The 230686-nt window shown below is 34.1% G+C and carries 221 protein-coding genes, 4 tRNA genes, 13 pseudogenes and 4 riboswitches (2 of these 242 cut by a window edge); of the genes and pseudogenes, 35 read left to right on the top strand and 203 right to left on the bottom strand.

The genetic code is table 11. The annotated features are described in order from the left end of the window. From purF to EB239_RS05475, 19 genes are all read right to left on the bottom strand, one after another. Window positions 1-1061 carry the 5' portion of an amidophosphoribosyltransferase gene (purF, locus tag EB239_RS05580; protein ID WP_003870504.1) on the bottom strand. It extends 337 nt beyond the left edge of the window, so only the first 1061 of its 1398 coding nucleotides appear in the window; the start codon lies at window positions 1059-1061; the stop codon falls past the left edge of the window. Then, window positions 1040-3241 carry a phosphoribosylformylglycinamidine synthase subunit PurL gene (gene purL / locus EB239_RS05575; protein WP_003870505.1) on the bottom strand — a complete coding sequence of 734 codons (2202 nt, stop codon included), beginning with the start codon at window positions 3239-3241 and terminating at the stop codon, window positions 1040-1042. Before purL ends, purF begins: the two co-directional genes overlap by 22 nt. Window positions 3242-3243: 2 nt before the next feature. Further along, entirely contained in the window at window positions 3244-3918 is a 675-nt protein-coding gene (gene purQ / locus EB239_RS05570) for a phosphoribosylformylglycinamidine synthase subunit PurQ (protein WP_003870506.1), read from the bottom strand. Between the two features lie 2 nt (window positions 3919-3920). Continuing rightward, window positions 3921-4169, bottom strand: coding sequence for a phosphoribosylformylglycinamidine synthase subunit PurS (gene purS / locus EB239_RS05565; RefSeq protein ID WP_003866810.1), 249 nt, complete (start codon window positions 4167-4169; stop codon window positions 3921-3923). 1 nt (window position 4170) lies between these two features. Then, a complete protein-coding gene (gene purC, locus EB239_RS05560) occupies window positions 4171-4878 on the bottom strand; it encodes a phosphoribosylaminoimidazolesuccinocarboxamide synthase (protein ID WP_003870507.1) in 708 nt (235 codons plus the stop codon). Window positions 4879-4897: 19 nt separating this feature from the next. Next, window positions 4898-5362, bottom strand: coding sequence for a 5-(carboxyamino)imidazole ribonucleotide mutase (gene purE / locus EB239_RS05555; protein WP_003870508.1), 465 nt, complete (start codon window positions 5360-5362; stop codon window positions 4898-4900). Between the two features lie 74 nt (window positions 5363-5436). Continuing rightward, window positions 5437-6819 (bottom strand): NCS2 family permease, encoded by a 1383-nt coding sequence (locus tag EB239_RS05550; protein WP_003870509.1) that lies wholly within the window; start codon window positions 6817-6819, stop codon window positions 5437-5439. Window positions 6820-7003: 184 nt separating this feature from the next. Further along, window positions 7004-7105, bottom strand: a riboswitch (purine riboswitch). A gap of 85 nt (window positions 7106-7190) precedes the next feature. Further along, a complete protein-coding gene (guaA, locus tag EB239_RS05545) occupies window positions 7191-8729 on the bottom strand; it encodes a glutamine-hydrolyzing GMP synthase (RefSeq protein ID WP_003870510.1) in 1539 nt (512 codons plus the stop codon). Between the two features lie 15 nt (window positions 8730-8744). After that, the gene (gene guaB / locus EB239_RS05540) at window positions 8745-10199 is read right to left on the bottom strand and encodes an IMP dehydrogenase (RefSeq protein ID WP_003870511.1); all 1455 of its coding nucleotides are present in this window, start codon (window positions 10197-10199) and stop codon (window positions 8745-8747) included. 141 nt (window positions 10200-10340) lie between these two features. After that, window positions 10341-10442, bottom strand: a riboswitch (purine riboswitch). Between the two features lie 170 nt (window positions 10443-10612). Beyond that, window positions 10613-12025 carry a group II intron reverse transcriptase/maturase gene (gene ltrA / locus EB239_RS05535; protein WP_129545104.1) on the bottom strand — a complete coding sequence of 471 codons (1413 nt, stop codon included), beginning with the start codon at window positions 12023-12025 and terminating at the stop codon, window positions 10613-10615. Between the two features lie 780 nt (window positions 12026-12805). Beyond that, a tRNA-Arg gene (locus EB239_RS05525) sits at window positions 12806-12882 on the bottom strand. Between the two features lie 95 nt (window positions 12883-12977). Beyond that, window positions 12978-14603 (bottom strand): chaperonin GroEL, encoded by a 1626-nt coding sequence (gene groL, locus EB239_RS05520; RefSeq protein WP_003870513.1) that lies wholly within the window; start codon window positions 14601-14603, stop codon window positions 12978-12980. 14 nt (window positions 14604-14617) lie between these two features. Next, window positions 14618-14902, bottom strand: a complete 285-nt coding sequence (gene groES, locus EB239_RS05515) for a co-chaperone GroES (protein ID WP_003870514.1) — start codon at window positions 14900-14902, stop codon at window positions 14618-14620. Window positions 14903-15137: 235 nt separating this feature from the next. Next, window positions 15138-16112, bottom strand: coding sequence for a hypothetical protein (locus EB239_RS05510; RefSeq protein WP_003870515.1), 975 nt, complete (start codon window positions 16110-16112; stop codon window positions 15138-15140). Between the two features lie 341 nt (window positions 16113-16453). Continuing rightward, window positions 16454-17890 carry an IS200/IS605 family accessory protein TnpB-related protein gene (locus EB239_RS05500; RefSeq protein WP_042835519.1) on the bottom strand — a complete coding sequence of 479 codons (1437 nt, stop codon included), beginning with the start codon at window positions 17888-17890 and terminating at the stop codon, window positions 16454-16456. Then, entirely contained in the window at window positions 17871-18425 is a 555-nt protein-coding gene (locus tag EB239_RS05495; protein WP_318261462.1) for an IS607 family transposase, read from the bottom strand. The genes EB239_RS05500 and EB239_RS05495 overlap by 20 nt, the downstream gene beginning before the upstream one ends. A gap of 166 nt (window positions 18426-18591) precedes the next feature. Next, window positions 18592-18786, bottom strand: coding sequence for a hypothetical protein (locus EB239_RS05490; RefSeq protein ID WP_003871626.1), 195 nt, complete (start codon window positions 18784-18786; stop codon window positions 18592-18594). A gap of 112 nt (window positions 18787-18898) precedes the next feature. Further along, a complete protein-coding gene (gene ltrA, locus EB239_RS05485; RefSeq protein WP_129545103.1) occupies window positions 18899-20311 on the bottom strand; it encodes a group II intron reverse transcriptase/maturase in 1413 nt (470 codons plus the stop codon). A gap of 458 nt (window positions 20312-20769) precedes the next feature. Next, on the bottom strand, window positions 20770-20955 hold the full coding sequence (locus EB239_RS05475; RefSeq protein WP_003869358.1) for a hypothetical protein: 186 nt from the start codon (window positions 20953-20955) through the stop codon (window positions 20770-20772). Window positions 20956-21261: 306 nt separating this feature from the next. Here EB239_RS05475 and EB239_RS05470 point away from each other — a divergent pair, with 306 nt between their 5' ends. Further along, entirely contained in the window at window positions 21262-22500 is a 1239-nt protein-coding gene (locus EB239_RS05470) for a S8 family peptidase (RefSeq protein ID WP_003869356.1), read from the top strand. 13 nt (window positions 22501-22513) lie between these two features. Here the strand turns inward: EB239_RS05470 and EB239_RS05465 are convergent, their stop codons facing one another. The 36 genes from EB239_RS05465 to EB239_RS05290 all read right to left on the bottom strand — a co-directional run bounded on the left by EB239_RS05465 (window position 22514) and on the right by EB239_RS05290 (window position 55615). Further along, the gene (locus EB239_RS05465; RefSeq protein WP_003869355.1) at window positions 22514-22927 is read right to left on the bottom strand and encodes a HutP family protein; all 414 of its coding nucleotides are present in this window, start codon (window positions 22925-22927) and stop codon (window positions 22514-22516) included. Between the two features lie 11 nt (window positions 22928-22938). Next, window positions 22939-23634, bottom strand: coding sequence for a DUF554 domain-containing protein (locus tag EB239_RS05460; protein WP_003869354.1), 696 nt, complete (start codon window positions 23632-23634; stop codon window positions 22939-22941). Further along, on the bottom strand, window positions 23635-24528 hold the full coding sequence (locus tag EB239_RS05455) for a DNA-3-methyladenine glycosylase family protein (protein ID WP_003869353.1): 894 nt from the start codon (window positions 24526-24528) through the stop codon (window positions 23635-23637). A gap of 138 nt (window positions 24529-24666) precedes the next feature. Further along, the gene (gene gltA, locus EB239_RS05450) at window positions 24667-26058 is read right to left on the bottom strand and encodes an NADPH-dependent glutamate synthase (protein ID WP_003869352.1); all 1392 of its coding nucleotides are present in this window, start codon (window positions 26056-26058) and stop codon (window positions 24667-24669) included. Next, on the bottom strand, window positions 26048-26899 hold the full coding sequence (locus EB239_RS05445; protein ID WP_003869351.1) for a sulfide/dihydroorotate dehydrogenase-like FAD/NAD-binding protein: 852 nt from the start codon (window positions 26897-26899) through the stop codon (window positions 26048-26050). Before EB239_RS05445 ends, gltA begins: the two co-directional genes overlap by 11 nt. A gap of 1 nt (window position 26900) precedes the next feature. Continuing rightward, window positions 26901-27731 (bottom strand): Asp23/Gls24 family envelope stress response protein, encoded by an 831-nt coding sequence (locus EB239_RS05440; protein ID WP_003866831.1) that lies wholly within the window; start codon window positions 27729-27731, stop codon window positions 26901-26903. A gap of 393 nt (window positions 27732-28124) precedes the next feature. Continuing rightward, window positions 28125-28256, bottom strand: a complete 132-nt coding sequence (locus EB239_RS05435; protein WP_003866832.1) for a cyclic lactone autoinducer peptide — start codon at window positions 28254-28256, stop codon at window positions 28125-28127. Between the two features lie 254 nt (window positions 28257-28510). Beyond that, on the bottom strand, window positions 28511-29095 hold the full coding sequence (locus EB239_RS05430) for an accessory gene regulator B family protein (RefSeq protein ID WP_003869350.1): 585 nt from the start codon (window positions 29093-29095) through the stop codon (window positions 28511-28513). Further along, on the bottom strand, window positions 29088-29951 hold the full coding sequence (locus tag EB239_RS05425) for a sensor histidine kinase (protein ID WP_003866834.1): 864 nt from the start codon (window positions 29949-29951) through the stop codon (window positions 29088-29090). The genes EB239_RS05430 and EB239_RS05425 overlap by 8 nt, the downstream gene beginning before the upstream one ends. Window positions 29952-29970: 19 nt before the next feature. Beyond that, window positions 29971-30681 carry a LytR/AlgR family response regulator transcription factor gene (locus EB239_RS05420; RefSeq protein ID WP_003869349.1) on the bottom strand — a complete coding sequence of 237 codons (711 nt, stop codon included), beginning with the start codon at window positions 30679-30681 and terminating at the stop codon, window positions 29971-29973. Window positions 30682-30702: 21 nt separating this feature from the next. Next, the gene (locus EB239_RS05415; protein ID WP_003869348.1) at window positions 30703-31161 is read right to left on the bottom strand and encodes a hypothetical protein; all 459 of its coding nucleotides are present in this window, start codon (window positions 31159-31161) and stop codon (window positions 30703-30705) included. Window positions 31162-31282: 121 nt separating this feature from the next. Continuing rightward, window positions 31283-32350, bottom strand: a complete 1068-nt coding sequence (gene buk, locus EB239_RS05410; protein WP_003869347.1) for a butyrate kinase — start codon at window positions 32348-32350, stop codon at window positions 31283-31285. 122 nt (window positions 32351-32472) lie between these two features. Further along, a complete protein-coding gene (locus tag EB239_RS05405) occupies window positions 32473-33237 on the bottom strand; it encodes a methyl-accepting chemotaxis protein (protein WP_318261446.1) in 765 nt (254 codons plus the stop codon). 85 nt (window positions 33238-33322) lie between these two features. Further along, on the bottom strand, window positions 33323-34303 hold the full coding sequence (locus EB239_RS05400) for a 3-oxoacyl-ACP synthase III family protein (RefSeq protein ID WP_003869345.1): 981 nt from the start codon (window positions 34301-34303) through the stop codon (window positions 33323-33325). A gap of 16 nt (window positions 34304-34319) precedes the next feature. Next, window positions 34320-35216, bottom strand: a complete 897-nt coding sequence (phaZ, locus tag EB239_RS05395; RefSeq protein WP_003869344.1) for an intracellular short-chain-length polyhydroxyalkanoate depolymerase — start codon at window positions 35214-35216, stop codon at window positions 34320-34322. A 116-nt stretch (window positions 35217-35332) separates the two neighbouring features. After that, window positions 35333-36544 carry an esterase/lipase family protein gene (locus EB239_RS05390; protein ID WP_003869343.1) on the bottom strand — a complete coding sequence of 404 codons (1212 nt, stop codon included), beginning with the start codon at window positions 36542-36544 and terminating at the stop codon, window positions 35333-35335. A gap of 48 nt (window positions 36545-36592) precedes the next feature. Further along, window positions 36593-37888: an acetyl-CoA hydrolase/transferase family protein gene (locus EB239_RS05385; RefSeq protein ID WP_003869342.1), complete on the bottom strand. Its 1296-nt coding sequence runs from the start codon at window positions 37886-37888 to the stop codon at window positions 36593-36595. 38 nt (window positions 37889-37926) lie between these two features. Beyond that, window positions 37927-38955: a 3-oxoacyl-ACP synthase gene (locus tag EB239_RS05380; RefSeq protein ID WP_003869341.1), complete on the bottom strand. Its 1029-nt coding sequence runs from the start codon at window positions 38953-38955 to the stop codon at window positions 37927-37929. After that, complete coding sequence (locus EB239_RS05375) at window positions 38931-39770, bottom strand: alpha/beta fold hydrolase (protein WP_003869340.1); 840 nt, start codon at window positions 39768-39770, stop codon at window positions 38931-38933. The genes EB239_RS05380 and EB239_RS05375 overlap by 25 nt, the downstream gene beginning before the upstream one ends. A 71-nt stretch (window positions 39771-39841) precedes the next feature. Further along, entirely contained in the window at window positions 39842-41113 is a 1272-nt protein-coding gene (locus EB239_RS05370) for an ABC transporter substrate-binding protein (protein WP_003869339.1), read from the bottom strand. Window positions 41114-41135: 22 nt separating this feature from the next. Next, a complete protein-coding gene (locus tag EB239_RS05365) occupies window positions 41136-41864 on the bottom strand; it encodes an ABC transporter ATP-binding protein (RefSeq protein WP_003869338.1) in 729 nt (242 codons plus the stop codon). Beyond that, window positions 41857-42627 (bottom strand): ABC transporter ATP-binding protein, encoded by a 771-nt coding sequence (locus EB239_RS05360; RefSeq protein WP_003869337.1) that lies wholly within the window; start codon window positions 42625-42627, stop codon window positions 41857-41859. The genes EB239_RS05365 and EB239_RS05360 overlap by 8 nt, the downstream gene beginning before the upstream one ends. A 10-nt stretch (window positions 42628-42637) precedes the next feature. Then, a complete protein-coding gene (locus tag EB239_RS05355; RefSeq protein WP_003869336.1) occupies window positions 42638-43633 on the bottom strand; it encodes a branched-chain amino acid ABC transporter permease in 996 nt (331 codons plus the stop codon). A 2-nt stretch (window positions 43634-43635) separates the two neighbouring features. Further along, window positions 43636-44502 (bottom strand): branched-chain amino acid ABC transporter permease, encoded by an 867-nt coding sequence (locus EB239_RS05350; RefSeq protein ID WP_003869335.1) that lies wholly within the window; start codon window positions 44500-44502, stop codon window positions 43636-43638. 30 nt (window positions 44503-44532) lie between these two features. Beyond that, window positions 44533-44949 (bottom strand): MaoC family dehydratase, encoded by a 417-nt coding sequence (locus tag EB239_RS05345; protein WP_003869334.1) that lies wholly within the window; start codon window positions 44947-44949, stop codon window positions 44533-44535. Window positions 44950-45214: 265 nt separating this feature from the next. Beyond that, the gene (locus tag EB239_RS05340; RefSeq protein ID WP_003869333.1) at window positions 45215-46621 is read right to left on the bottom strand and encodes a sigma-54 interaction domain-containing protein; all 1407 of its coding nucleotides are present in this window, start codon (window positions 46619-46621) and stop codon (window positions 45215-45217) included. Window positions 46622-46758: 137 nt separating this feature from the next. Next, window positions 46759-47937 carry an acetyl-CoA C-acetyltransferase gene (locus EB239_RS05335; protein WP_003869332.1) on the bottom strand — a complete coding sequence of 393 codons (1179 nt, stop codon included), beginning with the start codon at window positions 47935-47937 and terminating at the stop codon, window positions 46759-46761. A 15-nt stretch (window positions 47938-47952) separates the two neighbouring features. Further along, on the bottom strand, window positions 47953-48432 hold the full coding sequence (gene coaD / locus EB239_RS05330; RefSeq protein ID WP_003869331.1) for a pantetheine-phosphate adenylyltransferase: 480 nt from the start codon (window positions 48430-48432) through the stop codon (window positions 47953-47955). A gap of 30 nt (window positions 48433-48462) precedes the next feature. After that, window positions 48463-49308, bottom strand: a complete 846-nt coding sequence (locus tag EB239_RS05325) for a 3-hydroxybutyryl-CoA dehydrogenase (RefSeq protein WP_003869330.1) — start codon at window positions 49306-49308, stop codon at window positions 48463-48465. Window positions 49309-49390: 82 nt separating this feature from the next. Beyond that, window positions 49391-50398, bottom strand: a complete 1008-nt coding sequence (locus tag EB239_RS05320) for an electron transfer flavoprotein subunit alpha/FixB family protein (protein ID WP_003869328.1) — start codon at window positions 50396-50398, stop codon at window positions 49391-49393. Window positions 50399-50413: 15 nt separating this feature from the next. Beyond that, window positions 50414-51196: an electron transfer flavoprotein subunit beta/FixA family protein gene (locus EB239_RS05315; protein ID WP_003869327.1), complete on the bottom strand. Its 783-nt coding sequence runs from the start codon at window positions 51194-51196 to the stop codon at window positions 50414-50416. A 12-nt stretch (window positions 51197-51208) separates the two neighbouring features. After that, the gene (locus EB239_RS05310) at window positions 51209-52351 is read right to left on the bottom strand and encodes an acyl-CoA dehydrogenase (protein WP_003869326.1); all 1143 of its coding nucleotides are present in this window, start codon (window positions 52349-52351) and stop codon (window positions 51209-51211) included. 77 nt (window positions 52352-52428) lie between these two features. Beyond that, complete coding sequence (locus EB239_RS05305; RefSeq protein WP_003869325.1) at window positions 52429-53211, bottom strand: short-chain-enoyl-CoA hydratase; 783 nt, start codon at window positions 53209-53211, stop codon at window positions 52429-52431. An 84-nt stretch (window positions 53212-53295) separates the two neighbouring features. Beyond that, entirely contained in the window at window positions 53296-53970 is a 675-nt protein-coding gene (locus EB239_RS05300) for a redox-sensing transcriptional repressor Rex (protein ID WP_003869324.1), read from the bottom strand. Between the two features lie 129 nt (window positions 53971-54099). Then, the gene (locus EB239_RS05295) at window positions 54100-54813 is read right to left on the bottom strand and encodes an OmpA/MotB family protein (RefSeq protein ID WP_003869323.1); all 714 of its coding nucleotides are present in this window, start codon (window positions 54811-54813) and stop codon (window positions 54100-54102) included. Then, the gene (locus tag EB239_RS05290; protein ID WP_003869322.1) at window positions 54794-55615 is read right to left on the bottom strand and encodes a flagellar motor protein; all 822 of its coding nucleotides are present in this window, start codon (window positions 55613-55615) and stop codon (window positions 54794-54796) included. The genes EB239_RS05295 and EB239_RS05290 overlap by 20 nt, the downstream gene beginning before the upstream one ends. Window positions 55616-55741: 126 nt before the next feature. On the opposite strand from EB239_RS05290, the gene abc-f reads away from it, so the two are divergent. Then, window positions 55742-57631, top strand: coding sequence for a ribosomal protection-like ABC-F family protein (abc-f, locus tag EB239_RS05285; protein WP_003869321.1), 1890 nt, complete (start codon window positions 55742-55744; stop codon window positions 57629-57631). 9 nt (window positions 57632-57640) lie between these two features. Here abc-f and EB239_RS05280 read toward each other — a convergent pair whose 3' ends face one another. The 27 genes from EB239_RS05280 to EB239_RS05150 form a co-directional block, all read right to left on the bottom strand. Continuing rightward, entirely contained in the window at window positions 57641-58591 is a 951-nt protein-coding gene (locus EB239_RS05280; protein WP_003869320.1) for a D-2-hydroxyacid dehydrogenase, read from the bottom strand. Window positions 58592-58759: 168 nt separating this feature from the next. Then, the gene (tsaD, locus tag EB239_RS05275; protein WP_003869319.1) at window positions 58760-59782 is read right to left on the bottom strand and encodes a tRNA (adenosine(37)-N6)-threonylcarbamoyltransferase complex transferase subunit TsaD; all 1023 of its coding nucleotides are present in this window, start codon (window positions 59780-59782) and stop codon (window positions 58760-58762) included. A gap of 13 nt (window positions 59783-59795) precedes the next feature. Then, window positions 59796-60242, bottom strand: a complete 447-nt coding sequence (gene rimI / locus EB239_RS05270) for a ribosomal protein S18-alanine N-acetyltransferase (protein ID WP_003869318.1) — start codon at window positions 60240-60242, stop codon at window positions 59796-59798. A 3-nt stretch (window positions 60243-60245) separates the two neighbouring features. Beyond that, the gene (gene tsaB / locus EB239_RS05265; protein ID WP_003869317.1) at window positions 60246-60938 is read right to left on the bottom strand and encodes a tRNA (adenosine(37)-N6)-threonylcarbamoyltransferase complex dimerization subunit type 1 TsaB; all 693 of its coding nucleotides are present in this window, start codon (window positions 60936-60938) and stop codon (window positions 60246-60248) included. Then, a complete protein-coding gene (tsaE, locus tag EB239_RS05260; RefSeq protein WP_003869316.1) occupies window positions 60935-61396 on the bottom strand; it encodes a tRNA (adenosine(37)-N6)-threonylcarbamoyltransferase complex ATPase subunit type 1 TsaE in 462 nt (153 codons plus the stop codon). The genes tsaB and tsaE overlap by 4 nt, the downstream gene beginning before the upstream one ends. A 99-nt stretch (window positions 61397-61495) precedes the next feature. Then, a complete protein-coding gene (locus EB239_RS05255) occupies window positions 61496-62080 on the bottom strand; it encodes an ECF transporter S component (RefSeq protein WP_003869315.1) in 585 nt (194 codons plus the stop codon). Window positions 62081-62172: 92 nt separating this feature from the next. Next, window positions 62173-62291, bottom strand: a riboswitch (FMN riboswitch). Window positions 62292-62375: 84 nt separating this feature from the next. Then, entirely contained in the window at window positions 62376-63317 is a 942-nt protein-coding gene (arcC, locus tag EB239_RS05250) for a carbamate kinase (RefSeq protein ID WP_003866850.1), read from the bottom strand. Window positions 63318-63340: 23 nt separating this feature from the next. Then, a complete protein-coding gene (gene argF / locus EB239_RS05245; protein ID WP_003869314.1) occupies window positions 63341-64282 on the bottom strand; it encodes an ornithine carbamoyltransferase in 942 nt (313 codons plus the stop codon). 67 nt (window positions 64283-64349) lie between these two features. Further along, complete coding sequence (arcA, locus tag EB239_RS05240; RefSeq protein WP_003869313.1) at window positions 64350-65576, bottom strand: arginine deiminase; 1227 nt, start codon at window positions 65574-65576, stop codon at window positions 64350-64352. A 332-nt stretch (window positions 65577-65908) separates the two neighbouring features. Then, complete coding sequence (locus EB239_RS05235) at window positions 65909-67060, bottom strand: amidohydrolase (protein WP_003869312.1); 1152 nt, start codon at window positions 67058-67060, stop codon at window positions 65909-65911. A gap of 125 nt (window positions 67061-67185) precedes the next feature. Continuing rightward, the gene (locus tag EB239_RS05230) at window positions 67186-67866 is read right to left on the bottom strand and encodes a TVP38/TMEM64 family protein (protein ID WP_003869311.1); all 681 of its coding nucleotides are present in this window, start codon (window positions 67864-67866) and stop codon (window positions 67186-67188) included. A 19-nt stretch (window positions 67867-67885) separates the two neighbouring features. After that, window positions 67886-68161 carry a hypothetical protein gene (locus EB239_RS05225; protein WP_003869310.1) on the bottom strand — a complete coding sequence of 92 codons (276 nt, stop codon included), beginning with the start codon at window positions 68159-68161 and terminating at the stop codon, window positions 67886-67888. Between the two features lie 143 nt (window positions 68162-68304). Continuing rightward, window positions 68305-68976: a copper amine oxidase N-terminal domain-containing protein gene (locus EB239_RS05220; protein WP_003869309.1), complete on the bottom strand. Its 672-nt coding sequence runs from the start codon at window positions 68974-68976 to the stop codon at window positions 68305-68307. A gap of 94 nt (window positions 68977-69070) precedes the next feature. Beyond that, on the bottom strand, window positions 69071-71209 hold the full coding sequence (locus tag EB239_RS05215) for a Tex family protein (RefSeq protein WP_003869308.1): 2139 nt from the start codon (window positions 71207-71209) through the stop codon (window positions 69071-69073). Between the two features lie 40 nt (window positions 71210-71249). Further along, window positions 71250-72357 (bottom strand): peptide chain release factor 2 gene (gene prfB, locus EB239_RS05210; RefSeq protein ID WP_318261445.1). Its coding sequence is split into 2 segments (ribosomal slippage): window positions 71250-72287 and window positions 72289-72357, totalling 1107 coding nucleotides; the frame shifts between segments, so codons are not numbered across the junction. 16 nt (window positions 72358-72373) lie between these two features. After that, the gene (secA, locus tag EB239_RS05205) at window positions 72374-75067 is read right to left on the bottom strand and encodes a preprotein translocase subunit SecA (protein ID WP_003869306.1); all 2694 of its coding nucleotides are present in this window, start codon (window positions 75065-75067) and stop codon (window positions 72374-72376) included. Window positions 75068-75513: 446 nt separating this feature from the next. Next, complete coding sequence (locus tag EB239_RS05200) at window positions 75514-76014, bottom strand: hypothetical protein (protein ID WP_003869305.1); 501 nt, start codon at window positions 76012-76014, stop codon at window positions 75514-75516. A 109-nt stretch (window positions 76015-76123) separates the two neighbouring features. Continuing rightward, entirely contained in the window at window positions 76124-76636 is a 513-nt protein-coding gene (locus EB239_RS05195) for a transcription repressor NadR (protein WP_003869304.1), read from the bottom strand. After that, window positions 76602-77186 carry a DUF5317 domain-containing protein gene (locus tag EB239_RS05190; protein ID WP_003869303.1) on the bottom strand — a complete coding sequence of 195 codons (585 nt, stop codon included), beginning with the start codon at window positions 77184-77186 and terminating at the stop codon, window positions 76602-76604. Before EB239_RS05190 ends, EB239_RS05195 begins: the two co-directional genes overlap by 35 nt. Next, window positions 77176-78450, bottom strand: a complete 1275-nt coding sequence (locus tag EB239_RS05185; RefSeq protein WP_003869302.1) for an HD-GYP domain-containing protein — start codon at window positions 78448-78450, stop codon at window positions 77176-77178. Before EB239_RS05185 ends, EB239_RS05190 begins: the two co-directional genes overlap by 11 nt. Before the next feature lie 231 nt (window positions 78451-78681). After that, window positions 78682-79323 carry a hypothetical protein gene (locus EB239_RS05180; RefSeq protein ID WP_003869301.1) on the bottom strand — a complete coding sequence of 214 codons (642 nt, stop codon included), beginning with the start codon at window positions 79321-79323 and terminating at the stop codon, window positions 78682-78684. A gap of 129 nt (window positions 79324-79452) precedes the next feature. Beyond that, window positions 79453-79998, bottom strand: a complete 546-nt coding sequence (hpf, locus tag EB239_RS05175; RefSeq protein WP_003869300.1) for a ribosome hibernation-promoting factor, HPF/YfiA family — start codon at window positions 79996-79998, stop codon at window positions 79453-79455. A 384-nt stretch (window positions 79999-80382) separates the two neighbouring features. Further along, the gene (locus EB239_RS05170; RefSeq protein ID WP_003869299.1) at window positions 80383-81105 is read right to left on the bottom strand and encodes an amino acid ABC transporter ATP-binding protein; all 723 of its coding nucleotides are present in this window, start codon (window positions 81103-81105) and stop codon (window positions 80383-80385) included. Beyond that, window positions 81092-81754, bottom strand: coding sequence for an amino acid ABC transporter permease (locus EB239_RS05165; protein ID WP_003869298.1), 663 nt, complete (start codon window positions 81752-81754; stop codon window positions 81092-81094). The genes EB239_RS05170 and EB239_RS05165 overlap by 14 nt, the downstream gene beginning before the upstream one ends. A gap of 64 nt (window positions 81755-81818) precedes the next feature. Beyond that, a complete protein-coding gene (locus tag EB239_RS05160) occupies window positions 81819-82604 on the bottom strand; it encodes a basic amino acid ABC transporter substrate-binding protein (RefSeq protein ID WP_003869297.1) in 786 nt (261 codons plus the stop codon). A gap of 339 nt (window positions 82605-82943) precedes the next feature. Continuing rightward, on the bottom strand, window positions 82944-83141 hold the full coding sequence (locus EB239_RS05155; RefSeq protein WP_003869296.1) for a zinc-ribbon domain-containing protein: 198 nt from the start codon (window positions 83139-83141) through the stop codon (window positions 82944-82946). 312 nt (window positions 83142-83453) lie between these two features. Then, on the bottom strand, window positions 83454-84497 hold the full coding sequence (locus EB239_RS05150) for an IS30 family transposase (RefSeq protein WP_129545101.1): 1044 nt from the start codon (window positions 84495-84497) through the stop codon (window positions 83454-83456). A 518-nt stretch (window positions 84498-85015) separates the two neighbouring features. Here EB239_RS05150 and EB239_RS05145 point away from each other — a divergent pair. After that, the gene (locus EB239_RS05145; protein ID WP_003869293.1) at window positions 85016-87124 is read left to right on the top strand and encodes a methyl-accepting chemotaxis protein; all 2109 of its coding nucleotides are present in this window, start codon (window positions 85016-85018) and stop codon (window positions 87122-87124) included. A gap of 24 nt (window positions 87125-87148) precedes the next feature. Here the strand turns inward: EB239_RS05145 and flgN are convergent, their stop codons facing one another. The 7 genes and pseudogenes from flgN to EB239_RS05110 all read right to left on the bottom strand — a co-directional run bounded on the left by flgN (window position 87149) and on the right by EB239_RS05110 (window position 92763). Continuing rightward, on the bottom strand, window positions 87149-87619 hold the full coding sequence (gene flgN / locus EB239_RS05140; RefSeq protein WP_003869292.1) for a flagellar export chaperone FlgN: 471 nt from the start codon (window positions 87617-87619) through the stop codon (window positions 87149-87151). 4 nt (window positions 87620-87623) lie between these two features. Then, window positions 87624-88010: a flagellar export chaperone FliS gene (fliS, locus tag EB239_RS05135; protein ID WP_003869291.1), complete on the bottom strand. Its 387-nt coding sequence runs from the start codon at window positions 88008-88010 to the stop codon at window positions 87624-87626. A gap of 15 nt (window positions 88011-88025) precedes the next feature. After that, the gene (gene fliD, locus EB239_RS05130) at window positions 88026-89867 is read right to left on the bottom strand and encodes a flagellar filament capping protein FliD (RefSeq protein ID WP_003869290.1); all 1842 of its coding nucleotides are present in this window, start codon (window positions 89865-89867) and stop codon (window positions 88026-88028) included. Window positions 89868-89882: 15 nt separating this feature from the next. Continuing rightward, window positions 89883-90224, bottom strand: coding sequence for a flagellar protein FlaG (locus EB239_RS05125; protein WP_003869289.1), 342 nt, complete (start codon window positions 90222-90224; stop codon window positions 89883-89885). Window positions 90225-90515: 291 nt separating this feature from the next. Beyond that, entirely contained in the window at window positions 90516-92012 is a 1497-nt protein-coding gene (locus EB239_RS05120) for a hypothetical protein (protein ID WP_003869288.1), read from the bottom strand. A 12-nt stretch (window positions 92013-92024) separates the two neighbouring features. After that, window positions 92025-92430 (bottom strand): annotated as a pseudogene (gene tnpA, locus EB239_RS05115) (IS200/IS605 family transposase). 147 nt (window positions 92431-92577) lie between these two features. Continuing rightward, on the bottom strand, window positions 92578-92763 hold the full coding sequence (locus EB239_RS05110; protein ID WP_003869286.1) for a Spo0E family sporulation regulatory protein-aspartic acid phosphatase: 186 nt from the start codon (window positions 92761-92763) through the stop codon (window positions 92578-92580). A gap of 140 nt (window positions 92764-92903) precedes the next feature. On the opposite strand from EB239_RS05110, the gene asnB reads away from it, so the two are divergent. Both asnB and EB239_RS05100 read left to right on the top strand, forming a co-directional pair. Further along, window positions 92904-94745, top strand: coding sequence for an asparagine synthase (glutamine-hydrolyzing) (asnB, locus tag EB239_RS05105; RefSeq protein WP_003869285.1), 1842 nt, complete (start codon window positions 92904-92906; stop codon window positions 94743-94745). A gap of 435 nt (window positions 94746-95180) precedes the next feature. Next, on the top strand, window positions 95181-96194 hold the full coding sequence (locus EB239_RS05100; RefSeq protein ID WP_003869284.1) for an LAGLIDADG DNA endonuclease: 1014 nt from the start codon (window positions 95181-95183) through the stop codon (window positions 96192-96194). Between the two features lie 410 nt (window positions 96195-96604). Here the strand turns inward: EB239_RS05100 and EB239_RS05095 are convergent, their stop codons facing one another. The 14 genes from EB239_RS05095 to EB239_RS05030 all read right to left on the bottom strand — a co-directional run bounded on the left by EB239_RS05095 (window position 96605) and on the right by EB239_RS05030 (window position 108350). Next, window positions 96605-97819 carry a flagellin N-terminal helical domain-containing protein gene (locus EB239_RS05095; RefSeq protein WP_003869283.1) on the bottom strand — a complete coding sequence of 405 codons (1215 nt, stop codon included), beginning with the start codon at window positions 97817-97819 and terminating at the stop codon, window positions 96605-96607. Window positions 97820-97941: 122 nt separating this feature from the next. Then, window positions 97942-98169, bottom strand: a complete 228-nt coding sequence (gene csrA, locus EB239_RS05090; protein WP_003869282.1) for a carbon storage regulator CsrA — start codon at window positions 98167-98169, stop codon at window positions 97942-97944. Continuing rightward, the gene (gene fliW / locus EB239_RS05085) at window positions 98150-98602 is read right to left on the bottom strand and encodes a flagellar assembly protein FliW (protein ID WP_003869281.1); all 453 of its coding nucleotides are present in this window, start codon (window positions 98600-98602) and stop codon (window positions 98150-98152) included. Before fliW ends, csrA begins: the two co-directional genes overlap by 20 nt. 70 nt (window positions 98603-98672) lie before the next feature. Beyond that, window positions 98673-99230 carry a DUF6470 family protein gene (locus EB239_RS05080; RefSeq protein ID WP_003866885.1) on the bottom strand — a complete coding sequence of 186 codons (558 nt, stop codon included), beginning with the start codon at window positions 99228-99230 and terminating at the stop codon, window positions 98673-98675. 4 nt (window positions 99231-99234) lie between these two features. Continuing rightward, window positions 99235-100128 (bottom strand): flagellar hook-associated protein FlgL, encoded by an 894-nt coding sequence (gene flgL, locus EB239_RS05075; protein ID WP_003869280.1) that lies wholly within the window; start codon window positions 100126-100128, stop codon window positions 99235-99237. Window positions 100129-100209: 81 nt separating this feature from the next. Next, window positions 100210-101658 carry a flagellar hook-associated protein FlgK gene (flgK, locus tag EB239_RS05070; protein ID WP_003869279.1) on the bottom strand — a complete coding sequence of 483 codons (1449 nt, stop codon included), beginning with the start codon at window positions 101656-101658 and terminating at the stop codon, window positions 100210-100212. A 10-nt stretch (window positions 101659-101668) separates the two neighbouring features. Beyond that, on the bottom strand, window positions 101669-102145 hold the full coding sequence (locus tag EB239_RS05065; RefSeq protein WP_003869278.1) for a flagellar protein FlgN: 477 nt from the start codon (window positions 102143-102145) through the stop codon (window positions 101669-101671). Between the two features lie 16 nt (window positions 102146-102161). Next, entirely contained in the window at window positions 102162-102437 is a 276-nt protein-coding gene (locus EB239_RS05060) for a flagellar biosynthesis anti-sigma factor FlgM (protein WP_003869277.1), read from the bottom strand. A gap of 61 nt (window positions 102438-102498) precedes the next feature. Beyond that, window positions 102499-102915, bottom strand: coding sequence for a TIGR03826 family flagellar region protein (locus tag EB239_RS05055; protein ID WP_003869276.1), 417 nt, complete (start codon window positions 102913-102915; stop codon window positions 102499-102501). A gap of 37 nt (window positions 102916-102952) precedes the next feature. Continuing rightward, window positions 102953-103642: a ComF family protein gene (locus EB239_RS05050; protein WP_003869275.1), complete on the bottom strand. Its 690-nt coding sequence runs from the start codon at window positions 103640-103642 to the stop codon at window positions 102953-102955. A 110-nt stretch (window positions 103643-103752) separates the two neighbouring features. Next, window positions 103753-105960 (bottom strand): SF1B family DNA helicase RecD2, encoded by a 2208-nt coding sequence (gene recD2 / locus EB239_RS05045; protein WP_003869274.1) that lies wholly within the window; start codon window positions 105958-105960, stop codon window positions 103753-103755. 199 nt (window positions 105961-106159) lie between these two features. Beyond that, on the bottom strand, window positions 106160-107347 hold the full coding sequence (gene metK, locus EB239_RS05040; protein WP_003869273.1) for a methionine adenosyltransferase: 1188 nt from the start codon (window positions 107345-107347) through the stop codon (window positions 106160-106162). 58 nt (window positions 107348-107405) lie between these two features. Then, window positions 107406-107510: riboswitch (SAM riboswitch) on the bottom strand. A gap of 113 nt (window positions 107511-107623) precedes the next feature. Continuing rightward, on the bottom strand, window positions 107624-108127 hold the full coding sequence (locus tag EB239_RS05035; RefSeq protein ID WP_003866895.1) for a rubrerythrin family protein: 504 nt from the start codon (window positions 108125-108127) through the stop codon (window positions 107624-107626). Window positions 108128-108264: 137 nt separating this feature from the next. Further along, window positions 108265-108350 (bottom strand) — tRNA-Tyr (locus tag EB239_RS05030). A gap of 179 nt (window positions 108351-108529) precedes the next feature. Here EB239_RS05030 and EB239_RS05025 point away from each other — a divergent pair. Next, window positions 108530-109807 carry a transposase gene (locus tag EB239_RS05025; RefSeq protein ID WP_003869272.1) on the top strand — a complete coding sequence of 426 codons (1278 nt, stop codon included), beginning with the start codon at window positions 108530-108532 and terminating at the stop codon, window positions 109805-109807. A gap of 219 nt (window positions 109808-110026) precedes the next feature. On the opposite strand, the gene EB239_RS05020 is transcribed toward EB239_RS05025, so the two are convergent. Then, window positions 110027-110102: transfer RNA gene (locus EB239_RS05020), tRNA-Val, on the bottom strand. A 4-nt stretch (window positions 110103-110106) separates the two neighbouring features. Beyond that, window positions 110107-110182, bottom strand: a tRNA-Pro gene (locus EB239_RS05015). Between the two features lie 340 nt (window positions 110183-110522). On the opposite strand from EB239_RS05015, the gene EB239_RS05010 reads away from it, so the two are divergent. Further along, window positions 110523-112886: a phosphodiester glycosidase family protein gene (locus EB239_RS05010; protein ID WP_003869271.1), complete on the top strand. Its 2364-nt coding sequence runs from the start codon at window positions 110523-110525 to the stop codon at window positions 112884-112886. A 42-nt stretch (window positions 112887-112928) separates the two neighbouring features. On the opposite strand, the gene EB239_RS05005 is transcribed toward EB239_RS05010, so the two are convergent. After that, window positions 112929-113534, bottom strand: a complete 606-nt coding sequence (locus tag EB239_RS05005; RefSeq protein ID WP_003869270.1) for a hypothetical protein — start codon at window positions 113532-113534, stop codon at window positions 112929-112931. A 93-nt stretch (window positions 113535-113627) separates the two neighbouring features. On the opposite strand from EB239_RS05005, the gene yyaC reads away from it, so the two are divergent. Continuing rightward, window positions 113628-114137, top strand: a complete 510-nt coding sequence (gene yyaC / locus EB239_RS05000; protein WP_003869269.1) for a spore protease YyaC — start codon at window positions 113628-113630, stop codon at window positions 114135-114137. A 2-nt stretch (window positions 114138-114139) separates the two neighbouring features. Here the strand turns inward: yyaC and EB239_RS04995 are convergent, their stop codons facing one another. The 5 genes from EB239_RS04995 to EB239_RS04975 all read right to left on the bottom strand — a co-directional run bounded on the left by EB239_RS04995 (window position 114140) and on the right by EB239_RS04975 (window position 119961). Beyond that, complete coding sequence (locus tag EB239_RS04995) at window positions 114140-115579, bottom strand: Gmad2 immunoglobulin-like domain-containing protein (RefSeq protein WP_003869268.1); 1440 nt, start codon at window positions 115577-115579, stop codon at window positions 114140-114142. A gap of 83 nt (window positions 115580-115662) precedes the next feature. Then, window positions 115663-117063 carry a sensor histidine kinase gene (locus EB239_RS04990; protein WP_003869267.1) on the bottom strand — a complete coding sequence of 467 codons (1401 nt, stop codon included), beginning with the start codon at window positions 117061-117063 and terminating at the stop codon, window positions 115663-115665. A gap of 10 nt (window positions 117064-117073) precedes the next feature. After that, on the bottom strand, window positions 117074-117751 hold the full coding sequence (locus EB239_RS04985) for a response regulator transcription factor (RefSeq protein WP_003869266.1): 678 nt from the start codon (window positions 117749-117751) through the stop codon (window positions 117074-117076). A 53-nt stretch (window positions 117752-117804) separates the two neighbouring features. Continuing rightward, complete coding sequence (locus EB239_RS04980) at window positions 117805-118821, bottom strand: LacI family DNA-binding transcriptional regulator (protein WP_003869265.1); 1017 nt, start codon at window positions 118819-118821, stop codon at window positions 117805-117807. Between the two features lie 318 nt (window positions 118822-119139). Further along, window positions 119140-119961 (bottom strand): Cof-type HAD-IIB family hydrolase, encoded by an 822-nt coding sequence (locus EB239_RS04975; RefSeq protein ID WP_003869263.1) that lies wholly within the window; start codon window positions 119959-119961, stop codon window positions 119140-119142. Between the two features lie 223 nt (window positions 119962-120184). On the opposite strand from EB239_RS04975, the gene EB239_RS04970 reads away from it, so the two are divergent. From EB239_RS04970 to panD, 7 genes are all read left to right on the top strand, one after another. Then, window positions 120185-120859 (top strand): YetF domain-containing protein, encoded by a 675-nt coding sequence (locus tag EB239_RS04970; RefSeq protein WP_003869262.1) that lies wholly within the window; start codon window positions 120185-120187, stop codon window positions 120857-120859. 2 nt (window positions 120860-120861) lie between these two features. Further along, window positions 120862-121245, top strand: coding sequence for a DUF4363 family protein (locus tag EB239_RS04965; RefSeq protein ID WP_003869261.1), 384 nt, complete (start codon window positions 120862-120864; stop codon window positions 121243-121245). A 73-nt stretch (window positions 121246-121318) separates the two neighbouring features. Next, on the top strand, window positions 121319-122083 hold the full coding sequence (locus EB239_RS04960) for a tRNA (adenine-N1)-methyltransferase (RefSeq protein ID WP_003869260.1): 765 nt from the start codon (window positions 121319-121321) through the stop codon (window positions 122081-122083). A 197-nt stretch (window positions 122084-122280) separates the two neighbouring features. Next, complete coding sequence (locus EB239_RS04955) at window positions 122281-123171, top strand: Rossmann-like and DUF2520 domain-containing protein (RefSeq protein WP_003869259.1); 891 nt, start codon at window positions 122281-122283, stop codon at window positions 123169-123171. Continuing rightward, the gene (panB, locus tag EB239_RS04950; protein WP_003869258.1) at window positions 123131-123955 is read left to right on the top strand and encodes a 3-methyl-2-oxobutanoate hydroxymethyltransferase; all 825 of its coding nucleotides are present in this window, start codon (window positions 123131-123133) and stop codon (window positions 123953-123955) included. The genes EB239_RS04955 and panB overlap by 41 nt, the downstream gene beginning before the upstream one ends. Next, window positions 123952-124803, top strand: a complete 852-nt coding sequence (gene panC, locus EB239_RS04945) for a pantoate--beta-alanine ligase (RefSeq protein ID WP_003869257.1) — start codon at window positions 123952-123954, stop codon at window positions 124801-124803. Before panB ends, panC begins: the two co-directional genes overlap by 4 nt. After that, on the top strand, window positions 124803-125156 hold the full coding sequence (gene panD / locus EB239_RS04940; protein ID WP_003869256.1) for an aspartate 1-decarboxylase: 354 nt from the start codon (window positions 124803-124805) through the stop codon (window positions 125154-125156). The genes panC and panD overlap by 1 nt, the downstream gene beginning before the upstream one ends. Before the next feature lie 32 nt (window positions 125157-125188). Here panD and EB239_RS04935 read toward each other — a convergent pair whose 3' ends face one another. From EB239_RS04935 to nagE, 5 genes are all read right to left on the bottom strand, one after another. Beyond that, window positions 125189-127114 carry an aconitate hydratase gene (locus tag EB239_RS04935; RefSeq protein ID WP_003869255.1) on the bottom strand — a complete coding sequence of 642 codons (1926 nt, stop codon included), beginning with the start codon at window positions 127112-127114 and terminating at the stop codon, window positions 125189-125191. Window positions 127115-127138: 24 nt separating this feature from the next. Beyond that, window positions 127139-128290 (bottom strand): homocitrate synthase, encoded by a 1152-nt coding sequence (nifV, locus tag EB239_RS04930; protein WP_003869254.1) that lies wholly within the window; start codon window positions 128288-128290, stop codon window positions 127139-127141. A 131-nt stretch (window positions 128291-128421) separates the two neighbouring features. Then, entirely contained in the window at window positions 128422-129249 is an 828-nt protein-coding gene (glcT, locus tag EB239_RS04925; RefSeq protein WP_003869253.1) for a glucose PTS transporter transcription antiterminator GlcT, read from the bottom strand. Window positions 129250-129266: 17 nt separating this feature from the next. Further along, window positions 129267-129752: a PTS sugar transporter subunit IIA gene (locus EB239_RS04920; protein ID WP_003869252.1), complete on the bottom strand. Its 486-nt coding sequence runs from the start codon at window positions 129750-129752 to the stop codon at window positions 129267-129269. A gap of 113 nt (window positions 129753-129865) precedes the next feature. Next, window positions 129866-131266 (bottom strand): N-acetylglucosamine-specific PTS transporter subunit IIBC, encoded by a 1401-nt coding sequence (gene nagE, locus EB239_RS04915; protein ID WP_003869251.1) that lies wholly within the window; start codon window positions 131264-131266, stop codon window positions 129866-129868. A 285-nt stretch (window positions 131267-131551) separates the two neighbouring features. Between nagE and EB239_RS04910 the strand changes: the two genes are divergently transcribed. Beyond that, window positions 131552-132127 carry a Uma2 family endonuclease gene (locus tag EB239_RS04910; protein ID WP_003869250.1) on the top strand — a complete coding sequence of 192 codons (576 nt, stop codon included), beginning with the start codon at window positions 131552-131554 and terminating at the stop codon, window positions 132125-132127. Between the two features lie 46 nt (window positions 132128-132173). Here EB239_RS04910 and EB239_RS04905 read toward each other — a convergent pair whose 3' ends face one another. The 16 genes from EB239_RS04905 to EB239_RS04825 all read right to left on the bottom strand — a co-directional run bounded on the left by EB239_RS04905 (window position 132174) and on the right by EB239_RS04825 (window position 151289). Then, on the bottom strand, window positions 132174-133121 hold the full coding sequence (locus EB239_RS04905) for a DUF7916 family protein (protein WP_003869249.1): 948 nt from the start codon (window positions 133119-133121) through the stop codon (window positions 132174-132176). A 122-nt stretch (window positions 133122-133243) separates the two neighbouring features. After that, complete coding sequence (locus EB239_RS04900; RefSeq protein ID WP_003869248.1) at window positions 133244-134890, bottom strand: methyl-accepting chemotaxis protein; 1647 nt, start codon at window positions 134888-134890, stop codon at window positions 133244-133246. A 121-nt stretch (window positions 134891-135011) separates the two neighbouring features. Continuing rightward, window positions 135012-136307, bottom strand: a complete 1296-nt coding sequence (locus EB239_RS04895; RefSeq protein WP_003869247.1) for a pyrimidine-nucleoside phosphorylase — start codon at window positions 136305-136307, stop codon at window positions 135012-135014. A gap of 15 nt (window positions 136308-136322) precedes the next feature. Next, window positions 136323-137492: a phosphopentomutase gene (locus EB239_RS04890; protein ID WP_003869246.1), complete on the bottom strand. Its 1170-nt coding sequence runs from the start codon at window positions 137490-137492 to the stop codon at window positions 136323-136325. 42 nt (window positions 137493-137534) lie between these two features. Further along, a complete protein-coding gene (locus EB239_RS04885; RefSeq protein ID WP_003869245.1) occupies window positions 137535-137942 on the bottom strand; it encodes a cytidine deaminase in 408 nt (135 codons plus the stop codon). Between the two features lie 15 nt (window positions 137943-137957). After that, window positions 137958-138683, bottom strand: a complete 726-nt coding sequence (locus EB239_RS04880) for a GntR family transcriptional regulator (protein WP_003869244.1) — start codon at window positions 138681-138683, stop codon at window positions 137958-137960. 15 nt (window positions 138684-138698) lie between these two features. After that, window positions 138699-139622, bottom strand: a complete 924-nt coding sequence (locus tag EB239_RS04875) for an ABC transporter permease (RefSeq protein ID WP_003869243.1) — start codon at window positions 139620-139622, stop codon at window positions 138699-138701. Next, entirely contained in the window at window positions 139619-140677 is a 1059-nt protein-coding gene (locus tag EB239_RS04870; protein ID WP_003869242.1) for an ABC transporter permease, read from the bottom strand. The genes EB239_RS04875 and EB239_RS04870 overlap by 4 nt, the downstream gene beginning before the upstream one ends. Next, window positions 140677-142206, bottom strand: coding sequence for an ABC transporter ATP-binding protein (locus EB239_RS04865; protein ID WP_003869241.1), 1530 nt, complete (start codon window positions 142204-142206; stop codon window positions 140677-140679). Before EB239_RS04865 ends, EB239_RS04870 begins: the two co-directional genes overlap by 1 nt. 58 nt (window positions 142207-142264) lie before the next feature. After that, window positions 142265-143323: a BMP family lipoprotein gene (locus EB239_RS04860; RefSeq protein WP_003869240.1), complete on the bottom strand. Its 1059-nt coding sequence runs from the start codon at window positions 143321-143323 to the stop codon at window positions 142265-142267. Between the two features lie 212 nt (window positions 143324-143535). Then, window positions 143536-144177, bottom strand: coding sequence for a cyclodeaminase/cyclohydrolase family protein (locus tag EB239_RS04855; RefSeq protein WP_003869239.1), 642 nt, complete (start codon window positions 144175-144177; stop codon window positions 143536-143538). Window positions 144178-144465: 288 nt separating this feature from the next. Beyond that, window positions 144466-145713 (bottom strand): imidazolonepropionase, encoded by a 1248-nt coding sequence (hutI, locus tag EB239_RS04845; protein ID WP_003869238.1) that lies wholly within the window; start codon window positions 145711-145713, stop codon window positions 144466-144468. Window positions 145714-145722: 9 nt separating this feature from the next. Then, a complete protein-coding gene (ftcD, locus tag EB239_RS04840) occupies window positions 145723-146619 on the bottom strand; it encodes a glutamate formimidoyltransferase (protein WP_003869237.1) in 897 nt (298 codons plus the stop codon). Window positions 146620-146642: 23 nt separating this feature from the next. Next, window positions 146643-148292, bottom strand: a complete 1650-nt coding sequence (gene hutU / locus EB239_RS04835) for a urocanate hydratase (RefSeq protein WP_003869236.1) — start codon at window positions 148290-148292, stop codon at window positions 146643-146645. Between the two features lie 403 nt (window positions 148293-148695). Continuing rightward, window positions 148696-150675, bottom strand: a complete 1980-nt coding sequence (locus EB239_RS04830; protein WP_003869235.1) for a methyl-accepting chemotaxis protein — start codon at window positions 150673-150675, stop codon at window positions 148696-148698. A gap of 14 nt (window positions 150676-150689) precedes the next feature. Further along, window positions 150690-151289 (bottom strand): HD-GYP domain-containing protein, encoded by a 600-nt coding sequence (locus EB239_RS04825; protein WP_003869234.1) that lies wholly within the window; start codon window positions 151287-151289, stop codon window positions 150690-150692. Window positions 151290-151583: 294 nt separating this feature from the next. Here EB239_RS04825 and EB239_RS04820 point away from each other — a divergent pair. Beyond that, window positions 151584-152117: pseudogene (locus EB239_RS04820) on the top strand (amino acid permease); the annotation flags it as partial. Window positions 152118-152315: 198 nt separating this feature from the next. Here the strand turns inward: EB239_RS04820 and EB239_RS04815 are convergent. Further along, the gene (locus tag EB239_RS04815; RefSeq protein ID WP_129545100.1) at window positions 152316-153734 is read right to left on the bottom strand and encodes a transposase; all 1419 of its coding nucleotides are present in this window, start codon (window positions 153732-153734) and stop codon (window positions 152316-152318) included. A 129-nt stretch (window positions 153735-153863) separates the two neighbouring features. On the opposite strand from EB239_RS04815, the gene yjeM reads away from it, so the two are divergent. The 3 genes from yjeM (at window position 153864) to EB239_RS04800 (ending at window position 160082) form a co-directional block, all read left to right on the top strand. Then, entirely contained in the window at window positions 153864-154883 is a 1020-nt protein-coding gene (yjeM, locus tag EB239_RS04810; RefSeq protein ID WP_318261461.1) for a glutamate/gamma-aminobutyrate family transporter YjeM, read from the top strand. Window positions 154884-155166: 283 nt separating this feature from the next. Next, a complete protein-coding gene (gene nifJ / locus EB239_RS04805; RefSeq protein ID WP_003871359.1) occupies window positions 155167-158694 on the top strand; it encodes a pyruvate:ferredoxin (flavodoxin) oxidoreductase in 3528 nt (1175 codons plus the stop codon). A 299-nt stretch (window positions 158695-158993) separates the two neighbouring features. After that, a complete protein-coding gene (locus EB239_RS04800; RefSeq protein ID WP_003871360.1) occupies window positions 158994-160082 on the top strand; it encodes a VIT1/CCC1 transporter family protein in 1089 nt (362 codons plus the stop codon). 311 nt (window positions 160083-160393) lie between these two features. On the opposite strand, the gene EB239_RS04795 is transcribed toward EB239_RS04800, so the two are convergent. Then, entirely contained in the window at window positions 160394-161530 is a 1137-nt protein-coding gene (locus EB239_RS04795) for a DUF4179 domain-containing protein (RefSeq protein WP_318261443.1), read from the bottom strand. Between the two features lie 324 nt (window positions 161531-161854). On the opposite strand from EB239_RS04795, the pseudogene EB239_RS04790 reads away from it, so the two are divergent. Beyond that, window positions 161855-162766: pseudogene (locus tag EB239_RS04790) on the top strand (IS200/IS605 family accessory protein TnpB-related protein); the annotation flags it as partial. A gap of 208 nt (window positions 162767-162974) precedes the next feature. Here the strand turns inward: EB239_RS04790 and EB239_RS04785 are convergent. Together EB239_RS04785 and EB239_RS04780 are read right to left on the bottom strand one after the other, a co-directional pair. Beyond that, complete coding sequence (locus EB239_RS04785) at window positions 162975-163775, bottom strand: ExeA family protein (protein ID WP_003870666.1); 801 nt, start codon at window positions 163773-163775, stop codon at window positions 162975-162977. Between the two features lie 17 nt (window positions 163776-163792). After that, a pseudogene (locus EB239_RS04780) lies at window positions 163793-164173 on the bottom strand (Mu transposase C-terminal domain-containing protein); the annotation flags it as partial. A 163-nt stretch (window positions 164174-164336) separates the two neighbouring features. Between EB239_RS04780 and EB239_RS04775 the strand changes: the two are divergent. Then, on the top strand, window positions 164337-165614 hold the full coding sequence (locus EB239_RS04775; protein WP_003869272.1) for a transposase: 1278 nt from the start codon (window positions 164337-164339) through the stop codon (window positions 165612-165614). A 204-nt stretch (window positions 165615-165818) separates the two neighbouring features. On the opposite strand, the pseudogene EB239_RS04770 reads toward EB239_RS04775, so the two are convergent. Then, window positions 165819-166772 (bottom strand): annotated as a pseudogene (locus EB239_RS04770) (IS481 family transposase); the annotation flags it as partial. Window positions 166773-166908: 136 nt separating this feature from the next. Continuing rightward, window positions 166909-167490, bottom strand: coding sequence for a DUF6431 domain-containing protein (locus EB239_RS04765; protein ID WP_129545099.1), 582 nt, complete (start codon window positions 167488-167490; stop codon window positions 166909-166911). A gap of 141 nt (window positions 167491-167631) precedes the next feature. On the opposite strand from EB239_RS04765, the pseudogene EB239_RS04760 reads away from it, so the two are divergent. After that, a pseudogene (locus EB239_RS04760) lies at window positions 167632-168165 on the top strand (IS200/IS605 family accessory protein TnpB-related protein); the annotation flags it as partial. A gap of 322 nt (window positions 168166-168487) precedes the next feature. Here EB239_RS04760 and EB239_RS04755 read toward each other — a convergent pair. Genes EB239_RS04755 through EB239_RS04745 form a run of 3 tightly spaced genes read right to left on the bottom strand, consistent with a single transcriptional unit; the run spans window position 168488 to window position 171521 of the window. Continuing rightward, window positions 168488-169471 carry a M42 family metallopeptidase gene (locus EB239_RS04755; RefSeq protein ID WP_003871442.1) on the bottom strand — a complete coding sequence of 328 codons (984 nt, stop codon included), beginning with the start codon at window positions 169469-169471 and terminating at the stop codon, window positions 168488-168490. Beyond that, window positions 169468-170487 carry a M42 family metallopeptidase gene (locus EB239_RS04750; protein WP_003871441.1) on the bottom strand — a complete coding sequence of 340 codons (1020 nt, stop codon included), beginning with the start codon at window positions 170485-170487 and terminating at the stop codon, window positions 169468-169470. Before EB239_RS04750 ends, EB239_RS04755 begins: the two co-directional genes overlap by 4 nt. Beyond that, window positions 170478-171521, bottom strand: a complete 1044-nt coding sequence (locus tag EB239_RS04745) for a M42 family metallopeptidase (RefSeq protein ID WP_003871440.1) — start codon at window positions 171519-171521, stop codon at window positions 170478-170480. The genes EB239_RS04750 and EB239_RS04745 overlap by 10 nt, the downstream gene beginning before the upstream one ends. A 211-nt stretch (window positions 171522-171732) precedes the next feature. Between EB239_RS04745 and EB239_RS04740 the strand changes: the two genes are divergently transcribed. Genes EB239_RS04740 through EB239_RS04725 form a run of 4 tightly spaced genes read left to right on the top strand, consistent with a single transcriptional unit; the run spans window position 171733 to window position 174612 of the window. Beyond that, window positions 171733-172866, top strand: a complete 1134-nt coding sequence (locus EB239_RS04740) for a hypothetical protein (RefSeq protein ID WP_003871439.1) — start codon at window positions 171733-171735, stop codon at window positions 172864-172866. A gap of 9 nt (window positions 172867-172875) precedes the next feature. Then, window positions 172876-173232: a GntR family transcriptional regulator gene (locus tag EB239_RS04735; RefSeq protein WP_003871438.1), complete on the top strand. Its 357-nt coding sequence runs from the start codon at window positions 172876-172878 to the stop codon at window positions 173230-173232. Then, window positions 173225-173815 (top strand): hypothetical protein, encoded by a 591-nt coding sequence (locus tag EB239_RS04730; RefSeq protein WP_003871437.1) that lies wholly within the window; start codon window positions 173225-173227, stop codon window positions 173813-173815. Before EB239_RS04735 ends, EB239_RS04730 begins: the two co-directional genes overlap by 8 nt. Beyond that, window positions 173815-174612 carry an ABC transporter ATP-binding protein gene (locus EB239_RS04725; RefSeq protein WP_003871436.1) on the top strand — a complete coding sequence of 266 codons (798 nt, stop codon included), beginning with the start codon at window positions 173815-173817 and terminating at the stop codon, window positions 174610-174612. Before EB239_RS04730 ends, EB239_RS04725 begins: the two co-directional genes overlap by 1 nt. Window positions 174613-174748: 136 nt before the next feature. Here EB239_RS04725 and EB239_RS04720 read toward each other — a convergent pair whose 3' ends face one another. Then, a complete protein-coding gene (locus tag EB239_RS04720) occupies window positions 174749-175096 on the bottom strand; it encodes a hypothetical protein (protein WP_050984256.1) in 348 nt (115 codons plus the stop codon). Window positions 175097-175238: 142 nt separating this feature from the next. Here EB239_RS04720 and EB239_RS04715 point away from each other — a divergent pair, with 142 nt between their 5' ends. Continuing rightward, entirely contained in the window at window positions 175239-176435 is a 1197-nt protein-coding gene (locus tag EB239_RS04715) for an IS701 family transposase (protein ID WP_003869480.1), read from the top strand. Between the two features lie 621 nt (window positions 176436-177056). Here EB239_RS04715 and EB239_RS04710 read toward each other — a convergent pair. The 3 genes from EB239_RS04710 to EB239_RS04700 all read right to left on the bottom strand — a co-directional run bounded on the left by EB239_RS04710 (window position 177057) and on the right by EB239_RS04700 (window position 179407). Next, on the bottom strand, window positions 177057-177782 hold the full coding sequence (locus tag EB239_RS04710; protein ID WP_003871102.1) for a SurA N-terminal domain-containing protein: 726 nt from the start codon (window positions 177780-177782) through the stop codon (window positions 177057-177059). A gap of 64 nt (window positions 177783-177846) precedes the next feature. Beyond that, window positions 177847-178269, bottom strand: a complete 423-nt coding sequence (locus EB239_RS04705; protein ID WP_003871101.1) for a hypothetical protein — start codon at window positions 178267-178269, stop codon at window positions 177847-177849. 46 nt (window positions 178270-178315) lie between these two features. After that, window positions 178316-179407 (bottom strand): beta propeller repeat protein, encoded by a 1092-nt coding sequence (locus EB239_RS04700; RefSeq protein ID WP_003871100.1) that lies wholly within the window; start codon window positions 179405-179407, stop codon window positions 178316-178318. A 322-nt stretch (window positions 179408-179729) separates the two neighbouring features. Between EB239_RS04700 and EB239_RS04690 the strand changes: the two genes are divergently transcribed. Beyond that, window positions 179730-180419, top strand: a complete 690-nt coding sequence (locus EB239_RS04690) for a peptidoglycan-binding protein (protein ID WP_003871099.1) — start codon at window positions 179730-179732, stop codon at window positions 180417-180419. Window positions 180420-180460: 41 nt separating this feature from the next. On the opposite strand, the gene EB239_RS04685 is transcribed toward EB239_RS04690, so the two are convergent. The 4 genes from EB239_RS04685 to EB239_RS04675 all read right to left on the bottom strand — a co-directional run bounded on the left by EB239_RS04685 (window position 180461) and on the right by EB239_RS04675 (window position 183006). Then, on the bottom strand, window positions 180461-180919 hold the full coding sequence (locus EB239_RS04685) for a hypothetical protein (protein ID WP_003871098.1): 459 nt from the start codon (window positions 180917-180919) through the stop codon (window positions 180461-180463). 50 nt (window positions 180920-180969) lie between these two features. Further along, window positions 180970-181122, bottom strand: a complete 153-nt coding sequence (locus EB239_RS14930; protein WP_003871097.1) for a hypothetical protein — start codon at window positions 181120-181122, stop codon at window positions 180970-180972. A 239-nt stretch (window positions 181123-181361) separates the two neighbouring features. Next, complete coding sequence (locus EB239_RS04680) at window positions 181362-182006, bottom strand: copper amine oxidase N-terminal domain-containing protein (RefSeq protein ID WP_033426650.1); 645 nt, start codon at window positions 182004-182006, stop codon at window positions 181362-181364. 94 nt (window positions 182007-182100) lie between these two features. After that, on the bottom strand, window positions 182101-183006 hold the full coding sequence (locus tag EB239_RS04675) for a YCF48-related protein (protein ID WP_318261442.1): 906 nt from the start codon (window positions 183004-183006) through the stop codon (window positions 182101-182103). Between the two features lie 162 nt (window positions 183007-183168). On the opposite strand from EB239_RS04675, the gene EB239_RS04670 reads away from it, so the two are divergent. Then, on the top strand, window positions 183169-184116 hold the full coding sequence (locus EB239_RS04670) for an AEC family transporter (protein ID WP_003871094.1): 948 nt from the start codon (window positions 183169-183171) through the stop codon (window positions 184114-184116). Here EB239_RS04670 and EB239_RS04665 read toward each other — a convergent pair. From EB239_RS04665 to EB239_RS04560, 24 genes and pseudogenes are all read right to left on the bottom strand, one after another. Continuing rightward, window positions 184099-185043, bottom strand: coding sequence for an alpha/beta hydrolase (locus tag EB239_RS04665; RefSeq protein ID WP_003871093.1), 945 nt, complete (start codon window positions 185041-185043; stop codon window positions 184099-184101). The two genes, EB239_RS04670 and EB239_RS04665, sit on opposite strands and share 18 nt — an antisense overlap. A 36-nt stretch (window positions 185044-185079) precedes the next feature. After that, window positions 185080-185835 carry a DUF429 domain-containing protein gene (locus EB239_RS04660; protein WP_003871092.1) on the bottom strand — a complete coding sequence of 252 codons (756 nt, stop codon included), beginning with the start codon at window positions 185833-185835 and terminating at the stop codon, window positions 185080-185082. A 15-nt stretch (window positions 185836-185850) separates the two neighbouring features. Beyond that, a complete protein-coding gene (locus EB239_RS04655) occupies window positions 185851-186159 on the bottom strand; it encodes a CPBP family glutamic-type intramembrane protease (RefSeq protein WP_129545098.1) in 309 nt (102 codons plus the stop codon). 77 nt (window positions 186160-186236) lie between these two features. Further along, complete coding sequence (locus tag EB239_RS04650) at window positions 186237-187457, bottom strand: IS110 family RNA-guided transposase (protein WP_003869923.1); 1221 nt, start codon at window positions 187455-187457, stop codon at window positions 186237-186239. Between the two features lie 525 nt (window positions 187458-187982). Beyond that, window positions 187983-188603 carry a hypothetical protein gene (locus EB239_RS04640; protein ID WP_003870933.1) on the bottom strand — a complete coding sequence of 207 codons (621 nt, stop codon included), beginning with the start codon at window positions 188601-188603 and terminating at the stop codon, window positions 187983-187985. Window positions 188604-188794: 191 nt separating this feature from the next. Beyond that, the gene (locus EB239_RS04635; RefSeq protein WP_003870932.1) at window positions 188795-189988 is read right to left on the bottom strand and encodes an ABC transporter permease; all 1194 of its coding nucleotides are present in this window, start codon (window positions 189986-189988) and stop codon (window positions 188795-188797) included. Continuing rightward, window positions 189969-190700 (bottom strand): ABC transporter ATP-binding protein, encoded by a 732-nt coding sequence (locus EB239_RS04630; protein WP_003870931.1) that lies wholly within the window; start codon window positions 190698-190700, stop codon window positions 189969-189971. The genes EB239_RS04635 and EB239_RS04630 overlap by 20 nt, the downstream gene beginning before the upstream one ends. 15 nt (window positions 190701-190715) lie before the next feature. Next, window positions 190716-191246, bottom strand: a complete 531-nt coding sequence (locus tag EB239_RS04625; protein ID WP_003870930.1) for a hypothetical protein — start codon at window positions 191244-191246, stop codon at window positions 190716-190718. Between the two features lie 28 nt (window positions 191247-191274). Continuing rightward, window positions 191275-191417, bottom strand: a pseudogene (locus EB239_RS04620) (ATP-binding cassette domain-containing protein); the annotation flags it as partial. 311 nt (window positions 191418-191728) lie between these two features. Next, window positions 191729-192076 (bottom strand): DUF3796 domain-containing protein, encoded by a 348-nt coding sequence (locus EB239_RS04615; RefSeq protein WP_003870929.1) that lies wholly within the window; start codon window positions 192074-192076, stop codon window positions 191729-191731. Window positions 192077-192396: 320 nt separating this feature from the next. Continuing rightward, a pseudogene (locus EB239_RS04610) lies at window positions 192397-193622 on the bottom strand (IS256 family transposase). 165 nt (window positions 193623-193787) lie between these two features. Then, a complete protein-coding gene (locus EB239_RS14600) occupies window positions 193788-193931 on the bottom strand; it encodes a hypothetical protein (protein ID WP_003870926.1) in 144 nt (47 codons plus the stop codon). A 4-nt stretch (window positions 193932-193935) separates the two neighbouring features. Continuing rightward, window positions 193936-194430 carry a nitroreductase family protein gene (locus EB239_RS04605; RefSeq protein ID WP_003870925.1) on the bottom strand — a complete coding sequence of 165 codons (495 nt, stop codon included), beginning with the start codon at window positions 194428-194430 and terminating at the stop codon, window positions 193936-193938. Beyond that, window positions 194406-195227, bottom strand: coding sequence for an ABC transporter permease (locus EB239_RS04600; protein WP_003870924.1), 822 nt, complete (start codon window positions 195225-195227; stop codon window positions 194406-194408). Before EB239_RS04600 ends, EB239_RS04605 begins: the two co-directional genes overlap by 25 nt. Further along, window positions 195220-195987 carry an ABC transporter permease gene (locus EB239_RS04595; protein WP_003870923.1) on the bottom strand — a complete coding sequence of 256 codons (768 nt, stop codon included), beginning with the start codon at window positions 195985-195987 and terminating at the stop codon, window positions 195220-195222. Before EB239_RS04595 ends, EB239_RS04600 begins: the two co-directional genes overlap by 8 nt. A 1-nt stretch (window position 195988) precedes the next feature. After that, a complete protein-coding gene (locus tag EB239_RS04590) occupies window positions 195989-196954 on the bottom strand; it encodes an ABC transporter ATP-binding protein (RefSeq protein WP_003870922.1) in 966 nt (321 codons plus the stop codon). Window positions 196955-196959: 5 nt separating this feature from the next. Next, window positions 196960-197142, bottom strand: coding sequence for a hypothetical protein (locus tag EB239_RS04585; RefSeq protein WP_003870921.1), 183 nt, complete (start codon window positions 197140-197142; stop codon window positions 196960-196962). Between the two features lie 89 nt (window positions 197143-197231). Beyond that, the gene (locus EB239_RS14925; RefSeq protein WP_318261441.1) at window positions 197232-197501 is read right to left on the bottom strand and encodes a DUF3108 domain-containing protein; all 270 of its coding nucleotides are present in this window, start codon (window positions 197499-197501) and stop codon (window positions 197232-197234) included. Between the two features lie 2 nt (window positions 197502-197503). Continuing rightward, window positions 197504-197668 carry a hypothetical protein gene (locus EB239_RS14920; RefSeq protein ID WP_318261440.1) on the bottom strand — a complete coding sequence of 55 codons (165 nt, stop codon included), beginning with the start codon at window positions 197666-197668 and terminating at the stop codon, window positions 197504-197506. Between the two features lie 96 nt (window positions 197669-197764). After that, on the bottom strand, window positions 197765-197941 hold the full coding sequence (locus EB239_RS14915) for a YajG family lipoprotein (RefSeq protein ID WP_003870919.1): 177 nt from the start codon (window positions 197939-197941) through the stop codon (window positions 197765-197767). Window positions 197942-197943: 2 nt separating this feature from the next. Then, the gene (locus EB239_RS04575) at window positions 197944-198702 is read right to left on the bottom strand and encodes a hypothetical protein (protein ID WP_003870918.1); all 759 of its coding nucleotides are present in this window, start codon (window positions 198700-198702) and stop codon (window positions 197944-197946) included. Window positions 198703-198721: 19 nt separating this feature from the next. Further along, on the bottom strand, window positions 198722-199198 hold the full coding sequence (locus EB239_RS04570) for a GNAT family N-acetyltransferase (protein WP_003870917.1): 477 nt from the start codon (window positions 199196-199198) through the stop codon (window positions 198722-198724). A 180-nt stretch (window positions 199199-199378) separates the two neighbouring features. Further along, window positions 199379-199702, bottom strand: coding sequence for a DUF1648 domain-containing protein (locus tag EB239_RS04565; RefSeq protein WP_003870916.1), 324 nt, complete (start codon window positions 199700-199702; stop codon window positions 199379-199381). Between the two features lie 67 nt (window positions 199703-199769). After that, complete coding sequence (locus EB239_RS04560) at window positions 199770-200099, bottom strand: DUF1648 domain-containing protein (RefSeq protein WP_003870915.1); 330 nt, start codon at window positions 200097-200099, stop codon at window positions 199770-199772. A gap of 230 nt (window positions 200100-200329) precedes the next feature. Here EB239_RS04560 and EB239_RS04555 point away from each other — a divergent pair, with 230 nt between their 5' ends. Further along, window positions 200330-201247, top strand: coding sequence for a 1-phosphofructokinase family hexose kinase (locus EB239_RS04555; RefSeq protein WP_003870914.1), 918 nt, complete (start codon window positions 200330-200332; stop codon window positions 201245-201247). 145 nt (window positions 201248-201392) lie between these two features. Here EB239_RS04555 and EB239_RS04550 read toward each other — a convergent pair whose 3' ends face one another. From EB239_RS04550 to EB239_RS04475, 16 genes and pseudogenes are all read right to left on the bottom strand, one after another. Continuing rightward, entirely contained in the window at window positions 201393-201755 is a 363-nt protein-coding gene (locus EB239_RS04550) for a hypothetical protein (RefSeq protein ID WP_003870913.1), read from the bottom strand. 157 nt (window positions 201756-201912) lie between these two features. Beyond that, window positions 201913-202234, bottom strand: a pseudogene (locus tag EB239_RS04545) (helix-turn-helix transcriptional regulator); the annotation flags it as partial. 131 nt (window positions 202235-202365) lie between these two features. Further along, window positions 202366-202518 (bottom strand): hypothetical protein, encoded by a 153-nt coding sequence (locus tag EB239_RS14595; RefSeq protein WP_019907346.1) that lies wholly within the window; start codon window positions 202516-202518, stop codon window positions 202366-202368. Beyond that, entirely contained in the window at window positions 202515-203714 is a 1200-nt protein-coding gene (locus EB239_RS04535) for an MFS transporter (RefSeq protein ID WP_003870911.1), read from the bottom strand. Before EB239_RS04535 ends, EB239_RS14595 begins: the two co-directional genes overlap by 4 nt. Next, window positions 203702-204142: a radical SAM/SPASM domain-containing protein gene (locus tag EB239_RS04530; protein ID WP_318261439.1), complete on the bottom strand. Its 441-nt coding sequence runs from the start codon at window positions 204140-204142 to the stop codon at window positions 203702-203704. The genes EB239_RS04535 and EB239_RS04530 overlap by 13 nt, the downstream gene beginning before the upstream one ends. 262 nt (window positions 204143-204404) lie before the next feature. Next, on the bottom strand, window positions 204405-205100 hold the full coding sequence (locus EB239_RS04525) for a CPBP family intramembrane glutamic endopeptidase (protein WP_318261438.1): 696 nt from the start codon (window positions 205098-205100) through the stop codon (window positions 204405-204407). Window positions 205101-205847: 747 nt separating this feature from the next. Next, window positions 205848-206054, bottom strand: a pseudogene (locus EB239_RS14905) (LuxR family transcriptional regulator); the annotation flags it as partial. A gap of 109 nt (window positions 206055-206163) precedes the next feature. Beyond that, window positions 206164-206817: a hypothetical protein gene (locus tag EB239_RS04515; protein ID WP_003870907.1), complete on the bottom strand. Its 654-nt coding sequence runs from the start codon at window positions 206815-206817 to the stop codon at window positions 206164-206166. A 2-nt stretch (window positions 206818-206819) separates the two neighbouring features. Next, entirely contained in the window at window positions 206820-207632 is an 813-nt protein-coding gene (locus EB239_RS04510; RefSeq protein WP_003870906.1) for an ABC transporter ATP-binding protein, read from the bottom strand. Between the two features lie 146 nt (window positions 207633-207778). Next, window positions 207779-209216, bottom strand: a pseudogene (locus EB239_RS04505) (IS200/IS605 family accessory protein TnpB-related protein). Then, window positions 209197-209621, bottom strand: a pseudogene (locus EB239_RS04500) (recombinase family protein). Before EB239_RS04500 ends, EB239_RS04505 begins: the two co-directional pseudogenes overlap by 20 nt. Window positions 209622-209762: 141 nt before the next feature. Next, complete coding sequence (locus tag EB239_RS04495) at window positions 209763-211313, bottom strand: ABC transporter ATP-binding protein (RefSeq protein WP_404815210.1); 1551 nt, start codon at window positions 211311-211313, stop codon at window positions 209763-209765. 527 nt (window positions 211314-211840) lie between these two features. After that, window positions 211841-213124 (bottom strand): IS110 family RNA-guided transposase, encoded by a 1284-nt coding sequence (locus EB239_RS04490; RefSeq protein ID WP_003869362.1) that lies wholly within the window; start codon window positions 213122-213124, stop codon window positions 211841-211843. An 884-nt stretch (window positions 213125-214008) separates the two neighbouring features. Further along, on the bottom strand, window positions 214009-214869 hold the full coding sequence (locus EB239_RS04485) for an SdpI family protein (RefSeq protein ID WP_003871180.1): 861 nt from the start codon (window positions 214867-214869) through the stop codon (window positions 214009-214011). A 351-nt stretch (window positions 214870-215220) separates the two neighbouring features. After that, complete coding sequence (locus EB239_RS04480; protein WP_003871179.1) at window positions 215221-215442, bottom strand: hypothetical protein; 222 nt, start codon at window positions 215440-215442, stop codon at window positions 215221-215223. Window positions 215443-215933: 491 nt separating this feature from the next. Further along, window positions 215934-216977 carry a radical SAM/SPASM domain-containing protein gene (locus tag EB239_RS04475; protein WP_003871178.1) on the bottom strand — a complete coding sequence of 348 codons (1044 nt, stop codon included), beginning with the start codon at window positions 216975-216977 and terminating at the stop codon, window positions 215934-215936. 280 nt (window positions 216978-217257) lie between these two features. Here EB239_RS04475 and EB239_RS04470 point away from each other — a divergent pair, with 280 nt between their 5' ends. Then, window positions 217258-217599 carry a hypothetical protein gene (locus EB239_RS04470; RefSeq protein ID WP_208638267.1) on the top strand — a complete coding sequence of 114 codons (342 nt, stop codon included), beginning with the start codon at window positions 217258-217260 and terminating at the stop codon, window positions 217597-217599. A 132-nt stretch (window positions 217600-217731) separates the two neighbouring features. On the opposite strand, the gene EB239_RS04465 is transcribed toward EB239_RS04470, so the two are convergent. Both EB239_RS04465 and EB239_RS04460 read right to left on the bottom strand, forming a co-directional pair. Further along, window positions 217732-218631, bottom strand: a complete 900-nt coding sequence (locus EB239_RS04465; RefSeq protein WP_003871177.1) for a PqqD family protein — start codon at window positions 218629-218631, stop codon at window positions 217732-217734. A 559-nt stretch (window positions 218632-219190) separates the two neighbouring features. Beyond that, on the bottom strand, window positions 219191-219412 hold the full coding sequence (locus tag EB239_RS04460) for a hypothetical protein (protein ID WP_129545096.1): 222 nt from the start codon (window positions 219410-219412) through the stop codon (window positions 219191-219193). A gap of 135 nt (window positions 219413-219547) precedes the next feature. On the opposite strand from EB239_RS04460, the pseudogene EB239_RS14900 reads away from it, so the two are divergent. Then, window positions 219548-219973: pseudogene (locus EB239_RS14900) on the top strand (transposase); the annotation flags it as partial. Between the two features lie 167 nt (window positions 219974-220140). On the opposite strand, the gene EB239_RS04445 reads toward EB239_RS14900, so the two are convergent. The 9 genes from EB239_RS04445 to EB239_RS04410 all read right to left on the bottom strand — a co-directional run bounded on the left by EB239_RS04445 (window position 220141) and on the right by EB239_RS04410 (window position 227567). Further along, window positions 220141-220923 carry a LuxR family transcriptional regulator gene (locus EB239_RS04445; RefSeq protein WP_003871173.1) on the bottom strand — a complete coding sequence of 261 codons (783 nt, stop codon included), beginning with the start codon at window positions 220921-220923 and terminating at the stop codon, window positions 220141-220143. Between the two features lie 203 nt (window positions 220924-221126). Beyond that, complete coding sequence (locus EB239_RS04440; protein WP_318261437.1) at window positions 221127-221771, bottom strand: ABC transporter permease; 645 nt, start codon at window positions 221769-221771, stop codon at window positions 221127-221129. A gap of 191 nt (window positions 221772-221962) precedes the next feature. Further along, window positions 221963-223240 (bottom strand): transposase, encoded by a 1278-nt coding sequence (locus tag EB239_RS04435; RefSeq protein ID WP_129545095.1) that lies wholly within the window; start codon window positions 223238-223240, stop codon window positions 221963-221965. 131 nt (window positions 223241-223371) lie between these two features. After that, window positions 223372-223581 (bottom strand): hypothetical protein, encoded by a 210-nt coding sequence (locus tag EB239_RS04430; protein ID WP_003871569.1) that lies wholly within the window; start codon window positions 223579-223581, stop codon window positions 223372-223374. A gap of 3 nt (window positions 223582-223584) precedes the next feature. Beyond that, window positions 223585-224391, bottom strand: a complete 807-nt coding sequence (locus EB239_RS04425; RefSeq protein ID WP_003867126.1) for an ABC transporter permease — start codon at window positions 224389-224391, stop codon at window positions 223585-223587. 1 nt (window position 224392) lies between these two features. Continuing rightward, window positions 224393-225241, bottom strand: a complete 849-nt coding sequence (locus EB239_RS04420; protein ID WP_003870845.1) for an ABC transporter ATP-binding protein — start codon at window positions 225239-225241, stop codon at window positions 224393-224395. Window positions 225242-225305: 64 nt separating this feature from the next. Next, window positions 225306-225449, bottom strand: coding sequence for a hypothetical protein (locus tag EB239_RS14895; RefSeq protein ID WP_003870846.1), 144 nt, complete (start codon window positions 225447-225449; stop codon window positions 225306-225308). Between the two features lie 146 nt (window positions 225450-225595). Continuing rightward, entirely contained in the window at window positions 225596-227032 is a 1437-nt protein-coding gene (locus tag EB239_RS04415; RefSeq protein WP_129545094.1) for an IS200/IS605 family accessory protein TnpB-related protein, read from the bottom strand. Then, a complete protein-coding gene (locus tag EB239_RS04410) occupies window positions 227013-227567 on the bottom strand; it encodes an IS607 family transposase (RefSeq protein WP_318261457.1) in 555 nt (184 codons plus the stop codon). Before EB239_RS04410 ends, EB239_RS04415 begins: the two co-directional genes overlap by 20 nt. A 247-nt stretch (window positions 227568-227814) precedes the next feature. Here EB239_RS04410 and EB239_RS04405 point away from each other — a divergent pair, with 247 nt between their 5' ends. Continuing rightward, the gene (locus tag EB239_RS04405; protein ID WP_003870849.1) at window positions 227815-228498 is read left to right on the top strand and encodes a rhomboid family intramembrane serine protease; all 684 of its coding nucleotides are present in this window, start codon (window positions 227815-227817) and stop codon (window positions 228496-228498) included. A 45-nt stretch (window positions 228499-228543) separates the two neighbouring features. On the opposite strand, the gene EB239_RS04400 is transcribed toward EB239_RS04405, so the two are convergent. Genes EB239_RS04400 through EB239_RS04390 form a run of 3 tightly spaced genes read right to left on the bottom strand, consistent with a single transcriptional unit; the run spans window position 228544 to window position 229509 of the window. Continuing rightward, window positions 228544-228876 carry a hypothetical protein gene (locus EB239_RS04400; protein ID WP_318261436.1) on the bottom strand — a complete coding sequence of 111 codons (333 nt, stop codon included), beginning with the start codon at window positions 228874-228876 and terminating at the stop codon, window positions 228544-228546. Beyond that, window positions 228864-229223: an ATP-binding cassette domain-containing protein gene (locus EB239_RS04395; protein ID WP_279625026.1), complete on the bottom strand. Its 360-nt coding sequence runs from the start codon at window positions 229221-229223 to the stop codon at window positions 228864-228866. The genes EB239_RS04400 and EB239_RS04395 overlap by 13 nt, the downstream gene beginning before the upstream one ends. Window positions 229224-229278: 55 nt before the next feature. Beyond that, window positions 229279-229509, bottom strand: coding sequence for an ATP-binding cassette domain-containing protein (locus tag EB239_RS04390; protein ID WP_003867135.1), 231 nt, complete (start codon window positions 229507-229509; stop codon window positions 229279-229281). Window positions 229510-229908: 399 nt separating this feature from the next. On the opposite strand from EB239_RS04390, the gene EB239_RS04380 reads away from it, so the two are divergent. Beyond that, a protein-coding gene (locus EB239_RS04380; RefSeq protein WP_003870851.1) for an NADP-dependent isocitrate dehydrogenase crosses the window boundary here: on the top strand, window positions 229909-230686 show its 5' portion. It continues 434 nt past the right edge of the window; only the first 778 of its 1212 coding nucleotides appear in the window; it begins with the start codon at window positions 229909-229911; its stop codon lies beyond the right edge, outside the window.

Genomic DNA, 230686 nt, shown 5'->3' with positions numbered 1-230686 from the left:
ATTAAAACTATCCTCTTGCCTTGAACCAATTCTTTTAAGACATTTAGCTTTATCCTCACACCTGTCTCTCTATCCCTTTGGTCGGGAGCAATAAAAGTCCTTCCAATGTATTTATTTTTTATAAGTCCCTCACCCATTGGTATTCCTGTTTTGAGAGAGTAACCTCTTGCAGCGGCAATGCCTGAATCTGGAACTGGTACTACCAAGTCTGCATCTACAGGTGCTTCTTCAGCTAATCTTTTGCCCATCTCCAATCGTGTAAAATAAACACTTCTTCCATTTATGACACTGTCAGGTCTAGCAAAATAGATGTATTCGAAAACACAAGGCATCTTTTTTTCTTCTACTTCTAACTTAAAAGACTCTATTCCTTTTCCATCAATTATAACTATTTCTCCTGCTTCTACATCTCGTATCAACTCTGCTCCTATTACGTCAAAGGCACAAGATTCAGAAGATAAGAAATAAGTGTCATCTTTTTTACCTATACAAAGAGGCCTTATACTGTTTACATCTCTTATCCCTATTAATTTATTGTCTGTTAAAATCACCAAAGCGTATGAACCTTTTATTTGTTTTATTGTTTCCAAAAGGGCTTCTATTAAGCCCTTTTGGAAATTCTTTGCAATTAAATGAAGAATTATTTCACTATCAGTTGTAGTTTGAAATATTCTGCCGTCCTCCTCCAATTGGCCTCTTAGCTCTTCTGCGTTTATCAAATTGCCATTATGGGCAAGAGCCATATATTCATTTTTAAAATTAGCAACGAGGGGTTGAGCATTTATAATGTCATTGCTGCCTGTAGTAGAATACCTTACATGGCCTATCCCCATTTTTCCCTCTAATGTCTTTAAATTTTCCTTATTAAAGACCTCGCTGACAAGTCCCAACCCCTTAATACAATTTATTTTTTCGCCATCATAAATAGCTATACCTGAACTTTCCTGCCCTCTGTGCTGCAAGGCTTGTAATCCATAATAGATATAAGAAGTAACTGAAGTGGACAAACTAAAGGCACCAAAAACACCACATTCCTCTTTTAATTTCTCTCCATTTCCCATTTTATTCTCCCTCTCCAGCTTTCCTCTAAGACTTCTAAAGGAAGGTCTATTATTTTTTTACCATTTACCTCAATTGCAATCTTTTTGCCTTCTACAACTCCTACCTTTTGAGCTGGAACTTGGTATTCATAAGCTATTTTTAATACTTCCTCTACTTTTTCAGGACTTACAGTAATTAATACTCTTGGTTGAGATTCAGAGAACAACTCTATATCCTCTCTAAGAGAAGTTTGTAGCGAAATTTTTGCACCTTTTTTGCCTGAAATTGCACTTTCAACCAAAGCAGCCGCAAAACCGCCCTCTGATATGTCATGAGAAGAATTAATTAAACCTTTATCAATAAGTTTTAACACCAATTCTTGCAATCTTTTTTCCTCTTCCAAGTCTATTTGAGGTGGTTGCCCTTTTACCATTCCAAAGCAAACTTTAAGATACTCACTTCCTCCAATCTCTCCTTTATTCTCACCTAAAATTATAATTACATCTCTTTCTTTTTTAAAGTCCATTGTACAAATTTTTGATACATCCTCTATAAGGCCTGCCATTCCTATTACAGGAGTAGGATAAATGGCTCCTTCCTCATTTTCATTGTAAAGACTGACATTTCCGCTTACCACAGGGATTTGAAGTGTTTCACAGGCTTTAGCTATTCCAAATATAGAATTTTTTAACTGCCAATATATTTCTTTCTTTTCCGGATTGCCAAAATTCAAACAATCCGTAACCCCTATAGGCTTAGCACCAACCATGCAAAGATTTCGAGCTGCCTCTGCTACAGCAATTTGAGAGCCTATATAGGGATCTAAATAACAATATCTACCATTGCAATCAGTTGTCAATGCAACAGCTTTTTTTGTACCTTTTATCCTCACAACAGCCGCATCCATTCCCGGAGTTATTACTGTGTCTGTCCTCACCATATAATCATATTGACTGTATATCCATTCTTTACTTGCAATATTTAAAGAAGAAATTACATCTTTTAGAGCTTTATTCATATCCTCTGGAGGTTTTATTTCATTTATATCCAACTTATTGACATCTTCTTGCCATTTAGGTACTTCTTCTTCTCTCACATATTGTGGAGCATCTTCTGTCAAAGACTTGGCTGGAACTTCCGCAACTACTTTTCCATCTTTAATCACTCTTATCATTCCATCATCAGTAATTTTCCCTATTGTGGCGGCATTCAGTCCCCATTTTTTAAATACCTTTTGTACATCTTCTTCCTTGCCTTTCTCTACTACAACCAACATCCTCTCCTGAGATTCAGAAAGCATTATTTCATAAGGTGTCATTCCCTCTTCTCTCAAAGGCACTTTATCAAGGTCAAGCTCCATTCCAGTTCCACCGCGGGAAGCCATCTCGCAAGAAGAAGAGGTAAGACCTGCCGCACCCATATCTTGTATAGCAACTACGGCATCTGTTTCAAAAAGTTCTAAACAAGCCTCCAAAAGCAGTTTTTCCATAAAGGGGTCGCCAACTTGAACAGAAGGTCTTTTTTCTTCTGATTCCTCGCTTAATTCCTGAGAAGCAAAACTTGCACCTCCAATACCGTCTCTCCCCGTAGTAGCACCTACTATCATAACAGGGTTACCTATACCTTTTGCTATCCCTTTTTTTATCTTGTCTTTTTCTACTATTCCTACACACATCGCATTTACTAAAGGATTTCCTTTGTAACTTTCTTCAAAATAGGTATCCCCACCTACTGTAGGAATTCCTATGCAATTTCCATAATCCGCTATACCGGCTACCACGTTTTCGATGAGATATTTAGTCCTTTTATCATCAGGAATTCCAAATCTCAAAGAATCTAAAAGAGCAATTGGCCTTGCCCCCATTGTGAATATATCTCTTATTATTCCCCCAACACCTGTAGCTGCTCCTTGATAGGGTTCAATTGCAGAAGGGTGGTTATGGCTTTCTATCTTCATCACAACTGCCAAATTATCTCCAATATCCAATATTCCTGCATTTTCTCCCGGTCCTTGTATTACTTTTTCGCCTTTTGTAGGTAAATATTTTAAAAGAGGTTTAGAATTTTTATAGGCACAATGTTCAGACCACATAACACTATACATACCTAATTCAGTTATATTAGGCTCTCTTCCTAATATCGAAATAATCTTCTCATACTCCTCATCAGTAAGTCCTAATTCTCTCCATATTTTATCCATCCTTAAACCCCGCCTTTTACAAAATTATCCACTATTGACCCTAAGATATAAAGCCCGTCAGTATTACCCAGCAAGGGGGCATAAGCTCTCTCTAGATGAGGCATCATTCCTAAAACATTTCCTTTTTTATTTATAACTCCGGCTATTCTCTCAACAGAGCCGTTGATATTTTCTTTGTACCTAAAAACAATTTGATTGTTTTCTTTTAGTTCTTTTAAAGTTTTGTCATCTACATAATAATTGCCTTCTCCATGAGCAATTGGAAGTAAAATCTCCTGCCCTTTTTTAAGCCTTGTAGTAAAAGGAGTTTTGTCATTTTCAACTATTATGCTGACAGTCTTGCAAATAAATTTCAGACCTTCATTTTTTCTCAAAGCTCCCGGCAAAAGCCCTGCTTCTGTAAGTATCTGAAATCCGTTGCATATGCCTATAATAAATTTTCCTTTTTCTGCTTCTTCCCTGACAGCCTCCATGACAGGCGAAAACCTAGCAATAGCTCCTGCCCTCAAATAATCACCATAAGAAAATCCTCCTGGTAACATTATAACATCGTACTTACTCAAATTTTTTTCTTGATGCCACACATATTCTACTTCTTCAACAAGCCCATCTTTAACGGCATAATAGCAGTCCACATCGCAATTGGACCCTGGAAAAACTATAACAGCAAATTTCATCTTTATCCCTCCACAATTTCAAAGGTGTAATCTTCAATAATTGGGTTTGTCAGTATCCTTTTGCACATCTCATCTACTTTGTCCTTTAGGAGGGATAAATCGCCATCCTCAAAAGTTAATTCTATATATTTCCCAACCCGCACCTCTTTTACTTCTTCGTATCCTAATGAGTACAAAGCTCCCTTTACTGCTTTTCCTTGAGGGTCAAGTATTCCTTTTTTTAAAGTTATATAGACTTTTGCAATTAGCACTTTACATACCTCCAAGTCTTTTTAAAATTTCTAAATATGCTTCTTCTACTTTGCCCAAATCCTTTCTAAATCTATCTTTATCAAGTTTTTCCATAGTGTTTTTGTCCCAAAATCTGCAAGTATCAGGAGAAATTTCATCAGCTAATAATATTCCTTCATTACTCTTACCAAATTCTAATTTAAAATCTACCAAGATAATGTCTTTAGATAAAAAATATTCTGACAAAATTTTGTTGACTTTAAACGTCATTCCTGTCATAATTTCAACCTCTTCTTTGGTGGCTAATTCGAGAGCTTGTATGTGATATTCATTAATCATTGGGTCTTTCAATTCGTCATTTTTATATGAGAATTCTAATACAGGCGTTTTAAACTTTAGTCCTTCTTCAAGACCTAATCTTTTACAAATACTTCCTGCTGCGTAATTTCTCACGATAACTTCTAAAGGGAAAATCTCAACCTTTTTAACCAACATTTCCCTGTCACTAAGTTTTTTCACATAATGGGTGGGTACATTATTTTTTTCTAATAATGCAAATAAAATTGCAGAAACTTTGTTATTTACTATACCTTTTTCGGCAATTGTGCCTTTCTTTAAACCATTAAAAGCAGTTGCATCATCTTTGTATTCGATGATATAAAAATTCTCTTCATCTGTCTTATAAACTTTTTTAGCTTTTCCTTCATAAAGCAATTCTCTTTTTTCCATATTTATCTCCTCCAATCTCTTAATTGTTTAACACTTCTTCAGCCATTTTCTCCCTATAATCAGCTAAGGTCTTCTTTAAATAAGTATATTTCAAAGAGAGAATATGACAAGCTAAAAGTGCTGCATTTTCTGCTCCATCTATGGCTACTGTTGCAACAGGCACACCTTTGGGCATTTGAACAATTGATAAAAGGGAGTCAAGACCATCTAAAATAGAAGACTTTATTGGAAGGCCAATAACAGGCAAGAGTGTATAAGAAGCAATAACACCAGGCAGATGAGCAGCTTTTCCAGCACCTGCAATGATTATATCATAATATTTATCTGCATTTACAGCAAACTCTTGTGTCTCAAAGGGAGTTCTATGGGCAGACAGCACTTTAACATCATAGGAAATTTCAAATTCTTCAAGAATTTTTGTGCATCTTTCAACCACAGGCAAATCAGATTTGCTGCCAACTACTATTGCAACTTTAGGCGTCATTTTTTATATACCTCCTATACTTTACTTTTATCTTTTAAGACCCCAATTAGTAAGTACTAATTGGGGTCTTATTTTTAACCAGCAAGTGTAGCAAAACGTAATATGAATAAAAACGCAAGAATGTACACAATAGGATGAATTTCTTTTGCTCTTCCTGCTGCAATTTTTACAATAGGATACGCAATAAGCCCTGCAGCAATACCATTAGCAATGCTAAAGGTGAAAGGCATAGCAATTATAGCAAGGAAAGCAGGCATAGCTTCTGTAAAATCTTCAAAATTTATGTTTTTAATGGAGCCCATCATTAATACACCAACAATAATAAGGGCAGGAGCAGTAGCTTGCGTAGGCACCAGCAAAGCTATTGGTGAGAAAAACAGTGCCACTAAAAACAAAATACCTGTCACAAAAGCAGTAAGACCTGTTCTTCCGCCTTCTGCAATACCTGCAGCACTTTCAACATAAGTAGTAACAGTAGAAGTTCCTAAAAGAGAGCCTATCGTGGTGGCAATAGCATCTGACATAAGTCCTTTTTTCATATTAGGCATTTTGCCGTTTTCATCTAACATTCCAGCTTTTGAACCTGTTCCTATAAAAGTACCAATAGTATCGAATAAATCTACAAAAGTAAAAGATAAAACTACATATAACATACTGGTGAAAAGTGAGAGAAAACCTATATCCTTGCCAATTCCCAAAAGCCCTTTTATATCCAATTTGAGAAATGTGGGTGCAAGACTTGGTGGCATTTTAATTATACTAAAATCAGAGGGTAATTTCGCTATTCCAGTAAAAAGTCCCAATACTGTAGTTATCAATATGCCAAGAAGTATTGAACCTTTTACGTTTCTTGACATCAATATCGCTGTTATAAAAAGTCCCGCAATGGCAAGAAGTGTCCCAGGATTAGTCAAATCGCCAAATCCAATGTAAGTTGCTTGATTTGCCACGATTATACCAGCATTTTTAAGTCCAATAAAAGCTATAAATAAACCTATTCCTCCACTTACTGCATATTTTAAAGACATAGGTATAGCATCAACAATCATTTCCCGTATTCCAGACAAAGTAATCAAAATAAATATAATTCCTGAGAAAAAAACTGCAGCTAAAGCCTCTTGCCAACTGTATCCCATTGTTAAAACGACAGTATAAGTAAAGAAAGCGTTAAGTCCCATACCTGGAGCTTGTGCAAAAGGGTAATTAGCGTAAAAAGCCATCATGAGAGTTCCAATGGCCGCTGAAAGACAAGTAGCTACAAAAACGGCTCCTGGATCCATTCCTGTTTCTTTTAGTATAATGGGATTCACAAACATAATGTAGGCCATTGTTATAAAGGTTGTAATACCTGCTAATATTTCTGTTTTTACATTTGTCTTGTAATTTTCAAGTTTCCAAATCCTATTTGCTAATGCGTAAAAAGATGTCTTCGGCTGCAATTTACTCACTTTTTCCATTATAATCCTCCTATCTAAGTATTTTACATTTTTTGAAACTTTAAAACAAACAAACCCGGGAAGAATAGATTTCTTTAGCAAAACATAGAGTGAAACCTATCCTCCCGGGCTTTTGTCCCTAAGGTGTGGTATATAAACATATACCTGTACCGCTCGGTCCGAACACCTATAAATAGGCTGGAACCCTAGGTACACTTTCACTCATAGTCGAACAATTTACGGTTGTTCGGTAGAGACTCTCGAGCCATATTCTCGAGATTATATGAGTGATTTTTATTCAATTGTCCCACTTATATCTTATCAACTTTTTTGATATTAGTCAACCTCATTTGTGAATTTTTTTATAAAAAATTAAATTAATGTTCGGATTTTTATTCCCACTCTATGGTAGCTGGTGGTTTCGAAGTAATATCGTAAAGCACTCTGTTTACTCCTGGCACTTCATTAGTAATGCTTGTAGATATGCTCTCCAAAATTTCATAAGGGAGCTTTGTCCAATCCGCCGTCATCCCGTCGTAGCTATCTACTACCCTCAAAATTATCGCATAGGCGTAAGTCCTTTCATCCCCCATAACTCCAACACTTTTTATGCCAGGCAAAATCGCAAAAGATTGCCATACTTTATTGTACCAGCCAAACTTTTTCATTTCCCTTAAAACTATGCTGTCAGCTTGTCTCAAAATTTCTAACTTTTCTTCTGTAACTTCTCCAAGAATTCTGACTGCAAGGCCTGGTCCAGGGAAAGGCTGCCTATATAATATCTCCTCAGGGATTCCTAATTCTTTTCCTACTTGCCTTACTTCATCTTTAAAAAGCATCCTCAAAGGTTCAATAAGTTCAAAACCTATATCTTCAGGCAAACCTCCAACATTGTGGTGACTTTTAATAGTAGAAGACACGCCATTGCCACTTTCTATTACATCAGGATACAAAGTACCTTGCACCAAAAATTTCACATCTCCTATCTTTAAGGCCTCTTCTTTAAAAACTTCTATAAAAACATTACCAATAATTTTTCTCTTTTCTTCTGAATCCGTAACTCCTTTAAGGCGGGACAAAAATCTATCCCTTGCATCTACCCGGATGATGTTCATGTCATAATTTTTTCTAAAGGTTTCAATAACCATATCTCCTTCATTTTTCCTTAAAAGCCCTGTATCAACAAAAATGCACACCAATTGGTCGTGAATGGCTCTGTCTACTAAAACAGCAGCAACTGAAGAATCTACACCACCAGACAGAGCACATACAGCTTTGTGTTTTCCCACTTTCGCTTTTATTTCCTTTACTGTCTGCTCAATCAAAGAATCCATTGTCCAATCTGCCGCGCAATCACATACTTCAAAGAGGAAATTTCTTATAATCTCTGTCCCTCTATGAGTGTGTGAAACTTCAGGGTGGAATTGAACCGCATACAACTTCTTCTCTACATTCGCAATCGCTGCGATAGGGCAATTGTCAGTAGAAGCTACTACCTTAAAATCTGGAGGAGGAAGTTCTATTTGATCAGTATGGCTCATCCAAACAATAGTGTCTCTTTCTATGCCTTTAAACAAAGGAATAGTATTGTTTAATACAATTTCTGTCTTGCCATATTCCTTTACAGGGGCTGGAGCCACTTTTCCACCTAAAAGCTCTGTCATAAGCTGTGCGCCATAACATATCCCTAATACAGGATAGCCCAATTCAAAAATTTCTTTATCACACTTAGGAGCATTTTGTACGTAGACACTGGCTGGCCCTCCAGAAAGCACAATTCCCTTTGGCTCTTTTTTTCGTATTTCCTCTGGAGAAATATTGTAAGGAACAATTTCACAAAAGACATTTGCTTCTCTTATTCTTCTGGCAATTAATTGGGTATACTGCCCTCCAAAATCTAAAATAAGCACTACTTCACGTTTAATCCCCATTAAAATCCTCCTCTTTTATCTCAAATTATAATTAGGAGCTTCTTTTGTAATAATTATATCATGAGGATGACTTTCAGTTAATCCCGCCTGTGTTATTTTCACAAATTTTGTTTTAGTCCTCAATTCTTCAATATTGTGAACACCACAATATCCCATTCCTGCTCTCAAACCGCCAACCAATTGATAAACTGTTTCTTTTAAAGGCCCTTTATAGGGCACCCTTCCTTCTACTCCTTCTGGTACAAATTTAGTAACATCTTCTTGGAAATACCTATCGGAACTTCCCTCTTTCATTGCTCCTAAGGAACCCATACCTCTATATACCTTATAACTTCTACCTTGATATATTTCAATTTCCCCAGGGCTTTCCTCCGTTCCAGCAAAAAGACTCCCCAGCATAACCACAGAAGCCCCTGCTGCAATGGCTTTTACAATGTCTCCTGAATACTTTATTCCCCCATCTGCTATTATAGGTATTCCATACTTGTCCGCTTCTTGAGCACAATCATAAATAGCAGTAATTTGGGGAACTCCTACTCCAGCGATCACTCTCGTAGTGCAAATTGACCCTGGTCCAATGCCAACTTTTACGCAGTCAGCCCCTCTTTCAATTAAATCTCTTGTAGCCTCAGCCGTAGCTACATTCCCTGCTATTAGTTGTAAATCTGGGTATTTCTCTTTTATCTTAGAGACAGCCTCTAAAACTCCCTTAGAATGGCCGTGAGCTGTGTCTATTACGATAGCATCTACTCCCGCTTCTACTAATGCTTTAACTCTGTCCATCATGTCTTTTCCAACACCGACAGCAGCAGCCACTAAAAGTCTTCCCTTGCCATCTTTTGCAGCATTAGGAAATTCTATTGCCTTTTCTATGTCCTTTATAGTTATGAGTCCTTTTAAAACGTTGTTTTCATCCACTAAAGGCAATTTTTCTATTTTATGTTTTTTTAGTATCTGTCTTGCTTCCTCTAAAGTGGTTCCAGGAGGAGCAGTTACCAAATTGTCTTTTGTCATAACTTCTCTTATAGGTTTATCCAAATCATCTTCAAATCTTATATCACGATTAGTTATTATTCCTACAAGTTTTGAATCCACAGTGATAGGTACTCCCGATATTCTATACCTTGCCATGAGTTCTGCAGCTTCTCTTATGGTATGATCAGGAGAAAGATAGAAAGGATCTGTTATTACCCCATGCTCTGACCTTTTAACTTTGTCAACCTCTAATGCTTGTCTTTCAATAGGCATGTTTTTGTGAATTACTCCTATGCCGCCTTCCCTTGCTATAGCTATAGCAAGTTTGGATTCTGTAACCGTATCCATACCTGCACTCATTAAGGGAATATTTAAAGTGATTTTCTTGGTAAGTTTTGTTTTTAAATCTACATCCTTAGGAAGGACTTCAGATTTTGCAGGAATTAAAAGAACATCATCAAAAGTTAATCCTTCTTTAACAAACTTTTCCTCCATAGATTACATCTCCCTTTTAGTATTATTATAACACACTTAGCAAATAAAATCTTTGCTAAATAATTAGATTACTTCAAAACTTTACAGTTTATACACTTGAATAAATTAAAGGCCTGAGGGCAGAATTTCCTCAGGCCAAAACAAATGGCAAATTCCGCCCATAGTAAAGCAGTTTACGGCTGCTTTGTAGAAACTCCCGTGCCATATCCACAGGATTATATGGACTTTCTTAAAAAGTTATTAATTTGTCTAAATAATTTATTATTCAATATATCAAATTTACATGTCTCTGTCAACAGCACAAAAACAGCAAAAAACTAACTTTTCATATAAAATCGAGTAGGAGCTGAATAATTATTTTATTCAGCGTCCTCTCACACCACCGTACGTACCGTTCGGTATACGGCGGTTCATTAGGAATTGTGTACAATTAGATATCTTTGGGATAAACTCTTATAACCTATGCTTTCAAAGTATTTATTTGTAAGAGTCTTATTTAGGATTGGGCTATTGGATATTCTCCAGTAGCCTTTCCTTGTATTGGCGTATTCCCAGGCTTTTTGTTCTTCTACTCCTAGTTTTACTAAGTTATCATGCTTCGTTTTTATCTTCTTCCATTGTTTCCATATACATGCCCTTAGTCTTCGCCTTATCCATTCGTCAAGGGTTTTCATTATGCTTTTCGCGTCTGCTAATCCAAAATAGTTGACCCATCCTGTTGTTATTTGATTTAGTCTTTTTATTCTGTTTTCCATGCTTATTCCCTTGTTCCGATTGGTTATTTCTCTTACTTTTTCCTTAAACCTTTTGATGGATTTTTCATGGATTCTTATTCTTACTTCGTTTTCTTTTGTATAGAATGAAAATCCAAGAAATTTTCTTCTCCATGGTCTATCTACAGCACTTTTTGCTTCGTTGACTTTTAGTTTTAATTTGCTTTCTATGAATTTCTTTATGCTCTTCATTACTCTGTTTCCTGCAGACCTGCTTTTTACATATATGTTGCAGTCATCTGCATATCGGCAGAATTTATGCCCTCGTTTCTCAAGTTCTTTGTCTAGTTCGTCCAACATTATGTTTGCTAATAGGGGACTTAATGGCCCTCCTTGGGGTGTCCCTTCTTCTGTTGATATTTTGATTCCGTTTATCATTACTCCTGATTCTAGGTATCTTCGTATTAACTTTAGTACCCTTTTATCTCCTATCCGCTTTTCTAGTTTGGACATTATTATGTCGTGGTTTACTCTGTCAAAGAACTTTTCTAAGTCCATATCTACAACCCATGTGTATCCTTCATTTATGTATGCTTCTGCGGCTTTTATTGCGTCTTTTGCACTGCGTCCTGGTCTGAATCCATAACTGCTATCAGAAAATGTATGGTTGTAGACTCTATTTAGTATTTGGGCTATTGCTTGTTGTATTAGTCTGTCTAGTACTGTAGGTATTCCTAGGAGTCTTACTCCTCCATCTGGTTTGGGAATTTCTACTCTTCGCACTGGTTGTGGTTTGTATTTCCCCTCCAGCAGTTGTTGTTTTATGGTTGGCCAGTTTTCTTTGAGATACGGTAGAAGTTCATCTACTTCCATCCCATCGACTCCATGGCTTCCTTTATTTGCAACAACGCGCTTGTATGCTGCTTCCATGTTCCCTCGTTCTACTATCATTTCAAGCATCTTGCCGGTATATCTTTGTACCTCGTTTCTTCCATCTTCCGACGCCGATGATATACTATGCACTTCCGTTGTCTTTTGAAATTCCATTTCTCTATTCAACGGATAGCCTCTTTGTTGAGTTGTCTGCAGTCTCTGCATATCTTTCGAGTCCATAAGATTTTCAAAACCTCCTAACGTTCGGTCCTTCCTTATCTATTCATGTCTAGATAAGTACTATGACCTCTGCTGACTTCTCAAGGTTCAGCCATACATCACTGCATGGGTTGTCACTTCAGATTTTACTTCCATGACTTATCCTTGAGACCTCCCCGGGTAAGAACGATAACTTTCATCTCATATATCTGCCAGATTTACTGTATGGGGTTCGGGTAGTGTTGGACTTCGTTTTGTTACGCAAACTCATCCACCCCAATTCAGCCTCTTATCTGGTTCTTGTTCATCAGACCGAGATTTTGCCTTAAGCTTCCTTCAGATTCCACCTCACGATGGACACCCTTGCTCTTGGCTAGTGGTTCCCACTACCAAGCCCACAGCGGACTTTCACCGCCTAGTTATCGCCCATGCCGGGCGCACGTAAAAAAGGATTCTAACTATAAGATAGTTAGAATCCTTCAGACTGTAGACAAACTTTCGTAAAGGAGATATTTTGCATAAGGAGCGACTTGTTACAAAGCGGTAACAAAACTTAGCAAGACCGAGGGTGGAGGCAGGGCCGAAGCCATGGATGGCGAAGGCGGGCACCTGAGGCAAGGAGGCCGATTGTGCCCGGTACCCTGCCGGAGCCCGAAGGTCGAGCTTTAGTTTTGTCGCTTTGGAACATCGGAGCGACGATGCAAAATATCTCCTTTGAATATTTTTTAACTTTGTCAACAAGCTGAAGGATTCTAACTATAAGATAGTTAGAATCCTTGATATTACTAATTTCTATGGTAATGGTGCGCCCGAGAGGACTCGAACCTCCGGCACGCAGTTTAGGAAACTGCTGCTCTATCCTGCTGAGCTACGGGCGCTTAATATTATTACAAAAGTATTTTATCAGACAATCGCAAAAGTGTCAAGTTTAAAAAGCTTAAAAAAGGCTGAGCCTCAACTCAGCCTTTTTTGATTACATCATATCCATTCCTGCTCCGGGATTTGGCATTCCTGTATTCTTCTCTGGTATGTCTACTACAATTGCCTCTGTTGTGAGTATCATTGAAGCAATTGACGCAGCATTTTGTAAAGCTGTCCTTGTAACTTTTGTTGGGTCCACAATACCTGCTTTGAACATGTCTGTGAATTCTTCCTTGTAAGCATCATATCCGAAGTTTGGATCTTTAGCAGCTTTTATTTTTTCTACTATTACAGAACCGTCAACACCAGCATTTGTTGCAATTTGTCTTACAGGCTCTTCTAATGCTCTTAATACTATCTTAGCACCCGTCTTGAAATCGCCCTCTAAGGAGTCAACTACTTTTTGTACATCTTCTATTACATTGAGAAGGGCAATACCGCCACCAGGTACTATACCCTCTTCTACTGCTGCTTTTGTAGCTGCTAATGCGTCTTCAATTCTGTGTTTCTTTTCTTTGAGTTCTGTCTCAGTTGCAGCACCAGCTTGAATTACAGCTACACCACCAGCCAATTTTGCAAGTCTTTCTTGTAATTTCTCTCTGTCATAGTCTGATGTCGTTTCTTCAATCTGAGCTTTTATTTGATTTACTCTCTTCTTAATTTCTGATGGATCACCTGCGCCACCTACAATTGTTGTATATTCTTTCGTAACTTTTACTTGTCTTGCACGGCCAAGCATATCTAATCTTACATCTTTCAAGTCATAACCTAATTCTTCGGAAATTACTTGACCGCCTGTGAGTATTGCTATATCTTGTAACATTTCTTTTCTTCTGTCACCAAAACCAGGAGCTTTTACAGCTACACATGTAAATGTACCTCTTAATTTGTTAACAATTAATGTTGCCAATGCTTCTCCTTCTACGTCATCAGCAATAATGAGAAGCTTCTTGCCCTGCTGTACTATTTGTTCTAAGAGTGGTAACAAATCTTGAATATTTGAGATTTTTTTATCTGTTATAAGAATAACAGGCTCTTCTAATACTGCCTCCATTTTTTCAGCATCTGTCACCATATAAGGGGAGATATATCCTCTGTCAAATTGCATTCCTTCAACAACTTCAAGAGTTGTACCTAATGTTTTTGATTCTTCAACAGTTATAACTCCATCTTTTCCTACTTTGTCCATTGCTTCTGCAATGAGCTTTCCTATCTCTTCATCAGCTGCTGATATAGAGGCAACGTGAGCAATTGACTCTTTATTATCTATAGGTTTAGATATCCTCTTTAATCCCTCAACTGCAGCATCAACAGCTTTTGCAATGCCTCTTCTTAAAAGCATTGGGTTAGCTCCTGCAGCGAGGTTTTTAAGCCCTTCACGAACCATTGCTTGTGCTAAAAGTGTTGCAGTTGTTGTACCGTCACCAGCAATATCATTAGTTTTTGTAGCTGCTTCTTTCAAAAGCTGAGCCCCTTGATTTTCAAATGGGTCTTCTAATTCAATTTCTCTCGCAATTGTAACACCGTCATTTGTTACTGTTGGGGAACCATACTTTTTGTCAAGTACCACATTACGACCTCTTGGTCCTAGTGTAACTTTTACAGTATCCGCAACTGCATTAACTCCTCTTTCTAATGCTCTACGAGCTTCTTCACCATATTTGATTTGTTTTGCCATTTTTAACTACCTCCTTATTCGATAATTGCTAGAATATCGCTTTCTCTTAAAAGTAAATATTCTTCACCATCTAATTTAACTTCTGTCCCAGCATACTTGGAGAAGATTACTCTATCACCGACTTTAACTTCTAATTCTACCTTTTTGCCGTCTATGTATTCCCCTGTTCCTACTGCAACTACTTCACCTTGTTGTGGTTTTTCTTTTGCTGTACCAGGTAGAATGACTCCACCTTTTGTAACTTCTTCTGCCTGGATTACTTTGACCACAACTCTGTCTCCGAGCGGTTTTAATCTCATACTCTTTATCCCTCCTCCTTCATTTGTTAGCACTCAACTTATGTGAGTGCTAATCCCAATCTCTATATTAATTTAAGTGGTAAAACATATCAAACCTTATTATAGCCAATTTTAGGCCATATAATCTGATTATTTATGATTTTGCCCAAATATTATGATTTTATGCCATTATTTATCGATTTAGACTATGTTTCTGTATTTTGTATTTAAAAATAAAAAAATACAGGGAAAATATTTATTCCCCTTTACCTTCAGATTTAACTAATCCTTGTTGTTTAAGATAATTAATCATATTATACATATACTGCTGCTGTTCCTTTGTCAACATAGATTTTAGATTGTCTATAATTGCTACCTGCTGGTCAGATAATCCTTGAGGTAATGAATTGTTTTCTTCTTTCTCTAATTGTTCCTCTGTTTCTTTTTTATTGGTATCTAAAATTTTATCTCCTTCCTCTATTTTCGATATTTCCCCTTTATCTTCTATTCTTTCTATTTCCTCTTTATTTTCTTCTGCTTTTTGCTCTTCTTCCTCCATACTCCTAGTAGAAGATTGTAATTGTTTTTTCTCCTCTTTCATGCTGTTCATAATACCCTCTGCTTTGTTTAATACTTCCAACAATTTTATATTCTTTGCCAGCTTATCAGTTTCTTCTAACTTTTCTTCAGGAATTATAGGCCTTAGGGCCTCATAAATATCAATTATTTTGTCGAAAATATTGTCTTTATCTTCTTCTTTTGAATATTTCTCCATTTTTTCTTGCAAATTCTTCAACGCTTCATGAAATTTTAAAAACTTATCTATCACAATTTTTTTATCTTCCGTTATGTAGGGTTTTATCGCTTTCAAAATTCCTATTTTATCTACTTCTATTTTTTCTGCCACTTCAATTTCTTCTTCTGAAAGGCTCATCAATTTTTTTTGTATTTCAATTATTTCGGCTATTTTAGAGAAAATATCTACATAATATTGGTCTCTCTTGTTTAGATAAGGCTTTATGCTACCTACAAAATCTTTTCCCTTTGTTATCACTTCGTACACATCTATTGAAGTTTTTTTATTTTCCTGCGGTGAAGATAATTCATCTTTATCTTCTTCTGTAACTTCTTCTTTTTCTCTTTCCTTTTCTATACCCATTACCTGAAATCTCACAAATGCTACTATCAAAAGTTCTACAGCAAGTATTTTTAATAAAATCTCCTTTTGCAAAACAAATTCCCCCTATTTTTAATCTCTTACTAAATATATGTAAGGGGCTAGTCTATTATTATAGACCACCCCTATTTTTTGTCTAATTTTTTTCCCAAATAATTATTCCTGGAACAAATAGAAGTATTAAAATTATTATTATGAAAATCCAAAACCATCCTGCAACAAAACCTGCTCCTTTTTCTTCTGGCATAAATACTACCTGGTTACCCAAACTGTACAAAAATGTACAGTTTAGATAGCTGGGGTATTTGTAGTCCGCCTTTCAGGCTTTCCCAGCCCCAGCAGGCGGTATTTGGGAAAGCCATAGCCCCTGCCCCAAGAAGCAGGAACTCACGCCCTTACGGGTCTCCCCACTTGCCCTGGATTAATAATTCCCTCAGGGCAGAGAAGTCTCTTGGTACTTTCTCAGGAGAGAGTGGAGTCACCACCGCTGCCTTGAGAACTCGCCAGAAATCATAGGTACCAAAACTTGTTCCATCCAGAGGTCTTAGCACCCTTCCTGGCTCACTCTCAAGGCTTTGTATGAGTTTTATTGCTTTGTTTATCTCTTTTAAATGTTTTTTCTTTAAATGTATGTTTTTGACTGTTTTCTTTACATGTTCTTTTAATTCTTCCAGTTCATCTAGAGTCAATGCATTGAGAAACTTTATATAATTGCCTGGTATTTTTTCTTCTTTACTCAATCCTCTTCTTGCTATTACATAGGCTGCTGCTATATCTTTTGTTATCATATACTGCGGTGCATATTTTAACATCCCTATTATTGAGGTGTAAGAAGGATTGACTTCTATTACTTCTATCCCTTCTCTTTTTGCTAGTGCTTTTATTTTTGAAAGAAGTGATTTATAGCTAAAGTTATGTCTTATTCTTCTTGATTTTCTCCCTGAAAAGTCTCCTCTTTTACCTTTGTTTTTTATGTCTAATCCCTCAATTACAATTGCTTTTCCTTTTTCTTTTGCTATTTTTACTATCTCATGAGCATACTGCCATCTGAAATATTCTCTTTTGTCTTTACTGCCACTTGCAAGCTCTGTCATTGGCATATTCCTATAGCTTATTAGATTCCCTTTTTCATCTGTTTCTGCCCATGATATGTTGTCCGGATATGCATTTACATCTATTCCTATGACTCCTTTTTCTTTTGTTATTTTTATTTCTGGATATTCTTCTTCAATAGCAAAATAGGCGTATATATTGCCGTTTTTAAGTTTTAATTCTACAGAGTAAGGTATGTTTGATTCGACGATTTCCTGTAGGAGTTCTTCTCTTCTCTTATTCTTTTTGTAGCCTGCTTGTATTTTCGCATATACATATTTTCTTTCTCCTACATTTATCCTTAAGAAAGTGCCATTTTCTTTTACTTCTATTCTTGTGTTGAGATTTCCTTTTTTGCTTTTATCTCCTCTTGAATAAAGGTTTCCTTTTCTTCTTTCTTGCCACTTTGTTTTTAGTTTTTGATATTCTTTCCCATTTATATGGCGCTTTTGAAGTTTTTTAAATAAATCTTTCCCTCCAAAAATTACTTTCTTTGGATTATTCCCTAATTCTTTAGAGGATTCTAATGTGCTTCTTGCTTTCATTATTGCATCATCTACGTATCTTGAGTTTAAGTTAAAAATCCCTTGAAGCTCTCTTTTTAATGTTTTTCTATCATAACCTTCTAGAAGCCTTTTGTATGCAAATCTCATACAAGAAGACCATCTTCTCATTAAGTCTAATACTATTTGTTTGTCCTGTTGGTTTAGAAAAATGAGTTTAGCCTGTATTACTATCATGTCTTTTGCCATCCCTTTGTCCGTAAATTCTTGCTGCAAAAGATGTTACTATTGCTATTAAGTCCTCTGCTAGCTCTTTATTTATATCTTCTTCGTTTTCTTTCCCATTTAAAACTATAAGCTCCACCCCAAAGCTTTCCATGAAAAATTTGAGATATTCAAAGCCAAATCTCGTTAGTCTATCAGGATATTCTATTACAACTTTTTCAACTTCTCCTCTTTTTATCTTGTTCAAAAGCTTTAATAAGCCTCTTCTATTTTCATTTACTCCACTTGCTATTTCGGATATGACTTCATACTGCCATCCTTGGGAATTAGCGTATTCTTCAAGCCTTCTAATTTGATTCTTAAGATATTCTTCTTGTTTCTTTGTGGACACTCTTGCATACAAAACTACTTTAGGTTTTGGTTTTTCTTCCAGCATGCCTAATAACTTCTCTATATCTTCTTTTTTGTACCTTCTTCTTCCTTTTGCTGTTCTAACTGGGGTTATTAATCCTTCCTTTTCCCAGTTTATTAATGTAATTCTGCTTATATCATATAGCTATTTAACCTTTTTTATAGTTAATAACATTTGTCATCACCTAATTGAAATTATATCATTTTTTACTACCAATTTTAACTGTTTTGACCTCCCTTCAAATAGGTAAATGGTAGTAAAATAAAGCTTTTCATATTTAGCTAATATATAATACGTAATTTTAAGAATTTGTGTTACCAAAATTAATGCCTGTTAATGACCACAAAAATCGTTTTGCTTTTTTTCGCGGTTTTTCTTCCTGCAAAATTACAAGTATTAAAAAGAAAAATAGTAGACTTTCAAGCTCAAATCTTACATCCAACAGCAAAGTTAAAATTACAAAAAAGAAGAGCAGTGTATCTCCAGAAAAAGACATATATTATCACTCCACACGCATCAAATTTTTTAAATCGAGTAGGAGCTGAATAATTATTTTATTCAGCGTCCTCTCACACCACCGTACGTACCGTTCGGTATACGGCGGTTCATTAGGAATTGTGTACAATTAGATATCTTTGGGATAAACTCTTATAACCTATGCTTTCAAAGTATTTATTTGTAAGAGTCTTATTTAGGATTGGGCTATTGGATATTCTCCAGTAGCCTTTCCTTGTATTGGCGTATTCCCAGGCTTTTTGTTCTTCTACTCCTAGTTTTACTAAGTTATCATGCTTCGTTTTTATCTTCTTCCATTGTTTCCATATACATGCCCTTAGTCTTCGCCTTATCCATTCGTCAAGGGTTTTCATTATGCTTTTCGCGTCTGCTAATCCAAAATAGTTGACCCATCCTGTTGTTATTTGATTTAGTCTTTTTATTCTGTTTTCCATGCTTATTCCCTTGTTCCGATTGGTTATTTCTCTTACTTTTTCCTTAAACCTTTTGATGGATTTTTCATGGATTCTTATTCTTACTTCGTTTTCTTTTGTATAGAATGAAAATCCAAGAAATTTTCTTCTCCATGGTCTATCTACAGCACTTTTTGCTTCGTTGACTTTTAGTTTTAATTTGCTTTCTATGAATTTCTTTATGCTCTTCATTACTCTGTCTCCTGCAGACCTGCTTTTTACATATATGTTGCAGTCATCTGCATATCGGCAGAATTTATGCCCTCGTTTCTCAAGTTCTTTGTCTAGTTCGTCCAACATTATGTTTGCTAATAGGGGACTTAATGGTCCTCCTTGGGGTGTCCCTTCTTCTGTTGATACTTTGATTCCGTTTATCATTACTCCTGATTCTAGGTATCTTCGTATTAACTTTAGTACCCTTTTATCTCCTATCCGCTTTTCTAGTTTGGACATTATTATGTCGTGGTTTACTCTGTCAAAGAACTTTTCTAAGTCCATATCTACAACCCATGTGTATCCTTCATTTATGTATGCTTCTGCGGCTTTTATTGCGTCTTTTGCACTGCGTCCTGGTCTGAATCCATAACTGCTATCAGAAAATGTATGGTTGTAGACTTTATTCAGTATTTGGGCTATTGCTTGTTGTATTAGTCTGTCTAGTACTGTAGGTATTCCTAGTAGTCTTACTCCTCCATCTGGTTTGGGAATTTCTACTCTTCGCACTGGTTGTGGTTTGTATTTCCCCTCCAGCAGTTGTTGTTTTATGGTTGGCCAGTTTTCTTTGAGATACGGTAGAAGTTCATCTACTTCCATCCCATCGACTCCATGGCTTCCTTTATTTGCAACAACGCGCTTGTATGCTGCTCTCATGTTTCCTCGTTCTACTATCATTTCAAGCATCTTGCTGGTATATCTTTGTACTTCGTTTCTTCCATCTTCCGACGCCGATGATATACTATGCACTTCCGTTGTCTTTTGAAATTCCATTTCTCTATTCAACGGATAGCCTCTTTGTTGAGTTGTCTGCAGTCTCTGCATATCTTTCGAGTCCATAAGATTTCCAAAACCTCCTAACGTTCGGTCCTTCCTTATCTATTCATGTCTAGATAAGTACTATGACCTCTGCTGACTTCTCAAGGTTCAGCCATACATCACTGCATGGGTTGTCACTTCAGATTTTACTTCCATGACTTATCCTTGAGACCTCCCCGGGTAAGAACGATAACTTTCATCTCATATATCTGCCAGATTTACTGTATGGGATTCGGGTAGTGTTGGACTTCGTTTTGTTACGCAAACTCATCCATCCCAATTCAGCCTCTTATCTGGTTCTTGTTCATCAGACCGAGATTTTGCCTTAAGCTTCCTTCAGATTCCACCTCACGATGGACACCCTTGCTCTTGGCTAGTGGTTCCCACTACCAAGCCCACAGCGGACTTTCACCGCCTAGTTATCGCCCATGCCGGGCGCACGTAAACAGGGCTCTATCGCAGGATAGAGCCCTTTAAAATTACTTGAGTTCATTGAAAAACCAGCCTAATCCGCCATCCATTATTATTACAAGGAGTATGAAAAAGAACAGCAATGTCTCTAAAGACCATGTTACATTAAGCCAGCCTCCACCAAGCGCTAATACAAGTATCAAGAAGAAAAACAACAAATTGCTTTCGCCAAAAACTGAACTTGTTCCTGCCATATTGATCCCCCTTTAAGCAATTTTTAACACCTAATCAAGCCTTTGGTTCTTCAACAATGAAACCTGGAACAAACAAGAGGATTAAAAGTATTATGATTATAATCCAAAACCACCCAAATCCTGCTCCGCTTTTATCTACTGGCATAAATATTTTCCTCCTTTCAAGCTTCAACCTTTTTATATGGAGGTCTTTTCAGACCTACTACATAATATGACATAACTTCATATGGTGACACTTTTTAAATTTCCACTAACAAATTTTTATATTTCACATATTGTGTTAATAGCATGAAAGGAGGTAAGCTAATGAATTTAATTCCTATATTTGCTTTTTCAAAAATCGCAAAAGAAATTTATGTAACAAACAAAATTGACAAAAGACTTTTATATAAAGCTATGTACTTGAGAAGCGAATGTGTTCCAGTGATTTTATATTCCCACCTTCCTTATGAGGTCTTAAAAAAAAGAGTTGAAAAATTAGGTGGCAGCATAAAATTTGAACTGCCGATTATAAAAGCTTGGTCAGTGAATTTGCCCTGTGACAAATTAAAAAATTTTGCAGCACTAAAAGGAGTTCATTTCATAGCAGAAGATTCAACTGTGAAGCTTCAGCTTAACATCGCTACACAAGAAATTGCCTCTCGAAAAGTCAACGATTTAGGCTATACAGGAAAAGGAGTAACAATTGCCTTTTTAGATACAGGAATATATCCTCATCCTGATTTTACCAAACCAAAAAATCGCATAGTGGCATTTCACGATGTAGTAAACGGAAAAAAACAGCCTTATGACGACAACGGCCACGGCACTCACGTAGCTGGAGATGCAGCAGGAAATGGATACACTTCTAATGGAAAATACAAAGGAGTAGCCCCTGAAGCTAATATAGTAGCAGTAAAAGTATTAGATGCTTATGGTAGAGGCTTGTCCTCTGACATATTAGCGGGGATGCAATGGGTTTTAGACAATAAAGACAAATACAATATACGAATAGTTTCCCTATCAATAGGAGAAACGCCCTCTCTCCCTACTTTCTTAGATCCTTTGGTAAGAGGAGTAGATACTCTTTGGAGAAATGGATTAATAGTAACTGTTGCAGCAGGAAATTCCGGACCTAATTACAATACAATAACTTCTCCGGGTACCAGTAAAAATGCAATAACAGTGGGAGCAGTGGATGACAAAAGAACTTCTGATATAAGCGATGATGAAATAGCTCAATTTTCTGGAAGAGGCTCACCTTATCTATACAAACCAGACGTAGTAGCTCCAGGAGTAAAAATAATCTCAACTGCTTCAGGAAATGTACCTTTTGGAGCAGATGAAATAATGATAAATAAGGCCTACAGAAGCGCTACAGGAACTTCTATGGCAACTCCAATCGTAGCAGGTGCAGCAGCACTACTCCTTGAAAAAAATCCTAATTTGACTAATGTACAAATAAAAAATATTTTAAAATCGACAGCAGTAAAAATTGACGATGCAGGATTATGGACACAAGGAAGTGGAATGATAAATATAGAAGAAGCTTTAAAAAAAGCATGAGGGGCTAGCCCCCTCATTTTAATGACCTATGTCCTAGTCCAATTGCCACTTCGTTTAAATTAAGCATACCTACTGCAAAAAACACACAAACGCATAAGTGTTCATCCGCATAAGCAATACCTATTTTCCCTCCAACATTAAGTCCCATAGCCTTATTCATAACCTGCATGACAGCTTCATGCGCAGCTCCTGCTACAGCTCCTTCTGCAGCGTGTGTGTCTTCTATAATTCCTTCTCTTTTAGCCGCTACTACCGCTCTTTCAATAATTTTAGATATAGAATTTACGTATTCTCCACCATAGTCAACAGCTGCAACTTTTACTCCTTGTTGCCAATATTTGTTTTTTAGTATTTCTTCCTCTTCCCTTGTACACATAGCCATTTTTATTGCAATTCTTGCCACATCAATGCTTTTCATTGGCTTCATATTCACACCGCCTAAAATCCTTTTATCATGTTTAGTAAAATCTGATAAAAAATAGGTATAAAAATAGCTGGCAACAAATTCCCCACTTTTATATTCTTAATCTCCAACATATTCAAAGAAATCGCAAATATCAATACTCCTCCTACAGCTGTCATGTCGTCAATCACTGGTTTTGTCAAAAGCCCTTGCAAAAAAGATGCACCTAATGAAATAGAACCTTGATACAAAAATACCGAAATAGCTGAAAAAACAACACCTATTCCAAAAGTAGAAGCAAAAATTATTGAGGAAATGCCATCTAGCACAGATTTAGCAAATAATATACTATGGTCTCCTGAAAGTCCATCTTTCAAAGAACCAACAATCGCCATTGCACCGATGCAATAAACTAAACTAGCTGTTACAAATCCTTTACTTATTGTAGAACTGTTATCTTTACTTAATTTTTTTTGCAACACATCCCCTAACTTATTAAGATACCCTTCAATGTCTAAAGCCTCTCCTATAACACCGCCTATCACAAGACTTACAATTACTACCATCAAATTATTAAACTGAAGGCCACTGGAAATCCCTATTATCATCACACTTAAGGCGACACCCTGCATGACTATATTTTTAAACCTTTCCGGAATTCCTACTTTGAGAAGAGTGCCAATAGTACCACCCACAATTATTGCAATTGAATTTACAACAGTTCCTAACATTTATTTCTTCCTTTCGTTAAAGATTTTTTTCCCCATCTCCCTGCCATAGTAAAATAAATACTGTTGAGCAAATCCAGACAAATCTCCAAATTTATCTATTGCAAACAGTTGAATCTCCAAAGGGGTCCCTTCTCTTTTTAAATACAGATACTCAACAATTCTTTTTATCCATACATCTGTAGGAAAAGTATCGTATCTGCCTATAGAATACAAAATAACACAATCTGCAACTTTTGGACCTACCCCATTTATACTCATAAGAATATCTCTTATCTCATTAGTACTGTATTCAAACAACTTTAACAGGTCTATTTCTCCGGAAAAAACTTTGGAAGCAGCATCAAGTATATATTTCGCTCTAAAGCCACATTTTGTTTGGGCAATCGTCTCAACATCAAACATAACTAATTCTTCTGCTTTGGGAAAAGTATAATATACTCTGCCTTTATACTCAATTGGATTTCCAAAAGAACTAGCAAGATTTTCTATTACTTTCTTTATCTGTGGTATTCTGTTATTTTGAGAGATTATAAATGAAATAAGAGTTTCCCAAGTATCTTGGCGCAAAATCCTTATACCTTGCCCATATTGAATTGCTTCTTTTAATATAGGATCCTTTGAAAGATTTTCTTTTATTTGCTTGTAATCTCTTCCTAAATCAAAATAGTCAAACCAAATGTCATAAAAGTCATTTAAATCTGTATTGTCAATTATCAACACGTCTCCTTCCAATTTCACGTTTATCACTCTATCGTAAGCAACTCCTGTATAGCTTCCATCCTCTTCCTCATTCCATCTAAAACACTGCCCACACTCAAAAGTCTCTTTAAGGTTAAAATCTTCAATCCCCCTTACAATTACCTTTGTCCCCTTTTCTTCCACACTATATTTCATCTTCCTCACCCACATTGAGTTTATTTACTTACTAACTATCATATTTCTCTATCCTGTTAATTATTATTATATAATTTTTTCTGTACAAAAAAAAGCCGAAACCGGCTTTTTTATTAATACAAGTCATAATTTTTGTCTTTATTTTTTATTTCTCAAATATTCATCTATAGCTTTAGCTGCTTGTTTGCCTGCACCCATTGCAAGTATTACAGTTGCAGCACCAGTCACCGCATCGCCACCAGCAAACACACCCGGTTTTGAGGTTTTACCGGTTTCATCGGCAATTATGCCGCCCCATTTTTGAATCTCGATATCTTTTGTAGTGGAAGGAATCAAATTATTAGGGCTTGTTCCTAAAGCCATAATCACTGTATCTACTTCTATTGTAAACTCAGAGCCAGGTATTTCAATAGGTCTCCTTCTTCCTGAGCTATCAGGCTCACCTAATTCCATTCTTATTACATCCATACTTTTTACCCATCCATCTTCTGTCCCATTTATCCTTATTGGGTTAGCTAAAAACTCAAATTTTATACCTTCTTCAATAGCATGCTCTATCTCCTCCGCCCTTGCTGGCATCTCCTCTTTTGAACGCCTGTATACTACAGTTACTTCTTCCACACCATCAAGCCTTAGAGCAGAACGTGCGGCATCCATTGCAACATTTCCTCCACCTATTACAGCTACTCTCTTACCTACTACAATAGGAGTATCATATTCAGGAAATTTATATGCTTTCATAAGATTTATTCTTGTCAAAAATTCATTGGCAGAATAAACACCATTCAAATTCTTGCCCGGAATATCCATTAACTTAGGAAGTCCAGCACCTGTGCCAACAAATACTGCTTCAAAGCCTTCTTCCTCCATTAATTGGTCAATCGTAACTGTCCTTCCCACAACCACGTTAGTCTCAACTTTTGCACCTAATTTCTTTAATCTTTCTATTTCTGCTTCCACAATTCTCTTGGGTAATCTAAATTCGGGAATCCCATAGGTCAAAACTCCACCCAAAGCATGCAAAGCCTCAAAAATTGTAACATCATAGCCCATTTTTAGAAGGTCTCCTGCACAAGTAAGTCCTGCAGGTCCTCCACCTATTATAGCCACTTTTTTATTTTTCTTCTCAGGCTTTACTTCTTCTTCAATATTATTTTGAAGGGCATAATCAGCTACAAATCTCTCTAATCTTCCAATAGCAATAGGTTTGCCAATTTTATTTAATACGCAATTCTTTTCACACTGTTCTTCCTGCGGACATACTCTGCCACAGACGGCAGGTAAACTATTTGTACTCTTTATTATTTTATAAGCCTCTTCAAATTCTCTTTTCGTAATTGCTTTTATAAACTCTGGTATTCTCACATGGACGGGACACCCGGCCACACAAGTAGGTTTAGGACATTGTATACACCTTGAAGCTTCAGCAATTGCCTCCTCTTCAGTATATCCTAACGCTACTTCATTAAAATTTTTCCTTCTCTCTTTTGGATCCTGTTCTTTCATAGGCACTCTATCTTTAACGGCCATGGTGATCACCTCCATGATGTTGTTCATACAATTCTAATGACACTTTTTCTTGCTTTTTAAACATATTGAGCCTTGTCATTGCCAAATCAAAATTCACAAGGTGTCCATCAAAAATCGGCCCATCCATACATACAAACTTTGTCTCTCCTCCAACTTCAATCCTACAAGCGCCACACATACCTGTCCCATCTACCATCAATGGGTTCATACTTACTATAGTTGGTATATTGTATTCTTTAGTCATTTTGCAAACATTCTTCATCATTATAACAGGTCCTACAGTAATCACATAATCTACTTCTTTGTCATTTTCTAAAACCTCTTTTAAAACATCCGTGACAAATCCTTTTTTGCCAAGAGTACCGTCATCTGTAGCATAATGTACTTTATCACACACAGCTTCCATTTCTTTTTTGAAAATTACATATTCCTCACTTCGTCCACCTAAAATTGCCTCTACTTTATAACCTTCTTGATGTAACATTTTTAATTTTGGATAAAGAGCAGGTATACCTACACCACCGCCAACACCTAATATCTTTTTTGCATCTTTGGGAACTTCCATCGTATTACCCAAAGGCCCCACAAAATCTAAAATATAATCTCCTTCATTGAGAGTACCCAATAGCTTCGTCGATTTACCAACCTCTTGAAATACAATTGTAACTGTTCCCTTTTCCGGGTCATAATCTGCAATAGTAAGAGGAATTCTTTCCCCTTTATCATAAATTCTAATAATGACAAACTGGCCAGGCTTTGCACTCTTTGCAACTCTTGGCACTTCAATATCCATGAGTTTGACTACAGGATTTAATACCTCTTTTCTCACGATTTTGTACATATCACACACCCTTTTCTCTAATATTTGTTTTTTCTATATACAAATTTTTTACATAAATGTCCATTTGCAGGACATTTATGGCCGTCATATACTCCAATTGTTTTTTTATATTTTTCATAGCTTCTTTTAATACAGGGATAATTTTGTACCCATACCTCATTGTAACGTCTACTTTTAAAATTATACCTTCAGGCCTTTTTTCTGTCAAAACTTTATTAACTTTGTAAACTTCATTAAATAAAATAAGTTCATGAGCCACTATTGAATTTATAACGCTTTCAGAAATGGTATATTTACCTAAATAACTATAATTAGGCCTTACAATGGTTTTTTCAAAATACCCTTTGTTATTCCTCCTAAAAATCCTGAGAGGGTCTAAAAAATAGCCTGAGAACTGCTTTTTAACTTCGAAAGTTGGAACAGGGATAACATGTTTTCCTTCTAACAAGCGTTTTTCACGGGCTATTTCAATCTGTTTAGGTGGGACTACATCTTCAATATATATCCTTACACTCACTGGCGGAAGCCCTAACTTTTCAGCTATAGCATCCACCATTTTATCAGAAGTGCCTATTATAAGGATTTTATCCGGTTTCGCTTCTTCAATAGCTTTTTTTACTTCCTCTACATGCGTAGGATCTGTAAATAATGCTCTTTTTATCGCTCCAATTTTTGTAGCCTCTTTTTTAGCAGAAACCCCAGCAATAATGTTATTACCTTTTATTAAAATTCCATCATCAATGATATACCTAATGCCATACTTGCCAGCAATAAAAGAAGCATGATGGCTTTTACCCGTCCCACTTTCTCCAACTAAAGAATAAACCTTCAACAGAGTAACCCCCTAAAAATGCAATATAAAAACCAACCAATAATCTTTTGAATTGTTTTACAATATTAATTATACGGTTTTATATAAATTTTTCAATCACAAAAAAAATAGTATTGCTTCAACATGTTATCGAAAAAATTAGCAATATATACCCCCCTATCCTATACCCCTACAAAGCTTATTATAACTTTCTTACTATTTTAAAGTCAAGACTATCCCCTTAAATCTCTTTCATCAATTCTATTATTTAAGCAAAAATTATACCAATAATTTCTTAAAATACTAAAATAAAAAGTGCCGAAAACTCGGCACAAAATCAATTTAAATCTATGTAAAAACTCAGGAAAATGTTGAAACCCACGAGGGAAGGGTAGAAAAGATCTTTGAGATGTATTACTTTTTCAACAAAACATCAGGAACTTGCGGCTTATAAAACCAGCCGATGCAAGCAGAAGTTACAAGTCCCAATGTGCCTATAAATGTAAGCAGCGTTCCTAATAGTGATAGTGGGTTAATTTTTTTCATTCACTTCACCTCCCACTCATCTTTATCTAATTATACAACATTTAAAACGCTTTGTGTGGATTTCGGAACGAAAGTGTCATTTTTGGGAACGAAAATGCATTTTTCACCTAAATATATCCAAATATTTACGCAAAATCCCATTTTTTTATGTAATAAATACAATCTATTCCTTTAAAAACCATTAATTTTTTGTATAAAAATATATTCTTTGCTTAGATTTACATAAAAAGGCTGAAAAAAATAAAAAAATTTTTTTATATCCCTGCTTTTTTAAACAACGTATCTGCAATTTTTACTATAGTTTCTCCTAATGTAGTCCTCATAACAGCTTGTAGTGTAAAACCTATAGATACTAAAAACAATATTTTAATATAGACTATTGAATTGGCGAAAAATAAAAAAATATTTATACCAACTAAACTCAGAATTATAACCCTGTAAAATTTATTATCCTTCACTATCGCTAAAACTATAAAATATAACAATAGGCTTGTAAAAACTTTAAATTCTAAAGGAAAATGTATATCTACAAATTTTGCTAAAGCAGCAAAAGGTATGAAATAAACTGCCGTAAAAGTTACACATCTATTATAGGTTGAACAATGAGCTCCTCCTGTATTTATTCTCAAAAAAAGAGCAGAAAGCATTATTACTACAGTGTAAAAGCCAAACCCCAATATTAAAGAAATAGCATAAACTAAAGTAAATTCAATTATTACCCCTAAAATTAAGCTTATACCATATTGTATTTTTGCCATTTCAATATCCGTTAAATTTTGCGTTTTAAACAGTCTTTGTGTTAACCTCTCAGCTAACTTTTCGATATTAATTTTAATCACCCTCCAAAGAAAATTTGGGAATTTCTACAATAACGTCAAAATAACCTCCATCGGTTTGTACTTCTATTTCACCGCTATACTTTTCTACTATATTTCTGACAATATACAATCCTTCTCCTCTGCCTCTACCCTCTTTTGTAGAAAACCCTTCTTCAAAAAAGATGGATGGTTTTACATTTGTTTGAAAATTATATCTATTCTTTATGTGAAATATGTAATCTATTGGGTCTTCTTTCATCTCTATAATTATGTATTTATCTTTTTCCATTTCATCACAAGCCTCTATTGCATTGTCTATTAAATTTCCTAAAACCGAAACTAAATTAAGCACGTGTTTTTTGCTGCACTGGATTTGTGTATCACATTTAAAATCCACTTCAATATCTTTACTCTTAGCATTACTTATTTTCGAATAAAGCAATATATCAATTTCATTTACACCTGTGTTTATCGTCACTAAATTTTTATCAATTTCTTCCATATATGAAGACAAATAATTCTCCAGTTCACTATATCTTTTTTCCTTGACTAATTCAGAAATAATTATCAAGTGATTTTTAATATCATGGTGATTTTGCCTATAGATGCGATTTTGCTCTTCTATGTATTTAAATCTAATACTATTTATCAAAAATTGACGTTCTTCTTTATTTTTAGCATACAGCTCTCTTAACACAAAAATAGAAAACCCATTCAATATAAAAATTAAAATTCCTATGAAAATCCTAAACAACTCTTGATTTTTTGGCTGAAATACATCAAGACTTTTCATAAAATTGTTGTTTACTAGTATTACTATCAATACCATTTGCACTACATAAATCATCATCGCATTTTTGTAACTATCCTTAAACATAAAACCTCTTCCAATCTAACTATGATTTGTAAATAGCTTTTACTCTCCTCCTAAATTCTTCATACAATTCTTTAGAGAGATAAGCCTTATAATTTGAACCTTTAAAACGTATCTCAAAGGAAGTCCTATTGTTATCTTTCAACAGCTCAACTTTAAAGAGGTTCACTAAAAAAGACCGATTTGTTCTAAAAAACATGCTACCATCTAACAATTCCTCTATTTCTTTTAAAGAGTAATCACATATAAATTTTTCTTTTTGGGTATAAACTATGCTCCTTTTTTTACTGGCTTGAACACAATAAATTTCTTTTGGATTGATAAGCTTTACTCCATCTTCCGTCTTAAAAGGGATAACATTTTCTACTTCCAAAAGTTTTTTCTTTATCCTATCTAAAGTTTCTCTCAGCCTCTTCTCATCAAGGGGTTTCTCAATATAATCAGAAGCATAAAGCTTTACAGCATCTTTTATGTATTCCTCAAAAGAAGTAATAAAAATTATTTCCAAAAAAGGCATGTATTCTCTAATCTTTTTCGCCACCTCAATGCCCGATATTCCTGGTAATCCTATATCTAAAATGGCAACGTCTGGTTTAATTTTAATTAATGCTTCTAATGCGTCATTGCCGTCTCCCGTAGAATATTCAACACTTACACCTTCCATTGTTAAAAGAATTTTTATGAGTTCTTTTTTAAAATTTATATCGTCTTCTGCAATGACTATTCTTAACATATAAATTCATCTCCCAATACATTACTCTGTAAATAGATAAAGTTTATATTTGCGTATAGCAAAAGAAACCAAAATTGCTATTAATAATTGGGGTAAAAAACACTCAAATCGTAAGACATAGTTCTTCAATAAAATTACAGGATCTATATCAAATAAAAATTGAATTGCCGTAACATTTAGATATTCTATTATTAAATAAATGGAGACGGATAAAATAACGCTCATCATACCTTTAAAAAAGTCCATAACTTTAAATACCAAAAACAAAATCATTAATACCCCGATATAAAGTATAACATTTACAATATAACTACTGACCAATGGCCTTATAAAGTACAATATGATTCCAGTAAGTAAGCTTATATACAAAATCTCTTTTGGCTTAAACTTTACTCCCCCTAAACCAAAAGCAATACTTATTATAACTGCTGCCTCTGGCACTGAAAACAAAAATACTTCCCAAATCGTCAACTTATCCATTTTTCTCGCCTTTCTACTTTACATAATCTCAAATATAATTGTAATTTTTATTAATTATGATGTCAATTAAAATTAAAAAACTGACAAGAGGACCAACATAAGCCTCTTATCAGTTTTCATTTTATACATATTCTTTTGCCTTTTCTTCACCGTTTAAAACTCTCAAAGCCCCTTGAGCTAAAGCTAGCATTTCCTCTTCTCCCGGATATACATAAATAGGTGCTATAAAATTTACTCTGTCTTTTATAAGTGTTACAAATTCCTCACTATATGCAATACCTCCAGTAATTCCTATCGCATCTACGTGTCCTTTAAGAACAGCCGCCATACTACCAATCTCTTTTGCAACTCTATATGCCATTGCTTCAAATACCAGTTTAGCATATTTATTTCCGTTATTTATTCTTTTTAATACTTCTCTGACATCATTTGTACCAAGAAGAGCTGTCATCCCTCCTTTTCCATTTATCATCTTTTTTATCTCTTCATAACCGTATTTGCCACTAAAGCATAAGTTTGCAACATCAAGGGCAGGAAGTCCCCCAGCTCTCTCAGGTGAAAAAGGTCCATCCCCATTTATAGCATCGTTAACATCTACAATCCTTCCCTTTTTATGTGCACCTACCGATATGCCTCCTCCAAGATGCGCTATTATGAGATTTGCTTTTTCATACTCCTTACTAATATCCTTTGAAAGGCGCCTTGCTACTGCTTTTTGATTTAAGGCATGGAATCTACTTTTTCTTTTTATTTCTGGAATACCAGTAATTCTCGCCACATCTTCAAGCTCATCAACCACAACTGGATCCACTATAAAAGCCAGAATACCATATTTATCTGCTATCAAACGAGCAATTATTCCTCCCAGATTTGAGGCATGTTCTCCTTGGATACCATTTTTTAAGTCATTTATCATAATATCATTTACAATATAAGTACCACTTTCAACAGGTTTAATCAAACCTCCTCTGCCGACTACAGCATCAAATTCAGATAATAAAAAATTGTTAACTAAAAGCGTATTAAGTATACAGTCTACCCTAAAATCCAGTTGTTCAATAATATTGTTGTATTTACTTAACTCTTTGCTTGAATGTCTTATTGTATCATTAAATACCTCATTTTCACCTTCATAAACTGCAAGTTTAGTTGATGTTGAACCAGGGTTTATTACTAAAATTTTATACATAATATTAAATCTCCCCTTTTAAATGATGAAAGCTTAATCTAAAACCATACTTGGAAGCAAAAACCGCAGGAACTTAAGCTACAATATTTTTGCTTCCAAGTATTCATTCATTATTGTCTTATTTAATAAAGTCGCGTTTTATTGTAAAGTTCCTCAAACATTTTGTTTATTTCTTCAAGTTCACTATTCGCATTTTCTATAAGTTTATATAGATTCATATTTGTATTCTTTATTTCTTTCATATTTTTATCAATTTTGTAACTTATTTCTTTAAGTTTTATAAGTACATTGTTTATCGATTCTACAGAGTCTTTGGTTGACATGGATAATTTCCTTATTTCATTTGCAACTATTGTAAACCCTTTGCCACTCTCACCAACTCTCGCAGCTTCTATTGCCGCATTTAAGCCCAATAAATTTGTTTCTGAAGAGATATGTTTAATAAAGTCTATAAGCTCGTCAGTAGATTGAGCATTATTTTTTGCATATTCTGCAAGCTTTGAGGCTTCATCGCTTATTTCAGATACATTTTTTGAAATTGAAAATATCTCTTGTATCATAGAGTGAATCTGCTGCAATGAAGCAAACACTTTTTCAGTTATATTTGCTATCTCATCCTGTTTTGCTGTCGATTGAAATATACTTACTCCTCCTGTTATTACACCGTTTTCTATCAGCGGAAATGCTATAGCAATATATGGAAAACCATACACTTCGCTTCCTACTCTTCTAACAATACGTTTTCCACTTTTTATTGCTTCATATATAGCGGTACCCTCTTTTAAAGGATCTCCTACCTTTATGTTATGATTAATTTTTTTACCAGGTAAATATAATACGCATTCATTAACATCACATATTGATATACCTAGATCCTCTGTTGTCATTATATTAATAAAAGGTGCTATTTTTTTAAACGCATCAATAAGGGTCATTTCATCACCCCATATTATTCACCAAGATATGCACTGCTTAATATATAAAAGCTGATGCAGCCATAGAAAATCCTACTCCTGAACCTACAAAAACAATTAGGTCTCCTCTCTTTATCCTATTATTTTTTACTGCATCATCTAAAGCCATAGGAAGACATGCCGAACCAGTATAGCCGTACTTTTCCATAATAGTAGTTGCTTTTGACCGGTCAAGCCCTAATGTATCCATAACCTCTAATATTACTGACTTATTTATCTGAGTAAAGAAAATATGATCAATATCTTCAACTTTATAACCCGCTCTTTCCACAACTTCCTTTACAAGAGGAGGCCACATTTTAAGGTTTCTATCTGGAGGAAGAGGCTTGAAAGATGTCAAAAGCTGGTCTTTAGGATTGTCTTTTCTAAGCGGATTTTTTGCACCACCATCATATATACCTAGAAAATCATACTGGGTACCATCTCCTATGAATTTGGATGCTAAAAACCCAGCATTTTCTTCTATTGAAGTAAGTACAACCGCTCCACCACCATCCGCAAATATGGCTGAAAGTCCGGGTGTATTATAGTCAATAAATTTGCTCATGTTATATGCACCAATAACTAAGACTTTATTTAATGAATCATCAGCCATAATCATTTTTGATGCAACTGCAAGAGAGCCTGCAAATCCAGCGCAAGAAGCATTTATATCAAAAAAGCCAGCATTTATTGCTCCAAGCCTTCCTTGTACAATTGCAGAAGTTGGAGGAGTAATATACTCGGGAGTATCCGTTGATAAAATTATCAAATCGATATCCTTTGCTGATATATCTGCCATTTCTAAGGCCCTGATAGCTGCTTCATAAGCAAGATCTGCAGTGCTTTCATCCGGACCAGTTATATACCTTTGAAGTATTCCAACCTTATTTTCAAAATTTATGCTTATTGGCTCACCTATTCTTTTTGACAGTTCTTCATTTGTTATCAAATTTTTTGGGTGATAACTTCCTACTCCTATGATTCGCGCTCTTCTCATATATTCATCTCCTCCCCTATTTCTCAATAAAGTCTAGCATAACCTTTAATGTTTGTTCTTCATTATCAATAAACACACTATGAGCCGCATTTTCAATAACTACAACATGGGCATTCTCCCCGATTTCTTTTGCTGTTTCTTCGCTATACTCTTTTTTTACAATTACATCATATTCTCCCCATAATAACAATACAGGCATTGTTAGTTTATCTACTTCTCCTGTGCCCATGACTACACCATTATGAAAATGTGATATATTAAAAATCTGCGTCGCCCACGCACAATCAGGATAATTTCTTACTGTAAAAATATCCTCTATGAGCTCTTTGTAATAGTTTTCTTCAGGCTTTTTATAGTTAAACACAGCAGAATCCCAAATATTTTTCATTATTTCTCTGTTTCCCGATCTCAATGCATAAACTATCGGCAAAACTTGTACTTTATCATTAAACACTTCTTCTTTTGTTTTCCAATATTCACCCGGTATCACTTTACCTTCTTCATCTTTTTTTGTAAACGGTATACCTTTGCAAGATGGTGAACTTACAAGGATCAATTTTTTTACTGCATCAGGGTGGTCAGCCGCTAGTTGCATAGAAATTACTCCGCCCATCGACCACCCTACAAGAATAAACTTTTTGATATTCATTTCTTGTGAAAAAAGCCATATATCTTCAGAAAAATCCCTCATTGTTTCAATAGGCTTGTTATATGAAGAGATTCCTGCTCCTCTTAAATCTACTGCATAAAGTTTAAAATTTTCAGGAAATCTTTGCATAAATTTTTCCCAATATTTTGATGAAACTAAATTACCATGAACAAAAATTATTGCGTCTTTTCCTCCTTCTCTTTCTCTGTAACCAATTTCCTCTCCATTTGGTAAAGCAATTTTTTTATATATTACTCTACACATAAATTTTAACCCCCTTTATTTTTAACATCTACAACGTAATATAATATTTTAATTTGTTTCCGAGGAAATAAACTGCTTGAAATATAATTTACTTTTGCTAAAAGCAATTCCTTTTCTCATTTTGACAATTGTGCATCTATCCAATCCATAGCTGATTTATCATATGCCAGCTCAAGGTGATTTAAATGGTGTACGTCTTTCGCTAAAAGTTTTGCCCCTGATTTTGTCATTGCCGATGTATCAGTAGCACTTTTTACAAATACTAATCCATCACTGGACCCTGTGGTCTCCCACGGAACACCATTTATATAATTATAATCTCCAGCCAACACAGCTATTTCTACAGAAGGATCTACAGGGGAATTCTGTAATGTATTAACAAGATTTCCGCCTTCTTTAATTGCATAATCTATTCCATAGGAATAACTAGCAAATCCCCACCCTCCATAATAAGTTGTATACCAATCTTGCTGCGTTGTATTTAGAGGATATACACTATCCCATCTTGCTAGCATCTGAAGTTGTCCTGGATATGCTCCACCTTCTGTGTATATACTATGATAGGTGGTATTATACCATAATCCATAAATCAACATATAAGTATAAGGAACAGGTCCAAATCCTCCAGTTGTCATTATACCCCATGCCATATTTGGATTCCTAAAAGTAAAGTCAATTCCACCATTTGGAGCTCCCAGCTGGATATATCTTCTCACATCTTTTCCAAAATCAACTCCCCATGATTCTTTGACATTTGACACGTACATTCTCGCAGACATATTGCCTTTACTATGTGCTATAATATCAACTTTACTTGCTCCTGTTACAGCCTTAACCTTCTGAATCACATCAGCAAGAATCTCTCTTTGAATGTAATTGTCCCCATGAGGATGCGCAAATGTAACAGCAAAGACTTTATAACCTCTTTGCGAAAGATATTGCATCAAACCAGTAATCGAACCATCCCTTTTAGGGTCTGCAAAAAAGTTTGCATCAGAACCAGCACCGTGAACAAGAATTACAGGATATGGCTTTGTGCCTGTCTCCCAACCGGGTGCATAGTGGAGCAAAAAATATTGTGAATTTGGTTGAGGATTGTTGTTAAATTCTTTGATAATTTCTGGATCTTTTTGTTGATTATCTGTTATAAATCTTTCTTGTCCTATATTAGGATTGCTATCTCTCAAAAGTTCCACTTTAGCCCAGTATTTAGAGTCTGTAAAGGTTTTTATTGGTGTTGGGTCAAAATATGATGTTGCTTTATAATGTCCTTGAAATAATAACAACGACATTATTACCAATAGAGGAAATACTCTTAGCTTCCTCATAAATTGTTCCACCTTTTCTATTGACATTTTATCTTTAACATTCAAATATTACCATATCATAAGCTCTTTAGCCTTTTCCCTGAGCTCATCTCTAAATTTAGGATGAGCAATGTTTATTAAATTTCTGACTCTGTCTCTTATCGACCGTCCTCTCATTTCTGCAATACCATACTCTGTAACAATATAGTCTACATCATTTCTTGATAAAGTTACTGCGGCACCTTCTGTTAATGTAGGAACTATTGTAGATATAGTATCGTTTTTTACTGATGAGTACAATGCTATTATAGATTTGCCTCCTTTTGAAATTTGTGCCCCTACTGCCGTGTCTGCTTGTCCCCCCGTCCCACTGAATTGCCTTATGCCCAGAGATTCTGAACAAACTTGACCTGTTAAATCTACTTGCAGTGCAGTATTTATAGATACCATTTTATAATTTTGGCCTATTACATATGGGTCATTGACAACTGCGCCTCTTTGAAATTCTACTCCCATATTATCATCTATAAAATCATACAGTTTCTTAGTACCAAGTGCAAATGTAGCTATAGATTTTCCTTTCCATAAGGTCTTTTTCTTATTGGTGATTACCCCAGCTTCAAATAAATCTACCATTCCTTCTGTAAACATCTCTGTGTGAATGCCAAGGTCTTTTTTATTTAAAAGTGCTTTTGCCACAGCATTAGGTATTCCACCTATTCCCAATTGAATCGTTGAGCCGTCCTCTACTAACTCAGCTATATAATTCCCTATTATTTTGTCTTTTTCGTTTGGTTCTACAATAGGAATTTCAGGAACAGGAGCATGATTTTCAACAATGAAGTCCACCTGGCTTATGTGGATTTGTGTATCACCATATGTCCTTGGGAGGTTTTCATTTACCTCTAAAACAACATAATCAGCGTTCTCAAGAATATCTTTTTCATAAGTAATACCTAAAGATAATGATAAATATCCATGTTTATCCATTGGAGTTGCAGTACCTAGGAAAAACCTGGGTTTTCTATAGTGTAATCTTTTTGTTGAAGCTAAATGAAGATGATTGGGTATAAAAGATACTGTCCCGTATTTATGTGCTTCCCTTAATCCTGCAGTATAAAACCATGATTCAGTAAGAAAATGCCCTTTCATTGATGGATTCATAAAAAATTCATAATCTTTCATTGGAAGACATACAACAACCGTTACATCTTCAACTCTATCTTTTATAGTATGGAGTTTACTTAAAATGCCTTGAGGCTCTGAAGCAGCCATAGCAGAAACAATTTCATCTCCACTGTTAATCTTTGATAAAATTTCTTCAACAGAAACTAACTTCTTCTTGTATAGTTCTTTATAATCCATGTTTAAAACCTCCTGTCATAAAATTTATGCCATAAAACTTATTCTATAGGTCCCCACTTTATTGTAATTGCATCCCATACATAACCTATCCCTGCACTTACCCATACTACTACATCACCATCTTTTATTTTTCCTTCTTCTAGTGCAAGTTGTGTTGAAAGTATCTGGTCAATCTGACCCATATGCCCATAGTTTTCTAAGTAAATCGATTTGTCAGGAGATAAGCCTAGTTCATTTAAAATAAATTCATGAGCAGACCTTTTCATGTGAAGTATCGCAAGATAGCCAATATCGGAAGGTGTATATCCGCTTTTCCTTAGAGATTCTTTAATCACACCTAAAAAATTAGGCATCGATTTTTCTTCAAGACCTTTTTTCATATGTTCCATATTCAAAACATCTAATTTATATAGTCCTTTATCAATCATTTCATGGCTTACAGGATATTTTGTCCCTCCACCGACAACAGCAACATCTTCAGAAAAGGAACCATCTGTTATAATTGATGCCTCAAGTACAATGTTCCTATTATAATTTTTCTTAAGGAGAATTGCTCCTCCTCCTGCAGCAAGGTCATACATGAAGGATACGCGCGGATTCTTATAATCAATAAAGTCAACGTTTCTGTATCCACCAGCAATCATAACGGTATTAATATTATCATCTGCAACCATCATATCTTTCGCTATCTTCAAAGCTGCAACTGCTGTACCGCACCTTAACGCCATATCAAAAGCCCACGCATTTTCTGCTCCTATTTCGTATTGTAATTTGATACCAGATGTCCAAAGTAGATATTCTTTGTGTTCTTCGCCTATATATATAATGAGGTCTATTTCTTTTGGATCAACACCAGTTCTTCTCAAACAATCTTTCGCCGCTTGTATTCCCATATGACAAGTATGGTCTTCCGGACCCGGTATAGGCTTTCTTATAATCCCAAATTTGGTTTTTATAATTTCTTCAGGTATACCTGTTTCTTTTGCTATATCTTCAGCTGTCATATATGTCTCAGGAATGTAAAGTCCTGTTCCAACAATTCCTACGTTAATATCCTTTCTTTCCATTTTTCATCTCCTCCTATAGGTTTTGTTAAAAACTCTACAATTTTTTGATTCACTTCCTCTGCTTTTTCTATAAAAAACATGTGTCCTGCATTATCAAAAAATTCAACTTCTGAGTCCTCAATTTTTGAATGCAATAAAAGAGCATTTTCATAAGGTACGATTTTATCGTCTTTACCTGCCATTATTAAAGTAGGAGATTTAATCAAATGAACTCTTGATTCTTCATCAAATGCTAATCCAGCGTAAAATTGTCTTTTGTAAGCGTAAAATGGTTGCGGCTTTTCAAATTTCCATTTCACAATCTGTTCAAATTCATCTTTATGAGTAGAAAGATATTCATCGCTAAAATTTAAAGACATAGCAATTCGCAAATTTTCAAGTGCATTACCTGCACCTGTTCCATTTAACATAATGCTAAGAGTGGACAGTGGTATTGGCACGATATTTGGTCCTCCATAATGAGTAGAACATAGTATCAACCTATCAACAAGAGCAGGGTATTCCAAAGCAAGTTCTTGTGCTATATAACCACCCATAGAAACCCCAAGTATGTGAACTTTTTTAAACCCAAGTTCTGTTACCAGAGCCGCTGTATCATCGGCGAACAACTTAATAGAATATTCCATATCAGGTTTATCAGAATCACCAACACCCCTCAAGTCAAAAACAATAACCTTAAAATACTTTTTTAACTCATATATCTGTTTAAACCACATCCATTTCGAACAACCAAGGCCTTCTATTAGTACAAGAGGTTGACCATTTCCGTGTATTTCATAGTATAATTCAATATTATTAACTCTGACTTTTGCCATTTGGTAGCCTCCTATCATGAGGTTTTTAGAAAGGGCTTTTTAAAAAGCCCTTTCTAAAATATTAAAAAGTATCACTTAGGTTCAATGTAATCGGTAATTATCTCATAAGTATATTCATTTTCGTTTTTGTATATAGCCTTCATAAAGTACATTGCCCTTTGTGGACTATGGTCTGTCTCTGTATAGGTAAGTTTATACGCAAGTCCATCGTTCCAATCTCTAAATGTCTCCATGGCTTTTATAAAACCGTCCCATGTAAGATTATCACCGGCCCTTTTTAATCCCTCAACAAAGGTTTGAGCTGCAATCCAACCCGCTACATGATATCCTGAAGGTGTTTCATTCGGGAAATATTTTGCCATTGTATCGTAGAACAACTTAACTTTAGGCTCGTCTTTTGTCTTCTCATATATCGGATATGCCCAACCTGCAACTATTGCACCATTCCATGCATCCTTTGCAAGTTTAAACATTGTAAGGTCAGAAACCACATAGGAGGCAAGAAATTGCGGCTTATACCCAATTTCTTTTGCCTTGACAGCAATACCTGCAAGAGGTTTCGCGGTACCAAGAAGTATTACAACATCTCCATTAGCTTCTTTTGCCTTTAATACCGGTGTGCTAAAATCTACATCAGTTGTGTTAAAAGGAACAGCAGCTTTCAAAAGGTCAGATTTCCCCAGCTTTTCGAGTTGTTCTTTTATAGCATTTAGGCCTTCTGTACCTTGTTCATCGTTTTGATAAATTATTACAATGTTTTTCGCATTTAAATTATCAACCGCATATTGTGCTAGCACATGTCCTTCTGTAGTATAATTAGGCTGTGCAGGAAAATAATTTTTCTTGAAGGGAATTGCAAACTTGCTTGACCCTGAGCCCTGGTATACATCAGGAATTCCTTTTTGAACGATATAATCCATTGATGCAAGCAATCCTGGAGTCCCAAGCGTACCTACAAGAGCAAATACTTTATCTTGTTCAACTAATTCCTGAGTTTTTTGTACTGTTACAGCAGGGTTAAATTGATCATCTTTGTATATAAGTTCTATTTTCCTGCCATTTACTCCTCCCTGGTCGTTAATGTAATTAAAATAAGCTTGCATACCATGGAGCATTGGTGTGCCAATTACTGCTACTGGTCCTGTCAACGCCAGTGTTGTACCTACTTTTACTGTTGTATCTGTCACTCCTTGAGCCAGTTCTTTTTTTGTTTGTTCTTTTTGTGAAGCCGGGGTACTTGGCTGTTCATTATTTTTGTTTCCACAACCTGTTAAAATAATCCCTAATGTAAATATTAAAGCAAATGCTATTACAAACAATTTTTTAAAAAACTTTTTCCCCATAATTATCCTCCTCTTATTATTTTTAATTTACATTCGACCCTGGGCTTTTACCTCCAAGATAAGTTGCTTTCACCTCCTCATTATTTTTTAAATCTTCTGCTTTTCCTTCCATTACTACTAATCCAGTTTGCAAAATATAAGCATAATTAGCTATTGCTAATGCCTGTCTGGCATTTTGCTCCACTAAAAGTACTGTTACCCCTTCTTGATTAATTTCTTTAATAATTTCAAATATTTCCTTAACTACACGTGGTGCAAGTCCTAATGAAGGTTCATCAAGCATTAACAATTTTGGCTTTGCCATCAATGCCCTTGCTATTGCGAGCATTTGTTGCTCTCCACCACTTAAAGTACCAGCAATTTGATTTTGTCTTTCTCTAAGCCGTGGAAAATAATGATAAATCCTATCAAGGTCTTTTGAAATATTATTTTTGTCCTTTCTGGTATAAGCACCTATTTTTAAATTTTCTAAAACGGATAAACCAGGGAAAATTTCTCTTCCTTCAGGAGATTGTACAATACCCTTAGATACAATTAATTCGGGAGGTTTGCCATCTATTCTTTCTCCCATAAACTCTATTTTCCCACGGTCAGGTTTTAAAAGCCCTGATATAGTTCTAAGTATTGTGGTTTTTCCTGCACCATTAGCACCTAAAATCGCAACAATATCTCCTTCTTTTATTTCAATTGTTATGCCTTTTAGCACTTTAACATATCCGTAGGAAGATTCTATATCAATAAGGCTAAGCAATCTCTTCACCCCCCAGATATGCTTCGATGACAGCAGGATCAGATTTTACTTTTTCTGGTGTACCTTCGCATATTTTTTTGCCAAAATTCATTACACAAATATTCTCACATATATTCATGACAAGAGACATGTCATGTTCTACTAAAAGTATTGTAATACCAAGCTCATCTCGCAATTTTAATATTAATTCAGCTAATTCATCTGTTTCACTGTGATTCATACCTGCAGCAGGTTCATCTAACATGATTAGTCGTGGTTGAGATACAAGTGCTCTTCCTATTTCTACTAGCTTTTGTATTCCATAAGGTTGTGCCGATGCATATTCATGTGCTTTGTCTTCTATATTGAGAATTTTAAGTATTTCCATAGCTTCCTCCCTAATTCTTCTCTCTTCTTTTCTTACAGAAGAGAGCATAAAAGCAGCGGATAATATGTTCTCTCTTGTAAATACAACTTGACCAACAAGCAAATTTTCTAATACAGTCATATGCTTAAAGAGTTCTACATTTTGAAAAGTTCTAGATATCCCTGCTCTTATTATTTCATGAGGTTTAAGCTTTGTAATTTCCTTACCCTCAAAAATAATTCTGCCGGAGGTAGGATTGTAAAACCTTGATACGCAATTAAAAACAGTTGTTTTCCCAGCACCATTAGGACCTATAAGCCCATAGATTTCACCCTTTTTAACGCTAAAACTGAGAGAATCAACAGCTTTCAAACCTCCAAATTCCATAGTTAAATTGTCAACTATTAAATGTTCCATGCATTATCCCTCACTTCTCTATCTTAACTACGATTTTTTCTTGGTGCTTCGCAAATAATCTCTCAAATTTATCTTTTAGTCTAGCTCCCGCATATGCTATACCGTTTGGATAAAAGATTACGACGGCTATTATAATTGCACCTGTAATAATTTGCGATAAACTTTTTATGGGTAAATTGGAGGTAATCTGTGGAATCCACGTCATAATTATTGCCCCAATTATGGACCCACTTATTGTTCCTATCCCGCCTATAACAATCATTGCAAGAAAATTAAGAGACATCCCTATGCTGAATGCATAATCATAAGGAGTCATAAAACCAAGCAGGTGAGCATAAAGGCTTCCTGCAATTCCTGTATAAAATGCGCTTAATCCAAAAGCTAATGTTTTATAATACGAAACATTTATTCCCATTGCCTTTGCAGCAATTTCACTGTCTCTCATAGCCATTAGGCTTCTGCCCACTTTTGTCCTTATAATATTCCAAGTCAATATTACAAGAACAATAGTTAAAATTAAGATAATATAGTAATAACTTAGATACGAATTAAACTTAAAACCAAATAATTCAGGTTTCAATGGTTTTATACCTGAAAAACCACCAGTAAAACTTGTCCATATAGCAAAAATTTGTGTTACAGCTACACCAAATCCAAGAGTAGCTATCGCTAAATAATTCCCTTCCAACTTCAGTGCAGGAATTCCTAAAAGAATCCCCACAATACCTGTTATTAAACCTGATAATATAAGTGCTATAAAAAATGGCACATGAAGTGTAAGTGTTAAATATGCTGAAGTATAAGCACCAACAGCCAAAAAAGCACCATGTCCCAAGGATATCTGTCCTGCATAACCCATTAGAAGATTAAGGCCTATTGCGACAATTGCATATATAAGCGACAAATCTAAAAGATACTGAAGGCTACCCGGTAAATTTAATATAGGTGGAATTAATGTAGCAATTAAAATTAGAACTATCCATGAGATGTATTTTTTTGCATTCATTTTTACACCTTCTTTCCCACTTTTTGGCCAACAAGTCCCGTAGGCTTAATCCATAGCATTATAACTATAAGAGCAAACGCAAATGTCGAACTCAGTTGCGCAGAAATATAGCCACTTGCAATGTTTTCTAACACTCCAAGTATTAACCCTCCTACTACAGGCCCCACAAAAGTTGTAAATCCTCCTAAAACTGCAGCAGTAAATGCCTTTAGCAACACAGAAGACATCATATTTACATCAAGAAATGTAGTTGGGGCTATGAACATACCTGCAATTGCACCAAGTATAGAACTTACAACCCAAGTAATAGAATAAACATGATTAACAGCAATACCCATTAACCTTGCAATAGTTGGATTTTCTGATGTAGCCCTTATAGCAATTCCAGCAAGAGCATATTTCAACATATAAAACAAAATTCCCATTATAAATACTGTAATAACTAATGTCAAAAGATTTGACTTTGATATCACTGCACCAAAAATTTTTAATTCCCCCCCGACAATTGCTGGAAAACTATGAGTCTCAAAACCAAATGCCCATCCTGCTATACCATTTACAATCATCATAAGACCTAATGTCACAATTAAAAGACTTAAAACTGGAGCATTTTGTATAGGTCTTATGAAAAATCTTTCTACGATAAATCCTAAAACTGACGCAAACAAAAGTGCCAATATAAAAGCTTCCCAATAAGACATACCATAGGATGTCATAGTTGTATATGCAATAAAAGTAGAAAACATCGCCATTTCGCCCTGTGCGAAATTTACTACATCAGAAGTTTTGTATATCAATACGAGACCTAATGCTGCTAATGCATATAATCCACCTGTAGCAAAACCGCTTATTAATTGTTGCAATAACATGTACTAACCTCCCATTCCAATAATTTCTGCTTACTCCTTTGGTGCAAGTACTGTCGCCATACCCTCCAGTACAACTTCGTTATTTTGATTTGTACATATTGTTTTTAATTTAACTCGATTTTTTTCAGGGATGATTTCTACTACTTCTACCTCAGCTTTGATTGTATCGCCAATCCTTACAGGTTTTGTAAACTTCAATTCTTGACCAAGATAAATAGTTCCCGGTCCTGGTAACTTAGTACCCAAAACAGCAGAAATTAACCCCGCTGTCAACATTCCGTGAGCTATCCTTCCCTTAAACATCGTTTTTTCAGATGCTACCTGATTAATATGGGCAGGATTAAAATCACCTGTAATCCCAGCATATAAATATACATCTGTTTCTGTAATTGTTTTCTCAAAATAGTCTTTGTCACCAATTTTTAATTCATTAATCGTTTTCCCCATAATGCTACTCCTTTCAGTTGTTTTTCTCTAAATAGTAAAAGCAAAAAAAGTGCCAACTATTAATTTTGCTTAAAAATTTTTAGAAAATAAGCAGTCAAATGTGGATTTTTTAAATGTCCACCCTTTAAATTAAAAGTTCTCTTGTTGCTTTTAAAGACATTACAAAATACAATTTTTTATTGATAAATGTCTCACAATAATACAAAAAAACGCAAGAGATATGTCTCCTGCGTTTTCAAAATTTGTAGCTTTTCGCTACACAGTATCATTTTACTTCATTATCTTCGAGAATATTAAACTTTTTTAGCTTCCGATAAAGTCTTGACCTTGGTATTTTTAATATTTCTGCTGCTTGTGATTTATTATAGTTACACTCTTTTAAAGTCTCAAGGATTATCTTCTCTTCAAATTCTTCAAGCATTTGCTGAAGTCCCGACCCATTCTTCCTTATGGGTATCTCTTTGTTTAGAATATAAAGAGGAATGTCTGTTTTCCTAATTGTATCACCTTCCGAATTGACAACCATTCGCTCAACTGCATTTCTAAGTTCCCTTATGTTGCCTGGCCAATCATATTTCTCCAAAATATCATACACTTCCTTAGAAACTTTTTTGTATATTCCAGAATTCTGAGCCAAAAGGTACAAAAAATGATCTATCAAAAGTGGAATATCTCCTTTTCTTTCACGCAATGGTGGAACATTAAGCATTAATACATTTATTCTGTAAAACAAATCACTCCTAAATTTGCCTTCTTTAATAAGTTTTGTAAGGTCTTTGTTTGTCGCTGATATTACGCGTACATCAACTCTAATAGGTTCTTTGCCACCTACTCTTTCGATTTCTCCTTCTTGAAGCACTCTTAAAAGTTTTGCTTGCATTGTATACGGCATATCACCTATTTCATCTAAAAAGATAGTACCATGATTTGCAAGCTCGAACTTACCTATTTTACCGCCTTTTTGAGCTCCTGTAAAAGCGCCTTCTTCATAACCAAATAGCTCTGATTCCATTAACTGCTCTGGTATAGCAGCACAATTTACAGTTACAAAGGGATAATCTCTTCTGCTACTTGAATTGTGGATTGCCTGAGCAAAAAGTTCTTTCCCTACCCCACTTTCTCCATATATAAGAATATTGGAATCCATACTAGCCATTTTTATAGCTTTTTTCTTACACTCAATTATTGCATCACTTTTTCCAACAATATTCTCCCATGAATACCTGGCACCACGAATTTTTCTTAATGTTTTTTTATAGTGATTAAGTTCAGTCTCTAAAAGCCTGTTTTTTTCTATGAGTTTTCTAAGTTCATTTAAATCCTCAAACAAAATCATTCCAAAACCGCCAATAACCTCGTCGCCATCTTTTATCGCAATTCTATGCACAATAGCTTCTTTTCCATTGGCAAACTTATGTCTATAGGCAATCTCGTTCTGGCCTGTTTTCAAAACAAGAGGAAATCGCGAGTTTCGATCAACGTCCAATACGTATCTGTTAATAACTTTTTCTTTTTCCAAGCCTAAAAAATCTAAAAACGTTTTATTCATCATTCTTATATTACCTTCTGCATCAAGTATATCAAAAGCAATTGGCAGTTTGTCAAAAACACTTTCAAATAAAAATTCCATTTTTTCACTAAACAAAAATGACTTGCCAACATTCTTACCCATCTTTTCTCTCCCCTTAATATTAAAAAGAAGGGATGTATCATTTTAGGACATCCTTTGATATTTATTATATTTGTAATCGTTATTAAAAGTCAATAACCCCCGGCATAAACCGAGGGCCATTATTTTCTCTATTTACTTTACATTTCTATAATCATTGATATGCCCATACCACCGCCTATGCAAAGTGTCGCAAGCCCAAGATGGGAACCTCTCTTCTTCATTTCATAAAGCAGTGTCACTAAAATCCTAGCTCCGCTTGCACCAATAGGATGGCCTAAAGCTATTGCACCACCGTTGACATTTACTTTATTCATGTTAAATTTAAGTTCTTTTGCAACTGCTAACGCTTGGGCTGCAAAAGCTTCATTAGCTTCTATGAGGTCAATGTCTTCAATTTTTAATCCTGCTTTATCAAGAGCCTTCCTTGTAGAATAAATAGGACCTAATCCCATAACACTTGGGTCAACCCCTGCATAAGCGTAAGACTTAATTGTAGCAAGGGGAGTAATTCCTAACTCTTTTGCTTTGTCTTTTGACATAACAACCACAGCAGCTGCTCCATCGTTTATGCCAGATGCATTTCCTGCTGTAACTGTTCCATTCGGTTTAAAAGCAGGTTTTAATTTAGAAAGAGCCTCTAATGTTGTACCAGGTCTATAATGTTCATCTGTTTTAAATTCTATGGGATCGCCTTTTTTCTGAGGAATTAAAACAGGTACAATTTCATCGTTAAACCTTCCTGATGTAATCGCAGCTTCTGCAAGCTTTTGGCTTCTTAGCGCAAATTCGTCTTGCTCTTCCCTTGTAATTCCATATCTTTCAGCAACATTTTCAGCTGTTATACCCATAAGATATTGATTAAACACATCGGTTAAACCGTCGTATACCATAGAATCCACTATTTTACCATCGTTCATTCTATAGCCAAATCGAGCTTCATTTAAAAGATATGGCGCTCTTGACATATTTTCCATTCCACCAGCAACAACTATTTCTGCATCTCCTGTCATAATAGCCTGTGCTGCCATTGTCACAGTTCTAAGTCCTGAGCCACACACCATATTTATCGTCGCAGCGGTTGCTTCAACAGGTATACCTGCTTTCACTGCCGACTGCCTTGCGGGATTTTGTCCTAATCCTGCTTGCAAAACATTTCCCATAAGTACCTCATCCACTTGTTCAGGAGCAATGTTTGCCCTTTTTAAAGCTTCTTTTATGACAATTGCTCCTAAGTCTACAACCGGAATGCTGGCCAAACTACCTCCAAATTTTCCTATCGCAGTTCTCGCACCACTTACAATTACTGCTTCTCTCATACAAATCAATCCTCCTTACAGCTTTAACTTTTCCTTTAACTTCTGAGCTACTATTTCAGGCACAAATTTAGAAAAACCCCCTCTAAACTGAGCAATTTCTTTTACTGCACTAGAACTGAAATAACTGTATTGCTCATTTGTCATTAAAAAAACTGTCTCAATTGAAGGATCTAATTTTTTATTAATTAAAGCCATTTGAAATTCATACTCAAAGTCAGAAACCATCCTTAAACCTCTTATTATAACACCAGCTCTTACTTTTTTTGCATAATCTACTAATAAGTCATCAAAGTAATCTATTTGGACATTAGGAATATTTTTTGTTACAGCTTTTAAAAGTTCAATTCTTTCTTCTATTGAAAATAAAGGCTTTTTGATTGGATTTAAAAGTACAGCGACAATTAATTTGTCAAATAAAAGTGCTCCTCTTTTTATAATATCTATATGGCCATATGTAACTGGATCAAAACTTCCTGGATAAATTGCTGTTTTCATATCAATTCTTTCCTTTTTAGATTATATTCGTTATTTATATTCAAAAAATCCTTTCCCTGTTTTTCTTCCCAAAAGTCCTGCTCTAACCATTTTTCTCAAAAGCGGATGGGGTCTGTATTTTGAATCATTAAATTCTGAATAAAGTGTATCCATTATTGCAAGAACTACGTCATTGCCTATAAGGTCAGAAAGAGCAAGAGGTCCTATGGGATGGTTTGCTCCTAATTTCATCGCTTCATCTATGTCAGATGCAGAAGCTACTCCATCAGCTAAAACTCCTATAGCTTCATTTATCATGGGAATTAAAATCCTGTTTACTACAAAGCCAGGAGCTTCATTGACTTCAACAGGAGTCTTACCAAGCTTTTGCGCCAGCTCTTTTACTGTATTAAAAGTCTCTTCAGAAGTCTTCATGCCTTTTATAACTTCTACTAATTTCATGACAGGCACAGGGTTAAAAAAGTGCATTCCGATAACTTTTTCAGGCCTTGCTGTGCTACTTGCTATTTCTGTTATTGAAAGAGAAGAAGTGTTTGTTGCAAGTATTGTACCTTCTTTGCATACGTTATCAAGCTCTTTAAAAATTTGTTTTTTAATCTCCATGTTTTCTATAGCTGCTTCAATAACAAAGTCAACATCTTTCGCCTCATCAATGTCAACAGTGCCTTTTATTCTTCCTAAAACTTTATTTTTTTCTTCTTCTGTAATTTTGCCTTTTTCAACACTTCTTTTGAGATTGTTTTCAATTACTCCTAAACCTCTTTCTACAAACTTGATATCTACATCTCTTATTATGACATCGAAACCATTTTCTGCAAATACCTGGGCTATTCCCGAACCCATTGTACCTGTACCGACTACAAATATTTTTTGCATTTTAAAACACCCCTTCTAAATTTATTTATAAGAGGGTCAGCTGCCAAAAGGTCAGCCGCCCTCTTTTTTATATATGCAAAATTCATGCCATCTCGTTATTTTTAATCCTCTTTATTTCCTCTATCAATGCCGGTATTACTTTAAATAAATCTCCAACTATTCCATAATCAGCTACTTTAAAAATAGGTGCATCAGGATTTTTATTTATGGCAACTATCGTTTTTGCATTTCCCATGCCTGCAATATGCTGTATCGCCCCACTTATGCCGCAAGCTACATAAAGCTTTGGCCTTACGGTTTTACCTGTCTGCCCCACTTGGTGGTCAGAGGAAATCCATCCTGCATCAACTGCAGCACGAGAAGCTCCTACCACTCCTCCTAAAGCATCAGCTAATTGCTGAATTAGCTTAAACCCTTCTGCTCCTCCTACCCCCCTTCCTCCAGAAACAATAATATCTGCCTCTTCTATATTTACTTTACTCTTCGCTTCTTTTATTATATCAAATATTTGGGTCCTTATGTCACCCTCTTTAATATTTGCCTGTATTTCTATGATTTCTCCTTTGCGCTTTTCGTCTTTTGGAGCTTTTTTCATAACTCCAGGCCTCACAGTGGCCATCTGAGGCCTTCTTTCTGGACATATTATTGTGGCAATGAGATTGCCTCCAAAAGCAGGACGTATTTGTAAAAGCAATCCATTTTCATCTATATCAAGTCCCGTGCAGTCTGCTGTAAGGCCAGTGTGCAATCGTGAAGCAATCCTTGGTGCAAGGTCTCTTCCTATATATGTGGCTCCATACAAAATCACTTCAGGCTTTATCTCATTTGCAAGGTCTGCAATGACTTTTGCATAGCCTTCTGTCGTATAGTTTTTAAGAAGGGGGTTATCTATTACATACACTACATCAGCACCATATTTGATTAATTCATCTGCCAGACCTTTTACACCATATCCAACTAACACTGCACAAGCTTTTACACCTTTTTTATCAGCAAGTTTTCTCGCTTCTCCTAATATCTCTAAAGATACATTCATTAATCTTTGCTCTCTTTGCTCGGCGAACACCCATATATCTTTGTATTCATTCATTTTTTCCAGCCTCCTTCATATAACATGCTTTTCAACTAATCTTTGGACAAGGTTTTGTACACATTCCTTTACATTGCCCGTAAAAATTTCTCCTGCCCTTTGTGTCTCTGGAGTAGTTGTGGAAATAACTTTTGTAGGAGACCCTTTAAGTCCAACTTCTTGAGGATCTATTCCTAAATCTGCAGCAGTCACAATTTTAACTTCTTTTTCTCTATACGATTCAAATATTCCCTTTATAGAAGGATACCTTGGAGTATTAAGCTCTTTAATCGCTGTTAAAAGCACGGGCATTTTGACTTTTATGACTTCATATCCGTCTTCAAGTGCTCTTTTTACGATAAGTGTATCACCTTCAATTTTTACTTCTTTAACATATGTCACTTGAGGAACATTAAGCTGTTCAGCCAATTGGGGGCCTACCTGCGCAGTATCTCCATCTATAGCTTGTCTACCACAGAATATTATGTCATAGTCAAATTTTTTAGCCATCTTTGACAAAGTTTTGGCAGTTGCATAAGTATCAGCACCCGCAAATACTCTATCAGTCAAAAGATATGCTTCATCGGCACCCATAGCCAGTGCCTCTCTTAACGCAGTTTCAGCCTGTGGAGGTCCCATTGTTATGACAATAACTTTTGCTCCATATTCTTCTTTAATTCTTATAGCTTCTTCTAAAGCATTTTTATCATCTGGATTTATTATGCTGGGAACCCCTTCTCTTATAAGGGTTTTTGTAACTGGATCTATCTTGACTTCGTTAGTGTCAGGCACTTGTTTTATAAACACAAGTATATTCATGGCAATTCCTCCTTACATCTTTAATAAATTCGAGGCTATGACCATCTTTTGAACTTCTGAAGTACCTTCATATATTTCTGTTATCTTTGCGTCTCTCATTAATCTCTCAACTGGATAATCTTTTGTATAACCATACCCACCAAAAATTTGTACTGCCTTTGTAGTAACTTCCATGGCTGTCTCAGAAGCAAAAAGCTTTGCCATAGCAGCTTCCATCGTATAACTTAAATTGTTTTGCTTTCTCCATGCAGCGTAGTAAACAAGATGTCTAGCTGCACTTACTTTTGTAGCCATTTCAGCAATATACCACTGTAAGCCCTGAAATTTCCCTATAGGCCTTCCAAATTGTTGCCTCTCTTTCACATATTTTGTGACCTCGTCTAACGCTGCCTGAGCTATTCCTAAGGCTTGAGCGCCAATACCTATTCTTCCGCCGTCCAAAGTCACCATTGCTATCTTAAACCCTTCTCCTTCTTTGCCAAGTAGGTTTTCTTTAGGCACTACACAGTCTTCAAATACCAATTCTGCTGCCCTCGAGCCTCTTATGCCCATTTTTTCTTCTACTTTTCCTATATAAAAACCGGGAAAATCTTTTTCTACAATAAAAGCACTTATTCCTTTAGTACCTTTAGATTTATCGGTCATAGCAAAAACTATATATACATCTGCCTTTCCGCCGTTGGTTATAAAAATCTTAGAGCCGTTTAAAATGTAATGATCTCCTTCTAATACTGCTGTCGTTTGCTGAGCTGCTGCATCAGTTCCAGCATTAGGCTCTGTAAGCGCAAAAGCCCCTAACTTTTCTCCTTTTGCCAATGGTATTAAGTATTTCTCTTTTTGCTCTTTTGTTCCCCACTGGAAAATAGGAAAACATGCCAATGATGTATGAGCAGACAATATTACGCCTGTAGCTGCACAAGCGCGGGATATCTCTTCCACTGCAATAATATAACTTATATAATCTCCTCCTGCTCCTCCATATTCCTTTGGATATGGAATTCCCATCATATCAGCTTTCGCCATTTTTTTGACATTATCCCAAGGAAATTCACCCGTTAAATCAATTTCCTTTGCTTTAGGTGCAATCTCTTTTTCAGCAAATTCTCTTAATATTTTCCTTACCATTTGTTGTTCTTTCGTCAATGAAAAATCCATTAAAACTCCTCCTTTTTTGATATTTTTTTAACACTTAAGATTACAGATAAAGGGTTATCACCCTTTATCACCACGTATCACTTATCCACAAATTTAGGAGCTCTTTTTTCTAAAAAAGCTGCCATACCTTCTTTTTGGTCCTCTGTAGCAAAACAAACAGCAAAAGCCTTTGCTTCATAGCTCATACCTGTTTCAATATCTGCATTAATCCCTATATTTATAGCTTCTTTTGCAAGCCTTACAGCAATCATCCCCTTTGACATTATCTTTTTCGCAATGTTATAAGCTTCTTCCAATAGTTTTTCTTGCTCTACTACTTTTGAAACAAGTCCTATTATTAAAGCTTCTTCAGCATCTATCATGTCCCCTGTGTAAATAAGCTCCTTCGCTTTTGACATGCCTACAATTCGAGGTAGTCTTTGTGTGCCTCCAAATCCCGGTATAATACCAAGTCCCACCTCTGGCTGCCCAAATTTTGCATTGTGGCTTGCAATCCTTATGTCACAAGCCATTGCCAGTTCACAACCTCCTCCAAGAGCGTAACCATTAACAGCAGCAATAACAGGCTTTTTCATAAGTTCAATCTTTCTAAACACTTTTTGGCCAAACTCAGCAAATTCTTTTGCTTTAAGTGGATTCATATCCTTCATTTCAGAAATGTCCGCTCCCGCTACAAAAGCTTTTTCTCCTGCTCCTGTTATTATTACTACTTTCACCTCCTCATTTTCCTTAACTTCTTCTAAAGCCTGGTCTATTTCTTTAAGAGTTTCTAAATTCAACGCATTCAAAGATTTAGGTCTGTCAATAGCAATGAGGGAAACGCCTTCATTTAGTTCTAGCTTAATATTTTTAAATTCCATAAAAAACCCTCCTTCTTGTTTTATCATTAAAATTTAAAAGCAAAATTCATGCCAAAATTAAAATAGATGGATAGAAAATTTACACTACCCATCTATTTTAGCAGTTTCTCCTTTTAACTTTTTAAAGAGCTCTTCTTCATTTAATCTATATGATACAGTAAATAAACTATCACTTAAATGAACATTTTCTAAAATTACATCATCAGGTACCTTTAAATCTATTGGCGAGAAATTCCAAATCGCCTTAATTCCCGCTCTCACCAGTCTGTCAGCAGTATATTGAGCATTATCTTTGGGAATACATAAAATACCTATGTCGATTTTATTACGGGCTATAAAATCTTCTACTGTTTCTACGTCCATCACTTCAACATCTCTAATTTTAAGCCCAAATAAACGAGGATTAATATCAAAAATCCCCTTTAAATTAAAGCCAGATTTTTCAAAGCTAGTATAATTGGCAATCGCTTGACCAAGATTTCCTGCTCCTATGATGATAGTATTATAAGTTTTATCAAGGCCTAAAATCTTAGTCAAATTATTATAAAGCTCTTCTACATTATAGCCATATCCCTGCTGTCCAAAACCGCCAAAATTATTTAAATCTTGTCTAATTTGAGAAGCAGTAACTCCCATCTTTTCGCTTAATTCTCTAGAAGAAATACGCTTTACATCGTTTTTAAGAAGTTCTTCAAGATATCTATGATATCTTGGGAGCCTTCTTATTACAGCCATTGATACTATAGTCTTTTTGCTCACTGTCCTCACCTCATTCTACTATGTAATTGAATTATATAATATTGTAAATTTTTTGTCAACGTAACAAAAACATAGTAGAATATGAGGAATTCTAAAAAATTTCTGTAATAGCACTAAAATTTTTTAATTTTAGTGGCTTTTAGGCTCCCATTTATTATATTCTGTATTCATAATGACAATGTCTACTCTTCTATTAAGTCTTCTATGTTCTTCTGAGTCATTTGGAACAACAGGCCTGTATTCCCCATATCCTACTGCTGAAATTCTCTGGGGTTCTATTCCTACTTCATTTACCAATATTTTTACCACATTAGTTGCTCTTATAACAGACAGTTCCCAGTTTGAATCAAACTTACTATTGTGTATAGGGAGATCATCTGTAAATCCTTCCACTCTAATATGGTTTGGAAGAGTTTTTAACATATTACCTATTTTTATTAAAACATCTTTCTCTTCCGGATGTACATCAGCAGAACCTAAATCAAAAAGAAGAGAATCCTGCATACTTATTACAAGTCCTCTTTCATCTATATAACTTGTTACCATACCTTGAAGATTGTTTTCTTTTATAAAACCGTTCAATTGCTTTTCAATTTCTCCCAAACTATTTTTGTCTCCACTATTACCTTGAACAAAACTGCTCCCACTATACTGGCCTATCACGTAATCAGTTCCAGTAAAAGTTTTGCTTAAAGAACTGGCAATTTGAGCAAATTTGGTAGCATTAATAGTACTTATAGTATACATCACTATAAAAAATATTAAAAGTAAAGTAATCATATCAGAATAAGTAAGCAGCCATCTTTCGTGATTTGGCTTTGATTCATCTTCCAACCTCTTCATTTAATTCAACACTACCTTTCTGAGGTATATTTTTGCGCTGCGCTTGTGTAATAAATGTCATTAACTTTCTCTCTAAAATCTTTGGATTTTCACCAGCTTGCAGTGAAAGACTTCCTTCTAATATCAATTCTCTTTCCGTCCTTTTAATATGAGCTCTATTTTTTAATTTTTGAGCAATAGGAAGCCACAACAAGTTTGCAGAGCTGACACCATACAGTGTAGCTATAAATGCTACCGCTATAGAAGGACCTAATTTGTCTGGTTCACTTAAATTACTTAACACGTGAACGAGTCCCATAACTGTTCCTATGATACCCATTGTGGGTGCATAACCACCCGCAGATTCAAAAATACCTGCTTCCTTTTTTGCTTCCATATCCTCTATATATATTTTATTCTCCATTGTCGTTCTAATAAGTTCCATGTCAGAACCATCAACAACTAATTCTAAACTTTCCTTTAAAATAGGGTCAAATTTTTTTATTTCTTCAGACTCAATCTCTGATTCGAGGCTTAAAAGTCCTTCGCTTCTTGCTTTTTGGGCCAAATAAGTAAAATACTTTATTATCTCAAGGTAATTATCCTTTTCATTTTTAAAAGCTCTCACTAAAAGTCCCGGCACTTTTTTAATTTCATCCATAGAATAAGAAGTTATAGTAGCCCCTATAGTACCCCCAAAAACTATTATAGCAGCAGAAACCCCTATTAAAGAAGCAACAGTACCGCCTTCTAATGTAAATCCATAAATCAAAGAACCTACTCCAAGCACTATACCCACTATTGTAGCTATATCCAAGTCCATCACCTTCCATTTAAAAATACACTCATTAATTTTTATCGACACATATTAAAAAAAAGTTATAGTTTACTACACTTTTACAAAATAAATTTTTTTTGATATATTTAATATGAACAGGAGGTTATATTTATGGCAATCATAACAGTAAGCAACGTGACAAAAAGTTACGGTATCGATATAATTCTACAAAATATTTCTTTTATAGTCAATGAAGGAGACAAAATAGGAGTAATAGGCGAAAATGGTGCTGGAAAATCCACTCTTTTTAACCTTTTAGCCGGTTTTACTGAAGTTGACAGTGGAACAATTTCAATTTCTGCAAATAAAATTGGATATCTACAACAAAATACTGTAATTGAATCTGAAAAAAGTATATATGAAGAAGTAAAAACAGTTTTTGATGAAATATTCCAATTAGAAAAGCAAATTAAATCTCTAGAGGAAAAAATCTCACAAACAAAAGATTCACATCTACTTGATAAACTTTTTTTGGAATATTCCTTTTTAACAGACAAGTACAATGAATTAGATGGTTATTCTGTAGAAAGTAAAATAAGAGGGGTTTTAAATGGATTAGGATTTGACGTGTCCCAATTTGATACACCTGTATCAACTTTAAGCGGCGGTCAAAAAACCCGTCTTATGCTGGCAAAAACTTTACTTTTAAGTCCAGATGTCCTATTATTAGACGAACCTACCAATCACTTAGACATAAACTCAATAGAATGGCTAGAACAATATTTAAAATTTTATAATGGTACAATTTTAATTATATCCCATGATAGGTATTTCTTGGATAAAATTGTCACTCGAATATTTGAAATTGAAAATACTCATTTAAGTGTTTACGAAGGCAATTACACAGAATATTTAAAAAGAAAAAAATTGGAAATGGAAGCAAAGTTAAAAGCTTATGAAGAACAGCAAAAAGAAATAAAAAGAATTAAATCAATTATACAGATTCAAAAAAACCGTAGAACAGAAAAGTCAGTAAAAATGGCAAAAAGCAAGCAAAAACTATTGGAAAAAATGGAAATAATAGAAAAGCCAGTGATAAATAATAAATCTATCAACTTGCGTTTTGATTTCGATTTAGAAAGCGGAAATGATGTATTGACAGTCAAAAATTTATCTTTACGCTTTGACAGACAAATTTTCTCCAATGTATCTTTTGAAATAAAAAGAGGGGAAAAAATTGCCCTTTTAGGGCCAAACGGAATAGGAAAAAGCTCTCTTTTAAAAATATTAGTGGGGGAAATTGACAATTTTGAAGGGGAAATTAAATTTGGCACAAACGTAATAACAGGTTATTACGAACAAGAATTTAAAAGTTTAAATGCTGAAAAAACAGTCATTGATGAAATATGGGATGAAAATCCATATCTTACTCAAACAGAAGTGAGGACATTATTAGCTTCTTTTCTTTTTAGAGAAGAAGATGTCTTTAAAACTATCTCTACACTAAGTGGTGGTGAAAAGGCAAGGCTTTCATTGCTAAAGCTCATCCTTTCAAAAGCGAATTTTCTACTTATGGATGAACCAACTAACCATTTAGATTTAAAAGCAAAAGAAGTATTAGAAGAAGCTTTGTTAGATTATACTGGAACTTTATTATTTGTCTCCCATGACAGATATTTTATAGACAAAATTGCTACAAAAGTGATGATTTTGACACCTCAAGGTGTAGAAGTATACTTAGGTAATTACAGCTATTATATAGAAAAGAAAAACCAGCTTAACGAAGAAGAAGAAACAATCAAAAAAACAAAAACACAGATAAAAAACGAAAGGTATAAAGAAAGATTAGCTAAACTTAAGTTAAAGCAGCAAAAAGAGTATCTGAAAAACCTTGAAAATTCAATTTATCAAGCTGAAGAAAGAATAAAATATTTGGAAGAAAAAATGTGTGATACTAAAATTTATAAAACAGGAGAAATTGTAGAAATACAAAAAGAATACAACGCCCTTAAAAGCAAATTAGAACAAATGTATGAAGAATGGGAAAATTTAAGCGGGTAAAAACCCGCTTTAGTATCCTTTATCTAAATTTACAATATTTCTCAAAGGTCTTCCTTCTTTATAAGCTATCAAATTTTCTCTTAAAATTTCCATCGCTCTTTTCATGTATAAAGGCGTGACCCCTGCCATGTGAGGAGTGATTATCACATTTTCCATATCCCACAAAGGGCTGTCCTCACTTAAAGGCTCTTCTTCAAACACATCCAACGCAGCTCCCTTTATAGCTTTATTCTTGAGGGCATTTATAAGAGCTGATTCATCTACTACTTTGCCTCTTCCCACATTTATAAAATAGCTATCATTTTTCATTTTATTAAACACATTTTCTCCTATCAAATGATAAGTATCTTTAGTCAAAGGAAGTATAGATATTACATAATCGGCAAGTGGCAATATATCACAATCTTCAATAGAGGTATACATTTTTTCCACATACAAAGAAGGTTTGCCCGAATTTCTTATACCATAGACCTTCATGCCAAATTCTTTTAAAAGTCTTGCAATTTCCTCTCCTATGCTTCCTACTCCTATTATCAAAGCAGTCTTACCTGTAAGCTCTGAAACCCTAACAGATCTATCCCATACTTTTTTCATTTGATTTCTTACAAAAACGTTAAGGGCTCTCTCAAACATAAGCATATAGCCTATGACTTGTTGTGAAATTTGATATTTGTGGACATCTCTAGAATTAGTAACTATTACCTTCATTTCTTTCAGTTTTTCAAAAGGAAGAGTATCTGCACCTGCACTCAAAAGATGAATCCATTTTAAGTTTGAAGCCTTGTCCACAATATTGGAATAAAATTCAAAGTCAAAGCTTATGATAATCTCTGTATCTTTTACATACTTTTCAGCCTCTTCCTCATTTTGAACGTAAAGAACGTCATATCCCTCCATTTGCTCTTTAATTTTTTTTATGTAATTGTCATTTAATTTTGTGAAAAGCAAAATATTTCTCATAATACCCCCCTAAGCTTTAAAATTTTGATTTATTTTTAATATATTTTCATTCTATTTTATTACAGTAAATACAATGAAATATATTTAAGCACAATATCCACAAAGTTATCCACAGACCTTAAAAGGCAGTACATCATAAACTTCGACAGATTTCCACATTTTCAACAGTCAAATTTTTTCCCCAATCTTTAAGTAAGGAATGGCATTTAAATCCAAGCCAGATGTTTTCCCTTTTATAAAGTCATAATAAGCGGCAGCAGCTATCATTGCCCCATTGTCTGTACAATAAATTTTATCAGGATAATGGACTCTTATTCCAATTTTCTTCGCTTCTTCTCCTAATTTTTCCCTCAAAAAACTATTAGAAGCTACCCCTCCTGCTATAGAAATTTTGCCAATATTTTTCCTCTTTGCTGCATCAATTAATTTTTTTACCAAAACCTCCACCACATTTCTTTGAAAACTAGCCGCCACATCATAAATATTCACCTCTTCTCCTTTTTGCTTTTGCCTGTTTAAATAGTTTAAAACTGCTGTTTTAAGCCCACTAAAACTAAAATCAAAATTTCCTTCCTCCATAAAAGATTTGGGAAACTCAATAGCTTCCATATTCCCCAGCTTTGCAGCCCTTTCAATAGTAGGTCCTCCAGGATATCCCAAGCCCAAAGCTCTTGCTACTTTGTCAAAGGCTTCTCCTGCTGCATCGTCCATTGTCTGTCCCATTACTTCGTACTCTCCATAATTTTTTACAAAAACAATGTGGCTATGTCCACCGGAAGCCACAAGACAAATAAAAGGAGGAGCAAAATCACCCCCTAAGTAATTTGCAGCTATGTGGGCTTCTATATGATTTACTCCTACAAAAGGCTTATTTTTTGCATACGCTAAAGCTTTACCATATGACAAACCGACTAAAAGAGCACCAACTAATCCTGGTCCATATGTAGCCGCAATTACATCTACTTCATCAAGGCATAGCTGGGCTTTTTCTAATGCTTCTGCCACTACGAAAGATATTACTTCAATATGCTTTCTTGAAGCTATTTCTGGCACTACCCCACCATATTTTTTGTGAATCTCTATTTGAGAATATATTACGTTCGACAATACTTCTTTACCGTTTTTTACAACTCCTGCAGCTGTTTCATCGCAGGAAGATTCTATCCCTAAAATAATTATATCTTTCTCCATTATTTCACCACCATCACAAGTCGTATTTCCACATTATAATTGCATCCTCATTATTATCTTGATAATAGCCTTTTCTTCTACCTAATGGTCTAAAGCCATATTTTGCATACAAATGTTGCGCTGTTATATTTGATTCTCTCACCTCTAAAGTCATGGCAGTTATTCCATTTTTCTTAGCAAGGTCAATTAAACCTTCCATAATTTTACTTCCAATTCCTTTAGATCTGTATTCCGGATGAACTGCTATATTGGTTATATGACCTTCATCTACAACCACCCAAAATCCTCCATAACCCACAATTTTGTTGTCAACTTCCGCCACTATATACTTAGCACAGCTGTTCTTTGTAACTTCACTTATAAAAGCTTCTTTAGACCAAGGAGTGCTAAAACTTAGCTTTTCAATTTCCAAGACCTCCTCCACATCTTCTTTCCTCATAGGCCTTATAATAACATCCATTAATTAACTCCCCTCGCCACTTAAACGAATTTCAGCAGCCGATTTCCTGATATACATCGGCTTGAAATCAAAGTAACTAATCACTTCTCCTTTTTTTATCTTTTGAATAGCAAGCTCTCCTATGGAGGCAGCTCTTGCCATGTTATCTTTGTCCTTTGCAAATAAAGCTTTATCCCTTATCATCTCTTGTAATTTATCTTTATAGGAATAAACACCCTCTCCTACGAACAACACTTTGTCAGAATAATTGCTTACCAACTCCGTAATTTCCTCTAAAGAATACACCCCAGCATCTATTAAAACTTCAAAATTACCACCTCTTATCAACATTCCATAAACATTTTCATTTAAAGCATCTATGACAGGGCATATTAATCCTTCAAATTCACTGACATTATATGCAAGAGCTAAAAGAGAAGATACTCCTACAATAGGTATGTTAAGAGCATAAGCCAAACCTTTTGCAGTGGCAGCACCAATTCTAAGCCCTGTAAAAGAGCCCGGTCCCTCTGAAACAGCCACATGAGTTATTTGATTTATCGGTACTTCACACTTTTTAAGTAGTTCATCTATCATAGGCATTAAAATTACTGAATGCCTTAGATAATTTATAGAGTATTCTCCTATTATCCCCTTTTCATCTACTAATGCAACAGTAGCAGTTTTAGAAGAAGAATCTATTGCCAAAATTTTCATTGCCCCATCTCCTTTAAAAGCTCCTCATATCGTCTCCCAAAATCTTTAAATAAAATAACTCTTTCATCTTCTTTTTCTCCTTTTTGAATTATCACTTCTAACCTTTCTTTCGGAAGTAAAGGTCCTAACCTTTCAGGCCATTCAATTGCACAAACTCCTTCGTCATAAAAATATTCCTCATAACCTATGTCATAAAGGGCTGTGTAATCATCTAACCTATATAAATCAAAATGATAGAGAGAAATCCTGCCTCTATGTTCATTGACTAAAGTAAAAGTCGGGCTGGTAATTGGTTCATTTATTTCTAACCCCTTTGCAATTCCCTTTGTAAAAACAGTTTTGCCACTTCCCAGCTCGCCATATAAAAGAATTATATCTCCACTCCTTAACAGCCTTCCTAATTTTTCTCCTAAAGCAATGGTCTCATCTTTATTTTTGCAAATATAAGTCTTCTTCACCAATTCTCACCCCACTCATTATAACTTTATTATATACTATCTTTTAACAAATTAAAAATAAAAATAATCCCCAGCATGCGCTGAGGATTCTCAATAAAATCAATGTTTCAAAACTGGTGAAAGCTTTTTATATATCAATAAAGTGATTAACGAAAGCATAATTCCTTTTAGCACATTAAAAGGAAAAATACCATAAGCTATAAGGGTTCTAACATCCACTATGTTTTTATTTGCAGCCTTACTCATACCAATGATAGCATCCATAGGCCATCCCATAACTTTTTGGTACAAAGGCAGAAAAACATAATAATTCAAAAGTGAAGCAGTAAAAGCCATCACTACTGTAGCAATTGCCATAGATATAAGGGCATTTTTTCGCGTCTTATTGAATTGATATATTATGCCTGCTGTGTATACAAATATAGAACCCACAGAAAAATTTGCAATTTCTCCAATGCCACCCGATTGAGTTATAGTAGCATGGATTATGTTTTTAATAAGCTCGACCATTACACCATATAAAGGTCCCATAGCAAAAGAAGCAACTAATGCAGGTACGTCACTAAAATCCAGCTTTAAAAAGCCAGGGAATAGAGGTACCTGAAATTCCAAGTACATCAATATAAAAGCTGTAGCAGAAAGAAATCCCACTTTTACTATGGCTTGTGTTTTGGTTTTTTCCACAATTCATCCCTCCAATTTTATTTACTAAAAAAATCCTGAAGATAAATCTTCAGGATTTTTTGTGATTTATTTCGCAAAAATAGGCACAAAAAGAAAATCTTCTCCCCTCCAGACTTTCACTGTCGGCTTTGGAATTTCACCAAATCGACCGCATGCGCGGCTCGCGGGCTATACCGCCGGTCGGGAATTTCACCCTGCCCCGAAGATTTACCTTCATCTTATTCAATTTTAATTTTATTCTCTCACTTTTATCTCTCTTTGTCAATAGTTTTTGTGAAAAATTTTTAATTTATTTTCATAAGCTTATAACTGTGCCTGCTTTTCCCTCTAAAGCTTCTAATGCTTTGCCTAAAGAAGTAATTATAGCTCGCCTTCCTACTTTTGACTTTGCAAACCTCACTGCTGCTTTAACTTTTGGAAACATACTGCCTGGTGCAAAATGGCCTTCTTCCATGTATTTTATTGCCTCTTCCACTGTCATTTTGTCAAGAAACTTTTGATTTGGCTTGTTGTAATTTATTGCTACCTTTTCAACAGCTGTAAGAATTAACAGCACATCTGCATCAATATCTTCTGCCAATTTTTCAGAAGCCAAATCCTTGTCTATTACGGCAGCTACTCCTTTTAAATTGCCATTTTCCTTAATAACAGGGATTCCTCCTCCCCCAACTGTTATTACTATTACCCCATTTTTTTCAAGTAACTTTATTGTATTAAGTTCTACAATTTCTTTTGGGTCAGGGGAGGGAACAACTCTTCTATATCCTCTTCCACTGTCTTCTACCATTTCATAACCTTTTTCTTTTATTAAAACTTCAGCTTCCTCTTTTGTGTAAAAAGGTCCTATCGGCTTTGTAGGTTTTTCAAAAGCAGGGTCATTTTTATCCACTACAACCTGTGTTATAATAGTTGCTACTTCTTTTCTGATATTTCTCTCCTTCAAAACTTCCCCTAATGCCTGTTGAATCATATATCCTATCATACCCTGGCTCTCTGCCCCACACACATCAAAAGGCATTGCAGGGACAACTTTTGATGCGACTTCATTTTGTATGACTATATTCCCCACCTGAGGACCATTGCCATGAGTAATTACAACAGAATACCCTTTTTCAATTATATCCACTAAATACCCCGCTGTCCTCTTCACTACTTCCATTTGAGCCTCTGCAGTAGGAGGCGTATTCACATCCTGCAGAGCGTTCCCTCCTAAGGCAATAACAACTTTTTCCCTCATAATGTCCTCCCCTGTAACCAATTTTAAAGCAGAGTAGCAATCATCACAGCTTTAATTGTATGTTTTCTATTTTCTGCTTGGTCCCACACTCTAGATTGTTTTCCTTCTATAACATCAAAAGTAACTTCTTGTCCTTTTACTGCGGGCAAGCAATGCAAAAATATAGTATCTTCTCTTCCTGTCTTTTTCATCATTTCCTCATTCACTTGGAAAGGTCTCAAAAGAGCTTCCCTCTCTGTAGCCTTTGCTTCTTCTCCCATTGACGCCCACACATCGGTGTAAATAGCATCTGCACCTTCAAGGCCCTCTCCTGGCACACTAGTAAGTTCAAAAGTTCCTCCATTTTCAGCTGCCATTTGCCTGATTTCATCTATGAACTCTTGTGAAGGCCACAATTCTTTTGGAGAATTAATCACATAATGCATCCCCATCTTAGCGCAGCCTACCGCTAAAGTATTAGCCATGTTATTCCTTCCGTCCCCTACAAATACAAGCTTTCTTCCTTTTAAACTCCCAAATTCTTCTTCTATTGTCATAAGGTCAGCCAAAACTTGAGTTGGATGATATTCGTCAGTTAAGCCATTGTACACAGGAACACCTGCATATTTTGCCAAAATTTCCACGGTCTCCTGTTTAAACCCTCTAAATTCTATTGCATCAAACATTCTTCCTAAAACTCTTGCAGTATCCTCTATTGATTCTTTAGCTCCCAACTGAATGTCATCTGTTGATAAAAATACTGGATGTCCTCCTTCTTCACCAAAGGCAGTTTCAAAAGCGCATCTCGTTCTTGTGGACCTCTTTTCAAAAATGAGAGCAATAGTCTTACCTAAAAATCTTTGATGTACAACCCCTGCTTTTCTTTCTGCTTTTACTTGTTTAGCAATGTCTAAAATATATGTTATTTCTTGAGGGGTGTAATCTTTTAAAGTTAATAAACTCCTGCCCTTTAAATTAAATGCCATAGTCATCCTCCTTTTAGTAATTTTACTTTATTAATTTTATATTATCTTACCCTATTAGTCAAAAGGTTTATATATCTTCTCTCTTTAAAGGCATCGACATACACCTTGGGCCACCGCGTCCCCTCACTAATTCAGAGCCTTCAATTTCAATAACTTTTATTCCATGATTTACTAAGGTGGTGTTGGTTATCTCATTTCTGTTATATGCCATTACAACTCCTGGAGCAATGGCCAAGGTATTTGTGCTGTCATTCCACTGTTCCCTTGCTCCTGTTATCTCGTCACCTCCTCCACTTTCAATTAAATTGACTTTATCAAGGCCCAATGAAGTCTCTAAAACTTTTGTAAAGTCTTCTTCTACCTTCACTCTAATTGTTCCCTTTTCTCCTCTTGTAATCCTATAAACCTTCAATTTTTCTTTTATACCAGGATATATTAAAAATTTGTCCACATCCACCATAGTAAAAACTGTATCAAGATGCATAAAAGTTCGTTTTTTTGGAATTTCTAAAGCGATTATCTCTTGTAACTCTTCTCCTCTCTCTAAAAGAGTAAGAGAAATTTCTTCAATTGCCTGTGGGGAGGTTCTTTCACTTATTCCAATAGCTATTACTTTTTTGCTGAGAACTAACACGTCTCCCCCCTCAATAGGATACTCTGAACGATAATCATACCACAATAGATTCTCCTGTACTTTTAAAGTCTTAGAATGCTTAAAAACATACTTAAGCAACATGGCTTCTCTCTTTCGAGCAGTTGTCTTCATACTGCTTATCATCACACCATTGCCAATGACCGCAGCAGGGTCTCTCATAAAATAGCAGTTTGGCAAAGGATTTATAAAAAATGGGGAATCCTTATAGACATAATCCACCAAAGATTGAGGCTCCACCTCATGCACTTCTTTTTTCAAAAGTCCTGCAATAGCGTAGTCCACTATTTCCTTGGGGGTTCTTTCCTTTAAAAAATTTGTAATTGTTTTCTTAACTTCTAAAGAAGTATTCATATATGAAACCAAATCATATATAAAAAACTCTTTTATTCCAGTATCCTGTAAAACCTCTTCCAATAAATCTTCTAAATAATAAACTATCACTCCGTTTTCTTTTAAAGCTTGCGCAAATTTGTCGTGTTCTTCCTGAATCCTTTTAAGCCAGGGAATATCATCAAAAAGAAGCTCACTTAAAAACTCAGGCATCAACCTTTCTAATTCTTTACCAGGCCTATGAAGGAGGACAGACTTTAATTTTCCAATCTCAGAATAGACTCGCAAGCAATTTGTGTTTTTCTCCAACTCTGTAACCCCCTCTGTCCCTTTTACTATACTACCTATCCATCAACTTTATACACCTATAGTATAAACCAATAAAATAACTTTTGCAATTTAACTCAGTAAATTAATGTAAACGTTTTGTATAAAAATAATTTAAAAAAATCTTTTGTTTGTAAAGTTTTAAATAATTATTCAAATATCCCAAGATAAAGCCTTAAAAATTCCCCAAATAAAACATGGCATGAATAAAAATAAATCATAGAATTTCAGACTGCATAAAAAATTTTTTAAAGTTATAAAAAATTATGAGGCTATTTATTCAGACTCCTCTAAATAAATAGCCCCATGACAATTTATGCTTTATGTACTAATTTCCCATTAATAAACACATATTTTGTCCTTGTCTTCACTTCCAATGGATCTCCATCAAAGACTACAATATCAGCGTCTTTCCCTTTTTCAATGCTTCCCACCCTGTCGTCAACTCCTAAAATTTTCGCAGGGTTTATGGTGATGGCTTTTAAAGCCTCCATTTCATCCATACCATCCTTTACAGCTAAAGCAGCACATAGAGGCAAGTAATTGAGAGGTATTACAGGGTGGTCTGTCATTATCGCAACTGTAAGTCCTGCTTTTGAAAGAATACCTGCTGTCTTAAAGCTTAGATTTACAAGCTCAATCTTTGACCTTTCAGACAATGAAGGTCCCACAATAACTTTAGCATTTTCTTTCACCAATTCATCAACAATTAAATGGCCATCAGTACAATGGTCAATGGTTATATCTACATTAAATTCTTTTGCAATTCTTAAAGCTGTAAAAATATCATCTGCTCTATGAGCATGAGCTTTCAGTGGAATTTCTCTCTTTAATACTTTTACCAATGCTTCAAGACCTAAGTCCCTTTCAGGCTTTTTGTCTTCCTCTGCATGCTCCATCTTTTCCATGTACTCCTGAGCTTTTATAAGCTCTTGCCTTAAAAGAGCCGCAACCGCCATTCTAGTTGAAGGCATTTTATGCTGCTCATGGTAAACGGATTTAGGATTTTCACCAAAAGCGACTTTTATCGCTGCTGGTTCTTTTACTATCATATCATCTATTCTTTTACCATAAGTTTTTATAACTGCAAACTGCCCTCCTATAACATTAGCACTGCCAGGACCTGTCGCAACAGTCGTAACCCCTGCTTGATAAGCCTCCTCAAAATACTTATCCATTGGATTTATTCCATCAATCGCTCTAAGTTGCGGAGTTATAGGGTCTGTCGCTTCGTTTCCATCTGCTCCTTCAAATCCCATAGCGTTTTCCCACATTCCAAGATGGCAATGAGCATCAATTAAGCCCGGCATAACAGTTAAGCCTTGAACATCAATCACTTCTGCATCCAAAGGAGCAATCAAATCCTCTCCAACATCTACAATTTTCCCGTCGTCGATGAGCACGTCTCCTTTTTCATAAATTTTGCCGGCCATTGTCAGGATTTTTCCACCTTTTAATAAGTACATATAATTCCCCCCTGAATTCATTATATATTAACATTATAGCACAAAGAAACAATTTTATGAAATCATTATCTTTACAAAACATATTCACTAAACTTTTCTGTTCAACCACGTCAAATCTTACTTTTTTAAAGTTTTTTTAATTTTTCCATTATGACATCTTTTTTATAAACTCCTATTAAAAACAATAATACTGCGATAATTGCAACGATTCCTGCCATAAAGTAATTTTTATTTCCCAAATTTGCCCCTATATAGGCTGAAAAAAATATGCCTGGAAGTCTCGCAAAAAGAGTAATGATGAAAAAATTGTAAAACTTAACCGGTGTAATTCCTGCAATGTAGGAAAGGGCATCTTTAGGCATTCCAGGTATAAAAAACAACAAAAAAAGAATAGTTTCTCCTTTAGGATTGTTTATAATATAATCAAATTTTTTCAAATTTTCCTCTGAAACAATACTTCTCACAAAATTATAACCTAAAACTCTCGCTATCAAAAAGCAAATAAGAGAACCTATAGTAATACCCATGACAGAATATAAAGTGCCTAAAAAAGTCCCAAAAAGGTATCCCCCTGCAATTTGCACTACTTCTCCCGGTATGGCAAATATAACTACTTGAAGTATTTGAACTCCTATAAATACAATAACACTAAACTTACCAAAGCTGTGTATCCACTGCCTAAATTTATAAGGGTTGTCAATTAACAAAACAAAATTCCTTCCAAAAGTTGCCATAATAACCACTAGGGTAATGGCAAAAATGACTACTAAAAATAAATTTATTACATAAGTTTTGTGCATTTTCATCCATTTACACCTCAATTTTTTATCCATTTCTCTTTTTTCTTTTTACAAAATAATCGTAAAGTTGCGAAACATCCCTACCAGCATAATTCAAATATTTTCTTCCCTTTCCACGTACAAAAGGTAACAAGCGTTTTCCATACTTTTTCCCTGCTCCTAACATAAGCCCTGTCCCTATGCCATACATAATAATTTTTTTAATAGACCTTTTAATAGCATTTTGAGAGCCCGGGCCAAAAACACTAAAGATAAATCCGACTTTACCTTTATTACCTCCAACCCATTTGGCTTTTGGCATTTTTCTCCCCCCGTTTTATTACGGTCCTATGTTTGTAATTTTATTATAGGATTCATTCAAAGCCATGTCAATAAAAGCACTGTCTATACAAAAAACCGGCATTTTACTGCCGGTTTTGCAACATCCAATTGCCTATGTATTTTTTAATCATTTCCCTCTACTTCTTCATCGGTGCCGTATACACTGTTTGTGACTGTCTCATTTGTATTTGCGTACACATCCTGAGATACTGTACTTTCCTCAGAATTATTTTCTATTTCCGTTTGATTCTCTTCTTCAATTTCTATATCTCCTGTTTCTTTATCGTAATTTACTTTTCCCCCTAAAATCTCAGATATAAATCTAACTGGCACAAATGTTCTATTACTTATTTCCATTGCCGGAACGTCTAAAGTATATTCTTTACCGTTTACTAAAACTTTTGTTTCACCTAAAATAAACTGAATTGTTATATCACCTTTTGTAATTGTAATAGTGTTTGTTGCCTGGTCCCACTCTACTTTTGCACCTAACCCATTCATTACGGCTCTAACAGGAATTAACGTCCTTCCTTCTTTTACAACTGGTGGCACGTCAAATTTAATCTCTTTTCCATTAACAGATACTTTTGCTTTAAATTCATTGAATTTTACTTTAGCTTCAAATCTCGTCTGTGTTTGGGCTTCTAACCGATTTTTAGTTTCTCCTTTTGCCTCCAGTTTAGTTTCTGTTTTAATTTTTAGCTCATGTTTCGCCTTATCTGGCTTCGCATAAACGGTTAAAACAGAGGAAAAAATCAATAACCCCGTCAATACAAAAACTAATATTTTTTTCATACTCTCTTCCTCCTTCGTTTGATTTACCTTATTTTCACTATATAATTTCGGAGGAAGAAATAATTTTTTAGGGGGTACTAATTAAAAAATTTTTTTATTTCATTGAAAGAGAAATTCTATTTCTCTCAATGTCAACACTTAAAACTCTCACTTTTACAATGTCTCCCACTGAAACCACATCAAGAGGATGTTTTATGTAGTTTTGAGACATCTCAGAAAAGTGGACAAGCCCATCAGTATGAACCCCTATATCTACAAAGCAGCCAAAATCAGTGACATTTCTAACTGTTCCCATAAGCTCCATGCCTGGTTTTAGCTCATTTATAGTCATTACATCAGACCTCAAAATTGGCTTAGGCAAATCCTCTCTGGGATCTCTTCCAGGTTTTTTAAGCTCTGAAACTATATCATAAAGAGTAGGAAGTCCTATATCGTATTCCTCTGAAATCCTCTCTAATCCGTATTCTTCTAGAGAATTAGCAAAATCTTTTAACTTTTTTCTATCTAGTTTTTCTTTCTCATATCCAAATTTTTTCAAAAGTTTTTCTAAAGTTTCGTACCTCTCTGGGTGAACTGCTGTTGAGTCAAAGATATTGTCTCCATCTAAAATCCTTAGAAAACCGGCACATTGTGTAAAAGTGGCTTCTCCTAACCTTTTTACATTTTTAAGCTGCTCCCTATTTGTAAATTTCCCTATTTGATTTCTATATTCTACAATATTCTTGGCGATAGCAGCATTTATTCCTGAAACGTATTTTAATAAAGATACTGATGCAGTGTTTAAATCAACTCCTACGCTGTTTACACAATCTTCTACAACACCGTTTAAAGCATCTCCCAGTTTTTTCTGATCTACATCGTGTTGATACTGTCCTACCCCGATGGACTTTGGATCAATTTTTACAAGCTCTGCCAATGGGTCTTGAAGCCTTCGCGCCAGTGAGATAGCTCCTCTTAAACTTACGTTTATATCAGGAAATTCCTCTGTACCTATTGGAGAAGCAGAATAGACTGATGCCCCTGCTTCATTCACTATCACATATTTTACCTCTCTTGAAAGTTCTTTTATAAGCTCTGCTATAAACATTTCACTCTCTCTTGAAGCAGTTCCATTTCCCAAAGCGATTAAAGTGACATTGTATTTTTCTATTAATTCTTTTAAAACCTTTTTAGAATTTTCAAAATCATTTTGAGGAGGAGTAGGGTAGATTGTTGCAGTATCCAAAAGTTTTCCCGTTTCATCCACAATGGCAATCTTGCACCCTGTCCTATACGCTGGGTCGAATCCCATAACAACGTGTCCTTTTATTGGCGGCTGGAGTAAAAGACTTTTTAGATTTTCTTTAAAAACTATTATTGCCTTTTCTTCTGCTTTTTCCGTAAGAGTATTCCTTATTTCCCTCTCTATTGAAGGAGCAATAAGCCTTTTATAGGAATCTTCAATTGCCTTCTTATAATACTCTGCAAATATTGAAGCTTTATTTACTTTTGATTCTATAAGCCTATTTATTATCCTTTCACTATCTATCTCAATTTTTACAGATATGTATTTTTCCCTTTCTGCCCTATTTATCGCCAGTATTCTATGAGGCGGTATTGTCTTTACAGCTTCTTTATAGTCATAATACATCTCATAGGGAGACCTTTCTTGTTTTAACGCTTGTGTCACTATAATTCCGTTATTCCACGTAAAACTTCTTATGTATTTTCTTATATCAGCGTCATCAGATATATCCTCTGCAATTATATCCATTGCCCCTTGGTATGCTTCTTCAACTGTTGGAACATTTTCATTAAGATAAGGCTTTGCGTATTCCTCTACATCCCCATCTGTTACCTCATTTGAAGAAATAACCTTTGCAAGAGGTTCCAAGCCTTTTTCTTTCGCAATGGTCGCCCTTGTCCTTCTTTTTGGCCTAAAAGGCCTGTATATGTCCTCCACCTCTTGTAAAGTTGTAGCATTTTCTATTTTTGCTTTTATCTCCTCTGTCAGTTTTCCCTGTTCATCAATTAACCTTATAGTATCCTGTTTCTTCTCTTCAAGGTTTCTCAAATATGTAAGTCGGTCATAAAAATTTCTTAAAACCTCATCTGACAAACTTCCTGTTGCTTCTTTCCTGTACCTTGCAATAAAAGGAATTGTATTTCCTTCATCAATAAGCTTTATTGTATTTTCCACTTGAAAGTCTTTAATATTAAATTCTTTTTTTAATGTTTCTTTTACTCTATCCATAACTTACCCCTTTCTCACATAAATTTAAAGGGATACCTTTTTAAGATATCCCTTGTGATTTTTGCTTTAGATAAGCGTTTATAAATCCATCTATTTCCCCATCCATCACTGCCTGAACATTTCCCACTTCATAATTTGTCCTGTGGTCTTTAACAAGGGTATAAGGCTGGAAGACATAAGACCTTATTTGGTTGCCCCATGCTGCCTCTCTATGCTCTCCTTTTAAGTCTTCGATTTTTTCTTTCTTCTCTTTCATCATGAGGTCCAAAAGTTTAGCTTTAAGCATTTTCATGGCAGTTTCTCTGTTTTGAATCTGAGACCTTTCACTTTGACATGAAACCACTATGCCTGTTGGAAGGTGAGTAATCCTTACAGCAGACTCCGTCTTATTTACATACTGTCCTCCCGCACCCGAAGCCCTATAAGTGTCAATTTTTAAATCCTCAGGCCTTATTTCCACTTCAATATCATTTTCTAATTCAGGAAGTACTTCCACAAGTGCAAATGAAGTATGCCTTCTACCTGCCGCATCAAAAGGAGATATCCTCACAAGGCGGTGAACACCCGCCTCTGATTTAAGATATCCATAGGCAAAAGGCCCTTTTATCATAAGAGTGACACTTTTTATTCCTGCTTCTTCTCCTTGCAAATAGTCAAGGGTTTCTACTTCAAAACCTTTGTCATTAGCCCATCTTGTATACATGCGAAGTAACATCTCCGCCCAGTCTTGAGCCTCTGTACCACCTGAGCCTGCATGAATAGAAAGTATGGCATTGTTTTTATCATAGGGGCCATTTAATAGGGTTTTTATCTTTAAATCCTCTAACTTTTTCTTGAGCTCTTTGTATTCCTTGTCTACTTCATCAGTTATCGACTCATCCCCTTCATCTAAACCCAATTCAATAAGTGTATTTAAGTCTTCCCATTTTGACACAAGAGAATTGTACTCTTCTAAAAGTTCTTTTAAGGCTTTTTGTTTTTTAGCTAATTCCTGTGACTTTTTTATATCGCTCCAAAAAGCAGGATCAGACATCTTTTTGTCTATTTCTTCTATTTCTCTTTTGACACTTTCTATGTCAAAGAGAAACCCCCATTTCTTTTATTTCTTCAATCATGTTTGAAACTTCTGCTTTGTAGTCTTGCAACAAACCGCATCTCTCCTTTTTAGTATTTTATATTGGCACCACAACATTTTTTATATTTTTTACCACTGCCACAAGGACATGGGTCATTTCTGCCAACTTTTTTGCCTTTAACAACTGGCTGTTTTTTCTCTTCTGCGTCTACATTAGTGGAAATAGGTTTCGCCACCTGTTCTCTTTGAATCATATTGTCTTTATTAATTTGAATGTGATACAAGAATTTAACAGTATCCTCTTGTATGCTTTGTATCAAGTCTTCAAACATATCAAAAGCTATTTTTTTGTACTCAATAAGAGGGTCCACTTGTCCATAAGCTCTTAAGCCTATGCCTTGACGCAATTGGTCCATTTCGTCTATGTGGTCCATCCACTTAGTATCTACAACTCTTAAAAGAACTATTCTTTCGATTTCCCTCATTTGTTCTGGACCAATTTCTGCCTCTTTTTTCTCATACTGTCTTGCTGCCTCTTCATATATTATGTCAGCCAAAACCTCTTTGTCAAGCCTATCTATATCAACATCAATAATCACGCTGTCTTTTTCAAGGAACATGTCGTAAAGATGGTCTAAAAGCCCTTTTATATCCCATTCCTCAGGATACTTACTTCCTGCAGTATATATCTCAACATTTCTCTCTATTATACTTTTTACCATCTCAAGAATAGACTCTTTTAAGTTTTCACCTTCAAGTACCTTTCTCCTTTGGGCATATATTATCTCTCTTTGTTTGTTCATTACATCGTCATACTGCAAAACGTGTTTTCTAGTGTCAAAGTTTATACCCTCTACCTTTTTCTGGGCCTGCTCTATTTGTTTTGTCAAAATCTTATGCTCTATGGGCTGGTCATCATCAATTCCCAGACTGTCCATCATGTTCTTTACTCTTTCTGAGCCAAAAAGTCTCATAAGGTCGTCTTCTAAAGATATATAAAATCTTGATTCTCCTGGGTCACCTTGACGGCCTGCACGTCCTCTCAACTGATTGTCTATTCTCCTAGCTTCGTGCCTTTCAGTACCTATAATGTAAAGCCCACCCAGCTTTACAACCTCATCGTGTTCTTTTTCAGTCTCTTTTTTCGCCTCTTCAAGAAGCTCAAAATATCTCTCGCGGGCTTTTTTAACTTCCTCGCCTGAAACAGGGCCATATCCTGCAGCTTCGTTAATAATTTCTTTTGAGTAGCCCTCCTCAAGCATCTTTTTCTTAGCTATAAATTCAGGATTACCTCCTAAAAGGATATCAGTACCACGGCCTGCCATGTTTGTAGCAATTGTAACTGCTCCTTTTCTTCCTGCCTGTGCTATTATCTCTGCTTCTTTTTCATGGTACTTTGCATTTAATACTTGATGAGGTATCCCTCTTTTCTTTAACATGGCGCTTAATTTTTCAGATTTTTCAATAGAAATTGTACCAACTAGAACAGGCTGACCTTTTTTATGATGTTCTACAATGTCCTCAACAACAGCTTTAAACTTGGCTTCTTCTGTTTTGTATATCACATCAGGATGGTCTATTCTTATCATCGGCTTATTAGTCGGTATTACTACAACATCTAATCCATAAATAGCCCTAAATTCTTGCTCTTCTGTTTGAGCTGTACCTGTCATACCAGCTAATTTTTTATACATTCTAAAGTAATTCTGGAATGTTATGGTGGCTAAAGTTTTGCTTTCTCTTTCTACCTTAACCCCTTCCTTTGCCTCAATAGCCTGATGGAGGCCTTCACTGTACCTTCTCCCAAACATAAGCCTTCCTGTAAATTCGTCCACTATGATGACTTGACCATCTTTTACCACATAGTCTATATCTCTTTTCATTATAGCATGGGCCTTTAAGGCTTGGTTAATGTGGTGAGAAATTTCCATATTTTCAATATCAGCAAGGTTTTTAATTCCAAAAAATTTTTCTGCCTTAACTACACCTTTTTCAGTCAAACTTACAGCCTTTGCTTTTTCATCAACTACATAATCTTCATCTTTTCTCAAAGTCCTCACAAATCTGTCGGCTAACTTATACATGTCTGTGGATTTTTCGCCTATGCCAGATATGATAAGAGGAGTCCTTGCCTCGTCTATCAGTATGCTATCTACCTCGTCTACTATAGCATAATTAAGTTCTCTTTGCACCATGTCTTCTTTGTATATAACCATGTTGTCTCTTAAATAATCAAAACCGAATTCGTTGTTGGTTCCATAGGTTATATCAGCAGCATAGGCTTTTTTTCTTTCTTCAGGGCCCATATCGTGAAGTATTACTCCAACGCTCAGCCCCAAAAACTCGTATATCTTGCCCATCCAATCGCGGTCTCTTTTTGCCAAGTAATCATTGACAGTTACAATGTGAACTCCTTTGCCCTCTAAAGCATTAAGATATGCAGGTAATGTCGCGACAAGGGTTTTACCTTCACCAGTTTTCATTTCAGCAATGCGTCCTTGGTGAAGGACAATGCCGCCTATCACCTGCACTCTAAAATGTTTCATTTTAAGAGTTCTCCAAGCGGCCTCTCTTACCACCGCAAAAGCCTCGGGAAGTATATCATCAAGAGTTTCACCATTTTTCAATCTATTTTTAAATTCATCTGTTTTCGCCCTAAGCTCTGCATCCGTAAGTCTTGCCATTTGATCTTCATATGACAAAACCTTATCGGCAATTGGTTCCAATCTCTTAACTTCTCTTTCACTGTAGCTGCCAAATATTTTTTCAACTAAGCCCAACATTTTTATCACCTTCTAAGGTTATTAATCAACTATATATTATATCACTATGCAGTCTTTATGGCAATAAAAAGCAGTTTTTTTCAAGAATATTTTACACTCTCTTCATACAATTTTCACAAAAAAGAACGTCTCAAAATGATGCATTCTCTGTCTTAGACAAAGTTCCATTTTTATTGGCATTTTGCATCGTTCGCTCCAGGTGACATCACAGACTAAACTAAAGCTCGACCTCTGACTCAGGCGGGGTTCCGGGCACATTCGACATCCCTGTCTCAGGTGCCCGCCTCCGCCCTCCTTGGCTTCGGCCCCGCCTTCGTCTGTCGGTCTCGCTAAGTTTAGTTGCTGCTCTGTCAAGTCGCTTCACTTATGCAAAATGCCAATACATCATAAAGAGTTTGTCTACAGACTGAGAACATCTCAAAATGAGACGTTTCCTTTTTAAAAGGTTAATTTTTTATGTCCACAGCTTTAAACTTCAAAATAGGATTTAATACGTAAAATAGTGCCAATGCAATTGCAGAATCTATTGTGTGGTGAATCATTGTCCCTACTCCTACAACCACAAAAGCCTTGTAAAAATCAAATCCAAAAGGCATCACCACAATTGCTTCTAAAACAGCATGTATTGGAAGTGTAACAGCTAACGCCACGGGAAAAGAATATCCTCTTTGTATCATTTTAGCTCCAACATAACCAAACACTGCGTGAACCGCTGCTCTTGCTGCTATTATAGGTCCCAATTTTATTAAAAATCCTATCGCAGATACAACACCCACAAATACCGCTGTTGCAGGACTTATAAGCATTGCCAGCATTACAGGTACATGGGATGCCAGTGTGGCTGAGAAAGGCGGAATAACTATCCCTAAAACTCCTCCAAAAGCCAAAGGTATAATAAGGGATAGTGCTGCTAAAAGCCCTCCAATAGTAATTTCTCTTGTCTTCACGTTAAAACCCCCATTTTTTACTTTTCACAATTATAGTATACACAGATGTATATACACATGTCAATAATAAAATAACCACTTTTTAAAAATTTTTAAAGTGGTTAAGTCCTTATTCTATTAAAAAGCCTTTTTCCTTTAAGACCTTTTGTATTCTATCTAGTACCTCTTTATTTTCCCCTTCAACAGTGTGAAGATGCACTCCATCCGTCAGAGAAGACAAAAGGGTCGCTTTTCCTTCTTTTACAAACTCCATGAATTTACTTACATCATACCTTGAAGAAAGCATTAAAAGCCCTTTTATCTCCCCATAGAAGGGATGCTCTACAATTACATCTAGCACTTTTCCGCCATTGTCAACTATTAAATTTAACTCCTCCTCTGTCCTCTCATATCCGTGTTTGACAGCAAAAACTCTTTTTACAGTGTTTTCTTTTGCTGTGTCTATTACATATCCTTGAGGAGTGGATAATATTTTAATCCCTTTAGCCCTTAAAATAGCTATATCTTGCACAATAATTTGCCTTGTCACTCCAAACCTTTTAGCAAGGTCAGAGCCGGATATAGGCTCTTTAGCATTCTTTAAAATTTCAACTATTTTGTTCCTTCGCTCTTGTGCCGTCATGATTCTTCACCTTTTTAAGCATAGCATTTGTAACAAGTAAAAATGTGCCTGTCGCCATTATAAAATCTCCTATGCTAAAGGTTTTTGGCAATGGATAAGGTTTCGGCAACACTAAGACATCTGCTAAAAATTTTAACCGTGTAGAACTTGTCAAAACCTGATGTGTAGCAATTTTATTTGCCTGAAGGTCAGGGATGAGATTATTAAGTCCCGCTGCCTTTAAAGCATCAACAGAGACAGGCATTCTTCCTCCGTTGGCAAATATTACAATAAAGTTCAAAAGCACTCCCACACTTATTATTCTAAAATACTTGTTATCTCTATTGTACCACAATCCTATGAAAAGCAAAAGATAAACAAAGAAGTGGATATAAGACCGGTATTCCATAATGACGTGAAACTTATTAGCAAGGTTTAACATACCAAACTCCAAAACAAAAGCAGCTATAAAAAGGCTGGGTTTTTTTATGTCAATATCAGCGATTCCGCTGATTTTTCCTCTTCTTAAAGTTCCATAAATTAGAGAAGCACCAAGTGAATCAAATATCATGCTTAAACTCCTCCCTATTCTTTTCAAAAGCTTTTTTAAAGGCGTTTATTATTTTAGGGCTAAACTGCGTCCTTTCATGTTCTAAAATTATTTTATAAGCTTCCTCTTGTGAAAAAGCCTTTCGGTAGGGCCTGTCTGAAACTAAAGCATCGAAAACGTCTGCGAGGGAAAGTATCTGCGCTTCCAATGGTATTTCGTCACCTTTTATGCCATCGGGATATCCACTTCCATCGTACCACTCGTGATGGTATTTCACCCATAGAGAGGCCTCCTTTAAAGCCGGAACATCTCTTAAAATTTCATAGCCTTTTTGGGGATGTTCTTTTATTATGCTTAATTCTTCATCAGTTAACTTCCCTGGCTTATTTAAAACCTCTTCTTTTACTCCAATCTTTCCTATGTCATGTAAAAGTGATGCAATCCTCACCATTTCAGTGTGAGACTCACTAAAACCAAATTCTCTACAAAGTAAAGCCGCAATTTTTTCAACGTTTTTTGAATGACCCGCTGTATATTTATCCTTTGCATCAAGAGCCTTTACAAGCACATTTATTGTGTCGTAATAAGACTGCTTTGAGTCTATGTAAAGCTTAAACATATAGCGTATCATCAAAAGAGGTATAAAGAGTAAAATGAAGCTTATGTATCCTATTCTTATAAAAGCCTCTGACATAACTATACCTACAAAGGCAAGGAAGAGAAAGTTTGGAATCATCCATTTAAAATCTTTTGTTAAAACATATTTAATTCGTCTATTAGTTAGTAAAGACACTAATACAGCCACAATAATAGTGTTTAAGAAGTAATATATCATTGCAGCTAACAATGCAGAAAGAATATATTTAGGATATATATAATTTGTATTTACACCACCAGTATATCTATATATTAATCCACCAATACCAACACTCAGAGCTAATTGAGATATATTAAATAAAGTCTTGTAATAAGGAAAATTAAAAATATGTCTTATTTTGCCATCCATATATTTACCAACCTGAAATCCCACACCTATTGCTGCAATTAAAGAACCTTCATATGGTCCAAAAATAAGCACCGCCATTAAATCAACAGCGAAAGCAACCGATACAGTTAATTCTTTTGTTACATATAATGGCATTGATTCAGCTAAAGCAGCAAAAAATCCAAATAGAATTATATCTACAATTCTATTTGTAGGGACGTTTAAAATAGAATATATAATAAAAAATAATCCCACTATTATTATTATAGAAATATATATTTTTACTCTTTTGTTAAGCATAATAAACCTCCTATTTTCAATCTAAAAAACACCTCAAACCGCCTTAACCCCATGCAACATTTGCACCTCCTGCTAATGCGAGTGCCATTAAAGCCAGCAATATTTTTATAAGTGTCGCTTTGTTCATCCTGAAACCCTCCTTTGCTGTGATAACTCTTCTGCCCTTAGGCTTCAGGTAACGCTACGCTAAGCAACTTTTAAGCGGTTTGGGTGTTAAAATAACTAAAATAACTAACGGGACGTAATTGACATTACACGCCTGTTAACAGCATCCAATGTGGCTTTTACCACAGCTTCTCCTTCATCTTTTTTTATAAGACAAGACCCGGTAAGGAGTTCCTCCTGGTTATTTGTCACATGAGTAACCCCTACAACTATTATCCTGTTTTTTGCTATATTAAATATATCGACATCTTCCAATAAAAATAAATGGTTTCTGGGAATCAATTTAGAAATAGAGTCCAGTGTAGCATTGGCAATTATTTTATATTTATTACTTGCAGTATTAGGTCCTTCAGCATATCCTTCAAAAACCTCATCGCCTCTTGTGAGGATAACTCTTGCTTCACTGGTAAGTCCATTATTTATAAATGAATAGCTTGAAAAAACAAGCCTCTGTTCTCCTTGGAGATTTTCTCCAGTATCAATTTGCGCTACACTGACAATCTTGTGATTTATATCAATTCCAAACTGCGCCATTATGACAGATTGCACATCTCTTGCAATCTGCTTTGCATTCCTTGTACTGTCAGCCAACACGTGAATTTCTGTTATCTCACCATTCTCTACAACTACCCTACTGGATAGTACTCCTTGAATTTTATTTATATACTCTTCCATCGAATTTACTGTATCTTTTGTTATTTCACCCATTATCTTCACACCCTATTAAAATTTGTCCACACTAAAAATATATTCTATACAAAATTTAAAATTCCTTCTTTTTAGACAAAAAAATTGGGGATAGAGCCTATCCCCAATTTTTTAGCTTCTTATGTAGTTTTATTCTATTGGCTCTATTAAGCCATATTTCCCATCTTTTCTTTTGTATACGACATTTATAGTGTCAGTGTCGGCATTTGTAAATACAAAGAAGTTATGTCCCAAAAGGTTCATCTGAAGAATTGCTTCCTCAGGTGACATAGGCTTTATGGGGAACCTCTTTGTCTTAACTATTTCAAAGGAACCCTCTTCCTCTTCTCCCTTAGCTTCTTCATAAACAGGTGGAATTTCAAACCTTATTGACTCATTAGCACCAAATCTATTTTTAAGCTTTGCCTTGTGTTTAAGTATTTGTTTTTCTATTTTGTCTACAACCCTATCAATTGACACATACATGTCATCGCTGACTTCTTCAGCTCTAAATATAATACCCTTAAAAGGTATCGTGATTTCCGCAATGTGATTGTTTTTCTGTACACTTAAAACAGTCCTCACTTCAGTATCTTCTGGAAAGTATTTGCTTAACTTGCTCACATTTTTTATAACCGCATCCCTTAGTCCATCCGTAACTGTCATGCCATTTTTACCGCTTACTGTGATATTCATAGTATCAAACCCCTCTCATTATCCTTCTATTTAATATAATTCTACATAAAAAACAATATTCCTGCAATATGTGGAAACAAAAAACACTCCTTTTCGGAGTGCCAGACTGTTGACAAACTATTTTGCAAGATTGGCATTTTGTGAAGTAATGCGACTCGCGACAAAGCAGTAGCTAAACTTAGCAAGCTCGAAAGACGGAGGCGGGGCTGGAGCCACGGATGGCGGAAGCGGCCACCTGAGACAAGGATGTCGAATGTGGCCGGAACCCCGCCAGAGTCTGAGAGCGAGCGTTAGTTTAGCCTGCTTTGTTGCTGGAGCAAACTTGCAAAATGCCAATCAAAATTATACTTTGTGTACAAGCTCACACTCCTTTTCGGAGTACCTTTATAAAATCTTACTTATAAATTCCTTTGTCCTTTCATTTTTTGTATTGTAGAAAATATCTTCTGGAGTCCCTTCTTCAATTATCATTCCATCGTCCATAAAAATGACTCTATCTCCTACTTCCCTCGCAAACCCCATCTCATGGGTGACAACTACCATAGTCATCCCTTCATTAGCCAATCCTTTCATTACATTTAAAACCTCTTTTACCATTTCAGGGTCAAGGGCTGATGTGGGCTCGTCAAAAAGCATGACATCTGGCTGCATAGCTAATGCCCTTGCAATTGCAAGTCGTTGCTTTTGACCGCCTGATAGCTTAATAGGATACTCGTCTTTTTTTTCAACAAGCCCCACTTTTTCCAGTAAGCCCAAAGCTATATTCTCAGCGGCTTTTTTGTCCATCTTTTTCACTTTAATAGGAGCTAAAGTTACATTCTCTAAAGCCGTTAAGTGTGGAAACAAATTAAAATGCTGAAAAACCATCCCTACTTTTTGCCTTATCTTATTGATGTTTACTTTTTTGTCGTTTATTTTGACTCCTTCAATGTAGATTTCTCCTTTAGTAGGTACTTCCAAAAGGTTTATACACCTTAAAAGGGTACTTTTCCCTGAACCGCTTGGTCCTATTATTACAACAACTTCTCCTTTATTTACATTTAAACTTACGCCTTTTAACACTTCTAAATTGCCAAAAGTTTTATGCACATCTTTAACGAGTATCACCAGCCCTCAACCTCCTTTCAAAGATTCCAAGGAGTCTTGAAAAGATAAATGTCATTACAAAATATATGGCTGCAATTATGATGTAAGGTTCGAAATATTTATAAGTAATGCTTTGTATAATATCTGCTTGCCTTGTAAGGTCAGCAAAGCCTATTACTGATACAATAGCTGATTCTTTGAGCATCACGATAAATTCATTTCCCAAAGCAGGTAAAATATTTTTTATTGCCTGGGGAATTATCACATACCTCATCGCCATAGCATGAGTCATGCCAAGGGAACGAGCTGCTTCGTTTTGCCCAGGGTCTACAGCTTGTATGCCTGCCCTTATAATCTCTGCAACATAAGCAGCGCTATTTATGGCAAGAGCAGAAACTCCTGCTGTAAAAGCTGGTATATCTATTCCAAATTGCATAAGACCGTTATATATCAATAAAAGTTGTACCAAAAGAGGAGTACCTCTTATAATTTCAACATAACTGGCTCCTATAAAGCTTATAGGTTTTATAGAAGACATTTTAATAAGAGCAACAATCAGGCCTAATATAACTCCTATAGTCACTGCTAAAAAGGTGAGTTTTAAAGTCATGAGAAGGCCGCTTACAAATAAATGACTGTATTTTAGCATGCTCAAAAAATTTACACTCATAAAAATCTTCCTTTCAGCAAAATTTTAGTGGAGAACTGTTTTTAAAATTCTCCACCAAATTTCATCATTGCTTAAACCATTTATCTATAAGTTTGTCATATTCGCCACTTGCTTTTAACTCTTTTATCACATCGTTTATTATATTCACTAATTCTTTATTTCCTTTAGCTACTGCAACAGCAGAACCATTTTCTACCGTGTTGATTTCTTTCATGTTAAGTATCTTCATGTCCTTGTATTCTTTGAGATATGCATTTGCTACAGTATTTTCCAATACTATCGCATCACATCTGCCATTCTTTAAATCCATAAAAGCGTCTCCAACACGATTTAGCTGCTTCAATTTTACATCCGGTATCTTTTTAGCAGCTTCTTCAGAGGTGGTGCCTATTTGCACTGCAACAGTTTTGCCTTTTAAGTCATCAAATTTGGAAATAGGACTGTCATTACGCACTACTACCACTTGTTTACTATCATAATAAAGGTCTGAAAAATCAACACTTTTAGCCCTCTCCGGTGTTGGAGTCATTCCAGCAATCGCCATATCTATGCGCCCAGCTTGAAGAGCTGGAATCAACCCTTTAAAGTCCATATCTTTTATCTCCAGCTTAACCCCTAATTTTTTCGCAATGGCATTTGCTATATCAACGTCAAACCCCACTATTGTATCTTTGTTTCCTTCTACTTTATGGAACTCATAAGGAGGAAAATCTGCACTTGTACCCATTACGATAACGCCTTTTTCCTTAATTTTGTCCAAAGTATTAGCTGGTTTGTTGCCACAAGCGGATAAAATTAAACCCAAAATAATTGTCATTGTTAAGAAAACAAATAATGTTTTTTTATTCATTTTTCTTCTCCTCTCCTCTTTATAAAAATTTTGTAAATTCATAAAAAATGTCAATTATTAATAACTGCTACAAATAGATTTTCTGACCTTTTGCTTTCATAATTATAATATCATATGAATAAAATTTCAATATTTTTTTCTTTAAAGAGGACATGAAATTTTTTAGAAAGTATAAAAATATGTTGTGAAATAAAAATCTGTGGATAATGTGGATAAGTTTGTGAATAACTTTTAAATTCGCTTTTAACAATGTGGAAAAAGTTCTGAAGTGTAAAAAAGACACCAAAATGGTGTCTTTTGTATAATCCTCTTTACTTTTCTTGCGAAAAAGTAAGGGGATTATCTGCTCATGCCAAAAGCTTTCTTGTCTCTTCTAGCATTGTACTGATGGTTTCTTCTCTTTTTCGCTTCTCTGCACGCTTTACATCTTACAGGCTCATTTTGAAAACCTTTCTCCGCATAAAACTGTTGTTCTCCTGCTGTCCACACAAACTCTTTTCCACAATCTTTGCACACTAACACTTTGTCTTGATACATAACTAATAATCCCCTCACTTTGAATTTTTGGTTCAATATAATCTTTCGATTATATTATACGTGTATTATATCACCTTAAACCTTAAATAGCAATAAAATTTTAATAAAATTTTTCAGTTATAAATTGCAATATTAAATGCAACACCTAATGAAAATCATGTAGATATAGGATTTGGAACAAATCATATATAACCTTAAGCCCATCTTAGTTAACAAATTGAGCGAAGGTCGTGATTTGTCAAGGGTTAAAGTCAGGCGAAGCCTGCCCCTTGACAAATCACGAACGAGCTCTAAACTTTATAAGGGATGGGCTTAACAGATTTTTGCCAGCTCTTCATAAAAGTATTCCTTAGGCGTTTTGTAATTTAACAATTTTCGTGGAAGGTTATTAAGCCAGTTTTCTACTCTCTTTATCGTATCTATAGATAAATCTTTAATACTTTTACCTTTAGGGATGAAACGTCGTATAAGACCGTTATGTCGTTCATTTGTAGCTCTTTCCCAAGATGAATATGGATGTGTATAATATACTTCTACGCCATATTCTAAAAGAGCACTTTCTAAATCACTAAACTCTGTACCATTATCAGATGTTATTGTTTTAAAGACCTTGCTTAAATTGTCACCAAACATATCTTTTAATTTTGATAGTGCATCTTTAACAGATTTATTGTCTTTTGCATCTAATAAGAATATTATTTCATGGCGAGTCTTACGCTCTATTAATGTTAAAAGGACCTTGTCATTAGATTTCTTGCCAATTAACGTATCTATTTCCCAATGCCCAAAAACTTCACGGCTTTCAACTTCTTTAGGCCTAAAATCAATACTTTTACCCATAATACGTTTATTTTTACGATTTTGTTTCTTCCTTGGTTTTAAACGTAGTTTTAAAGGTAAATCAATGTTTTTAACTTCTAATAATCCTCTATCTATATAGTTGTACAGTGTTTTAGTACAAACAATAGTTTTATTATTCCAGCTTGGGTCTTTTTTACAATAGCCTACAACTGCATCTGGTGACCATTTTTCATTTAATATTTTATTTTCAGCATATTTCAAGAAATCTTCTGCTTTAGCTACTTTAAATTTAGCTCCGCAATTTGAACGATTTTTTTCGTAGATAGCTTGACCGGTTTCAGGAAAATAGCTTGTATAAGAAGATAAATCACTTCTAAGTTGTGTAGTAGTTCCACGTTTAATTTCACGGCTTATAGTGCTTGGAGATCGATTAAGTTTTTTAGCAATATACCGAATACTTCTTCCTTCTTTGAGTAATGCATAGATCTCTCCTCGTTCATAGCTACTTAAGTGTTTAAAAGAACGATTTTTTGTGGTATCATTATTATGAACCATAGTGAAAATCCTCCTTGTATGATGTTTAGTTGACACCTATATCATACACGATTTTCACTATGGTTTCTATTTTTTTATCTGTTGCATTTAATTATACAACTAACCTAAAATTTTTCAGTTTGTTGACAAAATTAAAAAATATTCAAAGGAGATATTTTGCATCGTCGCTCCGATGTTCCAAAACGACAAAACTAAAGCTCGACCTTCAGGTTCCGGCAGGGTACCGTGCACAATCGGCATCCATGCCTTAAGGTGCCCGCCTCCGCCATCCATGGCTTCGGCCCTGCCTCCACCCTCGGTCTTGCTAAGTTTTGTTAGCGCTTTGTAACAAGTCGCTCCTTATGCAAAATATCTCCTTTACGAAAGTTTGTCTACAGTCTGTAAAATTTTAATAAAATTTTTACGATCTCAAAATACAAATTCCGACATTTTATTGTAAAATCCATCTAACAGTGGTATAATATATTTATACAACCGCTTGCATAACTTAATTCACCCATTTTGGAGGTGTTTAACTAATGAAAAGGCAAAAAGGAATTCAAAAGAAAGAGTTAAAACTAAGGTTCTCTAAAATTTCGTTTTTCAAAATTCCTAAGGCAAACGTTAGACTAAAGCTTTCAAACAGTGGCAGCGGCATATTTGCTAAATTAATGACCTTCATAGCCTTTATAATAATCGTACCTCTTGCTTTCACTGGTTATATGTCTACAAGCAAATCAATAAAAACTTTACAAGATACTATTAACCTCTCTAATGCTGATACATTAGGACTAATAAATAATTATGTAGACCTTTTCAAAAATGATATTGAAACTCAGCTTACTATTCTCTCTGCCAATCCTCAAATTCTAAATTTAGGACAAGGTGATTTCGAAACTAATAAAAAGAATTTACAAGATTTATTTACAACCATTTTAAAAGCAAAAAGTACTAAAATATCTCTTATTTATTTTGCAACACCAGATAAAAAAATAATTCAATCTCCTGACCTTCCCCTCGACCCAAACTATGACCCTACCAGCCAGGAATGGTATAAAAAAGCTATTGAAAATCCGGATGCAATAATATGGACTGGCCCTTACAGCAATGATGGGACAAATGGAGGCGTAGTTACTGTTTCAAAAGCCGTTAGAAGTTCTTTAACTTCTGCTGCTTCTGATGTCGTAGGAGTTTTGGCTTTTGACATAAATTTAGATTCTCTTTCTAACATGATTTCTTCTATAAAAGTAGGGAAAACAGGAAATGTGTATTTAATTTCTAATGAAGGCATTATAATCGCTGATAAAGATAAGAAAAATTTATTTTCCTACATAACAAAATACGATTACGGCAAAAAGATTCTCTCTATGCAAGAAGGAAGTTTTGAGTACAATGACAATGGAACAAATAAATTTGCATCTGTAAAAACTTTAAATAATTTTGGTTGGAAAGCTGCAATAACCATGGATTCTTCAGAACTTGCTGAAAAAACTTCTCAAATTAAAGACAACACAATAATTTTTAGTTTAATAAGTCTTTTAATAGGAATATTAGTAGCGTATTTTTTCTCAAAAAATATTACTTCAAAAATAGGAAAAGTCATGACAGTAATGAGCAAAGCTGCAAATGGGGATATGACACAAGAAGTAGAAGTGAAATCAAACGACGAAATAGGCAAGCTGGCTTTAAGCTTTAACCTTATGATAGATGGTATAAAAAGCCTCGTAGCCGACGTATTATCTGCCGCAAATTCTGTATACGAATATTCTAAAAAAGTATCCTTTGCATCAAATAAAGCTGAGCAAATCACAAATGAAGTAGTTGCAGCTATGGAAGAAATAGCAAAAGGCGCGCAGGAGCAAGCAAAAGAAGCTGAAAAAGCTGCAACTATTACCAATTTGTTAAGTCAAAATTTAGATGTGACAATGAAAAATTCAATGAATATAAATGAAGAAACTGATTCTGTAACAAAAGCAGCAAATACTGGATTAGAAAATATAAAAGAATTAAGCGAAAAGACTAAAGTCACAGAACTAATGCACAGCAAAGTGAAAGAATCTACTTCCTATTTAAAGAAAAAATCTCATGAAATAGGAAAAATTGTAGAAACAATAACCGCAATAGCTGACCAAACCAATCTTTTATCATTAAATGCTGCAATTGAAGCAGCCCGTGCAGGAGAAGCCGGTCGCGGTTTTGCTGTAGTAGCCGAGGAAGTGAGAAAATTGGCAAATCAGTCTTCTGAAGCCGCTAAAAATATTGAAACTATTATAAAAGAAATACAGCAAAACATTGATGATACCCATAAAGTAGTAGAACAAGCAAGTGCTTCTATAGAAAAACAAAATGAATCTTTAGCAAAAACAGTTCATACTTTCTACGGCATTCAGCAAGCAGTAAATCGAATCGTAGAGGAGCTTAATAAACTCAATGACTCAATGGTGAAAATTTCTCAAAGCAGAAGTGAAATGTTAGATTCCATACAAAATATCGCCGCAGTAACAGAAGAAGCTGCTGCCTCTACCCAAGAAATATCTTCTGCAACAGAGGAACAAAAAACTGCAATAGAAGAAATATCAAAATCCGCACAAGATTTGAGCAATATTGCAAATACCTTGATGAGTACAATAAATAAATTTAAAATTTAAAGAAGCGGCGATTTGCCGCTTCTTTTAACGTTTTTTATCTAAAAAATAACTGTCAGGTGTATAGTATTTAAGATATTCTATATACCCTTCTTTATTCTTTGACAATTCCTCTAATTTGTTTTCTATTTTTTCGAAAACAGCAATTATATTTTGAAGATTTTTATCGTCTTTCTCTTTTAATTTTTCCAAAAGGGCTTTTGTTTCTATAAAGAGTGCCTTCAATTTACTTATTTCTCCTGTAACTTTCCCTTCCAAAGCAAAAATACTTTCCACTTTATTTTGCTTTTTAAAAGTATTATACAAAGGGATAAAATCAGCGTCTAATTTGTCAATTTCTTCTATAATTTTTTGCTTTGTAGTAAGTAAATTCTTCAATTCTTCTAAATTGTTAGAAGCTATAGATACACCTATTTTTTCAGTAATCTCATAAAGTTCTTTCAATCTTTGAATTTTATCCTGTACAATTTGAGTAAGCTTTTCTACATTATTATGCATCTCATCAACCCTTCGCGTAGACTTTCTCTCTAACTTTATTAAGAGCTACACTCCAAGTATCCCTTAATTCTATTGCAAACCCTTTTACTTCTTCCAAAATTACCACGTCTTTTTTTACATTAGCATCAATTAATCTTCTTAACATATAGTCATAGAGGCTGTACAAGTTTTTAGATATGTCATAATTCATATCCAAGGTAAGCATAAGCTCTGTAATAATGTCTTGTGCCCTCTGTATGCTGTTATTAGCTGCCATGTAATCTTTTTTTTCTATCGCCCCTTTTGCTTCTTCTATAAACCTTACTATACCATTATAAAGCATTAAAACAAGCTCTTCAGGACTGGCAGTCAAAATTGCATTCTCTTTATATTGCTGATACGGATTTACCATTGCTGCACCCCCCTTTTATTTCGTCATAACACCAATTTGCTGGCTTAGCCACGCACTTTGTGAATTCATTTGGCTTACATACATCTCTAACTGTGTAAATTGTGCATAATATCTCTGTTCAAGGTTATTTAGATAATCTTGCATTTGAGCAATCCTATCATCTATTTCTCTTATTCTGTTTCCTATAAAACTTGTATCATAAAGCTGTGTGGTACTACCTGCTTTTTGAGTTATGGCATCAATGCCACTGTTTAAGGTATCATACAAACTTTGTGCAATGCCTTTAGTAACCAAAGTAGTGTTTCCATTAGAATCTGTCTGATAAACACCTGAAAATATCTTCATTACAGTATCAGGATTATTTGCGATAGCATCTCTAAGCTTAGTCTCATCAATGTACAATTTCCCACCCTCATACCATTGGCCTGTAGTAATACCAATTGAACTTAAAGAGCCTACACCAGAAACTGTAGATGAAACAACTTTTCTCATGGAGTAATATAGTTGCATAAGAGTTTCGTCATTAGCCAAATCCCCAGAGCGGGCTTTTTGTTCCCATAATGTTATGTCACTGTCTTTCATAGCTTGTTTTTGTTCAGAAGTCAAAGGTGGATAATCGTAATATCTTTTTTCTGTAAGTTTTGTATTAATCTTTGTAATTATATCATTGTAGCTATCAACAAAGCTTTTTATAGAGTTATATATTTTGTCAACATCTGTTGAAACGGATAAAGTTGTTGTACTATTAGTTGTTCCTGTGAGGGTAATATTTATTCCTGCTACTGTGACATTGTTAGTTGAACTTGTCATTTGAACACCGTTAAAAGTAAATTTGGCATCTTGTCCTTGTGCTGAAATCGAAGATATTGTTAGTTTTAACGTGTTGTTAAGCAAATTCATTCCGTCAGGCCCTGTTCCTGTAAAATCTATTGAATAACCAGCGCTTGCGGTTAATATTACTTTATCTGATGTAGAATCATACGAAGCCGTAACATTTGCTCCAGCAGCATTTATAGCATCTACGAAGTTCTGTACAGTTGCACCCTTTGCTACGATTATTGTTTTACCATTCAATTGCAGTGATATATCGCTTCCAGTATTGTTTACAATACCACTATTTCCTCCAAGACCTAAAGCAGCACTGCTGCTTAATTGCGCAATATTAATTTTTAGCTTGTTTGCTAAAAAATTTGCTCCATCAACATTTGTACCACTAAAATCAATCTTTGAATTTGCTCCAGTAAAATTTGATACCAAAAACAGCCTATCTAAACCCGGATCATATGTAGCAATTACGCCTGTCGCATTAGTCTGAGCATTTATAGCAGCAACTACATCATTTATTGTTGCACCATTTTTTATTACTATTTGTTTATTTGTACCGTCTAATCCCTTTAAATAAAGATATATATCGTTTCCTGTATTATTAAGTGTATTATACGTATATGTTCCATCAGAATTTTTAGTTGCAGCACCAATTTTATCTGTACTTGCAGTTGTCGCAGCTTGAGCTAATTGCGTTACTGATATAGTATAAGTTCCATTTATCGCATTTACACCTGCTGTAGCCGTTGCAACTGAAGGATTTGACGATGTAACAGTTTTTGCCATAAAAGTCCCCTGTAGTTTGAGCTTAAAAACAATGTCATTTCGGAGTGACATAAGCTGTGCGTTTATATCCCTTAAATCCTCTTGCTGCCATTGATACCATTGCTTTTGTTGTTCTAATTTATCAAGAGGTATACTTGCAGCCTTCATAAGCTGCTGTACCATAGAATCAGTATCGAGTCCTGTCGCAAGACCACTGATTCTCAATAAATTGCTCACATTGTAGCTATTCATACTTATTGGATCCATTTTTCATACCCCCAACTATATTTTTCTATCCACAAAAAGTCCAGCTATTTTCCATAATCCTGCCACAAGGTCAAGTATTTTTTCAGGAGGAATCTCGTCAATAACTTCATTTGTATCGCTATCAACAATTTTGACCACTATTGTGTTTGTAGGCTTGTGTACAGAAAATTCAAAATATGTATGATCGTTAATGCTTATTTTCCTATTTTCTTTATTAAGCTCACTATTAAGTTTAGCTTCATCCACAGGTTTACTAAGTATATCTTTTACTGCTTTTATTTCCTCTACTAACGCACTATCTCTTTTAAACTGCGAATTTACTTGCCCCGTTCCCGCAGTACTTATCCCCTGCAACATGCCGTTATTACCTCCTGGAATAAAAATTTATCATTTGTAACAACTTCCCTTTTTGCTATTATAAATATCGACATATATTTTAAAAAGTTTAAATTTTTTTATCTGACTACTCCCCGCCACAAGTGGCGAGGGTTCTGTTTACTTAAGAGCTTCTTCTGTGGTCACGAAGACACACAGACACTGGCCCTTGTTCAACAGACTTTGCTATCTATACCTCTAATGAGGTATTATCGATAGCTTTAACGGGGCATCGAGTCTAGATCCCCGCGTACTTTTGTACCAACTTTGTTTTTATATTCCCATGCTTGCTAATAACTTTTTATTGTTTTCAAATTTCATTTTTCTTAATCTTTCAATTTCCTTATCGTGCAGTCTCAAAAAATTATCAAATTTTTCTATGCATTTTTCTCTGTTAATCTTATTATCTTCAACATTTTGCAGCAAAAATGCAGAATACAAATCCCTTTGAACTTTTATTTGCTTACCGTTATACTCAAAATAGTTCCATCTTTCACTTAAGCTTTTTTCTTCATACGTGTTGGTTAAGTGATTGTATTTACTAGCTTTTATTTCCTTGGGCGATACTTTTATAAGTTCTTTATTAAAATAATGAAGTTTCCTATCTAAAATTGTTAAAAACAGCCCCGGTGATTTATACAGTATAGATTTGCCGAATCTTTTTTTAGATTTATATTTCCCTGTTTTGGGGTTAATTTCTGTTTCTTTTTTTCTCTTCTGCAAGGCTTTATAATTCATGTCTTCCACAATAAAATTATCACCCAATGAAAGTATATAATTAGCTAGTTTATTATGACTTTGTATTTTTTTTGCTTTTCTCTTATGATTTAGTTCTTTTAATTTTAAAAGGGTTTTTATATAATTTTTGCTTTTTATCCATTTATTTTTCGTTCCTTTTTTAACAGTACCATCTTCATTAAAGTTTTCCGGATTGGTAGCACGCCTGCTTCTATCAAGTTTACGTTGCAATCCGGCAACTTTTTTGTCAATATTTTCAATATCAGGGGCCAATTCTAAAAGTTTTACTTCTGTATCAGATACTACAGCCTCTGTTTGTACTCCGGGGTCAATGCCAACTGTACCTTTTCCAAGTAGAAGTTTTAAAGTTCCGTCTTTATTTTTCTTTTGAGGTGGAATTCCCTCTAAGATCAATTGAACATAATATTTATATTTGTTGCCTATGTACTTTCTAATAATCCTGCAATATTTTACACGACTTTGTATTGCAAGTTGAGCATATTTATCATTTGGTTTTACAACAACCGGTATTTTTAAACCGAGCCATTCTATATAGCCGTCTTTGTATCTAATTCCTGCTTTATTATTTTTACCTTCTAATGCAATATCTGCTCCGTATTTTTTGAAATTTACTTTTTCTGCATTACCATATATTAATTTTTCTACGGCTGAAAGAGCTCTTTTTGCCAGCTTTTGCGCTGTGTGGCTATCAATATTTTTTTTGAATTTCTTCTGCATAGGTGCTACAAATTTGTCCATGTATGAAACTGTTAAGTTGTAGTCAATTTTTAATGTTTTTAAATCTGTATAGCAGATCTTTAATTTTTCTTTATCTTCTTCTTTTTGTATATTAGCCATTAACTCTCTATACTTCTTTGTTATAGACATAGTTCTGTAGTTTTTGTATGCTTCTCTTAAACATGCATTATAGATTTGTCTTGCTATTTCCATTCTCTTATTCAAAATATCTTCTTGGTATTTTTGTGTATCTAATCTTAGTGTCAAAACAAAAGAAGGTGTATTTTTCTTCATAATTTTATTACCTCACTTTATTTTAGACCACTGCTCTTCAATATATTTTTTTATAATTTTCGTACTAACATTTCCTGTTGTTGCACAAAAATATGAGTTAGTCCATATCTTTCCATGCGCTTTTAATTGTGGAAATTGTTTTGCTATTTTAAAACCGGTTACTCCTTTTATTTTGTTTATAAGCTCGGAAGGACTGTATTTAGGAGCAGCGCTAATTGAAAGGTGTATATGATCAGGCATAACTTCTAAAGCTATAATTTCAAACTGATACTGAATAGACAATTCTTTAATGGTATCTCTTATTAACTCCACAACTTGAGGATTATCCAATACTTTTCTTCTATATTTTGGTATCCATATAAAATGATAATTTATTTTGCATGTCTTCATGTCTTGTACTTTTATACTGGCTTACCATATTATCAATCCTTTTGATTTTATTATATAATATCAAAAATCAATAGGAAACAAAAAAATAAGCCTTCATCTCCGCCACAAGTTGCGAAGCTTTCGGCTAGATGTTCGGTAATTTTCACGCAAAGAGAAAAACAAGTAAAACAGCACTTTATTTTACCTGTTTTACTTGTTTTTCTCTTTTCATGTACATGACAATCAATTCGTCTAATTCACGGCTCAGCTCTAAAGCTTTAGGAAGCTCTATATTGCATTCATTTAATTTCTTTTTTAAAAGCTTTATTCTTTCAGCAATGTCGTTTTCTTCGTAATAATGCTCTTTTATCACTTTCTCCATATAAGCCGCATCCTCCTAAAACATTTATGTTTTTATTATATCATGTAGAAATTAAAAGTTCATTAGAAAATTATAACATGTATCAATGGCAAAAAAAGAGAATATATTTACTTATAGATTTAAATTTTAGGAGGATTTTTATGTGTGGAATAACGGGATGGGTTAACTTTGATATGGACTTATCACTTCAAAATGAAGTAATCGAAAAAATGACAGACACTCTTAAAAAAAGAGGACCTGACGGTTCTGGAATATGGTTGTCAAAACATTGTGCTTTAGGTCATCGTCGATTAATTGTAATAGATCCAGAAAGTGGAAGTCAACCAATGATAAAAAAATACGGTGAAAAAAATTTTGTCATCATCCACAATGGAGAACTCTACAATATGGATGAATTGAAAAACGAACTCATATCCTTGGGATATACTTTTAAAACCCGTTCAGATACTGAAATTATTTTGACATCTTATATAGAATGGGGTCCTTTATGTGTTAAAAAATTTAATGGAATATTTGCTTTTGCAATATGGGATGAAGTGCAAAATAGGCTTTTTATTGCCAGGGACCATCTCGGAATAAAGCCACTATTTTATACCATTAGAAACGGGTCTTTGATATTCGGTTCAGAGATTAAAGCAATATTAGCACATCCTCATGTAAAACCAGAGATAGACTCACAAGGTCTTGCAGAAATATTTGTAATGGGACCTTCAAGAACTCCTGGATGTGGTGTCTTTAAAGACATTAAAGAATTAAAAGCCGGGCATTACCTCATATTCACTAAAAATGGAGCAAACATAAGCAAATACTGGTCATTACAAAGTCTTCCCCATGAAGATGACCTTGAGAAAACAGGGGAAAAAATAAGGTATCTCCTTAAAGATTCTTCAGTGAGGCAGCTTGTTTCAGACGTACCTTTATGTTCATTGCTATCAGGTGGACTTGATTCAACTGCTGTATCTTTCTTCGCAAATGAAGAATTAAAACAAAAAGGTCAAAAACTTCTAACATACTCTGTAGATTATGTGGGTAATGATAAATATTTTACGCCAAACGAATTTCAACCAAACTCTGACGCAGACTGGGTAAAATTTGTTGCAAATAAACTTGACACAAACCATAACTATGTATTTATAGATAATAAAGAACTTGCACATGCTCTAAAGCCAGCCTTGTACGCTCGAGACCTTCCTGGTATGGCAGATATAGATTCATCTTTATATCTATTTTTAAAAGAAGTAAAAAAAGGAGCCACAGTCGCTCTATCAGGAGAAGGTGCTGATGAAGTTTTTGGAGGTTATCCCTGGTTTAGAAACAAAGAAGCAATTGAAAGTCACACCTTCCCATGGATAAGAATGGTCAATGAACGCATGAAATTGCTTTTGCCAGAAGTTGTAAAATATATAAGACCTATAGAATACTTAAATGATAGATATAATGAAGCTTTAAATGAAGTGCCAAAGCTGAATGGAGAAGACCCCTATAATGCTCGAATGAGGGAAATGTTTTACCTTAACATAACAAGATTTATGCCCATGCTTCTTGATAGAATGGATAGAATGAGTATGGCAGTAGGTTTTGAAGCAAGAGTACCTTTTTTAGACTACAGGCTTGTAGAATATGTATGGAATATACCGTGGGAAATGAAAAATCTCAACGGAAGGGAAAAAGGAATACTTAGATACGCTCTAAAAGGTTACATCCCAGAGGAAGTAATTGAAAGAAAAAAGAGTCCTTACCCTAAAACACACAATCCAGTATTTAAAAACATCGTTAAAGAATGGCTAAAACAAATAATTGATGACAGTACATCGCCTTTATTACAGCTTGTAGATAAAAAAGCAATCGTAGAACTTATAGAAACAGATGCAAAAGCTTATGACCCTGCCTGGTTTTCACAGCTTATGGGCTCCGCCCAACTCTTCGCTTACCTCGTACAAATAAATATGTGGCTAAAAGATTATAAAATTTCTATAGTGTAGTAAAATTGTGAAGGGGATGCGAAGAATCTTTGCCATTGAAATAATGACTCATAAAGTTACTCACAAATACTATTCGGTATCCTTAAGATCTTTCGCTTTCCCCTTTACTTTCTCAAAAACTTTGTTGGAATTCCCTAAAAGTAAAAGCATCTGCCAGAGAAAAAATAAATTTAAAAATATCTCTGCCTTTCAAAAACTTTAATTTACTTTACATTTAAAATACCAATAATCCAACCTACATTATAGAGAATTACATTAATTTCCATAAAAATCTACTCCATTATAATTTTTTAAAATACTTATACCATCAATTCCTAAAGTAAAAAAGAGTTGTTCGCAATTTCTCCTAATGTTAATGATAAATTTGGTTTTTACCGCTATAGCTACATTTATGTTATAATAAAGTTAAAAATAATCTGAAGGGCTGATGATTTTATGGACAAATTAGAATATTTGCAAAAATTTTATCCAAGTACAGACAATAAAGTTTTAGCAAAGTATCTCGGTATATCTGAGCAATCAGTCAGGAGATTGGCATCAAAATATAATATCAGAAAAAGTAAAGAGTATATGAAAAAACAGCATGAATTACTTTTAAAAGCAAAAGAAACTAAATATCTCTCGAGTATTCCAGATTTACATCCAACCAATTATCAATTAAATATAATTGTCGGTAGTATTTTAGGTGATGGAAATTTGTCATATGCACCAAGAGGCAGAAATGCTTATTATAGAGAACACTTTTGTCAAGAACAATATGAATATAGATTATGGAAATGTACACAACTAAAAGATTTAGGATTCAAAATTAATAAAAATAACACTTTAAAATCAATATCACATCCAATATTCTCTGCTTTGTATGAAAAATTTTATATTAATAAAAAGAAAACAATCACTTATGACAACATCAAATTGCTCAATGAACCAGTAGGGCTTGCATGTTTATATATGGATGATGGTACTTTGGTTATTTCAAAAAATAATAAACCTAATATAACTGTTAACCCTATTATAACATTATATACACTGAATTTTAGTGAAGAAGAAAATATTATATTGCAAGAACACATTTATAAAACTTTTAATATTAGATTCAATTTAAAACGACATCCAGATGGAAAAAAATATATTTTAACACTTGGGAAAAGAGAAGAAATTTTTAATTTTATAGATGTTGTGAAACCCTACGTCTCTCAAATAAGCAAAATGGATTATAAATGGAATATTGATAAAAGAATCCTTAAAGAAAGTAAAAGCGATGAAAGAATAAATTTAAGTAATTTTTATAGCCGGAAATTTCTTTCGTATACAAATGATGAGATAGACAAAATTATTGACTTTAAAAGAAGAGGTTTCTCAGATAAAGAAATTGCTAATAAGTTAAATAGAACGTATTGGGGTATAGTATGGAAAATAAGAGACTTAAAAGCCAAAAATATGATTTGAGGGAGGCAAAGCCTCCCTTTAGTGTTATCTGAGTAATTGCAATACTGTTTGTGGTAACTGATTTGCCTGAGCTCTCCAGGCCGGTTCCTTTCGGAAACCGGATAGACCATATCTTCATCCTACCAGTCACTTATTCTGGTAGGAGCCGGGCGCTTCGGGTTAAATCGCTAACCCTACGGACTTCATCGCCATAGGCTTTACGCCCTTAGGTGGTATGTCCTGGTCGTTGAACCTTCCCCAGCCTTTCGGCACAGGGGCTTGGCTGCTGGTTGGCCAATCCCTTTATTTTTCAAACCATCGCACCTGCCGTTTCCGGCTATGCTGTGGTATAAAGGGCTTTAAGACTTTTCCAGCAATTCACCCGGTGATACTCCTGAGAATTGCTTCTCAGGACGCCTGTGAGAAATGGCTTATGCAGCCATTCTCTCAAGCATTGCTGTCGCTGCTTGGTTGAGTATATTGTTCTTTGTGAATTCCATCATTTCTTTTGCCATGTCTACATCTCTTATACGAGATTCTGCTGCTGTCAGGTTTTCTGCTGCTGTGCCAAGGTTATTGATTGTATGTTCAAGTCTATTCTGATATGCACCAAGTTTAGAACGTTCTGTAGATACTTTATCAATAGCTGATTGAATTTTAGTAATAGCTGCATTCGCTGCACTTTGTGTTGTAACATCAATTCCACCAATAGTAAAAGTAGTATCTGCAGTTACTGCAGCTCCTAGCGTAAATAAAGTATTACCCTGCAGGTCTACAAACGTTTTGCCATCTGTGCTCTTGCCAATGACTTCACCAGAAGCGTTTTTAAGAACTTTATTTGTGAAATCATAGGTGTAAGTGCCTGCATCTAAACCATTATTGGTGACCGTAGCTACACCCGTTGCATTTGTACCATTAATTGTAATCTGCCCAGAGATAACCGGATCACTAAAACTAATCGTGTCGCCTGCTGTATTTGTATAACTCTTACCATCTGTACTGGTCGCAACAGTATTGCCTGCTTGGTCTTTTAAAAGATATTTAGTTCCATCATATGAAACAGTATAAGTACCATTACTAATTAACGAACCACTTGCTGCTGCTGAAAAGGTACCTGTGATATTGTAAGTAACACCTCCAACTATCTGTAAAGCATAACCTCGCATATCATTTATTGTAAGTGACAAGTTTTGATTTTCATTCGCACCAATTTGGAAAATACCTTTGAAACTACCATCTAAAAGTTTTTGTGTATTAAATTCAGTAGTTCGCCCTATACGGCCAAGTTCCTGTGCTAATTGATCTATTTCTTTTTGAATTTGTGCCCTATCTGATGCTGTGTTAGTGTCATTTGCGGATTGAACAGCTAATTCTCTCATTCTCTGAAGTATTGCCTGTGTCTCATTCAATGCACCTTCTGCTGTCTGAATTAAAGATATACCGTCTTGAGCATTTCTTTGAGCCTGATTAAGTCCAGCTATTTGTGCTCTCATTTTTTCTGAAATTGCAAGACCTGCTGCGTCATCTCCTGCTCTGTTGATTCTGTAACCTGATGAGAGCTTCTCTAATGATTTTTGTGTGTTGGCAGTATTAATTGAAAGTGCTCTCCATGCGTTTAAAGCACTTAAGTTGTGGTTGATAATCATAATCCTTCCTCCTTGAATTTTTTATTTGGCATCCTTGCCTTTTTAAGTTTTTAAAGTCCACAGTTGGCCAACTGCTTTATCTTTTGTTTCCACTATATATATCGATATATTTTTAATTTACTTTAGCGTTTTTTAATAAATTTTTCTATTTTACTCAAAGCTTCTTTGTTTACAGATGCGGCTTTTAAGTTTTCGTCTTTGATTTCTATAAGTTCTTTTCTTAAAACAGATATATTTTTTGGCGCAGTAATCCCCAATTTTATTTGGCCATCAACAATTTCTAATATTTTAATTTCTATGTCTTCCCCTATAATTATGGCTTGACCTACTTTACGCGTTAGAATAAGCATTTTTGAGTTCCTCCAATATTGGATGTTTTATGAGGTATTCGTCATTGTCAAGAATGACTTGTTTACCTTTGTTATTTTTAGCATTTATAATTATAGGGGCTTTTAGGTTTGCTGTCATTTTTTCTATTTCATCGGGGATTACTACAATTACGTATATGAGAAGGTGGTTCACATCCTCTATTTGAAGAGCTTGTATTAATTCTTCATCAATTTCAAAGGTATAATTAGGTTTAAAAACTCTAGGGTCAATAACTACAAACGCTATATCTGTATTATCAATTGCTTGAAGCCATTTAAAAGGCATGTCTTCTCTGTTGTCAGTGATTATTAAAAAATTGTGCAAGTTTTCAAAGCCCGGTATTCCTTCTTCAAAGTAAATGACGTCATCAGGATTGTATTCTATTATGCCAAAGTTTTTTGTATTTATTTGCATAATCAGTTCCTCACTTTCATATTCGGGTTTTATAGGTATTCCTATAGGGAAAACAGGGAAACAATAAAAGCTAAACCGTTTTATCAAAATTGTTTCCCACATATTCTATTTTTATTGAGGGATATTGTCTCATGTAAATGTTTATATGGCCTGGTATTGCGGATATTTGAGGTTTATGTGGTATTGCTTTTATTTCTGCACCGCCTAATTCCCAATTTATGTTTAAATATCCCTCAAACCATATTTTAGGTCTTGATTTTGGCATGAGGTCAATTGTAAATGTAACCTCATGCTCCATCGCTTTTTTAGCTAACTCTGCAATAGCATTTTGATGGTTTTCTATAGAGGCAAGAAAACGCCCCTCTTCAGCAATTTTACCTATTGCTTCAAGAGCTATTTGTTTGCTCATCTGGGCTTCATCATGGACAAGGTCAAAAATACTTTTAAGCCCTGATTCATAAAAACACTGATATTGGTCTATATATACTTGAGGAAGTTTTTGGTCTATTTCCATTTTCGCAGGTATTTGTTTTATTTCAAGGTCTGCTTTTGGGCTTTCTATAGAAATTTGGGCAGGAGTAGTATTTATACCTATCCTGCCAAAAGTCTGATGTATCACTATGCTCATATTATCACCTTAAAAAGTCTATGAGGCTGGGCTGTATAATGCGCGCACCTGCTGCTAAAGAAGCTCTATAGACATTTTCATCCATTTGAAGATTTGTAATAACCTGCGCTAAATCTACATCTTCATTTTTTGAAAGTAAAGCCGTAAAGTTATAATTATCATCTTGGAGCCTATTTTGTATAAGGTCAAGTCTGTTTGATTTTGCGCCTACATCTGCTCTTACAGCCAGTACATTTTCTAATTGTTTATCTACATCAGCTATTAAATTACTTACAGCCTGGTGATCTCCCGAGTCTAATGCATTTTTTAGTTTATCCATCACAGTAAGAAGTTGAGAAATTCCTGTCGAATCTACATTAAAAACTTTATCTCCAGTTACATTTACAGCTATTTTATTTCCCCCAGCACCTACTTCAAACTCTATTACACCATTATCACCACTATAAGAATTCTTGGTCTCACTAAAAGGCTGGGTTGTAGTTTTAAAACCTGCAAATATATACCTTCCATTGTATTGAGTATTCCCTACTTGTATCATCTGCGCTTTTAACTGCTCTATCTCGTTAGCTATTTTTTGCATATCTGTTTGTGTCAAAGTCCCATTAGATCCCTCAACTGCTAATTCTCTTGTGCGTTGTAACAGGTCATTCAATTGACTTAAAGCAGTATCAGTTATGTCCAACCAGGATTTTGCATCATCGGCATTTTTGGTATAAGCATCATTTCTTGTCATATCTGTTCGAATACGTAGGCTTGTAGCTACTGCAACAGGGTCATCAGAAGGCCTTGATATTCTTTTGCCTGTAGATAACATGTTTTGATTTTTTTGTAATCGTTCAAGGTTATTGTTATAGTTGTTTAAAAAATTCGTTATAAGCATGTTATCTGTAATTCTCATTTTTTACACCTGCCTTAGTCTAATACTGTATGGTATTCCTCTTGGGTCTGAGATCCTTCGGCTTCGTCTCAGGATGACATATTATCTTCCTACAATGCCCATCCTATTTATAAGAGTATCTAAAAGTTCATCCATAACTGTTATCACTCTTGCAGAAGCAACATAGGATTTTTGATACTTTAACATGTTTGTCATCTCTTCGTCTAAGGATACACCAGATACCGATTGTCTGTTTAAATCAATCTGTTTCACCATGACCTGCTGATTTTGTTGCATCATATTGGCCTGCTGGGCATCCACTCCAAGATTTGATATTAAAGACCTTGCAAAATCATCAAATGTTGCTCCATTCAGTCCTTGAATAGGTATATCCCTCAGTCCAATAAGTTGTAAAGCATTTGTATTATCTCCCGGTAAAGCATTAGGATCAGAAGCTGCAGCTATCTTTTGAAGTCCATCTGATGCTAATATTTGTGAACTTACTTTAATTAATTGCGCATATTGAACTTTTGAATCGTATGCCCCAGTCGTATCAAAACCACCAAAAAGGGGAATATCATGAGACCCATCCAGACCATAACCTGACTCATGGACAGCATTTATTTCCTTCGCTATGCTATATGCCAGTTTATTCCATTCATTTATATAATAGGGTACTCCTTTTATCCCGTTGGTGCCATCTCCATCTCTCATATCAAGTAAGCCTTTTAATATACCACTTGAAGGGTTTACAGAGGTTCCCGTCAAATCCCATACGACATTTCCAGTGCTATCCATACTCATAGTAAAAGCAGTCGACCCATCAACTAAAGCTTGTCCAGCTATGTCGATTCTGAAATTTCCATTAGAATCTTCATAAGTAGTAATATTCACCAACTTAGAAAGCTGATCGACAAGGAGATTTCTCTGGTCTCTTAGGTCATTTGCTGTCTGTCCGGTAAGTTCAAATCTATATATTTCATTGTTTAATTTGCTTATTCTGTCGGCATAAGAATTTATTTCTGAAATCCTACTTTGTATGGTGGAATTCAATTCGTTTAATTTATCATAAAGATGCTGATATACAGTATTAAAAGTATCAGCAAGAGCAATAGCTCGCTCTCTAACTTCCGCTCTTACCGTCAAACTTTCTGGATTCTTGGATAACTCTTGAAGGGAATTAAAAAAGTCATTAAGCACTGTATTTATTCCGCTATCCGAAGGTTCGTTAAATATATCTTCAACAGCAGCTAAAACCTGGGCTTTTGTTTCCCATTCACCTAAAAATTTATTTTCCCTTCTGAATTGGTTGTCTAAAAATTGGTCGCGGATTTGCCTTATATCCTGTATTTTTACGCCTTCTCCTATGGCTTTTCCCCATTGGTCATACATGCCAAAAGTAGTGGGTGGTGCAATTGAGGCCATATCTACTACTTGACGAGTATACCCAGGAGTATTAGCATTTGCAATATTGTGTCCAGTGACATCCAAAGCCTTTTGGCTTACAAACAATCCTGTCTTTGCTATTTCTAATCCTTGAAAAGTAGACATCTTCATCCCCCTATGCCTTTTTGTCAATTAGGCTGGTGTATCTTTTTATATTGCCACTATTCCCATAAACACCATCATCACTTTCTAAGGCACTTGATATTGTTTGAATAGAATAGTTTATATATTCTAACGCTTGTTCAATTAAAGCAGCATTTAATTTGTTTCTTTCTTCAAGTTCTTTTAAAATATTAGTCAGATTATATTTGATATCTTTAAGGTTTTCTGCTTCTTCTGAAGAAATGGATTCTATCAAGTCGGTTATTGTCATTTTGCCTTCTATATCAATCTTCTCCAATATATCCTCTCTTTGTTCTTCTAATTCCATAAGTTTTTTTATAAGTTGCTTCTCTATTTGAACTATTTCATCTAATTCTTTTACTTTCCCTGCAATTATAATATCAGTTTTTTTTATCGCTAAGTCTAATAAAACTTTGTAAATTTCTGTTTCTCCCCTTAATACATCTACAAGCTTTTGGCTATTGGCCATTGCCAGCACACCCTTTTTAAATTTTTTTATTCAACAATATTCCCTTAAGAATAGCATCCGCTACATCTTCAGCTTTTACATTGTAAGTTCCTGCATTAAGCATTGACTTTATGTTTTCAATCTTTTGATCCTTAATCTTTTCAAATTCATTTGAACTTTGTGCAAGTTTAATTGCTTCTTCTGATATCTCAACTTTATCTTTTATCTCCGCTTTCTTGCTGGTAACCTTTTCTACCGGATCTACTCGATAAATTGACATTATTTTTTCAATATTGTTGTTATAAATTTTCATTTTTAACACCCCCGTACTACAACTAATATCGACTTAATAATTTAAAAGTTTAATATAAAAATCATTTTTTCTTTTTTTGGTTTTCATAAACGTACAGCCTTTCTCCTGTTTGTTTTTCTTCTTCTTTGTCATCGGATTGAATCGAATAGCCTTTCATTAATTCCTTAGCTAATTTGGTCTTGCACTCCTCACAAAACCTCCCTGTAAGTATTGGTTTACCACATTTTTCGCACCTAAGACCTATATTGACGTTATTAGAGGTTAAAATAAGCCTGCCTTCCTTTAAAAAATCCATTATTTTCTTTGTAGAAACCTGTGTATTTTGAGATATTTCCAGCATGGTAGCTGAAGGGTGAGCATCTAAATAATCCCGCACTTTCATAAAATCTTCTTCATCCTGTCTATAACATTCTGGACATAAATCAATTCCTGTATACGTGTAAAGCCTTCCGCACCTTTTACAATTTCTTATTTCCATTTCCTTTCATCCCCTTTTTGATACTTCAAACTCCCCATCACATATTTTTGCCAGTTGCTATAGTAACCACATATACATCTTTTGCCCCATTTTCTTTTAAGACTTTGGCACACTCGTCCAAAGTAGCACCTGTTGTCAACACGTCGTCTACCAGTAGCGCATTTTTCCCAACAATAGTATCTTTGTAAGTCACTTTAAAAGCACCCTTTACGTTTTCTATCCTCTCTTCTTTGTGCAAAGCAGTCTGTGTTATTGTATTTCTCACTCTTCTTAAAGCTTTAGACATAAAAATATTCAATCGATAAGAAAGTTCTCTAGCCAAAAGTTCTGACTGATTGTAACCTCTTTCGTCAAGTCTAATTTTGTGAAGAGGAACAGGTACTATGACATCGATAGGCCAGTCCATTTTTTTAACTGCATCAGCCATATAGTCTGCAAAAAAAGGTGCCAATTCTCTTTCTTTGAAATATTTGAACCGCCCTATTAAGTCTTTTACAACACCATCGTATTCAAAAGGACTTATATTTTGTTTAAATTCATGGCCATGCTCTAAGCAATCAAGACATGTTCCTTCATAGTCTATTGGTTTACCACAAATATTACACCTATTACCCTCAATAAATTTTAATGTGCTTTTGCATTTGTCGCATAAATATCCTGTTTTTATAGCAGTTTTACAAATAATACAGGTTGTTTTTGGTGGAAATAAAAGGTCTAAAAAAATCATCTTTTTACCCCTTACAATATTTTTTCTTATAATCTATATCGGCACTCTTCTGTTAAAATTAATTGAAAATTATCATTTTACACTAAATTCCCTTTTATTTAATGCAAAATTTAATTTACATACAAAAGTGCTTTTTTAAGCCTTGAAAGAAGCCCTGAATATCTTTTTGAGATTCTATTGTTGTCAATCATAAATTTCAAATATTTCTCTTGACCCACCAAAATAACCAATTTCTTTGCCCTTGTAACGGCAGTGTACAAAAGGTTTCTTGTAAGTAGCATAGGAGGCCCATAAGTAATTGGCATTATGACAACAGGAAATTCACTGCCTTGGCTTTTGTGCACTGTTATAGCATAAGACAAATTTAGTTCATCCAAATCAGAAAAGTCATAAGTGACAAATTTTTCATCGTCAAAATATACAGTCAATTCCTGTAATTCTTCGTCTATTGATTGGATTATTCCTATATCTCCATTAAACACTCCTTCTCCTTCTTCCTCGCCTTTTTTCCATTTTATCTTGTAATTATTTTTTATTTGCATCACTTTATCCCCTACCCTGAAGACAAACTCCTTCATTATTTTTTCGGCTTTAGTTTTGTCGTGGGGATTTAATGTTTTTTGCAGTTCTAAATTTAAATTGTGAACACCAATTATCCCCTTTCTCATAGGGGTGAGTACTTGAATATCATTAATAGGATGAAATCCATAAGCTTTAGGAAGTCTGTTTGTCACAAGTTCCAATATGGTTTTTAATATATCCTCTTGTGTGTTGGCATTTATAAAAAAGAAATCACTATTTTTATCGTTATAGGTGGGATATTCTCCATTATTTATCTTGTGAGCATTTACCACTATCAAGCTTTGCTTTTGCTGTCTAAAAATTTCTTTTAACCGTATCACTTTTACTATGCCACTGTCTATTATATCTCTTAGGACATTTCCCGCTCCAACAGATGGAAGTTGGTCAGCATCCCCTACTAAAATCAGCTTTGCTCCTATAGGTATAGCTTTTAATAGAGCATTCATAAGCAATATATCTACCATTGAAGCTTCGTCAACTATTATAACGTCGTATTTTAATGGGTCTTTTTCATTTTTGTTAAATCCCTTCCCTTCTTCCTCCGAATAAGTATACTCTAAAAGCCTATGAATAGTTTTTGCCTCTTTTCCAGTAGCTTCTGTTATCCTTTTTGCGGCTCTTCCTGTTGGGGCTGCAAGAGCCACTTTTTTACCAGCTTTTTCAAAAATACGTATTATACAATTTATTATCGTAGTCTTTCCTGTGCCTGGACCTCCCGTTATGACAACAACAGAATTTTTAACAGCTTCTTCTACAGCCAATTTTTGATTTTCTGCCAACAAAATACCTGTTTCTTTTTCAAAATTTCTAATTTCTTTTTGGACATCTAAACCTAAATCTTCATTTTCCATTAGTGTCATGTTAAACAATCTCTCTGCTGTGTGTAATTCAGCTATATAATAAGGTATATAGTAGATTCCTACAGTATTATCTTCAAAAGTTTCAATATGTATTTTTTCATTTTGTACTAAAAGCACAAAAGAATCTTCTACTTCTTCTTCGCTTACTTCTAACAAACTTGCTGCTTCTTTTTTTAACAATTCTTTCGGCACATAGGTGTGACCATTTGCCGCATACTGCATCAAAACATATCGAGTACCAGAAGATATGCGATATAGAGAATGAGGGTCAACTCCTAGGTTCTCTGCTATTTTGTCTGCAGTTTTAAATCCTATTCCAAATATATCGTCAGCCAATCTGTAAGGGTTTTGCTTAATAATTTCAATCGCGTTGTTTCCGTATTCTTTATAAATCTTTATAGCCATTGCAGTAGAAATGCCGTACCCCTGCAAAAACACCATCACTTCTTTTATGCCCTTTTGCATTTCATAAGCTTCACAAATTCTTTTTATCTTCTCATCGCTTAGACCTTTTATTTCTTTTAATCTTTCTGGTGCAGTTTCAATTATATTCAAAGAATCAACGCCAAACTTTTTTACAATTTTTCTTGCTGTAACAGGACCTATTCCAGGAATTAAGCCAGAAGATAAAAACTTTTCTATTCCTTCTAAGGTGGTGGGAGCCAAGGTTTCATAATTTAAAACCCTAATTTGCTCTCCGTAATCAGGATGTTCTACCCATTCACCTTCAATTTTAATTCTTTCCCCAATGTTTACATAAGGCATATAACCTACAGCAGTAACTGCTAAACCTTGGGTACTTAATTCTAAAACTGTATAACCATTTTGTTCATTTCTAAAAATTATTTCTTCAACTACACCTTCTATGTCAATCATAGCCGATTCTCCTGTTTTAATTCTTTTCTTTATTTAATTTTACCTTATATTTAAAGCAAATTAAAGCCAATTCATTTCTTTTTTTCAATTTTTGTGGTATAATTAAGGTAGCGAAGCGTTTACAAAACATAAATTCTATGGCATTTAAAAAAGATATATAAAAAATGCCAGAAGCCCGGGTTTACCCGGGCTTTCAAATTTATATTCCTGCCAACTTTTTTAATATATCTACTTTGTCTGTTTTCTCCCATGGGAGGTCTAAGTCGTGTCTTCCAAAGTGGCCATAAGCTGCAACTTGTCTATAAATAGGTCTTCTCAAATCTAAATCCCTAATTATAGCTGCAGGTCTTAAATCAAAAACTTGTTTTACAATTTCCGAAATCTTTTCATCTGATATTTTACCTGTGCCAAAAGTATCAATACCTATTTCAAGAGGGGTAGCAACACCTATCGCATAAGCCAATTGCACTTCACACTTCTTAGCAAGTCCTGCTGCCACAATATTCTTTGCTACATACCTTGCAGCATAACTTGCGGATCTATCAACTTTTGTAGGGTCTTTGCCTGAAAAAGCCCCGCCCCCGTGCCTTGCATATCCGCCATATGTGTCTACAATAATTTTTCTTCCTGTAAGTCCGCTATCACCTTGAGGTCCACCAATTACAAACCTTCCTGTGGGATTTACAAAAATTTTAGTCTTATCATCTATCATATTTTCGGGAATTATGGGTTTTATTACATGTTCAATAATATCTCTTTCAATAGTATCATGGTCAATCTCAGGTGCATGTTGAGCTGATACTACAACAGAATCTACCCTCACAGGCTTATCATCTTCATACTCTACTGTTACTTGTGTTTTACCATCTGGTCTTAAATAGCTTAATGTCCCGTTCTTTCTAACTTCCGCAAGTCTTCTTGCAAGCTTGTGAGCTAGCATTATAGGCATAGGCATTAATTCTTCTGTTTCATCGCAAGCAAAACCAAACATTAAACCCTGGTCTCCAGCGCCAATAGCCTCAATTTCCGAATCTGAAAGTTCTCCTCTTTTAGCTTCTAATGCCTTGTCCACACCGAGGGCAATATCCGGTGATTGCTCATCAATAGAAGTGATAACCGCACAAGTATCAGCATCAAAACCGAATTTTGCTCTAGTATAGCCAATCTCTTCTACTACTTTCCTTACAACTTTTGGAATATCTACATAGCACTGAGTAGTAATTTCTCCCATTACTAAAACCAAACCGGTAGTTACAGCAGTCTCACAAGCAACTCTGGCATAGGGATCTTTTTTCAAAATTTCATCTAATATTGCGTCAGAAATCTGATCACAAATTTTATCAGGATGCCCCTCTGTGACTGATTCAGATGTAAACAGTCTACGCATTTTTTTCTATTCCTCCTTAAAAACAAAATAAAACCCCTTCCAAAAGAAGAGGCCCATACCCTCATCTTTCAGAAGCATGCTTCTGAGAGAATTAGCACCTTGTCCTATAGGACAGGTTGCTGGGTTTCATCGGGCTCTTTCCCTCCACCTCTCTTGATAAGAGCATGTTATTAAATTTTCTGATGTTTACTATAGCACACTTTATCTACTATGTCAAATATTTTTGCATCAAAAAAGAGCATGCCAAAACATGCTCTTTTCTTTAAAAAATTATATTTAAAATGCTACAAATTTTTCTCCAGGAACTCCACATACAGGACATTTTTCTGGCAATACATCAACAGAGGTATATCCGCAAACAGGACATATGTAAACTTTTGATATCTTTATATCTTCTCCTTTTAATGCTGCTTCTTTTGCTTCAGTGTACAATTTTGCATGTATTTTTTCAGCCTCAATAGCATAATGTATGCTTTTTTTAGCTCCAGATTCCTCTTGAAGTTCTGCAACAGCATTATAAGCAGGATACATCTCTTCTACTTCAAAGGTTTCCCCTTCTATAGCTTTTTCAAGATTTTCTACTGTATTTCCAACTTCTCCAAGAGTTTTATAATGATTTGTGGCATGTACCAATTCAGCATAGGAAATAGCCCTGAAAAGTCTTGCAATATTAGGTTTGCCTTCTTTTTCAGCTACATCAGCAAAAATTTGATATCTCATGTGAGCTTGGCTCTCTCCTGCATAGGCTTCACTAAGATTGTGTCTCGTCATTTCTCTCATAAAAGATTCCTCCTTAATCAAATTTTTATTAATAAATAATTATTTTCTCTTTCAAATAATATTATACTACACTTTTTTACCATGTCAAGATATTTGAAGGAGAAAAATAAAAAAAGACCTCACGGTCTTTTTTTCAATGGTGGAGGGAGATGGATTCGAACCATCGAAGGCGACAGCCAACAGATTTACAGTCTGCCCCCTTTGGCCACTTGGGTATCCCTCCACAATATTTAATTTTTAGACTTGTGCAAAATTCAGAAGCCTTAATTTAAGCCATTCTACAGACATACTTTTTTCCTATCACTCTTGAATTTTTTATCTTTTATGTAGGATTTCCCCTCCCATTTGTCGAATTATTATATATACACTATAAAAAATTTTTTAAGAAGGAGGAAATCCTACATGTACCAGCTTCAATTGCTTTTAAATATACCTGAACTCTTTACCTCTCAGTCTAAAATTGATTTCTATTCTTCTATGTTTGAAAATCTTGACCTGTCTTCAATACCTGAATTCCCTTCCTCTAATCCTGGCCGTAAGGGTTATTCTCATCATGCACTTTTTAGAGCTTTTATTGTCATGAAAGCTGAAAGATTCGGCACAATTTCTGACCTTTTAGATTATCTCCGCAATAATCTTATCATTGCTCATCTTTGTGGCTTCGACATTTCTAAACCTCTTCCTTCTTATTGGACTTTTCGCCGTTTTATTAATGACTTCTCTCATGATTATTTGACCTCTATTTTTCAAAATCAGGTCAATATCCTCAAAAATATGGGTATTATCTCCGGTGAGTTTATTTCCATGGATTCTACCCCTATTAAAGCTAACACTAAGTTAAATAACCCTAAGTCTTTTTCTAAAAATAAATTCTCTAAAGATAATCAGCCTAAGTCAGATAAGGATTGTAAATTAGGCGTTTATTCTGCTTCTAACGATTCTTCTAATAAACGCTATAAGTTTTATTGGGGCTATAAAAATCACATTATTGTTGATGCTATCTCTGGTTTACCCATCGCTGAAACTACTACCCCCGCTGATGCCCCTGATTTTGAAGCCGCTTTATCTTTGCTTGAGAAGACTAATAAGTGGTTTAACCTTAAGTATGTTAATTTTATTGCTGATAAAGGCTATGATGTTAAGAAACTTTATAATTATGTTAGAAATATTCTCCACGGTCATTGCTTTATTCCTCTTAACAAGCGTAATTCTAAAAATCCCCCTCTGACTGATGATGGTTATATGGTCTGTGAAGCGGGTATTAAAATGCTTAAAGATGGCAAGCAATATTTTGATGGTTTTATTAAGCAAAAATTTGTTTGCAAGTTCTGTAATTCTAAGGATGATTCTGCCTGCCCTATAAATCATCCTAAATATTTTAATGGCAAAAAGCATAGAGGCTGTACTAAGTATGCTATTATATCTTCTGATTATAGGTCCTCTATTAATAGAGACTCCCTATATTTTAAGGCCGTCTACAAATTGAGAATTGAATCAGAAAGATATAATTCCCGCTTTAAAGCTCTGGATTTTGAAAAGGCTTATGTTAGAAATATTAATTCTGTGAGCAACCTTAATACTTTTGGCCATATTACTTTGCTTACTGTCGCTATTGTAGCTATTAAATTGGGCAAATATGATGAGTTTAGATCTCTTGTTGCTTTGATGCAATCGGCCTAATTTTTATTGAATCTATTTCATGCCATTTTTTAACATTTGACTTCTACAGGATATTTATGCCCTTTTTTAGCTCCTCTTTTTGTCTTTTCTTTTCCCTTACCACTTCCTTTATGTTTGATTGTCAGTGTTGATTACTATATATTGTATGTCATACATATTTTGGTTTTTGTTCGTGATTATTTTAATTAATTTTGCACATCCCTATTTAATTTTTGAAAATGGTGGTCGCAATAGGACTCGAACCTATGACCCCCTGCTTGTAAGGCAGGTGCTCTCCCAGCTGAGCTATACGACCACAATGGTCGGGATGGAGGGACTTGAACCCCCGACCCCATGCTCCCAAAGCACGTGCGCTACCAACTGCGCCACATCCCGACATCAGTGACGAAATAAATTATAATAGAAAAAATGAAATTTCACAATAGGCATAGAAGCTTAAAAATGGCCGTTTTATTGATTTATCGCTTGTAATCTTTAAATTTTTTAAGAATACGTCATATTTTAAATCAATTGATTTAAAATAGAAGCAAAGAATTTTTTGAATTTTTTCTTCAAACTAACTCTATCCTTAGGATAAGCTTAATGTTTTAACTTTATCTACTCAGCAAATAATAATATATTAACCAAATATTTATGTTTTTGTAATACACCTGTAATAATGCAATGGTACAATTAACCTGTAAAAACACAATAAAAACCAACTGGAGGGATATAATTGAGAATTAAAAAAATCTTATCTTTATGCATCAGCTCTCTTCTACTATTTTTAGCTTTTCCAATGCAAAATGTAAAGGCCGATACATATACAATCCTTGAGGCAAAAGAATTTGCACAAAATTTAAGTAAAGGAGTAGTACATAAAAATATAACCTATTTTACGACTGAAGGATGGATAAACATTAACGTGTTAAAAGTGGACTTAACTGATAAATATACTGATGTATCAGTAATTTTCAATCCTACTGGCATAAAAGATAGAATGCCAGTGCGTGAAATGGCAAATTCTTATGGTGCTGTGGCTGCTGTGAACGGCGATTTCTTCGATACAAAAACAGGATTCGTAATAGGAGCAACAGTAAAAGATGGAAAGTTAATAACAGACCCTTCAAATGAGAGTAAACTGGCCACTTTCTCCATTGACGCAAATGGAGTTCCCTCTATAGAATATTGGTCAAAAAGTATGTCCGTTACTCTTCCAAACGGCACGAAACTTCCTCTTGCCGCAACAAATAAAATAAGCAATACTTTTGAGTATTTAGTAATGTACACAAGGGATTGGTTTACAACATCTCCGGGAGCAAATGAAAATGTACCTCAATTGGTAGAAGTCGTTGTAGATGAAAATGACAGAGTATTAGAAGTGCGTCAAGGACAGCCTTCTGTCGAAATACCACAAGGCGGATATGTGTTGGCTGGTGCAGGTTATGTAGGTGAAAATTTACTCACTTTAAAGCCAGGAGATATAATACAAAAAGACATAAATACAAATCCTCCCTTTCAAAATCTCAAAATGGCTGTAAGTGGCGGCACAATCCTTGTAAAAGACGGAAAAATTGCGCCTTTCACTCATGAAATAAAAGGCTACACAGCACGAACAGCAATAGGCTATACTCAGGACAAAAAATATTTGATCATCGCCACTGTTGACGGTACTTCAAGCCGTGGAATGACACAAACAGAAATGGCAAATTTAATGATATCCTTAGGTGCATATGATGCTTTAAACTTAGACGGTGGCGGGTCAACACAAATGGCAATAAGACCAATAGGGGATACTGACGCTAAACTTGCAAATTATGCTCCTGAAGGCTATGAAAGAAAAGTAGCAAATGGAATAGGAATATTTAACACAGCTCCTAAGGGAAATCTATACGCTTTAAAATTAGAAGTATCAGATACTAACGTGTTTAAAGGACTTCACAGGACAATTACAGTTAAAGGATACGATGAAAATTACAATCCTGTCATAATTAATCCTGAAGAAGTTTTGTTTTCAGTAAGGGGAATTACTGGAGTATTTAGTGGTAATGCTTTTATGCCAACAAGCGTAGGAGAAGGTGTTATAACTGCAAGAGTAGGAAATGCTATTGGGACTATCAAGATAACTTCACTTGACAAACCTGTAGACATACGATTTAATCCAGCTAATATAGTCGTTGATAAAAACAAAGCAGTACCCATAACAGTCACTGCAAAGAACATAAAAGGCTACAGAGCTTTAATAGAACCGCAAGATATCACTTGGGATGTTTATAACAACATTGGCAATATAGATAGTAAGGGAGTATTTATATCCTCTAATTTCGATGCGAGTGGTGCACTTGTCGCAAATATACTGGGAGAAAAAGCCATTTTACCCGTTAAAGTAGGGCAAGGTTCAGAATTTGACACGTCAGTACTTCCTAAAGTTACAGAGTTTACACAAATAGACCCAGCTAACAAAGAAGTGCCTGTGAAAAATACTTCTAATTCTTTTAAATTTATGGTATTTGGTGATACAAAATACAATACCCTTTTGAAGTTGCAAATATCTTTAAAAGCGGCTGATATTGCAAACAAAGAATACCCACTGGCTATATTTTTAGGAGATGTAGATGAAAAAGTTTTAAATAATTTGAAGGTTAAATACATTACCACCAATGAGAAGTATGAGGTATATAATTATAACAATTCAACATTTATTGTACTTAACAATCGCAGTGGAAGTCTTTTAAGTCCTGATAAAAACCAATGGACTTGGTTTAAAGAACAGCTCAGCAACGTAAAAGGAGATAACCTTTTTGTCATACTTCCTAAACCAGTATGGGGAAGTGATGGTTTTAAAGACGTAAAAGAAGCTGCTTTATTTGAAGAAACTCTAAAAGAATTTAACAAAAATACAGGTAAAAATGTGTGGATTATATATAACAGCAAAAGCAAGTTTTACACTACTTTAAATGATGAAATAAGATACATCACAACTTATGGTACAGACGTAGAAGGCAATACAAATGACATATACAATGACTTTGGCTTCATTTCTGTAATGGTAAACGGCAAAGAAGTAAACTATCAGTTTAAAAATCTTATAAATAAATAAATTTAGCGAAATTTAAAACCCCTTCTAATTTTAAGGAGGGGTTTATTTTTTTGCAAAATATTCATTTGCTATTTCTACAAGGTACTGAACATCTTCAGAGGAAAGCTTATTTTTTAATATTTCCATTATTTTGTCATTATCCTTCTGTGTCAAACCCTTCTGAGCCATTTTCATAATTTCGTTCATATCATCCGTTCCTAATTTAAGGATAATATTCATTACTTTGATTTTTTGTGAAGGTTCCATCTCATTTTGCACTTGTAAAATCTTTTCTGGAGTAATTATTATGTTGTCATCGCCACTATTTTCCTTTTGCGTTTTTTTGTTATTTTCCAAATCATAAACTTCTCTGTTTTTTTGTTTAAGCAGGTCCTCTAACATTTTCTCTTTAAAAATCCTTACTTTTCTGGCATTTTCACTTCCTTGATTTCTTTTTGCTATTTCTTTTTCTTCTTTATCTACTTTTGAACTGGCAGTTTGCTCTTCTTTACAAACCGTCTCATTTTCTTTTGTAAGTTGGTTTTCACTTTTATCCCACAAATCTTGTTGAGAAAAATAAATAGGTTCTTCAAACTTTGTCTTCAACATAAACATAGTAGTAAAAAGAGCAATTGCAGTAATCAAAGCCAAATATTTTAGCCCCTTCATCAACAACCATTCCTTTCATTAATATTGCACATTTTTATTATTGCTTATCATAAAGATTTTAATTCAGCTTATTTTAAAGGAGGCTATTTATATATGGAGGAATTAAGACTTAAATATGACGACTCAAATGCAATTTATTTCATATCAAATTTTTTAAATACATATTTAAGTCCTAATTCAATTTTTTTATGTATCGGCACAGACAAATTCATAAGCGACTCATTAGGACCTATTGTGGGTGACTTGCTTTCCAAAACTATTCCATCAAATTATTTCGTTTACGGCACATTAAAGTCTCCGATTCATGCTATGAACTTAGAAGAAAATATAAAATACATAAAAAAGAAGCATCCTAATAGTAAAATTATAGCTATAGATGCTTCGTTGGGAGACAAAGAAAGTATAGGAAAAATCTCAATAAAAAAAGCCCCACTGTACCCTGGAAAAGGTGTGGGGAAAATGCTTCCTCCTGTTGGAGATATTTCAATAGTAGGCATTGTCGATGTATATGACTCAATTCCTTTAAATTCCGTAAGATTAGGGTTTGTATTTGACATAGCCGAAGTGATTGCTAAAAGCATCCAATTGTCCTTGAAATACTGAATTCACTTAAGTTTTAATGGGATAGAAACGAGGTTTTGCACAGAACCATCTTTAGGACTTAAAGAGAAGACCTGAAGAATACCGTTTTGAGGCTCTTTCAATGGTTTATAAGAAATTATAGCTTCAAAATCTCCCCAAGAAGGAGCAGCATTACTTGCTTGTACAAAAGTCTCATTCAAAACATTTCCATTGCTGTCAACAAGCCTTATATTTACATTCCCTTCAAATATTCTCGCTTTGCCTATTACTTTAAATGGGCTTGTCACAACATTGTTTCTTACAGGAGATATTACTTTTATGTTAGGCTCATAAGATATGTTACTTCTATCCGAAACTATTATAGCCCTCGCTTCTTTATCTTTATTTAGTATTATACCCAGTTCATCACCTATTTTTATTTCTGCAAAGTTTATGTCTTTTTCCGCATACTTAAATCCTCCTTGGCTGTCATAACCTACTTTCGCCTGAAAATGTATAATAGCATCAGGCAATACCTTTATATCCGGCCCTACTTGATTTCTTACGTCCTGAGAGTCCTGGTATTCTCTTTCAATTGTTATAATTCTGTTTTGATAGTCAATAGCCTTCACTATACCGTATATGAAAGATTCTCCTTTAAGAGGATTTGCTTCAGGTATTTGAGTAAACTTGGCTTTGACATTGTCTATAACCCAAATATAGTTACTCCCTTTGCCAAGAGGCTGAACCAATGTTATGCTGTACATTTTGTTATCGTGTATCGCCTCTACATAAGCTACACCATTATCTTCGCTTTTTAAAGTCAAATCATCTTCACTTCCAATCCCTATTATCCCGCCTTCTTTTCTAAGGAGTTGGATAGGGTCAAAACGCCATGTTTCTTTTCCTAAATCTGCTCTCTCTTGTAATTTCTTTATCCTATCTGGGTTATTGTATACATCTCCTATTAATATCATTCTTTTTAAAGGATCTAAACCTATTTTATATTTCCCTACCGCATCAATTTTATTTCCTTCTACCAGTATTTGAACACTGTCAACTCCGGGTATATCGGTCAAAGCATTTATGAGTGCCGCAACTCTTAATTTGTCTATTTCTTCATCTTCACTGTCTTGTAAAAATTCTTTGGATAAATTTACAAAAGCAGTTCCCTCTTGTAATTCTATAGAGATTAGCTTTGTGCCACTAGGGAATACCGGTTTTGCGTATTCATCTGTCGGCCCTTTAATCATTTCAATTACAACTTGTTTTAAAACATCAGCATCCTTAGAAATAAGCCTTTTTTCTAAAATAAGTCCATTCATTTTATCATTTAAAAAATAAAGAGAAATCTCTTTTGACACGTCTTGTACCATAGGCTTTGGATTTATAGGAGCATTTTCATCATTGCTATTAACTTTCGCAAAGCACCCCGACAGTGTCAAAATAAATAAACCTATCAATACTAAGGCAATTCTTTTCACTTTTATTCCCTCCCTCTAGTTTAATCTTACTATACTTTTGTTACATAAACATTAAATAAACATAAAAAAATCATTAAAAAAGCTTAATCCTTTTTCTTTTTGGGCAGGGAAATTTTAAATACAGTTCCTTCTCCCACTTTACTTTCCACTGTGACTTTGCCTTCATGAATGTCTATTATCTCTTTAGCAATAGCGAGTCCTAAGCCAAAACCACCGCTCTTCTTAGACCTTGCGGTATCTCCTCTTGTAAACCTGTCAAATATTTTGGGAAGAGTTTCTTCACTTATACCTATTCCGTTGTCAGCAATTGTTAAATAAATATTATTTTCATCTTCCTCCAAACCCACTATGACATTGCCACCATTATAGGTGTATTTTATTCCATTTTCTACTATATTATACACCATTCTGTAAAATCTATCCGCATCCACTTCTGCGAAGACATTACTTTTGCCTTGAAAAGCAAGGTTTATTTCTTTTGCCTTTGCAAGCGGAGCGAGACTTTCTATGACGTCCAATATGATTTCACTAATTTCGCATTTCTTCACTCTCACTGATTTAATTTTGTCCATTCTTGCCAACTCTAATAGGTCGTTAACTAGTCTTGTCATCCTATCAATTTCACTGTCCACATCCCTCAATATTTCTTTATAAAAATGTACATCCTCATTTCTGCTATCTATTAATGATTCAACCAAAGCCTTTACTGACGCAAGAGGAGTTTTAAGTTCATGAGATGCATCTGAAACAAATCTTTTGCGCTCTTCATCAATCTGCATAAGGCTTAAACTCATTTTATTAAAAGCTCTCGCCAATTTTCCTATTTCATCATTACTTTTTACGTCCACCTTATAATCCAATTTCCCTTGAGATAAAATATTTGCTGCTTCTGTTAATCGTTTTAAAGGATTAGTAATGTAAGAAGCCACTAAAAGGCTTAAAAGGCTTACCAAAAATCCAATACCTGTAAAAGTATATATCATGCGATACTTTATAGAGTTTAAAAGGTCTATTATGTTATCTATAGAAGAAGATATAAGTATTGCCCCTACTACATTGTTTTTTGCTATAACGGGGACTGCAGTATACATCGCCCAACCTACACCATTTATATCATGAATACTTGTAGAACCCTTGCCATTTAAAGCCTCGTTTATATCGCTGTAATCCTTTATTACTTTTCCTTCAAATTCCTTTGAGGAAGCAGAATCTACCAATACTTTTCCATTTATATTAGTAAAAAGTATCCTTGAATTTATTTGTTTTGCATACTCCATTATAGTGGGCTCAATCAGATAAGAAGAAGAGGTTCCTACAAATCTTGATACAAAATTAGATACCATATTGGCTTGCATTAAATTATTGACTCTGACATTGTCTAAATAGCTTTTTTCAATATAACGGTAAAGATAAAACCCAGTTAATGCCAATGAAATTATTAAAATTATCAAATATAAAGAAAAGATTTTCCACCTTAAACTCATCTTATCACCTTTACTTCATATAGTATCCTGCACCCCATTTGGTGAAAATATATTGAGGATTTGCAGGGTCATCTTCAATTTTCTCTCTAAGTTTTCTCACATGCACTGTAACAGTATTAGTATCACCGTAAAAATCAAATCCCCATATCAAGTCTAACAATTTATCTTTCGTATAGACTTTTCCTGGATTAGAAGCTAACAACACTAAAATTTCAAATTCTTTATTTGTAAGCTCAATTCTCTTGCCTCTCTTGTAAACTGCTCTTTCTGGAATATTTATATAAAGTTCTCCCCTTCTTATTTCGTCTTTCCTCTTAATATAAGGATTTGTAGCTCTTCTTAAAAGTGCTCTTATTCGCGCAATAAGCTCTCTAGTATTAAAGGGCTTCGCTAAATAATCATCAGCTCCTATTTCTATCCCTACAATCTTGTCAATATCATCTCCTCTTGCAGTAAGCATAATTATGGGAATATTTGAAAAAGTCCTTATCTCTCTACACACTGAAAAACCGTCTAACTTAGGAAGCATAATATCTAAAATTACAAGGTCATAATTCCCTAAACGAACCTTATCAAGCCCTTTTTCTCCATCGTAGGCAGTATCAACTTCAAACCCTTCTTCTTCTAAAGAAAGTTTTAAACCTTTTACAAACATCTCTTCATCGTCTATAATCAACAATTTTTCCATCTAAACCTCCCCCTGACACCAGTATATCATAATAATTTACAAAAAAAATAGCCTTAACGGCTATTTTTTTCTTCTCCAAAGCCAGTAGATTCTCTTACAATCAACTGATGAGGCAAAATAACATGCATTTCTTCAATAGGTTCTTTTGCTAAAAGCTTAGTTAAAAGCCTCATGCTCACAGCCCCTATATCATAAGCAGGCTGTTGTATTGTAGTAATTGTCGGTCTAAAAATAGTAGAAATGTAAGTATTGTCAAAACCCACTACATGGATATCCTCGGGCACTTTAAGGTTTGAGTCAAATATGGCGTTTATGGCAGCAGCAGCCATATCATCTGATGCTGCAAACACTGCATCTACCTTGTATTCCAAAAGCTTTAGCATAGCTAAATACGCTTTGCGAGTTTTAAACTCTCCTTCTACTACTAATTCAGGGTCATATTTTATGCCGTGTTCTTCGAGAGCTTTTTTGTAACCTTCAATTCTTTGAAGCCCTCCTATAGGGTCATGCATAGGCCCTGAAATCATACCTATTTTCTTATGCCCTAAAGAAATCAAATATTTTACTGCGTCGTATGCGGCTTTTTCATTGTCAATCATAACACTAGGAAATCTCTTATCTTTGTCCTGAGTACCTGCCAGCACCACCGGTACACCAAATTCGTTAAACGTTTGTATAACACTATCCCTTACAATATCCCCCATAAAGATAATCCCGTCTACTTGCTTTTCTCCTAATATTTCTATATATTTGACTTCCTTTTCCTCTTTTTGGTCAGTATTACACAAAAATATGTTATAATTATACATCGCCGCAATATCCTCTATCCCTCTAACTACCTCAGGATAGAAAGTACTAGAAATATCAGGAACTATAAGCCCTATAGTATGAGTCTTTTGGATCTTTAAACTACGAGCTAACGCATTAGGCTTATATCCCGTCTTTTTTATAGCCTCTAATACTCTCTGTCTCGTCTCGTCTGTAACAACAGCACTGTTATTTAACACTCTAGAAACCGTAGCAATTGAAACCTTTGCTTCTCTCGCCACATCTTTTATCGTTGCACTCATTGCACATCACTCCCAGGATTAATCGTTTTCGCTTTATGTTATTTTACTTTTTAAAAAGAATTTTGTCAATAGATTTTTTCAATTTTTTTCATTCATTTTCATGAATTTTTTTGACTGACTCATCTTTTAACTCTCTTTTTTGTTCTTTTTCGCAAAATAGAGGCAAAAAAGAGAATAACATATATAAAATCCCAACAAATATAATAACCAAACTGATAAATTTTATAACCATACCTTCCATGGTCATCACCTAAAATAAAAAAATATATTACCGCCCTCGCGGTAATATATTTTATTCCCTTTCGTTTAAACTTGTTACTATACAGCTACTGTCTTTTTATTTAAGAAAAATTTATCTATTACATGAGCAACTCCATCTTCATCATTTGATAAAGTTGTATAATCCGCTTTTATTTTTACAATGTCAGGAGCGTTCCCCATAGCTACTCCCAATCCTGCATATTCTATCATTGACAGGTCATTTAGATTGTCTCCAATCGCCACTACCTGCTCTCTTTTTATACTGTACATATTGGCAAGAGTTTTTAAAGCATTTCCCTTGCTTACTCCTTTTGCATTAATCTCTAAATGTCCTCCTCCAGAAGTAGAAATGGTCAATCTTTTTGAAATTTCGTCGTAAATTTCTGCATCAATAGAAATAGGATTTTTCATATCATTCAACGCATAGATTTTAGCCGTTACGCTTCCCGTTCTTTTAAGAAATTCCTCCAAATTCCCCACCGCATTTACAGTAACATTGTTAAAAGAAAGGTACCACTCTACTCTATCAGTTATTTCTTCCACGTATAACTCATCATCAATATAGAGGTTAATATGGTATCCACTTTCTTTTAGCAATCTTATTGCAAATATTGCATCTTCTGTCTGTATAGGATTGTAATAATACACCTTTTTAGTGTAAATATCTTTTATTAAAGCACCGTTATAAGAAATCACCGGAGCATTAACATTAAGTTCAAAGGCATAAGGCAAAATAGAAGAAAACATACGTCCAGTAGCAATAGTAAAAATGACTCCCCTTGAAATCACCTCTTTTATTGCTTCTTTATTTTTATCAGAGATTTCAGAATTACTATTTAATAAGCTCCCATCAGCATCTGTGACAAAAAGTCTATACATCCCTCTTCAACCCCTATTTTTTATTTATCCCTTATCTATATTATAACAGTTTGTAAATTTACATACTATATCATAAATTGTTATAAAACGTTACCACTGAAAATTTTACATTACAAAAAGTTTTTTAACAAACTTTATTGCTAAAGATTAGAATAAATGTAAATGAATATTTTCAAAACCCTTCAACAATACTATATATGGAAAACTTAGAAAGGGTGAAAATATGCTGATACTGTTTTTTCGCACAATAATTTTATATGTTCTCGTCGTAATATTCATGCGAATCTCAGGAAAGCAGCAAATAGGTCAGCTTCAACCCTACGAGTTAGTTGTAGCAATCATGATAGCAGACTTAGTGGCAATTCCTATGCAAAACAAAGGGATACCTCTTGTATCAGGTATTATACCTATTTTAACCTTATTAGTCTCTCAGCTTTTTTTATCTTATTTGTCAATAAAAAGTTTGCGAGCCAGGGCTATAATCTGTGGTACTCCTACAATTTTAGTTGAAAATGGAAAAATCCTTACATCTCAGCTCCAAAAAGAAAGGTACAACATAAATGACCTTTTGGAAGAGTTAAGAGTCAAGGGATATCCTAACATAGCTGATGTAGAATACGCAATACTCGAAACAAATGGCAGTTTAAGCGTAATACCAAAATCCAATAAAAGACCAGTTACACCACAAGATTTAAATTTGACACCTCAATACGAAGGCTTGCCTCTTCCAATAATAATTGATGGAAGAATTATGCACCAAAATATGCAAAAAGCGGGTATTGACATGGAATGGCTAAACGCACAACTTAAAATGTGGAAAATACAAAATGTCAAAGAAGTGCTTTTTGCCTCTTTAGATACCAATAAAGTTTTGACTGTTTACAGAAAGGAAGGTTAAATGTGCGATATGTAGTTCCTTTGATGATATCCATTGTCGCTTTCGTCCTGCTTTTAGATATTGTATCTTTTAACTACCTTGATAAAACCTCTGAAAATTTAGATAAAATGCTGACAATAGTTCAACAAAATATAGAAAAGGAAAACTGGACTGAAGCAAAGAAAAACATAGATAAAGCAGAAAAAGAATGGAAAAATATAGACAAGAAATGGGCAATACTGATAGAACATAGAGAAATTGACGAAATAGAAATAAACATGGAAAAATTAAAAAGCTATGTAGAAACAAAAAACAAAGATTTAAGCATGGCACAGCTTAAAGCTATTAAAATGTTAATAAGACATATACCCCAAAATGAAAAACCAACTCTTGAAAATATCCTTTAATCTGTAACTTTATAATATAATGTGTTATAATATAGGCATAAAAAACCCTTTTAAAAGAAAGGGGGAATAAAATGTGGATTCAAAAATCACTACAAAACGAGTAATAATAGGGCCAGATAATTTTAAAAAAGTAGTTGATCTATCCTCTACCTCTAAAATAGGACTGCCAAAAGGTCAAATTGATACAGATTTTTTGTCCCAAATAAAACCCGGCAATAGTTTTGAAGTACACGGAGTAAAATATTACGTACTTAATTGTGATACTTTTGACTACATAATGCACTCCTTAAAGCGCCAAACACAAATTGTCTATCCAAAAGAGGGAGCTTACATAGCAATGCGCCTTGACATTTTTCCAGGCAAAAGAGTAGGTGAAGCAGGAACAGGTTCTGGAGCTTTCACTGTATACCTCTCTCGCGCTGTGGGACCTTATGGAAGAGTATATACATATGAACAAAGAGAGGAATTTTATAAGCTTGCACAAAAAAATCTCAGCGAATTTTTGGAATTTGACAATGTCATAATGTACAATAAATCTATAAATGATGGAATCAAAGAAAGAGATTTGGACGCATTTTTCTTAGATGTTAGAAAACCATGGGAAGTTTTAGAAGAAGTAAAAAAAGCACTAAAACCTGCAGGGCACTTAGGAATATTAGTTCCCACTACAAATCAAGTATCTGAAAGTTTAGCTGCACTTGAAAAAAATGGGTTTTATATTTCAGAAGTCAGTGAAATTATGCTTAGAAAATATAAATTAATCCCTCAGAGGTTAAGGCCAGAAGACCTGATGGTAGGTCACACAGGTTATCTCATTTTTGCAAGAAAGCTAGAATAGTAATTGTCTTTATTGACTCTATAAAAACATTGTGCTATTTTAAAAGTGGTGGTATCTTCATAGAACCACACACTTCATAAAAACTTAATAGGGCTTATATGCCCCGCCAGGATCACAAGACCGGGACGGGAAATAAAGAAGATTTACCTTCCCATCCGTGGAAGGTTTTTTGTCTTAATTAAAAGGAGGGAAAACTATTGAAAATTGGATTTGTCGGGGCTGGCGTTGTAGGAACAAGCCTCGCTTTTTTGTTATCCCAAAATGGTATTAATATTTCAGGTTTTTTAAGCAGGAGTTTAGAATCAGCCAAAAAATCAGCTGAATTTACACAATCCAGTGTCTTTTCTTCTTATGAAGAGGTCATCACAAATTCTGATGTAATTATAATAAGCACAAATGACAACAGCATACCAGAAGTAGTAAATAATTTAAGTCAGTACAAGGAAATACTTAAAGAAAAAACTTTTGCTCATTTAAGTGGAGCTTTAAATTTAGAAGTTTTAAACCCTCTTAAAGATGAAAATAATTTTATCATGGTATTGCATCCTATACAAACGTGTCCCTCTGTATCATCAGCTTTAGAACTTCTCCCAAAATCCTATTTCACTTTAGAAGGAGATGAAAAAGCAGTTGAAATTGGAAAAGAAATTGTAAATAAAATATCAGGTAAATACATAGTTTTAAACAATATAGTAAGACCCCTTTATCATGCTGCTTGTGTTGTAGCCTCAAATTACCTTGTAGCTCTTTCAAAATTTAGTTTGCTTCTTCTAAAAGAATCAGGTTTTCCTTTTGAAAATTATCCTGATGCCTTAATCCCCTTAATGGAGGGAACTTTAAAAAATATAAAAGAAAAAGGCACAACTGATGCATTGACAGGTCCTATAGCAAGAGGGGATGTAAACACTGTAAATCTTCATCTTGAAAATATAAAAGATCCAAGTCTTGAAGAGCTTTATAAAAGTTTGGGTAAATTAACTCTTGAGATTGCTTATGAAAAAGGAAGTTTTAACAATGAAAAATATTTTGAATTGGAGGGTATATTAAATGGAGGAAAAAGTAACAACTCTCACACTAAAGAAATTTAAGAAAGAAGGAAGAAAGATTGTAGCTTTAACTGCTTATGAGTTCCCCACAGCTAAAATCCTCGATAATTGCGGAATTGACATGATTTTAGTAGGAGATTCCCTTGGAATGGTGGTTTTAGGATACCAAAGCACAATACCTGTCACAATGGAGGACATGATACATCACACAAAAGCCGTTTCAAGGGCAGTAAATCGTGCCTTTGTAGTTGCCGACATGCCTTTTATGTCATATCACATATCAAAAGAACAGACTATGGCAAATGCTGCAAGGCTTATTGCAGAAGGCGGAGCTCACGCCGTAAAGTTGGAGGGCGGAGAAGAAATAGCTTCCATAGTCAAAACCATAGTAGATGCAGGAATACCGGTGGTAGGCCATCTCGGACTTACTCCTCAATCAGTACATCAATTGGGAGGATATAAAGTCCAAGGCAAAGAAAAAGAAAAAGCCAAAAAAATTTTTAACGATGCAAAAGTATTAGAACAAGCCGGCATATGTGCCCTGGTGCTTGAGAGTATCCCAATGGAGCTTGCAAAAGACATTGCAGAAAATATTTCAGTTCCAACTATTGGAATAGGAGCAGGTCCTTACTGCGATGGCCAAATCCTCGTCACCCATGACATGTTAGGTATAACACAAGGTCATAGGCCTAAATTTGTAAAACAATACGCAGATATTGAAAAAATAATGATAGAGGGCATAAATGCCTACATTAAAGAAGTACAACAAGGTTTATTTCCAGATGAAGAACATTCTTTTACTTTAGAAAAGAGGGAGAATAAATGATAGTAACAGATAAAATTAGTGATGTAAGAAATATAATTAAAGAACAAAAATTGTCAGGTAAAAAAATTGGACTTGTACCTACAATGGGATATTTGCACGAAGGCCATTTGTCCCTCGTAAGAATTGCAAAAAAGCATTCAAATTTTGTATCTGTAAGCATATTTGTAAATCCAATTCAATTCGGACCTAATGAAGACTTTGATAGATATCCTCGAGACCTGGAAAGGGATTTAAAACTTCTTGAAAAAGAAGGCTGTGACCTTGTTTTTGCTCCTTTTGTAGAGGAAATGTATCCTTCTGAACTTCTCACAACAGTAAATGTAGATAAAATTACTGATAAACTTTGTGGAGCTTTCAGGGCCGGTCATTTTAAAGGCGTCACAACAGTTGTAGCAAAATTATTTAACATTTTCACCCCAGACATCGCAGTTTTCGGACAAAAAGACGCCCAACAAGTTGCAGTAATAAAGAAAATGGTGGAAGACTTAAATTTCCCTGTAGAAATAATAAAAGCGCCTATTGTAAGAGAAGTTGATGGTTTAGCAATGAGTTCAAGAAATGTCTATCTAAATCCTGAAGAAAGAAAAGCAGCTTTAATACTTTCGAAATCTTTAAAAGAAGCTGAAAAATTACTTCTAAATGGCGAAAGAAATGCTAATACTATAATAAAAAAAGTAAATGAGGTCTTAAACTCAGAGCCTTTATGCAAAGTACAATATGTCTCCTGCGTTCATCCTGATACATTAGAAGACTTAACTTATATAAAAGATAAAGCACTTATTGCAATAGCTTGCTTTATTGGGACAACAAGGCTTATAGATAATCTATTGTGGGGGGAAAATATATAATGCAAAGGTTTATGATGAAATCTAAAATACACAGAGCAATTGTAACAGAGTCCAACTTAAACTACCAGGGTTCTATAACAATTGATAAAAATTTAATGGAACTTGCTGATATACTTCCAAATGAAAAAGTTCAAGTTTTAAACATCAACAACGGTGCACGATTTGACACTTACGCAATAGAAGGCGAAAGAGGCTCAGGTACAATATGCATAAACGGCGCAGCAGCAAGATTATGTCAGGTAGGCGATATAATCATCATAATATCGTATGCAATAATGGAGGATGAGGAAGCCAAAAATTATAAGCCTAAAGTAATATTTGTAGATGAAAACAATAAACCAGTAAATATGTAAAAAATCAAGGCACCTACTTTATAGTAAGTGCCTTAATTTGTTTTCTTTTTACTTTTTACATAATTTATCATGCCACCTGCTATGAGTACTTCTCTGTTTCTATCTGAAACCTCAAGATCTACTTCAAAGGTTGTACCTTTTGTTTGGTTTTTCACTGTTATCCTGCCGCCTCTTTTTACTTGTTCTACCGCATTTTCTATCTTTAAAACATCCCCAACCTCAATGTCTTCATAATCTTTTTCATCTACAAAAGTAAGAGGAAGAATTCCACTATTTATAAGGTTTGCTTTGTGTATTCTCGCAAATGACTTTGCTATGACAGCCTTTACTCCCAGTTGAAGTGGAGCCAATGCCGCATGTTCTCGGCTAGAGCCTTGTCCATAGTTGCTTCCACCGACAATTATGCCACCGCCCCATTCAATCGCTCTTTTAGAAAAGTTTTCATCTATTATTTCGAAACAGTGTTTAGCAAGCTCAGGGATATTAGACCTTAAGGGTAACAATTTAGCATTTGAAGGCATTATATGGTCTGTAGTTATATCGTCTCCTACTTTAATTAGCACCTTCTTTTCTATATCAGAAAGAGGTGTATTGAGAGGGAATGGCTTTATATTAGGTCCTTTTATTATCTCCACCTTTTCCCTATCCTCTGGCGGTTTTATAATCATATTATCATTAATTTCAAATTTCTCCACATAAGGTACTTCAGGTGCTTCCCCTAACTCTCTCGGATCTATTAAATACCCTGTCAAAGCTGCAGCAGCAGCAACTTCAGGGCTTACGAGATAAACTGACGCTGACTTGGTACCACTTCTGCCGTAAAAGTTTCTATTAAAGGTTCTAATCGAAATTGCATCTGTTGCGGGAGCTTGACCCATGCCAATACAAGGTCCACAAGCACTTTCGAGTATTCTTGCACCTGCCGATATCAGGTCTGAAAGTGCACCATTTTTTGCAAGCATGTTAAGAACTTGTCTTGAACCAGGAGCAATTACAAGGCTTACATGTTCTTGAATAACCTTGCCTCTCAATATGGAAGCAACTTTCATTAAATCAGCATAAGAGGAATTTGTACATGACCCTATAGCAACTTGGTCAACTTTTGGCCTTCCTGCGTCTTTAACTTTTACAACATTATCAGGGCTATGAGGGAGTGCTACTAATGGTTCCAGTTCATCAAGGTTTATTTCAATGACCTCATCGTATTCTGCATCTTCATCGGCAGCCAAAGGCACAAATGCATCTTCTCTCCCTTGGGCTTTTAAAAATTCATAAGTCCTTTCATCTGAGGGAAAAATTGAAGTAGTAGCTCCTAACTCTGCTCCCATATTGGCAATTGTAGCTCTTTCGGGTACTGATAGAGTTTTTACCCCATCCCCTGAATATTCAAAAATCTTTTCAACTCCACCTTTTACAGTAAGTCTTCTTAAAAGCTCCAATATCACATCCTTTGCCGATACCCAAGGTCTAAGTTTCCCAGTAAGCCTTACATTGACAATGGAAGGCATAATAATCCTGTAAGGCTCTCCCGCCATAGCCAAAGCAACATCTAAGCCTCCTGCACCTATAGCTAACATTCCTAACCCACCTGCTGTTGGCGTATGGCTATCAGAACCTAAAAGAGTTTTCCCTGGCCTTCCGAATCTTTCAAGATGCACTTGATGGCAAATGCCATTTCCCGGCCTTGAAAAATATATGCCGTATTTTGCTGCAACAGTCTGGATGTATCTGTGGTCATCTGCGTTTTCAGAACCTTGCTGCAATGTATTGTGGTCAATATAAGCAACTGAAAGCTCAGTTTTTACTCTGTCTATCCCAAGAGCTTCTAATTGTAGGTACGCCATGGTACCAGTGGAGTCTTGAGTCAAAGTTTGGTCAATTTTAATGGCTATTTCTTGACCTTTTCTCATTTCTCCTTCGACAAGGTGAGAAGATAGTATTTTCTGTGTAAGATTCATTGCCTTCACTCCTGTAACATAATTTTATATAGCCTTTTCTCTGTTTTTGATAACATCCTCATAAAGGTACATGAGCTCTTTATCAAAAAGCGGCCTCTTAAGCTGTATAGCTAATTTTCTGACATGAGGCAAAAGTTGATTTGCTTCTTCTTCTGTTAAAACTCTGCCGTATTCTTTAAATTTATTTATAAGAGCCGCAGTGCCAGAATGCTTGCCTATCACAATCTGCCTTTCAAGGCCTACTTCATCAGGGTTAAATATTTCATATGTGTGAGGATTTTTAAGGGCACCATCTACATGAATACCTGACTCATGGGCAAAGACATTTGTTCCAACTATAGCTTTCCATGCTGGTAGCTGTCTTCCTGAGGCCAAAGCAACGTATTCAGAAATTTCCCTAAATCTAGTTGTATCTATTCCTAAATCTATTTTGTATACGTGCTTTAATGCCATTACAATCTCTTCTAAAGCAGCATTTCCGGCTCTTTCGCCAAGGCCGTTTACTGTAACTCCTATAAACTTTGCCCCTGCTTTCATACCTGCAAGAGCATTGGCAGTAGCCATCCCAAAGTCATTATGAGTATGCATTTCAATATCAATGTCAACAGCTTCTTTTATTGCCTTGACCATATCATATGTTTTAAAAGGATCTAAAAATCCTACAGTGTCGCAAAATCTCAAACGATCAGCTCCTGCTTGTTTTGCGCATTTTGCAAATTCAATAAGAAAATCCATATCCGTACGAGAAGCATCTTCTGCGTTGACAGAAACATATACACCTTCTTTTTTGGCAAACCTAACTGCTTCTGTCATATTGTCCAAAACCCATTGCCTTGACTTCTTAAGTTTGTGCTCAATGTGAATATCAGAAGTAGACACAGAAATTGCAACAGCATCAACGCCGCATTCCAAAGATTCCTGAACGTCTTTTACAACTGCTCTATTCCATGCCATTATACTGGCTTTTAACCCAAGCTTTGCAATTTTTGCAACTGTTTCCTTTTCATCCCCCCCCATTGTGGGAATGCCTACTTCTAATTGATCTATTCCAATTTCATCTAACATTTGCGCAATTCTGACTTTTTCGTTATTTGCAAATACAACACCAGCAGTTTGCTCTCCGTCCCTCAAAGTAGTGTCTACAATATGGACCGGTTTGCCTTTTTTAAAAGTCATTTCACTTCCCCCTTCAAAAACTCTTTATAACATATTTTATATGTAACCCCTTATAAAGTCAATAGTATTTTGCAATTTTGTATTATAAAAATTGCAAAACCCGAACTAAAATTACTTTTGGTTCGGGTTTGTTAAATAGTATTGATTAATCGCTGAATGTGTATTGCAATATATCCTATTTCTTCCTCAGGCACTTTCTTTCCTAACGTATCTTCTATTACTTTTGCTACTTGTATTGATATATTATAAGCTTTTTTGAATTTTTTCTTTATAGAGGCTAAAAGTTCATTTACCACAGGTGAATTTTTTTCTAATCTATCAATAGCAAAACGCAAGTGAGTTACAAGCCTTAGATAATCAATCGAATCCCTGTCAATATGTTTCCCTAGGTGGTTTTCAATTGTTGACACTAATTGAGATACCAATCTAGTATTTTTTAAAGTGTTTGATAAACCAGCATTTTCTAAAGCAGCATGCAAGTGAAGAGCTATAAAGCCTGCTTCATCCTCAGGAAGTGAAATGTTAAGTCTTTGATTTATCAATTCCAGCGCTTTTAATGCAATATTATAATCATCTTTATACAAAGCTTTTATTTCTATATTAAAAGGGTTTTTTATTTCTATTCCCATATTTATTCTTTCAATCGCAAAGGCAATGTGATCAGCAAGTGCAATGTGTATATGCTCATTAAGTTTTTTGCTTTTTATTCTTTCTGCCATCGCTATTATTTCTTCTGCAATCCCTATTACATCTCCTCTTATCTTTTCCATTAACTCAGAAAATTTAATCTTATTAACATCCTCTTGTACATAAAATATTTTCTCTAATTTATCTTCTTCAATAATATCACCCGGTCTTTTGCCAAATCCTATACCTTTTCCCACAACTATGCATTCCACATTTTTATCATCCTTTGCCATACACACGTTATTGTTAAGAACTTTTATTACCCGATGCATAATCAATACCTCACTTTTTACTTGAGGTATACTCTCATAACCTTTGTGTTTCCAGCTTTTACTTCCTCACCATCAGGTTCTTTTACAATTTTATCCACTATATCCATATTAGTAATAATAATTGGAGATGTCAATGGGTGTTCTTTTTTAACCAATTCCATATCAAATTTTATCAACTTATCTCCTACTTTGACTTTTTCACCTTCGGAAACAAAACTTTCAAATCCATTTCCTTTCATTTCTACTGTATCCATCCCAATATGAATTAGTACCTCCAAACCTTCTTCTGTTTTTATTCCCAAAGCATGTTTTGTAGGGAATAATTGTATAATAGTGCCATTAACCGGTGAATATACTATACCTTCTTTAGGTTCTAATGCCACTCCATCTCCTACCATTTTTTGAGAAAACACAGGGTCTGGGACATCTTCAATTTTTAATAATCTGCCATTAATAGGAGAATATATATCTACGTATTTTTTCTTTTTAAATATGTTAAACATGTATACCATCCCTTTCTGTATTTTTTATAATATCTTATTATACCCATATATTTCAAACTTCTTAAAATAATTTTGATGGCGGCCAGTTTACGGCCGCCTAAAACATTTTCACCTTAAATTTTACCTCCTGCTTTTTTCATGTGTTTTTTCATTTCTTGTGCAATCAAATCAGCTTTTGTACCAACAATTACTTGCAATGCATTTTTGCCCATTCTCATAACACCTGTTGCTCCTAATTTTTTAAGTTTATCATCGTCTATTATTGTATCGTCTTTCACAGTCAAGCGCAACCTTGTTATGCAAGCCTCCAAAGACTGGATGTTTTCTGCTCCACCCAATACTTCTACGTATTGTGCAGCAATATCACCAAGTTCTGATTTTGACATGTCTGCATATTGGTCAACAGCTTCTTCTTCTAATCTGCCAGGAGTTGGCAGGTTGAATTTCACTATTATATAGTAGAAAATTACATAGTATATTGCACCATAAATTATACCTATTAGAAGGAGCAAAAGAGGTTTTGTAGCTATACCATAGCTTAAGATATAGTCAATGAGACCAGCTGAAAAGCCAAAGCCATCCTTTATACCAAGAACATAAGTTATAGCAAGAGATAAACCTGTTAAAAGAGCGTGTATTACATAAAGTACTGGCGCCAAGAACATAAATGAAAATTCAATAGGCTCTGTAATACCTGTTAGAAATGCTGTAAGAGCTGCACTTATTAACACACCAGACACAGCTTTTCTTTGGTTTGGCTTTGCTGCCGCCAACATAGCCAGTGCTGCTGCTGGAAGCCCAAACATCATAATAGGATAAAACCCTGCCATAAATGTTCCTGCTGTTGGGTCGCCTGCAAAGAATCTGTTTAAATCCCCAGTTACAACTTTGCCAGCTGCTGTTTTAAAAGTACCAAATACAAACCAGACAAGACTGTTTATAACGTGATGAAGTCCAAAAGGAATCAAAAGCCTATTGAGTACACCATATACAAATACTCCAAGTGCTCCCGCTCCAATTATCCATTCACCTACAGCATATATGCCCTTCTGTATTGGAGGCCATACATATCCCATTGCAAAAGCTAACACAATTGCCGCGAAAGCTGTTACAATAGGCACAAATCTTTTTCCACCAAAGAAGCCTAAGAAATCAGGAAGTTTAATATCATGATACTTGTTATACAGATAACCGGCTATGATACCCATTAAAATACCGCCTAAAACTCCCATGTTGATATCTTTGTTTATAGTTGTCGCACCTTTTGTCAGTACAAAATAGCCAACTGCTGCGGCAAGAGCTGCTACACCATCTCCATCAGCAAAACCTATTGCAATACCTATAGCAAAGATGAGAGGTAAATTGTCAAATACCGCTGCACCTGCTTGCATAATAAAAGGAATGTTGAAAACATCAGGTGCGCCAAGCCTCAAAAGCAACGCAGCTGCAGGTAACACAGCAACTGGAAGCATTAAGGCTTTACCAAGTTTTTGAACACTTGCTAACCACTTCATATAAAAACCTCCTTATTTTTATTTTTCAGGCATTTAAACAAAAAGAGCCGGCAAGGTAATAACACCTTGACCGGCTCATGCCTGCTTTTGCAGTAACACGCCGTAATTTAGTATTCGTTTACGAATATTATATAATCTATTTTGCAGTTTGTCAATAACTAATTATTGATAATTTCACATATATCTTTAAATCGCACCCTCGTTTTTCATTGAATTATTTGAAAAATAATTTATAATTAAAGTTAAGGAATAATAAAAATATATTTAAATTGGAGGTTTCTGATAATGCCATTGCCAAAAGAAGATAAGGTATATACTTATGGTGACCTTTTGATGTGGCCAGAGGAAGAAAGAATTGAATTAATTAATGGACAGCCTTTTATGATGACACCTCCATCGAGAATTCACCAAGAAATTTCAAGAGAACTATTAACTGCTTTTTCTGTATATCTGAAAGATAAAAGTTGTAGAGTATACAGTGCACCTTTTGGTGTAAGGTTTCCTTCTGGCAATGAAAAAAGTGATAAAGAAATAAAGACTATCGTTGAACCGGATATAGTGGTCGTATGTGACGAATCAAAGTTAGATGATGAAGGATGTAAAGGAGCTCCTGACTTAATTGTAGAAATTGTATCACCATCTACTGCAAGAAAAGATAAGGTAGAAAAATTTAATCTATACGAAAAAGCGGGAGTAAAGGAATATTGGATAGTCGAACCTGAGCAAAAAGTCGTTATGGTGTTTATCCTTGAAGATGGACGTTACAGAATAGTTAAAACCTACTCAGAAGATGATAGCATAAAAGTGAGTATCTTCGATGACCTCACTATAAATTTAAAAGACATATTCAAAAGAGTGTAAAAAGGCCTATGGTGAATTCATCATAGGCCTTTTTTTATAACCATAATTACTTATTCAAAGAATATGCCATTCTCCTATAAGTATGCCTTACTCCTCTTATAGCAATAGAAAGTGCCATTATGTTTTCAGGAAGTGCCACTCCTGCATATCCTGCATCTCCTATATGCTGTATGTCTGCTCCCGCCATTTTTGATTGAACCCCGATAAATTCTATTGTGCTTTTTTGTGAGCCTTCTTGTGAGGTGCCAATTGTAGTCATTGCTAATGCCCCTTCTTCATGTATTGAATCTATCTGTCTTTTTGCAAGATTTAAATCAATTCCTGGAACAGTACCAGGCGCTGGTATCAAAATACAGTCGGCACCTGCTTTTACAAAATCTTTTAAAATTTTGTCTTCATATATGTTTCCTGAACCAGCACCGTGCATTTTTCCGGCAATGATCATCATATTTTCGCCCAAAATCTCTTTTGCTAATTCTATTCCTTTTATTATCGTGCCTACACTTACCCCTGTATTGGGATTCCCAGTTATAACGATATAATCAAATCCGTATTCTTTAGCTTTTAAAAGATTTTCTTTATTTAATTTTCGTCCCTCTACATATTCTACTCCTTCAGGAACAGGCTCTATATTTACACCTATAAACCTTCCAACAATTTTTTTAACTCTCTTGATGTAGTCAAAATCTTCTGCGTTTTTGGAGGCTATTTCGACTATTTTTTGTAATTCAGAAGGCCCAGCTGAAAAGTTTATTCCTGCATCATCTATACCAAAAATAAATGGTTTTTGAAAATCAAAAAAATTCAACGTAATCATATCACTGCCAAAAGCCGCTGCAAGCTCCATGTTTGATACTCCATAAACCAGCGGTGGAACTGTTACAATAGTCTCTGCCATTACCGTCCTTCCTTCGGAAGTTTTGATTGTTTCAATGAGTGTATTTTTGTCCATTCTCTCAATGTCTTTCATTGTAAGCTCAAAAATCCTTTTCATAAAAATCCTCCTCTCTCAAAATTAAAAGCTGGCAAGGTAATAGCTACCTTACCAGCTCATGCCGTAACCCGTCGCACGCTGTTTAACTAAATTATATACCATGAAGTAGTGTATGTCAATTATTACAACTGCATCACTATACTTGTAATTTTCTGCATATTAGCTTTTTGATTTTCTGCATATTCAACTTGTTCTTTTATGTGTTCAAGATTTTTTAAATTATTTTCATCTACTACATTTATCTCTGCAAGAAGCTGCTCAGATGAGGCAAGTAATTCTTCTACCTGTGCTGATATATTTTGTGATGCTGACATTACGTTTTTCATGGCTTGTAGCGTTTGACTAGAACTTACGGCTGTTTCTTCTGCTGCAACAGAAATTTCACTAATAATATCAGCGACTTTGTCAAACCCTTCTTTTGTCTGCTCAAATATATCTAATACTTTATTTACCTCCTGAGATGCTTTTGTAGAATTATCAATGTTTTTGATGACATTATCCACAGTATTTCTTGTAAATTGGGTAAGAGATTCTATTATTTCTCCTATTCTTTCTACACTTTCTGTCGATTGCGCTGCAAGTTTTCTTATTTCCTCTGCTACAACCGCAAATCCTCTTCCATTTTCTCCAGCCCTTGCTGCTTCAATTGCCGCATTAAGTGCCAAAAGATTCGTCTGTTCAGCTATATCTGATATTGAATAAAGAATATCTTTTATACCACCCATTCTTTTATCTAGCTCATTTAGTTGTTTTGAAGTATTTTTGGAGTTTTCCAAGCTCTCTTGTAAAGACTCAATTAATGATTTAACTTCTTCTCCTTGCCTGTTTGCATTTTCTTCTATTTCTTTGATTTTCATCATTGCTTCATTCATATCTCTCATAAGTTTATCGGAGACTTGTGACAAATTTTCATTAGTCTCTGAAACTTTAGTAATAGACTCAGCAACTTCATTTATATTTTCCGAAATTATGTTAATTCCATTTACTAAATCCTCTAAACCTTGTTTTGAAGAAGTTATGTTCATAGTATTTTCTTCTGATTTGTTTCTTATGTTTACCGCATAATTCATGACTTCTTCTGATTGCTTTTCTGCATTTATAATTTCAGAATTAATAAGTTTCGCATATTTCCTTAATTTTCTTATTATTATCGCTGCATAAATTAAAATTATCAATAGTATTACAATACTCATTCCTAGTGATATGTAAAAATTTCTTTTATTATTTTCTATCATTTGATTAAAATAGGGTAAAAAGCCCTGGGAATATGTAGAACTAAAATCATTCAAAGCACTTTGTATATGATTCAAATAATAAGTAATAGTTACTACTTTGTCGCTATCATTAACAGAGTCATACTTTTCGGGTAATTCATTTACTGCTTTCTTTAGGTTCTGAATACCTTCTTTAATTAGCAATAAATTTTTATTAAGTGAGTCGTAATTCTTGGTATTTTTATAGTCATCTAAGCTATTTTGGATATTAGCAATGTAGGTCTCCATCGAACTAATTGGAACTCCAACGGAAAAATTTGTCGCATTGCCATTCATATAGTCATTTAAAGTTTGTTGAATATTGCCACTTAATACCGCAATTTGAACTTGGGCATTTGACACGTTAATGACTTGATTTACCACATATTTTCTTAATTTTTCAATGTTGTTAATAGTATTTATAAGTCCTAAATTCACAATCACCGAAAGTATAACTGTTAAAATACCTATAATTACAAAAGATCGCACAACCTGAGCTCGAATAGTTTTTCCCATTTGCACTTCTCCCCTCTAGATAAAATAAAAAATTCCATATTTATTTATCGGTTTAAATCAGCAAAACTTAATAGAAATAAGCGGTTCTTCTTACAAAACACTAAAAAGAACCGCTTTTTTGTTACTCAAATATTAATGTTGGCCTTTCCACAGGCTCATCAGAGAGAAGAATATACTTTTTAATTTCATTTAAAGCCCATTCAGCTTTACCCTCATCATTAGCATATATTGTAGCAATAGGCTCACCTTTTCTAACTATATCTCCAACTTTTCCACCTAACATTATACCGACTGCTAAATCTATTTTGTCTTCTTTTTTCTCTCTTCCCGCTCCTAACTTCATCGCTACAAGGCCTAAATCTAAAGCCATCAGGTCTTTTATATATACATCCCTGTCGGCAATCCAAGGTCTTATATACTTAGCCTGTGGTAAAAGTGATAAATCGTCAACTACTCTTTCATCTCCACCTTGAGCCTTTATAAATTCTTTAAATTTTTGTAGGGCTTTTCCGCTATCAAGTGCTTCTTTTAGTTTTGCCCTCGCCTCTTTGTCGTCTTTTGCAACACCTGCAATTTGAAGCATATCAGAACCAAGTAGCATACATACTTCCAATAAATCTTTAGAACCATGACCTTTCAATACTTGAACAGCTTCTACTATCTCAAGTGCATTTCCTATCGCAAGCCCTAACGGATAATCCATATTTGTAACGTGGGCTACAGTCTTTCTCCCTACAGAATTTCCTATATCCACCATCAACTTAGCAAGGGCTTTGGCACTTTCTAAGTCTTTCATGAAAGCTCCTCTTCCAACTTTTACATCTAATACTATTCCATCCGCTCCTGCAGCAATCTTTTTACTCATTATAGAGCTCGCTATAAGCGGAATAGAATCTACTGTCGCAGTAACATCCCTTAATGCATATAACTTTTTATCTGCAGGAGTGAGATTTTTAGTCTGCCCAATCACAGCAATACCGTATTTATTTACGTTGTCAATAAACTCTTCTTCGCTGAGTTCTACTCTCATTCCTGGTATTGACTCCAGTTTGTCTATCGTTCCACCAGTATGCCCTAAACCTCTTCCTGACATTTTGGCAACAGGAGCTCCACAGGCTGCTACCATAGGAGCAAGTACTAATGTGGTAGTATCAGCTACACCACCGGTTGAGTGTTTATCCACTTTGATTCCTTTAATCGCTGATAAATCCATCACATCGCCAGAATAAGCCATAGCCATAGTAAGATTGGCAGTCTCTTCTGGTGTCATTCCCCTAAAATATATGGCCATTGCTAAAGCGCTCATCTGATAATCAGGAATATAATCTTTTGTGTAAGAAGAGATTATAAAATCAATCTCTTCTTTTGTAAGAACTCCACCATCTCTCTTTTTCATTATAAGGTCATACATTCGCATAAATTATCCCCCCACTCATAAAGGTAATTCCTTCAAGAAAGATGTGCCATGTTTTGTAGGTCCAACTTTAAATATCTCGGCTATTGTAGCTGCAACGTCTGAATAAGTACTTCTCACTCCAAGATTTATTCCATGTTTCATTGAAGGACTATAAACTAATAGTGGTACATACTCCCTTGAATGATCAGTACTTGGTGTAGTAGGGTCACACCCATGGTCAGCAGTTATAATTAGTAAATCTTCCTTTGTAAGTTTTCCCATTATCTCAGGAAGTCTGTTATCAAAATGTGTTAGAGCTTTTGCATATCCTTCAACATCATTTCTATGGCCATACAACATATCAAAATCAACTAAATTTGTAAAAATCAAGCCATTTTTAATTTCATCCATCGCTTTTATAGTAGCTGTAATGCCCTCGTCATTGTTTGTCGTATGGTTTTTTTCAGTAATTCCCTGTCCAGCGAAAATATCCTCAATCTTTCCTATAGCAAAAACCTCATATCCAGCTTCTTTTAACATATCTAATATAGTAGGCTCAAAAGGCTTTAACGAAAAATCTCTCCTATTTCCTGTTCTCACAAAATTTCCAGGAGTACCGGTAAAAGGCCTTGCAATGACTCTTCCCACCGCATGGTCTCCTTTTAGTATTTCCCTGGCAATTTCACAAATTCTATAAAGCTCTTCAAGAGGTATGACATCCTCATGGGCTGCTACTTGAAATACGCTATCAGCAGAAGTATAAACTATAGGATATCCTGTTTTTACATGTTCTTCTCCCAATTCTTTTATTATTTCAGTTCCTGAAGCAGGCTTATTTCCCAAAACTTTTCTCCCAATCCTCTTCTCAAACTCTTTGATAATTTCCTCAGGGAAACCATGGGGATAAGTAGGGAAAGGCTTTTCAGTAATAAGTCCTGCTATCTCCCAATGGCCTGTTGTAGTATCTTTGCCTGCTGATTTTTCAGCCATTTTGCCATATCCGCCAACAGCATTCGGGTTTTCAGGAACGCTTTTTAAAGGTATAATATTTCCCAAACCTAATTTTCCCATATTAGGAAGTTCAATACCTGTTTTTTCTGTGACGTGACCTAAAGTATTAGAACCCTCATCTCCAAATTTATATGCGTCTGGCAATTCTCCTACTCCGACGCTATCTAAAACTATTAGTATGACTCTTTTGAACATTTTACCACCTCTTCTATGAACTTGTGTACGTATTATTCCCCATTATTCCCTTAAATCTTTTGAGGTAAAAGCACCTGGCAATAAGTCTTTAACAGTAACAACAGCGTAATCGCCTTTCATATTGCTGAGTATCACGACCATGTCTTCTCCACCAAGTTCCATCATTACCTGCCTACAAGCACCACAAGGAGAGACAGGACCTTCAGTGTCAGCAACAACAGCAATTGCCTTTAATTTCCTTTCTCCATTTGCATAAGCATTAAAGAGAGCTGTTCTTTCTGCACAATTTGTAAGACCATAAGAAGCATTTTCAATATTGCAGCCTTGATAAGTTTTGCCATTTTCAGTAAGAACACAAGCACCTACTTTAAAATGGGAATAAGGCACATAAGCCCTTTCCCTCGCCTCTTTTGCTAAATCTATAAGCTTCTCATAATCTTTATATTCCATCTTATGCACCTACTTTCATAATGTCCTTTTGCGTATAATATAGAAATCAAATTTAGATGCGTTAAAATAGTTAGAAGAATAAAGGATTGGCATGTTGTTTTCATCGTAATGGACTTGCTCTAAAAGAAGTATTGAATCATTTTTATCCATCATAAGTTTTTTCTCAACTACAGGGTCATGTTTTATGACTCTTATATTGGAAACTGCATAAGTTATTGTTATAGAATGCTCACTTTCAAGATAAGCAAACACAGATTGCTCAAATCCCGTAAAAGATTCCCCTACAATATTTTGAGGCAATCTATCTATACAGTAAACAACAGGCACATCATCAGCTGTCCTTACCCTTTCTACTTTATATATGATATCTCCTGGCTTTAATCTAAGATGATTTGCCTCATTTTCTGTAACAGGAAGTTTGTATACGGTAAAATCTTTTGTACCAGGCACCATTCCTTGTCTTTCAATTAAAGTGGTAACACTAAATAACTCTTCCAAGCCACTCTTTATAAGTGGTTTTCTCCTTACAAAAGTTCCTACCCCTTGCTGTTTCACTATAAGTCCTTCATCTTCTAAAATTCTCATTGCTTCCCTTAAAGTAGCTCGACTAATGCCAAATTGTTTGGCAAGCTGTGATTCAGAAGGGAGCTTGCTCCCTTCCTTCCACTGCCCTGTCTTTATCAATTCTTCCATTTTCCTTAAGGCGAGCTCATACAGCGGTTTTTTCTCAGGTAACAACATCGACATAAAATCCCCTTATTTCTTTGGTGTATAAGGTACTCCATCTGCAGCAGGTGGCACGCTCTTTCCACCGACACCCACAAGTGCAAGTATTGTCAATATATAGGGCAACATCATGATTATATTCTTAGAAAATGCCGTATTCTGAAGCTGCATGCTGAGAGCTGTTGCAAATCCAAAGAGAAGTGCAGCACCAAAAGACCCAAAAGGTGTCCATTTACCAAAAATCATTGCTGCCAACGCAATATAACCTCTACCACTTGTCATATCAGGGTTGAAACTATTTAACGCACCTATTGACAGGTAAGCGCCACCCATCGCAGAAAGAATACCGCTTAATGCAACGCCAAGATACCTTAATTTTATAACATCAATACCCGCTGTTTCAGCCGCCTCAGGATTTTCACCAACTGCTCGAAGTCTTAGTCCCAAATTTGTGTGGAACAGAAAATAATCTGATATGAATAAAATTATTATCATCAAATATACTACTACACTGTGCCCACTTAAAACTTGACCTAAAAATGGTATATTCTTAATGCCTGGAATATCTATAGTGGGAAGCATAGGAGTATCAGTAGGAGTACCTGTAAAACCATACATCGTATTTAAAAGGTACGCCGTAATACCCGATGCAAAAATATTAATTGCCATACCTAAAATTATTTGATTAGCCGTTAAGCTTACAGCCGCCCACGCAAAAATCAAAGCAACTATAAGCCCTACTATTATAGCACCTAAAAATCCTAACCAAGCGCTACCTGTCGCATGAGCAAATACAACTGCAAAAAACGCTGCAATAAGCATAATACCTTCCATCGCTATATTTACGACGCCAGATCTTTCAGAAAAAGTACCACCTAGCGCAGGTAATGCTAATGGTGTGGCCATAGCCAAAGTAGCTGCCCAAAGTTGTGGATTTAAAAATATTTCCTTCATGCTTCTGCCTCCTTCTTTTGCTTTTTAGCAAACATACCTTTTATAACTTCTGCTACTCTATGAGCTGCAACGAAGAATACTATAAGCCCTGTAATAACGTCTGCCATTTGACCTGGTACCTGCGCATTAAGCTGCATATACTGAGAACCAGTACCTAAAGCCGCAAACAAAATTGCCGCAAATATAACTCCTATCGGATTGTTGTTTGCGAGAAGCGCTACAACTATTGCTGTATAACCGTATCCAGAAGTAAAACTGTCATAAAGCCTATGCTGGACTCCTAACATCTGAACAGCACCTGCAAGTCCTGCAAAGGCGCCACTTAGTCCTAATGAAAGCACCATATTCAAAGGCACATTCATTCCTGCGTACCTTGCTGCTCTTTGATTATATCCTACTGCTCTCATTTCAAAACCCCATGTCGTTTTAAACATAAGCCAATATACAAAAATTGCAGCAGCAAGAGCAATAAAAATTCCATAAGAAAGTTGAGTGTTTTGAATCAAAAATGGTATTACTGCACTTTCCTTAATTACAGGAGATTGAGGAATTGTTCCTCCCTTCTCCATCATAGGGCCAAACTCAAGTAAAAAATGGCTAAAATATATAGCAATATAACTCATCATCATGGTAGTTATAACTTCATTAGCACCAGTATAGGCTTTTGCAAGTCCTGGAATGAGTCCTGCCCAAAGTCCTCCTGCTATCATCGCAGCTATAAGTGCAAAGGGTATATGAATATACCATGGCAATCCAGTAAAACTATAGCCTATCCAAACACCTACTATTGCACCTATCCAATACTGTCCTTCTGCACCTATATTAAATAGTCCAGCCTTAAAAGATATAGCTACACCCAATCCTGTCAATATAAGAGGTACAGCAGCTGCAAGAGTATTTGCAATATTATTAACTGAACCAAAAGCACCTATAAATAAAGATATATAAGCTGTTATAGGATTAAATCCTGTAATAAGCATTATAATAGAACCAACTATTATTGCTATAAGCACAGCTACAACAGGAATATACAGTTCTTTTAAAAGATTCTTCATTATCTCGCCTCCAATGTCGTCTTATCAAATCGTGAACCAGCCATAAGCATTCCTATTTGTTCTCTCGTTGCAGTTTTGCCGTCCAAAATATCCATAAGCTGTCCATTGTATATAACTCCAATCCTATCTGATAATGACATTATTTCTTCTAGCTCTAATGAAATGAGAAATACAGCAGCACCTTTATCTCTCAATTCCAGTATTCTCTTATGGATATATTCTATGGCGCCAACATCCATACCTCTTGTAGGCTGAACTGCAATCAAAAGCTTAGGATTGTATCCTACCTCTCTTGCCAAAATAACTTTTTGCTGATTTCCTCCTGATAAACCACGAGCCTTAAGCATGTATTCGGGAGGCCTTACGTCAAATTCTTTGACTTTTTTCTCGGCATTTTCATATACTTTTTTATATTGAATTACACCATAGCGAGAATAGGTGGGATCTTTATATTCCCTCAAAATCAAATTTTCTGCAATTGTAAAATCCAAAACAAGTCCATCTGCTTGCCTATCTTGTGGAATATACGATATACCCTCTCTATAAAGTTGTCTTGTAGGGAAATTTGTAACATCTTTTCCGTAAAATAAAATATTACCTGATTTCTTAGGCCTTAATCCCATTATAGCTTCTACTAATTCTAACTGCCCATTTCCATCAATACCAGCCAGTCCAAAAATTTCTCCTTCTCGAATATCAAAACTTACATCTTTCACTTTTGGAACATTCTGTTGATCAACTACATTTAAATTTTTAACACTTAAAACAACATTTCCTGGCTTGTATTCGCTCTTTTCTATTCTCAATACTACTTCTCTACCCACCATCAAATTAGCAAGTTCTTGCTCATTCGTTTCTTTTGTGTTTAAAGTACCAACAGCTTTACCTCTTCTCATAACAGTAACTCTATCAGAAATCTCTAATACTTCTTCTAATTTGTGACTTATAAATATTATTGACATACCTTGTTTTACAAGTTCTCTCATTATTTCAAATAATTTTTCTGTTTCCTGAGGAGTAAGCATAGCTGTCGGCTCATCTAAAATCAAAAGTTTCGCTTTCCTATAGAAAGCCTTTAAAATTTCAACCCTTTGCTGAAGACCAACAGATAAATCTTTTACTTTTGCTTCAGGATCTATTTCTAAGTGATATTTTTGTGAAATCTCTCTTATGAGTTCATTTGCTTTTTTCCTATCGTAAGTTATGCCTTTAGGCTCTGCACCTAATACGATGTTTTCTGCAACTGTCAAAACAGGAATAAGCATAAAGTGTTGGTGTACCATTCCTATACCCTTTTCAATAGCTTCATGAGGACCACTTAGATTGAGTTCTTCCCCATCAAAAATAAGCTTACCTGAATCCGGTTTATATAAACCGTATATAATATTCATTAAAGTAGATTTGCCAGCACCGTTTTCTCCAAGTATAGCGTGAATTTCTCCCTTTTCAACTGTAAGGTTGACATTGTCATTTGCTACAACCTTAGGAAATACTTTCGTAATATTCTTTACTTCTAATATCGCGCTCATACTCCTACCTCCAAAAAGGGGCTGAACAGTATTCAGCCCCGGTTTTTATGGTTTTAGTTTATTTTGAAACTTTATCAGATACTGTTATCTTACCGTCTTTTATATCCTGTGCTAATTGATTAACTTTATCTATGATAGATTGTGGAACATCTTTATTCACTTTACCTATTCCTACACCCTCGTTTTTCAAATCAAAGTATACAATACCACTCTTGAAGTTACCATTTAAAGTATCCTTTATAACATCATATGTTGCAACATCAACTCTTTTTACTGCTGATGTCAAAACATGATCAGGAGCTAAATAGCTTTGGTCTGCGTCAACACCAATAGCATATACGTTTTTCTCTTGTGCCGCTTTTATTACTCCGTCACCAGTACCACCAGCAACTTGGAAGATTATTTCTGCACCCTGGCTTATCTCTGTCAAAGCCATTTGCTTACCTGCCGCAGGGTCATTGAAATTATTTGTATAATTGATAATAATTTTTATGTCAGGATTTACAGCTTTTGCACCTTGTTGATAACCTGCAATAAAGCTATCAACTGGTGGTATTTGCATTCCTCCAACCACACCTATGGTGTTTGTACCTTTTACTTTACCGACTTTTTCTTTCTCCATTAATCCAGCCATAGCACCTACAAGATAACCGACTTGCTCTGTCTTGAACATAGCTGATGAAACATTAGGTCTGTCTGTCACTTCTGAGTCAATTATAAGAAATTTCGTGTCTGGGAATTTTTGTGATACTTCTTCAACAGCATCATGCATCATAAAACCTACTGCAATTATCAAGTTGTACCCTTGTTGTGCAAAATTTGTTAAGTTTGGTACATAGTCTTCCATTTTCTTTGATTGTATTACGTTAACTGTAACACCTAATTCTTTAGCAGCTCTTTGCAAGCCTTCATAAGCCATTTGGTTAAAGCTGTGGTCATTGATGCCACCCACATCTGTTACAAGACCTACTTTAAAATCTTTGTTTTTAGATTCTTGTGTAGTAGTTTGGGGTTGTGTACTTTCTTGCTTTGTCTTTGAAGAGCATCCTGACAAAAGCACTGAAACTGATAACACTACAATTAACAAGGATGCTAAAACAACACGCCACCTTTTCATCATATAACCTCCTACAAAAAATTTTGTTACCGTTTACCGATTTTGCACTCGGTAAACATATAAGCTTGTCTGACATCTAACTTTATTATAACTTTATCAAAGGTCATATACAACTCCTAAATTCATCAGTTTTACTTAAAAGGCATACAATTTCTCTAAAAATCTCCGTTTTTCTTTATGTATCTTTCACAATTATATTTTTTATTTTACTATTACCCTGAAATTTTATTTAATACTTTATTTACAACTTCATCTCTTACTTCCTTGTATTTATTTAAAATTTCATCGCATTCTATCCGCGCTTTTTCTGCCAGTTCTTTATCCTTAATATAAGGCAAATTCACTTTTACATTTAAAACAGCTCCTTCTATAGCTGCATATAGTAGAATAGCCCCAACTGCCGCATCAGATATGGCATTAGGATTCCCGTATTCCGCAATCAACATCGTCGGGGTAAATGCCTCTCCACATAATCTCGCAAGTTTTAGAGGAACATTCATAGCGTTAATATAAGCTTTTTGAAGCGCTTCGTTCCTTATTTTTCTATTTTCTTCAGTATCTTTTGGCATTTTAAGGACTTTCATCACTTCGTCATAAGCTACAGTGTCTTCATCAATAAGCTTTACATATTCTGCAAGAAGTCGATTACATATACTAAGCCCTTGTTGAATCTCTTCTTTAATATCATCAGTATATTCCTCATAAAATTTTCGCCCTATTGTAAGATTGTAAACCATAGAAGAAAGGGCAATCCCAAGGCTTGCTGATACCGCCGATACACTTCCTCCTCCCGGTGTTGGTGATTTTGAGGCCACTTTTTCAATATACTCCTTTAATGAATCATCAATTAGCATAAAATCATCTCCTTCTCTGTGTATATATTTTCCCCCACTACCTATTATACCAATGATATATAATTTCCGTAATACAACTGCCAAAAAAATTGTTACAATATTTTTGAGAGTTTTATATTATTTGGGGGTTTTCAAAGATATATTTGTATAAAAAAATCCACAGCGCATACTGTGGATTTTTTTGACGTCATACTTTTCACCACGTTTATTAATAATTTTCTAAAACTTCCTCATTATATTTATCATAAACATATTTAAAATCTGCTGCACGTTGTAAAATACGCATTTTTACCTTACCCCAATTACAACCGCCTTATCTCCTTTTGACTTTATAACTGTGTTTACATGATTTATTCCAAAGTGGTACATCACATAGTCAAGGTTTGGTACGTCAATTAAGAGTATGTCTGCCTTTTTACCCTTTTCTATTGTGCCTATTTCATTTCCCCTATCAATAGCACAAGCTGCATTTAAAGTTACAGCAGTTAAAATCTCTTTGGCAGACATTTTCATTTTTATATACGCAAAAGACATTATAAGTTGTAAATTTTCTGTAGGACTTGTCCCCGGGTTGTAATCCGTACCAAGAGCCACAGCAAGACCTTTTTCAATTAATTTTCTTGCATTGGCATAAGGTCTATCTAAAAAATAAGAAACTCCAGGAAGAAGTACCCCTACAGTACCTGCTTTTTTCATAAGTTCAATTCCTTTTTCAGATACCTCTTCAAGATGGTCTGCGCTTACAGCACCTAATATTCCCGCCAATTCTCCTCCACCACTTTGTGTCAACTCATCAGCGTGAATTTTAAGTTTCATTCCATACTTTTTAGCCTCTTCTAATATCTTTTTAGACTGTTCATAGTCAAAAGCTCCATCTTCGCAAAAAACATCACAAAACTCTGCAAGATTTTCCTCTTTTACTTTGGGAATCATTTCATTTATAATTTTATCAACATATCCCCAAGAATTCTCCTTAAACTCCGTGGGTATTGAATGAGCCCCTAAAAAAGTAGGAACAATATCCACAAGAGAGATTGAATTAAGCTTATTCATAAGTCTTAAAAGCCTTATCTCTTCTTCTGTGCTAAGTCCATATCCACTTTTTACTTCTACAGTAGTAGTGCCATGAGATAGCATTATATCAAGGCTTTTCATAGCTTTTTCTATCAATTGGTCATCAGAAGCATTTCTGGTTGCATTAACAGTAGAAAGTATTCCTCCACCTTGCTTTAATATGTCTACATAACAATACCCTTTTAATTTAAGTGCCACTTCATTTTCTCTTGAGCCATAATGTATAAGATGAGTATGAGGGTCTACAAATCCAGGAATTGCAATCATGCCTTTTGCGTCAATTTTTTCTTTTGCAGAAATTGCGGCAGGTGATTTTCCTGCCGCTAAAATTTTTCCATCTTTTATTGCAATATAAGCATCTTCAATTTCTTCTATATTTTCCACGTCACTTCCACATTGTGGGCAATTGCCAAGAGGTGTATAAATTTTCTTAATGTTGTATATTAACAAATCTGCCTCCATTTTAACACCTCATTCGTATATTCTGTTTTCTAAAACCATATTTTCAGAAAAGTTCTCTATTCTTAAATAATAATCTGCCACATCAAACAAAGCCTTTGCTGGCACAAGCCCTATTATTTCACTGCCTATAACATTTACCCCATACCTACTAGCTTCTGCTTTAATTGTTTCAAAAACTCTGTAAATAGGTGTTTTATTAAAATCAGTAAGGTTCATCGACACCTGCACAATTCCTCTTTCTTTTAATTCCACCCCCATCGCCTTTACATACCGGTAACCGCCGTTTGAAAATCGGATAGCTTTAGCAATTTTGTTAGCTATATTAATATTGTCTGTAGCAAGATTGACATTGTAGGCAATGAGAAAATTTCTTGCGCCAATCACTGTCGCACCGCTTTTGGGGTTCATCTCCTGCGGACCAAAGTCTGGCTTCCATTCCGGCTGTTTTATCTTTTCAAAAAAACCTTCATATTCTCCCCGCCTTATATTCTCTAAATTTTTTCTTTCAGGAGTTGTAGCAGCTTCTTCATATAAATACACAGGTATACTAAGCTCTCTTCCAACCTTTTCTCCTACTTCTCTTGCAATTTGGATACATTCTTCCATTGTAGCATTTTTCACAGGTATAAAGGGTACTACATCTGTTGCCCCAATCCTCGGATGCTCCCCTTTATGGTACCTCATATCAATTATCTCTGAAGCTTTTTTAATGAGCTTAAAAGCCGCTTCTTTTACTCCCTTTGCATCTCCACAAAAGGTTATAACTGTCCTGTTGTGGTCTTTATCGGAAGAGTAATCCAAAAGCTTTACTCCTTCCGTCGACACAACTTCTTTGACAAGCTGTGCTATTTTTTCTTGGTCTCTTCCTTCACTAAAATTAGGTACACATTCAATTATCTGATCCATTTATTTCCTCATCCTTTCCAACGTTATTTTAGCATAGGCATTTTTATTCCTTTTTCTTTCGCAGTTCTTATTGCAATTTCATATCCAGCATCTGCATGTCTCATAACACCAGAACCAGGGTCAGAGGTCAAAACCCGCTCTATTCTCAAGTCAGACTCTTTTGTTCCATCGGCACACACCACTACTCCTGCGTGTATTGAATATCCTATTCCAACTCCACCGCCGTGATGTACTGATACCCATGTAGCTCCTGAAGCAGTATTTAACAAGGCGTTAAGTATTGGCCAATCTGCGATAGCATCACTGCCATCTTTCATTGCCTCCGTTTCTCTGTAAGGGGATGCAACAGAACCTGTATCATGGTGGTCACGACCTATTACAATAGGAGCTTTCAGTTCGCCTTTTCTCACCATTTCATTTATTGCAAGTCCAAATTCCGCCCTTTGGCCATATCCTAACCAACAAATCCTCGCAGGCAATCCTTGGAATTTAATCTTTTCTCTCGCTAACCTAATCCATCTTTCAAGCAGTTTATCTTCAGGGAAAAGTTCTAAAACTTTTTCGTCAGTCTTGTAAATATCCTCAGGGTCTCCTGATAATGCAATCCAGCGGAAAGGTCCCTTCCCTTCAGAGAATAAATCTCTTATATACTCAGGAACATAACCTTGGATATTAAAAGCCTCTTTTACCCCTTCATCATAAGCCATTCTCCTTATGTTATTGCCGTAATCAAAAGCTATTGCTCCTCTTTTTTGCATCTCAAGCATTGCTGAAACATGCTCTGCCATAGCTTTTTTAGCTCTCTTTATATATTCCTCCGGATTTGATTTTCTAAGAGCAAATGCCTCTTCTAGTGTCATTCCATTTGGCACATATCCGTTTAATGGGTCATGGGCTGATGTCTGGTCTGTTACAACGTCTGGAATTATTCCTCTCCTTACAAGCTCAGGATGAACATCTGCGGCATTTCCGACAAGTCCAACTGACAAAGGCTTTCCTTCTTCTTTCGCTTTCAAAACCATTTCTAAAGCTTCGTCAAGATTGTCTGTCATTACATCAAGGTATTTAGTATCTAATCTTCTCTGTATTCTATTTCTGTCCACTTCTACTACAAGGCATGCGCCATCCAACATGGTAACTGCTAAAGGCTGCGCTCCGCTCATACCTCCAAGTCCGGCTGTAAGTACAAACTTTCCCTTCAATGTTCCATCAAAATGTTTTTTAGCAAGAGCTGCAAAAGTCTCAAAAGTTCCTTCTATAATCCCTTGTGTTCCTATATATATCCAACTTCCTGCTGTCATTTGCCCATACATGGTAAGCCCTTTTGCCTCAAGGTCCCAGAAATTTTCCCAATTAGCCCATGCAGGTACTAACATTGCATTGGATATGAGCACTCTTGGTGCCATTGTATGAGTTTTAAAAATTCCTACAGGTTTCCCAGATTGTATGAGAAGTGTCTCATCTTCCTCCAAATTTTCTAAGCTCTCTATTATTTTATCAAAAGCTTCCCAATTCCTTGCAGCTTTTCCTGCTCCTCCATACACTATCAAATTCGCCGGGTCCTCTGCTACCTCCGGATCTAGATTGTTCATCAAAGTCCTGTAAGGCGCCTCTATTTGCCAATTCTTGCAATGTAATGTGGTCCCCCTTGGCGCTCTTATAACTCTTGACATATTTAAATCCCCCCATAAATTTTTTAATTTGGTGATATAGTATATTTCTATTTATCACTTCAAAAATCCTGCTAATATTTATACATTTTTAAATTTAAAAAGCGGGAGTTCTCCCGCTTCAGACTGTAGACAAACTTTCGTAAAGGAGATATTTTGCATAAGGAGTGACTTGTTACAAAGCGATAACAAAACTTAGCAAGACCGAGGGTGGAGGCAGGGCCGAAGCCATGGATGGCGGAGGCGGGCACCTTAAGGCATGGATGCCGATTGTGCCCGGTACCCTGCCGGAGCCTGAAGGTCGAGCTTTAGTTTTGTCGCTTTGTAACATCGGAACGACGATGCAAAATATCTCCTTTGAATATTTTTTAACTTTGTCAACAAAGTGAAGCGGGAGTTCTCCCGCTTACTCTACTTTAAACTGCTTAATTGCTTCCATAAGCGTATTGGCATAATTCTTAAGTTCATTTGCTGTTGATGCCATCTCTTCCACAATTGCCGACTGTTCTTGTGATGTTGCGGATACTTCTTCCGCTGATGCCGCTGACTCTTCTGATACAGCCGCTATGTTCTGTATTGAATCTACTATCTTGTTTTTATGCTCCTCTATCTCCTTTAATGATTTGTTTAGATTGTCAATCTTCTCTACTATGAAATTCACTGCATGAAGTATTCCTTCAAATACATCTTTTGTGGTATTGACTACATTGCTTTGCTCTTCTATTGATTTTGTTGAGTCTTCTACTGTCTTGTAAGTATCGTTAATCGTGCTTTGTATCTCAGATATTAAGTTAGCTATATTTCTCGCTGCCTGTGAGGACTGCTCTGCCAATTTCCTCACTTCGTCTGCTACAACGGCAAAACCTCTTCCTGCCTCTCCTGCTCTTGCTGCTTCTATCGCGGCGTTTAGTGATAAAAGATTTGTCTGGTCTGCTATGCTTGTTATCGTCTCTACAATTTTGCTTATCTCTGCAGATTTTTCAAGAAGATAGTTTGTAGATTCTTTTACATTGTTATTCGCTTCTATTGTCAGTTTTGTCTTTTCTATTAAGTCATCTATAGTGACAAGTCCTTCATTGGATACCATGCTGACATTCTCTACTTCTTGGTTTATCTCATCAGCGTTTTTAAGGGATTGGTCTATCAATTGCCCAAGTAATACAGTGGCATTAGCGCTCTCCTCTGCTTCTCTTGCTTGGCTAGAAGCTCCTTGTGCGATTTCTTCAATGGCTTTTGCAACGTCTTGTGTGGCTTGTGCTGCTTGTTCAGAAGCTACAGCCATGTTTTCCGCTGAGTGATTTACAGACTCTGATACGCTTTTTATGTCAAAGACAAGTCTTCTTATTCCTTCCACCATGGTATTAAAACTGTTTGCCAATATTCCCACTTCATCTTTTGCTTTTACATTAGCTTTAACCGTAATATCCCCTTTAGCTGCTGCAGACATAGCAGTTACCACTTTTTTGATTCCTGAGGATATAGAATTTGCAAAGAAGTATGCTATTAAAAATCCTATGAGTAATACTATTATACTTACAGTGATTACAAAATCTCGTATTTTCGTCACATCTTTTGTTAATTCGCTATTTTCCATTGTAACTACTGCTTTCCACCCAAAGCTGTCAAGATTTCTCACACTGGCAAACTTGTACACATTGTTTGAACTGTACTGTATAGTAGCATTATTAAGACTTAACAATTTTTCCCCAAAGTCATATTTTTTTATAGAAGTAAACAACTTAGTAGTATCCGGATGAGTAATAACAGTACCATCTTTTGTAACTAGGTATATGTACCCTGTCTTTCCAAGTTTAACACTAGATATATTTTTAGAAAGTTGTTCTAAACTTATATCAATTCCTAATATGCCTACTAACTTACCACTGGAACCCGTAATGGCTTTAGTAACAGTGATTTCTGGCGCCTTAGTATTGAAATCTTCATAAGGATCTGTCCAGACAATATTACCTCCGGCTTTTTCAGCATCTTTATACCACGGCCTTTCTGTTGGATCATAATTTTCTAGTTTTTGAGGTGGGTACAAAATCATCTTTTTATCAGGTGTCGCAAAATACACATTCATAGCGTCTGGCATAGATTTTTTTACTTCTTCTAATTTTTTAAGTACTGCTTCATCTAAAGCACTGCTTCCATCATAATTCATTATAGCATTTGATTCAGCTAACATTTCAATCATTGATTCTGTGTCTTGTTTAATAGAATTTATGTACTTATTTAAAACCGATAAAGCTGCTTGATTAGAATCGTTTATCTTGGTTTTAAGAACACTCTCTGCAATATTTGTAGAAAAATATCCTGTTATGACAAGGGGAATTAAAATAAACAAGAGTATAAACACCAAAAGTTTTGTTCTAATGCTTTTCATTTGTTACCCTCCCATTATATAGAAATAAAGTGTTGTTGATCCCCCTTTTTATCCCACAACACTTCTTCTAATGCTTCTACGATTTTGTAATTATATTTTTGTGGTTGGGTTTTTAATTCAAATATTGCCTCGTGTATACTTTTTAACCTCTTTTCATTATAAGGCCTTTTTGTAGTCATTGCATCAAAAGAATCACAAATTCCTATTATTTGAGCATTTAAAGGAATAATACTGACACCAAAAGGATAGCCAGAACCATCTAGCCTTTCATGATGGTAAAGTACCCCTGGAATTAAATCCTTCAAAGAAGGAAAAATTTTTAACATCTCCGCGCCATAACTCGGATGTATCTTCACAAATTCGTATTCTAACTCTGTAAGCGAACCTGGCTTGTCAAGAATGGCGACAGGTACTAATACCTTGCCAATATCGTGTAATAATCCCCCCTTACAGTTATAAATTTGCTCCTCTTTGGGTAATCCCAATTTTTTAGAAACTAAATAAGTAAGTTTCGCAACTCTTATACTGTGTAAATAAGTTATATAATGATAATGTTTCAAACTCGTCATTAAATGCTTTATAAGATAATACTCGCTGTAATTGTATACTTCCACCGTTTTCCCTTCTTCTCGACATAATTTGACAAAAAAATTATACCATTTGTTTCTTATAATGTCAATTTTAAAAAAGTTTCAAAAAACTGTTTTTTCTTGCGATATTTTTCTTGATATTTATTTTTTCTATGAGTTATTTAAGGATGTATTAACAAAGGACAATCTGGATAAACTGTAAAAGAGAAACCATTGACAAAAATCTAAAAAAAGCTATATAATATGCGTTGGAATATTTTTGTATATATTAAAAAAATGTTGTAGTTAAAAAAAAACGTGTAAGATGGAGGTTTTTTTATGACATCAAATGTAAACGATGCAAAAAAATTAGCTTTGATTCCCCTCATTTTAATGATCTTTACCTCGGTATTTGGCTTTACAAATATTCCTCGTTCTTTCTATTTGATGGGATATGGAGCTATCCCATGGTATATTCTATCAGGTATAACTTTCTTTATACCTTATGCCTTTATGATGGCAGAATATGGTTCAGCTTTTAAAGAAGAAAAAGGTGGCATATATTCTTGGATGGAGAAATCAGTAAACCCAAAGTACGCTTTTATAGGAACTTTCATGTGGTATGCTTCTTATATCATATGGATGGTAAACGTAAGCTCCTCTATATGGATACCTCTTTCCAATGCTTTATTCGGAAAAGACACTACTTCTACGTGGAACCTTTTTGGTTTAAAATCAACTCAAACTTTAGGACTTTTGGGGGTAATATGGGTAATCACTGTAACTTATGTGGCTTCTAAAGGATTAAAAAGTATTTCAAAGGTATCTTCTGTAGGTGGAACTGCAGTTGCTTTATTAAATATAGTCTTACTAGGTGATTGCAAAATGAGATAAATATTAGAGTAAAAAAGTTACATTACAAGGAACAAAATAAAGAAATTACATTTTAAAAGTACGCTCAAGAGGGGAAAAGAGAAATGGAATAAAGATACAAATTCAAAAAAGACAATACCTAACACACCTTTTTAATGTAAAAAGGTGACAAACGAATCAAACCATAAGAACAAGTTATCAAGCCAAAAGTTTTTTCAAAGATAAAGGATGTTCAAAAGTACCAAGTTTTGCAGTAATAATTAAACCAATATGTTGAGTGATAGCCCCAAGAAAAACATCAGCTTTGATTGACCTGGTATTTATGAGTTTAAAGCTATCAACAGCGATAGAACTTTTTAAAAGGGAAATAGATTTTTCAATAATATGGCGTTTTTCATAAAGTTTGGACCACTTTTTAGAGTTACGAGGGACAACAGTGTTTTTTCTAAAATCAATATCAAGGGTAGTATAGAATATTCTGCCGCATTTAGAAGAGGTACAGGGGTTATCACATTGAAGGATATAAGTAGTTTTACCGTTTAGTCTAACTTTTTTGGACATAGGGCAAAGCCATTTAATTCTGGTAGTTCTACCTTTTTCCCGAACGATGCCATCATAGGACATTTTAAGAGAAGGGTCACTGGGGCAGGTAGGGATACCATCAGAGTTAAAAGTAGGTTGAGGTAAGTTTTTAGAATTTCGAGGGTTAATAGGGATAATAGGGATTATGCCATGCTCTGAGAGCAAGTATTTGTAATTATCAAAAGAATCAAACCCGGCGTCACCTAAGAAGTATCTATAAGAGAAATTAGGATGTAAATTAAAGAATTCCTTAAGAGAAGGGATTAAAGTTTTAGAATCATATAAATCTTTAGACTCGGCAGCAGATTTAGCAGTATTGACATCTAAAGAATCATCGTCATAGAAACTAATATGCTGAATAATGCCTAAGCCATTAGTGAGGATGGTAGCTTTGATAGAGTAACAATAATGGCCATTAATATAAGAGAATTTAGCATCAGGATTAGAGTGAGCGAACTTAGGCATTTTAGAACAAGCATAAGAGTGGGCATCAAAATCAGGATTAGATTTAGAGAACTTTTTAATATTTCTATAAAGGGAATCAAAGAACTTAGGATTATTTTCTCTGACATAAGGTTGAAAGCCAGTAGTATCAGCGATGAGGATATTAGAAAGTGAAGGATTAATAGCCTGACAAATAGGCTCAGTTAAATTAACAAGATTATTGAAGAAATTCTCCAAATCTTTGAGGAAAATGGATTTAAATCTAGAGAATTGAGAAGGATGAGGGACTCTTTTAAAGCCACAAAGCTCTCTTAGTTCTTTAGATAGCTTAAGAACATGTGCAAGGAGTTGAACAGTAGGGATAGAGAGAATTTTTTGGATAATCAAAGCAGTGAGCATAGATTCAAGAGAAAAATCTCTATGACGTCCAAAGTGGGAATAATAGTGGGCATAAAAAGAAGATGGAATAAGTTCAGATAAATCAACAAAAGATTCAAAGAGTTTAATAAATTTGGGCTTATCTTCTTCAAAGAAGGATTGAACATCATCGTAAATATCTGAGAGAGAAAGTTGTTTAGCTTTGATTTTCATAGGATTTCCTCCATTTCTTTTTGGGATTTGGTTCTCTATATAAATTCGACGAAAGTGGAGGAATTCCTTTGAAAATATATAGCAGAATCCCTTAATCCATAAGGATTTTGGGATTCTGCAAAGACCTATATAGTCTTACTTTTAGGAGGTATATTTGTCCTAATCGCTAACGGTGGAAAAGTTGCTCAACCAATTATTTCAGCTCATTCATTTACTACATCACCAAATCCTGCTTATCAATCAACTATCGCCATGTTTGCATTTTTAGTTTTTGCTATATTTGCATATGGAGGATTGGAAGTAGTAGGAGGACTTGTAGACCAGACAGAAAAGCCAGAAAAGAACTTTCCAAAAGGATTATTGATTTCTGCACTGCTTATTTCTATTGGATATTCAATAGGAATTTTTATGGTAGGAACATTTACTAACTGGAAAGAAGTATTAGGCACTCAAAATGTCAATATGGCAAATGTAGCATATGTAGTAATGCAAAATTTAGGTTACAAAATAGGACAAGGATTAGGACTTAATGAAGCTACATCTCTTACTATAGGTGCTTGGTTTGCAAGGTATGTAGGATTATCAATGTTTTTAGCATTGAGTGGCGCTTTTTTCACTTTATCTTATGCACCTTTAAAACAAATAATAGAAGGAACTCCTGCAGAGTTATGGCCAGGTAAAATGGGTAAAATCGAGGGCGATATTCCTAAAAATGCTATGTGGGTGCAATGTGCAATAGCGGTTGTAATAATTATCCTTGTTTCTTTTGGAGGAGAAGCTGCAGCTAAATTTTTCGCAAAACTCATATTGATGACAAATGTAGCTATGACATTGCCTTATGTATTTTTATCAGGTGCTTTCTACTCCTTTAAGAAAAATAAACAAATCCAAAAACCTTTTGCAATATTTAAAACTGACAGCAGTGCACTTATAGCAACAATAATTGTTACAGCAACAGTGGCTTTCGCTAACTTCTTTACAATAATCCAACCGGCAATTAACGGAGACACAAACTCTACTATCTGGATGATTGTAGGTCCACTATTTTTCTCCATCGTCGCACTTTTAATGTATAGACGTTATGAAAACAGGAAAGAAGCTGCAAAAGGCAAAGCTATTCAGACAAAAATAAGACCAGGACACAGATAAAGAGGGCATTAAAAGCCCTCTTTCTAGTTCTATTTTTTGATATAGATTTATCATAAAAAAGTTTTAATTTTTTTGACGGTGTGGTATAATTATTATGTACCTGTTATATAGCTTTAATAAAAGCAAAAATCTAAATTAATACGGTCTGTTATACACTCTATAAATACCTGTTATATAATAAGATGAAATATTGTATACTGTGCTATATCAGGTACATCCTTCTTTGATTGGTGATTTTTTGACCATTTTATTTAATTATTTAAATAAGGAGAGGAGTAAAGAAATGGCTAAAGTAATGAAGACCATGGATGGTAACACAGCTGCTGCCCATGTGGCTTATGCTTTTACGGAAGTAGCTGCGATTTACCCCATAACTCCATCGTCTCCAATGGCAGAAGTGGTAGATGAATGGAGTGCACATGGAAGAAAGAACATATTTGGTCAGCCGGTAAAAGTTATTGAAATGCAGTCAGAAGCAGGTGCTGCAGGGGCTGTTCACGGATCACTGGCAGCAGGAGCTCTAACAACGACATTTACTGCATCACAAGGACTTCTTTTAATGATTCCCAACATGTACAAAATTGCAGGGGAGCTTTTACCTGGAGTATTCCATGTAAGTGCACGTGCCGTTGCAACACATGCTCTTTCAATTTTCGGTGACCATTCTGACGTTATGGCATGCCGTCAAACAGGTTTTGCTATGCTTGCTTCTGGCAGTGTACAGGAAGTAATGGATTTAGCAAGCGTCGCACACCTTTCTGCAATTAAAGGAAGAGTACCTTTCTTGCACTTCTTTGACGGATTTAGAACATCTCACGAAGTGCAAAAAATCGAAGTTTTAGATTACGAAGATCTCAAAAAACTTGTAGACTATGAAGCTTTAAAAGCATTCAGACAAAGAGCACTAAATCCAGAACATCCTGTAACAAGAGGTACAGCTCAAAACCCAGACATTTTCTTCCAAGGAAGAGAAGCTGCTAATAGATTCTACAATGCTATACCTGAAATCGTAGAATATTACATGAATGAAATAAACAAATTAACAGGCAGAGAATATAAGCTGTTCAACTATTATGGTGCACCAGATGCAGAAAGAATAATAATTGCAATGGGTTCTGTAACAGAAACTATTGAAGAAACAGTAGATTACTTGATGAAAAAAGGAGAAAAAGTAGGTGTCGTAAAAGTACATCTTTATAGGCCTTTCTCTATAAAACACTTCTTAGACGTAATACCAAAGACAGTAAAGAAAATAGCCGTGCTTGACAGAACAAAAGAACCCGGTTCAATTGGCGAACCTTTATATGAAGATGTAAAAACTGCCTTCTTTGATAGTGAATTGCGTCCAGTCATTGTTGGAGGTCGTTATGGTCTTGGCTCAAAAGATACTACACCTGCACAGATCATTGCTGTATTTGACAACCTCAAAGCTGATGAGCCAAAAGACCACTTTACAATAGGAATAATAGATGATGTGACCTTTACATCACTTCCTGTAGGAGAAGAAGTTGACACAGCACCAGAAGGGACAACCAGCTGCAAATTCTGGGGATTTGGTTCTGATGGTACAGTTGGTGCAAACAAGAGCGCTATAAAGATTATAGGCGACAATACAGATTTGTATGTGCAAGCTTACTTCTCTTACGATTCAAAGAAGTCAGGCGGTGTAACAGTATCCCACTTAAGATTTGGTAAAAAGCCAATAAGGTCTACTTATTTAATTAACAAAGCAGACTTCATTGCCTGCCATAAGCAATCTTACGTTTACAACTATGACATATTGGCAGGATTAAAAGATGGCGGTACTTTCCTTCTAAACTGCAATTGGAAAGTTGAAGAATTAGACAAAAAATTGCCTGCTTCAATCAAAAGATATTTAGCTAAACATAACATTAACTTCTACATCATCAACGCTGTAGACATCGCAAAAGAAATAGGTTTAGGCGGAAGAATTAACATGATAATGCAATCTGCTTTCTTCAAACTCACAAACATAATACCAATTGAAGAGGCAGTAAAACACTTAAAAGAAGCTATCGTAAAAGAATACGGACATAAAGGCGAAAAGATAGTACAGATGAACTACGAGGCTGTAGATAGAGGTATAAATTCTTTAGTCAAAGTAGAAGTACCTGCTTCTTGGGCAGATGCTGAAGATGAGCCAAAAGAAGAAAGACAAGCACCTGATTTTGTAAAAAATGTTGCCGATGTAATGAATAGATTGGAAGGAGACAAACTTCCTGTAAGTGCCTTCCTCGGAAGAGAAGATGGTACATTTCCACCAGGTACTGCAGCTTATGAAAAACGTGGAATTGCTGTTGACGTACCTGAGTGGCAAATAGATAACTGTATACAATGTAACCAATGCGCTTTTGTATGTCCACATGCTGCAATAAGGCCCTTCTTGCTCACAGAAGAGGAAGTTAAAAACGCACCAGAAGGATTTAAAGTTAAAAAGGCTATTGGAAAAGGCTTTGAAGGACTATACTACAGAATTCAAGTCAGTGTCCTTGACTGTACAGGTTGCGGCGTTTGTGTAAATGAGTGTCCTGCAAAAGAAAAAGCACTTGTAATGAAGCCTTTAGAAACACAAATGGAAGAAGCAAAGAACTGGGAATACGCAATGACTTTATCACCAAAAGAAAACCCAATGAACAAAGAAACAGTAAAAGGAAGCCAGTTCGAAAAGCCTCTGCTTGAATTCTCAGGTGCTTGCGCAGGATGCGGTGAAACACCTTACGCTAAACTTGTCACACAGCTTTTTGGCGATAGAATGATGATAGCGAATGCTACAGGTTGTTCTTCAATTTGGGGAGCAAGTGCACCATCTACACCATATTGTACAAACCATGAAGGAAAAGGACCAGCTTGGGCAAATTCCCTTTTTGAAGACAACGCAGAATTTGGTCTTGGCATGGCATTAGCTGTAAAACAACAAAGAGCAAAATTAGCTGATATAGTAAAAGAACTGTTGGAGCTTAACATCACAGCAGAGCTAAAAGAAGCATTGCAATTCTGGCTTGACAACATGATGGACGGCAAAAAATCAAAAGAAGCTACCATAAAATTGTTACCAATACTTCAAAACTATAAAGCAGCAGACGCAAAAGTAAAAGAGCTTATTAATGAAGTACTTGAAAGAAAAGATTACCTCATTAAGAAGTCTCAATGGATATTTGGTGGCGACGGTTGGGCATACGATATAGGTTATGGCGGATTAGATCATGTACTTGCTTCGGGAGAAGATATAAACGTCTTAGTATTCGATACAGAAGTTTATTCAAATACAGGTGGACAATCTTCAAAGGCAACACCAGTAGGTGCAGTAGCACAATTTGCAGCAGCAGGTAAACCAATTGGCAAGAAAGACTTAGGAAGAATGGCAATGACATACGGATATGTATATGTAGCACAAGTTGCAATGGGAGCAAGCCAGACACAATTAATTAAGGCATTAGTCGAAGCTGAAAGCTATCCAGGACCATCTCTCATCATAGCCTATGCTCCATGTATCGCTCATGGCATAAAACAAGGTATGAGCTGCAGCCAATTAGAAGAAAAGAAAGCTGTAGAAGCAGGATATTGGGTTCTCTATAGATACAATCCGCTTCTCAAGAAAGAAGGAAAGAATCCATTCATCCTCGATTCTAAGCCGCCAAAACTCTCTGTTAAAGACTTCTTGCAGGGCGAAATCAGATTCTCAGCTCTTGAGAAGACTTTCCCTGAAAAAGCACAAAAGCTCTTTGAAGAAGCTGAGAAGCAAGCTCAAGAGAGGTATAAAATCTACGAAAGATTGGCAAAAGATGAATAAAAAATGGAGGGAACATTCCCTCCTTTTTTATCTCTGCAAAAGGCATGTGTGTAAAATTTTAGTAGGAAAAATAATATAGCTGACATTATGCACAAAGCGCGCGACCTACAAACTTGTGATACACACTGCAAATGTCTGTAACCATTAATATTAATTCTAATGTGGTATAATATATACGGGTGTTTGTCACTTTTGTAAATATATCATATGTAAAATTATATGCACTAGTATAGCATTCCATTTTATTTTTTGTTATTCTTGCTCATTTAAAATTTCACTCAGAAAGGACGGTATGGTAAATGAATCCTATAGACCAAGCTATCAGTTTTTACAAAGAAGAAGTTGAAGCTGCCGACCTTTATACATACCTCGCGAAAGTTGAGAAAAATCCACAAACTAAAAGTAATTTTGAAGCACTTGCAAAACTAGAGAAAGCTCACGCAAAATTTTGGCATCAATTTTTAAAAGACAGAAATATAGAAATTCCGGAAGAAAAATCTCGTAAATTAAGGCTTTTTACTTATAAAATATTGAGAACTTTATTAGGAAGTAAATTATTCGTCACAATACTTGAGATGAATGAAACAACAAGTACCGAATCCTATTATCGCTATTTTAACGAAGCTTCTCTTACAGAAGAAGAAAAATTAATTCTATCAAAAATCATAGAAGATGAACTTGAACATGAAAAAATGTTTAGCAGACAAAAAGATAAATTCAGCATAGAAAACATAAGAGACTTTATACTTGGAATGAACGATGGTCTTGTGGAAATTTTAGGAACTGTAACGGGACTTTCAGCTGTTTATCCAAAAAGTCCCATCACCGTTGGCACTGCTGGTTTGGTAGTAGGAGTAGCTGGTGCTCTTTCTATGGCAATAGGTGCATACACCTCTGTAAGGTCTCAAAGACAAGTAAATGAGGGTATAAAAAAGAAAATGGAGCTTTTATTTAGAGTCTCAAAAGACAGGGCAAAAGAGGAATTTTTAAATAAACTATCCGAATCCGGTATACCAGAAGATATCGGGAGAGAAATTGTAAACAAACTTAGTGACAATGAAGATGCCATGACAAATCTTTTAACTGAAGAGATTTCTGAAAACGAAATAAAATCTGCTCTATATACTGGTATCGCATACCTTGTAGGACTCGTATTCCCCGTTTTGCCTTACTTTATAATCACTTCATCCTCTTTAGTAGCTCTTGCATTTTCAGTAATTTTTGCAGCAATAGCACTTTCTATAGTAGGAATTATAGTATCTGTCGCTTCAGAAAGTCTGTCTATAAAAGGAAAGGTTTTAGAAATGGTAGCAACAGGCCTTGGAGCAGCAGTTTTATCATATCTCTTTGGAACTCTAGTGCAAAAAGTATTTGGAATAAGTGCATAAAAAATAAGGAGGACGAAAACCCTCCTCATAAACTGTAGACAAAGTATGTTTTTTGATTGGCACTTTGCAAGTCTGCTCCAGCAACAAAGCAGACTAAACTAACGCTCGTTCTCAGACTCAGGCTAATAATCCTCCAAAAAACTTTGAAGAAATAGAACAGTACAATAAAAAACTCATTAAAAAAGATGTTCAGGTAAAGTTACACAATACGGATAGGCGATATATGGCTGTTTTTTTGAACAGTTTATGGCTAAGAGAGAAACTATAAAAGAAGCTATAACCATCTACAGAGGTTATAGCTTTCCTAAATTTTACTTAATTACTTCCCTTTGTTTTACTCTCACTTTTACTTCTTTTCCCCCAATAAAATTAGGATAGTCAATGATTTTTAGTTTAATTGGATTGTCATAAGAAACGTTTGGTATCCTAATTAAAACTTCCTCTACTTTTCCTTCCCTTCCTCCATGAATCTCCTCCCCTAAAAAATGATATTTTTTCATAGATGAATCTTCAAATTCACTGTAAAAAGGACTATAAAGATTATTTGTATTATCTATTTTTTCAAGCGTAAATGTAAGCTGTATATCATTTTTATTGTACACTATATCATTTAACTTCAACTTTTCATCCGGTTTTTTTAAAATCATTTTATTCTTTAAATCTATAATTACCTCCGCCTTATCCTTATCAATTGCTTTAACTTTTGAAAAAGCTACATATAGTTCTTTTGGTTTTTTAAAATAATTACTTTGAAAATAAAGTATTATATTGTTGTCATCTTTTCTTGTGCCAGATACCCCATTACTTATTTGGCCAAATATATCTCCTTTCTCATCCACAATTCCTATATCCGGATAACCAAGTATTTTTTTGCTGTTTAAAGGGTCATAATGAATATAAAGAGCAATACGTGTAGGATAAATAATGACTTTTTCAAAAGTAATTTTTTGACCATCTATTTCCATTGTTCTATTTACAGCATAAACTTCTTTTAATCCCTTAAATTTATTTTTATCTATGTGAATAGAAAAGTTAAATGTATTGTATTTTAGGCCTTTAAATTCGATACTTAAATTTAATACCTCCGGTATGCTATTGTTATCTCCCGAAAAAGCAATATCTATAAAACTTCCTTTTTCTACACTATTATTATCAAAACCACTCCAGCTTAAACTTATTTCTTCTAAAGGTTGATTCTTTTCATTGTATGCTTCTATATTCTTTAGTTCCAGTGATTTTCCAGATTCATTTTTGATGGAATAAAAGATTATAATGTGACTTTCATCAACGATAATTCCTCCTATCGTCACTTTTACTCCATCATATTCTTTTGAAATATTAAGAGGCTGTATAAAATCATTTCTTACTGCTAGATCTAGGCCTTTATCATATCTAATAAGATTTACAATTGCTTCAAAACCCGGTATTTGGCTAACATACGCTGCCACACAGACAAAGGGGACGGTTCCTCTCATCTGAACAATTTAGAATTCAGACAAAAGGAACCGTCCCCTTTGTCTGAGTTTAAAAAATGTTGATATTATCATACATAAATATCTTGTACAATGAAAGTAAGAACAATAAATTTTAACCTCTTCCCGAGGAGGTCAAAACAGTTGGAATTCATAATAAAAAATGATACAATTTCAATTGAGCGATGATGAACGTTATTAACTATAAAAAGTTAAGGAGCTTTATGATATAATCAGAATTACAGTAATAAACTAGGGAAAAGAAAGATTAATGACCCCAACAAAGGGGTGGTAAAAAGCATGATAGTAATACAGGCTAAACTCATTTTTCTAAACCAACAAGACAAACAAATAGTATTAGACTTAATGAGAAGATGGTCCTCCTGCATGAGATTTACATACGGAAGACTCTTACAAGGTTATGATAGAAACACACTAAAAAGAGAGCTTCAAGGGATTTTTAACTTAAACTCAAGATACGTAGATGATGCAATAATGAAAGCAAAAAGCGCATTAGAATCTATCAGAGAATTAGGGAATAACCCAAGAAAAGTCATTTTTGGAGGAAGAGACTTATTTGGGAAACTTCAAAAGCGCCATATAAATGGGAAAGAATATCAAAAGCTAAAAACAAAGTGGCAAGAAAGAAGAAAAGGAAATCTCTATTCAAGAGGAGATAAAAGCAAAAAAGGTAATCTCAATACAAGGATAGAAGCAAAAGAAAATGGCACTTTTTTAAGGATAAATGTAGGGGAAAGAAAATATGTATATGCGAAGATACAGGCAGGATGGAAGAAGAATAAAAACAGAGAAGGGATACTTCAGGAAATTCCCAAATCAAACATACCCTACTCTGTAGAATTAAAACTTAAAAACAGCAGTATATACGCCTATTTTGCTATTGAAGAAAAATATCCAGAGATAAAAATAACAAAAGAAAAAGGAGCAATAGGGATAGATATAAATGCATATCCAGACAACATATCATGGGCAGAAACAGATGAAAAAGGTAATCTAATAAGCTATGATAAAATACCAATGCCAGAACTTGCAAGCGGAAATAAAGACAAAAAAGAATACTTCAGATGGCAGTATGCTCACAAGATAGTAAAAATAGCGAAAGAAAAAGGAAAAGCAATAGTAATTGAAGACTTAGAAATAAAAGAGAAAGGCAAAAGAGGAGATTTTTCAGGGAGAAAATCAAGAAGTGTCAATTCTCAAATTAAATCTCCAAAGATTTTCAAATTATAATGGCATTTTTTAAGTGCATAAAAGTATTTTTTCTCAAATTATTACAGCCTGATTAAAAATTTTTTTCACTTTTTAAGAGCATAACCGCCAAAATATGTTAATATCTGTTATTGGCAATTTGGGTTAATTGATGTATAATAAAAAATGAGAGTAGCGAAAGCTACTACTCTCATAAACTGATTTCATTTTGTGCCTGGTATATTACTTCTTCATCTATTTCTCTTAGCCTCTTAGAATACGCATAGAGTAAAGAAGCTGTTACCAGGTTATTTATTATCCTTGGGAGCCCTTTTGTTAGAGAATATATTGCCTCATATGCTGATGGTGTAAATATGTCATCCATCATTCCGGCTATTTTCATTCTTGTTTTTATATAATCTTGAATTTCTTCTTTTTTTAGCCCTTGCATTACATACTTTATAGAAATTCTTTGCCTTAGTGCACTGTTTACATTCAAGGCTAGTTTGTTTCTTATGTGTGGTTGTCCTGAAAGTATCAATATATAGGGGTTTTGAGAATCCATATTAAAGTTAAATATTATTCTCAAATCTTCAAGAACATCATTAGAAACCAGTTGTATTTCATCTAATATTATGACAGGAGTTATCTTCTGGCTATAGTAAAGTTCTGTTATCGCTCTTTGTATCTGGTGAAAGAGCGTTACTTTTTTGTATGAGGGTGTTTCGCCTAAAATCATAGCCAATGCTTGATAGAATTCTCTCACTGTGAGTGTAGAAAGGGCAAAGTAACATGGTTTAAATGTAGAACGATTGAGGCTTTCAGCATATTTTCTTAATGCGGTAGATTTGCCTGAACCGGCCTCCCCAACGACAAGTCCTATACCCCTTGTTTCTTGTAAATATTTTAGCCTGGCATTTAATTCAGCAATGTCTTCACTTATGTAAAGGTCGTTTACACTTATCTCTTTAGAAAATGGATTAAATTTCATTCCAAAATATTGGGTAAACATTGTAAACACCTCTTTTTTTAATCAATGATATCATTAAAGGATATTACTGGGGAATTAGGTTTTGCCGCAAAATCCACAGTATCTTCATTTTCGCTTACAACCTTTCTGTCTTCGATATATTCTACAGGAATTTTAGCATTATCATGAAAATTTACCTTATACGCTTCCCCTACTTTTTTGCCTTCATGAAAAAGTAGAAGGGGTGTATTATCCTTAAGCCACTGCGGGTCATATCTGACTTCTAAGCGCATACCTTTAAACTTTTCTTCTGTTTCATAAAGTATATTTTCCACTTTAAGTGTAGCATCTTTGTTTACTTTACGATTTACTCTTATGAGAAAACATTCATTCAACATATCTATGTCTTTATACATATTCACTCTTGATATTTGAGACATAGACTTGTGCAAAATTCAGAAGCCTTAATTTAAGCCATTCTACAGACATACTTTTTTCCTATCACTCTTGAATTTTTTATCTTTTATGTAGGATTTCCCCTCCCATTTGTCGAATTATTATATATACACTATAAAAAATTTTTTAAGAAGGAGGAAATCCTACATGTACCAGCTTCAATTGCTTTTAAATATACCTGAACTCTTTACCTCTCAGTCTAAAATTGATTTCTATTCTTCTATGTTTGAAAATCTTGACCTGTCTTCAATACCTGAATTCCCTTCCTCTAATCCTGGCCGTAAGGGTTATTCTCATCATGCACTTTTTAGAGCTTTTATTGTCATGAAAGCTGAAAGATTCGGCACAATTTCTGACCTTTTAGATTATCTCCGCAATAATCTTATCATTGCTCATCTTTGTGGCTTCGACATTTCTAAACCTCTTCCTTCTTATTGGACTTTTCGCCGTTTTATTAATGACTTCTCTCATGATTATTTGACCTCTATTTTTCAAAATCAGGTCAATATCCTCAAAAATATGGGTATTATCTCCGGTGAGTTTATTTCCATGGATTCTACCCCTATTAAAGCTAACACTAAGTTAAATAACCCTAAGTCTTTTTCTAAAAATAAATTCTCTAAAGATAATCAGCCTAAGTCAGATAAGGATTGTAAATTAGGCGTTTATTCTGCTTCTAACGATTCTTCTAATAAACGCTATAAGTTTTATTGGGGCTATAAAAATCACATTATTGTTGATGCTATCTCTGGTTTACCCATCGCTGAAACTACTACCCCCGCTGATGCCCCTGATTTTGAAGCCGCTTTATCTTTGCTTGAGAAGACTAATAAGTGGTTTAACCTTAAGTATGTTAATTTTATTGCTGATAAAGGCTATGATGTTAAGAAACTTTATAATTATGTTAGAAATATTCTCCACGGTCATTGCTTTATTCCTCTTAACAAGCGTAATTCTAAAAATCCCCCTCTGACTGATGATGGTTATATGGTCTGTGAAGCGGGTATTAAAATGCTTAAAGATGGCAAGCAATATTTTGATGGTTTTATTAAGCAAAAATTTGTTTGCAAGTTCTGTAATTCTAAGGATGATTCTGCCTGCCCTATAAATCATCCTAAATATTTTAATGGCAAAAAGCATAGAGGCTGTACTAAGTATGCTATTATATCTTCTGATTATAGGTCCTCTATTAATAGAGACTCCCTATATTTTAAGGCCGTCTACAAATTGAGAATTGAATCAGAAAGATATAATTCCCGCTTTAAAGCTCTGGATTTTGAAAAGGCTTATGTTAGAAATATTAATTCTGTGAGCAACCTTAATACTTTTGGCCATATTACTTTGCTTACTGTCGCTATTGTAGCTATTAAATTGGGCAAATATGATGAGTTTAGATCTCTTGTTGCTTTGATGCAATCGGCCTAATTTTTATTGAATCTATTTCATGCCATTTTTTAACATTTGACTTCTACAGGATATTTATGCCCTTTTTTAGCTCCTCTTTTTGTCTTTTCTTTTCCCTTACCACTTCCTTTATGTTTGATTGTCAGTGTTGATTACTATATATTGTATGTCATACATATTTTGGTTTTTGTTCGTGATTATTTTAATTAATTTTGCACATCCCTATTGAGACATGAAAAAATCTAAAGGACTCATGCCAATACTGCTGTGTTCTTTTCGGTTGTAATCATTCTCCAACCATTTAAAAAACATCATATTAAGCTCATCTATACTCTTTATGGATGTAGGATCTATTGTGCTTAAAAATCTCATTCTCACCGTATGAAAGAATCTTTCTATTTTCCCTTTTGAATGAGGTGAAAAGGGCTCAGCATGAATAAGAGATGTACCTAATGATGCACATATATATTCAAATTGAGTGCTTCTATATATCTTTCCATTGTCAGTGTAGAGCATTTTGGGTATTCCCCTTCTTAGCACTGCTTCTTTAAATGAGTCTCTTAAAGCTGAAAAATTCTGGGTATAGTAAAAGCGAGCATAGGTACACAGCCTGGAAGCATCATCTATATATGCAATAAGGTACGTTTGTCTCTTTGTTTTACCTTCTTTAATATATGGCCCATACATGACATCAGTCTGCCACAGTTCATTGATGAATTCATGGGAAAATCTCTTTGTTTTACCCTCTTTTTCTTTATCTAAAGATTTTACAGGAATGTTTTTCAAAAACCTATAGAATGTCGAAAGGGATACTTTATCCGGTGATATTATTCCCTCTCCTATCAATGTCTCATAAAGAAGTTTGTTTGGCATTTCAGGATGTTCAAGCTTCTTTTGCTTTATTTTCTCTGAAAGTTCAAAGTCTATCTTTCTGTATTTGCCTCTGTCGCTTCGATAACCCGGCTTTAACGCTTCTATACCGCCTCTTAAATACTGATATAGCCACCCTCTAAGTGTCTTGGGAGTATATCTTCTCATTCCAAGATAAGGTATCTCAATAGGTTTATCGGAAAGAGCATCAAAATATTCTTTCTGATTTTTTACCTGTCCGTTTAACACCGGACTTATCAGTGAAAATCTCTTTAATGCTATAGCTTCTCTCGCTTTTTCATCAAGCATTTATATGTTCCCCCTTCACTTTTTTGATTTCTTAATCGTAATTTTAGCTCATACCTGGGGGACATTAAAGGAAAAAGTTATGTTGCTAAGAAAAAATCAAAATTTTTATTTAAATCTTTCAGGTTTAATGCTAGAATTATGTGAGAGAGGCCAGAAATGATTTTTGGCAATGAGCATAAAACCGTTGGGAGAAGAGTGGTACAATGCTTATTATGTCCAAAATCTCTCTGGCCCTCTCTCTTTGTGAGTCAGTCTCAGATAACTTTATGTAAGGGTTTATTTGCCTTAATCCGTATATGATAAAACTTAAATTATTCATTATCCTTTTGGTGTAAAAATATATATGCTGTCTTGAAAATAGTATGGTGGGAAAGTTTCTTTTTAAGTCACTTATGAAAGAACTGAGAGTTTTTTCTCTTGTAAGTGTCTCTTTTAAAGACTTTACAATCATATTGAAAGAATACTGAAAATGGGGAAGACAGAAATCAGGAAGGTAGGAAAGAGTTCTTTTACACACAGGACATATATATCTTCTTATGGCTATTTTTATACAGTTAGGTCCATCTAAATAGTAACGGTAATAAAACCCGTGCTTTTTTAGTTTTACTCTACACTTGCAATCGGGATAAGGACATCTATCTGGTGGGTCAGGAAAATTGTAATCTTTACCTTTATGTAAATATTCTTCAATGTTATCAACATGGAAAATTATTTGCATAAGTAACCTCTCCAATTAAAATTAATGCTAAAGGAATCTGAAAAAATTTTTTTAAATTCCTTTAGCATTAATTTTATCACAAGATTATTTAATCTGAAAAATTTTATCGGTTTTGGGCTAAATTAATTTGAGAAATGACAAAGAAGGATAAGACATAACTTTAGCTACAAATCACTTCTTTCAAAAATAAAAACACTAGCAAAAAGAGAAGGGATAGAAGTAATAGAAGTCAATCCTTCTTACACCTCAATAATAGGGATGTTAAAATATGCACCGCAGTATATGATAACAAAAGATATAGCAGCAGCCTATGTAATAGCAAGAAGAGGATTGAGTAAAGAAGAAAAAATACCAGGCAATTATATAAAGTTTCTCAATGCATTGACTGTAGATGAACTGGAAGAATTAAAAGAACATGTAAAGAAAACAGTCAAAAACATACATTTAAAGAAAAAACATTTAAAAGAGATAAACAAAGCAATAAAACTCATACAAAGCCTTGAGAGTGAGCCAGGAAGGGGGCTAGAACCTCTGGATGGAACAAGTTTTAGTACCTATGATTTCTGGCAAGTTCTCAAGGTAGCGGTGGTAACTCCACTCTCTCCTGAAAAGGTGCTAAGAGACTTCTCTCCCCTGAAGGAATTACTAATTCAGGGCAAGTGGGGAGACCCGTAAGGGCGTGAGTTCCTGCTTCTTGGGGCAGGGGCTATGGCTTTCCCAAATACCGCCTGCTGGGGCTGGAAAAGTCTGAAGGGCGGACTACAAATACCCCAGCTATCTAAACTGTACAGTTTTGTACAGTTTGGGTAACCAGGGAGAAAAGATGTTTAAATTCAACCTTAAAAATCTCATCTGGGCAATATGAGGGCTTGTTCTACTCACAGTGGCTGTATTTTTTATAGTCAACTGGCTTGTAAATTCAAAAAATAGCACCTCTAGTGAAAATGCGTAAGTCCATAAATAAAAAGACCCCGCGTAAGAAGCAGGGTCTTTTGCTTTATTTTTCCAGTATTTTTATCAGGAGGTTAATACTTGCCTCCACATCATTTTTATCCACCATTTCTGAAACGCTGTGGACATACCTTGTGGGAATAGAAATCACCCCTGAAGGTACTCCCCCTCTTGAAAGGTGAATTGCCCCTGCGTCAGTACCCCCAAATTCTAGAATCTCTAACTGATACGGAATATTGTTCTCTTTCGCAGTTTCAATCATCATATCTCTTACAGAAGGGCTCACAATTATTGACCTATCCATCACCTTTATTGCTGCGCCTTTACCGAGAGCTACCGCCATTTTCTTCGCTTTAGGAGTATCTCCCGTTGCTGTAACATCAACAGCAATAGCAAAATCAGGATTAATACTGTAAGCGGCTGTAGTAGCTCCTCTCAAACCTACTTCTTCCTGCACTGTGAAGACAAAATACAGCTCATTTTCTGTCTTCACGTTTTTTAGCGCTTCAATCGCTACATAACAACCTATTCTGTCATCAAAAGCTTTGGAGACTAACCTATCTCCAGCTTCTACAAACTCCCCTACAAAAGCCCCACTATCTCCTATTCTGACAAGCTCTTCAGCTTCTTTTTTATCCTTTGCTCCTATGTCTATATAAAGCTTTTCTAGTTTAAAATCCTTTTTATCTTCCAAATGTTCTACTCCAATCACTCCTACTGTACCATTTTTAAACACAACTCTTCTTCCCACCAGATGCTCTACATAAACGCCACCTATCGTTGTAAACCTCAAGAAGCCTTCCTCTTCAATATGCGTAACCATAATGCCTATTTCATCAGCATGAGCAGCCACCATTATCTTTTTGCCCTTTCCCTTTTTCACACATATCATGTTGCCCATTGCGTCATGAGTAATTTCATCGCAAAAGCCTTTGACTTCCTCTTTTATAATCTCAAAAACCTTCTCCTCATTTCCCGAATGTCCAAAAGCCTGTGTTAGCTTTTTTATAAGTTCCACATTTACACTCATCCTAATACCTCCTCAATATTTTTAGTCACTAAGTCTACAAGTTTAACTGTATTATCAAAGTCATTCAGATTAGCTACAGAATTGAAGGAATGAATATACCTGCAAGGTACAGATATAGCTACCGTCTTTATTCCTCCCTTTGTAAGGTGAATTTTCCCTGCGTCATTACCACCGCTAGCTATTCTTCTAAACTGATAGGGTATCTTATTCTTTTCTGCTATCTTGACGATTTTATCGATAATCTTTCTATCATACAAAGTAGTTCTATCCATAAGTGAAATCGCTGGTCCTTTCCCTAGTTCTGTAGAAACCAAATGAGGTTCTGAATCCACAACATCTGCAGCGACAGTGCCTTCTACCACTATTGCAAAATCAGGATCTACATTGTAAGCTGCTACACCTGCGCCTCTTAAACCAACTTCTTCTTGAACTGTAAAAGCTGCACAAACAGGATACTCATATGTATTCTTCAGAATTTCTATCAGCACGTTACAACCTATCCTATCGTCTAAAGCCTTTGCCTTAACGTATCCATCCCCCAAAAGTTCAAAATTTGATTCAAAGTAGACATAGTCACCGGGTGAAACGTGCTTTAAAGCTTCTTCTTTAGATGCTGCTCCAATGTCTATATAGAGTTCATCAAAGTCAAGAGGTTTTTCCTGCTCTCCTTTTTTCTGAAGATGTATAGGTTTTGCACCTATTACCCCGTTTATCTTCTTCTCCCCTACCTTTACTGCTTTGGCTACCAGAATACGGTTGTCAACTCCGCCCACAGGAGAAAAACTCAATGTCCCGTCTTCATTTACAGACTTCACCATTAAAGCAACTTCATCCATGTGAGCAGCCAGCATCACCTTTGGCTTTTCCTTTTTCCCTTTTTTGCAGGCTATTAAATTTCCAATTCTGTCTACATAAAGCTCATCCACATAAGGTTTTACTATTTCTCTTATTTTCTCTCTTACCTCTTTTTCATCTCCAGAAGCACCTAAAAGCTCAGTTAACTCCTTTAATAACATAAATGTCCCTCCAATTCCTCAGGCGGCAGATTGGCAATATAGTGTGCCAGCAGTCTGCCGCTTTCTATTATGTCTTTCATATTAGCAGTTTCCACAGAAGTATGCATGTACTTCAAAGGTATTGACACAAGCCCTGTAGGAACTCCTTTTTTTGACACCTGGATTGCCCATGCATCAGTGCCTGAATGCCCAGGAAGCGGCTCTATCTGATAATTTATATTGTATTTTTTAGCTATATCTACAAGCCCTTTATATACAGCAGGATGAATATTAGGCCCCTTCCCAATCGCAGGCCCTTTCCCTACCTCTATGTCTCGGCTAACTCCCCTCGCTTTCGCATGAGTCACATCAATCGCTATAGCTATATCAGGTTCAATATTGTAAGAAGAAGTCGTAGCTCCTCTTACTCCCACCTCTTCCTGAAGAGTGGCTACAGCATATACGTCGTGATAATGGTACACCTTCTTGAGCTCCTCAAGGCATACTGCCATCACCACAACCCCTGCTCTATCGTCCAAAGCTTTTCCCGAAACATTCTCATTCAAAAGCTCTTTAAACTCCCTTTTTACGGTTATTATATCTCCAATACTTACAAGCTTTTCTACCTCCTCCTTTTGAAGTCCAACATCCACATACATATCATCTATTTTTATAGCTTTTTCCATGTCCTCAGAAGACAAAAGATGTGGTGGCTTACTTCCTATAACTCCCAACAAATCCTTTTTACCGTGAACTATAACTTCTTGGGAAGGAAAAGTCCTCTGATCAACCCCTCCTACTGTTGTAAATTTTATAAATCCTTTCTCATCAATATCTTTCACCATAAGGCCTATTTCATCTAAATGAGCTGCTAACATCACCTTGTACTTGCCTTTTGTGCCCTTCTTTTTAAAAATAAGATTGCCAAAATTGTCTTCTTTAACTTCATCTGAAATTGGCTCAAATTCTTTTTTTAAGAGGTCATAAATTCCTCTCTCATGCCCAGAAACCCCGTAGCTTTCACTAAGCTTTTTTAATAAACCCTTATAATCCATTTTCTACCCCTTCCCGTATAGTTTTATTAAACCACCTTCAAATTTTAATGATTAACCTCTACAAGTTTATTATTTCTACATAGATCTTTAAATTCCTTCTTATTTTTTCTAGCTTAAAAATTGTTTTAATAATTTTTTAAAACTTATTGACAAAAAAGTTTTATAGTGTTATATAATTATATAACACTATAAAACTTTGGGAGGTCATTTTATGAATCAAAATTTAATTGAAACTATCGTATTTTTAGCGTCCTTTGTAGCTTTACTAACCGGTTTTATTTTCCTATTCTCAAGCAAAACTTCTAATCTCACAATTGTAAAAACTTTTAAAGAGAGCATTACTTTAAGAGTAATAGCATCAGGGATAAGCGTTATAATTGCTTGGCTTTCTCCATGGATTTCTTTAAAAGTATTGCTTTTTATTTTATCTTTTGTACTTTTAATAAGTATCTTCCCTATAAGAAAAGGGCTATCTTCTTCACTTTCAATTGTTTTACTCGTATTATTTATAATGGTAATTACCGTACCAATTTTAGGAATGGGTTTATTTTTTACTAATGTTAAGACAAAAACTATAAAAGACAATGGTACAAAAATTGATATTCCAGGTATTCATATTAATATTCCTCCAATAACTATCCCAAATAGTTCTAATGAAATTTCTGACTTACGCCCTCATGAAAATTTTCTGCCGGATAAATCAATTTCAGTAAAAGACATAGATAGCATATCTATTAAAGTCTCCTCAGAAATTGAGTTGGAACTTGTTGAAGGCGATACTTTGTCTTATCCTTCTCGATTAATAGAAACCGGAGATAATAAAGTTTTACATTTAGAAGAATTTTCTCCTATAAAAAATTCTACTTATGTTATAAAATTAGGTACATCACTTGCAAAAAACCTTGATATTGATTGTACATCAGTCAAGATAATTGGTAGTGGAAACATTAAAGACATTCATATAAACTCTGTTGAAACTACAATAAATGCTGATATCGTATCAGAAAATAACATTTATATAAATACTGTTGGTTTTGACTTGAATGGCAAATTAAAAGGTAAAAACTTAAATCTCAATACTACAGGGAGTAACATAAAAGGAGAATTAGATTTTGATAAAATCATATTAGACGCCACTGGTGTAAATATTGATATAAAATCAAAATTTAATAATTTTAATATAAATGCCACTTCTTTAAATGGAACACTTGAAATTTTAAATACTCCTGATGAAACTGGTGAATTTTATATAGATGCAACAGGCGGTTCTTTAAAAATTATAAACAAAAGCAAAGCTCCTATCGACATAAAAAATTCAGGCCTTATAAAATTAATCAGAGAGTGATGGTGCAAAATGCTAAGAAAAGTAGATAAACACAGTGGAGTGCCTGCATATTTACAAATAGTAAACATGATAAAATCAGAAATTTTATTAGGTAACCTTCAAAAAGGCAGTCAACTTCCATCTGTCAGAGATTTACAGGTGATATTTGACGTAAATATAAATACAGTTATAAAAGCTTTAGAAAAATTAAAAAACGAAGGATATATAGAGTCAGAGCAAGGCATAGGATATTTTATAAAGAAAGACATTGATGTAGAAGAAGGTGTAATAAAAATTATAAGAGAATGTGTCACAAAATTGAAAAACAGTCGTATAGACTATTATACTTCTATGTTAATTTTTGAGGAGGTCTGGAAAAATGAATGAAGTGATAAATAAAATGGATATTTATATACAGAAAGAATTAAAGGAGAAAACTGTAAGAATACTTTTTCTTACTTTTCTACTATTCATACCAGTAATATTAATCAAAACAATTGCACTTTTGTTTTTATCTGCCACTTTTATAGTGTATGATATAAGACATCAAAATGCAGAACTTTTATACTTCCTACCTTTTTCTAAAAAAGAATTGTTCCTTTACAATCTCATTTTCTTAAGCCTCGTTGTGATTGTAACCTCTGCTATTGAAGAAATATTTTTAGGAGTCCCTTTTATAAATAAATTTGAGCCTATTTTGAGAAGTTTAATACTTTTACTTGCAATATTTGGACTTCAAATGACTTTTTCAGGCTTTGAGATGGATGGATTAGGTTGGAGCGCTTTTATAGTTTTCTTAGATGCACTTTTCGGATATATGGGCACAACAGATATTAATAGCTTTGCCTTCAATCCTTACAGCCTGATAAGTTTTACTCGGCAGGGAAATTTACTTCTATCCTTGATATACTCATCCCTCATTTGTCTCTTGGGCTTCTGGTCATATGTAATAAAAGGCGGTGAAAATTAATGTACACATTAGAAGTAAAGAATCTAAGTAAACAAATTGATGGAAAACAAATACTCTCCAATGTAACTTTTAAAGTAGAAGAAGGAGAAATAATGGCACTTGTGGGTCCAAACGGTGCAGGAAAAACCACAACATTAAAATGCATAATGAACGCAGTAAAAAAGGATTCAGGCGAAATATTCATATTCGAAAAGCCTTTTCACCCTTCTATAAAAAAAGATATAGCGTTTGTTACAGAACACAGAAAAGTCTTTAACAACTTACAACTGGGAGACTATTACAAACTGTACAAAACTCTGTATCCATCATGGGATGATATGTTTTTTAAAAACTTTCTCTCCCGATATGGCTTTAACTTAAACGAAGAGATGCAAAAATTCTCAAGGGGTCAAAAAACCCTTATATTAGCGATATTAGCTTTTTCAACAAATGCAAAACTCATAATACTGGATGAGCCTACACAGCACCTTGACCCGGCTGCTAGGTTTGAACTTATAGAAATAATAAAGCAATACGTCAATGAAAAGAAGGGCACTATTTTACTTTCTTCTCATGAAATATTTGAATTAGAAGAATACGCAACAAGTTTTGCCATAATAAAAGATGGAAAAATACTATATACAGATTCCATTGATGAAGCGAAACAAAAACACAGAATAGTTAGCCTAAATGAAAACATAAAAGGGGCAAAAGTAATCGCAGTAATGAATAACGAAGTTTTAGTACAAACTGAAGAAGATATAGGTGAATATCCCCGCTTAAATCAAATAATTGTAGGCTACCTAAAAAGTACCTAATAAACAAGGTAACAATAAGAAATTTAAATTGATTTTCCTATAAAACATCTATTTGATTCTCCCCCTCTGAGATGTAAATCTAGCTCAGAGGGGTATTTTCACAGTTGGTGTACCAATTTATTTTTAAAGCTATTTCTTACTTCTTGCTGACTATAAAAATCAATGAATATCCTGCTACCACAGATAGTGCATTAATAACATGTCCTAGTACATAAGAAAGGTCCAATAAGATGGGATAAAAATACAAAAAAACTACTGCAAATAAGGGTAAAATAAAAGCCAATAGACATTTATAATTTATCATCCAATTCCCTTCTTTCTTTGTTTCACTTAAAAAGAAAGGAATTGTTAATAATATTCCTAAAACGAAATAAAAAATTAGATTACCCCACACAAGTATTATTTGGTTGTATGTAGCTTCTGAAATACGGATTATCTTTTGTAACAATATGTTACCTACGATTAAATAAATATATATTAACAACTATAGATGAGAAAATTCACTAACATAAATTACCATAACAAACTTATATGAAAAAATTTAATAAAAATAGAGACAAATGCTCGCTTCTATGGTATTAATATGTTGTTACCCTATAACAATATTAATCATAGGAGTGGAGCAAATGTCTCATAATAAAAGAATAACAGAAAATTCATCAATAATCCAGTACTTAATGAAATTAAATTTTGCATTATATTTTACTAAACCTGTTATTCGTCATATTTTAGAATTTATAATTGCTGCCACTCAAAAAGGTTATAGTGGTACTGTTACAGATATAGTTAATTTAAGCCTTGCTAATTGCCATAGAACCACGTTTGGCAAATTCTTAAGCCAAGGTGTTTGGAATATAGAGTATGCATGGAGAGCTATAAGGCGAGAAGTTATTCGCATTATATTTGAATTATCCCAAACTAGCAACAAGCCGATATTTGTGATTTTTGATGATACTATTGCTGAGAAGACAAAGCCTTCGTTACAGGCTAAACATACTATCCAGGCAACAGGATTCCATCAATCACATTTAAAAGGGAAGCAAGTTTGGGGACATCAACTTCTTACCATGATGCTATCTTGCGGCAATGTGGTATTACCTTACTGCATTGAGCGCTATGAAAAAGGTGGCAAAAGCAAAATCGAAAGAATATGTGAAATGGTATCTATGCTTCCAATACCTAAAGGACCAGCATATGGACTATGTGATTCATGGTACATAAACAAAAAAGTAATAGAAGCACATTTCGAAAGAGGATACCATCTCATAGGAGCATTAAAAACTAACAGGATTATCTATCCACAAGGCATCAGAATTCAGATAAAAGATTTTGCCCAATATATCGAAAAGAACGAAGTTTGCCTCGTTACAGTAAACGGTTCTAATTACTGGGTATATCGCTATGAAGGAGCCTTAAATGGCATAGATAATGCTGTAGTAGTATTGTGCTGGCCTGAGAAAGCTTTTAAAAATGAAAATGCTCTACATGCATTTATCTGTACTGATACTGAATTAGATACCGAGACTATTCTAAATTACTACAGTCAAAGATGGCCTATAGAAATATTCTTTAGGCAGACAAAGAATAATCTTGGACTAAATACATATCAAGTACGATCAACAAAATCAATAGATAGATTATTATGGCTTATATCATTGACATACCTGTATTGTACGACTTCAGGCGACGAATATTGCAAATTTGGGCAAGGAATAAAAATGGTACGCAAAGAAGTACAAAAGCAGCGTGTTCAATGGCTGTATGAGCGAGCTAATAATAAAGTACCTATTGATGAAATTTTAGCAGAACTACAGTTAGCATAGGTGTAGTGCATCTATTTTATGGTAATATTTGTTATCAATTTTTCTCATCTATAGTTAACAATATAAAAAACATCTTAAACTCTACATTTTCTTCTTTCATTAACACTCTCCCTTTCTTTTATTTTTATAAAAAAGAATACCTCTGTGTTATTGTAATACTTTTCAATTCTTTTAATTTAATATCAATTTACATATCCATTATTTAACATCAACACTCATTCACTACTAGTCTCCCTATGAAGTGTTACCCATGAAGTAGAAACATATCCATGCAAAATATCCGTTCTTACAGGTAGCCAACCATAACTTGAAAGATCATAGTAATAATAGTTTGATGTCGGATAAAAATATTTTGTAGAAGTTAAGGTTATGTGTTCGTATCCAAAGGACATCTGGTTTAAAAGGCGTTCTAGTAAAAGGTAAAGGTTTTATATTTTTTCTCATTGCTACTATTATCAATTGATATTTTTTAATATTTTGTAAAATTTATACATTTTTAAATCTTAGTGTAAAACCTCTTAAGTATTCTTTACGGTTATTATAATATATATTTTTTCCAACGTCTATAGAGCAATAGTATTATAAAAAATTTTTTCATTCCCCTCTCCTACCTCTACAAAATCAATCTACTCTGAAGCCTCTAAACATATCTTTATATTTTTCATCAATCGATATTTTAGCCTGTTTTACATATTGATCTATTATATTGTCAAAATACTTTTTATACTCATTTTGCACCTCTATGGTCATTTTATCCGTTTTCTTCAATTCCCCATTTTTAATTCCTTCATTGATTATCGCATTGTACAGCTTATCAAAAAGCAACATTCTTTTTACATTGTATCTCTCATAATCGTTCCAGTATTCCTCATATGTCATACCACTTGCAGAAATTAACTCTTTCAATTTTCCCTCCGCTTCAGGAAATTCTTTAAATTGTTGTTTCTCTTTTTCAATATATGAATTTATTTCATCTTCAGATACCTTTAGATTGTATTTCATAGCAAGATATTCTTTTACTTTCTCTCTCACCAATTTATTTAAAACAAAATTATTTATATCGTTTACCTGTCCTTCCGATGCGAATGTCAATCCCTTACGCAATTCAAATTCGTTTTTATATATCGGTATACCGTTAGCCTCTGCAATCACATCCCCTTCATTGACTTTCAATTTGTCTTTATTACCCTTTAAAAAGCTGCCTACTTTTTCAATAATTTTATCAAACTGTGATTGATTTGGCCCATCCCCTGCACTAACTCTCGAGACTGACAATCCAAGGGCAATTATACTCAATGATAAAACAATGGCAAAAGCGATTAGTAAAAAAGTTTTTGTTTTCCTCATTGCACCTACCTCCAAACAAATATTAATCCTTCCATTCCTAATTTATTTTATTTTTTACTTCGCCTTATCTGATAGATTCCCAAAAAGACTGTAAATAATCCTGTACAATAGAGTTATCGAAAACATCGTATGTATACCCATTTACTATAATTATTTTTTTATTATCTTTATCAAAAGCTATAAAGCCGTTCTCTACATGAGAATAAAAATTTATTACATAATAAGAAAAATCTATTTTTCCTTTTACCGTGCTGCTCATTTTATATTTGTATCCTCTTAACCATTCGGTTAATTCTTTAATTTTTTCTTTATCTTCTGTTATTTTTGGTTGCTCATTTCTTAATATCTCTACTTTATAAACATTATCAAGATTAAATCCAATGGCTTCATCAATGGTCTTTACTCTATATTCATACAGATTTTTAGCCAAAATAGCGATAAAATAAATTATTACAATTAATACAATAACTCTTATTTTTCTATACATTCTGTTCTCATCCTCCTCATTTTCTCCTTATACACCAATTGAAATTTTAAAACTTCTTATCCCACGTATAACCGCCATTTTCACTGTAAAATAAATTTGTCCCACCCGATGTTGAAGCTAAAGCCCACACTGTTTTATTATCTATAAATTGAATTTGAAATGTACCTTGAGGAATATTTAGCTTTTCCCATGTATTTCCTCCGTTATTTGTTTTAAATAATTCATCTTCAAATAAAACATACCAGTTTTCTTCATCTACTACATAAACCTCTCTGGGGGAATTCTTGGATACAAAAGAAGCCTTCTCTTTCCAACTATTCCCATTATCCTTGCTTACTAAAAACACTTCCTCAAAATCCCCTCTCACATCATCAAATGCAGATATTGGCCAAATGATTTCACCATCAACAAGTTTAAGAGAATATACAGAAATATATTCTTCATCAAATCTTGAAAGCAGTGGAATAATTTTTTTATTCCATGTATATCTTCCATCAGTGGTCATGTATAAACTAGATTTTCCTGGTTCACACCTTTCCACTGTAATAAAACCCGTTTTTACATCAGGCAAAAAAACAAAGCTCTTTTTCTCCCCTTCATATGGAAGTGGATTAGGAGATGCTGAAGTACTGTTAGGCAATTCTCCTTCGTGAATGAGAGTCCATTTATTGTTTATTAATTTATAAACATCCACAGGCACATTCCCAGACGCAGGCCCATATTCCTTAAGGGCCCAACCTTGATATTCTCCACCGGAATTTATAAAAAATAATTTACCCATACCAAAAGGCACTTCATCAGCATCCCAGTTTTTACCTCTATCTTCCGTCTTATAGAGAGTCTCATTAGAATAAAGTATCCAAGCATGATCAGAATCCATAAAAAACCATTCACGAATGTCACCTATGGCAGAAGTCGAAGCAGTCACCCATGTAGTGCCTCCATCATTTGTAATAAATACTTTATTTTCTCCCATATTTTCTCCAATAGCCCATCCATTATTTCTATCTATCATTTGGAAATATTGAAAATTAGGAATTAGTTTGTGAAACGTATTACTCTCCTTAACCTCTCTTTTTGTTTGGCATCCGCCAAATAACAAAGTTAAAATTATCAAAATTACAAGAGCTTTTTTCATTCCTCACCAAAACCTCCCATAAATTCTTCTACCAACATTATACCATTATTTCGTTTGTCAGATATTACAAATTGGTTACAAATTATTAAATTTTTATTAATTCCCCTTAATAATTTGCTTAGAAAATAGCCTTAAAGCTCCATATTTCGCAGCAGGCAGTAAATAAAACAAAGAAAAGAGCATTGAAAAAATGAGAGAATTTTTAGGAGAAGATTTCTTAGATGGGTTGTAAATTAGCATATAAAACTCTCTTTAATAGGTAGAAAGGTAAATCGGCCGATTAGTCCTTGAAAAAATAAATAATAGAAGGAGGTGGAATCTTATGAGTACCGATCTTAAAAATACAATTTTCTCAGTAAACATATTTAATACAAATACTTCTCAATGGGAAAGATATACTCTAAAAGGATTAGAACCAATGCCAAAAGCAGAAAATTTATCAGTATACGAATTGGCAGATTATAGCTCTGATTTTGATAAATTATATACTACTTATATTTTTACAGATACAAAAACACTAAATCAATGGAATAACTATAGAAAAGCAATAGGAACTCCTATACGTATCACCCGCGCATATTGCTCTGTTAAACACAATAAAGATTTAGCAAGTAAATATCCTGGACAAGTAGCAAAATATTCTCAACATATGGCAGGAAAAGCATTTGATATGGTCCCTTATTACGGAAATATAACATTAGAGCAAATGTATAAAATTGCTCTATCCTATTGGACTTTCGTTGAACCAGATTATAGCAGTCATGTTCATGGTGATGCAAGAGATCCAGGTTCACCATATTATCCAATAGTTCAATACGGTAGTCAAAATGTTTATGTAGCAACTTGCCAGGATGCACTATATTACAATGGTTATCTCACACTTACTGATATAGATGGAATTTTTGGAGATATTACGAAAAACGCAGTTATAAAGTTTCAAAAAGACCATAACTTAACACCTGATGGAATTGTTGGTTCTCAAACTTGGTCTGCATTGCTACCTGATACCTAAACTAAAACTCCCTCACAATTAAAATGTGAGGGAGTAATTTTTTATAATCTCGTACCTGTATCTACCCATATAAATTCCTTGATTAGATTTTTAGCTATTGGATTAAACATGTCTGACGATTCAAGAGTAGGATGAATAATAATATAGAAATATCTCCCTTCATGCTCTCCTAAAACTATAACTCCATAAACTCCATTCCTCTGAAATATCGCCCAATTAAAAATCTTTTGCTCTTCTTTAAGCTTATATTTGTTTGCAAGACCTTTTACTTTTTCAATTGCATAAGATTTATCTACATTTCTCGGCAAAAAAGTTATTTCAATATAGTCATAGTCATGAAGAAATTGTCCATTTATTATTTTTGAAGTTTCTATACGCACAGTTGTGCTTCCATCTCCAAAATTATTAATACTTGTTTCCATGTTTTCCGGAATATAAGTTATAAAACCAGGTGATAATTTAGAACAATCAAAAAGTGTATATGAAACTTTATAATCCACACCTTCAATAGTCGCAGTCTCTTCCTTGCTTTTAGGAAGTTCACTAATATTTATTTTGTTTGTTTTTTTTCACTAAAATTTTCTTTTGTTTTAGACACAGGAGGTATAATGCTTTCTGAGCTGTCTTTATCAGTTTTTGTGATATTAATATAGCAGCCACTCAAAAATAATATTACCATTAAAATAATGAGAAGTTTTCTCATCCAGACTCACTCCTTAAAATATATGTTTTCATTAATTTCAAAATTTATCATCTATATCTTTCCAGCATCATCAATAAGAGTTAAGAGAAACAATTAATATTAAAATTACGATATTGATTGTTATATCTTATTAGCCTTTAGCTACAATAAGCCCAATCCCCTATATCTATTGATGGTATATAACCCATTCAAGAAAACTTTTTCTCTGAAACTTTCTTAAACCCAGACAATATTTCTCTTTAATTAGGTATAAATTCAGTCTTACCATTAATCCAATCCAATTTGGTAATAAAATACCTACTCGAAACCACTGAACAGTCAGGATATCTTTCTGGTTCTACTGTCAACTTTATTTCAAAAGCTAATGTTGGTGAATTATTATCATAAGGACCATAATATGCCTTAACATTATATACCCAATAATAATTACTATAAGAAACTTCTTTAATTTCTATTTTTGTTACAGGTGTAGAAGGACCTATTATTTCAGGTTTTATTTGCCCCCTAATTTTGGGACTTAAAAACAAACGAGCAACAGCTCCATTTCGATCTTGCAAGGCATGGGCAAAGTTTTCTACAAAATGCTTAGGAGTTTCAGCTGTTCGCAAATAATTGCTAATCAAATCCGTTTCTACTTTATCACTAAAAGAAATCGTAACAATTCTGTCTTGTTTGTCCCACTTCACCTCTGCCCCTACGGCTTCAGCTACCCACTTAATTGGCACCATTGTCCTTCCATTGATAATCTGCGGTGGCACATCTGGCTTAATTTCACTACCATTGACAATCAATTTGATTGTACTATTCGCAAAAGCAATTACGGTAAAAAACGACACCATTAGAATAGCACTAATAACCAATACCAACCTCTTTTTCAATAACATCTACCCCATTTTTAATATTTCCCTTTCCAAAATATTTCTACCATCATTATACCATTATTTCGTTTATCAGATATTACAAATTGGTTACAAATTATTAATTCTTTCTTAATCTCCACGTATTACCCCCATCTATTGTTTCATAAACTAAAATATGTTTTTCTAATTTATTATCTTTATTAGGCCCATAAAGTTCCAAAATTAATTTCCCCTGTTTATTATCAGCAAATACAGGTACATTTGCAGATGAAAGATAACAATTCTTATAAATCTCAGGCACAGATAATTCTATTTTTGACCAACTTTTCCCACCATCTGTTGTTCTAAAAAGCAGTGGAGCAGGACCTAAGTTGTTTGAGATACTAATCCATCCATTATTTTTGTTGTAAAATTTCATATTTGAACGATCTGCCGCACTATAAATCCCATCATAGTTCTTTTTGCCTGTTATATTCACATTTTCCCACGTTTTACCTCCGTCATTGGTTTTCAATAAATAATTTATCTGCATTCCTGCACCATTCATTGTGGTCAAAATCCAACCCTCTTCAGGAGTAACAAATTGAAGAACTGATATAGCTTCTCCATATTTGCCGATTTCAAATTTAAATATATCCCAATGTAAACCTCCATCTTTTGTTTTAAGTATATGTAATGTTTGGGGGACAATCCATGCTATCCACACATTATTATCCATAAAGTAAGGTACTATATTCTCAGCATCTTTATAAGCACTCTCAGGAATTTTATTAACGGGGATATAAATTTGTGTCCATGTTTTACCCCCATCATCACTTTTATACAATTGCAAATCCTTCAAGGATGAAATCTTATTATCTTTGAAACTCCATCTCCATTTTTCATTTTGGATATCATTAGGAGTAACATCTTCACTTACATTTTGGTTGGGGGGCTTTGCTAAATTATCATGATTTTTGACATTAATCTGGCACCCACTAAAAAATAAAGTTAAAATTAACAAGCCAATAAATATTTTTTTCATACTTACTCCTCCTAAAACTTCTTTAACAACATTATACATCCAGTTGATCTTTTTGTTGTTACATATAATATCTTCCCTCTTTGAAATTTTTATCATTTTATGTTATCCTTAATAAATAAATCTAAACACAGTGCTGTACTCTCTCATAAGGAGGCTTTTTTGATGGAGACTTTCTTCTCTGCAGTCCAGGGAGTTCTTATAATTGTATTCATACTGGTGCTTGGCTATTATTTATCCAAAATAGGATGGTTTGACAAATCAACATCGGATCTCTTTGCAAAGCTTGTAATTAACGTATCTTTACCTCTTAATATGATAATAAACATCTCCACAACTTTTTCTAAAGAACAATTGGAACACTCAGTAAGAGGACTTTTGATCCCATTTTTATCTATTCTCCTATCATATGTCATCGCCTACATATTTGCTGAAATTTTTAAAATAAAAAAGGGAAGAAAAGGTGTGTTCGTAGTGATATTTTCTCTTTCAAATACTATCTTTGTTGGGCTCCCTATGGCTCAAGCTCTTTTTGGAGATATAGCAACACCTTATGCCCTTTTATACTACATGGCAAATACAACAATACTGTGGACTTTAGGAGCTTATAGCATTATACAAGATGTGAATGAAAATGAAAAAAATATATTAAACTGGGATACTGTAAAGAGAATATTCAACCCTCCTCTTTTAGGTTTTATAATAGGAGTAATTTTTGTACTTGAAAATATTTCTCTCCCAAAATTTCTCTTTGAAAGCTTTAAAATGATTGGAAACCTCACTACTCCTTTATCAATATTCTACATTGGCATAGTCATTCATGAAATGGGTTTTGATAAATTTAAACTTGACAAAGATGCCATTTTAGTTTTTGTCGGAAGATTTTTAATAACTCCTGCTTTCGTATTGCTTCTAAACATATTCATTCCAGTACCAAAGCTTATGAGAGATGTATTTGTCATAATGTCAGCAATGCCTGTGCTGGTAAACTCTGCAATTATAGCAAGAGTTTACGGAGCAGATTATGAATTTGCCACAAGTATGATCACATATACAACAATATCCAGTGTCGTTATAATGCCCTTTTTGATGGTCTTACTGCGAGTAATTTAATACTCTCTTTCCAATCCATGTAAGAATATCTTCATAAACCTTTTCCCTCTCTACTTCATTGAGAAGCTCATGCCTTTTCCCTGGATAAAGCTTTATATTCACTTGTTTTAATCCTATACTTTTGTAAAGCTCATAGAGCCTCTTTACTAATTTACCATACTCACCTACAGGATCTTCTTCTCCAGAAATTATAAATAAAGGCAAATCTTTTGGTATTGCCAGTAACCTTTGAGGCTTATACAGATTTAAAAGTCCTTTAAAAAAGTAATAAAAAAATCCCGCTGTAAAGACGCCGCCACAATAAGGGTCTTCTTCATATTTTTTAACCTCTTCCTTATCTGTTGAAAGCCACTCAAATTTGCTCAGGTTATCGCCCTTTATCCTTTTATTATAGCTTCCAAATGTAAGTCTATCTAAAACTTTGCTCCTCTTTTTCTCACCAAAAAGTGTTTTTTCGACAAAAGCCAAAGCATAACCAAATCTAAGAGGCAATTCCTTAACTGCAGAGGAACCGCTCAATATAACGCCATTAACTTCTTTGCCATACCTTATCATAAACTCTTGAGCCACAAAAGATCCAAAACTATGGCCAAATATAACAATGGGAAGATTTCCGTATTTTTCTTTCAAAAACTTCATTATCAGATATTCATCTTCTACTATCTTATTAAAGCCATCTTTTCCTATGTAACCTACATTATCCAGGCTCCCTGCTGTTTTCCCGTGACCTCTATGGTCATCGGCACATACTACAAATCCTTTTTCATTCATATAACGGGCAAAATTTTGGTATCTTCCCCCCTGTTCAGCCATTCCATGAAATACCTGAATAATACCCCTGGGAATTTCCTCTGGCACCCAAAGATGAAGGTATATATCTGCCCCATCCTCCCCTTTTATAAAAAAACCGCTATAATTACCTGCCATTTTGCTCCCCCTCTTCACACTTTTTTACAATAATATTTATTCTATAAAAATTTCATTTAACCTGCTAAATTTTACAAAGAAAATTTCCATTGGCAGCCCCAAAAGGTCTTTTTCTTTAAAATTTGTAGGGAAAGAGCATATATTTCCCTCTTTCTTAATAGCCAAAATCCCTGTTGCAAGTAAAATCAAAGCATCCACTATATCGTCTCTTCTTAAGCCTTTAATTTTATCTTCAACTATCTCACATCCAAACTTTCTAAAAAGTATTCTTAAAAACTCTATTCTCTCTTTATACCCTTCCTCATCTCTTTTACTAAATTTTGCTACCTCTCCTTTTAAGCCTTTAAAAGCCACCTCTGGATGAGATTCTTTTAAAAATTTAACTGCTTCTGGATTTTTAATTACAAATTCATCCACTTCCTTTATTTTGGGAACAATATTCCAGGCTTGTTTTGACAACCCTTTCCCCAAAATCTTTTTATTTATAGCTAGTGCCTCTTTATAATCTCTAGCCTTAAAAACTTCTCTGCAAGGAGGAGAAAATATACTGGAAGAGCGAGGATACCCCAGAAATTTCCTCGCTTCTTCATCACAGCTTCTATACCTTTTCTCCGAATGAGGAAGACCAATGGGAATATCAATGAGAACAAGTTCTAATTTATCCCTGTAAGAATGCCATACATCCTCAATTTTTTTAAAAAATTGCACAAAAGCCTTCCCATTTTTACAAGTAGCTACAGCCCATCCGCCTTTAGCACCGTCTATACCTAAAACTCTTTCGTCAATATTCACTGCTATCCCTTCTTTTTATCCCAATTCTACTTCTTGCACTTTTCTGTATCTTTCAAAATAATAATACAGTATTAAAAAAGTAATTAAGATAACAAGAGTAGTAATTATTCCTCCTTCCAGTCCAAACTCCCCTCCGGAGAGGAAATTGTTTTTCGGAAAAGCATTGTAAATGCCTCTCATAGCATTGCCACTCACATTAAACCCAAATATGTAACCTTGGAAATAATTCCACGATATGTGATATCCAATCGGCATCCACAGATTCCCTGTCTTTAGATACATGTAGGAAAATAAAACACCTATCCTGAAAATAGTGTCTCTCAAAAAGGCAACAAAAAACTAAACCCATACCGATGTAAAAATATGGGATAAATAAATGGTTAATAAAGTTAAATTAAAAGTTAAGACACTGCAGATTCGACCGTGACCTTAAGGCCTAAAGACTCTAGCTTTTTTAAAGATTGACGAATAATCATATTACGCTTTTTCTCTTCATAATAAGTAGGACCTAATTCAATATATGGTTGCTTTTGCTTGAGAATATGATAAACTATAATTAAAATGCTATGTGCCACTGCAACTGCTGCACGGTTTGCTCCTCTTCGAGCAGCGATGCGGTGGTACTGACTTGAAAGATAAGTATCTTTTGCCCTTGAGGCAGCTCTGGCAGCTTCAATAAGAGAGCTTCGCAATTTTTGGTTACCTTTTCGAGTTCTTGCAGACTTTTGTTTACCAGCACTTTCATTATGACCTGGACACAACCCTGCCCAAGAACACAAATGGGCAGCAGAGGGGAACTGTTCCATATTCGTGCCGATTTCGGCTATTATTTGTTCTGCAGTTCTTCTTCCGACTCCAGGGATTGTATCCAGCAGTGCCAGGTCTTTTTCAAAAGGGAGCATTCGATTTTTAATTTCTTCGTCTAATTTTGCTATTTCTTCATCAAGGTAATCAATATGTCTAAGCTGTATTTCCAGAAGCATCCTTTGGTGATGATTGATCAAGCCTTTTAAAGCGCGTTTTAGTTCATCCATTTTATTTTTTAGCTTGCCTTGAGAAAGCTCAGCCAGGGTTTCGGGATTTTCTTCACCATTTATAATAGCCTCAAGTATAGAACGACTGGATGCCCCGTTGATATCAGAGACTACCGAAGACAGTTTGATATTAGCTCCTTCTAAAACCTTTTGTATGCGATTAAGTTCTCTTGATTTTTCTTCAATGAGGCTTTTTCTATAGCGGACAAGTTCGCGAAGCTCTCTTTGTTCACGATCTGGCACAAAGCTGCCTTGCAAAAGGCCATGTTGCAAGAGACTTGCTATCCACTCAGCATCTTTTACATCGGTTTTTCTACCAGGGACATTTTTAATATGCTTAGCATTGACGAGTAGGATTTTAATGCTCTCAAGCTCAAGTAGATTGTAAATAGGTTTCCAATAAGAGCCGGTACTTTCCATAGCAACAACAGAACAACCTTTAGCTTTAATAAATTCTTTTAATGCAATAAGGTCATCGGTCATAGTTGAAAAAGTGCGGATTTCTTTACCTTCTGGTGTTATTATACAAGCTACGACATTCTTTTTATGGACATCTAATCCGCAAACGTGAGAGTAAACTAAATCCATGAAAGAGCCAACTCCTTTTTTAAAATTTGAACGATAGCGACTGTAAAATTGAAGAGCTGGTGCAACAACCATAAGGGGTTATTCTATCCTGCGTGCTTCCCGTAAAGGGAGCAACAATCTGTGGTGCACCTGGTCGTTGGAGTCTGTCTATGAGTCGGGCTCAAAGCACCAAGGTAAGAACGACCTTTCTTCACCAGCCGCTGTACTGATTATATCATCAAAAAAGGACATTTTCATCCTCTGCTGGTGCCGCATTTGCGGCATGGGAGTCTATGAGAAATATAGAACTAAAAATATTAAGTCCCTTTCGCTTCCATCAAATTTTTCAATATTTAAACTTAAAAAGCGTAAACTATTCATAAAATATCCATTAATACTATCCATTTGAGCTTTATAATTCTGGATAACTTTATAGTGTTGCAGGTTTAAAATTAATGAAGTTATTAGTAAAATTGAAGTAATCCATGAACCAATATTCTTTTCAATTTTAAACTCCTCCTTACATTTGCAAAAATATCTGTCTTATTATCTTCCTATTGCGTAGAAGTAAGAATCCATAGAACCTATGTATACTGTACCATTTGTTTCGCCAAATTCTTTATCTAATTGACGCTTTATTTTTTCATAATCTGGTTCAGGTAATTTTTTATCAATCCATAATTCATACTGTGTCAAGCCTTGATATGTATGATTTATTATCTTCCAATGCCCGTCTTGTTTTTCCAATTCAAAGATATTATCACCTGGACATATAAACATTGGGTAAGCCTTAGTACGATCTATTTCTAATTCCACTACAACTTTTGCTCTGTTACCATTTATATCTATATTTTTGTAATTAAATTTCAAAGGAAATCGCCTTCTTTCAACGTATCCATACCCTTTTTCAAAAGCATATTTTCTTCTAAATGTTAATTCTTTAAGTGCTATTACTTTATTTTGATTCTGTATTTTTGTCATATCCAGATATGGTGTTGTGTCAATATATTCCATTTTTAAGTACGCTTTATACTGCACATTGTAAAACTTTTCAATTGTATACTTAACATGGTCTTCTTCATTTTTAAATGTATAACCACATGCCGATAATAATCCGGATAAAGTAAATAAAACAAGCATGATTTTTAAAGGTTGTTTAAACATCATTTATTGACCCTTTCCATATATTTTTTAATATCTCAAAGACTCTTTCTTCCATTATACCCTTTTAAATGTTAAAATTTATTAAGAAATTCTTAAATTCTGGTTACAAAATGGTTACAATGTAAATTGCTGTCCTATATACAAGCAAAAAAATACAGGGTTTCCCCTGCTATTTGCAAATTATAAAAGATTTTTTACACTCTAAATAGTGCCCATTCCTGTTTAAACATTAGTGCTGCTATATATATACTAATAGCCACATATACTATTGATGAAAATACAAATATCCCTATGTGTGTCATATTAATAATTCCATAAAGTAATTCTTTAAATATTGAAATAGTCCCAAATACAGGTATTGCAAAATAAGATATAGGTATTTCATTTGGCATTTTATACATCACCAAATATGCCGGAATTATTGCAATAAACATTAAAGGTGAAATATATGTCTGCCCTTCTTTAAAAGATTTTGCATATGCACTTAAAGCAAGCTCCAGTGCAGCAAATATTGATGCTGTAAAAAAGGCAGCCACGAACATGACAACTATTGCCGTTGTACTCAACCTAAAATCGGCATTTAAAGATGCCATATCTTTATTTAAAGAAAAGGAAGCAAAAAGTCCCAAAAGTGAAGCAATAGCACTTATAAGTGCCATGGTTGTTACAGCTAAGTATTTGCCTGCCATTATAGAAAGCCTTGATGCAGAAGTCGTAAGTAAAGGTTCTAACGTACCTCTTTCTTTCTCACCTGCTGCCAAATCAACAGCTGCTCCCATACCTCCTGTTGCCGTCCATAAAGTCAAAAGCATTGGCACAATGAATGCTAAAAAAGACCCTGCCATTTTACTCTGTGAGGCAATATTTTCTGTCTTTATTGCAATTGGATCTAATATTTTAGGATCTATGCCTTTTGTTATAAGTCTTTCTTTTACAATATTATTCGCATATTCTTTTATAAGACCTCTTATCATATTCTCTGCATTTGAAGATTTCATATTTGACATGTCTACCTGAATTGTTAAATCAGCGTTCTTGCCTTCTTCTATATTTTTATCAAAATCAGAAGGTATAACTACAATTGCCCTTATATCGCCTTTTTCAAGACTTTCTTTGGGATTTTGCAAACCCGTTACTATACTTATTCCTGTCGATTTTAAATAATTTATAAATTTTGCATTATTTCCTTCATCTATAATTGCTATTTTTGTCTCGCTTATTTTTTGTTCTGATATGCTTTCTGCTCCACCTATTACTATGTACATCATTATAGGAATAAACAAGGCAGGAAGTAAAATTGTAACAATCCATGTCTTTTTATCTCTAAAAATGTCCTTTAGCTCTTTTTTCAAAACTATGTATACATGCTTAAACTTCAATTTTCTCACCTACCAATTCCATAAATAACTCTTCAAGATTGTCTGTTTTGTATTTCTCCTTTAAATCTGCAATAGTCCCTTCCTCTATAAGTTTTCCTTTGTGTATTATACCTATCTTGTCGCAAAGTTTTTCTACCTCTGACATGCTGTGGCTTGAGAAAATAATTGTCTTTCCTTCTTCTTTACAAAACCTTATAAAGTCGTGCACTTCTCTTACTGAACCTACATCGAGTCCTGACGTTGGCTCATCAAAAAGCATCACCTTAGGGTCATGTATTATTGACCTCACAATTGCTACCTTTTGCTTCATTCCTTTTGAAAGCTTGCCTGCTGGTCTATCAATAAATTCAGTCATATCAAATTTACGGGCTAATATATCAATTTTTTTATTTGCCTCCTTTTTATCCATATCATGAAGCTCTGCAAAATAAAGTATATTTTCCCTTGCAGTAAGCCTGTCGTATAAACCGCTTTCTCCTCCAAAAAGTATCCCAACTTCTTTTCTTATCTCTTCTGGTTCTTTTATTAAGTCTTTTCCATTTATAATGGCTGTCCCATTCGTAGGCTTAAGCATTGTAGCAAGCATTCTTAAAGTTGTGGTTTTGCCTGCACCATTTTCACCCAAAAGGCCATATATTTCTCCTTCTTCTACTCTAAAACTTAAATTGTCTACTGCTTTAATGTTTTTAAACACTTTAGTAAGTCCAATAACTTCTACCAAAATTACCCCTCACCTTCAATTTTTATCATTTTCTAGGTCTAGTACCAATTTAGATAATGCTTCTTGAATCGCCTGACTGACTTCTTCAAGAAAATCTCTTGAAATTCCCTCTGATTTAATTTCCGGTTCTGGAATAGGTTCAAACCAAGTAAGAAAGAGTTTTTCCATAAATTCTTTAGCAAAATTCTCCGTCACAATGCGATCATCAAAATCTGAAACTGATAGAAGTTTTCTTTCATCTCTAAAAAGTATAAAATCCCAAAGCCTTATTCTTCTAGTTTCTATAATTTGTAAGAATAATTCTCTTGCCTCTTTTGTCATTTCCCCTTTTATAGCAATAGCTCCCTTCATACCACTCCATGGCTCCACAGAAATTTTAGGTAGCCCAAGAAATTCTTCTCTTCCTTCAGAAAGTGTCATTGTTGGGTCATCAGGAAATCGAACTTCAAAATGAGATGCTGAAAGTACACCATATTTAAGCATAACTTCCCATATATCAGTACCTCTTCTCTTTCCTATGTAATAATATTCTCTTTCTTTTGACATAGCTCTCACTCCCATCTCACTATCAAATCCTTAAAGTAGTACTTTTCCCTGCACCATTTGGACCTATAAGCACTACAACTTCTCCAGGATACATCTCAAATGAAATCCCATCAACTGCCTTTACCTTCCCATAATATTTTTTAGATTTTTTACTGAAAGTACACTGTCCATTTTCATCCTCCGTTTATGCAAAATTTATACAAATTATAATCTCTCAAACTATAATAAAAAACAACCACTGGAACACAATACTATAAATTCTACAAAATTCCCTAAAATCCTTCTTCTATTTCCAATCTACAGTAAAATTTAACGTAAGCTTAACATAATTATACCTTATTACCTTTTTATATTTCTAACAGTTAAAGCGTAATCCAAATCATAAAAATATTGCAGCAGGTAGTGGAGTAATTTCTTTTCATCTCCCATAGGTTAATTATGTACCAATTGATAATTCTGTTATAGGCTGATAAAACAGAAGTCTAAGTTTTATTTTTGATTAATTCCCGTGTATTTATATAAAGTAAGTACGAATCTATAATAAAAATTAAAGCAAAAACAATGCAAAATGTAGCTTTAAAAATCTCATAACTTACGTTGAATATAAGCATTATTAACATGAATGATAAGAAAAAACTAGTCACAACAAAACTCACTGTATGCGCTTCTGCCATTTTGTTTTGAAGTTGTTTATCTTGTGGAATGTTAATATATCGACTAGTAAAAAAGTTAGAGAAAAAAGCAAAAAATGCAAAATACATATAAGATTTAAAAAATCCTAAAAAGCCAAGAAAACCAAGAAAGCCTAACAACCAAAAGAATTTTTTCATACAAATTCCTCCTAACATGCATAATTATAACCTTATGTTAAAATTATACCAAATTACTAATATTTTTCACAATAAGAAAGATGGTTTGAAATTAAAAGAAAAATTGATAAAAAAAATATACTGCAAATACATTAGGGGTCAAGTCCAAATTTTTGTGTAAAATCCCCCTGATTAGAATATGAATCTTCTTTATCACCACCGTTCAATTCATTGTACTGCTTCCGCCCCATGGTGTCAAGGATACGCTACGCCGGGCTTTTGCCCGTCCTTGACACCATGGGGCTCCAGCAGTTATCAAAAACTAACGGTGGTGATAAAGGTCATTTTATTGAAATAACTTTATCCTTCGCTTTTTTTGAAATTTCTTTTTGCCACTCGAAATATTCAGTCATATCTAAATACTTCCTCCCTGAAGCCCATTTTTCATCTTGTTCCATTAACAACGCTCCTATTAGACGAATGCCAGATTCTCGGCTTGGGAATATTCTTATAACTCTTTCACGACGACGAATTTCTTCATTTAGACGCTCTAACATATTAGTAGTGCGAAGTCTCCTTTGATAAGGCTCAGGAAGTTCTAAAACCGCTATTGCATCTTCAAATCCTTCTTCTAAAATCTCCATTGCTTTAAGAGCTTTATCTCTATATTCATCTAATACTTGATTTAATAGCATCCTTGCTGTTCTGGGATCTGGTGCTTCAAATATGGCTCTTAGTTTGGCATGTAATTATTTTTGTAAAGCTTTTGGAGTCTTATCAAGGATATTTCTCATAAAATGTGTTTGGCACCTTTGCCACGTAGCTCCCTGGAAGTGTCGGCAAATAGCTTGTACAAGTCCTCTATGATGATCGGAAACTACCAAATCAACTCCATGGAGCCCTCTCTGCTTCAGCCATGAAAAGAATTCGCAAAAGCTTTTTCTGATTCACTGTCTCCTATCATAAGGCCTAATACTTCCCTATAGCCGTCCTCATTTATGCCTACAGCAATTAATACGCTGCGTTGACGAACACGTCCCTCTTCTCTTACTCTTATCACCATTGCATCAACTATAACAAAGGGAAAGCTTTTTTCTCTTAAAGGTCTTGAGTTCCACGCTGTAATAATAGGATCGAGATTTTTGCAAAGCTCGGAAATTGTGGATTTTGAAAATTCAGTCCCACAAAGTTCATAAGTGATTTCTTCGATTTTTCGGGTAGATACTCCATTAACCACCATCTCCATTAGTGCCAACAAAAGGGCCTGCTCACTTCTCTGGTAACGGTTAAAAAGGTCAGTGGTAAATTTGCCATTGCGGAGTCTTGGAACTCTTAAGGTGAGAGTTCCAACTCTGGTAATTAAACTTCTTGAATAATAACCATTACGATAATCCTGTCTTTCTTCTGTCCTTTCATAAGGTTCAGCCTTAACTTGTTCAGTAGCTTGAGCTGCTAAAATTTGATTAAGTACAGATTCCAACAACTTAGCTAGCTTTTCATCCTTAGTCCCTTGTACAAAAAGATAATGCAAAATTTCAGAATCTATGGTAATATTGTATTGAGCCATTTCCTATCCCTCCGGTTAGATTTTTTGGTTCGTTTCTATTTCTATTCTAACCAGGGGTGGGGAATGGCTCAACTCCTTTTTACACAATTATATAGACTTAACTCCCTATGTCTGTTTTTCAACTCTGTTTCATATTGGATTAAAATCTTGATAAAACTTCTAAGGTTATTTACCCTTTATTTTTTCTAATATATCCCTAAATATAACAATACAGCCTATAGCCTGCTTAGTATCCATTACTATTTGATTATTACCTTTTATAAGAATAAAATTTTTATGCTCATCATCAAATTTTATAATCATATCCATGTTTTTATATTCCAATGTTATCATCCCTACCTATACCTAGGCATAATATACACCAAGGGTTATAGCCTTTGTCCAGTTTTAACCCATCTATTATTACATCTTTTCTAATTGCCCCTACAAAACATGTCCCGATTCCCATTTCATGTGCAGCAATAATAATGTTTTGTGCAGCAATAACCGAATTTTGACAACTAAATATATTTACAAACTCTCCGTTATATTTCTCTTCAATAATCGAATCATTACATCCAATTAAAAAAATATGTGGTGCTCTTAAAACATGTTTCTGATAATAAGTTCCTTTATAACAAATGTATTTTTCTTCGCTATTACTTATCTCTTTTATAAAAACACACCTTAGTCCTCCTGAGACAGGTCCACTATATCCGATTTCCATTAATACTTTAATTACATCCTGGTCAAGACTAACATTCAAATAATTCCTAACGCTTCTTCGTGAACAAAATTTATCTCTTACATCATATAGATTGTCCCACATTTTTCAACCCTTCTTTTTAATAGTTTAAAGATAAAGACAGATATAATCATCATAATAATCACATAAAAGAAAACCAGGGTTAATTCCATAATTGGGTCGAATATAGTATTGCTCTTAAGTATAGAATGTCTAATTAAATCAAATATATAAGTTGTTGGCAACACCTTTGAAATCAGTTGTATTTTCGGTGGAAGCACAGAAATCGGGAATGTACTTCCACTTAACAATGGCACAGCTCCCGTTATTAAAAATACAAAAGAATCTAACTGCTTTATGTTTAGAGTAATACTACATATGATTATCCCGCTACAAACCGAAACAGCTAATAAAAGCAAAAACGATAAAACTAATAATGGTAAACTATAAATACTAAAACTTATATTTAAGTATATAAATATAAACTTTAAAATTATTGCTGAAGCAATAGTATACAATATTGCCTTTATAAAACTAAAGAATATCCACCCTAATACCAAATTAATTTTCTTTACGGGAGAAATCCAAATTTGCTCTAAAGTGCCCATCCACATTTCTTTAGATAAAACATAGCTTGTTTGTTCTTGGATAGAATTAAATATAGAAAAAACAATACCAATACTAATAAAAACAAAATAATTATTTGTTCCTGTAACTTTCTCAAAACTTTTAATATGGTTAGATGATGTTAGATATATTGCTAGAAATATAGCAGGTAACATATTAATCACAGGTAAAAGTATTTCAAAAATTATTTGCATCGGATATCTAATTAGAAAAAGTAATTCCTTTTTTAAAAATACATATGCTTTATCAAACATAAAACACATCCCCATTTTTCATCACTTTCTTCTTAAAATAATAAAAGACGAAGACAGCAATTATATTCAGAACAAATCCATAAATAAATATATATATCAATTGACTATATATTGCTAAAAAAGATGCAGAATCAATTACAACTCGTCTAAATGTATAAATCATTTTTTCAAAAACTATAAATCTACTTAATTTCCCTAAATTGTAAGGCAGGAATGTTGCAGGTTGGCTTACACCACTAAAAATAAGCAAAACTCCACTTATAACCTGTAAAAATGCAAATATTTCTTTAAATTTTAATACTATACCAGATATTATATACGAAAATCCAAAAACAGACGGCATACTAATTAATATAACTACTACTGTTAAAGCGTAATTAATCCGACAATCAAATACATATCTAATCAACAGCAAACCTACTAACAATGTCAAACTATTAATTCCAACAGTGACTATACTTTTTCCTAACATTATGTAAATCAGATTAGAAGGTGACATTAAAATTTGCTCTAATGTGCCCATTTCTTGTTCCTTTCTAAGTGAAAGACCTATAGTCCATAGTGCCTGAGATATATACATCCAAAATAGGCTTCCAGATAAAATCCACAAATACTGTGCTTGTTCAACGTTGTAAATTTTTGCAATATAAAATAATGGTAACAAAGAAAAAAGAACAGCAATTATGTTATAAAATAAATTCAGCGGATATCTACTTAAAATTAAAAACTCCGACTTTGCAGCTGCTAATATATGTCTCATATTAAATAACCCCTTCTTCAAAATAATTTGAAACTATATCCTCTAAAGTAACCCCTTTTACCTCTAAAAAAGTTAATTTACTTTGAGAACTTAATAAACTAATGATTTTTTCTCTATATATACTGCTAGTCCTTACTTGATATGTAAAGTAATTATCCACAGATAATTTGTTTATTGAACCATAATTTAAAATCTCCTTTTCTAAATTATCATCTATCTCCGTTTTTAACTTAAATTCGACCACTTCTTCCATTTTATTTTTTCTCTTCAAATAATCAATTGTTCCCTCTTCAACAATTCTGCCACCCTTCAATATACCTACTCTGGAGCATAACTCTTCTGCTTCATGTAAATAATGAGTAGTTAATAATATAGTCAAACCTAATTCTTCATTTAACCTTTTTAATAATTTTCTAAATTCAAATGCTACTTGTATGTCCAATCCAACTGTTGGTTCATCCAAAATTAAAACTTCAGGATCAATTATTAAGGATTTAGCTATTAACAGTCTTTGTTTCATACCTTTAGAATAGGTTTCAACTAAATCCTTTTTATGTTCACCTAATCCAACATAGTCCAAATATATTTCTATATTTTTCTTAAGCTTTTTCTTTGGGACATTATATAAAGTCCCAAAAAATTCCAGATTTTCTTCCGCAGACAGTTTCCAATATAAGGAGCGATCTCCTCCCATAACTACACCTATCTTGGATTTAATTTCTTTTTCATGTTTATCATATCTCATTCCAAATATTTCAACATTTCCTTTGTCTGGCAATAAAATCCCTGTTATAATTCGAATAAGGGTAGTTTTACCTGCTCCATTAAGCCCTAGTAAACCGTAGATTTCACCTTTTCTTACTTTTATATCTAAATTTTTTAATACATCATTTCTTTTTACAACTTTAAACCATCTCTTCTTAATATATGATTTATATATATTTGTGCAATTAATTACAGTATCCATTTTTATCACCTTAATAAATTATTTTCTTGTGCCTTTATAATTGATTTTATTTGCTCTCTAAATTTCTCATTATTTTCATATACTTCCGCTAAACATCTTGAACTTTTGCTGCACATTTTTAGTATAACATTATTTTCCCATATATCGATTAAGTTATCTTTAAATATATTTCCCAAATCTCCCCTCACTTTAACTCACCCTCTCAAATATATAGTTTGCAAAAAGTAAAAACACTCCCGATTCCAAAACCATTATAAAGAATCTGTTCAAAAACATTTTATTTGTTATTTTCAACCTTTTTAAGCTTATACACAAGTTTTCCATTATCATACTGATACAAAAGCCTATTTTCATCATCTGAATACCAGATATATTGCTTTGATGGGCCTGCTTTTAACTCAACTTTAAAGCATTCTGCTTCTCTATAAGGGACAATAACTTTCTCTTTAGATACAACTTTATTTGTAATAGGTGCTATCTGAGCAGTTGAAGCTATTGCATCATATATTGTAAACTTTGCGCCTACCTTAAATGGATATGCCCTCATAATCATAAGAAGAGAGTCATATCATAATAGTATTTAGGAAGTTTAACAGTTAGATTCTGCTCCCCTTTGGGAGTTTTAGCCTTAATATTCCACTTATCCTTGTAGGTAGTTTCTATTTTTATATCTCCTTGTGGTGACATTACATTGTAGTAAGAACTTACAGGCATTAAAGTATCAGATTTAACTGTAGTACCGGTATTCAGCTGTGTTGAATCAATCTTTGTGATAGACGATATCTCATAAGTACTTGTGCTTTGAGACTTTTAAATTGTAAATTCTGCTGTGCCTACCAGTTTGTCATTTTCAAAAATATCATAGGTAAGCCTCTGATAATCTCCCCAAGGAATCCTGTCAAACTCCATAGGCTTTGCATTTGATGAACAGCCCGCAAGAACAAACAATGTAAAAATTATAACTGGCAGTAAAAATTTTTTTAACATACTCAGACTCTCCTTTCCCTTTTAATAGCATTTTTATAAAGAAAATAAAGCAAAACATAGCCTAACAGTGTACTTGACAGCAAAAATACTACATAAGCATAAATAAGAACAGAACGCAAAGCAGGATAATATTGAAAAAACATCGCAAAGTTGTCAATAAACATGTGATAAAGCATTGCAACAGCAAAATATATCAAGAGACTAACGAATTTTTTATTAAAAATATACCTGCTAAAGCCTATTCCTATTATTCCTCCCATAATGCCGTGCATTTGAATAGCAAGAAATCTTTCAAAAACATAAACAAAACCGACAAATGTTCCTACAGGAAACTGCATTCCGAAAACTCTACCATATTGAGGATTATAAAGCAAAAACATCAAAGACATCGCTTCGCCTATACCATAAGCAAGCCCTGTATATGTAAAAATCGCTGTAGAATATTTTAAATCTTTAAATTGTACCATCATATTCTTATCAAGAAAGTATACTACAACCAAAACAGCTAATAATTTGGCTAATTCCTCCCAAAAAGCATTATCCGCCTGCACAATTGTAAGTACATACCACAATGAAGTGTTTAAACTTAAGAGATAAATTTCCCAGTGCTTTCTCAATAAAAATACTATTTGAAATAAAAAACCAGAAATGAACAAATACACCCACATCTTGTTTTTTATATGTATATCTCCCTTTCTCAGTGCTATAAACAAGAACGAAAATACTATAATTACATCAACAAGTACCATTACAAAAAACATTTAAAGCACCCCTTTTAGATTATAAAATCATTTCCATTTTTATACTTTGAGGCTTGAAAGACAGGGATTCATAAAATTTTATTGCTTTTTCATTAAAAGCCCATACAGTCAATTCAATTGAAGAAGCATTAATTTCTTTCCCATATTCAATAGCACTTTCTAAAAGTTTCTTTCCAATACCTTTTCTTTTAAATCTTCCTGCTACGCATAAATCTTCTATATATACTACTACTCTGTCAACAAGAAGCGGATGCTCTTCAATCTTTTTTATTTTATAAATTATATACCCTGCTATCTCATCGTTTTCATTTTCTGCAACCATAATTTTATACTCTGTGTGAGACAACTTATTTATAAAATCTTCTTTGTCCAGTGGAATATCGGTATCTTTGTAATAATCTGGCCTAGCTTTATAATGAATCTCATGCACTTCCTTCACTAGTAATAATAAATTTTCATAGTCCGAAATAATAGCTTCTCTAATTTTTAATCCCATAAAATTACCTCCATTTGGAAGTTATTAGACAAGAAATTTTTTACACAATACTATAAATTCTACAAAATTCCTTAAAATCCTTCTTTTATTTCCAAAGCGTAGCAAAATTTAACATAGTTTTAACATATCTCTATCAGGTTGCCTTCTAACAGTTCTAACTATTTATAATCAGAAAGGGTACTATTTTCGTATAAAAACATACAATAGAAAAATGTCAAAAAGTAAAAGTATAACCCCTGCTGCAATATCATATATCCCATGAGAAATTTTCCTTTTCCCTTTTGCTTGAGGATATTTTATTGCAATATAAGAAAACAACTGCAATACAGGTATAAAAAATATAAATTCCAACTTAGATACAGCATAATTTATATTTCCAAAAGCATCCCTTTGAAGTGGTATACTTTCAGGTAGATACTTATATGCAAAAATATTTATAATAAAGGTTATAACTGGAAAAATATAGCCACATTTATAAAAATATTTTATTACTCTTCTTGACATTTTAGTACTATCCTCCTTTATTTACTTATTTTTACTATAAAATGTTTTCAAAAAGTTAAACTTACAATTACCTTTTCAAAACGCTTTTTAAATTTATTATAAGAATTATTACATCTACACTTAGCATAAGCAGATTAACAAAAATAGTGTATAAATACGTATAAAGTGTTTCCCCTATACTTTTTGTCTTGAGTTTCACATATCCATAAAATAATAATTGTATTAAAGGAAGTATAAAAATAAATGTCATTTTAGAGACAGTATTTGAAATACTACCATCAAAATGCCACTGAATAGCAACATTCTCAGGCAATGCCTTATAAAAAATGATGTTTATGATAAATGTGAAAACAGCAAATAACCAGTTATTTTTGCCTAAAAAACTTATTGCTCGCATAAAATTTTTCTCCTTTCTTATATTACGTTTTTCTCTTCAATTAGCTTTTTCTTTTTATATATCAAACCAACCTTAAGAACTACAGATACCAATTATTTGTTATAATTATAACATTTGCTTCCTATAAAATCCACTATACTTTCATATAGTATTTCAAACTATAATACCTTGTAACTCATCTTTTAATAGTTTATAATGGAAAAAAGAGTATACATAAGGAGGAGATAAATTTGATTTTCACGCTGACACTAAACCCAAGTTTAGATAGATATTTATATGTCAATGACCTTATACTTGAAGACACAATAAGAGTATATAGAATTGAAGATTATGCTGCAGGAAAAGGTATTGATGTGTCAAGGGTTATAAAAGAAATTGGCGGAAATTCCATTGCCATATGCCCTTTAGGAGGCAATAATGGAAATAAGATACAAATTCTTCTGGAAAAAGAAAGAGTACTGTATTCAGCAATAAGAATAGAGAAAGAAACACGCATGAATATTATAATACAAACTTTAAAAGGCCAGTATAGAATGAGCCTACCTGGTGCACCGCTTACAAGCTTAGAATACGACCTTATCATAGACATGATAAAAGCAATAACAAGAAGAGGAGATACTCTTATAGCTTCTGGAAGTTTGCCTGAAGGTTTACCTTCATCAGTTTATTTTGATATTGTAAAACTATGTAATGACATAGGCCTTAGGGTATATGTTGATACCGATGGGGATAATCTTAAAGAGGCTGTAAAAGCACATCCTTTTGGCATAAAGCCCAATTTATTTGAGCTATCAAGATTATTAGGAAGAGATTTAAAAAAGGAGGAAGTACCTTCTGCTGCAAAAGAAATAAGTGAAAAATATGGTATAAATGATGTGCTTGTAACCCTTGGAAAAGAGGGTGCTATTGCTTATGTAGATAAAGAAACATACAAAATAGAGCCAATAGAAGTAAAAGTAAAAAGCGCCGTAGGAGCTGGAGACTCTTTTCTTGCAGGATTTGTTTATAAAAGAGATGAGTCAGTAGAAGAGGCATTAAAGTGGGCAGTAGCCAGCAGTTCTGCTTCAGTAATGAATGAAGGAACAACCTTGTGCAAGATAAAGGACGTAATAAATCTTCTTGATAAAGCTATTGTAAAAAGGATATAACTTAAATGGGCGTAAGCCTACCATAAAATAAAAAATGGCACCACATATATAAATGCCAAAAAGTCTGTCAAGAGCTACGCCCATTTATATTACATTATCTTGTCATCTCAGATTTTTAGACATGCATACTGCCTCCTATATATTTTTAACCCAATTTTAATAGTGGAATCTTAAATGTCAGTACGAAAAAAAGGAAAGATAGTACCAATATTAAATCAGAAATAAATCCGTCAACGGAAGCGTTAATAAACCGCAAATTTTCACTGGCATATTTCCTAAGAGGATAATACACAACACCTGCAAAAACAGGAAAAGATAAAATCGCAAGCAGTATTCCATACACAAAATTATATTCCATCTTCAATGTATTAAACCCTACTGCCAAAAGACACACTAACCCTCCCTCGGCGATGAGAAAATAGATCGTTTTTAACATTCTTTTTATATCTTTTTTATTTTCACTTTCCATCACTTCATTCTCTTTCTTGTTAACATTTAAATTTTTCATAATATACCTCACCTCTTTTATACTAAACTTTTCCTACTACCATTATAATATCCAAATTTATACTTTGTCTACTATACTTTAGTATAGTCTTTATTACATTTCCAGTTAATGTTTACATAAATAAGAAAAAAACTATACTAAAGTATAGTCTCAAATTTTAATCTACATCTATTAAACCTAACTTCTGCTTTTATCACTGCCTCTTTGATATTTTTTACTCCAAGTTTTTCTAATATCTTTCTCTTGTGATATTTCACAGTCACAACCCCTATTCCAAGAGCTTCTGCTATGTCTAATTCTCTGTATTTCTTTGCCTCCAATACCAGTATTTTTATCTGGTTGTCATTTAATTTTATCTTTATCTCTTTTTCTTTCAATATCTTTTCATATTCAACTGCTATTTTCTCAGCCAGCAGTTTTATTACCATTGATACTTCATTTGTGATTTTTTTATTAATAGTTGATATATCAACATAACCATGATAATAAATTCGCTCATCTTCTTTACTCTTTCAAGTGCTTCATACAACACTTTTGCTGCATTTGTTTAAAAATACGGATTTATAGCAGTAAAAATCATAAAACTGTTTATACCCGGTGTACCGCTTTATTAATATGTACCCAATAATCCATTTTTTCTGGCGTACCTACTACTCACGTCAAAAACTACCTCAAAGCCCTCTGGCAGATATTTAAACCACCCAATAGTCCTGCTTTTTTCAAGACTTCCACCAGTTCTTCCTCTATTGTCTAAAGTACTCAAAGGCACAGCTCTTTTTCTAATCCTATTGCCCTTTTAAAAGGTATACTAGAAATTAAAGCTGTAATTAAAGATAAGAAAAGTGCAGCATAAAGCCCCTTTTTGTCACTTAAGATTCCAAAGGAGTAAGTACATAGAATTGTAGAAACACTAATAAACAAACTATATATTGAAATAATCGTTGCACGCTCTGAAGAAGGTATTAACTTATTAAAATAAGCCATAAAAATCGGAGTGTGTGCAGAATATACTGCTGTATAAATAATATAAGGTATAAATGAATACTTGGGAATCGCATACATCATAAATATAAACAATGCAGATGTAATACTGACAATCATTAGTGTGCGAGCTGCCCCTTTAAATCTTTCAGCTATCCTGTCAGCATAACGGGGCACAAAAATACTAAGTACCATCGTTAATGCTAAAATAATACCAAACAATTCTACAGGTATGCCTGCCCTTTCGAAATAGGGCTGCCACAACATTGACATGATTCCTGACGAAAAAAAGAAGAAAAAAGACCCGACTGTAATGGATAACAAAATCCTGTGTTTAAATAGATACACAGTTCCTTTAGCAATTTTATTAAAATACTCTCTGTAACTGTATTCGTCCGTTTTTTTCTGTAATTTAGCTTCTTTGCCCGCTAAAAATACGTAAATAAAAACCAAAAAAATCCCTATACCTTCTATTAGCCAGATTTCTCTAAAGATATTATAACGTACTAAAACGCTGCCTCCTAAAAATCCTATCGTACTACCTAAATAGTTAAAACTTGTAAGACGTCCCCAGTATTTTGTCAGGTCTATTTCTTTTTGACCCAAAAGAAACGAATCAGCAAACCAAGATTCAAAGGCTCCAGAATTAAGAGTTGCTCCAACTCCTGATAAGAAATATAAAAATAATAAAACTGTAAAAGAGGTGTTGAAATATATCCCAATAGAAGTTAAACTGCCAATCAATAAAGATAAAAGAACAGAAAATTTACGGCTATATGTATCAGCAAAAGCACCCGTAGGTATTTCAAATAATGTGACCGCTATGTGGTTTATTATTATGAGGAGTGAAATTTGTGAAAAATCTAAATTAATTTTATTAAAATATATTACCCAAAATGGTGCCATTAAAGATGTAAAAAAACTTGAAAACAATGTTACTGTCAAGAAAAATCGTTCATTCCTTTTTAAATTTTGCATTTATTTAAATCCTCCTCTGAAGGAATAAATTTACCAAATTTTATGAAATTTCCAGCAATACAATAATTTGTAGAACAGAAGCGAGCAAATTCACATTTAGTACACAGAAATCTTTTGCTTAATCTCTTGGAATAACTTCTTATCCTTTTTGCTTTCTCACTATTCCATATTTCAAAAATATCTTGTGATTTTATGTTGCCTAGAATTATTTTATCATCTACTCTTTGCTCGAAAATCCGGCATGGAAGCACATTCCCATCAGGTTGAATTTCAAAACCGACGTTTATATTGCAACCTGGAACCTTTTGGTCTTCAATAGACTTGGGTACATCTCCCATTATTTTAATGCCTTTATATTTTCCTTCTATATTCCAAATTTTTTCGTTAACTTTCTTTATTTCCTCCTTATTTGGTATAATGTTTGACAATTGTTGCCCCCAATCCCAAGGTTTCAAGCGTGCAAATTTAACTGAAGTAACTCCCAAATCGCTTAACAATTTTACAGTTGTTATATCAGAAGCCAAATAAATTAAATAGTATTATCAAAATAAAAAAAATTCTGTTGAGAAGGTAAATCAACAAATTCAAAAACATTTTTATGCCCTCAATCATTACTTATAATCATATACCTCCAAATTTGTTATCAATAGCGGATTAAAATTGATATTGCTTTAGAAACTTACTTTTCCCTTAAAACATCCTTTTCCAAAACTCATTTTTATTAATTTCATAAAAGGTCTGGTTTTCACCTGTTTCAATATTTCTCTCTGATAATTTATTTAGAGTTTTGTTGTTTCTATTGAAATATTTAAAAATTTTATATGCTTCTATTAAAAATATAGAGACAATAATATAAAAAATCTCACCTGCATTTAAAATAAGTGAAAGATTCTTAAGAGGCCATGTTACTATAATTCCAGCATTTAATATGAAGTGCATTACACAGGCTGTATATATGTTTTTTGTCCGCAAATACAAATAACTAAAATATATTCCCCATAAAGTTAAATATAAATACGGTAATAATTTGTAACCATGAGAAGGCCAATGTCCCATCGCAAATAATATATTTGTCAATAAAACAGCAATTATTGCATGTAAAACTTTATTCTTCAGACTAATTATTTCTGATACTTTATGATAAATAATAACTCTAAATAAGTATTCTTCCGTTAGGGCAACAAACACAAATAAAAAAATAAATAATATTGCCCCTACATAATCTACCCAACTAACCCAATATAACGACTTCTCCTCTATGCCAGTCCAAATAGTAAAATTGTATATATGAAATATATCCAACAAACATTTTGTAATTCCTACCAGTAATATTGTAAAAACTATCAATTTTAAAAACGCTTTTAAAGAAATTTTGACATATTTCATATAATCAAATTTTTTCAATAAATACAGTATTATAAATAACAACAAAAATTGTGATGTATAATTATATGTTAAAGTACTGATCATTCCTATAATAGGGGGATTGTGAATATCAAAAATTTTAAAGATAATTCGCAGTATATTTCCAATTATAAATCGTGTTCCATATACAAAGCCTGTATTAAATATAAGAAATATTAAGATTAATTTAGTTAATCTATTTATCACTCTAACCACCCATTCTTGTAAAAAATATGCGGTATCTATACCGCAATAACACTTTATCGTAATTTCTATTTTTTAAAATTTACCAGCTGTAATAACAGTATGATGCACAATAAGGATCGCACTTTTACCTTGCCACCACACATCCAGTCCAAAGGGCAATAATAAATTGAACACCCCATTACTGGTCCTGGATCCACTTGTACAGAATCCGGTTTTACAATATCTTTAGAATTCCTAGAATTTAGTGGTCAATCAAATACTCGATCACGTCACCTCCCTCCTTCTGTTATCCTTTTATTTTTTCTTATATCTTAGTTTTTTTAAATTTCTCATCACAACTAGAACACCTTATAGCTTATATTATAATTTATTACTTATTTAACCATTAAATGGATGTGTTTAATAAGCCCTATATCATATTTCCATATTATAGCAAAATGCTTTAACACATATCTCATGTAGTTTACCTTCCCATGTTTTACTGGAACTTAGTTCTTAATTCTTTCTGTCATGAAGTGGATGTCATTTATCTATCCCCAGAGCTTCTGCTATGTCTAATTCTCTGTATCCCTTTGCCTCTAATGCCAGTATTTTTGTCTGCCTGTCATTTAATTTTATCTTTATCTCTTTTAGCTCTTTTTCTTTTACTATCTTTTCATATTCACTTGCTATTTTCTCAGCTAGCAGTTTTATTACCATTGATACTTCATCCACAATTTTCTGATATATACATATCTTACTATCTTTCCCTTTCTCATCACTATATATTTTGCATGCATAAATTCCAAAAAGAGTAAAATAATCTTCATTTTGCCTCGCATCAATATTATCCATATAATCATGATAGTATTACTTTTTCAGAATCAACATTATTAACAAAAATAATACCCGTAATAAAGAGTAAAAAGGTGAAAATAATAATACTATAATTTACAACTTTTATAGAAACATTCTGGGAAACTATAAAATTGGGGAGGTATGAAAGCACAAATATTAAAATGAATTTAATTCCATATACAATTGAAACATTCTTTAAAGTAAGATCAAAATAGAAGATTAATAAAATACTTCCAATCACAAAAATCAAGGCATTACATAACGCCATAATAAAAGTAATTAATGTAACAGGGTGAAACATTAAAAACATAACTATTCCCCAAATTAATACTACACACATACTACAGATGATAGAAGGAAAGAGTTTAATTGCAAAAATTATCCCTGGTGGTAGAGGCAAAACAAAATATCTATGATAGAGATTACTTAATTTTTCTTTTTCAAAATTTATAGTCGTCATAAAAGCAGCTGCATACGAAATTATAATCATAAGAAATAAAATATAAAAAGTGCAAATATCAGAAGAAGAACTCAATAAATCAAAAACATTTTTCATATTTTTTACAACAATTGCTACAACCAAATTTAAAAGGATAAAAGGGAATATTGACACTTTTAAAAAATTAACAACTTCTAATCTTATAAGTTTTAGCATTTTTACGCCTCCATCCCCATAATCTTTATATATAATTCTTCAATGTCTTTGATAGCTTGATACTTTTGGATATTAAACTCTTTAATTACTTTTTCATCAACTACATAAAGATTCTTGTCTTTTACTTTATTATCCAAAAGTTCAGGATAATTACCCTCTACTAAATACAGCTCTTTTTTAATTTGAGTTTCTAGCAATGTTTCTCCTTCTTTTATTAATCCTATTCTGTCGCTTATTTTTTGTACTTCATTTAAATTGTGAGAACTAAAAAGTATAGTTTTGCCTTGCAATTTAAACTTTAATAGAATCTCTCTTATGGTAAGCTGCATTTCTGGATCTAAACCGGATGTAGGTTCATCAAGAATTAATAATTCCGGCTCCGGCAAGATAGCATTAATTAAAGAAACTTTCCTTTTCATCCCTTTAGAAAGTTGTTTCACTTTTTTATATACATCACTTCTGGAAAATTCAATTATATCAAGATACTTATATATTTCCCTTTCCTCAATTCCATATATATAACATGTTTGTCTCAGGTTATCCAATACTGTCCACTCCAGGTTTAAAGTCTCATACTCAAACATAACTCCTATTTTTTTAAAATGTCCTCTGGACAAATTTTCTCCAAATATTTTTATTTCTCCACCATCTCTTTTAAGTAAACCGAGTATTATACGTAACGTCGTTGTTTTGCCTGCACCATTCCTCCCTAAAAAACCGTAAATCTCTCCTTTAAAAACCATCAGGTTTACATCTTTTAAAACAGGATTCCCATTTATTGATTTTTTAAGTTTTTTTACTTCAATTATTTTCATCGTGTACCTGGTTACCCAAACTGTACAAAAATGTACAGTTTAGATAGCTGGGGTATTTATAGTCCGCCCTTCAGACTTTCCCAGCCCCAGCAGGCGGTTTTTGGGAAAGTCATAGCCCCTGCCCCAAGAAGCAGGAACTTGCGCCCTTACGGGTCTCCCCACTTGCCCTGAATTAATAATTCCTTCAGGACAGAGAAGTCTCTTGGTACCTTCTCAGGAGAGAGTGGTGTCACCACCGCTACCTTGAGAACTTGCCAGAAATCATAGGTACTAAAACTTGTTCCATCCAGAGGTTTCTAGCACCCTTCCTGGCTTACTCTCAAGGCTTTGTAAAAATTCTATTGCTTTGTTTATTTCTCTTAAATGTTTTTTCTTTAAATGCTTATTTCTAACTGTTTTCTTTACATGTTCTTTTAATTCTTCTAATTCATCTACAGTCAATGCGTTGAGAAACTTTATATAATTATCTGGTATCTTTTCTTGTAGTCCTAATCCCCTTCTTGCTATTACATAGGCCGCTGCTATATCTTTCGTTATCATGTATTGCGGTGCATATTTTAACATCCCTATTATTGAGGTGTAATAAGGATTGACTTCTATTACTTCTATCCCTTCTCTTTTTGCCAGTGTTTTTATTTTTGAAAGAATTGATTTATAACTGAAATTATGTCTTATTCTTCTTGATTTTCTCCCTGAAAAGTCTCCTCTTTTGCCTTTGTCTTTTATTTCTAATCCCTCAATTACAATTGCTTTTCTTTTCTGTTTTGCTATTTTTACTATTTCATGAGCATAGTGCCATCTGAAGTATTCTCTTTTGTCTTTATTTCCACTTGCAAGCTCTGGCATTGGTATATTCCCATAGCCTATTAGATTCCCTTTTTCATCTACTTCTACCCATGATATGTTGTCTGGATATGCGTTTATGTCTATTCCTATGACTCCTTTTTCTTTTGTTATCTTTACTTCCGGATATTCTTCTTCAATAGCAAAATAGGCGTATATACTGCCATTTTTGAGTTTTAATTCTACAGAGTAGGGTATGTTTGATTCGGCGATTTCCTGAAGGAGTTCTTCTCTGCTTTTATTCTTTTTATAGCCTGCTTTTATTTTGGTATATACATATTTTCTTTCCCCTACATTTATCCTTAAGAAAGTGCCATTTTCTTTTACTTCTATTCTTGTGTTGAGATTTCCTTTTTTGCTTTTATCTCCTCTTGAATACAGATTTCCTTTTCTTTTTTCTTGCCACTTTGTTTTTAGCTTTTGATATTCTTTCCCATTTATATGGCGCTTTTGAAGTTTTTCAAACAAGTCTCTTCTTCCAAAAATTACTTTCTTTGGATTATTCCCTAATTCTTTAGAGGATTCTAATGTGCTTTTTGCTTTCATTATTGCATCATCTACGTATCTTGAGTTTAAGTTAAAAATCCCTTGAAGCTCTCTTTTTAGTATGTGTCTATCATAACCTTGTAAGAGTCTTTCGTATGTAAATCTCATGCATGAAGACCATCTTCTCATTAAATCTAATACTATTTGTTTGTCTTCTTGAGTTAGAAAAATGAGTTTAGCCTGTATCACTATCATGCTTTTTACCACCTTTTTGTCCGTAAATTCTTGCTGCGAAAGATGTTACTATTGCTATTAAGTCTTCTGCGAGTTCTTTATTTCATTTACTCCACTTGCTATCTCATGTATGACTTCATACTGCCATCCTTGGGAATTGGCGTATTCTTCAAGCCTTCTAATTTGATTCTTAAGATATTCTTCTTGTTTCTTTGTGGATACTCTTGCATACAAAATTACTTTAGGTTTTGGTTTTTCTTCCAGCATGCCTAATAACTTCTCTATATCTTCTTTTTTGTACCTTCTTTTTCCTTTTGGTGTTCTAACTGGGGTTATTAATCCTTCTTTTTCCCAGTTTATTAATGTAATTCTGCTTATATCATACAGTTCTTTGACTTTTTTATAGTTAATAACATTTATTGTCATCCAATTGAAATTACATCATTTTTTACTACTAATTTCAACTGTTTTTACCTCCCCAATAAATTATTATCACTTTTAAATAATTCTATCTCCAAATTAAAAAGCTTAGGTAAATTTGATGAGTTTAAATCTCTTAGTGATTGGTTAAATCCATAGTTCCATATCAAAATCAATATACGGTATATTTTCATGAGAGATCATTACAATAATCCTATCTTCTTTGATTTTATTTAAGTATTTGCAAAAATTATTTTTTGAGTAATTATCCAAAAATGTTAATGCTTCATCTAATATGATGACTTGAGGATCTTGAGCCAAAGCTCTTAGTATCGTAATTTTTCTTTTTTGACCTTCTGATAAGTTATCTCCATTATTTGTAATTATACTGTTAAGATTTAAAGTTTTATCGTTAATCAAATCATCAAAGCCAAGTTTTTTAACTAAGCCTATTATTTTTTCATCATCAATATCTCTCCCCATCTTAATATTATTCCTTATTGTATCACTAAATAGAGATACATTTTGTGGTACAACTCCTATAAGTCTTTTTAATGAAGATATATTAATATTTTTCACATCTATACCATCATATTTTATAATCCCAGACTGGGGAGTTAATAAGCCACATATTATATCAATTAACGTTGTTTTCCCTTTGCCATTAGGTCCTAAAATCCTTATGGTTTTACCAACTTCTAATTTCAAACTTAAATTCTCGATTATACTAGTATCTTTTTGATATGAAAAAGTTACATTGTTTAACGTGATACCATTCTTTATTTTTGATATTTTTATATTATCATCTTTTTTACTTTCACTTTTTTCTATAAGTTCAAAATATCTTTTTAATGCTACTTTTGATTTTTGTAACTCAATATTTATATTTGACAACGATTTTATTGGTTGAAATAACTGATTAATATATGAAGATAATGCAACAAGCCCCCCTATCGTTAATTTCCCTAGTATTACTTGGTAACCACCATATAAAAGCAAAACTATGGAAGGAATAAAAAATAAAAAAGAGAGTAATGTATTGCTTATGCTACTTATATAAATACTATCAAACCTTTTATTTATGTATTCATGAAGCACAATTGAAAATCTTCTTTGAGCAAATTTGTATGTATTCAAGTATTTTATTACTTTTATGTTGGAAATATTCTCATGTAATACATTATTAATTTTTGAATTAATCTGCATGAATCCTAGATTTATGTTTCTAAATATTGGATTATAATATCTCAAAACAATATAAATAAGAGGAGTTACTAATATTGAGATTATCGTTATCTCTTTATTTATAGTAAACATTATTGTAAACGCTATAACCAATGTCGCTACCTGTGTAATTATATTTATAAATGTCCCAACAAATAAATTTACAACATCAGGTAATTCGTTTAGGATTCTTGACATGACTTCACCTGTTTGTTTTTCGTTAAAAAAAGTAATTTCTTTATCCATAACACTTTTATATAAATTCAATCTTAAATCATATAATACTTTTTCTCCAATATATGTAAAAATGTAAGATTGAATAATGTTTAAGATAACTCCTAACGCATAAACACCAGTAAAAACTGTTGTATATTTTACTAAATTATATGTATCCTTTTTTGCTATTGCTACATCTATGATCAATTTAATGATATACGGATTCAATAAAGATATAATCGTCGATAAGATTATTATAAAAAATCCTATTACCTCCCTCTATTATCTTTTATTTTCTCTTAATATCTTAGTTTTTCTTTAATTTTCTCATCACAACAAGAGCATCTCATGGCTTATATTATCATTTCTTACTTATCTAACCATTAAATAGGTAAGTTTAATAAACCTCATATCCTATTTCCATATTATGGCGGGATAGCTCCACTTATCTCATGGGGTTTACCCTCCCATGTCTTACTGGATCTTAGTCCTTAATTCCTTCGTTCTACCTGCCATGAGGTGGATGTCATTTCTGCTCCATTGCAGGGTCTTTGCCCGTATGGTGATTATTCTTGTATGACAATTCCCGCTCTTGTTGTCAATATACCATCTTGACTAGTTGTTTTTGTTTTATTCCTTACTTTACCTTTTATGTCACGTCGTTCACACTTTCGTTTTCCCTAAAAATTAATTCTTCTTAAGGGTCAGCTTTTTAGATGTGAGTAATTTAAAGCTGAAGAGAAGATGATTAACCCTTAATTGATTTGATAGTATGTTAGCACTTTTTATGCAGCTTCCTGTAAGGCTGGCCTCTTTATGTCCTTCATCATCTTGATTGGGTCATATTTTACTCCTTTTTTTAATATGACATAAAATACCCTTATCAGTTTGTTGCACAATACTATTAGTGATTGCTTCTTTTTTAGCGGGTTTTGCGCTCTGGTAGTGTAATATTTGTGTAGTTCACGAAACTCTTCGTTTTTTGCAACCAAGGCCATTACTGCATTAAATAGTACTCTCCTCAATCGCTTCCTCCCTCTTTTACTTATTGTCGTTTCTCCTTTATGTTTACCAGAGCTATTCTCTACTAGGTTTAATCCTCCTAGTTTTTGTATCTGTTTTGGATGTTCATATTTCTCAATATCTCCTACTTCTGCAATAAAACCTGCTACTGTATTTACTCCTATCCCTTTGATTTCTAGTAGTTCTTTAACCCCTGGTATCTCAACTATTAATTCTTCTATCTTCTTCTCTATTTCTTCAATTTGTTTTTTGAGAAATTCGTATTGTTCAATGAGAGTCTTTATCTCGTATTCCGCCATCTTTATGCCCTGCTTCTTCCCTATGCTCTCCTTAGCAGTTTCTATCAGCTTTATAGCCCTTTTTTCTCCTACCCCTCTTTGTACTTCTTTCTTCCATATCGATATTATTTCTTCAGCACTCTTTTTTGCTATCTTCTCAGGCGTTGGAAATTCTCTTAATGTGATAAGTGCTGCTTTCCCTTCCCAGTCTGAAAATACGGTGTTAAACTCCGGAAAGTATATGTCCATCCATCTTGTTATTTGATTTTTTGTCATCCCTATTTGTTTGTTCAACCTGTCTTTTATGTCCATCGCTACCCTTAATTCTGCATATACTCCTTCAGGTATTGTCGGCTCTACATATCTCCCATCTTTTACTAGCATTGCTATTGTTTTTGGGTCTTTTTTATCGCTTTTTGTGGGAGAATTGTCATCTAATTCTTTGCTCCTCTTTACATGAAATGGATTAACCAATACTACCTTTATGTTATTGTCTTTAAGGTATTGGGCAAAACATAGCCAATATTGCCCTGTCGGTTCTATCCCTACTATTAGTTTGTTTTTCTTATGTCTCTCCATCAACTCTTTTGCCCATCTAAAAAATTTTGTCATACCTTCTCTATTGTTTTCAAATCTTAGGTATTTCCCATATTCTACTCCTCTGTAGTCAAATGCTCTGGCATAATGGCTTTCTTTTGCTATGTCTACTCCCGCAATTAATGTGTCTTCTGTTACTTGCAAAATCTTTTCATTTTGTGTATACTTCATTTTAGGTACCTCCTGTTTATTTTGATAATTCGAGGTAAGTTCTAGAACTTACACTCTGTATTTTATCAGGAGGTACTTATTTTTTCAAAGTTCATTCTTCCTTATTTTTTATTCATTACAGGAATGCTCCTTTATTAAGTAAGGCTTTAGTACTAAATATATATGTTTATACTCCTCTTTTTTCATAGTCAACCTCCAAATCAAATATAAGATTTTGTACTAACTAATTTCATAATATCTTTTAGTTCCAAAATAAATCAAAAATTTATAAAAAGCAAAAGTAATTATTCCTAATCCAATAGCAATATAAGGCATGTAGATGGTCAAGTCCGAATTTTTATGTAAAATCCCTCTAGTTAGAATTTGATTACTCTCTCTACTTTTCAACTCATTCTATCTCCAGGCTTTTATCGGTCTTTGACACCAGGACTCCTCCGCGTTGCTAAAAACTAACAGTGGTGATAAAGGTTATTTTATTAAAAAACAAACCTCGTCCTTAGCTTTTTTGAATTTTTTCCACTTGAAATATTCAGTTATATCTAAATACTTTCTTCCTTAACCCCATTTTTCATCTTGTCCCATTAACAAAGCTTTATTAGAGGAATACCGGATTATGAATTATAATAAAGGGAAAATATTTCTCTTAAAAATCTTGAATTCCATACCGTAATAAAAGGATTAAGATTTTTACAAAGCTCAGAAATTGTAAACAGGGTAAAAGTTCCAACCGTAGTAACTAAACTCCTTCTATGATAATATTGTATTGAGCCGTTTCTCATCCCTCCAATTGAGATTTTTGGTTTGTTCCTATTTCTATTCTGACCAGAGGGCTGGAAACGGCTCATCTCTTTTTACATAATTGTATGGACTTAACTTTATTACTTTTATCTAACTTTTTTATTTTCATGCAATATACCAATTACAACTAACAAAAAAGATACTAGTAAAAAAACTACTAATGTAACAAAATTTATTATATGCATTTTATATATGTTGTAATATAATGTATCAAATATCACCAATTCAAGAAAAGAATATATCAGTAAGAGGAATATTATTAAAAATCTATTTTTTCTTATTTGAAATATCCAATAATAGGGTAGAAAAACACCTAACCATCCTAATATCAATATAATTTCATCTACCACTATTGCTATAGTTTTCTCAATAACCCACTCATCTGGGTTTCCTGTCAATCCAAAGTGAATATACACCTGTGGTGGTAATTTGATATATAAAATTAAATTAATTATTGTAGATATAGCAAAAATTAACAGTGACAAATAGATAACATATTTTTTTTCAGTTTTAATGGCATTTTTTGAATTTATATGATTTAAATCTCCTACTTCTTTTACTTTATAACTTCTATTACTATTATAATCTCGCCTTACCCCATTTTCATCAAATATTTTGTGCAAATGTTTTTCTGTAAGATAAATTATAGATATAAATAAAGGAATTATATAAATACCAAAGGATATTCCCATTATAGCTGAAGATACATTAAAAATGAACATTATTACATTAATTACAAATAACAATATCGAAAGCAAAATGAATAAATTGGCAGAGTATCTATTTGCTTCTTTGAAAACATCTTCATTTTTTGTAGCAAATTCAGTTCTATAGCCATAAAAGTAATTTATTTTTTTTGGAGGAAAATACTTTAATACCACCCCTATTAACAAAAAGAATAATGGAATACCAAAAGTTAGAAATAATCTCCCTATAAAATCATTCATATATTAACACCTTCCTTATAATCCGATTGTAATCCACATTAAAAATTTAATAATAAACACACAAATTAAATCCTTAAAAAACCATTTTTACCCTGGTAAAACAATCCCATAATTAAATTTCTCATTTTTATTTAAATGGTCCTTTGTCTCTAATAAACTTAAAAGTGGAAGGTCCCTTTTAGTTCACTGAGGTAATTTTGAACTCACCTCTGTGGAATACTGGTAAAGCAGCATTACCACTCGGGAAAGACTGAACTTCTTATCATCTAAAATTTTAGAAGAAATTCTTGCCCATACAATAAGCAAGAATTTCTTCTAAATTTGTACAATTTATCAAACTAATTGATTTTATTATTTTGTGGAAGGTTCAATCGCTTTAACCCAAGTAGTAACAGCTACCACAGTTTGTACCAAATATGCAGCAACGTAATTAACTACACCTACAACGTCCCAAACTGTAGCAGCCAGAACAGCTGCGACAGCAAGAGCTACAATTCCCTCTGGTTCAGCAGCATGACCGCCGCCAAGGGGTGTTATTGAGGGAGTAACATAAGTATTAGAATTACTCACCATATTCACTCCTTTCCTAAATATTCCATGTTATGTCGGATAAACCCCATCTTTTAGGGGATGTCAAACCTTACAATGCTGGATATAAAAAGACTTGAGGAAAAAGAAAGCTCGCTTCCATTAATGTAAAAAGTAGTAACTGCCGAAACTAAAATCAAAAATCCACACATGTCATTGATAGATACGTAACTGTGAAGTTATCTTTGACACTGATAAAGCTTTTCTCTATGATGTCTCAATCCATGCTGCTCATCCCTCTTCTCTTTTTGTTTTTCGTTTTACTCTTTTGTAATATTGAACATTCTAAAAGCCAGATTAAAAGTTTTATTATATGTATGGCTTTTTCAGGCTTACGGAGTACAATTTTTTATTGATTCTGTTTTGTTATTTACATTATTTCGGATATCTTGGAAAATTTCACGCAATAATTAACTCTCTATTCTTGCCAAGCACAATCAGGAATGAAAATTGATCTTGTAATGTCTATATTTATGTTAACCTAAAGAATGGTTTTCAATTCTATAATTATCAATTATATCAATTTCAATATCTTTTTCTTCCCAAACAATGGGAATATCACTGTATTTCTTGTTAAAGTCAGAGATTGAAGTTATTTTACTAGCTAACTCATTGACAATATCTAGTTCCCAAATTCTAGCTAAACCTGCTTCCCAATATTCTCCAAATCTATGTTTCCTGATATTACCTACAGTTAATGGTAAATATGGTGATACAATAATACTGCCATTTGCTTTTATTGAAACAAAATTAATGCAATGTTTACTTAACGTGCGGAAACGTATCAGATGGTCTACAGGATCCCCCCATTCTATTTGTGGTGGCTTTCCACTATTTTGTATATCATATATCTCTCTAACTAAATCTCTATATTGAAGCTGAGAGGGAACAATATCAAGATTCCTAGTAGCACGTCCTAAATACATTAATGGTTGTATTCGTAACTGTGATACTCCTAATTTTAAGCATAAATTATGGATATCTTTTATTTGGTTAATATTAAATTTCGTAGGACAAAATGCAACATCAATATCTTTAAAGCCTATTTTCCTTAAGTTATTTATAGCTTGAATTGCTTTTTCATAAGCACCTTTCATTTTCCGTAATTTCTCATGAGTTTTAGCATCAGCACCATCAAGGCTTATTTGGACTCTATTAACCCCTGCTTCATATAGATTTTTTGCAACTTCTTCACTTAATAAAAATCCATTAGTGACCAAAGATACATTAGGCACATTATTTTTACGTAAAATTTCTGCACATTGATAAATAAGCTCCTTCCTCAATAAAGGCTCGCCACCACAAAAACATACATTGTAAACTTTCATTTGCGCAATATCATTTATTAATTCAATAAACTCATTATCTGATAGTTCTTCATCTATGATACAATTTTCACCACTTAAATTATAACAATGTAAACACCTAAAATTACATTTATTCGTAATATCAACAGCTACTTGCGTAGGTCCTCTTAAAATTTTTACATGCTCTAATGCAATCTTATTATCTTCCTTCATTCATGTTTACTCCTCTCTTATGATTTAGCAATTATTTAAAAAAGCAACTAGAAATCGTGTTATGTAGGACGACATATACTAAGTCCCATGTTTTACAAAGTTCATTTAAGGGATTTAACATAGAACATAGTTTTATCGCTGATAAAGAACCCTATAATTTTGTTAGAAATACATTACAACGTCACTGCTTTGTCCCTTTCAACGAGCGCAATTCCAAAAAATCTCACATTGACTGATGATGGTTATATTGTTTGTGAAACCAGTATTAAAATGCTTAAAGATGGCAATCAGTATTTTGACGGCTTTCTCAAGCAAAAATTTATTTGTAGGTTCTGCGATTCTGAAAATGATCCGACTCGCCTTATCAAGTAATCCTAGATATTTTAATGGCAAAAAGCGTAGAAGCTGTATCATATATATCGTCTTATCTTCTGCCTATAAATCCTCTATTAACAGAGATTCCACATATTTTAAAGCTGTTTATAGCCTGAGAATTGAGTCAGAAAGATATAATTACCGTTTTAAACCTTTAGACTTTGAAAAAGCTTATATGAGGAATGTTAATTTTGCCAGCAATTTTAATACTTTTGATTATATGAGCTTTTTTGTGTCCAAAGTTTAAGTCTTTTTCTTGTTGGTCTGATACAATCGGCTTAAATTTTTTAGCCTAATTTAGTTTTTGTATAATTTATTCCTTTTTAGTATTTTTTGTTTTTCTCTAATTTTCAATATGTTTAAATCCATTTTCTAAAACTCATATAATTACCATATTCTCGGTATAATTTGGTTTTTGTTCTTTACAATTCTCCTCATTAATATAATATGCATATACTCTCACATTCTCCAAATTAATTTCTTTTCTAAAAGTTCCTTCAAAACTAAATCCACATTTTGCAAAACAGTCTAATACTCTTTTGTCTATTGTGCCCTCTATCCAATGAAATTTTATTTTGGTGATTCTCCTTACAGATATTAAAGGTATCTTAGTAATTGCATATTTAAATGCTTTATCAAATACTTCAATGGGTATGTATATTAAATTGATTGACCACGCACTACTTTTATAATCAATAGGAATTGCAAAACTAATTAAACCTATATCATTATTATCTTTACTAACTAAAACAAATTCCTCTGTAAAAGCAAATAGTTTTTGTCTAATTGCTACTTCTTGATATTCAATATCAATTTTTTTATAGGGGTTTATATAACATAAGATGCTTTCATCACCTTTTTTTGATTTTATTACTTCTACCATTTTAATTATACTTTTTATATCTGTCTCTTCTGCTATTCGTAATCTAATACCATCTAACATTTCTTCATAAATACTCATAAATGGGTTTTTCTCCCCTTTCCAACTAATAAGCCCTACTTTTGTAAAATTTGATAATACTTGTAGTACATCATTTGCTATTTGTTTACTGTCTATACTATCATATTTATCGCATAAGTAATTATGTATATCTTCCATTGTATTTTCTCCGTCACATTTTTTTAGTATTTCTACCGCTGTTGGATTAATTATAAGTTCGCGCAATTCCGGATGGTTTTTTAGAATTATTGTTATGTACCCATTTTTTTCTTCTCTTAAATATTCTAAACTTTCTTTATTGAATATTGGAATAGCATGCATCACATTATACCTGACCATATCTTTCCCCCTTATATTTTTGTAAAATTTCTTATTCTTAAATTAAAATTTTAATATTATTATGTTTTTATACACTTATCTTAAAATAATATTTTTGGAATAATAGCAATGACTTTTTACTATTATTTTATTGAATTTTATTTTTGGAATTCTTGTTATTTTGTTTCATTCTAACACCTTACTTTTATAAATCCAATATTTATCAGAAGATTCCCTGTTAATTGGATTTTATCTATCTGTGTTTTTTAAGAGTTATAACTAATTTTTGTTTTTTCACGGTGATTACTACTATACTACTATCAATTAAGGCCGGACTCATGGAACCACTTGTTATTTTTTCAATGCCGAATACTTTGATCATCGGTATCAATGTTAGTAATCAATCGCTTGCTATTAGATTTACGGGTCAAGATAGTAACAAATATTCTAAATTTTTTCGTGTCTTCTTTATATCAATGAACAACGTGTTACATCAGTTCCATAATTTTTTAAAACATAATTTTACTACAAATTTTGCATTAGATTTTCTCCTTACAACTTATAAATGTGCCTGTAAATTTTATTGATAGTTGTAGGAAGTCACTGCTACGGCATATGTTTCAACAACTACTATATGTGGTAGGAAAATTAAAAAATATGACCAATTTCCTATAGGTTGTATTATCCCATTTAAGCTGATGTTTTTAGAGCCTAGTGTTTGAATTGTGGGTTTTACATATGTCATTTTCTCACCTCCTATCCTTTCTGATATTAGACTTGTGCAAAATTCAAAAGCCTTCATTTAAGCCATTCTACAGATATACTTTTTTCCTATCACTCTTGAATTTTTTATCTTTTATGTAGGATTTCACCTCCCATTTGTCGAATTATTATATATACACTATAAAAAAATTTTTTAAGAAGGAGAAAATCCTACATGTATCAGCTTCAATTGCTTTTAAATATACCTGAACTCTTTACCTTCTCAGTCTAAAATTGATTTCCATTCTTCTATGTTTAAAAATCTTGACCTATCTTCAATACCTGAATTCCCTTCCTCTAGTCCTGGCCGTAAGGATTATTCTCATCATGCACTTTTCAGAGCTTTTATTGCCATTAAGATTTAAGATTCGGTACAATTTCTGACCTCTTAGATTATCTCCGCAATAATCTTATCATTGCTCATCTTTGTGGCTTTAACATCCTTAAACCTCTTCCTTCTTATTGGACTTTCCGCCTTTTTATTAATGAGTTCTCTCATGATTATTTGACCTCTATCTTTCAAAACCAGGTCAATATCCTCAAAAATATGGGCGTTATCTTCAGTGAGTTTGTCTCTATGGATTCTACTACCCCTATTAAAAAACATATTATTGTTTATATCCCTCCTAATCTACCAAACTTTTCTACAGCTATTGTAACATACAAATTTTCCAATGTCTACTATACTTTAGTATAGTTTTTATTACATTTCCAGTTAAGGTTTACATAAATAAGCAAAATAATTATACTAAAGTATAGCCCTAAATTTTAGTCCATATCTATCAAACCTAATTTAATAGCCTTCACTACTGCCTCTTTGAGATTTTTTACCTCAAGCTTCTCTACTATTTTTCTCTTGTGATATTTCACAGTCACAACCCCTATTCCAAGAACTTTTGCTATATCTGATTCTCTGTATCCTTTTGCCTCTAATGCCAGTATTTTTGTCTGGCTGTCATTTAATTTTATCTTTATCTTATTTAGCTCTTTTTCTTTTACTATCTTTTCATACTCAGTTGCTATTTTCTCAGCTAGCAGTTTTATTACCATTGATACTTCATCCGCAATCTTTTTATCAATAGTTGATATATCCACATAGCCTACTATTTCCCCATTTTCTACTATTATAGGTGAAGCAATGCAGTGCCATTTTTTGAATATCTTACAGTAGTGCTCCTGAGGTCTTACATACACTACCCTCTTTAATCGCATTGCCATTGAAATCGCATTTGTACCACAGCTTTCTTCTCTAAAGGATACTCCCCGTTCAAAGCCTGAATCTTTTATACACTTTTTCTCTTTTGTGCTGCATTTTACATCCAACAAATATCCTTCAATATCACTGAGCAAAAATAGATACTCACCTTTTACCCACTCCTCTTCTACACTCATATGAAAAGCTTCTATGAGTTCTTTATTTGTATGTATTCTCTTTTGCAAATCTTCTTGATTTAATAAAATCAATGGGAAAATTATTGAAGGGTCAATACCAATTTCTATACATTGTTTATATGAAAAACTTAGTTCCTCTTGCGGACATGAAAAATTCATTTTTATACCCCCAAAAAGATTGAACCATTTTTTAATATTATACAATATTTAGAGCAAAATTTGTGAAATTTGGAACGAAAGTGTCATTTTGGGGAACGAAAATGCATTTTTCGCCTAATATTTTACAATTGGTAATTATAAAAAAATCGAGGAGAATACTCTCCTCTTAGGCTGTAGACAAAGTCAAATTGAAAAATTTCTGCTTAATTGCCAGCACTTGAATAATGCCTTAAAGCCAAGTTCCAAACTTTGTATGAAATTAAGAAAAAGAGGATCGAAACTACAGGAGTTATTAATACTAGCACCAAACCATATTTATAATTTGCTATATAAAACAAACTGGGATAAAAAGCTGTAAAACCAATTGGAATCAAAACTGTAAAAACAATTTTGAGGATATCGTTGTATATTGTGATTGGATATTTTGAAAATTCAAAAAAATCCATTACAAGGTTGGATAAACCTGTTTCGCCAATTGTAAAAAAAGAAATTGAAGAAGATATTAGTCCCAAGGAAGCATATATTAAACTTCCTGAAAGAAGTAATACAGGCAAAAAGATTAATTTTATTGACACTATTTTCAGCCTAACAATGGCAATTATAAGAACAATTATGCCAAATATTAAATCTCCTATACCATCTTCATCAAAAGAGTCTGCCATTATCTGAAATATGACATCAACCGGTTTTAATAAAAAACTATCTAATAAACCTGTCCTCGTATAGAAAGGCAGTGAAATAGTATTTATAAAAAAGCAGTGCCAAATTGCAAAACTTGTACTTGAAAAACCGTATAAAAATAAAATTTGATTGAAGTCCCATCCTTTAATATTGTTAGGGATGTGCAAAATTAATAAAAATAATCACGAACAAAAGCCAAAATATGTATGACATACAATATATAGTAATTAGGACTGACAATCGAACATAAAGAAAGTGGTAAAGGAAAAGAAAAGACAAAAAGAGGAGCTAAAAAAGGGCATAAATATCCTGTAGAAGTCAAATGTTAAAAAATGGCATGAACCAAATTCAGCAAAAGTTAAGCCGATTGCATCAGACCAACAAGGGACTTAAACTCATCAAATTTACCCAGTTTAATAGCTACAATAGCGACAGTAAGCAAAGTAATATGGCCAAAAATATTAAGGTTGCTGACAGAATTAATATTTCTGACATAAGCTTTTTCAAAATCTAGAGCTTTAAAGCGGGAATTATATCTTTCTGATTCAATCCTCAATTTATAGACAGCCTTAAAATATAGGGAGTCTCTATTAATAGAGGACCTATAATCAGAAGATATAATAGCATACTTAGTACAGCCTCTATGCTTTTTGCCATTAAAATATTTAGGATGCTGAATAGGGCAAGCAGAGTCATCTTTAGAATTGCAGAACTTGCAAACAAATTTTTGCTTAATAAAACCATCAAAATATTGCTTGCCGTCTTTGAGCATTTTAATACCTGCTTCACAAACCATATAACCATCATCAGTCAGAGGGGGATTTTTAGAATTACGCTTGTTAAGAGGAATAAAACAATGACCATGGAGAGTATCTCTAACATAATTATAGAGTTTCTTAACGTCATAACCTTTATCAGCGATAAAATTAGTACCAGTCAGTTTAAACCAATTATTAGTATCAGCAAGTAAAGACAAAGCGACATCAAAATCAGGGACATCAGCAGGAGTAGTAGTTTCAGCGATAGGTAATCCAGAGATAGCATCAACAATAATATGATTTTTATAGCCCCAATAAAACTTATAACGTTTATTAGAAGAATCATTAGAAGCAGAATAAACGCCTAATTTACAATCCTTATCAGACTTAGGCTGATTATCTTTAGAGAATTTATTTTTAGAAAAAGACTTAGGGTTATTTAACTTAGTGTTAGCTTTAATAGGGGTAGAGTCCATGGAAATAAACTCACCAGAGATAATACCCATATTTTTGAGGATATTGACTTGATTTTGAAAGATAGTGGTTAAATAATCATGAGAGAACTCATTAATAAAACGGCGGAAAGTCCAATAAGAAGGAAGAGGTTTAAAAATGTTAAAGCCACAAAGATGAGCAATGATAAGATTATTGCGGAGATAATCCAGGAGGTCAGAAATTGTACCGAATCTTTCAGCTTGCATAACAATAAAAGCTCTAAACATTGCATGATGAGAGTAACCCTTACGGCCAGGACTAGAGGAAGGGAATTCAGGTATTGAAGACAGATCAAGATTTTTAAACATAGAAGAATAAAAGTCTATTTTAGACTGGGAAGTAAAGAGTTCAGGTATATTTAAAAGTAATTGAAGCTGGTACATGTAGGATTTCCTCCTCCTTAAGAAATATTTTCATGCTGTATATATAATAATTCGACAAATGGGAGGTGAAATCCTACATAAAAGATAAAAAATTCAAGAGTGATAGAAAAAAAGTATGTCTTCAGAATCGCTTAAATGAAGGCTTTTGAATTTTGCACAAGCCTATTAATATTGTCAATAAGGTGAAATATAAAAAAGATTATTAAAAGGTTTATCAAGTTCTTTAAAATCAAGGCAACAATTCCAAAAAGAAAATCAGCATCGTATTCCATAAAAGAGCTTATATTTATCTTTGTAAAGTGAATATAAAGCTTTATGTACCTCAAAAGCATATTTTTCATATATTAACCACCTTGTACCTTTATTTTCTTTAAGGCATTTCTATAGACAAGAACATACAATAAAAGCAATAAAGCAATTGATACAGTTTGATATTTTACTACATTACAAAAATCATAATTGGCTTTATTCATAATAAACTCTATGGGTGTAAAATAAATTATTCTAAAAGGAAGCCAATCAACTATCTTTCTAAAAACAGGAGGATAGAGAGATATTGGCATCAATCTTCCTGAAAATATTCCCACTATGACATATTTAAAGCTTTGTATTCCCCAAGTACTGGTGGTATAAAAAGCTATAATCCCCATCAGCAGTTCAAAAAAGAACACAAAAACATATGACAGTAAAAGTATAAGTGCAAATTGAAAAAATCTTAAAACTGTCAGTTCTAATTTATAAGGAAGAAGAACCAACAGAACTATAAAGATGAATCCCCCATTTATTAATAACCTATATGCACTTTTGCCCAGAGATTCATAAAATAGCTGTGTTTCAATTTTAACTGGTTTTAAAAGTAAATGAATGATGTCTCCTGTTCTAACATGAAAAGCTATTTTACTACTTACATCCGTTGGAAACACGTAACTTATAATCTGGGCTAAAAAGATATAAAAAATAATATCATTAAAACTATACTGTTTTATATCGCCGGAATGATATATAGCCCGCCACAAAAAATACTGCATAATTAGGTAAAGCAGACCAGATAAAAAACTAAAAAAGGTACCTAATCTGTAAATGTATTGGCTTTCAAACCCTATTTTTATCAATTTAAAACCCAATTTTGCCTTTGTAGAGATTGTCTCCATTTTACCTGCCCCTATCTTTATTTTGAAGACAAATTTGTTTTACAATATCTTTAAAGTCAGGATATTTTATTTCTACTCCTAACACAGTATTGTAACTAAATACATCTGTAAGCACTTGAGGCACTAAATCTTTAGAAACGTTGTCAACCTTTAAAAAGTTTTTAGATATACTAAAAAGCAAACTTTTTACACTTTGTGGTATTACTGCTTCTTTGTTTTTCAGTGTAAAGATGATTTGGCTTCCAACTTCTAATGTGTTTAAAACTTCATCTTTTGAAGCATCAAGGAGAATCTTACCTCTATCCAAAATTATTATTCTATCACTTACCTCCTCAATGTCAGATAAATCGTGGGTAGTGAGAATAATTGTAACTTTCTTCTCTTTCTTGATTTCTTTTAAAAAATGAAGTAAGGCCTCTTTGCTAAAAACATCTAAACCTATGGTAGGCTCATCTAAAAACACAATCTCCGGCCCGTGTAGAAAAGCAGCGCATAACTCAGCCCTCATCTTTTCACCTAAACTCAATGTCCTTACTGGTCTATGCATAATTTCTTTTATATCAAGCACTTCAGAAAAATAATCAAGCCTTTCTTTAAAAACTTTATCATCTACATTATAAATTTCCTTCAGCAAGCTGTAAGACTCATAAGCTGGCAGGTCCCATCTTAACTGGGTTCTTTGTCCAAATACTGCCCCAATTCTATAATTGTTTTTCATTCTATGTTTTGAAGGAATATTGCCAAATACTCTGACCACACCCTCTGTAGGCTCTAAAATCCCTGTTAAAATTTTTATGATTGTGGATTTTCCAGCCCCATTTACTCCAATTAGCCCTACACTTTCACCCAAATCAATAGAAAAGCTGACATTATCTAATGCTTTAACTTCTTTTACACCTTCAAGCCAATCTTCCCTATTCCTGCGCCAAAATACCGCCTAATGCTTTAACTTCTTTTACACCTTCCCTACTCCATAGTCTTTTAAAAATCCTTCCAAGACTTTTCCCTTCATAAGCGCAATAAACTTTTGTTAAATTCTTAACCTCAATAACTCTCATTTGTATCCTGGTCACCCAAACTGTACAAAAATGTACAGTTTAGATAGCTGGGGTATTTGTAGTCCGCCCTTCAGGCTTTCCCAGCCCCAGCAGGCGGTTTTTGGGAAAGCCATAGCCCCTGCCCCAAGAAGCAGGAACTTGCGCCCTCACGGGTCTCCCCACTTGCCCTGAATTAGTAATCCTATCAGGGTAGAGAAGTCTCTTGGTACCTTCTCAGGAGAGAATGGAGTCACCACCGCTACCTTGAGAACTTGCCAGAAATCATAGGTACTAAAACTTGTTCCATCCAGAGGTTTCAGTACCCTTTCTGACTCACTCTCAAGGCTTTGTAAAAATTCTATTGCTTTGTCTATTTCTCTCAAATGCTTTTTCTTTAAATGTCTGTTTTTGACTGTGTTTTTTATATGCTCTTTTAATTCTTCTAATTCCTTTTCAGTCAATGTGTTGAGAAACTTTATATAATTATCTGGTATCTTTTCTTGTAGTCCCAACCCCCTTCTTGCTATTACATAGGCTGCTGCTATATCTTTCGTTATCATGTATTGCGGTGCATATTTTAACATCCCTATTATTGAGGTGTAAGAAGGATTGACTTCTATTACTTCTATCCTTTCTCTTCTTGCTAATGTTTTTATTTTTGAAAGAAGTGATTTATAGCTAAAATTATGTCTTATCCTTCTTGATTTTCTCCCTGAAAAGTCCCCTCTTTTGCCTTTGTCTTTTATTTCTAATTCTTCAATTACAATTGCTTTTCCTTTCTCTTTTGCTATTTTTACTATTTCATGAGCATACTGCCATCTGAAATATTCTCTTTTGTCTTTATTTCCACTTGCAAGCTCTGGCATTGACATATTCCCATAGCTTATTAGATTCCCTTTTTCATTTGTCTCTGCCCATGATATGTTGTCTGGATATGCATTTATATCTATCCCTATTGCTCCTTTTTCTTTTGTTATTTTTATTTCTGGATATTCTTCTTCAATAGCAAAATAAGCGTATATATTGCCATTTTTAAGTTTTAATTCTACAGAGTATGGCATGTTTGATTTGGCAATTTCCTGAAGTATCTCTTCTCTGTTTTTATTCTTCTTCCATCCCACCTGTATCTTCGCATATACGTACTTTCTTTCCCCTACATTTATCCTTAAAAAAGTGCCATTTTTTCTTACTTCTATTCTTGTGTTGAGATTTCCTTTTTTGCTTTTATCCCCTCTTGAATAGAGATTCCCTTTTCTTTTCTCATGCCACCTAATTTTTAATTTTTTATATGCTTTCCCGTTTATATGGCGTTTTTGTAGTTTTTTAAATAATTTTCTTCCTCCAAAGATTACTTTCTTCGGATTACTCCCTAATTCTTTAGAGGATTCTAATGTGCTTCTTGCTTTCATTATTGCATCATCTACATATCTTGAGTTTAAATCAAATGTTCCCTGAAGGTCTCTTTTTAATGTGTTTCTATCATAGCCTTCTAAGAGTCTCTTATATGCAAATCTCATACAAGAAGACCATCTTCTCATTAAGTCTAATACTATTTGTTTGTCTTCTTGATTTAGAAAAATGAGTTTAGCCTGTATTACTATCATGCTTTTTGCCACCCCGTTGTCCGTAAATTCTTGCTGCGAAAGATGTTACTATTGCTATTAAGTCTTCTGCTAGTTCTTTATTTGCATCTTCTTCGTTTTCTTTCCCATTTAAAACTATAAGCTCCACTCCAAAGCTTTCCATGAAAAATTTGAGATATTCAAAACCAAACCTCGCAAGTCTATCAGGATATTCTATTACAACTTTTTCAACTTCTCCTCTTTTTATCTTGTTCAAAAGCTTTAATAAACCTCTCCTGTTTTCATTTACCCCACTTGCTATCTCATGTATGACTTCATACTGCCATCCTTGGGAATTAGCGTATTCTTCAAGCCTTCTAATTTGATTCTTAAGATATTCTTCTTGTTTCTTTGTGGACACTCTTGCATACAAAATTACTTTAGGTTTCGGTTTTTCTTCCAGCATGCCTAATAACTTCTCTATATCTTCTTTTTTGTACCTTCTTCTTCCTTTTGGTGTTCCAACTGGGGTTATTAATCCTTCCTTTTCCCAGTTTATTAATGTAATTCTGCTTATATCATATAGCTATTTAACCTTTTTTATAGTTAATAACATTCATCATCACCCAATTAAAATTATATCATTTTTTACTACTAATTCCAACTGTTTTGACCTCCTCTTTTCCTGGCACTTAATAAATTTACTTAATCATTACAATATTACTTTTTCAGAATTACTTGTGCTATAATCTTAATATAATTTTGATTTGATACGGAACTCGGTTTTCCTGCAAAGGTAGAATAAAAAAAGTGGAGGGTTAAAGATGTTTCCAATCAGGGATAATATACCAAGCAGACGACCACCCCTCATTACGCTCCTGCTCATAATAATAAATTCGATCATCTTCTTCACTCTTTCAAGTGCTTCATACAGCACTTTTGCCGGGTTTGTTTACAAATACGGGCTTATACCGGCAAAAATTACAAAACTGGTTATATCCGGTGTACCGTTTTCCGGCAGCGACTTATACCCTTTTATCACCAGTATGTTTCTTCACGGTAACACATTTCACCTAATTAGCAACATGTGGATACTTTGGCTGTTCGGAGATAATGTTGAAGATAGAATGGGTCATATAAGATTCCTCATTTTCTACATCCTTAGTGGGGTAATCGCAGGTGTATTTCACCTGGTTTTTAATCCCATCTCACCAGTGCCGGTGGTAGGGGCTTCTGGAGCTATTGCAGGCGTTATGGGTGCTTACTTCATATTATTCCCGTCGGCAAGGATAATCACCCTGGTACCAACCTTTTTCCTGGTTCCAGTCTTCCTCCCAATACACGCCGTAGTCTATCTCTTCCTATGGTTCCTGACCCAGCTCTATTCCGGCACGGTCTACTCTGTCATTGGTGGTACAACGGTTGGTGGAATAGCCTGGTGGGCGCACATAGGAGGATTTATCAGTGGTGTGTTGTTAAATAGGTTGTTCCTTAGAGATAGGTATTAATTAACTCGTGCTCACAATGGCGATTTCTCCACAGTCCCAAGGAAGCTAATATGTACCCAATAAACCATTTTTTCTAGCATACCTACTACTCATACCAAAAACTACCGAACCAACTATAAACCACAGCATACTCACAAGTATAAGTATCAACCACTCATTGTAAGAAATAGCAATATTACTTACTGATTTTCTCGCTATATCATTTCCCACTGTAAGTGGTATAATGCAACTAATTGCGCTGGAAGGAGATGTTTTAGTTAATGTGTCTGTTATAAAAAGAAGCAGGATTTGTATAAGTAGCGTCAATTGATTAATTCTTTTTGCTATTAGAGAAAGTCCTCCCAAAATAAGTCCCATGGCATACATCATATACCCCAAAAGGAGGAATCAGCTGTTTTTCTTAAAAAGTCAGTATCATGGGAAGCAATCAATACTGTTATCTTCATCTCCTCTCTCAAAGTCTTAATAGCACTGGTAAGTAAGATACGTGATTCTATATCTAATCCATTGGAAGGTTCATCCAAAATTAAAAGCTCCGGTTCGTGAAGTAAAGAAGCAGTTATTGTTACCCTTTCTTTTTGACCCATTGAAAGAGTGTTTACTTTTCGTGTTAATAATTCTTTCGTTTTTAGAACGTCTGCATATTTTTCTATATTTTTCTTTAATTCTCCCATTGTTTTCCCCTTTATACTTCCAAAATAATAGTAATTATCAAGGACAGAAATAGCCCAGTATAAATTCTTGTTGCCTTCAAGTACTACGCCTATTTTTTCATTATTTTTAATCGAGTTTTGTCTTCCATTTTGATATTAGATATAATAACTTCATAATAACTTCACCTGAATCAGGAATTGTTAAACCGCATATTATTTTGAGTAAAGTGGTTTTCCCTGCTCCATTCGGGCCGAGAAGTCCTACTATTTCCCCTTTATTTATATCCATAGATATATTGTTTAAAACTATAACCTTGCTTTTATTGTATTTTTTGTATAAATTTTTAACAGTAAGCAAATCTTTTATCCTTCCTTGTTATTGTCTATCGAAAGTATAATTACATCATTTTCTAAACCTGCTTGATTTTAGCATTATTAATGGTGCAGTTATTGAAGTGTCGATACCCATTTTACTGCATCGTTTATAAGAAGAAAGTAATTCCTTTTGTGGACATAAAAAGTCCATTTTTAATACCCACAAAATGCTATAAACATTTTTAAAAATTTATTAATTCCATAAAATATTATACAATATTTAAAATTAAATTTGTGGAATTTGGAACGAAAAGGATAAAATAATTTTTCTGTTGCGAAAATATGACTTATCCTATATAATAATATTCAAGTTATGCTTTATCAATTTGTATTGATAAATTTTCGAAGTTTTTGTTATATTTTAAACAAAGGAGAGAAATAAATGGCTGATAAAATTCAAATGAAGGTTCCCCTCGTTGAAATGGACGGGGACGAAATGACAAGAATCATATGGAAATTGATAAAAGAAATACTTTTAGAGCCCTATATAGACCTCAAAACGGAATATTATGACCTTGGAATTAAAAACAGAGACGAAACAGAGGACCAAGTCACAGTTGATGCGGCATATGCCATCAAAAAATATGGTGTTGGTGTAAAATGTGCAACAATTACTCCCAATGCCCAGAGAGTTGAAGAATACAATCTTAAAAAAATGTGGAAAAGCCCTAATGGTACAATCAGAGCAATACTTGACGGAACAGTTTTTCGCACACCTATTATTGTAGAAAGTATCAAACCTCTCGTAAAAACATGGAAAAAGCCCATTACAATTGCAAGGCATGCCTATGGAGACATTTATAAAGATGTGGAATACAGAGTCGAAAATAAAGGAAAAGCAGAACTTGTTTTCGTATCAAAAAGTGGTGAAGTGTCAAAGCAGACAATACATGAATTTGAAGGTCCTGGAGTTATCCTCGGCATGCACAACACTGATGAATCAATAAAGAGTTTTGCAAGAGCATGTTTTAACTATGCCTTAGACACCAAGCAGGATTTGTGGTTTGCGACCAAAGACACCATATCAAAAATATATGACCACAGATTTAAAGACATATTCCAGGAAATATATGAAAATGAATATAAAGAAAAATTTGAAGAAGCAGGAATTGAATATTTTTATACCCTTATTGACGATGCCGTAGCTCGAATTGTAAGGT

Source organism: Thermoanaerobacter ethanolicus JW 200 (assembly GCF_003722315.1).
Taxonomy (GTDB): Bacteria; Bacillota; Thermoanaerobacteria; order Thermoanaerobacterales; family Thermoanaerobacteraceae; genus Thermoanaerobacter; species Thermoanaerobacter ethanolicus.
Note: the sequence above shows the minus strand (reverse complement) of the source record. Positions and strands in the feature narration are given on the sequence as shown.

Excerpts from the sequence above, each read along its gene's own strand:
- purL (WP_003870505.1), bottom strand. The coding sequence starts at position 3,241 with ATGGATAAAATATGGAGAGAATTAGGACTTACTGATGAGGAGTATGAG.
- purQ (WP_003870506.1), bottom strand. The coding sequence starts at position 3,918 with ATGAAATTTGCTGTTATAGTTTTTCCAGGGTCCAATTGCGATGTGGAC.
- purC (WP_003870507.1), bottom strand. The coding sequence starts at position 4,878 with ATGGAAAAAAGAGAATTGCTTTATGAAGGAAAAGCTAAAAAAGTTTAT.
- purE (WP_003870508.1), bottom strand. The coding sequence starts at position 5,362 with ATGACGCCTAAAGTTGCAATAGTAGTTGGCAGCAAATCTGATTTGCCT.
- EB239_RS05550 (WP_003870509.1), bottom strand. The coding sequence starts at position 6,819 with ATGGAAAAAGTGAGTAAATTGCAGCCGAAGACATCTTTTTACGCATTA.
- guaA (WP_003870510.1), bottom strand. The coding sequence starts at position 8,729 with ATGGGGATTAAACGTGAAGTAGTGCTTATTTTAGATTTTGGAGGGCAG.
- guaB (WP_003870511.1), bottom strand. The coding sequence starts at position 10,199 with ATGGAGGAAAAGTTTGTTAAAGAAGGATTAACTTTTGATGATGTTCTT.
- ltrA (WP_129545104.1), bottom strand. The coding sequence starts at position 12,025 with ATGGACTCGAAAGATATGCAGAGACTGCAGACAACTCAACAAAGAGGC.
- groL (WP_003870513.1), bottom strand. The coding sequence starts at position 14,603 with ATGGCAAAACAAATCAAATATGGTGAAGAAGCTCGTAGAGCATTAGAA.
- groES (WP_003870514.1), bottom strand. The coding sequence starts at position 14,902 with ATGAGATTAAAACCGCTCGGAGACAGAGTTGTGGTCAAAGTAATCCAG.
- EB239_RS05500 (WP_042835519.1), bottom strand. The coding sequence starts at position 17,890 with ATGATAGTAATACAGGCTAAACTCATTTTTCTAAACCAACAGGACAAA.
- EB239_RS05490 (WP_003871626.1), bottom strand. The coding sequence starts at position 18,786 with ATGTCTTTTTCTGGAGATACACTGCTCTTCTTTTTTGTAATTTTAACT.
- ltrA (WP_129545103.1), bottom strand. The coding sequence starts at position 20,311 with ATGGACTCGAAAGATATGCAGAGACTGCAGACAACTCAACAAAGAGGC.
- EB239_RS05475 (WP_003869358.1), bottom strand. The coding sequence starts at position 20,955 with ATGGCAGGAACAAGTTCAGTTTTTGGCGAAAGCAATTTGTTGTTTTTC.
- EB239_RS05470 (WP_003869356.1), top strand. The coding sequence starts at position 21,262 with ATGAATTTAATTCCTATATTTGCTTTTTCAAAAATCGCAAAAGAAATT.
- EB239_RS05465 (WP_003869355.1), bottom strand. The coding sequence starts at position 22,927 with ATGAAGCCAATGAAAAGCATTGATGTGGCAAGAATTGCAATAAAAATG.
- EB239_RS05460 (WP_003869354.1), bottom strand. The coding sequence starts at position 23,634 with ATGTTAGGAACTGTTGTAAATTCAATTGCAATAATTGTGGGTGGTACT.
- EB239_RS05455 (WP_003869353.1), bottom strand. The coding sequence starts at position 24,528 with ATGAAATATAGTGTGGAAGAAAAGGGGACAAAGGTAATTGTAAGGGGG.
- gltA (WP_003869352.1), bottom strand. The coding sequence starts at position 26,058 with ATGGCCGTTAAAGATAGAGTGCCTATGAAAGAACAGGATCCAAAAGAG.
- EB239_RS05445 (WP_003869351.1), bottom strand. The coding sequence starts at position 26,899 with ATGTACAAAATCGTGAGAAAAGAGGTATTAAATCCTGTAGTCAAACTC.
- EB239_RS05435 (WP_003866832.1), bottom strand. The coding sequence starts at position 28,256 with ATGAAAAAAATTAACCCACTATCACTATTAGGAACGCTGCTTACATTT.
- EB239_RS05425 (WP_003866834.1), bottom strand. The coding sequence starts at position 29,951 with ATGTTTAAGGATAGTTACAAAAATGCGATGATGATTTATGTAGTGCAA.
- EB239_RS05420 (WP_003869349.1), bottom strand. The coding sequence starts at position 30,681 with ATGTTAAGAATAGTCATTGCAGAAGACGATATAAATTTTAAAAAAGAA.
- EB239_RS05415 (WP_003869348.1), bottom strand. The coding sequence starts at position 31,161 with ATGGATAAGTTGACGATTTGGGAAGTATTTTTGTTTTCAGTGCCAGAG.
- buk (WP_003869347.1), bottom strand. The coding sequence starts at position 32,350 with ATGTATAAAATTTTAGTAATAAACCCTGGTTCAACATCAACTAAACTT.
- EB239_RS05405 (WP_318261446.1), bottom strand. The coding sequence starts at position 33,237 with ATGACAACAGAGGATCTAGGTATATCAATATGTGATGTTAATGAATGC.
- EB239_RS05400 (WP_003869345.1), bottom strand. The coding sequence starts at position 34,303 with ATGAGAAGAGCGCGAATCATAGGAGTAGGAAGTTATCACCCAAAAAAT.
- phaZ (WP_003869344.1), bottom strand. The coding sequence starts at position 35,216 with ATGTGTAGAGTAATATATAAAAAAATTGCTTTACCAAATGGAGAGGAA.
- EB239_RS05390 (WP_003869343.1), bottom strand. The coding sequence starts at position 36,544 with ATGAGGAAGCTAAGAGTATTTCCTCTATTGGTAATAATGTCGTTGTTA.
- EB239_RS05385 (WP_003869342.1), bottom strand. The coding sequence starts at position 37,888 with ATGGATTATAAAGAACTATACAAGAAGAAGTTAGTTTCTGTTGAAGAA.
- EB239_RS05380 (WP_003869341.1), bottom strand. The coding sequence starts at position 38,955 with ATGGAAAGAAAGGATATTAACGTAGGAATTGTTGGAACAGGACTTTAC.
- EB239_RS05375 (WP_003869340.1), bottom strand. The coding sequence starts at position 39,770 with ATGGCAAAAGTCAGAGTTAATAATATTGAATTATACTATGAAATACAC.
- EB239_RS05370 (WP_003869339.1), bottom strand. The coding sequence starts at position 41,113 with ATGGGGAAAAAGTTTTTTAAAAAATTGTTTGTAATAGCATTTGCTTTA.
- EB239_RS05360 (WP_003869337.1), bottom strand. The coding sequence starts at position 42,627 with ATGGAACATTTAATAGTTGACAATTTAACTATGGAATTTGGAGGTTTG.
- EB239_RS05355 (WP_003869336.1), bottom strand. The coding sequence starts at position 43,633 with ATGAATGCAAAAAAATACATCTCATGGATAGTTCTAATTTTAATTGCT.
- EB239_RS05350 (WP_003869335.1), bottom strand. The coding sequence starts at position 44,502 with ATGTTATTGCAACAATTAATAAGCGGTTTTGCTACAGGTGGATTATAT.
- EB239_RS05345 (WP_003869334.1), bottom strand. The coding sequence starts at position 44,949 with ATGGGGAAAACGATTAATGAATTAAAAATTGGTGACAAAGACTATTTT.
- EB239_RS05340 (WP_003869333.1), bottom strand. The coding sequence starts at position 46,621 with ATGGGTAAGAATGTTGGCAAGTCATTTTTGTTTAGTGAAAAAATGGAA.
- EB239_RS05335 (WP_003869332.1), bottom strand. The coding sequence starts at position 47,937 with ATGAGAGAAGCAGTAATTGTAAGTGGTGCGAGAACTGCGATAGGAAAA.
- coaD (WP_003869331.1), bottom strand. The coding sequence starts at position 48,432 with ATGAAAACAGCAATTTATCCAGGAAGTTTTGATCCAGTTACATATGGC.
- EB239_RS05325 (WP_003869330.1), bottom strand. The coding sequence starts at position 49,308 with ATGCAAAAAATATTTGTAGTCGGTACAGGTACAATGGGTTCGGGAATA.
- EB239_RS05320 (WP_003869328.1), bottom strand. The coding sequence starts at position 50,398 with ATGAATGAATACAAAGATATATGGGTGTTCGCCGAGCAAAGAGAGCAA.
- EB239_RS05315 (WP_003869327.1), bottom strand. The coding sequence starts at position 51,196 with ATGAATATACTTGTGTTTATAAAACAAGTGCCTGACACTAACGAAGTC.
- EB239_RS05310 (WP_003869326.1), bottom strand. The coding sequence starts at position 52,351 with ATGGATTTTTCATTGACGAAAGAACAACAAATGGTAAGGAAAATATTA.
- EB239_RS05305 (WP_003869325.1), bottom strand. The coding sequence starts at position 53,211 with ATGGAATTTAAAAATATTAAGCTAGAACTAAATGAAGGCGTTTCCCTC.
- EB239_RS05295 (WP_003869323.1), bottom strand. The coding sequence starts at position 54,813 with ATGAAGAGGTTGGAAGATGAATCAAAGCCAAATCACGAAAGATGGCTG.
- EB239_RS05290 (WP_003869322.1), bottom strand. The coding sequence starts at position 55,615 with ATGGACTTGGATATAGCTACAATAGTGGGTATAGTGCTTGGAGTAGGT.
- abc-f (WP_003869321.1), top strand. The coding sequence starts at position 55,742 with ATGGCAATCATAACAGTAAGCAACGTGACAAAAAGTTACGGTATCGAT.
- EB239_RS05280 (WP_003869320.1), bottom strand. The coding sequence starts at position 58,591 with ATGAGAAATATTTTGCTTTTCACAAAATTAAATGACAATTACATAAAA.
- tsaD (WP_003869319.1), bottom strand. The coding sequence starts at position 59,782 with ATGGAGAAAGATATAATTATTTTAGGGATAGAATCTTCCTGCGATGAA.
- rimI (WP_003869318.1), bottom strand. The coding sequence starts at position 60,242 with ATGGATGTTATTATAAGGCCTATGAGGAAAGAAGATGTGGAGGAGGTC.
- tsaB (WP_003869317.1), bottom strand. The coding sequence starts at position 60,938 with ATGAAAATTTTGGCAATAGATTCTTCTTCTAAAACTGCTACTGTTGCA.
- arcC (WP_003866850.1), bottom strand. The coding sequence starts at position 63,317 with ATGAGGGAAAAAGTTGTTATTGCCTTAGGAGGGAACGCTCTGCAGGAT.
- argF (WP_003869314.1), bottom strand. The coding sequence starts at position 64,282 with ATGGCATTTAATTTAAAGGGCAGGAGTTTATTAACTTTAAAAGATTAC.
- EB239_RS05235 (WP_003869312.1), bottom strand. The coding sequence starts at position 67,060 with ATGTACTTATTAAAAGGTGGAAAAATCCTGACAATGGCCGGCAAAATT.
- EB239_RS05230 (WP_003869311.1), bottom strand. The coding sequence starts at position 67,866 with ATGAAAATGCACAAAACTTATGTAATAAATTTATTTTTAGTAGTCATT.
- EB239_RS05225 (WP_003869310.1), bottom strand. The coding sequence starts at position 68,161 with ATGCCAAAAGCCAAATGGGTTGGAGGTAATAAAGGTAAAGTCGGATTT.
- EB239_RS05220 (WP_003869309.1), bottom strand. The coding sequence starts at position 68,976 with ATGAAAAAAATATTAGTTTTTGTATTGACGGGGTTATTGATTTTTTCC.
- EB239_RS05215 (WP_003869308.1), bottom strand. The coding sequence starts at position 71,209 with ATGGATAGAGTAAAAGAAACATTAAAAAAAGAATTTAATATTAAAGAC.
- secA (WP_003869306.1), bottom strand. The coding sequence starts at position 75,067 with ATGTTGGGCTTAGTTGAAAAAATATTTGGCAGCTACAGTGAAAGAGAA.
- EB239_RS05195 (WP_003869304.1), bottom strand. The coding sequence starts at position 76,636 with ATGACGGCACAAGAGCGAAGGAACAAAATAGTTGAAATTTTAAAGAAT.
- EB239_RS05190 (WP_003869303.1), bottom strand. The coding sequence starts at position 77,186 with ATGATATTTGATTCACTTGGTGCTTCTCTAATTTATGGAACTTTAAGA.
- EB239_RS05185 (WP_003869302.1), bottom strand. The coding sequence starts at position 78,450 with ATGCTTAACAAAAGAGTAAAAATATATATTTCTATAATAATAATAGTG.
- EB239_RS05180 (WP_003869301.1), bottom strand. The coding sequence starts at position 79,323 with ATGGGTGAAATAACAAAAGATACAGTAAATTCGATGGAAGAGTATATA.
- hpf (WP_003869300.1), bottom strand. The coding sequence starts at position 79,998 with ATGAATATCACAGTAAGCGGTAAAAATGGCATGACAGTTACGGATGGA.
- EB239_RS05165 (WP_003869298.1), bottom strand. The coding sequence starts at position 81,754 with ATGAGTGTAAATTTTTTGAGCATGCTAAAATACAGTCATTTATTTGTA.
- EB239_RS05160 (WP_003869297.1), bottom strand. The coding sequence starts at position 82,604 with ATGAATAAAAAAACATTATTTGTTTTCTTAACAATGACAATTATTTTG.
- EB239_RS05155 (WP_003869296.1), bottom strand. The coding sequence starts at position 83,141 with ATGTATCAAGACAAAGTGTTAGTGTGCAAAGATTGTGGAAAAGAGTTT.
- EB239_RS05150 (WP_129545101.1), bottom strand. The coding sequence starts at position 84,497 with ATGGTTCATAATAATGATACCACAAAAAATCGTTCTTTTAAACACTTA.
- EB239_RS05145 (WP_003869293.1), top strand. The coding sequence starts at position 85,016 with ATGAAAAGGCAAAAAGGAATTCAAAAGAAAGAGTTAAAACTAAGGTTC.
- flgN (WP_003869292.1), bottom strand. The coding sequence starts at position 87,619 with ATGCATAATAATGTAGAAAAGCTTACTCAAATTGTACAGGATAAAATT.
- fliS (WP_003869291.1), bottom strand. The coding sequence starts at position 88,010 with ATGGTAAATCCGTATCAGCAATATAAAGAGAATGCAATTTTGACTGCC.
- fliD (WP_003869290.1), bottom strand. The coding sequence starts at position 89,867 with ATGGATCCAATAAGTATGAATAGCTACAATGTGAGCAATTTATTGAGA.
- EB239_RS05125 (WP_003869289.1), bottom strand. The coding sequence starts at position 90,224 with ATGTTGCAGGGGATAAGTACTGCGGGAACGGGGCAAGTAAATTCGCAG.
- EB239_RS05120 (WP_003869288.1), bottom strand. The coding sequence starts at position 92,012 with ATGAAGAAAAATACACCTTCTTTTGTTTTGACACTAAGATTAGATACA.
- EB239_RS05110 (WP_003869286.1), bottom strand. The coding sequence starts at position 92,763 with ATGGAGAAAGTGATAAAAGAGCATTATTACGAAGAAAACGACATTGCT.
- asnB (WP_003869285.1), top strand. The coding sequence starts at position 92,904 with ATGTGTGGAATAACGGGATGGGTTAACTTTGATATGGACTTATCACTT.
- EB239_RS05100 (WP_003869284.1), top strand. The coding sequence starts at position 95,181 with ATGGACAAATTAGAATATTTGCAAAAATTTTATCCAAGTACAGACAAT.
- EB239_RS05095 (WP_003869283.1), bottom strand. The coding sequence starts at position 97,819 with ATGATTATCAACCACAACTTAAGTGCTTTAAACGCATGGAGAGCACTT.
- csrA (WP_003869282.1), bottom strand. The coding sequence starts at position 98,169 with ATGCTTATTCTAACGCGTAAAGTAGGTCAAGCCATAATTATAGGGGAA.
- fliW (WP_003869281.1), bottom strand. The coding sequence starts at position 98,602 with ATGCAAATAAATACAAAAAACTTTGGCATAATAGAATACAATCCTGAT.
- EB239_RS05080 (WP_003866885.1), bottom strand. The coding sequence starts at position 99,230 with ATGAGCATAGTGATACATCAGACTTTTGGCAGGATAGGTATAAATACT.
- flgL (WP_003869280.1), bottom strand. The coding sequence starts at position 100,128 with ATGAGAATTACAGATAACATGCTTATAACGAATTTTTTAAACAACTAT.
- flgK (WP_003869279.1), bottom strand. The coding sequence starts at position 101,658 with ATGTCTACTTTTCAAGGATTAGAAATAGCAAAGACAGGATTGTTTGTA.
- EB239_RS05065 (WP_003869278.1), bottom strand. The coding sequence starts at position 102,145 with ATGGCCAATAGCCAAAAGCTTGTAGATGTATTAAGGGGAGAAACAGAA.
- EB239_RS05060 (WP_003869277.1), bottom strand. The coding sequence starts at position 102,437 with ATGAAAATTTATAACAACAATATTGAAAAAATAATGTCAATTTATCGA.
- EB239_RS05055 (WP_003869276.1), bottom strand. The coding sequence starts at position 102,915 with ATGGAAATAAGAAATTGTAAAAGGTGCGGAAGGCTTTACACGTATACA.
- EB239_RS05050 (WP_003869275.1), bottom strand. The coding sequence starts at position 103,642 with ATGATTTTTTTAGACCTTTTATTTCCACCAAAAACAACCTGTATTATT.
- recD2 (WP_003869274.1), bottom strand. The coding sequence starts at position 105,960 with ATGATTGACATAGAAGGTGTAGTTGAAGAAATAATTTTTAGAAATGAA.
- metK (WP_003869273.1), bottom strand. The coding sequence starts at position 107,347 with ATGCGTAGACTGTTTACATCTGAATCAGTCACAGAGGGGCATCCTGAT.
- EB239_RS05035 (WP_003866895.1), bottom strand. The coding sequence starts at position 108,127 with ATGAGAGAAATGACGAGACACAATCTTAGTGAAGCCTATGCAGGAGAG.
- EB239_RS05025 (WP_003869272.1), top strand. The coding sequence starts at position 108,530 with ATGTACCAGCTTCAATTGCTTTTAAATATACCTGAACTCTTTACCTCT.
- EB239_RS05005 (WP_003869270.1), bottom strand. The coding sequence starts at position 113,534 with ATGAAGGGGCTAAAATATTTGGCTTTGATTACTGCAATTGCTCTTTTT.
- yyaC (WP_003869269.1), top strand. The coding sequence starts at position 113,628 with ATGGAGGAATTAAGACTTAAATATGACGACTCAAATGCAATTTATTTC.
- EB239_RS04990 (WP_003869267.1), bottom strand. The coding sequence starts at position 117,063 with ATGAGTTTAAGGTGGAAAATCTTTTCTTTATATTTGATAATTTTAATA.
- EB239_RS04985 (WP_003869266.1), bottom strand. The coding sequence starts at position 117,751 with ATGGAAAAATTGTTGATTATAGACGATGAAGAGATGTTTGTAAAAGGT.
- EB239_RS04980 (WP_003869265.1), bottom strand. The coding sequence starts at position 118,821 with ATGAGTGCAACGATAAAAGATGTGGCGAGAGAAGCAAAGGTTTCAATT.
- EB239_RS04975 (WP_003869263.1), bottom strand. The coding sequence starts at position 119,961 with ATGTATAGACTTTTTGTCACAGATGCTGATGGGAGCTTATTAAATAGT.
- EB239_RS04970 (WP_003869262.1), top strand. The coding sequence starts at position 120,185 with ATGCTGATACTGTTTTTTCGCACAATAATTTTATATGTTCTCGTCGTA.
- panB (WP_003869258.1), top strand. The coding sequence starts at position 123,131 with ATGGAGGAAAAAGTAACAACTCTCACACTAAAGAAATTTAAGAAAGAA.
- panC (WP_003869257.1), top strand. The coding sequence starts at position 123,952 with ATGATAGTAACAGATAAAATTAGTGATGTAAGAAATATAATTAAAGAA.
- panD (WP_003869256.1), top strand. The coding sequence starts at position 124,803 with ATGCAAAGGTTTATGATGAAATCTAAAATACACAGAGCAATTGTAACA.
- EB239_RS04935 (WP_003869255.1), bottom strand. The coding sequence starts at position 127,114 with ATGAATCTTACACAGAAAATACTATCTTCTCACCTTGTCGAAGGAGAA.
- nifV (WP_003869254.1), bottom strand. The coding sequence starts at position 128,290 with ATGACTTTTAAAAAAGGCAAACCGGTCCATATTGTAGACACTACTTTG.
- glcT (WP_003869253.1), bottom strand. The coding sequence starts at position 129,249 with ATGCATCGGGTAATAAAAGTTCTTAACAATAACGTGTGTATGGCAAAG.
- EB239_RS04920 (WP_003869252.1), bottom strand. The coding sequence starts at position 129,752 with ATGTTTAACATATTTAAAAAGAAAAAATACGTAGATATATATTCTCCT.
- nagE (WP_003869251.1), bottom strand. The coding sequence starts at position 131,266 with ATGAAGTGGTTAGCAAGTGTTCAAAAACTTGGTAAAGCCTTAATGCTT.
- EB239_RS04910 (WP_003869250.1), top strand. The coding sequence starts at position 131,552 with ATGCCATTGCCAAAAGAAGATAAGGTATATACTTATGGTGACCTTTTG.
- EB239_RS04905 (WP_003869249.1), bottom strand. The coding sequence starts at position 133,121 with ATGAAAAGGATTTTTGAGCTTACAATGAAAGACATTGAGAGAATGGAC.
- EB239_RS04900 (WP_003869248.1), bottom strand. The coding sequence starts at position 134,890 with ATGGGAAAAACTATTCGAGCTCAGGTTGTGCGATCTTTTGTAATTATA.
- EB239_RS04895 (WP_003869247.1), bottom strand. The coding sequence starts at position 136,307 with ATGCGAATGTATGACCTTATAATGAAAAAGAGAGATGGTGGAGTTCTT.
- EB239_RS04890 (WP_003869246.1), bottom strand. The coding sequence starts at position 137,492 with ATGTTCAAAAGAGTCATACTAATAGTTTTAGATAGCGTCGGAGTAGGA.
- EB239_RS04885 (WP_003869245.1), bottom strand. The coding sequence starts at position 137,942 with ATGGAATATAAAGATTATGAGAAGCTTATAGATTTAGCAAAAGAGGCG.
- EB239_RS04880 (WP_003869244.1), bottom strand. The coding sequence starts at position 138,683 with ATGTTGTTACCTGAGAAAAAACCGCTGTATGAGCTCGCCTTAAGGAAA.
- EB239_RS04875 (WP_003869243.1), bottom strand. The coding sequence starts at position 139,622 with ATGAAGGAAATATTTTTAAATCCACAACTTTGGGCAGCTACTTTGGCT.
- EB239_RS04870 (WP_003869242.1), bottom strand. The coding sequence starts at position 140,677 with ATGAAGAATCTTTTAAAAGAACTGTATATTCCTGTTGTAGCTGTGCTT.
- EB239_RS04865 (WP_003869241.1), bottom strand. The coding sequence starts at position 142,206 with ATGAGCGCGATATTAGAAGTAAAGAATATTACGAAAGTATTTCCTAAG.
- EB239_RS04860 (WP_003869240.1), bottom strand. The coding sequence starts at position 143,323 with ATGAAAAGGTGGCGTGTTGTTTTAGCATCCTTGTTAATTGTAGTGTTA.
- EB239_RS04855 (WP_003869239.1), bottom strand. The coding sequence starts at position 144,177 with ATGCTAATTGATGATTCATTAAAGGAGTATATTGAAAAAGTGGCCTCA.
- hutI (WP_003869238.1), bottom strand. The coding sequence starts at position 145,713 with ATGGAGGCAGATTTGTTAATATACAACATTAAGAAAATTTATACACCT.
- ftcD (WP_003869237.1), bottom strand. The coding sequence starts at position 146,619 with ATGGATCAGATAATTGAATGTGTACCTAATTTTAGTGAAGGAAGAGAC.
- hutU (WP_003869236.1), bottom strand. The coding sequence starts at position 148,292 with ATGTCAAGAGTTATAAGAGCGCCAAGGGGGACCACATTACATTGCAAG.
- EB239_RS04830 (WP_003869235.1), bottom strand. The coding sequence starts at position 150,675 with ATGAAAAGCATTAGAACAAAACTTTTGGTGTTTATACTCTTGTTTATT.
- EB239_RS04815 (WP_129545100.1), bottom strand. The coding sequence starts at position 153,734 with ATGAAAATCAAAGCTAAACAACTTTCTCTCTCAGATATTTACGATGAT.
- nifJ (WP_003871359.1), top strand. The coding sequence starts at position 155,167 with ATGGCTAAAGTAATGAAGACCATGGATGGTAACACAGCTGCTGCCCAT.
- EB239_RS04800 (WP_003871360.1), top strand. The coding sequence starts at position 158,994 with ATGAATCCTATAGACCAAGCTATCAGTTTTTACAAAGAAGAAGTTGAA.
- EB239_RS04785 (WP_003870666.1), bottom strand. The coding sequence starts at position 163,775 with ATGTTTACCCAATATTTTGGAATGAAATTTAATCCATTTTCTAAAGAG.
- EB239_RS04775 (WP_003869272.1), top strand. The coding sequence starts at position 164,337 with ATGTACCAGCTTCAATTGCTTTTAAATATACCTGAACTCTTTACCTCT.
- EB239_RS04765 (WP_129545099.1), bottom strand. The coding sequence starts at position 167,490 with ATGCAAATAATTTTCCATGTTGATAACATTGAAGAATATTTACATAAA.
- EB239_RS04755 (WP_003871442.1), bottom strand. The coding sequence starts at position 169,471 with ATGAGTGTAAATGTGGAACTTATAAAAAAGCTAACACAGGCTTTTGGA.
- EB239_RS04750 (WP_003871441.1), bottom strand. The coding sequence starts at position 170,487 with ATGTTATTAAAGGAGTTAACTGAGCTTTTAGGTGCTTCTGGAGATGAA.
- EB239_RS04745 (WP_003871440.1), bottom strand. The coding sequence starts at position 171,521 with ATGGATTATAAGGGTTTATTAAAAAAGCTTAGTGAAAGCTACGGGGTT.
- EB239_RS04740 (WP_003871439.1), top strand. The coding sequence starts at position 171,733 with ATGAATCAAAATTTAATTGAAACTATCGTATTTTTAGCGTCCTTTGTA.
- EB239_RS04735 (WP_003871438.1), top strand. The coding sequence starts at position 172,876 with ATGCTAAGAAAAGTAGATAAACACAGTGGAGTGCCTGCATATTTACAA.
- EB239_RS04730 (WP_003871437.1), top strand. The coding sequence starts at position 173,225 with ATGAATGAAGTGATAAATAAAATGGATATTTATATACAGAAAGAATTA.
- EB239_RS04725 (WP_003871436.1), top strand. The coding sequence starts at position 173,815 with ATGTACACATTAGAAGTAAAGAATCTAAGTAAACAAATTGATGGAAAA.
- EB239_RS04715 (WP_003869480.1), top strand. The coding sequence starts at position 175,239 with ATGTCTCATAATAAAAGAATAACAGAAAATTCATCAATAATCCAGTAC.
- EB239_RS04710 (WP_003871102.1), bottom strand. The coding sequence starts at position 177,782 with ATGAGGAAAACAAAAACTTTTTTACTAATCGCTTTTGCCATTGTTTTA.
- EB239_RS04705 (WP_003871101.1), bottom strand. The coding sequence starts at position 178,269 with ATGTATAGAAAAATAAGAGTTATTGTATTAATTGTAATAATTTATTTT.
- EB239_RS04700 (WP_003871100.1), bottom strand. The coding sequence starts at position 179,407 with ATGAAAAAAGCTCTTGTAATTTTGATAATTTTAACTTTGTTATTTGGC.
- EB239_RS04690 (WP_003871099.1), top strand. The coding sequence starts at position 179,730 with ATGAGTACCGATCTTAAAAATACAATTTTCTCAGTAAACATATTTAAT.
- EB239_RS14930 (WP_003871097.1), bottom strand. The coding sequence starts at position 181,122 with ATGAGAAAACTTCTCATTATTTTAATGGTAATATTATTTTTGAGTGGC.
- EB239_RS04680 (WP_033426650.1), bottom strand. The coding sequence starts at position 182,006 with ATGTTATTGAAAAAGAGGTTGGTATTGGTTATTAGTGCTATTCTAATG.
- EB239_RS04675 (WP_318261442.1), bottom strand. The coding sequence starts at position 183,006 with ATGAAAAAAATATTTATTGGCTTGTTAATTTTAACTTTATTTTTTAGT.
- EB239_RS04670 (WP_003871094.1), top strand. The coding sequence starts at position 183,169 with ATGGAGACTTTCTTCTCTGCAGTCCAGGGAGTTCTTATAATTGTATTC.
- EB239_RS04665 (WP_003871093.1), bottom strand. The coding sequence starts at position 185,043 with ATGGCAGGTAATTATAGCGGTTTTTTTATAAAAGGGGAGGATGGGGCA.
- EB239_RS04650 (WP_003869923.1), bottom strand. The coding sequence starts at position 187,457 with ATGGATTTAGTTTACTCTCACGTTTGCGGATTAGATGTCCATAAAAAG.
- EB239_RS04640 (WP_003870933.1), bottom strand. The coding sequence starts at position 188,603 with ATGATGTTTAAACAACCTTTAAAAATCATGCTTGTTTTATTTACTTTA.
- EB239_RS04625 (WP_003870930.1), bottom strand. The coding sequence starts at position 191,246 with ATGTCAAAAGAAAGAGAATATTATTACATAGGAAAGAGAAGAGGTACT.
- EB239_RS04615 (WP_003870929.1), bottom strand. The coding sequence starts at position 192,076 with ATGAAAAAATTCTTTTGGTTGTTAGGCTTTCTTGGTTTTCTTGGCTTT.
- EB239_RS14600 (WP_003870926.1), bottom strand. The coding sequence starts at position 193,931 with ATGGATATGATTATAAAATTTGATGATGAGCATAAAAATTTTATTCTT.
- EB239_RS04605 (WP_003870925.1), bottom strand. The coding sequence starts at position 194,430 with ATGTGGGACAATCTATATGATGTAAGAGATAAATTTTGTTCACGAAGA.
- EB239_RS04600 (WP_003870924.1), bottom strand. The coding sequence starts at position 195,227 with ATGTTTGATAAAGCATATGTATTTTTAAAAAAGGAATTACTTTTTCTA.
- EB239_RS04595 (WP_003870923.1), bottom strand. The coding sequence starts at position 195,987 with ATGAGACATATATTAGCAGCTGCAAAGTCGGAGTTTTTAATTTTAAGT.
- EB239_RS04590 (WP_003870922.1), bottom strand. The coding sequence starts at position 196,954 with ATGGATACTGTAATTAATTGCACAAATATATATAAATCATATATTAAG.
- EB239_RS14925 (WP_318261441.1), bottom strand. The coding sequence starts at position 197,501 with ATGAGGGCATATCCATTTAAGGTAGGCGCAAAGTTTACAATATATGAT.
- EB239_RS14920 (WP_318261440.1), bottom strand. The coding sequence starts at position 197,668 with ATGCCTGTAAGTTCTTACTACAATGTAATGTCACCACAAGGAGATATA.
- EB239_RS14915 (WP_003870919.1), bottom strand. The coding sequence starts at position 197,941 with ATGTTAAAAAAATTTTTACTGCCAGTTATAATTTTTACATTGTTTGTT.
- EB239_RS04575 (WP_003870918.1), bottom strand. The coding sequence starts at position 198,702 with ATGTTTTTTGTAATGGTACTTGTTGATGTAATTATAGTATTTTCGTTC.
- EB239_RS04570 (WP_003870917.1), bottom strand. The coding sequence starts at position 199,198 with ATGGGATTAAAAATTAGAGAAGCTATTATTTCGGACTATGAAAATTTA.
- EB239_RS04565 (WP_003870916.1), bottom strand. The coding sequence starts at position 199,702 with ATGTCAAGAAGAGTAATAAAATATTTTTATAAATGTGGCTATATTTTT.
- EB239_RS04560 (WP_003870915.1), bottom strand. The coding sequence starts at position 200,099 with ATGCGAGCAATAAGTTTTTTAGGCAAAAATAACTGGTTATTTGCTGTT.
- EB239_RS04550 (WP_003870913.1), bottom strand. The coding sequence starts at position 201,755 with ATGAAAAATTTAAATGTTAACAAGAAAGAGAATGAAGTGATGGAAAGT.
- EB239_RS04535 (WP_003870911.1), bottom strand. The coding sequence starts at position 203,714 with ATGCAAAATTTAAAAAGGAATGAACGATTTTTCTTGACAGTAACATTG.
- EB239_RS04525 (WP_318261438.1), bottom strand. The coding sequence starts at position 205,100 with ATGAAATATGTCAAAATTTCTTTAAAAGCGTTTTTAAAATTGATAGTT.
- EB239_RS04515 (WP_003870907.1), bottom strand. The coding sequence starts at position 206,817 with ATGCTAAAACTTATAAGATTAGAAGTTGTTAATTTTTTAAAAGTGTCA.
- EB239_RS04510 (WP_003870906.1), bottom strand. The coding sequence starts at position 207,632 with ATGAAAATAATTGAAGTAAAAAAACTTAAAAAATCAATAAATGGGAAT.
- EB239_RS04490 (WP_003869362.1), bottom strand. The coding sequence starts at position 213,124 with ATGAAGTATACACAAAATGAAAAGATTTTGCAAGTAACAGAAGACACA.
- EB239_RS04485 (WP_003871180.1), bottom strand. The coding sequence starts at position 214,869 with ATGAATGATTTTATAGGGAGATTATTTCTAACTTTTGGTATTCCATTA.
- EB239_RS04480 (WP_003871179.1), bottom strand. The coding sequence starts at position 215,442 with ATGGTGAGTAATTCTAATACTTATGTTACTCCCTCAATAACACCCCTT.
- EB239_RS04475 (WP_003871178.1), bottom strand. The coding sequence starts at position 216,977 with ATGAAGGAAGATAATAAGATTGCATTAGAGCATGTAAAAATTTTAAGA.
- EB239_RS04470 (WP_208638267.1), top strand. The coding sequence starts at position 217,258 with ATGGCAATCAGTATTTTGACGGCTTTCTCAAGCAAAAATTTATTTGTA.
- EB239_RS04465 (WP_003871177.1), bottom strand. The coding sequence starts at position 218,631 with ATGGTCAGGTATAATGTGATGCATGCTATTCCAATATTCAATAAAGAA.
- EB239_RS04460 (WP_129545096.1), bottom strand. The coding sequence starts at position 219,412 with ATGAAGGCTTTTGAATTTTGCACAAGTCTAATATCAGAAAGGATAGGA.
- EB239_RS04445 (WP_003871173.1), bottom strand. The coding sequence starts at position 220,923 with ATGAATTTTTCATGTCCGCAAGAGGAACTAAGTTTTTCATATAAACAA.
- EB239_RS04435 (WP_129545095.1), bottom strand. The coding sequence starts at position 223,240 with ATGTACCAGCTTCAATTACTTTTAAATATACCTGAACTCTTTACTTCC.
- EB239_RS04430 (WP_003871569.1), bottom strand. The coding sequence starts at position 223,581 with ATGAAAAATATGCTTTTGAGGTACATAAAGCTTTATATTCACTTTACA.
- EB239_RS04425 (WP_003867126.1), bottom strand. The coding sequence starts at position 224,391 with ATGGAGACAATCTCTACAAAGGCAAAATTGGGTTTTAAATTGATAAAA.
- EB239_RS14895 (WP_003870846.1), bottom strand. The coding sequence starts at position 225,449 with ATGAGAGTTATTGAGGTTAAGAATTTAACAAAAGTTTATTGCGCTTAT.
- EB239_RS04415 (WP_129545094.1), bottom strand. The coding sequence starts at position 227,032 with ATGATAGTAATACAGGCTAAACTCATTTTTCTAAATCAAGAAGACAAA.
- EB239_RS04405 (WP_003870849.1), top strand. The coding sequence starts at position 227,815 with ATGTTTCCAATCAGGGATAATATACCAAGCAGACGACCACCCCTCATT.